Genomic DNA, 230,686 nt, shown 5'->3' with positions numbered 1-230,686 from the left:
AAATTCTCTGCAAGAACTGCTCTAATACCACTTGGTACAGCTCCCGGAATTCCAATACAACTAATCGACCCATTTTGTAAACCTTGAACACCAGCTGCTTTTGTAATAAAAATACAACGGGATTCAAGATATAGCATAGATTTTCCTTCTGCATAACCCATTTGAACCTCAGAACCAGTTCCAGATGTGAAACGCATTTTTAGACCACGAGAAGCATATGCACTTGCCAAAATACCTTTAGACCAAGGTGTATCATCTCCGTCTGTAAATACAGGCTCCGTACCATAAACAGAAATCGTTTCAGCGTAACAAGTTAAGCCGCGCATACCAAGCTCTAATTCTGTTGCTTCCTCAAGAGAACATTGCGTTAATACGCCACCACGCCCTGTTTGCGAACCTACTAATAAGCTAAGTGCATTAAAAGGTGCATAACGAACTACTGCAACGGTTGTTTCTTGCTCGTCAAAACCACGAATTGCTGCTTCTGCCGCATCTGCTGCAATTTGAACAGGATTATCACGCAAGTTAGTTACGTGAGCTTGGGTTGTCGGTGTTCTACGTGAACGCATTTTTTGCATGGACATCATCATTTCGACAACGTTCATTTGCGAAACTACTTCTACAATTTTTGCTGGTGTCATTGCTGTTGTAAGTAAAACGATTTTTTCCCGCGGTACGTTTGGATCACATAGCATGTTTGCGAGCTTCACAGAGTCCATTTTCATAACTTCTTCTGCACGGGATAAATCAACGCCATACTTAGCGATGAAATGGTCAATTAAGTCAAAATCAGCTAATTTTTTGCTGTCCATTTCGACTACTTTTCCATTTTCTATTTTAATGCTTGGTTTTGGATCATTTGGGCTTTCCATTGCGATTAAGCCTTCTTCAATCCATTCTTTTACAAAACCATCTTGATTGACCGGGCGTTTTGCTAACTCTTCAAAGCGTTTTGATTTCATCAGTCGTTACCCTCCGTTCTAAATGTAGGATGGACGATCATTTTTCGGTTCATCCCCTAAAGCTCCAAGTAATTTTTTACCAATTTCACGTGCAGAAATAACTGCTTGACGAACTGCGCCAGAATCTCCAGAGATACAAAGAATTACTTCATTGGAGAAACTAGTTCCATCAGCTGGTGAAGAGTAAGCAACCACATCTACATTCGCAGATTTCACCGCAGTATCAGCCATAACAACGCCAATCCCAGCTGGAGCACCAACCATAAGTCCGAATGCTTTACCTACTGGTGCGCCAAATGCAGTATTAAGTGCGTGGCTTGCGCGTGCAGTATATTGAAGTTCAATATGTCCTGCTTCGTTACCGTATACATCTCCAAAAGTTTTATCTAATTCATTCAGTGCAACTTCCACTGCACGTTTCACATCAGAAACATCGTCACCACCAAAGATAATTAAAGAACCGTGACCCGCACCGCCTTTTGTATCACGTGGTAATTCGATTTTTACTACTTCTGTATTCGTTGCTTTTACCGCTTCATCTGCTGCCATAATATGTGGGCCTGCACCAGTACGAGCTCCTAAAATACCTATAGAACGGTAAGACTTCTCAAGCTTCATTGCTTCTAAAAGTTGTCCGTCTACATTCGCAATCACTAGGCCGATTGTATCTCCAATCGCTGTTCCTACAAACTCTGTTAATTGAACTGCTTTTTCACTCATTTGACGTGATCCTCCATCCTCTACTATTTTTTCCGGGGCATCATTGACCGTTTCCATTACCTGTTTTAGAATTTCGTCAATCAGTTTATTTTGCTCACTCATCTGACTTCACCCTCACTGGTAAAATTTCTTCCACATCAGTATGCGGACGAGGAATAACATGTGTACTCATCACAGTACCTACATTTCTTGCTGCCGCCGCTCCTGCTTCTGTCGCTGCTTTCACCGCACCAACATCACCACGAACCATGACAGTAACCAGTCCAGATCCGATTTTTTCGTACCCTGTTAAAGTTACATTAGCTGATTTAACCATGGCGTCAGCGGCTTCAATGGCGCCAACTAGCCCTTTAGTTTCAACTAAGCCTAGTGCTTCTTGCATGGGTGTACCTCCTTCTCAAAATAAGTATTTTACTCTCTCAGTATAGGCAATCTAATATATAAATAGTTGCCGCTTCCAAATAAAAAAAAGAAGACGCGATTCGTGTTTTAACACAATTTTGCGCCTCCAAAAAAAATAACCACAAAAAGCCATCCAGTAATGCATGGTTTGGGCTTTTACATATGAAATTAGTCTTAGCAATATATTGTTATCTTCATGGCAAGAAAATGTAAGCGCATTATAAATATGCTATACTAAGAACGACAGAAACATGCCAAGTATTGCCGAAAGGGGAATAGCTATGTTACTACAGTCCAAAAGCAACGAAATGCTCATTGAAAAAGTCATGGATGAGTTCTCAGCCGCAACTAGTTTAGCCTCAGTTGTTGTAGATATACACGGTACCGAAGTTTCAAGATTATGTAACTTTACTCCTTTTTGCCAACTCATTCGATCTAACCCTAAATATCGCTCCCTTTGCCAAAAATGTGATATGTTTGGTGGACTAGAAGCCTCCAAAACCGGAAAACCTTTAATTTATCGATGTCATGCTGGATTAACCGATTTTTCTGTCCCCATCGTCGTCGAAAATCAACTTAGTGGATTCTTACTCAGTGGTCAGGTTATTTGTGAAGAAAATAGTGAAGTTGGTAATATTCAAACAGAAGAAACGGATTGGAAAAACGATAAAGAACTAATATCCGCATTTCGCTCTGTCCCTGTTTTCAGTTCTAAAAAAATCAACTCTTCTGCAGAAATGCTTACAATTATCTCCCAGTATTACTTGAAATCTGAAATGGAAAAAAGCCGCGAAGAACAAAAACAAAAGATCGCCTTCCACCATACGAAAATAGTACATCATGAAGATAATAAAGAAATTCGGAAAGCACTCAAATATATCGAAAAAAATCTCAACCGTCCTATTACACTTGATGAAGTAGCAAGTCATGTATATCTTAGCTCTTATTATTTCAGTAAATTATTCAAAAAAGAAATGAATGTGAACTTCATTAATTATGTGAACCAAAAGAAAATGGCACTCGCTAAAGAAATGTTGAAAAACCCACGCTTGTCCATTGATAATATCGCTCGTAATCTTGGCTTCACTCAAACGAGCTATTTCTGTAAGGTCTTCCGAAAAGAGTTTGACGTCACTCCAAAAGGCTACCGCGAAACTTTAAAATAAGTATTTCTCAAAGTCATATTCTATATTATTTTAGAGTATGACTTTTTTGTTCCTGAAAAGCAAAAAAACTTTCATCCATTATCGAATGAGAGTTTATGCACAGCAAATAAGCTATACTACCCGCATACGCTTTTTAGGACCCCGAAAAAGAGTTGCTTCCGTCTTATTTGGCGAGTATCCTGACTTGGCTTCATCCAACTATCGAACCTTCCCATACGCTAAAAAACGTACAGTGGCTATCTCGATTTTTGTCCACCTTACAGTTGCGGGGGCAGTTCCGGCTTCACACCGAATTCCTCTTTCAGAAATGCAAACACATTCCACCAACATAAGACCTATTTAACTACCTACATCTTAACACAAACGATTTACAAAAAAAGCGTTTTCACCTGAAACAACAAAAATCTACTATTGATTGGAAATAAGAAAACGTTGAGATTTGTTGTCCCAGAGCGAATAACACCCTTGCTTGAAATCGACATCCCAAAATTGTGCTATTTTTTGATCTTGTAGAAAAAGTGCAATAGCACGTAACACACCAAGATGCCCTACAAATAACACCGTATCGAGCTTCTGCCAGTTTTCCCATTCAGCCTTAAATGTAGCTATCACACGCTCATAAAAAACCGGAAAACTTTCCCCATTTGGAAATGGAGCTATTTGCCAGTTACTACAGTAGTCATCCCAAGCGACAGGAAACTTAGTACTAATTTCTTGATATGTATATCCTTCAAAATCGCCAAAATTCATTTCATTAAATGCAGGAAAACGAATTGTCTTTCGGTTACTTAATAATGCTGCAGACTGAATTACGCGCATTAAATCACTGGTAACTACTAAGTCAAATGAGTAATTAGTAAGCCTTTCTTGGAGTCGTTTCATTTGTCTTATACCATTGTCATTTAAAGCCACGTCCATTTGACCACAATATTTTTTTAGTGCATTGCAGTCGGTTTCGCCGTGCCGGACAAAAATAAGTTGCAATTACATCAACCCCCAAATTAATACTAAACAAAATAGACACACAAGTTGCCCCATCTGCCCCCCTGCACCTAGCGTATCTCCGTTCATTCCACCAATTCGCTTATATACAAATAACCGGTAAATGATTGTAAATATTAACACCCCGGCGTAAGCAATTAGCCCCACATAAGAGAAAAACAGCGCTAACACAATGAGAACAATCCCTTGGGCAATCATAATCGGCCACCAAGGAACACCTAGAAAAATCGAACCAAGTCCCTCTTTAGAACCCGCATAGGTCATTTTTGCAAAAAGCAACATTGTCACGCCTTTAGCAACCATTGGTAAAACGAAAAACAACCAGCTAATCTGCTGTATGTTTGGAACAGAAAAAAATAAAGCACCATAAAAAAGAAAATAAAAGCAAATCGCAATCACACCATTTGCGCCAACTCGACTATCTTTCATAATTTCTAGCATACGCTCTTTTTTACGCGAAGAAAATAATCCATCAGCTGTATCTGCAAGCGCATCAACATGGAATCCGCCTGTGATGATAATTTCTGCAAAAAGTCCTGCGATAATTGCAACCGGCAAAGGCATAACAAATGATACTAAAGAAAAAACAAGCCAATTCCATGCACCTATAACAATTCCAACAAACGGAAGAAGCGCACTCCCTTTTTTCAAGTTAATCTCGTCCATATTTATTTCGATAGGTAGCGGAATTCGCGTAAAGAATTGAATTAGTAAAATCAATGTTTTCATATTACTTCCACCTTTTCGGAATGCCACTCATGACAAAATAGACTTCCTCTACTTCCATTGCAATTTGCTGATTAATACGACCAATAATATCTCGAAAGACTCGCGTTAACTTATTTTCAGGTACAACCCCTAAGCCGATTTCGTTCGTAACAAAAATAAGTTTAGCGGTGGATTTCTTTCCCGCTTTTAAAATTGCGCGCACTTCCGATTGAATCGCAGCTTCTATTTCATCAGCAATCTCATTTGTCAACTCGCGCTCGCCAAGCAACGTAAAAAATAAATTAGTAACTAACATCGTTACACAATCAAGCATTATTACATCATATTGATTTCCATGTTGCTCCAAATGAGCGGCAATCCCTTTAAAAGCTTCAAAAGTATCCCAGTTCTCTGGGCGGGTTGCTTGATGTTTTTTTATCCTAGATTGAAACTCTGTATCATTTTGAAATGCAATTCCGGTCGCCACATATAAAACACGATTATATTTAGCAGCTTCTTTTTCAGCAAAACTACTTTTACCACTTCTAGCGCCGCCAGTTACAAGCATCATTTCACCCATGGTAATTCCTCAATTCTCCTAAACATTTAGCAGTCGGCAAGTCCTGCTCAAATGTTTTTACTTCACTTGCTTTAACCGCTACTAAAATAACTGAAGCTGGCCCCACAGTTTTATTCATGGTCGCTTCATTAAAAATGCCACTAGCTTTGAAAACACAATCATTAATTCGTGCTAAAGTATTTGCTTCATAAGCCATTCCTTTCGATCCAACCGGCACAACTTCAAGTACTCTGCTGTCAGAAACTAACTGTTTGACCAAATGATAATCTGGCATCTCCGCCATCCTCTGCAAAACTTCTGCTCCTACAATCGGTTCGCCAAATGCAAATAAGACCGCAGCTTCATGCACATTTATGAGCTTGAGTGCAGCTTTAGTCGCAAAACCAGTTACAAGAACGCCTACACTAGTTTGTGTTACGTTCATATTTTCTTCAGTACTGCCATTTAATTCAATATGACCTAAATCAGCCTTAATAAGTTCGTCTTTTAGCCCTGCGATAACACGTTTACCAGTCGGATTCATTTCCGCTCCGATAACATCACTCACAGCCACTACTACAGCACCTGAAGCAAGCATTTCTAGTAGAGCAACTCTCAAAGTCAACTGAGCTGTCACTTCTGGCGCAACCCTTAAGCCATCATGCACTTTCTCACCAAACCCAGCGCTAATATCACAACTCGTCAAAACACAACCACCAGGCACATCAATTATAGATAAATCCCTCACTTGAGGCATAAAAAAACCCCCACTTAGTTAAAATTAATCTTCCAAATATGCCCGAAGCTCTTCTATTCCAGTTTCCTCTACCGAAGAAATATAAAAAATATGCTTCGCGCCGGCCATGCGTAATGCCCGCTCTGCTCGCTCAATGTCTTTGTCCGATTCCGCCAAATCCACTTTTGTAACAATCCCAATAACCGGTTTAGCAAAAATACTGGTAAACATCGGTGAAAACGTCTGCTTCTTCTCCGTTACACTCTGTAAAATCGCGATTACTGATGCATCAGCCGCAGTCACAGTGAGCGCACTATATAGTTGCCTATGTTGTACAAATTCGCCTGGCGTATCAATCATTTCTTGAAAATACTCCACCGCTTGTGTTTTTTTATATAAAATATCATATCCGTGCAATTTCTGGCACAGCGTTGTCTTACCACAACCAACTGAACCCATTACCATCATTTTCTTCAAGTAACTCAGCTCCTAGTGATTTTTGGAATTGAGAAGTCCAAAATTTCGTGTAATGAAAAAACGACTTGTTGTAAAGCTGATTCAACAGAAGAAACATCACCTGTAAGTACAACGGAACCACTAAAACGATCAATGAAGCCAATTCGTACATCTCCAGATTTAGTCGCGATGTCACTTGCGATAATCGAAGCTTCACTTGGTGTAATGGTTAAAATTCCAATCGCACTAGCACCTTCTTCTAAACCTAATTTCGTATAAATATCACGGTTTGGATTCGCGATTAAATGCGCGAGTGTCACCTGTTTACCTGGTACGTATTCTTGAATTACGCGTTCTTTATTATCCTCAAAACTCATTTTTCCCACTCCTCATCTAGACAAACTATCTCAAAATAATCCTATCATATTTAGGCGCCACTATTTTGTCAAATTGTTCAAAAGGCACGCAACCACAGTCAGTGCGTACCTTTCTCAAAAACTCTATGACAATATATTGTTATCTTTTTAATAGATTAAACTCTCAAAAACTTCTTTACGAGGTCTTGGTATAACTACTTTATTAATTAATAGTGCTTCTTCTTTAGCTGCACTAAGGCCTGCTTCCACTGCCGCTTCACAAGCTGCTGTATCACCAGTTAAAACGACAAATGACTTACCAGCAATCCCAGTCGCCAACCGAATATCCATTAGCTGAACATCAGCTGCTTTTACTGCGGCATCAGCTGCTATAATTGAACCAGAGCACGAATAATATTCCATCACACCTACTGCATTCATCTCATCTGGAACTTCCGTTTTGTTAATTGCTTTGATTACTTGGTCAGACACGCGAGGAATGACTAAGTTCCCGACGATATTTGCCGCACCTATCTTCGTTCCAGCTTCAATTGATTGAGCTACAGAATCCACTGTGCCTGCTATTAAAATATAATATTTCCCTGGACAGCTTGCTTTAGCATAAATTAATTCGGAATTGGCTGCTTTTAGCATTGTGTCAACCGCCTCAATGCCTTTCGAAATACTATTTAATTCGAGAAATCCTAATGTATCCATTTTCATGACATCACCTTCTTAATATGAACTTGTTCTTCGGTTATACGAATAATTTGACCGTCAATACTTGCATGGATATTAGCCCCAAGAGCTGTATCAGGAATCTTCGCAATCAAATCACCTTTTCTCACAATATCCCCCTCGTTCACAACCGGAATAGACGGCGCTCCAATATGCATTTTCGTTGGGATAAACACTTCATCCACATCTAAATAATGCATTGTTTCTAAATGAACATCTGCATATTGCTGTAAGCCCATTTTGATTAAAATATTTTTGGGGGCAATCGATTTATATTCGCGCATCGGGTCAGGCGTAAATTCTTTTTTATCGGTTTGATAACGAACACCTTGTTTTAGAAGTTCTTTTTTCACATGAATGTTTACTTGGCGCGGAGATAATCCCATCGGACACGCAATTACCTCACAAATACCACATTCACAACAAATCATCGCTTCTTCCCAAATCGGATCTGGTTTAATATCCGTTATATCCTCTGCAACCGCAAAATGACGCATAACTTTATGCGGATGAATATCATGACCTAATTGCTTTCTCGGGCATAAATCCGAACAAAGCGAACACTGAATACAAGCTGATTTTGTTTCATTGAAAATTTGTTCCACTGTTTGGTAATGTAACTTGTGCAGATAACCTGTATCCTCTGCAACAATCAAGCCAGACGTAGTTTTTGTCACCACTTTTTCAGAAATGGTGGATTGGTCATTCAATTTACCCATCATCGGTCCACCATCTAAAAACAAGTACTCTTCCAAATTAGTTCCGCCTGCCGCTGCTAAACAAACCTCAAATGGCGTTCCAACAGGGACATCCAACAGCTTTGGTTCTCCTACCGCTCCAGTTACTGTCAACTGTTTACGAACGACCGGCGCGTCATCTTGAATCGCATGGAAGACGTTCCACATTGTCGAGACATTCGATACAATACAGCCAACCATTAGTGGAATACCGCTTGGTGGTACAACACGGCCTGTCACTTCAAATACCATGACTTGCTCATCACCAGTCGGATAAACATTATCCATCTCATGAATTGTCACGCTTGCATCTAGTTCTGTAATTGCTGACCTAAGAGCCGCAATTTCTTCTGTGTAATAACGTTTTGTCGCAATAACGGCAAATTCTGCACCTACTTGGCTTTTAACCATTTCAATTGCTTTAATCGTTTCTACTGCATGGTTTCTCATGACAAAATGATCGGTTTTTAGTAGCGGCTCACATTCCGCCGCATTAATAATTAAGTATTCCACTTCACCGCTAAACTTGGCATGGGTCGGAAAACCCGCTCCACCACAACCAACAACGCCAGCATCTTTAATCTTTTCTAAAATGGACATTTGGCTCAACACCCTCTTAATAGTTTTTCAGTATACTTCAATGATAGAGCGTTTACATTTCAAAATCTATAGTAAAATTTTGCAACCTAAAAGAGAGCAATATAATAGAATAAAAAACCTACTAAAATTAGTAGGTTTTGTCTGTTTTATGTCGATTGGCAATTTCGTCTGTTTTTAAATTTTCAATTAGCTGGCTTACTTCTCTTTTTATTTTCTTGGCGTATCCTGGATTACCACCATCCGTTGAAATACCGACTAGCAACTCATTTTTTGATACAGTTGCCATATTGAAAAAATCGGAATTCTTTTGTTCTGTCGTATCATTCACTAGTTGCTCTGGCAGATGATCTTTCAGTATCATTTGATTGACTTCTGGGTTATTCGTACAAATAAATATCAGAAAAGCGCTATTAAGATGCTCTGCTCGGTAAGCTTCTTCTTTTACCTGTACTTGAAGCTCTTTAATCTCTGGCAAAACATCTAACCCAACAATTAAAATATCAGCACCGGTATGAAGCAGCCCCTTTACTTTACGAAGTGCTACCTTCCCACCGCCAATTATGACAACCCTTTTCCCTGTAATATCAAGCATTATCGGATATTTCATCATCAAGCCCCCGCACATTTTTCTTCATTTTAACACATAATTGAAACATTTTTCGGGTATAGTTAAAATAATTCAAAAGGAGGTAGAATAAATGTTTAATCAAGCGAAACGAATCTCCACATTTTTCACTTTTAATGGAAATGGTGAGGAAGCATTTCAATTTTATTTAGACACTTTCCCTGATGCAAAAAAGGTCTCATTAACCTACTTCACAAAGCCTGAGCAGGGCGGTGATATTGGCAAGGTTCTAAATGCTACTTTTGAAATAAAAGGAGCTTCATTCATGATTATGGATATGACAAATAACGCCTCGCCAGCCTTTAGTTGGGCTACTACAACACTTTATTTTGCAGATACAGAAGAGGAATTTGATTCCCTTTTTGAAAGATTAGCTAAAGAAGGAAGCGTAATGATGGGCCCAGAAGAAGTGGAAGCCCTTCGAAAAGTCGCCTGGGTTACAGATAAGTTCGGGATTACCTGGCAATTAGTATTGGCATAAAAAGAACACGAAAACGCCCTCTAAAGCGTTTTCTTTTTTAGTTCAAAACGTTTGACCATTTTCGACCATTATGATAAGATACCTATATTACAAATAAACGAAGACTTTTCAAGGAGGAATTTTTTCATGGCAGACAATAAAAATAATGAAAATATCGCGAATATCCTTACACAAAAATTAATTGATACACGAACAGTTTTAATTTATGGAGAAATTAATCAAGAGTTGGCTGAGAACGTTTCTAAGCAACTTTTGCTACTAGAATCTATCAGTGACGAACCAATTACAATTTTTGTAAATAGCCAAGGTGGTCATGTTGAAGCAGGCGATACCATTCATGATATGATTAAATTCATTAAACCTGTAGTGAAAGTCGTTGGGACTGGATGGGTTGCAAGCGCAGGCATTACTATTTACCTAGCTGCTGACAAAGAAAACCGCTATAGCCTACCTAACACTCGCTATATGATTCATCAACCAGCTGGCGGTGTTCAAGGTCAAAGTACAGAAATCGAAATCGAAGCAAAAGAAATTATCCGTATGCGCGAAAGAATTAATCGCTTAATCGCAGAAGCAACTGGTCAAACATATGAAAAAATTTCTAAAGATACCGACCGTAACTTCTGGCTTTCTGTCAATGAAGCAAAAGATTACGGCATCGTTCATGAAATTATTCAAAACCGTGATGGAATAAAATAACACAAAAAGGTTCACTTCATTTTGTAAGTGAACCTTTTTTATTATCTTTCAAAAGGAGTATCAAAATGGAATTAACCAAAACAAATTTTCAAAAGCTTGACCAAATACATTTATCCTTCGAAAATCGTCATTCAATGGCTGAAATCATCGCTATTTTAAGTGAATCATACATTGAAATCACTAAAAACGGGGTGATTAAAGACTATGCTTATTACAAATCGCTTGAAACGCTTGGAGATAACACTTTAGAAATAACAGATTATTACATAAAAATTTTAGATGAGACTAAAGTCTTAACCTATTATAGATTGAAAAATATAAGTGAAAACAGCTATACAATGCGAAGTAATATTTGGATATTCGAAAATGGTTCATGGAAACTTACCTTTCATCAAGGTACAAAAATCACACTAGAAAAGGAATTTGACTAAATGCCAAATTCCTTTTGTTTATTTTCTTTTTCGCAATAAAATCACACTAGAAACAGCTAACATTATACCGCCAACTAAACTAGAAGTCATTCCTCTATCCCCTGTTTTTGGTAAATTTCTATTTTCTTTCACTGCTATCGAATTAACAGAAGAGGTCTGTTTTATTATGGCTGGTTGAATATCTCGCGTTATTGACTTTACTGGACCAGTTGAAGGGATTTGATTTGGTGGATCCACCGGGTTTACCGGGGCAATTGGGTCTACTGGTTTTACTGGATCTACTGGGTCTACCGGGTCTACCGGGTCTACCGGGTCTACTGGGTCTACTGGGTCTACCGGGTCTACTGGGTCTACCGGGTCTACTGGGTCTACCGGGTCTACTGGGTCTACTGGGTCTACTGGGTCTACCGGGTCTACTGGGTCTACCGGGTCTACTGGGTCTACCGGGTCTACCGGGTCTATGGGTTTATCAAGTAAAGGCTGAGTAACTTTACCGGAATATGTTGTTGTTAATGAACCAATAGTTACTGGGATGTTGTAATTATAATTAAGGATATTGTTACTTTGAAGTCCTTCCCAAGTAATCTCTTCATTTGCGTATATACCCCCATGGCTAACTGTGGTTGGTTTTACCCTACTACCATTTTCGTCAATTACTGGTGCTGGTAAAGTAAGTGGATTATCTACTTCGACCGCTTCCAACACACGAGTTTGATTATTAAGTTCTAACCTAGTTAAATTAGTCAAATTTTCCAGTGGAGAAATATCAATAATTTGGTTGGAATTTAAGGATAAGGTTTCAATATTTGGAAGTTCTGCTAAACTGCTTATATCTGTAATTTTATTGGTTTGTAAGCCTAAATCTTCAAGGCTCGTAAGGTTTTTAACTACAGTTATATCACTTATTTGGTTACCATATAAGCTTAATCCAAGTAAATTAGTCATATTTTTAAGAGGCGTAATATCATTAATATTATTACCTCCAGCCCAAAACATCAACATATTTGTCAAGTTTTCAACAGGCGTTAAATCCGTTACTTCACAATCTCTCATAGTCAAAAATCCTAGCTGTGTCATATTTTTAACAGCACTAATATCCGACACTGGGTTGGCGCTAATATTAAGATCAAGCAAGTTTGTTAAATCCTTAATTGGTTCAATAGTTTGCAGATTATTAAATTCAAAATCAAGCGACATTAATGAAGTCAAATTCGCAATAGGAGTTAAATCACTAATTTGATTCCTCGCCAAACTAATTATTTCTAACTGAGTTAAACTACTTAATGGCGATAAATCACTCACTTGGTTGCCATAGCCAAAAATCTGATTAAGATTTTGCAAATATTCTATTCCTTCCAAGCTTTGAACGCCTTTTGAATTGAAGTGTAATGCTCTCACAGTATTCAATTGACTTTGTGTAACTGTGCTAGTTACAGATGGTAGTTTCAACCAATCCGCCACTACTTGTGCAAGATTTGGATCTGTAAAAATTTCATTAATTGACTTTGGCGTCGTAAGGATATATTTTGTCTCGGCTTTAACTTGTTGTGGCTTCGTTAAATCCCCCATACTAAAGACACAGGCTAAAATTAAAAGTAAACTAGTTGTTAATTTAATTATTTTTTTCATATTGTCCTCCTTGATTGTCAAACCATATGATACACCGCTCATACGGTTAAATCAATGGAAGAAGGAGGCAATATTTCCTGTTTCATAAAGATTTAAAATAAATATTTCCGTGTTATATTTCCATCTTATTTCTTACATTTAATCCTAGTAAAGAAGCTTTTCAGAGATTTCCTCTAACGAATAGATAATTAATTAATTGTGACTAAATAGTGAAACAATGCATAGAAAAGTGAAGTTTTACTACTAAAAAAACAACTGAAACTTTTAAATCTACATTTATCTGTTAATTTTTATAACTCGTTTGGCTTAGGTGCTCTAACATGCTTCTTCATTGAAAGTTCACATGCACCAAATGCTTGGAAGTTTTTACGTGCTTCTAATAAAGTTAATCCATTATTGGCGCCAGAAGGAATATTTAATAATCCTTCTATCGAGGAGATATTTTGATAGTAAGAATAAATCTCACCATTTTTTAAAGCAAAATAGCCATCATCTTCCCAAAAACACACGGGGCAAATCTCAAATTCTCCCCTCACATCAATCGTTAAAGAATTACAACAAACACATCTCTCTTTTTCAGTATTGTCTGGCCATTTAAGTAATAGCGTTCGTTCTTTTTCTTCTATTATTTTAAAACCATATTTTAAAAGAAAGGAAATCCCAGCCACATTTTCTCGTCTTACTTCATCGAAGATAACTCTTCCTTTACATTCATTTTGAAAAAAATCCAAGAACAAGTCCAAAGCCTTTCGAGCTATTTGTTGACCTCTATACTTTGCGGCAACTTTAATATTTAAATAAGCTGTCTCATTTTCCAAATCTCGAAAACTGACTTCTCCAACAGGTTCCATATCTTTTTTGATAATAAAATACGCATTAGTTTCTAGTGACTTAGACTTTAACCAATCCATTCTCGTTTCTTCTGGAAAAGAAAATGGCCCGCCAAGCACTTCTGTTGTTGCTAAATCTCCCCATAACCATTCAATAAAAGGAAAATCAGCAGTAGTAGGTTTTTGTAATGTGATATTGATAGAGCATCCCTCCCATTATATCATTTCATTTATTAAATCGTTATTGACATACTATCATGACTTTCAAACTACTTCCCATTATTTTAGAAACAATAGCATTATTCTCGCTTATTGAAAATAAACTTAAAAAATCGACTGCACCACTATTAGCAGCCATAATTTCATTAAGTTAATTAACTATTTGGAAGCTAAAATGGTATTGTTTAAGAGGAGCTGTTAGTTCATAGCTACTGCTTTTTTTAGTGCAATTATATTTGCTCTATTAAATTTCACACTTTGGATGGGACGAGATTTTATTTTTCGTTAAATTAATAACATGTTTTGAGCCGAAATACCATTGTGTTTTTCATTAAAATCATCAAACGACATTTCCCCATCTATCTCTAAAACTTCATAAATTTGTTTTAGTTCTTTTGTAGTGAATATTGTTTTAGGAGAAACTAGCTTTTTCGAGTAACTAGCAAGTGGCGTCATTCCTAATCCTGAATAAGGAAGAAAATATTCCTTTCCATTGCTTCTCTTTAAGAACTCTTTCGCGGGCATTGTCTTACTTCCAAATCCCCAATCAAATCTAATGGTAATTTCCTCTTTGTATCTTTTAATAATATCCTTATCTGGCGCGTCTATTGTTCGATACCCTGCATAAGTTGTAGATCTTCCATTAAAAGAAAAATTCATTGGAAAGAGGATATCCGTTTCTTCCAGTATAACCTTACCAATAATTGGGAAGGCTCCTCGCAACACTAAATCATCCATAATAAATTCCGGATTTAATAGTTCCTGTTTTTTCAAAAGGGTTAAATCAACTGAATTTTGTTTGCTTGTATAGTTAAAGCTCCGTATCACAAGTGGAACACCCATCATCAAACGGAGATAATGCGAACTATCTTGTGGCAGTATTTTTTGTTTCCGAAACGTCTGAAAACAACCAATTACAAGTGCAAATCCATACTTATTTCCTATAGGATAAGAAAAAACAGACCCTTGCTGGATGACTTGTCTCATTTTTACAGTCCGTTTCGCTTTGGCTAACATGCCCAACCAGTCACTACCATAATTTCCCGTAATTTTTGCTTGGACATTTTCCTTGGTAAAAACCATGTCTTTCTCAAAATATATATTTTCAAAATGCCGAACGCCTAATTTTAGCTCTATTCGATGACTGACTTTATTTATTTTTAGTCTTAATTCTTTTGTTTTTGCTTTTAAAATTGCGTTAAGCGTCAATGCTTTTGGTTTTGCTTTTTTTCGTCCAACTAATTCATTGGTATCCGTAAGCTCTATATTATAATCGATTTCTTTGTAACAATCAGCTTGATTTAGTATCAATTTTATTAGCACACGATTTCTAATAATCACTTCTGCATTTTCCACAGTCAATTTTTGATCATTTTCAAGAATTTGATGTAACCCTACTATTTCTCGTATCTCATTATTAATCATATCTGTTCACCTTCCTGTTGTTTTTAAAGCTTCTCTCGGTATCCATCCACTTTTCTAGCTACAAAAGAAATCGTTTCCGCCAATTCTTTTTGTTGTTCATACAAGTTTTCCATATGATTATCTAAAATCTTTATCCGTTTTGGTAGTGATGCATCTCCTTGTTTTTGTAATGCAGCAAAATTTTTAATATTCGTTATCGTCATGCCTGTTTGTTTCATTTTAAGCAAAAGCTGTACCCAGCAATAATCTTCTTCCGTATAAACACGATAATTTTTTTCATTTCTAGCTGGTATTAACAATTTTTCTTCCTCATAATATCTAAGCGTATCAATCGAAAGACCTGTTTTAGTAGCAAAATCTTTAATAAGCATCTAATTCCTCCTTGCTATCGGGTATACTCCATACCTTAAGCTTAACATATATGAAGGAGGGGGAAAATGTATTTAAAAGAATATCCTAATTATTTATATTGCACAGCAGTTATTCAAACTACCGGAAAGGTTTCTTATGAACTGTTAGTAGAACGCTTGGAAGAGTTACGCGCTAAAACCGTAACTGAAAAAGGATGCATTTTATTTGAAATAGTTCCTTTAGAAAAACAACTTGGCAGGTTCGCATTGTGGGAGATTTGGCAGAGTCAGGAAGCTTTTTACTATCATCATCAACAAAACTATACGAAAGAATTTTTTGCAGCAAAACTTGATACTATTGAATTTTTCGAAAGCTCAAAGAAAGTGGATTTATAAATAAAAACAGCTTGTAATTTACACAAGCTGTTTTTATTATTTTGCTACGCTTTTCAATGTACCATTTTCTAAAAATAATTGTTCTTCTGCTAAGTCTAATGTTGTAGCCCGGTGAGAAATTACAAGTACTGTTTTATCTTGAATTTCTGAACGAAGCGTGTTTAAAATCGTTTGTTCATTAATATAATCTAAATTGCTCGTTGGTTCATCTAATAATAAAAATGGCGCGTCATGAAGGAATAATCTCGCTAACCCTATACGTTGACGTTCCCCATCTGATAAATTTCGTGATTGCCCACCGATAATCGTCTCATATCCTTCTGGCAAAGTTTCAATCCACTTATCAATCGCCGCTTTTCGCGCAGCCTCTTTTACTTCTTCCAAACTCGCATTTTTTTTACCTAGACGAATATTATTACTAAGTGTATCTTCAAATAAAAACGTACTTTGCTCCATTACACCTTCTAGCCGGTGAAGCGAAGACTCTGTAATTTCAGGAAGTGCGTTATTATTTAAATTAATCTGGCCTTTTGCTGGATCCCAGTAACGCATCAGTAGTTTTACTAAGGTGCTTTTCCCGCTGCCACTTTCTCCGCCGATGCCAAGCCATTTCCCTTTAGGTAGAATAAGCGAAAGTTCGTTTAAGATTTGCTCTTTCCCCTCATGGCTAAAACTCACTTTAGCTAGTTCTGCACTTTCGAAATCAGTTAATTCTAGCGATCCATCAAATGATACGACTGGCTTTTCTTCTGTTAACGCATATAATCGCTTGCCACTAGCAAAAGTGTTTAACAGCGCCGTTCCTAAAGCGTTTAGTGCCAATACCGAGCCAAAAGAACTTAAACTAAGCACAGTTCCAATTAATACCGTTTCAAGTGGTAATTGCCAAAAACTACCTAACATTAAAATTAAAGTCGCCGTACCAATTAGCACCCATTCACCAAATATTTGGAGCTCGCTTCCTTGTCGTATTCGTTTCTGATACTGCTTGTTGAGCTTTTCGCCCCGTGCTTCTAGTTTTGCTAAACGTTCTTCTCCAAATTTAAATTGGAATATATCTTGTAAACTTGCAATGTTTTCCATGACAATTTGATTAAGTCCAACAAATTCTTTTTGATAAGCTGTTCCGATTTTTTTATTTCGTTTATAACTAATTATTGGCAAAATAACCCCGACCAAAATTTGGCCTAACAAAAGTAGGATTGCTAAACCAACATCATAGCTTGCCAAAAAGCCAACTGTTACAACCGTCGTACCAAGTGCAATAAAAACTGGTGAAATCGTATGCGCAAAAAATACTTCCAAAGCCTCGACGTCCGTTGTAATCGCGGCAACTAAATCACCACTTTTCTTCCCCGACAAACGAGCTGGTCCTAGTTTTCGCAAAGTCGCAAAAATACGTTCTCGAATAATCGCGAGTAGACGAAAAGCAATATCATGATTTAAATACTGTTCTGCATACCTTGCAAGTCCGCGAACTACACCACAACCAACCATGACAAGGAGCCATTTATACGGATTCAGTGGTTGCTGTAAAACCACCGCAAGAATTCCATATGATCCTATTAAAGAAATCATAATAACGGATAAATTACTAATAATACCAAGAAAAATCGCCAAAACCATCTTGCCTCTTAACGGTTTAACAAATTTTAAAAGCCAACCAATAAGTTTCCATTCCGACATATTAAGCTCCCCCTTTCAGCAACGCTTCTTCTTCTAAAAAGTAATTTTTGAAGTAGTTGGATTCTTGTTGCAATCGTTCTGGACTCGCCACTTCCACCAATTTTCCTGATTCAAAAACGAGCACCTGATTCGCCTCCAAAACATTATATAAGCGATGCGAAATAAAGAGCACGATTTTTTCTTTAGCTAATTCCTGCAACACCAGAAGAATAATTTTTTCACTTTCCAAATCCACCCCAGAAGTTATTTCATCAAAAACATATAGTTCTGCTTGACGCAGCAATGCTCTTGCTAGTAACAAACGCTGTCTTTGGCCACCAGATAAATTACTACCATTTTCCTCTAAAGGCTCGTTTAATTTTTCTGGTAATTTTTGTACAAAACCTGCCAAGCTAACCTGCTCCAATACTGTCCAGAGATCATTATCATTCGCAGCTGGATTACCTATTAATAAATTTTCTCGAATACTATTTGCATAAAGATAACCATGATTATCCACTAAAACACCTTGTTTTCGAATAGCTTCTTCGCTCAAACTAGCTAATGGTACATCATTCCAAATAATTTCCCCTTGATAGCCTGGCAATTGATTTAATAGTACACGTGCAAAAGTACTCTTCCCTGAACCAGACTTACCAACAAGAGCAGAAAAACTTCCTTTACTGAAATTAGTTGATATATCTTGAAGTGCTTCTGCTTTCCCTGCTTCATATGTATATATCAAATCGCGCACCTCTATTTTTTCTAAAGGTTTGGCTAGTTCTACTGAGCCGTAAATTTGCTCTTTTAACTCAAAATAAGCAAATAATTTGCTACAAGCACTGATTCCATTCATCGCTACATGGAATAAAGATCCCAATTGGCGCATTGGAATAAAAAATTCGGCACTTAGTAATAAGAACATTAGCATGCCAGTTGTACTTATAGTTCCATTTGTGAACATAATTAAAGACATACCAATACCAAGTGCTGCCCCACTGTATGAAATAATATCCATAATCGTAATAGAGTTCAGCTGCATTGACAACAAACTCATCGTGGCTTTACGAAAACGCTCCGCATCAGAAACAATTTCCTCTTGCTTATATTTATCTTGATTATATGCTTTTAAAATACTCAAACCACTTAAATTTTCATGAAATTTAGCCCCTAAATTCGTATAATCTGACCAATAACCACTCAAAATTCGTTTAGCAATTTTCATTACTGCCATAATAACAATCGGAATCATAGGCATACAAATTAATAACACAATCGCTGGCTGCCACGCAAAACCAACTAAACTTCCAAAAATCATGAAAGAAGCGATGAGACAATAAAATAATTGCGGTAAAAAACGTGAATAATAAATTTCTAATTGTTCAATCCCATCTACTGCAAGTTGTGTTAATGTAGACGCCGGTAACTGTCCTTCGTTATTCCCTAATCGAAAAGCTTTTTTCATCACCGCCCGCCGCATTGATAATCGTAATTCTGCCGACGCTTGGTAAATTTGTTTTTCCACTAATTTGGTGAAAATAGCTTTGCCAACTAAAACAAGCAAAACCATCCCAACAAGACGTAACCAATCAACACTTTGGCCTTCCAAATAATACGTTAATTGTTGAGCAAAAATAAACCAAAGGCCAATCATCAGCCCCAAACTTAATACACGAAAAAGGATTAATAATATTAAAGATTTCTTTTCAACTAGTTGAAACAAACGCTTATCAATCATTGTACTTCCTCCGAGTTATATTAAGGTTTATTTTAGAAATCCTAAATACTTTCTTTGTTATTTTGGCAGTATGAGCCATTTTTAATACTACTTTTCCCATTTGATTGCTAACCTCCATCAATAAATCTTTGTTTATTATATCACAAAAAATACCATTTGATAACGATTATCATTATCATTTGTTTTTTTATGAGAAGGAATTTTTCTTCCAACTGGAAAAATGCTGATTATTATTTGGAAGGAATAGATATAGACCATATGATTAACTTAATACAAAGTTGCATGTTGTTTTTAAACAATAAAAGAAGATCAAATTAATGATCTCCTTTAATGATAGAATAATTTTTAAAATACACTTGTTGCCAAGCTTGCGTTTTTTTCGCTGTTTTATTTAAATCTTTACACCACGGTGGGTAAAATCTAGCAGCCATTTTTCCATTTCTAGTTTTACTAGTTAAAATCCCCTTATCAATTAAACATTGTCTTGGAAAAACAAATAAACCATCCAAATCACCATCAATGACAACAATACATAAAAAATCAGCTCTATCTGACTCGTCAAAAGAGCGATTTTTTCCAAATTCATTTTTCTTCCAAAAAGCGACAAAGTATCCTTCTTTTTTATCCGTTTTCTTCGCCAAACGAGTACGAATCAATGTGTTATTTTCAGCTGTTTTTATAACCATTCCTTGATATTCTTTATTTTGTGATTCTTCCCGAATTACTACCAAATCACCAAACTCTGCTTGTAAAAGCTGTTCATATTTCAATAGATTTTCCCTTCTGCTTTAAATGGAGAATGGGGTAAGGCTTCCCAAATCCATCTATATCGCTTTTGGAATAAACCACAAATCCATGCTTCAAATAAAATCTTGTCGCAAAATGGTTCTGTTCATTTACATCTACTTGATTTATTCTTTTGTTCTCAAGTAACCACAAAAGAATCTTACTCCCATAACCTTTACCTCTAAAAACTGGATCAAGAAATAGCATTTCCAATTCCCGTTCACTCGTTCCACTAAAACCAACAAGCTCTTCACCAGAAAACCACAAAAGCAATTCCACATTAGCTAAAAATCCCGGAATTTGTTTTTTGTAAAATAGTCTATCTTCTACAGTCAAAAAGTCATGCGTTGTAATTACGGACTTTTCCCATATAGTTAAAATAGTTGGGAAATCTTGTTTTTTTGCTTTTTTATTGATAAGCATTTTTTACCAACTTCCCATTTACATAATTCTTTTCAAATCAATACAATTTCTAAGCAAGTTCTTCCATCAAAATCAATAAAGACTTTTCATTTTGATTCTTCACATTAATCTCTAAGTAGTCAAAACCATCTGTTTTAACTTGTTCCCAAGGTATACGTCTGCCATCAATTAGAAGGACATTTCCATTACCATCAAATTCATAATCTTCTTTTTCACTTTCATAATCAATTCCAAGGCCAATAGATAAATTAATTTTAGAGACATTGTTCACTGGAAATCTTTTAAGTTCTCTACTTTCAATCACAGTCTTATCATATTCATCACAAAACATACTATCATATCCATAATAAGCGCCATCATAAAGTAATATTTCTTCTTTTGTTAAATTATTTTTTGCTATGATTTTTAATGGGACCTTAAAATCTGCGGCTGTAATTAGTTGATCTCCCTCAATTTCTTCAAGCGTTCCACAATAAAAAATATCAAATGTTTCCTCACTATTTGCAGTTGAAATTTCTAAATTAAGATAATCATTGATACCTATTTCTTTTGCAGTATTTTTCAAATATGATGGAATCAAATTTTTTCCTCCTTAATTATATTAATAAGCGATTATAGCATATATTACTACCTTAAAACATCTTTTTTATAGCTTGTTTCGTATTTATTCACTTAGAGCAAATTCTTTAAAATAACTAAGAATTGTTATTAGCTTATGAGGATCTCCAAAACCTTTAAATTCTTCATTTTCTTTAACTATTTTTATCCAGTCTTCCTCACTATCCATCAAATCGACATTTTCAAATTTTTTATTTAATAAAGTGGTTTCTTTAAGGTTAATTCGGACAAACCAACCAGGATTATCAAGGGTTTCTATAGTCACACCATAGTCATGCTCCCAAGCTCCATCACACTGTTCTTTATACCATTTTTCTATCCACAATAAAATATCCATGTTTCACCTTTCCTTATGCTCTAAAGATTGCTTATTTGATAGGTGGCTCTCACTTATTAACTCTGAACAATCCAGAGTTTTGTGCTTTTACTTTAACTATTCCACGGGCTTTTTTATTTCATTTCTTCAATATTAGGAATAGCCCAATCAATTGCTTTGCGTCCATTCTTTTCCAAAAATTCATTAGTTTTAGAAAAATGCTTGCACCCGAAAAAGCCTCCGCCTGCTAATGGTGATGGATGCGTACCTTTTAGCACTAAATGTTTAGGATTATTTATCCCTTTTGCAGCATCCATTGCATGATTTCCCCAAAGGATAAAGACTAATGGCTTATCATAATCATTCAGCAAATCTAAAACATGACTAGTAAATTTAGCCCAACCAAATTTCTTATGACTACCAGCTTTTCCTTCTGATACAGTTAGGCTTGTATTAAGCATCAATACTCCTTGTTTGGCCCAAGAAACTAAATACCCATGATTCGGAGCTTCAATATCTAGGTCTGTTTTTAATTCTTTATAAATGTTTTTTAAACTCGGAGGAACTTTTTCTCCAGGCTTAACAGAAAAACTTAGTCCGTGAGCTTGTCCTACTCTATGATAGGGATCTTGTCCAATAATAACCACTTTAACATCTTCATATGGACAAAAATCAAAACATGAAAATAATTCCTCTCTAGGCGGAAAAACTGTTTCTGTTTGATAGGCCGTTTCAACTTTATCCATTAATTTTATATAATAATCTTGTGTTTTTTCTTCTTCAAAAAAATCATTCCAATTTGTTATGTTATTCATGTTTGTTTTACCTTTGCCCTTCTTGATTTTTTTATTATATTGATTGATAGTTCACTTATAATAGCAAATAAAATGCGATTATGATGATCTATTTCTTGAGTTTCATCCATATGATCAACTATCTTTAAGTGATTTTATATATAATCTTCTTATTTTATTAATTTTTTTATTTTATTAAATTTTTTAAATGCTGTTCTTTCAGATAATAATGTATTGCTTACATTCAAATATTTTAATTTGTCACATTCAGTTAATAAGCTAATATCAGTAATTCTTGTATTACTCAAACTTAGTCGTTCTAAATTCTTCATACTTACTAAACTTGAAATATCTTCAATTGGATTAGAATCCAGATATAAAAATTGCATTTTTATACAATTTTTTAGGGAGGAAATATCCGTTATCTTATTTCCTTTTATTTCAAGATAATTGATATTAACTAAATCATTAAAAGCAGTTAAATCTTTAATTTTATTATTTGATAGAATCAAGTCCTTAAGTTTAAGTAAATTCTTTATAGGTGTAATATCTTCCAATTCATTACCACCAAGATTAATTTCTACTAATTTTTTCATATTTTTCAAAATAACTAAGTCCTTAAGTCCACTATATTCTGCACTCAATAATTTAAGTGTAGTAATATTTTCTAATGATGTAAAATCTTCAATTATAGAATAATTTAAATATAATTTTTTTAATTTTGGTAAATTAGCTAATGTGTTGAGCTCTTTAATCTTACAATCAATTAGATATAATTCTTTTACTTTTTGCATATTCGAAAATATCTCACTATCTTCAATAATAGCTCCTCTGATATCAAGAATTTCTACATTTTCAACTTTTTTGAATATATCTAGATAGTTACAAGCTGTTGGTATCGGTCTGTTTTCGTCAGTTGAATACGCACAATGAAAGTCAAAGCTTTTTATTAGTGAAAAATCCGCATTTTCTTTTTCTTCCACTTCTCCTCTTAGTATGGCTAATAAATACTTTTGTTGTTCCCAAGCTGACTCGACTTTTTTCTCTGCTTCTTTTATAATAGTTAGTTCTTCATTAGAATATCCATATAGATTATCGTCTTCAAAAACCCAATCTGTATCAATTTGACATTTGGCAAATGACCACAATGTTTGCATCAAAAAGCGACTATCAATATTATCTTCTATGTTTATTTCTGTATGAGTTCCTGGAATAAAAAAATATTCCGTTGTTTTAGCGATTTCTTCATAAGGATCGCCTCCACAATAAACAGTCGGGTTTTCACTACTAATATCTTTCATATTAAATCCATATTGGCATACTCCTTGCATCTCTGAGGCAAACATCAACAATTCTACTGGATTTTCATCCCCATCGCTAATATAAGAAAGTTCATTAGGTGAGAAAACATGAAACTCATGATCACATTCGTCTTCAATCTCCCCTATTTTTTCATAATATTCTATCAATAATTTCGGTATAGTATATTTTTTTAAAGCTATATCTATTTGCTCTTTCGTATAAGGTTTTGTTTTATACCCTGCTTCCATCCAAACTTGTTTTAGATCATCAATTGTATGTTTCATTTTCTGTTATAAACCTCCCACTATTTAGTAAAAATCATCTGTCCTAAGTTTATGTAATAATTATAAAATAATTATTACTCTAATACAACATCTACCAGCAGGAATCTCTTTTATTTTGCATTTTCAATACTGCTTAAAATATGGAAATAGTTATATCCATTAAAATATCATTTTCTGCATCAAAACCACATGCGAAATTATAATCATTAATTCGCCAGCCAACTGAATTAAACATAGTATTAACAAGATATGGTTCACCTAAAATATTCAAAAGTTCCTCTTTAGTTGATTTATTAATCTTTATAGAAACAGGTAGATGGTATCCTAATTCAAATAAAGAATTATTGTTTATGAGTATCGCTTCGAGAAACAACATATTGTTTGGTTCTTCTAACATTTGATTTATTAACGGATTAAATGTTTCTTGTATATATTTACTTTCATCCTCTAAGTACAATTGTATAATTGTTGCTTTTTGAAAATGTAATTCAACGTATTTGCTAATACCAAATGTAGTAAAAGCATGAACACTTCGTTGTAATTTTTCTTCAGGAATATTAGTAATGTTCAATAATCTTTGTGTTTCAGGACTGTTTAATGCTTTTCCAATACAATTTAATAAGTTAAATTCCTTCATATTTTCTCCTTTTTATTTATAATAAAAGGTCTTCTCTTGCAAATCCCCATTTATTTTCTCCATCTTTGCTAGTTACAAATGAAACGAAATTACCTTTCCTCTCCCAACAACACTTGCACCCTCCATAACTAAAAAAGATAGATTAGGTTGAATTTTACTATAATTGACAACATCCTGCTCGTATAGAGGAGCAACTATTGCATAGCCCACTGAGTCAAGTGTATCTACTTCTATATCGTAAATTTCAACGCCTAAATATTCTTGCGCCTTATCCGTTTCCATCACAAGATGCGGACGATAACCTTCTTTCGGAACTGTTCTTCTTGTCCTAGAATAGAAGATAACCTCTACCAAAAATTTTTGCTCTGACTTCATGGTATTCCTCCTGATCTATTGACTTAAGTATAAATAATTAGGTTAACACATCATTAGCGACATTATAGATAACTAGTCCAACTATAATAGTACTGTCAATAAACTACTTCTTGCTCCTACAACTTGTATATTGGTATCTGTCACCAATACATCTGAAAAAGGAAATTGGAATGCTACAGAATAAGGATTAGCCTTAAATATAATTCTTTCTTCAACTAGCTTCTTTTTGTTCAGTATTCGAAGCTTTAGGCTACATTCTTTTTCGGTAAAGTTAACCCAAACTTCAAAAGTCCCGTTAGTTTTTTTTAGTTTTCCTTTTTTTAATAGATAAGTAGTTTGATAGTTATTGCATCTGTACTCCTCTGTAATCTTCTGAGAAAAATGAATAGGCAGCTCTGTTTCCAAAATAAACGGTTTTAGATTCACTTCAACCTTACTTTTCAGCATTGAAAAAGTAGCTTCAAATAATGCACAAAGATATTCTTGCCTTTGCTTCATTGTTGGAAAAGATACATAGGATTGTTCATCAAACGGTATGGTCAGAGATAAGATATTAGATGAATTTATTCCTTGATTAATGGTATCACTAACTTTAACCCCAGTAATTACTAATCTTGTGAAATTACCTTTAATTTTTTCTTTTTTTAGCATTCTTTCATATGCTACTGATAAAGCCCTAGACTCTGTATTTACTTTTTGGATAATTTCATTGTTAAATTGTGTTCGTTCCAATTTTAGAAATACACTTTTAAATAGCACAGAAGACCTCCGAATGAAATTTTGTTATTTTAAAATATTATAAGTACTTTTTACTCTTCTTCATTAAAAAAGCCTCCCAATCTTTATACATTTCAGCTACATTCAATTCTATACTCCCCATGTCTTTGTGTTTCATAGGCATATATCGAACTAAATGATCAATTTCACTTGGATAACCTAAATCAGCATATAGATCTTCTATAACTTCCAATGGATCTGTATAATCATTCTTATTTTCCCAAACTAGCTTTAATAATACATATAAAAACTTATCTTTTACTGTTTCGGTATTAACATTACTTTTGCGTAGATAATTATAGATATAATCATCAATATCATTTTTATCTCCCCATGCCAAATTTATAATTTCATCTTGTAAATCCTCATCATTTTTCTCAAGTAGATACATAGCATATTCGCTAACAGAAAGAGAAACTAAATATTCATTTTTCACTCCAAAAATAATATCATCCCAAGTGACGTTTACAGATGTTAATAAAAATTTAAGTGGGATTTTTATTTTTAATGTGTTCATTTGCTCTCTCCTTGTATTAAAGTTTTTTTGTGTGTCATCAGGATATATGAGTAACATATGACGAATAATACTTTCATATTGGTAGTATACCATAATGGCTTTGGGGTTATTTTTATACGATATTAAGTCATCTTCCTAGTTTGATATAGTGTGGTTACGCAAATTTCAATCGCGTAAGAACTATTTTCTCTCTAGATAAAGCTATATATTTTAATTATTGTCCTTCAAACTTTTGCATTACATGTGAAAAGTTTTTTTATTTTAGATATGTAGCAATTAAATTTGTGGAACTAATGTAGTTGTCCCATTAATCTGTATTAACGGGGCAAAAGTTCACGTTCAATAATACTCTTCTCCAAATTCGAAACAAATTCTTTATTATCATAATCACTTAATGTTTCACCCATTAGTAATTCTTGAAAATGATTATTAAATCCTCTTTCGCAGATTATTAATTCATTAATTATTTTCTCGTAAATTGTTGTACTGGGAAGTATCCCTTCTCGTTCGATTTTAGTTAGCTTTCTGTTTAATAAATTATCCAAACTAAATTTACAGAGCTTCAAATTATCTAGTGTGAAATAATGCAAATCAATCCCGTCCATGCTCCATCCTATACCTAAAGCATAATTTTCTCCGATGAAAGCAACTTCATTATTATCTATTTTAGTTAGCTTTAATTGATGCTTTTGCTCGTATCCTTTGAATGTTTTTTCAACTTCTTTATAAAAATCCAATTGATCACAGTCCTTTTTTTACTATAATCCCAGTCATTATTCTTTTAAGAAGCCTTCTACCATTTCTCTACTTTCTTGGCAAAATTGTAAGTTAGTAACTTTAGCATAATTTTTTTCAGCATAATCAAGTAACGCTAATATATTATCTAATTTATTCTGAGGAAGCGGCGTCTGATTTCTTCTTACAAAAGCAATCCATCCAAGATTAAACATTTCATTTTCATCCAAAAACTTTATATTAATATTACTTACATTATCATATCTTTCATAACCGATGACAAAAGCAATTTTCTTGTTGGAAAATGTGATAGTAAAATCCGTTATTTCTATTAATTTAAAATTATTATGGAGTAGAAATTCACTTTTTTTAAGGATTATTTCTTTTGAATTATTATTTGTTTTCATGGTTGAACTCCTCTTTGCTGTTACATTCTCAACATTTCTTGGTTAAATATATAAACTCAAACTATCATTTAAGTCCCCGATTACTTCTCTAGGAACACTAGCTAATTCATATTCCTTATAATCTTCCAACCACTTGTCATCTCCATTAAGCACACTACTCCAATGACGCGGAAGACCTCTTGCAAGTATTAAAAACGAAATATCAACCCGTTCCTGCACAGAATTATATTTTGGCAAATTCTCCCTATCTTTATCATCAAAGACATGCAAAAAATAAGACCATACATCATAACTAACAAGTGAATTATCTTTATCACGGCATACATAATTCAAAGAAACTTCATCAAAATGAATCAAAAAAACAAGCGCAAAATTAGAACCAAAAAGTGCTAGCTCCTCTTCAGATATAACTTTATAATTTAACTGGAATTCTTCTATTAATGATTTGAATCTATTTATAAAATCAGCTTCATATTTCATTTTGAAATCCTTCAATTTTTTTGCCATTGATATTAGTTTGATAGGCTGAATACTCGTCTTTGTTAATAGCTCTCGGCTCATTATAAAACTTATTCTCTTTAAACTCCTTTACCCAGTCATTTTGACCAGATAACAATTCAGAGAAATATTTACTTAAACCTCTCGCATGAATCAGTAAACTGTTAGAAATTTGGTCGGTCAAATTATTTGCAGGAGTTATATTGGCTAACAAATCTTTTTCATAATTTGAAAATAAGAAATTAGTTATTTTCACTTTTTCTAAGCTATGAAGAAACAGGTAATAAATATCAATACCTTCTCTACTTTTCCAAATAGTTAGAGCATAATTAGGATGTAATAACATTATTTCGTCTTCATTTACTTTAATTAAGTTAAATCGATATTCTTGAATTATATTCGCAAAGTTATTCTCTACTTCGTGCTTAAACTCCATTAATTTCACCAACTTTGTTATTTTTTATATTTCATTTCAGATGTTTTAGAATCAAATTCATAACCATGTTCTTTTAAATAAAAATATTCTTTACCAAAACCCGTCAATTCCTGTTCAAAAGTTTTTTCATTAAATCTATATAAGTTATCATTTATGGGCCTTGTAGCAATTTTTACAGGATCTCTTCTTTTAATAACCTCATCTAACCAAGGTTGATTATATTCATCCCAAAATTGCAAAGGAGTTATGTAAAACTCGTCAGGAGTATTCAATAAATTTAGCTTTCCTTTTTTCGTTCCGAAGTTCACGCTTTTCTTATTTCCAAGCTCAGTTAGTATATTTCGAGTATCTTCGGTATATGTGCCTAAAACAGTTGTAGTCTCCCATGGGTTTCCTTTTAGTTTAACTCCAGTGGTAGTTATATATTTTAATTTTTCCACTTGCCCAAACTCAGCATAAAAACCACTCACTCCAAAAGCTCCTGCATATTGTAAAAACACAGTTGAACCATCTACTAGCCTCTGTCCGCCACCGATTCTTTCAGCAGTAACTGCATCTAAACCATAAACCGCGCGATAAAAAGCTCCAACGCCCAACAACTCGCGCATACCGGTTTCATTTTGCCAATAAATCATTTGTTGGTTAACTAAATCTAATGTGGCTTCCGTATTTAGTTTGCCGTTAGTCGTAACATATCCGGCACGATTTCCCTCTGGAATATAGGGAAGCATTCCAATATCTTCCATAGCCTTTACTTTGTCATCTATTGCTTTTTGAGAAGCGTATAAATCCACAAGTCGTTCAAAATTTGAAGCATTTAATTTATCTACTTTGTACATCCCAGTTTGGCTATTAAAAGAAATGTTCGCCTGAATATCACGCACACCACGATTGATTGCTCGAGCTAAGTCACTTAATTCTTGAAAAAAATGACTATGAGCACGTTCAAAATCAAGAAATTTTTCTAAAAGTTGTTCTTTTTTATAACTGGCAAATATTTGCGTTTGAAGCACATTAATTTCGCCCTGCCTAGAAACTGCTGTCATCGAACTTAATTCTAATTGAATGTGTTCTAATTTATTTTCTAAACGATTTATTTTCTGATCCAATTCATACAGACCTTCTGCATCAATTTTTGCACTTGGAGAACTATCTACTTGACTGTGAAAGTCGGTAATATATTTCCTTAAAGATTCTTCGCTGACTTGTAGCGCTTGTTTGATAGAAGCGCAAAGCGGCAAATAAGTCGCTACATAATATCCTTTAGACGCACTAATTGCTTCCCCAGAGAGCGAATCATCTTGTAAATAAGCAGTGATAGCATTATGGATTGCCGTAATTTGTGTTTTAGCCTGTTGATTGGCTATTTTTAATTCATGTAAAAAATGGTTTACTTCAGCAATATCTATTCGAGTCATAAACGCATCTCCTTTGTGATATCCTGTTGTTTAGTTTCGAGCGCATGGAGATTTTGTCGATGCTTTTTTTGCTCATTATTTAGTTCGGTTTGAATATCGTTAGTCATGCAAGCAGTTTTCCGGTTGTAATGATTTACCTCGTCTTCTATTTGCCAAAAAGTATCCTCTGCGTTTTCTCCTCGCCAAACTTCTTTCATATGATAAAGGATGTCCTCCATTTCACGTCTAGCTTGATGAATATCTTCTTCCATATCCTCTAAATGTCTAATTTTATTTTTAATAGCGTATAGAGCGTCATCTTCTCGCTCTATTTCTTTTTTTATTTCACCTAATTCTTGGGTACGTTTATCCACTTAACGCACCTCCAAATTCATCTTCTGGCTGATGGATTTATCTTGTTTTGCAAAAGCTTCTCCCATTTGCTTGATTCGAGTAGCATCGTCTTGCGCAACAGATCCTAAATTTTCGATGCCTTCAAGTAGTTCAAGTAATGATTCTCGAAAAAGACGGATAGAATTAGTTTGCGTATAACTCATGTTTCCATTTTTAAGGGGATAGTAATCTAACTTTCCCGCACTATCACCTAGGGTTGTAGCATGTTTACTCATTTTTTCTTTATTAATACGAATTTTTGTCATGGTTGTTTTCCCTTTCTATATGTGAAGTTTGTATCATGGTTCTATTATAATGATATTTACACGAGCTGTCATTTAGTAGCAATAGGAGATTTTACTTAGACGGATATATCAATTAGAAAATTCTTTTAGAAATCGATAAAAACTATAAAAAAAGATCTCAAAATTTAATTATGAGGCCTTTTATTTATTAGCTTTTTTAATGTTGTGTTATTTAGCACTAATTATTAATTTTATCGTTGTCTCCTTAAATTTACTACTATTATTCAAATCTATCCATTTTAATTTTATAATTTTGTTAGTGCCCAAACAATAGCTTTTCCAGTATAAGCGACTAAATTAGGATGGCTCTCAAGGAAAGTAGAGAACCTAGAAAGCATACCTGGCTTAATATCCCCATTCTTAATTGCATCTAATATTTCATTCGCTTCTTTTTGCTCATTTTCAGAAAGTCTAGAAATAAAAGCACCAAGTTCCTCAAGAGAATTATCAAAATTATTATTAATAGTGGCATTCATACCAAAACCAGCGCCCCTTTGGTCTCCACCATAAATATTAATTACTTGAGAAGGAGCAACGTTTACTTTACTTTCTGTCTCCACTAAATCAGGATTATCTAAATATTCAATTCCTTTTGAACTCAAATGAGCATTAGAATGTATTACTATTCCCTTATTAGAAGCATACTTTATACATATGCCTAAAACTAATCCCTCTTCAATAGCCAATTTAACTATTCCTAAATAATCATCCGAATCAACCCTATAATTTGAAATATTTAAATCCTCATCTTTATTTTCTACTCGCTCTAAAAATACTCTCTTTTGTTCCATTTGATTTTTTTTGTTCATCCTAAGCGGCTTCATTGAATCAATAAATCTTAAACCTTTATCAGTAACATATAGGGAATTCATAAAAACTGCGTAAGAGGGGCCCATAAAAGTCTTTATGTCCAGTCCACGAGCATAATCTTCATCTTTAATTAATTGATAAATTACAACTTCTGATTCTTCAATATCCTGTTCCATAATCATTGAATTATCGTTAATTTGTTTTAGTATTTCCATAATCTTTACATTTCTGTGGTTTTGATTCATTAACTTTTACTTTTCATTTTACTAATTTATAGGTTTGCTCACTAACCTCATTTTCAAATTCATAATCTTTTGATATGGAGTTAACATCAATGCTATATTCTTCACATAAATATTTCTCTAAACGATTAACCATTAGGTCTCTTAATAGCATAACTGGTCTTTCCGGATAGTCTTCCACTATCTTACTTTCTATCTCATCTTGTGAAAATAAAACAGCATTCATTTCCAAGCTTTTTAATTTCTGACTTTTTGCCAATTGAAATCTTACTTTGTCAAACTTATACCAGCTAAAAATAAATTTCCTCTTTGTTATTTTTCGGCATTTTTAGATTTTATTTATTTTATACAGAAGCAACAATCCAATGCCCTCCCTTTATAAATCGCTTCAGCACATCATCACTCCAATAATGACCATTTTGAAATACGTAATTAGTTATCTTCTCAAAATCGAATAATTTATTACATAATAAAAGTATTTCATCTGAATGTTTATTAGCATGGATATCATATAATTTCTTAATCCAACTTTCTTTAGGGCACTTTCCTTTTGCTGAATCTAATAGTGATATCAGCTTCTTTTTAATTGTAAAATCAGTCCACATATCTTGTGATATATATGCTTTCATAACAGTGTTGATTCCTAAATAACATCCTTGATTATTATTAACTTTAAATCTTTTCAAATATGAGATGAGAACTTCATCTTCTTGTCTAATAAGAGTCAAAATTTTTTTATAACATTGTATATCATGATGAAAACTCTTTTTTTTAATAATAGAAAGTAAATTTAATAATATCTGATTTCGTTGTTCCTTATTAGAAGTAGCACAAATTTTACTTAATTTTTCTATTTTTAACAGATTTTCTAGTATATCACCATTAGGAGATACTTCAGATATTTTTTTTGTATATTGAGTCAACAGCACAAATTCTATAGGTGTGAATTGAGTTCCTTCTATTTTGATATAATCTGAAAGCAAATTCCGTAAAAGGGTTGTTAATCGGGCAATATATGAGGGTCTTAAATATCCCCCAGATGAAATATTATAGTACACCAGCAATTTACCAATCATATATTTTTTAGCATTTTCACCAATAAAAGGAAGAATCTCACTATGTTGTTCTCTTATTTCATTTTCATAATTCAAATCCATAGGCTCAGATTTTTCATGCCTATTTAAATAATCAAGAAACCACTGTTCTAATATCATATAATCATTTTCAGAAACTTGTAATCCATCAGCAAAAGTTAATGAATTACAACTATCCTCTCTTATAAACTCTTTGTACATTCTATCCATTTTAAAACAAACTCCTTATTTTAGTGTGAAAAATTAATTTTTCTATTTTGAAATTTATCATCATGATATCTATAACTATGAACTACTCTACTAAATTTATATTCTCATAAAGCCGTATCTAATTTTTACAGCCTCATAAATTATTTTTATTAACTTTATTAAAACCTCCCAATGATTGATATCTTAAATTCTATCTTTCAATCATTATTCTGTTTCAATATGTCCTAGTGCTTGTGTATATATTTTTTTCCTTTAATTTTTATTTTTCTTTCAAGGTAATTATAGCATCTTATTCTTAATCACGTTGCTCTTTATTATCATCTTTCAAAACTTGTTATTTTCTTTCAACAAAAGAGACTTTATTTATTCGTATTCACTCATAAACTAGTCTCTTTTGCTTGCGTGCACAGCACGCTTCTTTTAGATAAACATTGTAATTATAATATATTCCAAGCCGTCTCACTAATATAAAGTCTGTGAAGAAAATTGCGAGTTCTTAATATAGTTTGCGAAAAGGTAAATAGAGGTATTAAACAGCAACATTTCTTTTTAAAAAACGATATATATATTGAGATTTAATCTAATAAGAAATTCTGTTATTAGGTTAAACTACATCACTAAAATATTTATTTAGAAATTCAGTAGATTTACTGATAAATTTATTTACAATGTCTCTTGATATTTCTTGTACTATATATGGTTTATACTGTTTCATAAATTCATCAAACGTAATAAAATCTTTCAATATTTTCGGTTCATCAAAATGCCATTTGTAAATAGGGCTAACTTCTAAAATCACTTTGTTTTTACTATTATATAGAAAAGTTTCATTACCCACTTCTGCGATTGAAGACCATAGTAACGGCTTTTCAAAAGACATAGTTTCCATTTTATTCATAGAAATTTCATTATATTCGATATTTTCATAATAACCAATGGGGTATTTAGAGTATGCAGTCATATCTAATCTATTATTTAAAGCGAGTTCCAGCATAGTCTTAAAGGTTCTAATTCCCTCTAGCATATTATCATCCCAAAGAAGATAATTTGTATTCTCTGTTTCATACTTTATTTGTATTTTCGTATCCCAATGGATACGTTCTGTAAGTTCATCCATGTATATAGTTAGACTGTTCTTATTATCAATATTATATTCAAGCACTCTTTCCATTAGAATCATCCTTATCATTACTATCTTTTTTATATTTCCTTTATAATTAGCCATTCCTACTTTCTGCAAAGCTATTTTCATATCTTAGTGTAGTTCAGTCCATATTTTAAATAGTTACTAATGACACTCCATCTGCTGCCCATCCTACTCCTGGGATTCATGTAACCGCAAGACATGCACCCCACCATGTCTTCTTTATCATCTATGAGTATGTTCTCATTCTTTTATTCCTATATTCAATAAATCTCTATACCCCACTGATGCTTATAATGTTAACTACAAATAGACCATTATTGAATTGCGAATCACCTGATTCATGTTCTTATTCCATTTTCTATTCGTGCTATACATCCTAATATTAGTGTAACCTAACATCAATTCAAAAAGAAAGTACAAGTCCGAAAAGCCCTATACACCTCATACATATCCGCCTCATTTTCAAGGAAATGCTTTTCTATCTATAATTATCTTATATTTATGATAATTTGTGAAGGAATTTTTTATTAATTATCACTATTCATAGGTAGAACCCCCATTTCTATATATGAATACTACTAATTAAGTGGGCTTTATAGCTTCATTCACTAATCAATAGATAGAAATAAGATACCAAATATTTTACAGTTTAATATTCAATATATTTTACATACAATCAATCAAGAAAATTAAATGCGTTTTAGTCATTTTGTAGAAAGTATATCCCCATCTTTGATAATATGCAAAATAGTGAGATTTCAATACAAAAGATAAGAGCATATCTGGATATTTGTAAAAATATTCAACGACTAAGAAATAATTCTTAAATGAGACAAGACCAAGCTTTAGCTAAGATGAATATTATTGGCTTAAATATCTCCAAAAGTATATATGCAAAATTTGACAAAATATTATCCGTAAAAATACTACAATAATAAAAAATCGTTATCACTCAACACAGAAAAAAGCCCTAAAACCTCAGTAATGATGAGGTTTTAGGGCTTTGTTTCTTATTCCCACTCAACCGTAGCTGGTGGTTTACTCGTAATATCATAAACAACACGATTCACGTGATCCACTTCATTCACAATCCGTACCGAAATCTTCTCCAGTACATCCCACGGAATACGTGCCCAATCGGCTGTCATACCATCAATACTCGTCACCGCACGAACAACCACAGTATGGTCATACGTTCTACCATCACCCATAACACCAACGCTACGGATATTTGGAAGTGCTGTGAAGTATTGCCAGATTTCGCGTTCTAGACCTGCGTTTTTGATTTCTTCGCGCAAGATATAATCAGAATCACGAACAATCTCTAATTTCTCTTCCGTAATTTCGCCAAGGACGCGGATTCCTAAACCTGGGCCTGGGAATGGTTGGCGCCAAACGATTGCGTCAGGCATGCCAAGTTCTGTTCCTAGTGCGCGAACTTCATCTTTGAAAAGTGTATTTAAAGGTTCGATTAGTTTAAATTGCATATCTTCTGGTAAGCCGCCTACGTTGTGGTGAGACTTGATTGTTTGGGCAGTTGCTGTTCCACTTTCGATGATGTCTGTGTAAAGTGTTCCTTGTGCTAGGAATTCTACGCCGTCTAGTTTGTTGGCTTCATCGTCGAATACGTAAATGAATTCGTTACCGATGATTTTACGTTTTTGTTCTGGGTCAGAAACGCCTGCAAGTTTGTCCATGAAGCGTTTTTTCGCATCTACTTTGATGATGTTCATGTTGAACTCGCCTTGTAATGTCGCCATTACTTGGTCAGCTTCCCCTTTACGAAGAAGCCCGTGATCGACGAAAATACATGTTAATTGGTCGCCAATTGCTTTATGAATTAACACACCAACAACAGAGGAATCTACGCCGCCAGAAAGTGCAAGCAAGACTTTTTTGTCGCCTACGATTTCTTGGATTTTAGCGATTTCAACTTCACTAAAGTTTTCCATTGTCCAGTCGCCTTTACAGCCACAAACGTTTAATGCAAAATTCTTCAGTAATTCGTTACCGTAAGCTGAGTGACGTACTTCTGGGTGGAATTGCACGCCGTAAAGCAAGCGATCTTCGTCCGCAATACCTGCAATTGGGCAAGACTTACTAGTAGCTGTTACTTCAAATCCAGCTGGTTCCTCAACAACTAAATCTCCATGACTCATCCAAACAACTTGATCTGTTGGTAGGCTAGCAAATAAACGGCTTGGGTTTTCAACGTGAATGTCCGCTTTCCCGTATTCGCGGTCTTTCGCACGTTCTACTTTGCCACCGAAGTGCGTTGTCATTAATTGCATGCCGTAACAAATTCCTAAAATTGGAATTCCCATGTCAAAGATTCTCTCGTCAGCGCGGAAGGCATCTTCGTCATACACACTGTTAGGTCCTCCTGAAAAAATAATCCCCGTTGGATTTAGTGCTTTCATTTCTTCAACTGTAATAGTATGCGGATGTAATTCACTGTACACACCGAATTCACGAATGCGGCGCGTAATTAGTTGATTGTACTGACTACCAAAATCTAGAACGATAATTTTCTCTTGCTCGGTAAAGTCTTTCATAATTTTAAACAAAACCACCCTTATCTATAAAATGAAACCGCAAAATCGCGGTTACTTCACAATAATATAAGAAAAGGACAAATCACTTGTCCTTTTCATCTTCTTTCATTTTAACGTTTCCCCTCTAAAGTTGCAACACCTTATTTGGAATTTTTCGCGTTCATTAAGGCTAGACCTTGTGTGAGAATCTTATCCCCGCGCATCCGACCGAAATCAAGTGAATCAATATTAGCGCAAGGAATATTTAGTTCACCTAATACTTCCTCCACTGTTTTGTACATATATTTCACTTGTGGTGCTACTAAAACGGCATCGACTTGCTCTTTATAATCACGAAATTTCCCGGCTGTAATCGCGCCGACTGGGCCCATCACAACAACCAAATCCCGCTCGCTGTATTTTTCGCGAAAACTATCTTTGTATTTCACATCATCTGGAAATAGTAACACAGCGTCCATTCCTTCTGACGTCGCACTTTTCACGACATTTTGTGCCATTAAACTCGACGTTGCGCCGCCAGCACAAACAATCATCAACGTTTGCATTTTTCATCCCTCCAAAAAAATGATTCCAGGAGAGTCCTAGAATCATTCATGTTTTATCATCTATATGCCTTTTCCACCGAGTATGTCTAATTCTTGTATTCGTTTTATTTCTTTTATCATCGGTTTGGCGCGTGTAATCATTTCTTTTACAGCTGGGTTATCAAGAGATGCTGCGTGGTGCCCTTTATCAACCCAAATTTCAGAAACAAACACCGTGTCTGGCTCGGTTTCAGATTCGCTGACAATATACTGAATACACGTGTTGTAATCATCCAATCCTTCAGCCGCTTCAAGCAAAATTTCAACTAAATTATCTTTTTCTCCTGGATGTGTATAAAATGCAGTTAATAAACCATAACCAACTTTCATTTAAACAGCCCCCTATTTCCAGAAATCGTCAAATATAGTAATTGCCATATGGCGTTTATGTTCGGTTTTAATAAACCAATTCTCAATTTTCGCCGCAGCATCTGCTGGAACTTCTTTACCTTCCAAGTAATCGTCAATTTGGTCATAAGTCACACCAAGCGCGACCTCATCAGGAAGTGCCGGTTTATTATCTTCTAAATCCGCTGTCGGTTTTTTCAAATATAGATGTTCTGGGCAGCCAAGCTCTTTAAGAAGCGCCTTGCCTTGTCTTTTATTCAAGCGGAACAGTGGGTTAATATCCGTTCCCCCGTCGCCGTATTTCGTATAAAAACCAGTAACAGCTTCCGCGGAGTGATCGGTTCCAACAACGACGCCTTTATGCATCGCAGCAATCGCATATTGTACTTTCATCCGTTCGCGCGCTTTTTCATTACCTTTCGCGAAATCGGATAGTTCAACTCCAGCTTCCGCAAGCGCCGCAACACTCGCATCGACCGAAGCTTTAATGTTCACGGTTAAACGATTATCTGGTTCCATAAAATCAAGTGCATCTTGACGGTCCGATTCATCTAGTTGTGTTCCGTATGGTAAGCTCACCGCGAAAAATTGATACTCATCGTCTCCCGTTTCCGCTCGTAATTCGCTTATCGCCATCTGTGCTAGTTTTCCTGTTAAAGTCGAATCTTGCCCACCAGAAATCCCAAGAACAAAGCTTTTTAAGAACGTATTCTTTTTTAAATATGCTTTTAAAAACTCGACACTTTTCCGGATTTCTTCGTGTGCATCAATCGTTTCTGCCACCTGCATATCTGCTAAAATTCTTTCTCTGATTTCCATTATAATTCCTCCTAAAACGGCATATCTAGTTCAACTGGTGAATGAAGTTGGACACTTTTACGTACTTTTTCGATATTGCGCATCTTATTTTTCCAACATTTAACGCTTAAATCAACTGGGTATTGCTCCGGACGAACTGTTCGTTTATACTCGTCCCAAAGCAGCGCCAAGTTCTCTTCTTTATATGCTTTAATTTCATCTAAAGTTGGCATATCATACACAAGTTCTCCATTTTGGAAAATGGGTACAAGTAGCTCACGGGCGGTGAAATTCTCGACTGTTTTCATAATATACGTATGAACTGGGTGGAACATCGTTAGTTTCGCGACATTATCAAGTGATTCGTCCGCTAAAGCAATATAATCACCTTCTGCTTTCAACCCATCTTCATTTGTAATAATTCGGTAGACTTTCTTTTTACCAGGAGTTGAAACTTTTTCGGTGTTACTAGAAAGTTTAATCGAATCTTGTAAAATATCATTTTCATCAGCAATGGCAGCCATTTTGTATACGGCCCCAAGAGCTGGTTGGTCGTAAGCCGTGATTAGCTTTGTGCCAACACCCCAAGAATCAATTTTCGCTTTTTGCGCTTTTAAGGACAAAATAGTATGTTCGTCTAAGTCACTTGAAGCAAAAATTTTCGCTTCTGTAAAGCCAGCCTCATCCAACATTTGGCGCGCTTTTTTAGATAGGAAAGCCATATCACCACTATCTAGGCGAATACCGATAAAGTTGATTTTGTCGCCCATTTCTTTCGCCACTTTAATCGCATTTGGTACACCAGATTTTAGCGTATCGTATGTATCTACTAAGAAAATCGAATCAAAATGCGTTTTTGCGTAACTTCTAAATGCTTCTAGTTCGTCACGGTAAGCTTGAACCATCGCATGTGCCATCGTACCAGACACAGGAATACCGAAAATCTTCCCAGCGCGAACATTACTTGTCGAATCACAACCGCCGATATAAGCCGCTCGTGTGCCCCAAATAGCCGCATCCATTTCTTGTGCACGTCTTGTACCAAATTCGGCAAATGTTTCGTCGTCTATAACAGAACGAATTCGCGCAGCTTTTGTAGCGATTAGCGTTTGGAAATTCACAATATTAAGCAAAGCCGTTTCGATTAATTGTGCCTCTGCTAAGCTTGCTTCTACTTGAAGGATTGGCTCGGTTTTAAAAACAAACTCCCCTTCTTTTGCAGCAAGAATATTTCCTTTAAATTTAAAGTTACGTAAATATTCGAGGAAAGGTCCGTCAAAACCAAGTTCATCGTGTAAATAAGCAATATCCGTTTCTGTAAAACGTAAATTTTGCATATAATGAATAATTCGTTCTAGCCCAGCAAACACAACAAAACCCGAATCAAATGGCATATCTCGGAAAAACACTTCAAATACCGATCTACGCTCATGAAGTCCATCGTCAAAATACGCTTTCATCATATTTAGTTGATATAAGTCTGTATGCAGCGTTAGACTATCATCTTGAAATAAATTTGTCATTTCTTCTGCTCCTATCATAACTAGTTCCTTGCGTTATTATTTATACATAATAATAGCACAAAACAAGCCTACCACCTAATAATTGAACATTACCGGTCTGCCTGTTTTGTGCTACGACTATTTTAAATCATCTTTAATCTTGGAAGTAGAAATACCGTCTGTCCGTGGTAAATAAACGACTTCACAATAAGGTTTTAAGAAGTCAAATTCGCCTTCCCAATCATCACCCATCACAAAAATATCAATATCACGATTTTTTACATCTTCTAATTTTTGCTCCCAGTTACTTTCTGGAATCACTTCATCGACATATCTGATTGCCTCTAAAATTAATTTGCGATGTTCAAAGTTATGGTATGCTTCTTTGTGTTTGATTCGATTAAATTCATCGGTTGAAATGGCTACAATAAGGTAATCACCTAAAGCCTTTGCTCGTTCTAATAAACGAATATGCCCCCAGTGAATTAAATCAAATGTGCCATATGTAATTACTTTCTTCATCAGCCCACCTACTTTCTTTAGTAGTATATCAAGAAAACAAAAATTTCTCTACTTGTTAGCAGTGCTACTTTTCAAGCTGTTCTTTTAAAAAGGTTACAAAACGCTCACTTGAAAATCCATCCGAATATTTATTCCATTTCTCAGCAAAAAATCGAACTTTTTCCAAATCAAACGTATTAGTTTGTATTACTTCAATTAGCTCTGTCGTTGTAAAAACATGCGGCCCAGGAATGGTTTCTAAAAATCCATCTGAGAGCCCTCTAGCATTATCATATTCCGTTAAATCATACGTAAAGAAAATCATTGGTTTTTGAAGTAAAGCAAACTCAAACGGAATGGAAGAATAATCAGTAATTAAAATATCCACAACTGGTAGTAACGTTTCAATCGGCGTTTCTTTATCCACATAAATAACAAAATCATCGTCTAATTTCTCTAAATCATTACTAATAGAAGGATGTAATTTCAAAATCAATTGATATTCATTTCCTAAGGCTTGTTTCATTTCCGCAATGTCTAAATGTAAGTTTGCCTTTCCTAACTCATTATCCCGAAAAGTCGGCGCATATAGTAATTTTATTCTGTTTGTTAAATGTAAATGCTCGTATGACCACTGATAATTTTCTTGCAACTGCGCTTCTTTGAAGAAATAATCTGTACGCGGAACACCAAGCTTCAATATGTTCGATTCATCTAACAAAAATGATTTTTGGAAAATTGTTGCCATTTCATCAGAACCAACAAGTACCTTTGTAAAACGTTTATATACTTCTTGAAATCTTTTCTTATCTCCATCTGGTCTTTTTTGCGCTGCTTTATCTTCCCATCCAAATTTCTTAAGCGCACCGTTTGCGTGCCAAACTTGGATACAATTTACGCCATTTCGAAGTTTCAAGCCAGCTAATTCCACAAAATAATTATCTGTGACAACCACTTTAGCCGTATTGAGGTGAAACATTAATGGAATAAATTGTTGCAATGTTTTCGGTTTAACTTTTATAAAGTCTAAAGATAACTTGGATACATCTACTCTAGGATCATAGAAAACGATTGTCTTTGGGGTGACATTGGCCAGTTTCATTTGCTTAATAATCGCAATGGGATTTTCTTCAAAGCTTATAAGAAAAACAACTTTTTGCTGAACTGGTAAAAGGCTCGCCAAGAATCCAGTTATTTTAACAGCAAGCATAAATATATAAATTGCTATTTTTTTCAATATTCCCACCGCCTATTTTTCAGCAAAAACTTTTTTCACTGTTTTCTCTGCTGCGTGTCCGTCTTCCCAAGTGCAGAATTGTTCTAAAAAGCTATCTGCAATTTGAGGAGGATTTTCAAGCATGATTTCTATTTCTGCCATTAAAGCTTCATTCGTTTCAACAAGTGGTCCTGGGGCATTTTGTTCAAAGTCAAAGTAAAAGCCTCTAAGTGTATCGCGATATTCAGCCAAATCATACGTATAGAACAACATTGGTCTTTTTAAATTAGCATAATCAAAAAATACAGACGAATAATCGGTAATTAATAAATCGCTCACTAAATACAAATCTCTAATATCTTCGTGTTTTGAAGCATCTCGTACAAAATCACCATACTGCGTGAAATCAAAATGCTCGGCTACGAGATAATGCATGCGAACTAACAGAACGACTTCATCACCGAATTTTTCTTGCATTTTGGCAATATCAATCTTTAAATCAAACTTATATTTTCCGATTTCGTAAAAATCATTATCACGCCAAGTTGGAGCATATAAAATAACCTTCTTGTCTTCTGGAATATTTAACGCCATTTTGATATTAGCTATTTTCAACTCTTTATCCGCGCTAAATAAAATATCATTTCGCGGATAGCCAGACTCAATCATTTCTCCAGTGAAACCAAATGCGCGTCTAAAAATCGTACTAGAATACGCATTAGGTGAAATTAAATAATCCCACTTCTGCGCCTCTTTCACAAAATCAGCCTTGTATTGTTCGGTTGTTTGACCAGGCATATGTACTTCATCGATGTCGACACCTAGTTTTTTCAAAGGCGTTCCGTGCCATGTTTGTACATAAATAGTTTCTTTTGGTTTTGGTAGCTCAAGCGGCAGTCTACTATTAGAAATCCAATATTTAGCTAAGCCCATTTTAAACAACCAATTAACAGAAAAACGCTTAACATACGGTACTCCGTGCGCTTCAAATAAATCAACATACTTCGGATTTACACTCCACAACAACTCGTATTCTGGATTATGCTCTTCCATATATTCAAAAATAGCACGTGGATTACAACTATATTGCTTCCCTGAAAAGCTTTCAAACATCACTAACTCTTTTCTTCGAGGTAAAAATCCTACTAGCTTAAATAGGAAATAATATATTTTTTGTACAAACTTCATCAGGATACTCCCCCCTGTTTAAACTTTCGCTTTAAAGCTTTATTTCTTTTTATTTTTCCTAACACACTACTGATGACATTTAAATCTGTCATTGTTATTTTTTGGTTTTTATCTTGGTAAAACACTTGGACTTTCAATTGATAAGGTTTTAACCGTGTCACCACTTTTTCAAGTGTGCCTTTTTCGCGAACAACAATATCCCAAATCATTTGGGCTGTTTTTCGTTTTATCACTTTTGTTTGTGCCGTACCTACAGATGTACTAGCAATGAATTTTCCGCCCTCTGGTAACGTTTCCCGCGCCTCTTCTAGCAATAGCTCCACCGTTACAGCTTTTCCAGGACGGTAATTTTCTTTTACTGTGATAAGCGGAATTTCTTCTAGTTCGTCCGTCTTAAACCGTACTGGCCAGCCATTGTGCAAAATAGAAAGCATCATTTCTTTTACGACAAGCGGTGTATCCAGAGCTAAAATCATCTCCGGACCAACTTCTTGTAATATTTTCTGTAGTTCGCGCACAAAGATTTCTTGTTCCTGCTCATTTAATACTTCTTTAAAATAAATGTTCTCTTTATAAAAAAACAACTTGGCATGATACGCGATTAGATACTGCACATATGGAATCACTTCGCCAAAAATTTCTTTAGAGTTTGTTAAATAAGTTTGGTACACCTTTTGTAAGAATGGCGTATATCTTTCCGGTTGTTTCCAAGCTGAACTTACTAAAGAACCTTTTTGCTTTAAATCACGATAGTAATAGTAACCGGCATCGGCAATTAATCCATAACTTCTATTTTTAAGCAAAAATTTTGTAATTAAAAGCTGATCTTCCGCAAATTTAAGCGTTTCATCAAAGGCAATCCCCTGCAAACTTTCAAAACGAAAAAAAGTACCGCCAATGTAAAAATGAATTGCTTGCGGTTCGTTTTCAATCGCTACAACTCGATTTCCATTTGTGAAACGGTCATTTAATTTATGTGGAGAAATTTTTTGTTTTTTTCCAAAATCATCTAAATAATAAAAAGCTGGGACAAGCATATTAACAGCTGAATTTTCTAGAAAGTTCACCATACTAAAAAGCAAATTTCGCGATAACAGATCATCTGCATCTAAAAATCCTACAAAGTCAGTGTTTTCTTGTACATTATGTATTCCAATATTTCTCGCCTTAGAAGGTCCACCATTCGGGACATCAAAAACGCGAATATTACTCGGATATTTTTCGGCATAGCTATGAGCAATCGCACTACTACGGTCCGTGCTTCCATCATTAATAAGCAGCACTTCCACATGCTCCAAAAAGCTGTAAGTCTGCTTAATTATACTATCTATCGATAAAGCCAACCTTTTTTCAGCATTGTAAAAAGGAATTATAATCGCAAATTTCATTCTTTTTCCCTCTCCATATAAAACTGGGAAGTAAAGGCCTCGCGCCTATGAATGCCGAATTTCATCTCGACTGCCTTGCTTCCTAAATATACTTTAGTAAACAAATTCATAAGCGTATAGCCTAAACTCCCCAATGTTTTATTATATCTTCCACTCCATAACGCTTTTGCCCCATGGACTACGTAAGTCAGCTTCAAATACTTCAATAACATCTTGAATCGAATGTACCGTGTGCACTTCACCAACAAGATTTTGTAAATATTCTACTCCGCGTTTATTCGTAGATAGAAATTCTACTGTTTTTTCAAAGTCAATCCGGCCGCTACGGCTACTTCCGTAAACTGTAAGCCCTTTTTCAAGTACCATACGTGAATTAAATTCAATAGGATACTCAGAAACACCTAGTAATGAGATAGTTCCTTCTGGTTTAATTACATCAATAATCTGACTGACTGCATACTGGCTTCCCATGCCACCAGCACATTCAAAAGCTTGATCAATAACTAAATCAGCTGGCACATCATCAATCGTATATGCACCATCTACAAAAGAAAAGAAGTCTAATTTATATGGTGTTTTTCCAAAAATGTAAACTTTACTTTCTGGATACCAATTTTTTAATAATAAGGAAGTGATAAAGCCTAAGTTTCCATCACCCCATACGCCAAAGCTTGCGCGGTTAGCATTACTTTTTCCTTCAAAGCGTAAAATCGCATGTACAGCAACAGAAATAAGCTCAGAAAACGCCGCTACTTTCATATTGATGTCATCAGGTAGCGCAACCACCCGGTCACGACGCATAAAAACATAATCTTGCATTAAACCATCATAACCACTAGAACGGAATTTACTTGAACGTAAATAGTTCTCCGCAATGACTGGATCATTCTCAAATGGTGTATTCGGAATCATGACAACTTTTGTTCCAGGTTTAAACTCTTTTGTTGCATCATAAACGACTTCTCCAACACCTTCGTGAATAAGTGCCATTGGAAGTTTTTTAGAAAGCATTTCTTTTCCTCTAGAACCTGTATAGTAGCGTTGGTCTGCCGCACAAATAGATAAATGAGTAGGTCTAACAACGACCACATCACCAGCTAAAGATTCGTCCACATTGGCAACTTCAAACTGTCTCTCTGACACAAGTCTATATACTTGATTAATCATTGGCTATCCGCTCCTGAATAATCGCATTCGCTACTTTCAAATCATATGGAGTTGTAATTTTTATATTGAATATCTCGCCTTTAACAAGCTTCACCTGATCGCCAGCAAGCAAACAAATTTTACATGCGTCTGTTAAAATTTGTTTTTTCTCTGCGCTTAAGTTTTGATAATGATTATACACTTTTTTCATATTGAAACTTTGTGGTGTTTGCCCTTGATACATTTGATCTCTGACAGGAATATCTGTAATAAACTCATGATTACTTGATTCAACGATTGTATCAAGTGCTTCAATAACAGTATCTACAGCGCCGGTTTCAATCGCAGCATCAATGTTTTCTTCAATAATTCGGTGCGTTAAAAATGGACGTACAGCATCATGTGTTACGATAATATCTTCATCGTTTAAACCGAATGTTTTTTCGACATAACGAATTCCGTTCATAATTGTTTCATTACGGTCTTCTCCGCCTTCAATGACGACAATTCGATCATCTGAAATATACTTTTTAATATTATCCTCAGCATGGTTCATCCATTCTTTTGGTGAGGAAATAAGAATTTTATCAAATCGTGTATTTAAAATAAATTTTTCTACTGTATGAACAATGATTGGTTTACCATTTAGAGGTAGAAATTGTTTCGGCATGCTAACGTTACCCATTCGCGTACCTTTTCCTCCAGCTAAAATTTGAGCGTATATCATCCTCTAATCTCCTTTAACTGTTTTTTTGACATTGTTAATTATATCATATTTCAAAAAGTAAATCTTACTTAATAAGTTCTTTCACAATTCGTTTAGCAGAGTTGCCGTCTAAATCGTCGAAAAATCTTTCTTTAAACACACGGACTTTTTCTAAGTCAAAATCGTTTGCTTTGATTGCTCCAATAACTTCTTCATTTGTACGTACTATTGGACCAGGAACAAATTCTTCATAATTATAATAGAAATTACGTTCTCCTAAATACCCCTCCAAATCGTATGCATAAAAGAGCACTGGTTTTTCCATAATAGAGAAATCAAACACTACTGAAGAATAATCAGTAATTAAAATGTCGGTATTAATCAAGACATCATTAATATCTTCATTACTCATGTTAAATGCAAACTCTTGTAAATCAAATGGAATACCAACGCCTCGAACTACAGAAGGATGCATTTTCAAAACAAGTACATACTCATCCCCTAGTTGTTCTGCTAAACGACGAATATTTAAATTCATAACAAATTGTTGGCGTTCACCAGGACCCCCGCGGAAAGTAGGCGCATAAGTAATGACTTTTTTATTTTTTAAAGCAGGATATTTTCCTTCAAAAACGTTTTTAATATAAGCTTTGTATTCATCATTGAAAAAGCGATCAGTACGCGGTACGCCAAGTGGCAATACATTTTTTTCATCCACATCAAACGCTTCTGCATAAAATGGCACAATTTCACTGGAAGAAACTACTACTTTTGAATAGTTTTTATGTGCATCTCGTTCAAAGCTCTCTGTATTACTATCTGCATAACCGATTGAACTAAAACCGAACTTTTTAAATGCTCCAGCTGCATGCCAAAGTTGAATAACTTCAGAATCTTTACGAAGAGTTAAGCCATAAATTTGGCGATAATAATCATCTAAAAAGATATACTCAGCAGTTGCAATATCCTTATACATTTTTAAAAGTTCTAAAATAGTTCTTTGCGGTTGCTTCAAATAACCTACTACTTTATAATCTGGCTTTTGTAAAATAATTTCATCATAAACTGCTTTAAATGAATCAGCCAACACATCATGCTTATTCGTTAAAAAGATTATTTTACGTTCTTTTTTCGCTAATTTATAAAATGGAAAAGCAATTCTCCGTGCATAAAAATTGCGAGATAATCCAACTAGTTTTTTCCAATTTCCAACAACTACTTTTTCAAATCCAGTCGAAATAGTAGATTTTAGCTTACGTGCTACAAGACGATTATAAATAGGTTTTACTGAATTTCGTTTGGCTGCTTTTTCACCAGCACGAACTTCTTTTGGAAAATCGGAGGACAATAATTTATTCAACGAACCTGGATCCAATTTTTCATAAGCTAATCTCAACGCTCTTAAGTAACTGGGACGTGCTTTTTCTTTAATGAATGTATAACGATTAATAGTTTCAAATGTTAATAGTCTTTGGAAAACACCTAGATTATTAAACAAATGGAAATCCATTGAATCTATTAATGCACGGAAAGCATCAAACATTTTGATTTGTGTTTCCGCATCCCCGTTCAAAAGAATACCTTTATATGCAGGCCAAATATCCGTTGCAATAATTCGGTCATGATAGTCCACTCTGATTTTTTGAAGTGCAACTGGGTTAGTCACATACTCTTTCAAAAGAGCATCAGATAGTTTTATACTTGCAATAATATCTTTAAAACTTACATATGGATTCGAAGTAACTATTTGTGATAAAGAAATATCTCCTTCATCTTCTCGCGCACGATAGTTATAAATAATTTCATCTACGGTATAAATACTTTTAGCTTTTAAATAAGCTTCAATTACAAAAGGATGATCTTCTGCCACCTTGATTGAATCTGGAAAACGAATATCTTGTACTACTTCACGAAGGTACAGTTTATTACAAGGCCCTAATGTATAAAGCATTTCCGGATTTTGAATAAGTGTTTTACGTCCGCTTTTAAAAACGCCTTTGTTATAGTGCCCGCCAATAAACCATGAACGATTACTATTAAAACTAACAGAAATCCCCGTGACTACTCCTACTTGCTCTTTCTCAGCAGCCTCGTACATGATTTCTAACGCTCTTTCTGGGAGGATGTCATCAGAGTCCACAAAACTAATATATTTGCCTTTAGCAATGCTTAAACCATTGTTACGTGCCATGCCTGGACCAGCATTAGGTTCTTTAGCTACGCAAATGTTATCAAAACGGTCACCGTAATCCACAATTTTTTCGAAGCTTCCATCTGAAGACCCATCATCTACTAAAATAATTTCAATGTCTTTTAGTGTCTGGTTTAATAACGATTCAATAGTTTCATCAATATAATTAATTACATTGTAGACTGGAACGATAGCAGATACTTTAGGTTCTGCTAATTTTGATTCTCTTATAATCTCATAGAGCATTCTTAATCTCCCTTTATACTTTTTATTTATTTACTTTCTTCAATCTATTACAATTGCTCATAAATGTCAAGATTACACAGTAAAATCTCCCCTTTTAATGTCCAGCTTGAATTAAGATCAATGAATGGCGTATAATGAACATTATTATAGCAATATATTTTAAAGGAGCGTACATATGAAAGTAAAAAAAGCAGTCATTCCAGCAGCGGGGTTAGGTACTAGGTTTCTTCCTGCCACAAAAGCTATGCCTAAAGAAATATTACCAATCGTGGATAAGCCAACTATTCAATATATAGTAGAAGAAGCGGTTGAATCTGGTATTGAAGACATTTTAATCGTAACAGGGAAAGGAAAAAGAGCTATTGAAGACCACTTCGATTCTGTCCCTGAACTTGAGCTTAATTTACGTGAGAAAAATAAATTAGAATTACTTCATCTAATTGAAGAAACAACAAATATCAATCTTCACTTTATCCGTCAGTCTAAGCCTAAAGGTCTTGGAGATGCTATTCTTCAAGCAAGAGGATTTGTTGGTAATGAACCGTTTATCGTCATGCTAGGTGATGATATTGTTCAAGCTAAAACACCATGTGCTAAACAATTAATCCAACAATATGAAAAAACACACAGTTCCATTATTGGCGTTCAGACTGTACCTCACGAAGAAACTTACCGTTATGGTATTATTGATCCAATTGATGAATACAGCAAAAACCTATATAATGTTAATGGTTTCGTAGAAAAACCTAATCCTAAAGAAGCACCATCTAATCTTGCTATTTTAGGAAGATATTTATTAACTCCACAAATTTTTGATTTCCTTGAAACACAAAAACCTGGAGCTGGTGGTGAAGTTCAACTTACTGATGCTATTAATAGCCTAAATGAAATCCAACGAGTTTTTGCTTATGATTTTGAAGGAGAGCGTTATGATGTTGGAGATAAATTTGGTTTTATCAAAACCACAATGCAATTTGCTTTAAAACATCCTGAAATAAAAGATGATGTTGCTAATTTAGTAGATGAGCTTTATCTTAAACTTCACGCAAAAGATAAAAATAAATAATAAAAACGCATGGCTTTTACAGAAGCCATGCGTTTTTTATCTAATTATATTAGTTTAACGGATTTCTTTCACGATATTTAACAAGCTCTAAAAAGTAGACTTGTCTGTTTCTATGCGCTATCGTATCAAGAATCAAACCACAAATGAAGAACAATATTCCCATTAAAATTAAACCTGTTGCAAGTAATGCACTTGGGAATTTAAGAACTAAGCCAATTTGAGCGAATTGTATTATAACTGGCAAGCCAACAAGAATTCCTACAAGAACAAATAAAGACGCTAGCAAATTGAAAAATAAGAATGGACGACTATTTTTAAATAATCTTACAATAGTCATAATTACTTTGAAACCATCTGAAAAAGTATTTAATTTAGATTCACTACCTTCTGGACGATCACGATAATCAATTTCAATTTCTTTCACTAGAAAACGATTTTCTAGCGCGTGGATACTCATTTCAGTTTCAATTTCAAAACCAGGACTTAAAACAGGCATTGTCTTAACAAAATAACGATCAAACCCACGATAACCTGTCATTATATCTCTTAAATTACTTTTAAAAATACGATTAATTGTATTACGCACTAGTGAATTACCAAAGTCATGGAAATTTCTTTTATTTTCTTCTGTATAAGTCCCATTACTTAAACGGTCACCAATGACCATATTCGCTTCTTTGTTACGAAGAACCTCTAGAATTTCATGGCAGTACTCTGCAGGATACGTATCATCCCCGTCCACCATTAGATAATAATCCGCATCAATATCCGCAAACATCGAACGAACTACATTTCCTTTACCTTGGCGCATTTCTTTACGAACGATTGCGCCATGCTCTTTTGCTATTTCAAAAGTTTTATCTTTAGAATTGTTATCATACACGTAAATATCTGCATTTGGTAACTCTTTCTTAAAATCATCAATTACCTTGCCTATTGTAAGCTCCTCGTTATAGCAAGGTAAGAGTACAGCTACTTTTTCATTTAGAATTCCCATGATTCTCTCCTTAAATTTGATTTTCTTTATAATTTTTTAATTTAGTTGCGAAAAAGACTATCGGTACAGTAAAGACGAAGCTATAACAATATCTAAAATCCGTCGCCGGCATAGCAATCGCTATTGTTATAATAGCCATCACTACCGGAGCAAATATAAGCAATTTCTTTTTCGGACGCTGCATACATACAGCTGCAATCGCAATAACAAGTAAGACTAATGGAATTGCTCCCTTTAATAGATAATTTTGCCATTCTTCTGTTGTTTTCACAAAAATGTTATCAGTCATTTTCTTTATACCAGGTGCTTTAGATATGGAAATTAGTGGATTTGTAGAATCCTTAATTCTTTCCTTGTATTCACTGTAACTTACAGCTTCTTTTCCGGTCGCGTTCTTATATTCTACTTGATAGCCCTGATAACCTAATTTGTTTATCTCTTCTTCCGATAAACCGTCTGGGAAAAATTTCGCGAAAGCTTTGACATCGTATCTCATTTCTTGAATATCTGCTGGTGTATCAAAGTATACTTTATAATCTTCTGGAGAATAAAACTGCCAAATAACTGCGACTTGATTTAAATAAGCTTCGACGTAAGTTCCAAAATTGGATGTCAAAAGTTTAAACCAGTTCTTAATATATAGTCCAAAATCATCCTCAATAACAGATGAATTATACTCAGCATCATGTTTAATTGGATCTACCGTATATGGGTTGTAATCTTTTTTCCAGTTTTCTTCGGGCAAGATGGAAGTAAAATACTCTTTTAATTCTGGTGTAAAATTACCATTGTTATAAAAAGTAGCTCCAATTTGTTGTGAAGGAATAGCTAATGCTTGGTTTAAAGGATTGGGCTGGGCATGAAGGACATTTGTCATAACAAGACCAAATAAAAAGTTCAATCCCAGAGTACCAACAATTACTCCGGTTATAATTAGACGATAATTCTTCATAAAAATAAGTAAGCATAATAACGAGACAATTATTATCATAATTCCATTGTTTCGTAAGTTTATGCAAACAAAAGCAACTAAAACGAAAGCAGCAAAATGCCACCAATTTTTTAACCATAAACCGTTAGACTGCACTATTTTGAGTATCAGCACTGTGAAAAGCAGAATAAAAGCAGCAAATGGGAAATCTTTCCATGCTGTAGCAGAATAAATCATTGCTACAGGATATAAAGCATAACCGATAGAAATACAAACACCGATCCAAATATTTGCCCCCATTTTTACAAGTGTATAAATTGCAAAACCTACAATTAATGAACCAACGATGATTTGAGAGAAAATATAACTGGCTGGCGAATTATAAATAGCACTTGTTGTTTCTATCCACAAGGTATGTAAAAGCGGATGCCACTGACTATATTGCCGAATTCCATGAGCCATCCCCCATTGGAAATAAGAATCAAAAGTCATTTTTGCTGGATAATAAGCTAGGAATGACATCATCCAGACTACAAAAGGAATACTTGAGAACAGGACAAATAGTGTCCATTTTGGTTTCCGTTCTTGTCTTACTTTGTATTCTGTTTTCATTTCAAGTAGTAAAAGGAAAACAAATGCAGCAATCACAAAAAATGTTCCTAATAAAATAATACTATAAAAAATAAAATTCCCGCCGTATGGTCCACCATTATATGATGAAGCCATCCAAAACAAACTAACTACTAATGATGTAATCAATATTGACCATTGAAGGTGAATATTCCTTACTTGTCTAAAATAAAGAACTGTTAATACTACTACGAACAATAACCAAGTTAAAGTTAGTTTAAAAGATTCTGAGTAGTAGCTAATAGTAAGCAAACTGAGTAGTAATAACAAGACTCCAACTACAACTCTTTTTTTATTTAACACGCTTCTTCTCCACTCCCTATATAAAACATTACTATTGTTAAATATAGCAAAAAAAAGATAGTTACGCAATGACAATTTAAAGCGAGTCCCTACGCAAAAGACGTAAAGACTCGCTTTAAATTTATTTATTTATATTTCGGAATATCAAACTCTTGATTGTAACTCGACAACTGGTTGTATAGTTTTTGCATACCTGATGTTTGTTTATAAGCCCATCCAATATCTGTTGCATACATGTGACTTCCTGGATTAGCAGGATTGTATCTCATTTTATACAGTGTATCTTGACCTTTGGCAATATAATTTTTTGCGACAAAATCAGCACCGCCAATGATAGCTTTTTCAGGAGTATCCCATCCTTGTTTATAAGCGTATTCAGACCCACCTCGTAAAGGATCACTATCGATAGCTCCAATCCCATACATGTTATAAACTTTTTTCGGTGTAACTGGCTTACCACCTACTACACTAACAGTAATTCCATTAGCAAGCTTAGATGAACCATTACCAGTTTCCAAAATAGAGTGGGATATTAAATAAATCTCATTAATATTGGAAGTTTGTGCTGCTTTATTGAAGCTACTTGCTTTATTTGCCAATATTCCCTTTCCAGCGAGAATATTTTTATTTACTTCATTTATATCGACGTTCGCTGGTTTAGACAGCACTAAAAATTGTAAATATGCTGCTGTATTCTTTTCAAAATTACTTGGATTTAAATAATAGGAAGTATCAACTTGTGTTGCATTAAACCATTGACGGTTAAATGTAAACTTATACCATTTACTTCCATCTGCTGCTGTTACAGTACTTAAAATAGTAATTTCTTCTCCACTTTTCAGCTTTCCTTGCACAAAACCAGTTTTACTAGCAGTACTTCTAACTTGTCCAGTAGCATCGATAGCAACACCTTTATTTGTGCCTGTAGTTTTTTTAATTGCTTCTGCATTAATATAAGAGTTAGCCGGCTTTTTATCCGTTTGTGGAACGTCTGCCATAATTTTTGATAAAGCAGTTGCAAATGTAATAGGATAGTTCGTTTGTTTGTATGTCTTCTTAATTGGTTGATATGGCGTATCGCTAAAGTACCCAATGTTCATGTACCCAACAGAGTTACCATAAACAAATTTAGCCCAATTATTGTTATCAATACTACCTACTTCCATCTCTACTTTAGCGCTTTCTGGAATTACGGTAACAGTTGTACTATCATAAGTACGTGCTTGTCTTAAGTTTATATTTCCAGTAGCATATTTAACACTATATTTAGCATTGGGCGTTTTAGCAGTAATATAGGCAGATTTCATATAGCCCACTCTACCATTATATGCTACTTTCATCCAACCGTTTGCATCAGTCGAATTCTGTTCTACATAAACTTTAGCATTTTTAGGCGCTTGAACAATTATCTCAGAATCGTAACTACGGCTACTACGGATATTTAAATCACTAATAGCATAGTTTTCAAAATAGATTTTTGTCGGATCATAAGTAGATAAATATGACTCTCTCATAAATCCAGTTTCACCAGTATTTGTGATTATTTTTACCCAACCGTTATTATCCATCGAACCATCTTCTACATACATTTCTTGGTTCTGCGGAATGGAAGTTACTATAGCCGTATCAAAGCTTCTACCTGCACGAAGGTTTACAAGATTCGGTGCATAGTAAGTACCATATGTTTTTGTTGGATCTGTCAGAGAAAAATAATTCGTCTTCATATATCCAACTTTACCTTGATACAAAATTTTTGCCCAACCACTTGAATCAACGGAGCCTTGTTCCATATAAAACTGTTGATTTACTGGTATTGTCGTTACGACCGAAGAATCAAATGTGCGTGATTCTCTCACGTTGATTGCGCCCGGGGCATAATACTTAATATAGTCCAATGTTGGATTAGTTACAGAAAGATAACCTTCTTTCATATAACCAACGTTTCCTTCATAAACAATTCGCACCCAACCATCGCTATCTTTAGAATTATCTTCCACATAAAACTTTTCATTCGTAGGAATTACAAGTAAGGTTGCAGAATCAAAACTCCGGTCTACACGGAGGTTTATCATACTTGGTGCATAATATTCTCCGTAGCTACGTAATGGATTTAACATGGTTAAATAATTAATTTTCATGTAGCCAGTATAACTTTTATAAGAAATTTCAACCCATCCATTATTGTCTTCAGAGCGAGGCTTTACTTTCACTTCTTCATTTTTAGGTATGGTTGTAACCACACTACTTGAAAAGTCCCTTTGAGAGCGTAAGTTTATATCATTAATTGCATAATAATATAAGGATTCTGAGGCTGCGTATGCTTTTACAGTGGGAAATAGTACTGTCCCTAAAAGCATAATAAGTAACAACTTACAAATTAACTTTTTTATTTTTATTCTAATCAACCACTCTTTCGTATACTATTTTTTTAGATAGTATAAATTATTTAATATCTTTAAAACCAATCTATTTATAGTAGACTTGCTTTAGATAATGCATACATCAAGCTGGATTTTAAATTCAGACAACTTTTTCAGTGGCTCCTTAAAAATTGTCCTTTTTTAAATAACCCCCAGTTTCTTTACCCTCCCTTATAATTTAATACTAGTCTATATTCTACCAAATTTTAAGCCTCTATGCGTTACATATTTGTTACAAAAATCAATTAAATTCAAGCCAAAAGGTCTATGTGCCTATTGACACGCAAAAAAAGGAAGATTTTACTTAAAAAGCAAACAATTTCCATTAAGAGAAAAGTTCTTTAACAAAATCCCATTGATTTTGTCACTTAAAATATAAACGTACCTCAATGTGTTTTTTATTTAAAGTTCAACTACAAAAATTTTTCATTTGATTTTTTGGTGGTAATTAAATTTTTATGCTAAAATATAATAATATGAAACTAAATACTTGCAAGGAGAATGGAACTATATGAAACCCTATTTAAATAATATTGAATTCCAACAAGAGACTCAAACATGGACTATTTCCGGAACGTGCGCAGTTAAAATTGAAGAAGTGCAAGCGCACTATACCGAAATGTTCGAATTCCTTCGCCCTGAAAAGAAAATAAATCTATCTTTTGAAACAAATGGTAAAAACTTTACTGCAACTATCCCAATGTCCGAAATAGCAGAAAATTCTATTACAAACAATAAAACTCCATGGAATTTCCGGATAATTAGTGGTGGTAAAAAGTATCCACTTGAATCTGATGGACCAGTAACAAATAAAGAAGTTACCCCTAAAAATGCTTTCTATCAATATGTATTTGAATTTCCAGAAGGCCTAGTTACCTTGTTTAGTAAACCAAAAGACATTACTGCTACACTTATAGATTTTGCCATAACACCCGATACTTTATCTGGAGCAATTAAATTAAATACACCTATTGAACCAGATACATATTCAGCTGAAATAGTAATAAAACGTCGTCCCTATTCAGCTCTTTATCTGTTTCATGAACAAGAAGAAGCTTTCCAAATCGGTACTATAAAAACGGACAAAATAAATTTTCAAGTAAAATTGCAAGCACTTTCATCAAATCTACTCGTTGATTCAAATAATGTTGTGGATACTTTTATTCGACTAAATTCGCTCTCTATAAATAAACAACATGATTTCTACTTGAATATTGATAATTCTATCAAAAACATTATTCCAAGAGAGGTAGAGCTTAGTCATCCGAAGTATAGCAAAATAAACACTTATGTTACCGGATCTAATCGTTTATCTTTCTACTTTAAAAAGAATTATCAAGAAATAGTTAGCCTTACTGCTTTTCAAGAAGATGCTAATAAAATTGATCTTCAGTTCTCGATCCCTAAAAACTTCATTGATAGCAAATTAGTCATTAAACGAAGAGATAATAAGGCAAAGTTATTTGAATATTATATAGAACAAGAATTTCCTATAAAGAAAGGATTACTAAAATCAGCTACAACTATTTCAAGACATGAATTTTTATCAGGCAATGTTAATAAAGAAAATGGTATTTGGGACTTCTTTATCCGGTCCACTGATCAACCCGATTTACCGATTTTCATTCCCGATACAGTTGATTTATCGAAAAATAAATTCCATAATGTATCTAACCAGCCTTTTCTAGCTAAAATTATTAAAAACGGAGCAAAAAATCTTTCTATTAATACCAATCCTGCTCCTGAATCAAATGCTAATCCACTAAAAATAGCTGTGATGGGCTCTTGTTTTAGTAGAAATGCTTTTAATTCCAAACCTTTCTTCAATCCGGATTACAAACGCTTTTTTGAAGTCACATTTACACAGTCCCACACATCCCTTTTTAGTGTTTTATCGAAACCTTATACAGGAATAAATATTGATGACTACGGCAATATGACAGATAACGAGCGAAGAACGCTTCAAGCAGATTTTGATAAAGGCTTCTTTGAAAATCTAGAGAATTCTAAGTCTGATTATCTACTAATAGATTTGTATGCAGATGTTTTACGTGGCCCAATTTGGTTAGAAAGTGGGGAAATTCTTAGCTTATCATATATAAGCGAGCAGACAGGTATTCTTAATGATTTACCAATTAAACGACTACTTGATCACTCTGATAATGACGCCTTCTTCCAAGAATGGACAAGCTATGCAGATGCGTTTATTGAAAAACTATTAACTGTACTTCCAGCTGAAAGAATTATTTTAAATAAAGGCGGATTTACAAGTAAGTATTATGATAAGAACGGTGCGGTTCAAGAATACAAAATTAAAATGCGTATCGAACGCAACAATTATTTCTGGGATCGTTTAAATAACTACTTCCTATCTAAAGTACCTACAGCACAAGTTATTGACTTTACTAAAAAACCATATATAGGAGATTACTATTATCCATTTGGGCATTCATTCTCTCACTATGAATCTGGTTACTACAAAGATTTCATGCGAGAAATGATTTATATTACTGAACGAGAAAAAAGAAAATCAAATAATTAAATGAAAATCCCCGCCTACGAAGTACCGTAAGCGGGGATTTTCATTATAATTTGCTTTCTATAAGGTTCTTATCTATATAAACCACTTGTTCTTCTTGATGATTAGAACCTTCGCTAATCAGTCCTTTAAAGGATTTACCAGTTGCAACGAGTGAAGCAAATAACACAGTAAGTACTATTAATACTGTTAAAAAGCATTTATCAAATAGTGTTAAACGATATTTATCTGCGTTTGGATTTGGGTAAACCTTTTTCTGAGGAGCTTTTTGATGCTCTTTATGTTCTTTTTGATATTTTTTCTTGTAGTCATTTGGTTGTTTGTTAAACCATTTTACAAATTCATCATATTTCTGAGCAACTTCTTTCGCTTCACCCATTTCACGAATTTCACCGTGATGCATCCAGATGATTCTGTCACACAAACTTTTAACTTGTCCAAGCGAGTGACTGACAAATACGATAGTTTTTCCACGTGCTTTAAATTCATTTATTTTATTAACACATTTTTCATAAAAAGTTTGGTCCCCTACAGATAAAGCTTCATCAATAACCAAAATATCAGGATTTGTATGCACGGATATTGCAAAACCTAAACGTGACCGCATACCACTTGAATAATTTTTGATTGGTTGATTAATGAAATCACCAATATCAGCAAATTCAATAATACTAGGCATTAGCTTGTTAATTTGGGAACTTTTCATGCCATGCATAAGTAATTTTAAGCGGATGTTCTCATAGCCTGTCAAGGGACCTTTTAGCCCTACCGCAATGGCAATTAAAGAAGTTTCTCCATTAATAACGACTTCACCTTGTGTTGGAGGGATAACACCTGACATAATACTAGATATTGTTGATTTACCAGAACCATTAATCCCGATTAAACCAACTGTTTCACCATCATGAATATCAAAAGAAACATCTCGTAACGCCCAAAAGGATTGCATTTTTTGACTTTTCGGCATAAACAAGCCTTTAATCTTATCTGATTTATTTTGATAGAGGTCATATTCTTTCGACACATGTTTAAATGCAACTTTAATTTTTTTATCCATCTGTCTAACCTCCTATAAATAATCCACGAAGCGTTCGCGGAATTTCATGTGTAGTGTCGCACCGACAAATAGTAATGTCAGAGTGATTAACCAAAAATACATCGTGTATGACGGTGATTCCCAAAATCCACGGTTCATTAAGAATGTTTCTCTAAATCCGTTAACAACATAATAAATTGGATTTAGTTTTAAGACATTTACCAACCACTGCGGTAACATTGTCTCTAAATTCCAAACAATACCAGACATGTAAAAAAGTACACGCATAACGGATTGCAACATAATATAATAGTCTCTTACCAATACACTGATCGTTGCATTAAATAATGTAACACTATACAGAAAAGCAATCATCGCTACAAAATAATACAAATATTGTCCCCAAAAAATGGTAATAGGTGTTCCGTTAATTGCAAACAATCCTAATAAAATCAGCATCATCGTAAAATAACTTGTTAAATTAGAAACAATCGTTATATTCGGTAGGATACTCATTGGAAAATTCATTTTTGAAACCATATTTATTTTATTGTAAATACTATTCGCACCTTGTAAAATTACTGCGCTAATGAAGAACCACGGAATGATACCAGCAAGCATCCATTCAATGTAACTTGCTCCAGAACCAGATTTTGCATTCATTGCGAACCCAAACACAAAATAATAAATAGCGATTTGGATTAATGGATTTAAAATTTGCCAAGCTAGTCCTAGATAGTGGCTTTGGTATGTAGCCTTATCTTCATAGCGCGCAATGCGAAATATCATTGGTAAATTTTTAATTTGTTCTTTAATGACTTCCATAACTTGTTTCACAAAAACACTTCTTCCCGAAAAATAATATGGTTTTAAAAACCAGATTCAGCTCACTATTTACTTATAGGCAACTCCTCCACTTAAAACCAAGTACACTTTGCTTGTATTATTTGTCGTCTAAGTTGCCGTATTCTTGCGGTTTATGCATGATCTTCTAAGTGTAAATTGCTTTCTTTATTAGGTGAATCACTTTACTCATAAGCATTAGTAAAAAATCCACCCTATGTTAAATTACCTTAAAAGTCGTTTTTTGTAAAGCTTCTTCTGTCATTATCAAAGAATTAGTTTTCCAAAACTGCCTGAATATCTGCTGCACCTTCTAATAACCTTGGTCCAGGACGACTTAATTTATTCGCATCCATTTCAAAAATTTGCTCATTTTTTACAGCTGGAAGATCTTTCCAAGCATCACGTTTTAAAATAGTTGCTTTTGCATCTGGATAAACTGATAAAATCATATCTGGTTTTAATTCGACAACTTTCTCTTCATTATATGGAATAAAGCCTGATTCGGTAACAATATTTTTCCCACCAGCGAGTTCAAGCATTTCATTCATAAATGTTCCTTTACCTGCCGTGTATAAGTCTGGGCTAATTTCAATCCACACTTTTGGAGATGTTTTTAGTTCTTTGGCTTTTTTTTCAATAGTTGCTTTTTGTTTTTCCATAGATGCTGTTACACTTTTAGCTTGTTTCTCTTTTCCAGTTAACTTACCAATTGTTTGAATGGAATTTTCGACTTCTTTTAGATTAGTCGCATCTGGAACAACAAATACATTAATACCTGCTTCTTTTAATAATTGGTAAGCATCTTTCTCAGTAGCAAGCATAGATTCATGACCGAGCACTAAATCTGGTTTAAGTGCGATGATTTTTTCTGTGTCTACAGTAGTTGAAGTAACTTTCTCAATTTTTTGGGCTTCTTTCGGATAATCATCGTACGCAGAAACACCTTTTACTTTATCTCCCAAGTCTAAAGCGAACAAAATTTCTGTGTTGCTTGGTATCAATGAAACGATTTTTTCTGGAGTTTCTTTTAAAGTGATTTTTTCTTTAGTAGCATCTGTTACTTCAATTTTTTCTGTTTTTTCTGTAGGTGCTTTTGTTTCCGTATTCCCGCATGCAGTTAAAATCGCAAGTAATAAAACTACGGCAATTCCTTTGAACCATTTCATATGTATGTTCTCCTTTTTTAGAAAAAACGGGTGTGAAATATAGCGCTATGGATTCGAAAAAACGTCTGTTTACTACGTTTAAAATCTCGATATTTAAAGTTGTTACTTTAAATTAGCGCTATATTCCCACCCGTTAGTCACTTATGTTTTTTAAATTCTGTTTACTTCAATTAATAAATCACCAGATTCGATTGTATCACCGTCAGAAACATAAATGCTACTAACTTCTCCATCGAATGGCGCTTGAATGGTTGTTTCCATTTTCATTGCTTCTGTGATTAATAATGGATCACCTTTTTTCACAGAATCGCCTTTTTTCACAACAACTTGGATAACGGAACCTGTCATTGTAGCTCCAACATGTTCAGGGTTTGTTGTATCAATTTTACGGCGGGCAATAACTGTTGATTGAACATTCATATCTTGGATGTTGATTTCACGTGGTTGACCATTTAGTTCGAAATAAATGACACGTGTTCCATCCGCAATTGGTTCACCGATAGAATTAAGCTTGATAAGAAGGATTTTTCCTTTTTCAAGTTCTACTTCAATCGTTTCACCTAAGCGCATACCTTTGTAAAATGTTGGTGTATCAAGGACTGTTACATCACCATATTTACTTATCATCTCTTGATAATCTAGGAATACTTTTGGATATAAAATATAGGAAATAACATCTTTTTCAGATGGTTCATAGCCCATTTTTTCTTTAAGTTCCACTTTGACTTCTGCAAAGTTAACTGGTTCCATTAAAGCTCCGGGACGATCCGCAAGAGGTGTGCGTCCTTTGAGTACTAGTTTTTGAAGTTTTTCTGGGAAGCCGCCATATGGTTGACCAATTTCTCCCATAAAGAATTCGATAACGGAATCTGGGAAATCAATAGTATCGCCTTTTTCGTAGACATCTTCTTCTGAAAGTTCGTTTTGAACCATAAATAGTGCTAAGTCTCCAACAACTTTAGAAGATGGTGTCACTTTAACGATGTCTCCAAACATTTGGTTTACAACAGTATACATTTCTTTTACTTCATCCCAACGATCGCCAAGTCCGACAGCAATTGCTTGTTGTTGAAGGTTAGTATATTGACCACCTGGCATTTCATGAATATATACTTCTGTTTGAGGCGAATTAAGTGCGTTGTCAAAGTCTTTATAATAATGACGAACATCTTCCCAGTAATGATTAAGAATTTGGGAGTTTTGTGCATCTAGGTTAGTTTGGCGATTACCATTAACTAATCCATAATAAAGACCTGTCATACTTGGTTGGCTTGTCGCCCCACTCATCGCACTTGATGCTACATCAACAATGTCGACTCCTGCACTGACTGCCGCTGCATACGTATAAATACCATTACCGCTTGTGTCATGCGTATGAAGATGGATTGGCACATCTACTGTATCTTTTAGTTCACTAATTAAACGATAAGCCGCTTGTGGTTTTAAAAGCCCAGCCATATCTTTAATCCCTAAAATATGCGTACCTTGAGCAACTAGCTCTTTCGCCATATCTTTATAGTAATCAATTGTATATTTCGTTCTTGAGTCATCATCAATATCTCCTGTATAGCAGATTGTAGCCTCTACGACTTTCCCTGCTTCACGAACAGCATCAATTGACACTTCCATACCTTTAATCCAGTTTAAGCTATCAAACACCCTGAATACATCCACACCAGATTGCGCTGACTGCTTAACGAATTCGCGAATAACATTGTCTGGATAGTTTTTATATCCAACAGCATTAGCTCCGCGAAGTAGCATTTGGAACATCACATTTGGAATTTGTTTTCTAAGTGTTTCCAGGCGCACCCAAGGATCTTCATTTAAGAAGCGATATGCTACATCAAAAGTTGCCCCACCCCACATTTCAAATGAGAACATATTCGGTAATAAGTGAGCCATCGCATCTGCTATTTGGAAAATATCTTTTGATCGAACACGTGTCGCAAGTAAAGATTGGTGTGCATCCCGAAGTGTAGTGTCTGTTAAAAGTACTTCTTCTTGTTTTTTCACCCAGTCTACAACGCCTTCAGGACCTTTTGCATCCAGAATTTGTTTCGTTCCTGGTGCAATTTGTGAGCCATAAGGAATTTTAGGTAAACGCGGCTCTGTGTACACAGGTTTGTCACGATGCTTAATTCCTGGGAAGCCATTTACCGTTACATTACCAATATAGCGTAATGTTTTCGTACCACGGTCGCGAATATGTGGAAATTTAAATAGTTCAGGCGTCGTATCAATAAAGCTTGTATTATAATTACCACTTGCAAAATCCGGATGACGAACAACATTTAATAAGAAAGGAATATTTGTTTTCACACCGCGGATACGGAATTCAATCAAGTTGCGGCGCATTTTGCGGGTAGCTTGCTCAAAAGTCATGCCCCAAGTACATAGTTTTACAAGTAAAGAATCATAAAACGGTGTTACAACTGTTCCTTGGAAACCATTACCGGCATCCAAACGAACACCAAATCCACCCGTAGAACGATATGTGTCTACTCGGCCCGTATCTGGCATAAAATTATTAAGCGGATCTTCTGTTGTGATACGGCTTTGAATTGCAGAGCCGTGAATATGGATGTCTTCTTGTTTAGGAATAGCCACTAGTTGATCATGAAGCGCATATCCGTCTGCAATGAATAATTGCGATTGAACTATATCAATCCCAGTAATCATTTCCGTAATTGTATGCTCTACTTGTACACGAGGATTTACTTCAATAAAGTAAAAATTATCGCCTTCAACTAGAAATTCTACTGTTCCTGCATTGATATAATCAACATTCTTCATTAATTTAACTGCTGCGTCACAAATACGATTACGAAGTTCAGAAGTAATCGCATTACACGGAGCAACTTCTACTACTTTTTGATGACGACGTTGAATGGAACAATCACGTTCAAATAAGTGAACGATATTACCGTGAGTGTCACCAAGGATTTGTACTTCAATATGTTTTGGATTCATCACACATTTTTCTACGTATACTTCATCGTTTCCGAAAGCGGCTTTTGCTTCAGAAGACGCACGCTCAAAACTTTCTTTCACATGTTCTTTCGATTCAACGACACGCATGCCACGACCGCCGCCTCCAAGAGAAGCTTTAATCATTAATGGATAGCCGTTCTTTTCACCGAACTCTTCTACTTCTTTAATGCCAGCTACTGGGCCATCACTGCCTGGAATTACTGGAATATCAGCTAATAGAGCTTGTTCTTTTGCTTTTATTTTATCGCCAAACATATCTAGGTGTTTTGATTTAGGACCAACGAAAATAATGCCTTCTTGCTCACAACGACGAGCAAATTCAATGTTTTCGGACAAGAAACCATATCCCGGATGAATCGCGTCTGCACCAGATTCTTTAGCAATTTCAATGATGTTTTCGATATCTAGATACGCATCAATAGGCTTTTTCCCTGCTCCAACCAGATAGGCTTCATCTGATTTATACCGGTGAAAACTTCCGGTATCTTCTTGTGAATAAATAGCCACTGTTTTGATTTTGAGTTCAGTACATGCACGCATAACGCGGATAGCAATTTCTCCACGGTTTGCTACTAATACTTTTTTAATTCGATTCATTTTTTTCCTCCTAACCAACACTGATCTGTTCTATACTTGATACGTTGCCTAAATGGACAAAATGATTATGTACACTTTTAAGCTCTCCCTTTTTTAGGCTGTAAAACGGTATATAACTTCAATTATAGTATTAAATACCATCAGATGTAAATTATTTTCTTTCTAAATATTTAAAACAATATCGAAAACACGAATAAACTGGCTATAAAACGCCAATAACATGCGGTAAAACTAAAAAAGAAAAAGCCAATTAAATGACTTTTTCAATCAAGATTTATCGGCTTTTTTGCATCTCTTTTTTTGAACCATCTGCACTATACAAACGGTGGTATTTATTAAACATCGAAATATTAGCCACAATTCCTAGCATCATAGAAAGTACCATCAATGAAGAACCACCGTAACTAATAAATGGAAGTGTTACCCCAGTAAGAGGGATAAGTCCGCTTGCCCCGCCTAAATTAATAAATGCTTGAATTGCAATCAAACTCGCAATCCCATAGCACATCAAGGAAGCAAAAGGATCTTTCGCCCTAAGTCCGGTACTAATCGTTTTAAAAATGAGAAAGAATAGCGCTAAAATGATAAACATAACGCCAAAAACGCCTAGCTCTTCTGCAACAACCGCTATAATAAAATCGGTATGTGCTTCTGGTAAATACCCTAGTTTTTGAACACTTTCTCCAAGCCCTTGCCCTGAAACTCCACCAGAACCGATAGCGTAAAATGAATTAATTAATTGATGTCCTTCTTTATCCGCATATTCAAACGGATTCATAAAAGTAGTGATACGTGCTACTTTAGTTGGTGAAACGATATCATTTCTAATTTCTTTGGGTAGTGCAAATAAAATGAGTGTAAGAAGAACAATGACACCCATGCCAATTCCGATTAATTTCATAATCGTTCGAAGACGCATACCAGAAGTAATAATTATGCAACAACCTACTAAGAAAATAATAAATGCAGTTCCAGTATCTGGTTGAATAGCAATTAAAAAGCAGACAAATGCTAGAAAGAAAATGGGGGGTAATACACCACGATTAAAATCATCTATATAGCTTTGTTTCTTTGCGTAAATTGCTGACATATAAATAATTACTGCTAGTTTTGCAAATTCACCAGGTTGAAGTGAACGAGGACCTACAACAAACCAACTATTTGCGTTATTGACAGTTTTACCTACGAGAAAAATTAATAATAGGACGCCAATTGTACCAAATACAATTAACATTAACACCTTATTATTTTGATAAAACTTAAAAGGTACTAAGGCAAATAGCAGGAAAAAAATAAAACTAATAATAAAGTTTTTTACTTGTCGTGCATAAAAATAATCTGCAGGTAAATCTTTACCAATTGCAAGAGACCAACTAGCGCTATAAATCATAATAATTCCAAATAAACATAGAACTACAAATGCAACTATAAATGTATAATCATAAGATTTTAAAATTCGTTTTAACATTAGCATCGTCCAATCCCTGAGAAGTTAATATCCCATCTTGTTTTCTATTCTTTCTATTATAAAGGAAAAGACTAGAAAATGAAAAGGGGAATCACCTCCATCTTTTGGCTCATTTTTTCTAGAAATAAAAAAGATGCCTGAAAAAATCAGTCATCTTTTCAATGAATAGATTATTTTTTGCTCATTGATAATTCGTGCAAAGTGGATAATTCTTTCTCCAGAGTGGAAATCAAGTTCTTTCCTTCCTCTGGCTCAATTAAACCTAGTCGGGTTGCAAAGTTAATTTCCCGTGATAAACCATACATTTGCGTGTCAAGTACTTCTTCGTATGCTGGACATTGTGGTAATGTTAGATTATCCATTTGGACTTTAATCAATTGTAAGATTCGTTTTGCATCTTGTTTCAGAAGCTCCACAGCCTCTTCTCTGTGATCTTTCTTTTTGTTTGCCATCACAGAACCCCCTATTCATACGCTAAAGAGCGCTTTATTTTCAGCTTAAGGCAAATTTCCTTAAGAAAATTTTATACTAGATAATAACAGTATAGCATAATTTGAAAGCCACGCAAGCACGAATAAAGTAAATTTTTTTGAAAAATTAGCTTTTATTCACCTTTTTAGATAATAATGCTATAATACTTGTGTGAGGTGAAGATAAATTGAATGCAAAATGTATCTTATGCGAACGTGTAGACGAACTAGACAATCGTGAATTTAAAACAAAACAATTGCGTAATAAACCTATTAAAATGTATTTGTGCCCTGAATGTGAACATCGCGTAGCTGTTAATACTATTAGTCGTGTTAATTCTGGTCATTTTAATTTTCATAAACCAATTGTAATGTCGAATAGTGAGTTAAAGAATTTAATTGAAAGTACTGATAAATAAAAAACTAATAGCTTTAGCCCTTCTTGGAACTAAACAAAATACACCTCTATTTTTAGAGGTGTATTTTTCAATTTTGCTGAAATCAACATATAATAAGCAAGCTTTTTATAATTTATATATTATTTACTAATAGGAAATTTTAATGACATGTTCCCTTTAGTTGTTACTTTAATAGCTGGCGAATTAAAATCATTTGGATTGTTAGCAATTAATGTTGTATCCTGTTTTAATTTTTCATAATCTTCCTCATTTAACATGTATGTTATATAGCCTTCTTGTTTTGTCATTCCAGAAAATGCTTCTCTAGTATGGTTTAATTGCTTATCTATTGGTATAAAATTCTCTAGACTACCACCTTTTGAAATACCTGTTGCATTTAACGAAATATGATCCGCTTTATAATTTATAGTGGAATTAGTTGTATTTTGTATGATGATGTCTAACGTAATCACATATCCATCGCGTCTACCTAAATAAGATTCTGGTGAATAAGCATCAATTTGTTTATCAGATCCAGTAACACTCTCTACTTTATACTTGCTAATAGTTATATTAAGCGGTCCAAAAAAGAGCATTTTAGGACTTGTATTGGTATAAACTGTTGTTACATTACCGCCAGTAATTGGAAGAGTAGCTGATTTATTAAATGTAGCTAAAGAGATAGAGCTTTCTGCTGGTACTGCTTTTGTTTCTGTACTTTTTTCTGATTTTTGTGTTGCTTCTTCTTTTTTAGGCTGTTCATTCTTAATAGATGCCTTATTCTTTTCAGGTGTCCCTTCTGTTTGTTCTTGTGCTTTTTCAGCACTTTTATCCGCTGCTTCTTTACGCTTAGGTTCTTTTGATTTATTTTTTTCTACTTCTGTATTTTTGGATGTTTCTTTTTGTGCTTCTTTATCAGGGTTATCATTATCTCCGCTTCCACAAGCCGTTAACAAACTTATTCCAAAAATAAGAAAAACAAGACTTAGCTTTTTCACCTGAATCACTCCTAACAACTCATTATTTTATTCCTACTACTATTATCTATTACTTTTGGCGGTCTTGTCTAGGATAAACGACTTAATTTTATATCGTTTTGTTTACAGTTTATTATATAGACTATACTTTTGTAATAAAATCAGATATTCTTTAATGTATAATTAAATTTTAGAAGGGATTTTTGTATTGAATATTAAAAGAACATGTATCACTATTATTTTAGGTTTGACACTTTTGACAACTTTTTCACTACCTACAACCGCATCAGCTGAGGATTCTACTACCAACGCTCCTATAGATGCTGAAACAATTCTAAATGATGATACAAATGAATCCATTTATACTCCAAAAGAACAGAGTGAAGCAGATAAAGAAGAGGCAAAAACAAAACCATCTGAAGAAGTGAATTCAGGAGGAGAAGCTAAAACAAGTGCTCGTCTTTTTTCTGGTGTACAAGCCCTTTCTTCTGCTAATCAATATATTATTAATCAAAAGTATACTAATCCAGTAATTGAGCAGCAGATAAAGAACTTTGACAGATTTGTTTATAAAGATGGTTATGGCAAGCCGAGAGGATTTGTAGTACACGAAACTGCAAATGATAATTCGACAATCACTGGTGAAATTAATTATATGACCAACAATTGGCGCAATGCATTTGTTCATACATTTGTCGATAGCAGTCGTATCATACAAATCCATCCCACCGAATATGCTGTTTGGGGAGCGGGCGCAAAAGCTAATCCTTATTTTATTCAATCAGAGTTAGTTCGTGAAAAAACAAAAGAAAAATTTTATAAATCAGTAAACAATGATGCATATTATGTGGCTTATAATTTAAAACAATACGGTTTGAAACCTGTAAATGCCCACAATACTGGCATTGGAACTGTTTGGTCCCACGATGCTGTAAGCCGCTATTTGGGTGGAACAGATCATGGTGATCCAGTTTCTTATTTTGCCAAATGGGGATATAGTTTTAATGAATTTTTTGACTTAGTTAATTACAAATACAATGAACTTACTGTTCCAGCTTTAAAAACGTATTATGCAAAATCTGCTATTAGTCTTCGAACAACTGCAGATTGGGGAAGTAGTATATTAATTAACATCCCTGAAGGTGAAAAAGTAACTATTGATGAAAATTCCGTTACTCAAGATGGATTTTATAAAGTTAATTATGGTGGCAAAACAGGTTGGATGAAACTAGGATATTTTTCAAAAGATCCTGTACTTCAAACTTATTATTCCGCTTCTCAAATAAACTTAAGAAGTTCACCATCATGGAATAGTTCAATTAAAGGAACACTTCCAACAAATGCAAAAGTTATCATTAACACTTCTACAAACACAGATGGTTTTTATAAAGTTAATTACAATGGAATGATTGGCTGGATGAAATTATCTTACTTTGCAAGTAAACCTACATTAGAAGATGTTTACGCAAAATCAGCCATTAATTTAAGAACAGAAGCTAGCTGGGACAGCCCTATCGCTTTCACTATTAATGAAGGCGATAAAGGTACTCTAAATAATACAACTGGTAAAAATGGCTTTTATCAAGTTACAGTAAACGGAAAAGTTGGTTGGATGAAACGAGAGTATTTCGCTAGTCAACCTGTACTTGAAACACTTTATGCTGCTTCTGAACTTAATTTACGTTCAAAACCAGATTGGAACAGTTCAGTTTCTGCAACACTTCCTGTAAATACCCAAGTTAAACTTAATAACACAACATTAACTAACGGATTCTACCAAGTCACTGCAAATGGAAAAGTAGGCTGGATGAAACGAAACTATTTCTCTACTACTTCTGTTTTAGAAACACTTTATGCAGCAGACGCAATAAACTTACGTCAAAGTCCTTCTTGGGATAGTGCCGTTGTTGTGAATATACCTAAAGGAGCAAAAGTGTTCCTAAATAATACGACTCTTACGAATGATTTCTATCAAATCACGTATAATGGTAAAACGGGTTGGATGAAACGCGGGTATTTTGTAAAATAAGTATTAAATAAAAAATAGCTATAACCAACTAATTGGTTATAGCTATTTTTTATTATATTTATTCATAAAAAAACTGGTTGATAATTTAATATTATCAACCAGACATTAAAAAATTATTCAGCAGTTTTTGAACGTTTTGCTGCTTTTTCACGTTCGTTTTTGTTTAGAATTTTTTTACGTAAACGGATGGATTCTGGTGTTACTTCACAATATTCATCTTCGTTTAGGAATTCTAATGATTCTTCTAGTGATAAGTGACGAGGTTTTTTAATTACGTTTGTTTGGTCTTTGTTAGCAGAACGAATGTTAGTCATTTGTTTTGCTTTTACAATGTTTACAGCGATATCGCCTTCACGGTTGTTTTCTCCAACGATCATACCTTCGTAAATATCAGTACCTGGCTCTACAAAAATAGTACCACGGTCTTCTACTTGCATTGTTCCGTAAGTAGTAGATTTACCAGTTTCCATGGATACAAGAACACCACGGCTACGTCCACCAACGCGACCTTTTTGGATTGGTTGGTAGCTATCGAAGGTATGGTTGATAATACCATAACCACGAGTCATGGAAAGGAAATCCGTTGTATAACCGATTAAGCCACGAGCTGGAACCATGAATTGTAAACGAACTTGACCGTTGCCGTCGTTAATCATGTTTTTCATTTCGCCTTTACGTTGGCTGATAGATTCAATTACAGAACCCATGAATTCTTCTGGAGTATCAATTTGAACATCTTCTACTGGTTCACATTTCACGCCATCAATTTCACGGATGATTACTTCTGGTTTAGAAACTTGTAATTCATAACCTTCGCGGCGCATTGTTTCAATCAGAATGGATAAATGAAGCTCACCACGGCCTGAAACTACCCAAGCGTCTGGGGAAGCTGTTGGTTCAACGCGTAAAGATACATCCGTTTGAAGTTCTGCAAGTAAGCGTTCTTCAATTTTACGGCTTGTCACATGTTTACCTTCACGACCCGCGAAAGGACTATTATTTGTTACAAAAGTCATTTGCAAAGTTGGTTCGTCGATACGTAATAATGGAAGTGCTTCTTGGTGGTCGAATGGTGTTACTGTTTCACCAACGAAGATGTCTTCCATTCCTGCAAGTGCTACTAAATCACCCGCTTTTGCTTCTTTAATTTCGTCACGTTTTAGTCCGAAGAAACCGAACATTTTCGTTACACGGAATTGTTTTACTGTGCCATCAAGTTTAATTAAAGCAACTGTTTGTCCTACGTGCATTGTTCCGCGGAATACACGGCCAATACCAATACGGCCTACATAGTCGTTGTAATCAAGTAATGATACTTGGAATTGTAAAGGTTCGTCGCTATTATCAACTGGGGCAGGAATATGTTCGATAATAGTGTCTAAAAGTGGTTTCATTGTTTCTTTTTGTTCTGCTGGATCGGAATCATAACTTGAAGTTCCGTTGATGGCAGAAGCATAAACCACTGGGAATTCTAATTGATCGTCATTCGCACCTAGTTCGATGAAAAGTTCTAATACTTCATCAACAACTTCTTCTGGACGAGCAAAGTCACGATCAATTTTGTTTACTACAACAATCGGTGTAAGGTCTTGTTCTAGTGCTTTTTTTAGTACAAAACGTGTTTGAGGCATAGTACCTTCATACGCGTCCACTACTAAAAGAACACCGTCAACCATTTTCATGATACGTTCTACTTCTCCACCGAAATCGGCGTGTCCAGGTGTATCCATGATGTTTACGCGTGTATCTTCATACTTAATTGCTGTATTTTTCGCTAAAATTGTAATACCGCGTTCTCTTTCTAAATCATTGTTGTCCATTGCACGTTCAGCAACTGTTTCATTGTCGCGGAAAGTACCTGATTGGCGTAGTAATTGGTCTACTAGAGTCGTTTTACCATGGTCAACGTGGGCTATAATTGCTACATTACGAATATCATTTCTTAAATTCAATCTTGTTTCCTCCTAAATTAAAAATCCAAACATTTATCGTGAAGATTAGCCAAAAGAAAGAGGAAAATAGATTTATTTTCCTCCGTCGCTATCGTCTCGTTTAAATCAACTTACCTATTATAGCATAGCTAAGCGGATTTGGCACGATTTTTATTTTCTGAAAACGCATTTTTTTATGTTGAGCGCTTTCTTTAAGGCAGGTAGTTATCTAATAAGGTTTGATGAATTTTCGGTGCTGCTACAATGGAACTTCCTTTTTCTAACATATTGATTTTTGTTCCATCAATTCGGGTAACAATTCCCCCTAATTCTTCCACAATAATTTTCCCAGCAGCTATATCCCACGGCGCTAAATTAGCAGAAAGGTATGCCCCTGCTCGTCCGGTTGCAACATCCATATATTCAAGTGATGCTGCACCGTGAAGTCTTAACCCTCTTGAAACTTTCACTGCTTCCCACATATTCGGGAATTTTCTGGTAACACTTAAGTTAGCTATTAGTAAGGCATCTGCTAAATCCATTGTTTTATTTATTTTAGGAATCGGTTTGCCATTGACTGTCGCACCTTTTCCTTTTTCAGCGAAGTATAGTTCATCACGCTCCACATCATAAATATAAGCTAATTGCCCAATGCCATCTTGATAAATCGCAAGGGAAATGGCAAAATCTCGTTGTTGCTCCACAAAATTAAGCGTCCCGTCTATCGGATCAAGAATCCAAACTATACCATTTAAATCAGTGACATCATCCGACATGCCCTCTTCTCCAAATAAGCGATGATTTGGGAAATGTGCTTTAATTTGTTTCGCAAAAAAAACTTCTGTTTCTTTATCCATATTGGTTACTAAATCATTTCGGCCGCTTTTTACATCAATATCTAATGTTTCTTTAAAAGACTGCTTAATTTTTGCTGCTGCTTCCATAATCCATAACTTAGCTAAATAATCTATTTTTTCACTGTCCACGCTAACACCTCTTTTAGACTCGTTTTGTTTATTTTATCACAAAAATGAATTATCTGAATAGAACAAGATTCTTTCACTTAGAACTTAACTTCCGTATAATGAAACTATATGCAGAATTAGGAGGAAAACAGATGACTTTTAAAGGCTTTAGTAAGAAAGATTTTAAAACAATGCAAATCCCTGGTCTTGACGCACGTATGACGGGAATACAAAATGATATTCAGCCGAAATTTAAAACTATTGGAGAAGAATTAACTACTTATTTAAGTGCCAAACTTGGCGATGAAATGTTTTTACATATTGCTCGTCACCAAAGACGTTCGGTTAACCCACCTGAAAGCACATGGCTTGCGATTTGCCACGATAAACGCGGTTATAAAAAACATCCTCATTTTCAAGTAGGTCTATTTGATAATTATTTATTCATCTGGCTCGCTTTTATTTATGAAAATGAAGAAAGTGCAAAAATCGCCAATCGCTTTTTGAGAGAAAAGAAACTACTTGCGGAGTTACCTGATACATTTGCGATTTCGCCAGATCACACGGAAGAGAAAACATACCCGGTGCATGGTGGTCAACTTGATGCAACGCTTAAACGATTCCGTGATGTTAAAAAAGGAGAATTTTTGATAGGAAAAATTTATCTACCAGATGATAGCCATTTATCCCCTGGAAAAGACTTCATCAAAGAAACTGAAATGGTACTTGATGAGCTTATTCCGCTTTATAAGGCTGCTCTTCAATAAAAGATGTACAAATGACTATAATCTAGGTATAATGGTAGAGTTGTGAATTACTATGGTTTGAAGGAGTTGAGGAACGTGAAAAAGGAGCAGCAAACAGCAAGTGACCCTGGTCCACATCGAAGTATTCATACAGGTGATTTTTCACGGGAACGATACTCTAGCCGCGTGAAATTTACCTGTTAAAAAAGGAGGTAAAAAGCATGCATCAAATTTTCAAATCAGATGAAAACGGCAAGTTAATTGAATTAGAAGAAGTAACACGCAATTGTTGGATTAATATCGTTGCCCCTACTTCTGAAGAAATTAATAAAATCGCCGATAACTATGAAATTCCACTTGAGTTCTTAGAAGACCCACTAGATAAAGATGAAAGTGCCCGGATTGAACGCGATGACGACTCGGATTCTGTTTTAATCGTGTGTGACTTTCCGGTAGTCGATGAAGATGATATTCATTACGCTTCATTTGAAACTATTCCGATGGGGATTATTATTACAAAAGACTACTTTATTACGATTTGTACGATTGATTCTTCTATTGTACAATCCTTTATTAGAAACCGTATTAAAGGCTTTTATACGCACATGAAAACACGATTTGCCTTACAAATTTTATATATGATTTCTACTACTTTCTTGCGTCACTTAAAACGCTTGAATCGTCAAACAGATGAAATCGAAAAAGAGCTACATGAATCCATGAAAAATAAACAGCTTTATGATTTAATGGGAATTGAAAAAAGTTTAGTTTACTTTGTCACTGCCCTTAAATCGAATAAAGTCGTACTTGATAAAATGATGCGCCAAAATATCGTTAAAATGTACGAGGAAGATCAAGACTTATTAGAAGATGTTATTATTGAAAATCGCCAAGGTATTGAAATGGCGGAAGTCCACTCGAATATTTTGAGCGGGATGATGGATGCCTATGCTTCAATTATCTCGAACAATATGAATATCGTGATGAAATTTCTTACTTCTTTTACCATCATCTTGACGATTCCAACGATGGTTTTTAGTTTTTATGGAATGAACGTAAAATTACCGTTTATGGAAACACCTTTAGCTTGGATATTAACGCTTGGTTTTGCTTTTGGAATTGCCGGAGCGCTTGCGATTGTATTCTGGCGGAGGAAATTCTTTTAAAATAAAAAACGAATGTATTGTCTAAATTTATAGGCAATACATTCGTTTTTTTTATTTAGCTAATTCGCCATCAAGTAAGTCACGTAATTCTTCCGGACTAATATGCTCATCAAAAATATGTTCACCCACAATAACAGTCGGTACAAAAACGACATTTGCAGCGTTTGCTTCAGTGACGATTTTTTCTGATGCAGCTTTATTGTCTTGCTCTGTTAAGCCTAATTTGGATTCCATATAAGTAGCTACTTCATCAAGAGAAAGGCTACCCCATTCATCTTGCGTGCTATAGATTTTATTGATTGTTTCACGTGTTTTTTCTGGTTTAGAATAATCCAAGTAACGATGCGTCACATTTCCACGTTGTAAAGATTCTTTTTCTTTATCAAATGGTTTAATAATTAATTCGATTTTTCCTGCTTGAATATATTCCGTTAGAACGTCTTTAGATTTTTCATTCCACTCACGACAAAATGGGCAACGTAAGTTAATGAATGACATTACTTTAACCGGAGCTCCCTTTTCACCTACGTGTATTCCTGTTTCTGATGTTACTACTTCTGCTTTAATTTGACTAATATCCATGAAAAAATTTCCTCCTCTTATTTATGGTTGCATTTTTATTTTGCTTGTTGTTGCGTTTTTTACGAGTTGCATGACTTTATAGGCTGAATATCCACTTGCTTTTTCAAAGTCTATACCTATACGTTTTTCTTCACCCTTTGCAGGTACTACTTGTTTAAATGCCCGGTATTTTTCTTTGAGCTCAAGTGTATCAATGCCTTTTTCATATGCTCGTTCGATAGCTTCTAAAAATTGTACAACAATCGTCATTTCTTCGGTTGTCCAGTCTGGATTTAGTGGATAACTATATTCCATTAACTAATTCCTCCCTTATTATGCAATAGCCCTAATTTCTCGGTGGTTTTTGTTGTAATTCGCTTTAATTCTTTCTGTTCGTCATCGGATAAATTTAACGCAAGTGATTCTCTTACTCCCTCAGCGCCCACAACAGCTGGTATGCTAACGAAAACCGGACTTTCTAAGCCATATGCTTCCTTCACTTCCGCACCTACTGTAAGCACCCTTGCTTCATCTCGTAAAATGACTTCTGTTAATTCAGCGAGCACAGTTACAGTACTAAAGCTGAAAGTACAGCCATCTTTAGTTTCAACAGGAAAATCAGGAATTTTTGTAATCATGTTTGTTAAATTTTGTAAATCATCAGATGTGATTCTTTTTTGTTCTTCGGCTAAATAACTTAAAATCGGTTTGCCACCAAGGTAGGCTCGACTCCAAACGGGAATGACATCCTGACCACTTTCTCCAATAATATATCCATGCACATTTTTAGGACTGATTTTAAATAACTTAGCAATTTCCACTTGAAAATAAGAAGTTGCTAGCATGGTGCCAAGTGTGATAATTTGATTTGCCGGCAAGCCAGAAAAATGTTTAATTAATGAGGCCACAATATTGCTTTCGGCAGTCGCCACTAACACTATTCCTTGGAATCCAGTCGCCATCATCTTTTTCACTTTTTCTTTGATTAATGCTAAATTATCTTCATTTGAGAAAGACTCATTTGACATTTCTTCTTGAAAAAAGACAACTATATCAGCGTTTCTGCACTCATTAAATGTTCCTGAGTGAATAGTTGCATCTGCGTGGTAATAACTTGCGTAGTCGAAATCTTGTTCGCTTGTTTTAGCTTGTTCATTTATTAAGTAAATCTCGACTGGTAGTTTTTTTAAAAGAACTGTATGAATGTAGAGATTTTGTAGATTACTTCTGCCGATAACGACAATCTTTTTCTTCTTGGATGGCATATGTGTCTCCTCCTCATCAAGTCTCTTATTATTATTTTAGCATGCTTAGGAGGCAAAAATAAAATAACTTGACCGCATAAATAAAAAGCATCGCTATTTGCTTTGCTTTTTACAAAATAATCTTATTTCAAGTCATTTCACGTCGTTTCACTTTTAAATAATGCGTTGCAAAACAGAAGAAGATTGGTAGTACATAACTAACGATAATAAGAATAATTACTTCTAAAATCCCTTTACCGATATAGCCACCAGTCATTTTAATAAAGCCTGTGATTGGGGTTTCGAGAATTTGAATAACGGAACGCCATCCACCCGTATCATGCATATGATGAATAAACCCTACGATAAAGGCCGCAATCGTTAATAAAAAACAAATTCCTGCTACTACATACGCAAACCAAAATAGAGCTTTCTTCCAAGTTGCTGTTTGTTTCTCCATTTTTTCACCTGATTCAATTAGATTTGACTTGTTACATTCACTTGTTACATTATACTCCTTTTTTTCTAAAACGGATACTTTAAATATTTCAAAAAATGAACTAAAAGAGTTTTTGTGAAATCGCGCACTTATTTATATAGATAAAAAGCGGAAATACCCATAAAGGATACCTCCGCTTTAAGTTGATTACATGTGAATTGGACGACCTAAAGCAAGTTCCGCTGCTTCCATTGTAAGCTCTCCAAGGGATGGGTGAGCATGGATAGTAAGCGCGATGTCTTCAGCTGTAATACCTGATTCGATTGCTAAGCCGATTTCTGAAATAATATCAGAAGCGTTCATTCCGGCAACTTGTGCACCGATAACTAGGCCATCTTCTTTACGAGTAACTAGACGAACAAATCCTTCAGGTGCATCCAAAGAAAGCGCACGACCGTTACCGCCGAATGGGAATTTAGCAGCTTTTACATCAAAGCCTTTTTCTTTTGCTTCTTTTTCTGTTAAACCAACTGTTGCAAGTTCTGGGTCACTGAAAACAACAGCTGGAAGTGCTGTATAATCGTTTTCTGCTTTTTCGCCAGCAATTGCTTCAGCAGCGATTTTTGCTTCATAGCTAGCTTTGTGAGCTAGAGGAACACCAGGAACGATGTCACCAATTGCGAAAATGTTAGAAACGTTAGAGCGACCTTGTTTGTCGACTTCTACTAAACCGCGTTCTGTTACTTTAACGCCAGCTTGTTCTAAACCGATTTCGTCTGTATTAGGACGACGACCTACTGTTACTAAAACATAATCAGCTTCGATAGTTTTTGTTTCACCGTTAGCTTCATACGTTACTTTAACGCCGTTTTCAGTTTCTTCAGCAGATTTTGCAAGTGCTTTAGTAACCATTTCAACGTTTTTGCTTTTCAGATTACGTTTAACTAGGGAAACCATGTCTTTTTCGTATGTTGGTAAGATTTCTGGACCACCTTCAAGGATAGTTAGTTCTGTACCAAGGTTAGCGAATGCTCCACCTAATTCTGTTCCGATATAACCGCCGCCAATTACGACTAATTTTTTCGGAACTTCTGTTAGTGCAAGTGCACCAGTTGAGCTTAATACACGTTTTCCATATTTGAAACCTGGGATTTCGATTGGACGAGATCCTGTTGCAATGATGACATTGTTGAATGTATAAGTTTGAGCGGAGTCAGGATGGATCACACGCAGGGAATGATCATCCACGAAGAACGCTTCTCCTTCTAACATTTCTACTTTATTTTTCTTAAGGAGGCCTTTAACACCTGATGTAAGCTTGTTAACTACGCCGCCTTTCCATTCTTGTGCTTTTGTGAAATCTAAGTTCACGTTGTCCGCTGTAATACCCATGTTATCAGAGTGTCCAGCTTCTTTAAAACGGTGACCGATTGTGATAAGTGCTTTAGAAGGAATACATCCAACGTTTAAGCACACACCGCCGTAATATTCTTTTTCAATAATGGTAACTTTTTGTCCGAGTTGTGCAGCTCGGATTGCGGCTACATACCCACCTGGGCCTGCACCGATGACTATGGTGTCTCTTTCTTCTGGAAAATCGCCTACTACCATTTTGTTACACCTCCATTAGTAATAATTCTGGATCGTTTAATAAACGTTTAATATTGTTCATTGCTTTTTGAGCTGTTGCGCCGTCAATGACACGGTGGTCAAAGCTTAAGGAAAGAGCTAGTACTGGTGCTGCTACAATTTCGCCATCTTTTACGATAGGTTTTTGAGCAATACGACCTACACCTAGGATAGCAACTTCTGGGTAATTAATTACTGGAGTGAACCATTGTCCACCGGCAGAACCGATATTAGAAATAGTTGCAGAACCGTGGCGCATTTCGTCAGCTGTTAATTTACCATCACGTGCTTTTCCAGCTAGTTCGTTGATTTCATCAGAAATTTGGAAGACGGATTTTTTATCAGCATTTTTAATTACTGGCACGTATAAACCGTGATCTGTATCTGCTGCGATACCAACGTTGAAGTAATGTTTGTAAACAAGTTCTTCTGTCGCATCGTCTAAAGTTGTGTTAAGCACTGGGAAGTCACGAAGCGTTGCAACAAGAGCTTTTACCATATAAGGTAAGAAAGTAAGTTTGATACCTTTTTCGGCAGCCACTTCTTTGAAACGTTTGCGGTGAGCCATAAGTGCAGTTACTTCGATTTCGTCCATTAAAGTAACGTGTGGAGCTGTATGTTTCGAGTTTACCATTGCTTTTGCAATCGCACGACGAGTTGGTGTTAATTTTTCGCGTGTTTCTGGGTAAGCATCGGAGCTTGCAACTGGTTGTTTTGCAGTAGCTTTTTCTGCTTTTGGTGCTGTTGCTTTTTCTTCTGTTTGAGTAGTTGTTGTTGCTGTAGCTGGTTGTTCACCGTTTAGGAAAGCATCGATATCAGCTTTAACTACGCGGTTATTTTTTCCAGAGCCTGCTACTTCAGCAATATTAACGCCTTTTTCACGAGCATATTTACGTACAGAAGGCATTGCAATTACAAGACCATTAGGATCTTTTTTAGATGATGGCGTTCCGTTTCCACCTGTAGCTGGAGCGGAAGTTGCATCATTGTTTGCAAGTGCAGCGTCTTCTGCTGGAGATTCTGGTGTAGATTCATGACTTGCTTCTCCTTCAAAATCACCTTCAAATGTTACTAGTACTTGACCAACTGTTGCTACTGTACCTTCACTAACTAAAATATCTTTAACAGTTCCATCTACTGGAGAAGTAATTTCTTCGACAGATTTGTCGTTTTGTACTTCAAAAATGGACTGATCTTCTTCTACTTTATCGCCCGGTTGAATAAACCATTTAACAATTTCGCCTTCATGAATTCCTTCACCAATATCTGGTAATTTAAACTCAAAAATTCCTTTTCCGCTAGCTTGTGCGGGTGCTGGAGTTGATTCTGTGGATTCTGCTTTTGGTGCTGCGCTTTCTTCTTCGGCGTCGTCTTCGTGACCTTCTACGCCATCAAATGTTACTAATACTTGTCCAACTGTAGCAACTGTACCTTCAGCAACTTTGATTTCTTTAATTGTTCCTGAAACTGGAGAAGTGATTTCTTCCACTGATTTGTCGTTTTGCACTTCAAATAGGGACTCATCTTCTTCAATCTTATCGCCTGGTTGTACAAACCATTTAACGATTTCACCTTCATGGATACCTTCACCGATATCCGGTAATTTAAATGAATATGCCATTTTATTAAGCCTCCTGTAATTTCTAAGGTTCAGATAAACTGAACCTTAGTATAAAAATATTTCGTTTCCCTTCTAAAACTCCCCATAAGTTTTAAAATGGTCATTATGAATTAAAATGCAATAACTTCTTTTACACGTTCGATAATATCGTTATGATTTGGTAACCAAACTGTTTCTGCTTGAGAGAACGGGAATACGCTATCTGGAGCAGCAACACGCATAACTGGAGCTTCTAGAGAAAGGATTGCATGGTCGTTAATTTCTGCAACGACATTAGCAGCAATACCTGCTTGTTTTTGTGCTTCTTGAACTACTACAGCACGGTTTGTTTTCTTAACGGAAGCAATGATTGTTTCCACATCAATTGGGCTAATTGTACGTAAATCGATAACTTCTACAGATACACCATCTTTTTCAAGAGCTTCTGCTGCTTTCATTGATTCTTGTACCATTGCACCGTAAGTGATGATAGAAACATCCGTACCTTCACGACGAACAGCTGCTTTACCAATTTCTACTGTGTATTCGCCTTCTGGAACTTCTTCACGGAAAGAACGGTATAATTTCATATGTTCTAAGAAAATAACAGGATCGTTATCACGAATTGCTGAGATTAAAAGACCTTTTGCATCATATGGAGTGGATGGAATTACCACTTTTAAACCAGGTGATTGAGCCATTAATCCTTCTAAGTTATCAGCGTGCATTTCTGGAGTATGAACCCCACCACCAAAAGGTGCGCGAATGGTAATTGGAGCAGTACGAGTTCCACCTGTACGATAACGCATACGAGCCATTTGACCAGCAACGGAATCCATTACTTCAAATACGAAACCGAAGAATTGAATTTCTGGAACAGGACGGAAACCTTCAAGTGCAAGACCGATAGCAAGACCACCGATACCAGATTCTGCTAGAGGAGTATCGAATACACGATCTTCACCAAATTTATCTTGTAATCCTTCTGTTGCACGGAATACGCCGCCATTTTTACCAACGTCTTCCCCAAAAACTAATACGTTTTCGTCTTTTTCAAGTTCTACTGCAAGCGCATCTGTAATCGCTTGAATCATTGTTTTTTGCGCCATGATTATTTCGACTCCTTCGCTTCATAGATTGCCAGTTGCTCTTTGATAGGAGCAGTTGGTGTTTCGTACATATTTTTAAGAAGATCAGTTACAGTTTGTTTTGGTGTAGCGTCTGCTTCTTTAATTGCTACTTTGATTTCTTCTTTTGCTTGATCGATAACAGCATTTTCTTTTTCTTCGTTCCAAAGGCCTTTACCTTCTAAGAAAGTACGGAAGCGAACGATTGGATCTTTAAGTTCCCATTCTCCGTCAAGTTCTTTTGTACGGTAACGAGTTGGATCATCACCAGAAAGTGTATGTGGACCATAACGGTAAGTCATCGTTTCAATTAATGTTGGGCCTTCACCAGCAACTGCACGTTCACGAGCGAATTTCGTTACAGCATATACTGCAAGTGGATCCATTCCGTCTACTTGTACACCTGGGATTCCGGCTGCAACTGCTTTTTGAGCTAATGTTTCAGCAGCTGATTGTTTTTCACGAGGTGTAGAAATCGCGAATTTGTTATTTTGTACTACGAAGATTGCTGGAGCATGGTAAGCACCCGCAAAGTTCATTCCTTCATAGAAGTCACCTTGGGAAGAACCACCGTCACCTGTATAAGTGATTACAACAGCGTCTTTTTTACGTTTTTTAAGACCTAGAGCAACACCGGCAGCTTGCACGATTTGTGCACCGATGATGATTTGTGGTGATAATACATTTAAATCTTCAGGGAATTGATTACCTACAAAGTGTCCACGAGAGAACAAGAACGCTTTTGTAAGTGGAAGTCCGTGCCAGATAAGTTGTGGCACATCACGGTAACCTGGAAGAATATAGTCATGTTTTTCAAGTGCATAGTGACTTGCAAGTTGGGAAGCTTCTTGTCCAGCAGTTGGAGCATAGAAACCTAGACGTCCTTGACGGTTAAGTGAAATAGAACGTTGGTCAAGTACACGAGTCCAAACCATGCGAGTCATTAATTCTACTAACTCGTCATCAGTTAAATCCGGCATTAAATCTGGATTTACGATTTCTCCTTTTTCATTCAGAATTTGAACTAATTCAAATTGTTTATGAACAGCCTCAAATTGTTTCTTTACGTCGATAATAGCCTTCTTTGTTTTAGAAGCCATTTCGTATCCACCCTTTCGTCATTCACATTGTACAGTTTCAAATTCTTCATTAGTTAGGTATGCGTTTTATGTAACGCTCGTCCGGTCATTTACCCATCTAAATGAATTCTTTTAAAACTGCCATCCTGATTGTGTATTAATTATAATAGCGTTGTAAAAAGAAAAGTTATTCTAGAGAAAGAAGCGGATTCCGGAAGCTTTTTTCTAATTTCCTATCAACTAATTACGTAGCCTCTCCAGTTATTACCACAAAATTCTCATTGAAAACATGGGTTTTAGAAGAGATTGTGAAAAAATATTCATTCTCTCACAATTTTTCATAAAAAAATAGGAACTTTCCTTTTAGTTAAAAGTTAATTCTGTTTTACTTAAAAACATGAATTTTATTAATACACTAATCTTCTCTCTTAATTTACACTACCAAGATTATGAAGTCAATAAGTTAATCTCTAATTATTTTATCGCTTACAATGGCATTATAACTTAAATCATTCGCGTTCCAGTTCTGTATTAAAAAAAGATAAAACAGATGCAAACTGTTATATAATATTGCAACTCTCGGATTATCACACCTATTCCAGCATTTGATTTATAAAATATAGATAGTTTGTGAATTCACAAACTAATAAATTTTTTTATCATTTCATTTATACGAACAATATTTTGTTATATCTTGTAAATGTTCGTTATTTAAACTTTGCTATTTTTAACAAATATGCCTTTAGTCCTATGAAAACATGGTTTTTTCTGAGAAAGTAATCTTTCATTCCTTTTTTTTCGTTCTTTTGTTAAAATAAAGATAAGTTATTAAAGAACAGGAGAGAATCAAATCATGCTTAACATGGACGATATTGTACGAGAAGGTCATCCAGCACTTAGAGAAGTTGCAACAGAAGTGACTTTCCCGCTTTCAGATGAAGAAAAAAAATTAGGGCACGATATGCTCGAGTTTCTAATTAATAGTCAAGATGAAGAGTTAGCAGAAAAATACGGTTTACGTGGTGGTGTTGGAATTGCAGCTCCACAACTAGCTGTTACAAAACGTTTCTTAGCTATCCATGTACACGATGAAAAAGATCGTCTTTATAGTTATGTGCTTTATAATCCAAAAATTCGGAGCCATTCTGTACAACAAGCATGTCTTTCTGGTGGAGAGGGTTGCCTTTCTGTTGACCGTGAAGTGCCAGGTTATGTTGTACGTAGCGAACGGGTAACAATTGATGCCTTTGATGAAAATGGAACTCCACTTAAACTACGATTTAAAGGCTACCCAGCAATTGTTGTGCAACATGAAATTGATCACTTGAATGGTGTTATGTTTTATGATCATATTAATAAAGAAAATCCATCATACTTGCCACCCGATGTGGACGTATTTGGTTAAAATGAATAAATCCCCGCAGGAATCAATATCCTGCGGGGATTTTTATCTTTATGAATGGCCACCAACCGTTTCTATTATTGTATCCAGTTTCCTGAATTTGCGCTCATTAGCATCGCCAGAGAAAAGAACTAAATCAAGCTCTTCGTGAATAAAATGACCATCTGAATCCACCAGATTTTTTTCAAATAAACGTGTATCAATATTAGCAAAGATTGTATGGTAGTCTACATCTGAAATTGTTTGCGATATGGTGCACTCGAAAACAATCGGACATGCATCAATGTAGGCTACTCCCCCACTATCACTTTTGGTTAATTCGATTTGATGAACTTTTATTTTATCGTTACGCTTTCCTGACGAGAATCCCCCTTGTTCAATTAACCCTAATTGCTCAGTGTTCGGAAAATTTACAGCAAATTTTTGGCCAGCATATAGGTGTTTGCTAGCATTACTTTCTGCTGACACACCAATAACCATACTGTTTCCTAATGTATACGATGATGACCCCGTTGACATTTGCGGTTCTCCAGTCTCATTCAAATACGTTAATACAAAAATGGGATAAGCAGGATAAAATTTTTCTGTTTCTACGCGCTGTTTCATAGTTAGCACCTCTAGTTTTTTCTTTTATTATAAAGAGGTCATATCAGGATTTCAAGAATAAATTAAAACCCTATAAGTAAGCGCTTTATGTATTTTTCTGGTAAAATAAGATTGGAAAGAAGGTGGAAACTTGGAACGTTATGATAGACAGATGCGCGTTAAAAACATTGGAAAAGTTGGTCAAAAAAAATTACTCACAAAAACAATTTTGATTGTTGGCGTTGGTGCGATTGGCTCATATGCCGCAGAAATTTGTGCACGAATGGGTTTTGGAAAGTTAATTTTAATTGATCGTGACTATGTGGAACTAAGTAACCTACAGCGCCAATCGCTTTTCACAGAACAAGACGCGTTAGACAAACAAGCAAAAGCGTATGCGGCATCCAAAGCGTTACAATTAATTAATAGCGATATTGAAATTGAATATATAGTTGATGATGCGAACGTGACAAGTTTAACGCCTTATGCCGGAGCAATTGATTACATACTTGATTGTACCGATAATTTTATGACGCGCGACTTTTTAAATCAGTTTTGTTTCACCCATCAAATTCCGTGGATTTTCACCTCGTGTGCTGGAAATTATGCGAATCTCATGCCAATTATTCCACCTGACTCTGCTTGTTTACACTGTTTACTTGGTGATATTCCCCAAACCAACGCAGCAAGTTGCGATATTATTGGCGTTGATGGTGCGCTGATTCCAATCGTCGCCGGCATGCAAGTTTCCTTAATTACACAGATGATTATCAATCCTGATTTCAAAGCAAATACCTACTATCAACTAGATAATTGGCACTTTTCTTTCCGATCTCTTGAAGTCAAGAAACGCCCCGATTGCTCTGGTTGCACAACTGGAAAAATGGTTTCAGAAGTTCCTTTTTCCGAACAAACGGTTACTCTTTGCGGAAGAGATACAGTACAATTTCGCTTGCCTAATAAAAGCAATTACCTCGAAATTAAACAACTACTGGCAGAACAGAAAATTACTTACAAAGAAAATCCCGCTTTACTTAGTTTTAATTACGAAAAATTTCAATTTGTTATTTTCAAAAATGGACGTGTGTTACTTCATGGGACAGAAAATATAACAGAAGCAAAAAAAACATATCACTTATTTTTTAACTAAAGGAGACAGTTATGGAACAAAAGACATTTATTAAGGTGACTTGTAGTATTTTGACGATTAGTGACACAAGAAATTTGGATACGGATACTAGTGGTCAACTGATTCAATCTGCCTTAGAAAACGCTGGGCATGAGGTGATATCGCGGATTGTCGTTCCTGATGATGTTTCGCTCATTAAACAGAAAATAAACGAGCTAGCTGTTAATGGCTCTTTCTGCCTCATCACAAATGGTGGTACGGGTATCGCTAGACGCGATGTCACTTATGAAGCCTTATTTGCGACTATTCAGCAAGAAATTCCCGGATTTGGGGAGATTTTTCGAATGCTCAGTTACGAAGAAGTTGGCAGTCGTGCTATAGTATCACGTGCGTTCGCTGGCTTTTCAGAAAACAGCTTACTGCTTTTTGCGCTGCCTGGATCAAGTAATGCCTGTCAGCTCGCGATGCAAAAATTGATTGTCCCTGAATTACCCCATTTAATAGCAGAACGACAAAAATAAAACATCCGGTCACACATGTGACCGGATGTTTTATTTATCCTCCAATTTGACTCATACGACGCCAAGTTGGTTTATTAGATTGAACTTCATCTTGTAATTTCAATGCCATTTCGTGATTTTCAGGTTTGTTATCAATTGCCTTTTGCACAAGTTGCATTAGTTTGACTGGGTCTTGGATAAATGGTCGAATATTCATTTCTTCATCCCAGTATAAACACGCTTTAATATAACCATCTGCGGTAAGTCTGAGTCGGTTGCAACTATCACAAAAATGAGCGCTAACTGGGTGAATCACACCAAACGTCCCTTTCGCTCCTTTAATACGGAAATTTTCGGAGGGGCCATTTCCACGAATTGAGTCCACTGGTTCATACTCATAACCAGCTTCATTACAAGCCTCAAAAATTGTATCCAGCGGCAGATACTTTTCTTTCCAACTCGTACCAGCATGACCAATTGGCATGTATTCAATAAAGCGAATATTAATGTCTTTATCTTTTGTAAATCGAAGGAAATCGGTTATTTCGTCATCGTTTTGCCCTTTAATTAGGACGACGTTAAGCTTAATGGGAAATAACCCCACTTCTTCTGCTTTTTGAATACCATCGAGGACTTTTTGCAAACGCCCACCACGAGTAATTGCTTGAAAGCGGTCTGCATGAAGGGAATCCAAGCTGATGTTCACACGCGTCAGTCCAGCCTCCTTAAGCGCTTCTGCTTTTTTTGCCAAATACATTGCATTTGTTGTAATCGAAATATCTTCTATTTCAGGGATTGCTCCAAGTCCGCGAACAATTTCCACAATATCAGTTCTGAGTAATGGCTCTCCGCCGGTGATGCGCACTTTTTTTATACCAAATTTCACCATTAATTCCATAAAACTGACAATTTCATCTTTGGATAGTACTTTTTCATGGGGCAAAAATGTCAGGCCTTCTTCGGGCATACAATACACACACCTTAAATTACACCGATCTGTTACTGAAATACGAATATAATCGTGTACCCGCCCAAATTTATCCTTTAATAATTGCATAAAACAAAACTCCTATCCTACAAAATAGTTACGCTTCTGCTTTAAATGTCCCGCTTTTCCCGCCGGTTTTTTCAACTAAATACGTTTTTTCGATGTGCATCCCTTTATCCATTGCTTTACACATATCATAAATTGTTAATGCCGCAATAGTAACTGCTGTCAGTGCTTCCATTTCTACGCCAGTCTTTCCAACAGTTACAACTTCGGATGTGATAGTTAGCGCAGTCTCACCATCATCTTCAAAAGAAATATCAGCTTTCGTTGTCATAATAGGGTGGCACATTGGAATTAGTTCGCTTGTTCTTTTCGCTGCCATAATTCCTGCCACTTGTGCAACAGCTAAAACATCTCCTTTAGCAATTTTACCAGTATGGATACGCGCTAACGTTTCTTCATTCATATGTATCGTAGCTCTAGCGATTGCACGGCGTTTTGTTTCTGATTTGCTTGTAACATCCACCATTTTTGCGCGTTTTTCATCATTAAAATGCGTCAAAACATCTTTTTCCATCTGGTTCCCTCCTTATCCACCACTTACTGGTGGAATTACAGCTATTTCGGATATTTCTTTTGGTAAAATATCTTGATCTTGCTGAAATTCCATGTTCACGGCTAGCATACAGGTTGCCAAATCCACAGCTATTTCAGGAAATTCACTACTAATAACTTCTCGAACCTCGCCAACTGTTTGACATTGCTGCAAGTTCAATTTCACTTCGGTTTTATGTGTTTTTTCAGCTAAAAAAGCGAAAAATTTAATTGTTGTCAGCATTTATGCCACCCCACCTTATTTTATCGACATCTTTTTCTTCTTTCCATATAGGTACCCGTTCTTTTAATCGTTCAATTATATATCTGGATCCCTCAAAGCAAGCAGCACGGTGTGGTGTTGATACGCCGATAAACACTGCTATATCAGTTATTTCTAAGAGTCCTAATCGGTGTACGATGACTACATCTGCGCCCCACTGTGCTTCTACTTCTGCAGCTAATTTGTTTAGTTCTTTGAGCGCCATTTCTTCGTAGGATGTATAACGAATTTCTTCGGTTTGAATATCTCCTGTCCATTCTCGAATCGTACCAACAAACAAGTTAATACCACCATGATTTTTATTAATTAGTTTTTCAGAAAGCAGACCAATTTCAATTGTTTCATGTTGTAAGGCTACATATTTCATTGTAAAAACTCCTTGATTAATGTTTCTGCAAATGCGTTTAAAGCTTTTTCCTCTCCAATAAAAATCGCATCTTCCTTTAACGCTGGATTGTGCGTCGCGATTTTATGGACTGCCTTACTATTTTTTAAAAGCTCGATTTCCGCCTGTTCGCGAATTAAAATGATTTTAGGAAATGGTCCTGCTTTATAGCCTTCTATAAGAACAATATCTGATTCTGGTAGTTTTTGGATGGCTGCCTTTAAATCGATACCGGTTTGTTCCATCACAGCATATTGTCTCGAATTCGTTATAACAACAGCTTCTGCACCACTTTCTTGAAAAGAGTAAGAATCCGTTCCCACGTGATCTACAGAAAAGTCATGTGCATCATGTTTGATAGCAGAAACCGTGTAGTTTTCCTTCCGACTAGCGCGAATTAATGCATTTAGTAAAGTTGTTTTCCCACTATTTTTAAACCCAATTACTTGGAGGATAGTAGCCATGCTTCGACCTCTTCTCCTTTTAATTTTCCAACTTGACCGCGAGGGATTTTGAATAAACAGGTGGTTAAGTGAAGATTGCCTAGCGCACTAGACATATCGCTTCCTATCAGCTCCACCAAATATTCCCCTTCCCCAGATAAACGATAGGTTCCCCGTAAGAAACGGTCATAGCCATTATTTTTGGTGTAATCACTCGCCATTTTGGCGCGAACGTGAGTTGTCGCGGTTATATCTCTCCCCATTAAGGTAGCTAATACCGGTTCTACTAATAAGTAAAAACCTGTAAAGCATGCCCCTGGATTGCCAGAAAGCGCGATGATAAGCGTTTTGTTCAACCACATCCCTGTTGTCGGGCTACCTGGTCGCATTTGAATTTTATTAAAAAGTAATTCTGCTTCTTGTTTTGCAATATCAGCCATGTAGTCAAAATCACCTACAGAAACACCTCCCGTAGTAACTATTAAGTCCGCTATCTTGGTCAATTCTACTAAACGGTTTTTCGTGTCCTCATAATTATCAGGTAATTGTTCGGCCGCGCAAATCTCGGCATGATGTACTTTTAGCAAATTTTCCAGTAATGGTTGATTACTATTAAAAATTTTGCCATCTGGAAGCGAATTTCCAGTAGGAACAAGTTCACTACCTGTGGATAAAATAGCTACTTTTGGCTTTCTGATGACTTGTACTTCTTGAATCCCAAAGGATGACAGTAAACTTATCGAACCGGCATTTAAAATGTGTCCACGATCTAACAGCAAATCTCCTTTGGCAAACTCCGTACCGATTTCTGTAATGTTACTAGATTTTTGTGTATTTATAAGTACTATTTCATTCTCGTTATCCGCTTCTCTTGATTGTTCAAGCATAATAATTTTCGATGCATTATCTGGCACTTTTGCCCCAGTCATTATTCGGACGGTTTCACCTGGATTTAGCGGTTTATCGTATGTTTCCCCGCATGGAACTTCTGCTACAACGCGCAAAGTGATAGGATAATTCCCGTCATCCGCCTCAGTAATCGCAAAGCCATCATAACCAGAACGCCTAAAATATGGAGCAGGAAACGGCGCGAAAATAGGTTCTTGTAATACTTGATTTAACGCCTCTATCACATGTTTCTTTTCTACTGGAAGATGCGTTATTTGGTTACATAATACTTCTCTCGCTTGTTCCATTCTAATGGTATTTCTTTTTTCAATCATCTGGGCGCACTTCCCTTCCACAAATAATGTATGCGTTTTCTTTAGTACCAATATACAGGAGTTTTCCCGTTTTAAAAAGTAAAGCGACTTCTCCTTAGTTTGCTGCTTTGAATCCGTATTTTTCCAGTATTTTTTGCGCTTCTGATGTATTCATAAAATCAAGGAATGTTGCGGTTTCTTCTTTTTTATCCGAGTCACTGACTTGTGCGCTATAGTAAGCAATTGGATCATGGAGTTTCTCATCAATTGTTGCCTTCACTTGTACTTTTTTGCTTAATAGAGCATCTGTCTGGTAAACGAAGCCTGCATCTGCATTTCCGGCTTCCACATAGGATAAGACTTGACGCACATCGGTTGCAAGAACGAGTTTTGCTTTTTCTGCATTATATAGATTTAAGTTTTCGAGCGTTTGTTTGGCATAGACGCCTGCTGGGACTGATTCCGGGTCTCCGATGGCGATTTTGGATGCGTCATTTAGTAATTGTTCTAAGTTTAGCTCTGACTTTTGATTCACGTTTTTAGGTGTAATTAGAACAAGTTCATTTCCCGCAAATTCTTTCATGTCTTCTGCTAAATTTTTCTTACTTAGTGTAACCGCATCTTTTTTACTCGCTAAAAGGACGCCATCAATTGGTGCACCGCTTTCAACACGTTCGCGAATTTGTCCAGAACCACCAAAATCAAAAGATAGTTTAATCGTTGGATTGGCTTTTTCAAAAAGTGGCTTTACGTCATCTATCGTATCTTTTAAACTTGCTGCTACTGAAATATGTATAGTTGTTTTTTTGCTTTTTCAGGCGTATCCCCGCAAGCTCCGAGAAGTAATAATAATCCACAACTTATAATAAGTGTTATTTTTTTCACCATTCATCCCCCTTTTTTATTTTAGTTACATTGTACTTAAGTTTGACATTTTATACCAGAGAGAACGATAATAATAGAAGTACTAGAGGGTTATTCAGGAGGAGATTTATGTTTACATCTGTTTGGCATACATTACTTGTAGCCACAATTTCTACGTTTCTCGCATTTATGACGATGTTACCACTGAGTTATTATTTTGCTGGTCGAAAATCACGTTTTCAGTTACTTGTGGAGATTTTAATTTTACTTCCGCTTGTTTTACCGCCAACTGTGGTTGGTTTAGTGTTACTGAATGTGCTTGGACGCAATGATTTTATTGGCGGTGTGCTTTGGGATACTTTTGATTTTAGTTTTATTTTTTCCCTTAGTGGTGCTATCGTTGCAACGACGATTATTATTTTACCAATTATGTATCAAGGTTTGAAATCAGCATTTTTATCAATTGATCACGAACTTGTATGGGCAGCAGAGACTCTTTCAGCGAATAAAAAACAGATTTTCACAAAAATTATTTTACCGAATTGCTGGCAACCAATTTTAGCAGGTGTTCTGCTTAGTTTTTGTCGAGCGATGGGTGAATTTGGCGCAAGTTTGATGGTGGCCGGATACATAGAAGGAAAAACCGATACAATAGCCTCGAGCATTTATTTTATGGTACAACAAGGAGACATGCGAACTGCGATTTATCTCGGGTTAATTAATGTCATTATCGGTGTATTTGCTTTACTTGTTATTCATGTTTTAACTGTACGCCAAAGTAATTTAACGAGGGGGATGTAATTATGCTACGATTACAATTTCATAAAAAACTTCCTTTTCATGATTTAAATATTGATTATACGTTTGAAAAGCCAGTAACCGCGATGATGGGCGCAAGTGGTTCAGGCAAGTCAACTCTATTTCAGTGCGTTAGTGGCTTGAAAAGTATTGACGGCGGCATTATTGAATTTGACGGGACTCCGTGGGATGATTCCAATATTTCGTTACATCTTCCTGTGACAGAGCGCAAAGTAGGTTATTTATTTCAAAATCTAGCTTTATTTCCAAATATGAATGTATATGAAAATATCGCTTTTGGCTTAAAAGTGCAGAAAAAGAAGAAAAAAGAACAAGCGGAAATTCAGCAACAAGTACGAAAAATGAGTGATTATCTACAAATTTCTCACCTGCTTTATTCTTCCGTTCAGAAATTATCTGGTGGCGAGAAGCAACGTGTTGCGATGGCTCGAGCAATGATTACGGAGCCAAAATTACTTTTACTGGATGAACCTTTTAACGGGCTAGATGAAGAAACACGTTTAATTTGCATGAAATTAGTTGGTCAGATGGCCAAAGATTTCCATATACCAGTTATTTTTGTCACGCATTATGCCTCAGAAGCAGAAATGATGACCGAAGAAATTTTAGTTATGCGAGAGGGACGTCTTGAAAAACGAAAAAGGTAATGTAGGGATTGTATTAGCTGGTGGGAAATCTAGCCGTTTCGGGGAACCAAAAACGTTTTTTCAGGATGAGGCAACTGGAAAAACGTGGGTCGAGCTAACGGTTAGTAAGTTACTGCCGCTTTGCGATAAGGTATTTGTATCGGCAAATCATGAAAATTATCCAAAACTTGTTGCCCTTTTCGATGCAGAACCAAGCATTGAAATCATTCCAGATCAAACCGCATTCAGTGAATTTGGACCACTTGGAGGAATTTATGCGGTGATGGTAGAAGCAGCGGCTTATCAGAAAGCTAATTTCCTAGTGCTTCCTGTTGATATGCCTTTTTTGACTTTAAAAGAAATTGGACGGCTGGCTAATTATCCTAATCATTTTGCTAAAACAGCGCAAGCAAATCACTATTTGGTTACCAATATCCCCTACTCACGAGAAACGCTACATCACTTACTACAAGACGAGCAACATCGTGTCAGAGCTTTATTCGAAAAACTCCATACCAAACCTTTAGTATTTGAAGAAGATTCCCCATTTAGAAATATCAATCATCAAAATGAACTTTTTTAACCTTTTCTTGTCCTTTTCTTTAGTTTTTTTTGGTAAACTAGAGAAAATCATGAGAAGAGGTTTTTTTATGCAATTTTTTCGCTTACTTTGGGTGTTTACTTGGAAGCAAGCACTTTGTTGTATTTTTCCCGCTATTATCTTTATATCGCTTGCTCTTACAAAGCTGATTCATATTCCTTTTATTGCGCGCTATGACTTACTTTTGATTATTTGTCTTGTAACGCAAATGCTACTCATAAAATTTGGCCTAGAAACATGGGATGAGCTTAAGGTAATTATGGTTTTCCATCTTATTGGACTTGGACTTGAAATCTATAAGGTACATATGGGGTCATGGAGTTATCCAGAAGATGGTTTAATGAAACTTTTCGGAGTGCCTCTTTATAGCGGTTTTATGTATTCAAGTGTGGCGAGTTATATTTGCCAGGCTTGGAAAAGATTTAATCTTAAAATGACAAATTGGCCAAATTTTTGGTTAGTAAGTAGCCTTTGCATAGCGATTTACGCTAATTTTTTCACGCATCATTTTATAATGGATTTTCGGTGGATTTTGATTGTTTTAGTTCTCGTTTTATTCCGAAAAACATATGTTTATTTCAAAGTTAGTTCGACTCAACTCAAAATGCCTTTATCTTTTTCCTTTTTATGTATCGCCTTTTTCATTTATCTTGCGGAGAACATTGCTAGTTTTTACGGAGCTTGGTCTTATCCAGACCAGCTGGTTGCATGGCGTCCAGTGCACGTTTCAAAAATCACGAGTTGGTATTTACTTGTTATTATTAGTATTATAATCGTCGCACAACTTAAATTCGTTAAGCAAAAATTAGAACAAACTTCTGTAAAAGCCAAAAGCGAGGCCACGCTGAAATAGTGGCCTCGCTTTTGATTCAAATTAATTTTAGCTGTTTTAAAGCATTATAAACCCCATCATCATCAACATGGCTAGTAACATAATCCGCCACTGCTTTTACCTCATCACGACCATTGCCCATTGCTACACCTGTTCCAACAGCTTGAAGCATTGCAATATCGTTCAAACCATCGCCAAATGCGTAAGTATCTTCCATCGAGAAGCCAAGTTTTTTGATCATTTGTTTAATGCCTTCCGCCTTCGAACCGTCAGCTGGACAAACATCCACGGAAACATCATGCCAGCGCAAGAAACCATACTGCTTAAATTCTTCTCGGTAATAAGCATCATACGACTCATCACAGAAAAGTAAACACTGATAGATATCTCTGCCTTTGTAATAATTAGCATCCACTTTGGGATAATCTCTTTTAATAGAATTCATACCTATTGTCACCCGGTCGTGATCAGGCAAATTCGCACGCATAGAATCTTTTCCTGAAAAAACAATGGGATGCTCATGCTCCGATGCAACCGTGATTAAACGTTCTAAAGACTCGGTTGGTAATGGTTTAGCGTATATTTCTTTGCCTTCAAAAATAACATATTGTCCGTTATAGCAAATATAAGAATTAATATCTAACTCTTTTCTAATTTCGTCTAACATAAATGGACCACGTCCTGTTGCAATCGCTACATAAACGCCATTTTCTTTTAATTTAGCAATCGCTTGTTTTGCTGATGCTGGAATTTCTTTGGTTTCTCCTACAAGTGTGCCATCTACATCAAAAAATACAATTTTACTCATCAATTAAACGCCTCAATCCTCTATCCATTTTTAAATCATTATGTTTAAATTATAGCAGAAAATCTTCATGATAACAGGGTTGACAAAATTAATTATACTTTCTAGTAGCAATTATCTGGATTTATGGTATATTAGAATGAAGGATATAGATCGGATGAACATTTGTAGGACGACAATGGAACGTGAAAAAAAACTTATAATTACATCTTTTACTCGGAAATTTGTTTCAAATTCCCAAAATAAAGGTATGCAATTATAACGGATAAGAAATTTAACATACGTGCACAGCTATTTTTATACATTAGTCTGTGGTAATTTTTCTTTGTCTTTTTTATGCCGAATTGTTAGTGTCTCGTGCACCCATATCCGCTTGCTACTAAGTCCACAACTGAAAGCAAGCCAATGAATACTAAATAAATATTAGATTTTCAGCTTGAAAATCTATTTTTAAAAAACAAAACTTAAATTTTAAGGAGAGAAAAACATGATTTTTAAAGTATTTTATCAAGAAACACTCACAGAAACACCCGTACGTGAAAAAACACAATCACTATACGTTGAAGCGGAAAGCGAAGTAAAAGTACGCCAACTTTTAAAAGATGAACCTTTCCACATCGAATTTGTTGAAAAAATTAGTGACGCGCACTTAGCTTATGAAAAGGAAAACCCAGACTTCGCGCTCTGGGAAAAATAAGCCTATATGAAATTTGTTAAAAATAATGAGACAGCTGTTTTCGCCCTTGGTGGACTAGGCGAAATCGGTAAAAACACATATGGCGTACAATTTCAAGATGAAATTATTTTAATTGATGCAGGAATCAAGTTCCCAGAAGACGAACTTCTTGGGATTGACTATGTTATTCCTGACTATAGTTACCTAGTTAAAAACAAAGATAAGATTAAAGGACTTTTTATCACCCATGGTCATGAAGATCACATCGGTGGCGTTCCTTACCTACTTCGCGATCTTAATATCCCAATTTATGCTGGGAAACTTGCGAGTGCACTTATCCGCAACAAATTAGAAGAACATGGCTTGCTTCGTCAAACCAAAATTTATGAATATGAAGAAGATGACGTTTTTAAATTTAGAAAAACAAGCATCTCTTTCTTCCGGACAACACATAGTATCCCTGATACGTATGGTATTGTTGTCAAAACTCCTTCTGGTAACATCGTTCATACTGGCGACTTCAAGTTTGATTTTACTCCAGTTGGCGAACCAGCAAACCTGACAAAAATGGCTGAAATTGGTAAAGAAGGCGTGCTTTGTTTACTATCTGATAGTACAAATGCGGAAGTACCAAATTTCACCATGAGTGAACGTGTCGTTGGCGAAAGTATTAAAAATATTTTCCGCGATGTAGAAGGACGAATTATTTTCGCTACCTTCGCATCTAATATCTACCGTTTACAACAAGTAGTTGAATCCTCTATCGAAACTGGTCGGAAAATCGCTGTTTTCGGTCGTAGTATGGAATCTGCTATGGAAATCGGTAAACAATTAGGCTATATTCAAGCACCAAAAGATACCTTTATTGATGTGCATCAACTTAATAAAACACCCGCTGGAAATGTGACTATCCTTTGTACAGGGAGTCAAGGTGAACCAATGGCTGCTCTTTCTAGAATTGCTAATGGTACGCACCGCCAAATCCAAATTCAACCAGGTGACACGGTAGTCTTCTCGTCTTCCCCTATTCCTGGTAATACAACGAGTGTAAACCGCACAATCAATTTACTCTATCAAGCTGGTGCAGAAGTTATCCATGGTAAAGTAAATAATATCCATACTTCTGGTCACGGTGGTCAACAAGAACAAAAACTAATGCTTCGTCTTATGAAACCTAAATTCTTTATGCCGATTCATGGTGAATTCAGAATGCAAAAAATCCATGCGGAGTCTGCTGAGGAATGTGGTGTTCCAGAAGAAAATAGCTTTATTATGGCAAATGGAGATGTACTCGCACTAACGAGTGAAACAGCTCATATCGCTGGTAAAATCCATGCTGCAAGCGTCTATATTGATGGTAGTGGTATTGGAGATATCGGTAATATTGTCCTTCGCGATCGTCGCATTCTTTCTGAAGAAGGTCTCGTAATTGTTGTTGTATCCATTGATATGAAAAATTCTCGTGTGATGGCAGGACCTGATATTATTTCACGCGGCTTCATTTATATGCGTGAATCCGGTAATTTAATCGGAGAAGCTCAAGGTCTTCTAACACGTCATTTAAATAAAGTAATGGAGCAAAAAACAACACAATGGTCTGAAATCAAGAATGAAATTACAGATACTTTGCAACCATTCTTGTATGAAAAAACAAAACGACGTCCTATGATACTACCTATAATCATGGAAGTATAGTTTTAAAGACGATAAATGGTTTTAAAATCATTTATCGTTTTTTGTTGATTTCTCAGAAAGACGATGGTATGTTTAAACAAACTAAATAAGAAAGACGAGGAAAATTTTATGACAGATACTAGGACAGAAACGAAGCGAAAGAAACCGTCCACTTTTACTAAAGTTATGAAAATTGCTAGCGTCACACTTTTAGGAATTCTCTTTTTCTCCATTACAGGTTTGGCAGCGAAGTATTACATCACCGTTCAAAATACTTTCACAAAAATTAATGTTCCTTTAGAAACAAGTAATAAAACAGCCAGTGATTTAGAGAAGAAAAAGCCTTTTTCCGTATTGCTCATGGGTTCTGATGCTCGTCCTGGTGAAACAAATGGTCGTGCAGATACAATAATTCTTGCAACAGCCAATAAACAACAAAACACAGTCGAAATGGTCAGTATCCCTCGAGATACAAAAGTAGATTACGGAAATGGTGATATTGGAAAAATCAACGCTTCCTATTCTAACGGAGGCCCCTCAGGAACTGTTTCAGCTGTAGAAAAACTGATGCCAGGTGTTCCAGTAGATTATTTTATTTCTATCAATATGGAAGGTTTTAAAGACCTCGTTGACGCAGTTGGAGGCATTACAGTATATAATGATATTGATTTAACAGATGTAAATAGCAAATTTGTAAAAGGAAATATTACTTTAAATGGAACAGATGCTTTGCAGTATGTCCGAATTCGTCACGAAGATCCACGAGGTGACTTTGGACGCCAAGATAGACAGCGCGACGTTATTATTGGTATTGCTAATAAAGTTGTAAGTTCATCCGGTGTCTCCAATTTTGAAAGCATCATGAAAGCTGTTGGAGATAATTTCCAAACTAATATGACGCTTACAGATATTACCTCTATGGCTACGAATTATTCTTCCGTTCTTAAAAACGTTGATTCGCAAGAGCTTAAAGGTGAAGGCCAAATGATTTATAGTGAGTCTTACGGATTTGATTTATATTATTTTGTACCAGATGAAACAGATTTAGAACGGGTCATTAATATGTTCAAGAAGAGTTTAGATATTACAGAATAAAAGTAAAAGATGACTGAGGCCAATTAAGCTTCAGTCATCTTTTTATTGATGTTTCACAATCAAGGCTTCCATTTCATTAATCACCTTTGTGCAGGCTTGTTGATGATAAGCAAATACAATTTCATAATCGGGCTCTATCTCTTTATCCAAAGTCACATGATAAAGTATTTCAATATTATTTATCGCTTGTTCTACTAATATGTTGAAATGAAGCATAGGATCATCTGATGCGACATTAGCAACAAAACTACTATCAGTAATAATTTGTTCTCGCGTTTTTCGTAAATCGATTAATTGCTTCCATAAGCCTTTAATCTTTGGAGCTAACGTTTTAGCATTTGCAGAATTAATCTCTAGCGCTTTAATGTTCGCAAGTAAAGCTTTTTCTTGAGCGATAAAAACTTGATTTAATTTTTTTGTTTTTTTCCGTGGATAAAGCGCATAAACAAGAAAACCAATTGCCAGCCCAATCATTGTATCAAATAAACGATCTCTTAAAAAGACAACTGGTTCCCCGTCTCCCTTACCAACTAGCACCATCACCGTAATAACAACAATAACCATCGTGAATTTTTTGGTAAAAAGATAGCTCAGCATTACAGCAAGAGCCGCACCAATTGGTATCATGATATAATGATGATTTGGTACTAAAAGATACACGATTGCCGCAAGCACCCCTCCAACTATCGTTCCTACAATACGCTCAATACTCGATTTATATGTCGCCCCTTTTGTCATCTGAGCAGTAATATAAATTGCGTTAAAAACATAGGTTGGATAAACAATCCAATCACCTAATACTGGAAAAAGCAAAATAGCTATCGTTATACTAATTAAGACTTTAGCTACGCGAGGATCCAGAGCAAGGCGCTCCTTCATCGAAATTTTTTTCATTTCTTATCCCCTCCTTCAGCTAATTCAGCCATTCCTTTTTTAATAGCTAGAAAGTTTTCAACGAATTTTTTTACGTGAAAAGAAGCAACTGGATTCGTTTCTTTGGCGTTAATCTCCGCTGAAACTTCGATATTTATTGAGGATAGTGCCATTCTTGCTTCATCAGATAAACCCGCTCTACCAATGTCTTCAAGTGTTTGCATATGAAAAAAAAGCTGTAAATAATTCGGTAGTAAAGCTTGGTAGAGTTCCACATGGCGAGGATTTTTGTTTTTACTAGCACTGTATTCTTTAATAAACATTTGCGACTGTACGAAAATGCTATATAGCGGTTTTGATACAAATTCCCCGTTATTTTTAAAGACGCTTTCCATTTCTTTATCAAATAGTCCCATTAATTGCTTCATGATAGTTTGTACCGTTTTCTCAAGTGGTAAATGGACGTACCTTACAACAAGTCTTACTAAAATAAAAAACACAAATACATCAATGAGTGATACTATTACCATAACGTATAATGGCATTGGTAGATCTTCTGTCCCAAGAAAATAAAGAGCTGTCCCAATTGCTAGTGTCATCACCATGTATTTTTGAGGCATTGTAAAATTCACTACTAAAATAACAATTAACATCACAAAATAATAAATATATACATTAATCGGAAAAAAGTAAGTGCTTATAATAACGAAAGCGCACGCTAATGTAAAAGCTATCGCAATTTGAGGAATGACTTTTCGAGTAATCCCATATGTAGGTTGCATTGAAATAATTCCTATTAAAACAACAATAGGCAAGACTCCAGCTAAATCAGGAAAAATAACAGTATGAAAAATAACACAAATACTTGTATAAACAAATGCTTGCAACATTTGAATTAATCCTCGAGCCCCAATTTTATCCAGCAAAAATTTTTTCATCAGTTCCCCTCTCTTCTATTTTGTTTACTTAAGCTCTGTAACTATAATAGAAAATAAATAGTTATTTAGCAAGCAAACAATAAAAAAACCTAAGCATATAATAGACATTATTCACATCTTCATATATTGCAAAGGTTTTATTTTTATTGGATTTTTTCTTGTAAACGTTCAATATCGTCATCTGAACCAATAACGATTAAAATATCCCCTTCATGAAGAACATCATTTGCTTCAGGAGTAATAATCATTTGTTTATCTTTTTTTATGCCGACAATATTAACGCCAAATGAGTTACGAAAATCTAAATCAACAAGGCTTTTACCAAGAAAACGCGGGTCAGATACTGAAATCTCCACTAAGCTATATTCATCAGAAAGTTCTAGGTAATCAAGCATATTTTTCGATACGATATAATGTGCTATTCGTCGTCCCATATCCCGCTCTGGATGGACAACTCGGTCAGCTCCGATTTTATCTAGTAATTTGGCATGCTTATCATTTGTTGCTTTTGCAGTAACATATTTTACGCCCATTTCTTTTAAAATCAGCGTCGTTAAAATACTTGACTGAATATCTTCACCAATTGCGACAATAACGTGCTCAAAATTTCGAATACCTAATTGTCGAAGCGCGTTTTCATCGGTTGAATTGGCAATAACTGCATGGGTAGCAATTGACATATATTCATTTACCCGTTCTTCATCTGAATCAATGGCAAGTACTTCCATTCCTTGCTCAACAAGTGAACGACAAATACTTCCACCAAAACGCCCAAGTCCGATGACTGCAAATCCCTCTTTCATGTACAGCTTACCTCCCTATTACTTTTTTTCTACTAAATCATGTTTAAATGCATAGATGGCAGCTTGCGTGCGGTCTTGTACATCTAATTTGGATAAAATATTACTCACATGTGTTTTTACTGTTTTTAAAGTGATGAAAAGTTCATCCGCGATTTCTTGATTTGATTTTCCTTCTGCAATAAGAAGTAAGATTTCATTTTCGCGATTTGTTAAATCATCATGTAAGTTTTTTTCTGGTTTAGCGGTTAGTCTTTGCATCATTTTACCAGTTACTTCTGGTTCTAGTACAGAATCCCCACCGTATGTAGCTCGAATCGCATCCGCAATTTCACTCGCTGTGGAGGTTTTTAACATATAACTACTCGCTCCAGCTTCAAGTGCCGGATATACTTTTTCGTCATCAATAAAACTTGTGACGATAATAATCTTTGCTTCTTTCCAATTTTTCATAATTTCTTTTGTTGCTTCAATACCGTCCATCTCATCCATGACTAAATCCATTAAGATAATATCCGGACGCAATTCTAAAGCCATATCAGCACCTTCTCGGCCATTTTCTGCCTCACCAACCACTTCCATGTCATCTTGAACAGAAAGATATGCTGACACGCCTATTCGTACCATTTCATGATCATCTACTAGTAAAACTTTTATCATTCGTTTTCCACGTCCTTTTTCGCAACAAGTGGGATTTTTATTTCTACGCTAGTTCCTCGTCCTTTAAAGCTAATTATTTTAATAGTACCACCAAATTCAGCGACTCGTTCACGCATATTTTGTAAACCGTATGAACCTTGACGTACATTATCCATATCGAATCCTACCCCGTCATCGACTACTTTCATTACCGCTAAATTATCCATCGTTACTAAACGTACTTCTAATAATTTAGCCTTAGAGTGACGTAAAGTATTCGATAGCAATTCTTGAACAATCCGGAATAAATGATCTTCAATGCCTTTTTGCAAATTAATATCTTCAATTTGCCATTCGACTTCGATAGGTAATTTGGTTGTTAGTTCTTTTAATAATTGTTCTATACCCGTTTTTAATGACTTTCCTTCAAGCTGCGTTGGTCGCAGATGAAGTAATAGTGCACGCATCTCAGATTGAGATTCATTTACGATAGACTCTACCATTTTCAATTGCTTTTGCATGGCTTTAGTTGCGCTTTTTTCGCTTTGTTCATTTAAGGCAGATAATAACATCATCGCAGCGAACAGTTGTTGACTCACAGAATCATGTAACTCGCGCGCAATCCGGTGACGCTCTTCTGACAAAATAGCTTCTTTCGTTTGACCACTTGATTCAGCGCGATCACTTGCGAGCTTCTGGGTCAGAATCGTTTGTGCTTTCATCTTATCACGCAAACGGTCAATTTGCTTATAGACTTGCTGTACTTCTAAAAAAGTTTCATCTTCTTCGCTCGTAATCTTTTTTTCTAAATCACCTTGACTTAGAAGCCGAATAGAGAAGTCAATTGACTCAAACTTTTGTTTAACAAAATAGCCAAGTATGCCACCAATGATTAAACCAATCGAAATAGCTGTCAGTGGTACAAAGACGACAAAAGGAATGTAAAATATTTTTTGTTCAATTAAGATTTTGTACCATGAAGCTTCACTAAAAAAATAGTATCCAACCGTACCAATAGTTGTTGCAATAAGTAGCAACCCTGAGCAGACTGCCATCATTAGCTTCGAAAAACTCATAACCTGATCACCTCTAAATCTCCGAAGATAACAGACGTCATGATTTTCACTTTTCGTGCGGAACTTTCGTAATTATCTGAGTAGACCTTGATACTATTATTTTGTATAGTAGTACTTTCTTTATCATATTGGATATTTCCGAAAATTGCTGAATGTTCAATGCAAATACCAATGTCAAATGGAACAAGTATGCGGATTTTTCCGGATACACTCCGTATCATGATAATACTTTCGCCAGTTGGAAGAACTGTATTTCCCAAATCCAGAATCGTATCACCTATACCTGTTTGAATATTAATATCATCCCATTCGTAAACAACATCTAATATTCGTTGATTACCAAACCACTGATTACGGATAAATTTATCTGTGCGATCAATTTTGCTATCCTGCTCTCTCGTCTTAAGCATTAATAGTTGGGGTGCCCGCTTTCGGCTTATATAGTGAATAATCGCATAAATACCTGCAACAACAAGTCCTACTTTAAAAGTAGTTGTAAGCAGTACTGCAATAATGATAAATACGATACCGATAAACAGTGAGTTTTTTGCGCTTTTTTTCGTGGCGCTTGCTTTTCTTGATGTGAAAATGAAGAATATTCCGAGTGCAAATAAAATGAGTAGCTCCCACTGGAATAACATCTCAAGTCCAACACCAACAATAATCGCAATTAAAAATATAAAAACAACCGAGCTTTCCATTTTTTTCAAGCTGACACACCTCCTTAAGTCATTCTTTAGACAAAGTTATTTCTCGATTTTTCGCTACTTTGTACAGCTGTGTATATTATAGCCAGGATTTGCTAGTAGAAACAAACCGCGCTAGTTGGAACAATCTCTACTACTTTAGTCGGATGTCTCTTCTGTTAACTTAGTAATTATTCCATTTTCTTGTGTAATTCGTCTTGCTTTTAAAAGTGTGCCAATTGCGCGTTTAAATTGCGCCTTACTAATTCCGAATTTAGCGCGGATAGCATCTGGATCAGATTTATCCCCAAACGGCATCTCCCCGCCAACACTTCGTAAATAAGTTAAAATCATTTCCGCATCATCATTTAATACTTCATGCGCTCTCCCACGTAGTGATAAATTAAGTGAGCCATCTGGTTTCACAGCAATAACGCGCGCTTTGACGCGTTCCCCCATCCTAGGTTCAGCAGTCCGTTCACTTTCATGAATAAAGCCAATATGGAAATCATCCGTAAAGACAAAGGAACCTACTTTCAGTAAACGATAAATGATCCCTTCCACATTTTGGTTAAAAAGCGTTTGTTCTGCTCGAACAGCAATTGCACGGAATTGTTCTTCTTCGGCAAGTACTCCCCACACCCGATTTTCTTCGTCTACTCGAAGTGCAATCATCACCCTATCTTCTTTTTTGGGCCATAAGTGGGGTAATGCAGGCAAATCATCTAATGATACAACGACATCTTTTTCAATACCGATGTCCACAAATACACCTAGATGTTTACGTACTTCGGTTACTGTTCCCCAGCCGTAGTGTCCAACTTGAATTTTTGGAATAATTGTTGTTGCGCGGATTTCTCGGTCATAGTCAACAAAAATAAATGCTGTTACTTCATCTCCAACAGCAAGGTCTGTTTCATGTGTATTTGATTTAGATAAAAAAACAGTTACTTCATTTTTTTCTAGGAGCCAACCTGTTTCTTTGATTTCTTTTACTGTCATTACTTGGCTTTTGCCAATATAGTTATTCATTTTTTTCCACCTTTATTTTAAGAATAGTCTTGTTTCATTATAGCGTATCTAAGCTCGTAAGGCTACCTGCTTTGTAGCATCAATCTTGGTTAATATAATGATTTAAAGTATCTATTTTTTCTTTTAAAATATCTTTTGCGAAATCATTCGTTTCTCTAGCAGCACTTCCTACATGATACTCTGTATGATTTAGTGTTCCTTGAAAAGTAGCAATGTTTTCCGGTTTAACGCCACTTCCAACTAGAATTTTAAATGAATCTGGGGTCTCTTTACTGTCATTTATCCACCTTTTAAGGCGTGGCAAGGAATCAAGTGCACTAGACGTTCCACCTGAAGTTAATAATTGATTAATCTCTTGGCCATATGTACGTAAAACTTGGTAGCTTGCTTCAATATCTTTTGTTGCTTCTAGGGCACGATGAAAAGTAAGGTCTAAATCGCCTTTCCAGCCGATCACTTTTTCTAGAAGTTCCTGATCGATGTTTCCGTCTTCAGTGATTCCACCATAAACGATGCCTTTGACTCCAACTTCTTTTGCAAGTTCAATATCTCGTTCCATTACAATTCTAGCAGGCTCATCATATACAAACGAAAAACTGTGAGGGCGAATCATCATCATCGCTGGAAGTTTTGAAGCACGCACTATTTCTTTAATAGCACCGTAACTAGGCGTTAAGCCACCTTCACTTATAGCAGAGACCACTTCCATTCTATTTGCGCCGTATTTTTCCGCTAAATATGCATCTCTAGGATTTTGAACTATCACTTCTAACATTTATTTTCGCTCCTTTTAATACTAATTACCTTCATTCTACCCTTTTAACACGCAAATGAATACTAAAAAATCCATGAAAAGAAAATTAGCTTCTCATGGATTTTTTACTTATTATTTTAAGCTTGTAGTAAATACTTCTGTTTTCCCAGCAATCGTGTCCCTAACTGCCTTAAAATCAAAATCGTATTTGCCTTCTGAACTATTAGTTACAACCATAGGAACCACTGTGCTCGCGGCATTTTTCTTGATAAAATCAAAGTCTGCTTCCACGATTGGATCTCCTACTTTTACTTTATCACCAACATTTACTAACACGTTAAAACCTTCTCCGTTTAGTGCTACCGTTTCCAAACCGATATGAACGAGGATTTCTTGTCCCATATCAGTACGGATACCAAAAGCATGTTTCGTTTCTGCAAGTTGAATGATTTTCCCATCAACTGGTGCAACGATAGTGCCGCTTTCTGGTTTAATCGCAATACCTTCACCCATCATCTTTTGATTAAAAACTGGATCTGGAACATCCTCTAATGCAATAAATTGTCCAGTCACATGAGCAAATACAGTTTCATTTTTACTTTTTTTCAAGAATTTTTTAAACATCCATCTTCCTCCTAGCAAATTCATCAATTAACTATTATTTTACCTTTTTAATGAAAAAAAGGCACGGAGAAAGTATCAAGTATAGATTGAACTTCTTCATGCCTTTTTCAAAGTTTATTTACTTGTTTTTAAATCTTCAATGGAGTTAATATTTTCCATGTATTTTGGCACTGCTAAGCCGATTTTCGCACCTTTTAAGTTCGGTCCTAAATCTTCAAACTTTCCTTTGTAATCTTTGTAGTAGATTCCAGAAGTGTTTGGTAGCCATGCAGCGACCATTCCGTCTGCCGCATCGGTTGCGACAGATGCCCACATTGGTTGAATTTCCATTGCTTGAATGGTTGGTTCATAGCCAACTTGTTTTAAAGCTTCTGCAACAACATTAGTAGAGGCAATTTCTGAATCCCAAGCTACATAAGTAAGTTTGATTTCATCGCCATCTACTTTTTCCACGCCATCGGTCCATTTTGCTACTTTTTCCGGATTGTTTTTAATCCATTTTTTAGCAGCTTCTTCTGGGTCTACGCCGTCATTAACTTCTAGCATTACTTCAGACATATCTTCAGCAGTCCAGAAGAAATTATCTAGCACTTTGTAGGCAGAAGGCTTTTCTTCTTTCAACCCTTTGCGGACAATTGTGTGGATATTTTCAGCGTTTCCAAAAACATTTTTAGGGTCATCTAAAAATTTCAAGTCGAATTTTGTGAACATCCAGTGAGGTGTCCATCCAGTCACAACAATCGGGCGCTTATCTTTCATCGCTTTTTGTAGTGTACTAGTCATAGCAGCAGTAGAACTTGTTTGTAACTGCCAATTATCATCATCTAAATGATAATCTTTAATCGCATTTTGTGTTGCAAGCATAATTCCTGCTCCAGCATCAATTCCTGTGATTGTATAATTGATTTGTTCGCCTAAATCTTTTTTCGCGTCATAAGGAGCAAGGGTTGTCCCGCAGGCTGCTAAAGTGAAAATAAGCATAGCCAAAACTGCAGTGGTGATTAATTTTTTTAGCAATCTACTCTCCTCCTTATTCTGATTTCGCTTTTTTATTGAAAGCTTGTGTCAGACGGTCTAGGATGATTGCTACGATAACAATCGCAATCCCAGCTACAAATCCGCCACCAGCGTCATTACGTCCTACTGCAAAGTAAACACGTGTTCCAAGTCCCATTGCACCAATCATCGAAGCAATTACGACCATGGAAAGTGCTAACATGATACTTTGGTTAATCCCAGCCATCATGGTCGATTTCGCCATTGGTAGCTGCACTTTCCAAAGTTTTTGCCAAGGTGTCGAACCAAAAGAATCTGCCGCTTCAACAAGCTCTGTCGAAACTTGGCGAATACCTAAATTAGTCATACGAACAGTTGGGGGCATTGCGAAAATAACAGAAGCGACTACCCCTGGAACCATCCCAATTCCGAAAAATGCTACGGCTGGAATTAAATATACAAAGGCAGGCATTGTTTGCATAAAGTCAAGCACCGGTTTAAAGATGCTTTCGACGATACCGCTTTTCGCCATCCAAATACCAAGTGGAACCCCAATAACAAGTGCAATTAAACTACTTGTAAGGACAAGAGTCAGCGTTTGAGTCATATCACGCCAGAAATCTAAGTTCCAAATTAATAGTAAGCCGACCACTTCAAAAATAATTAATCCCCATTTTTTCCCTTTACGATTAACCCAGAAAGTCCCAAATACTAGTAAAATAATAAATAACCATGGTGGAACTAAGTCGAATACCCATTGGAATGCATCCACAATTCCGCCAATGATATTAGTAATTACATTAAAAAATCCTTCAAATTGCGTTAAGCCATCAACTAATTTATCAATCCAACTAGCTAATGGAATCGTTGGAATATTAGGCATTAACGTTCACCTCATTTCCAGAAAGTGCGGCCAGAACAGACCCGCGAATAATAATTCCTTTTAATTTTCCATCTTCGGTTACAGCAATTGGAATCGTTGTAGTTGATATCGTATCCATTATCTCTGCAAGTGGTGTATCCGGACCAGTTGTCGGTACATCGCTGTGTAAAGCACTTTCAAGCGAAGTAATATTTTCTTTTACAAGTTTAGATACTTCTGCTGCATGGACAATTCCAACGAGCTCACGGTTACGTTTTACGACAAATACACTAGATGTGCCAGCTTCACGCATCCGTTTTAAAGCAACACGAGGGCCATCTTTTTCAAAATTAACGATTTCTGGGCGGATCATTACGTTGCTCGCTGTATAAACTTTGGAACGGTCTACATCTTCAATGAATTTTTCTACATATTCATTTGCTGGATGTGCCAGAATTTCTTCCGGGGAACCTGTTTGAACAACAGAACCATCACGCATAATCATAATGTGATCGCCAATACGAAGCGCCTCATCCAAGTCATGCGTAATAAAGATAATCGTTTTCTTCATTTTATCTTGTAAATCTAGTAATTGATCTTGCATATCTTTTCTGTTAAGTGGGTCAAGTGCAGAGAAAGCCTCATCCATTAACAAAATATCTGGATTGTTAGCAAGTGCTCTCGCAAGCCCTACACGCTGCTGCATCCCACCAGAAAGTTGGGAAGGATATTGTTCGCCGTAACCAGCTAAACCAACAAGTGCAAGCGATTCTGCTGCATTTTTCTCACGTTCTTCTTTGTTCATTCCTTGAATTTCAAGCCCGTATTCAACATTACGGTTAATCGTTCTATTTGGAAATAAACCAAAATTTTGGAAGACCATGCTCATGCTTTTCCTTCTAACTTCCAAAAGTTCTTTTTTATTTAAACTAGAGAGTTCTTTTCCGTCCAGCCAAATTTTTCCGCTCGTAGGCTCAATTAGACGGTTTAAAAGTCGTACCAAAGTTGACTTCCCACTACCAGAAAGCCCCATTATAACGAAAATTTCTCCTTCTTCTACGCTAAAAGATGCTTTATTAACACCAATAGTCGCCCCTGTTTCTTTCAAAATTTCTGTTTTCGATTTCCCTTGAGAAAGTAAAGAAGATGCTTTAGAAGCCTTTTTTCCAAAAATCTTCGTTAGTTCTTCCACTTTAATCTTGCTCAAAATAAAATCCCCTTTCTTTTTTAAATTGAATTATTTACTAGGCAAAAATTCGGCCCATATCGCTTTAAAAAAAGCAATAACATTTATCATTGTACACAAGTTTCACATTAGTTTCACATCATACAGTTTGATTTGCGCTATTTTGCACATTTGAGAAAGCGCCTCCATCTTACTACAAGAATGGCTAGCGGTTTTTTAAAATTTTTTTAATAAAATTAACTTTTTTTGCTAAAAACGAATCTTTTTCAGTGAAAATTTATTTCTTATAACAGCATTTTTGTGAAATTTTTGTTAGAATAGAAAAGGACATTTCATTAGGAAGGGGGAGATGAAATGGATGGAGAACTTTCAAAGGATGTGGACCAGAAGATGAATTTACTCAAAAAGTGGTTCAGTTCTATTGACTGGGACCAATTTTGGAATCATATTATTTCAGTTGGAATAAAAATTGCCATTTTAATTGTTCTTTATTTTATTTTCCGCGTGGTTGGTAATAAAATTATCCGTAGTTTCTTCCGCAAATATCGGCAACAACAAGCAGTTTCTGTTGGGCGCGCGGATACATTAGAAAGCTTAATTTCTAATTTTTACGGCTATGTTTTATTCTTCACTTTTGCGATTTTATTATTACAGAACTTTATGGATGTTACAGCGATTATTGCAAGTGCTGGGGTGGCGAGTTTAGCAATTGCATTTGGCGCACAAGGACTTGTTAGTGATGTTGTAACTGGATTCTTTATTTTACTTGAACGACAACTGGATGTTGGTGATACGATTACTATTGGACTAGTCAATGGAACGGTTGAAGCACTTGGACTTAGAACAACACAGGTACGTGATTTTGATGGCACGCTTCACTTCATTCCTAACAGACAGATTATGATTGTTAGTAATCATTCACGCGGTAATATGCGTGTGATGGTGGACATTCAAATTAGTCCACATGAAGATCCAGAAAAAGCAATCAAAATTATTGGTGAAGTTTGTGACGTTGCTGCGAAAGAAAACAAAAATATTGTAGAGCCTCCTGTTGTATTAGGCGTACAAAACATCGATGCAACAAACATGATTATTCGTGTAGTAGGTAAAGCAGTGAACGGTGAGCAGTATTCTGTTCAACGTGACTTACTAAAAGATATTCGTGAAGCACTTGCAGAAAATGAAATCGAATTGCCACTTAATTTTGTCAGCACATTTGGACCGAATAATAATTAAAAAGACGTAAATTCACTACTTCAATGAGTGAATTTACGTCTTTTTATTTACTTTCCAAAAATTGGATTAATACATCAATTGCAAAAGGGATCGCTTCTTCTTTTGGATTTAGTTTCGCATGATGCAAACTGTATTCTGAATCTACTCCCAACCAAAACATAAATCCTTTAATTTCAGATAAAAAGTAACCAAAATCTTCCCCCGTCATCGCTGAGCGGGCTGGCACATAGCTTTCAGGATAATGTTCTTCCAAAAAGTGAATAAATTCTTCCGTTTCAGCTGGATCATTGTCTACTTGGTAATAATCCGAACCAGGAAGAAATTCAACTTCGCATTGGTAGGCTTCTTCCCACCCTTTTGCCAGTTGTTTCAAACGAGTCCAAACGATTCCCATTGTTTCCGGGGAGAGCGTCCGAATGGTTCCATCTAAATAAGCAGTTTCTGCAATAACATTTTGGATTTCTCCTCCGTGAATGCGTCCGATTGTTATAACCGCGCTATCCATTGGATCAATATTCCGGCTTATAATTGTTTGCATTTGCCCAACAAACGCACTTGCTGCAACTACCATATCATTCGCCAAATGCGGATATGCGGCGTGCCCACCTTTTCCCTTAAAGGAGATAAAGAGTTCTGAGGTATTGGCAAATAGTAAACCAGGCTTAACCGCAATTTCTCCAACTTTATATTCTGGCGCGATATGAAGTCCGTAAATACTATCTGGTCGCCACTCGGCAAATTCAGCGCTTTCCATGATAGGTTTTGCCCCCCCAGGACCTTCTTCAGCAGGTTGGAACACGAAGAGCAAGTTATCTTTGAGTGGTTTACTCGCGAAATGTGTCAATAATCCAAGCGTAATACTCATATGTATATCGTGACCACAAGCATGCATATTACCAGCATGTTTTGATTCAAAAGGAAGACCCGTTTCTTCTGTAATCGGTAGTGCATCAATATCGGTACGATAACCAATCGTTTTTTCAGGCTTAGTTCCTTTCACTAATACTAAAATCCCTGTACGCCATTTTTTTACTTCTAAATGTTCGTTCGGTAATTTGCTAATATAATCGAGTAAATAGGCTTGTGTTTTTAGCTCTTTATAACCTGTTTCAGGAATTTGATGTAAATCACGTCGAATGGCAATAAATTCATTTAACATGGCGATTCTCTCCTTCTAAAAAAGGACTGCTTCGCCAAAAGACGAAACAGTTCCCATTGATTTTTTAAAGTTGACGAAGTTCTTGCATGATTTCTGTTTTAGAAGCTGTTTTTGCATCCAATTTTTTAAGTTCACGTGCAGGAATTCCAGCCACAACTGTTCCAGGAGCTACGTCTTTAGTAACAATCGCGCCTGCAGCTACAACTGCGCCTTCTCCAATACGTACGCCTTCTAAAACAACAACATTTGCGCCCACTACAACATTGTCTTCCACAATAACTGGTTGAGCGGATGGTGGTTCTACAACGCCTGCAAGGACGGAACCAGCACCAATGTGGCAGTTTTTACCAACTGTTGCGCGGCCTCCAAGAACAACATTCATATCAATCATAGTACCATCACCGATTACAGAACCGATATTAATGCTTGCTCCCATCATAATTACAGCATTATCGCCAATTGTAACTTGGTCGCGAATAACTGCGCCAGGCTCAATACGAGCGTTAATATTTTTCATATCTAACAAAGGAATAGCAGAATTACGACGATCATTTTCGATAACGTAATCTTCAATATTCGCTTTATTTGCTTCTAATAGTGGCTCAACAACAGCCCATTCTCCAAAAATAGTTCCCGCATTTCCAGTGATAAATGTTTTTACATCACTAGGAAAATTAATTTTTTCTAGGTCCCCTTTTAAGTAAACCTTTACTGGTGTTGCTTTCTTGCTATTTTGAATAAAAGAAATAATTTGGTGCGCATCCATTTGTTCCATGAATTTTTGTCTCCTTCCGATATGTTCTGCTTTCTATTTTGCCATAGCTATTTCACTTGTTCAAGGAATTTATCTGTTATTTCTAAAAACGCCTTCACTTGTGGTAGACCAAGTGACTGTTCATAGGTTAATAAGTTGGTTTCTCGGCTTAAAATCGAGCCATCTTTTTCTCTTAGAGGTATTTTGTTGATTTTGTCCGTATAGCCGAGCATCGTCACTTCTGGCAAAATCGCAAAACCAATACCGTTTAAAGCCATTTGTCTAGAGGTTTCCATTTGATCCATCAACATAGCTTGGCGCGGCATCTTCCCGAAATTTCTTTGCCAGTAATCTTGAATCACTTGATAATAATTCGAATCACTACGGAATTGGATAAATGGACGATTCGTCTGAAAAACTTCTTCAATTTTAGTGATTTCTGTATCAACTAAAACGAGTTTATCATCAAATAAGGGCTTTTGAACACTTTTCCATGTCGAGTTTCCGCGTACAATACCTATATGGACATTTCCAGCGGCTAATTGCTGGGTTACTTCACTGCTCCAGCCAGTAACGAGGGAAATCTGGACGTTAGGGTAAGCACTTGCAAATGTCTTTAATACCCGTGGCAACCACATTTGAGCAACAACGCTCGCGCAAGCAATGCGTAGTGTCCCGCGAACGACGCCTTCCATTGCTTCTAGTTTTTCTTGAATGGTATGTTCTCGCTCAATCACACTTGATGCATGACGGACAATGGCTTCTCCTTCAGGTGTTAGAAGTAAGCCTTTTTGCGTTCGAATAAATATTTTTGTATTCCATCTACTTTCAATCGTTTGCAATCGCTGAGACAACGCAGGCTGACTTAAAAATAATTTCTCTGCACTTTTACGCATATTTAGTTCTTCTGCCAAACAAACAAGAAGTTCATATTCCGTTACAATCATCTATTTTCCTCCACCTGTAAATGAATATATCGATTGACTTGTTTTAAAATAACGCGCCTTGTCACAATTCCTTCAAAATGGTGGTCTTCATCTACAACACAAACAAAAGGATGATCTACAAGTAAGCGTACAATTCGCTCGTTATTATTAAAATCTTTAATCACCGGAAAATCCGTTTGCATAACATCTTCTACTTTTAAATCTTCTAGTCTTTCAAATTCAATACGTTCAAGGCCAAGTATTGCATCCGTAATCATTGCAGCGCTAATTAATCCATGGAGTTTAAATTCAAAGTCTAGTACTGGAATAACGGAATAACCGCATTTCGTTAATACAAGTAGCGCATGTTCGAGATTATTACCAAGTTGCACGTGTGCCACCTTTTCAGCGGAAATCATTGAATCAGCTAGCTCATTGTCAATAAATTGTCCAAATCTATTAGAGATCATTTAGAATCTTCCTCTTCCTTGTATTTTTAAGTTCTACGAAGTTTCTTTCAACTTAAAAAAATAAAACGAAACTTTTCCATCTCCTATTCTACCATACTATTTAGTCTGATTTCTTACATTTAGTGCTTGAAAATGATATTTTTATATAAAAAAAGCTGTGAATAAATATTCACAGCTTCAAGTAAATAACCGGATTAGCCAATTTTTAGCTTGTTATTCGTTTTCTTGTAACGTTTCAAAAATTTCGATAGCAGTCATATCAATATCATCAAATTGATATTTACTATTGTCGCCATAGATTTCTACTTCAAATGAATTAGAAGCTTGGAAAAACTTCACTTCGCACACAGGCGTACCATTTTTTTCAAAACGTCTTGCTTGTGTTTCAGCAGACTCATCTTCTTGCATTGCATGTAAACGTTGAATAATTCCCAGTAACTGAGACATCTTATACTCTCCTCTCAAATCCACCATCTGACGTGCAAAAAATTTGCTAGCTTGCAGTAATTATAATACGCGCGTGGCAATGCTTTTTTACATATTTCCTCATATCTGGTTTTTTCGCCATATCTTATTTCTTTCACTATACTACCAAATTTTATCGCAAACCGCACGTATAACGCAAGGGTTCTGGAAATATTCAGAAAAAGAAATTATTTTAAATTAACTAGAATGACACGATTTGTTCTGTTTTCGCACTTATTTTATCTCAAAAAAAGACTATAAAAAAGTATTTACCTTTTTTACAGTCTTTGATAATTAAAATTCATTTTTTCGATTTGCCGTAGCACTTATAATCATTTTTGTTGCTCGAACAATTGTTTTATGGCGATTAAATCCTTTAACACAAATCGTTTGGTCGCCAATCGTAGCAAATACTTCGCCCCATGAACCACAAGGATTGAAGCCATATGCATGTATTTTTAACAAGCCATCTTTCGTTGGAAAAAAGAGAGCTTCGTATTTACCTGGTTTAGTCATATCCGGTGGCCCCTTCCACATTCAACCAATCATTTCTAACTGAAAATGATTATCATTATTAAAACTATCTTATAGCATTCCCAATAAAAGTGCAAGGCTTTTTAGTAATATTTTCAGATATTTTGCTTTTCTTTCTTTTTAAGCTATAATGGAATGAATTACGAAGCTTACTCCCATCTTATTTTCACGGGATTTTCTTATAAAGAAAGGTGACGAAAATGACAAAATCTATTCGACCAGAATTACACGATATTCAAGTAAGTGGTATCAGAACTTTTAATACACGAGTTACCGGCATTCCAGACATGATTCGCTTAACACTTGGTGAACCTGACTTCCCGACTCCTGACCATGTAAAACAAGCTGCCATTTCAGCCATACAAGAAAATTTCACCAATTATACACCGAACGCAGGTATGCCTGAACTACTCGAAGCAGCTTCTACTTATTTTCAAGAAAAATATGATCTGTCCTATACTAACAAAGAAATCATCGTTACCGTAGGGGCTACAGAAGCGATTTCTGTTGCGTTACAAACGATTTTGGAGCCTGGGGATGAAGTTATCTTACCTGACCCCATTTATCCTGGTTACGAGCCTCTAATCTCGTTAAATAAAGCCCATCCTGTTAAAGTAGATACAACTGGGACTAATTTCAAATTAACACCTGAACAATTAAAAGCACATATCACACCCAAAACAAAAGCACTTATCATTCCCTATCCTTCTAATCCAACCGGAGTCACACTTTCTAAAAAAGAACTCACTTCTTTAGCAGAAGTGTTAAAAGAAACAGGTATTTTTGTCATAGCAGATGAGATTTACAGTGAATTAACTTATCACGAAGAGCATGTGAGCATTGCTCCTATGTTAAGAGATCAAACAATAGTTATCAATGGTTTATCTAAGTCTCACGCGATGATTGGTTGGAGAATTGGTTTTTTACTTGCCCCAGAAATTTTGGCACAAGAAATGCTAAAAATTCATCAGTATTCCGTTACCTGTGCAAGTTCGATTTCCCAAAAAGCAGCACTAGAAGCCATTACAAACGGTAAAGATGATGCTTTTCAAATGCGGACTGAATACAAAACACGCGCTAAATTCACCCAAGAGCGCCTAGAAAAAATGGGCTTTACTGTTATTCCGCCAGATGGTGCATTTTATTTCTTCGTCAAACTTCCTGATGAAATCACCGAAAACTCTTTCGATTGGGCCGTAAAACTTGCGGAAGAAGCCAAGGTAGCAGTCGTTCCCGGAAGTGCTTTTTCAGAAAAAGGCGATCGTTACTTCCGTCTTTCTTATGCTACTTCCTTTAATAATTTAGTTAAAGCTCTAGATCGAATGGCTCTATTTATAGCAAAATAAAAAAATACCCCCTAACTTTGGTTAGAGGGTATTTCTTCGTTTAGCGATAATATTTAATGAGTGCTTGTGTGCCTTCCTCACTCAAACCTTGTTCTGCTAGCGTTTGGTACATTTTTTCAGCTAATGATAGCCCTGGAAGTTCTAGTCCCATTTGCTTTGCTTCCGAAATAGCAATACCCATATCTTTGATAAAATGTTTAATGAAGAATCCTGGGGAAAAATCATCCTTGAGTACACGTGGAATCAAATTTGTAAGCGACCAACTGCCAGCTGCTCCACCCGAAATTGAATCTAAAACACGTGTTGGATTAAGTCCAGCTGCCTCTGCGTAAATAATTGCTTCAGTCACGCCAATCATATTAGAAGCAATCGCAATTTGGTTCACCATTTTTGTATGTTGACCAGCACCCGCATCCCCTTGTAATATTACACTACTTCCAAGAATTTCAAGAATTGGTTTCACTTTTATAAATATATCTTCTGCACCACCAATCATAATTGCAAGCGTCCCATTTTTTGCGCCTATATCTCCACCTGAAACAGGAGCGTCCAATATACCTATTCCTTTTTCACGGCCATTTTCAGCAATCTTTTTAGCTAAAGCTGGAGAAGAAGTTGTCATATCAATTGCTACTGTTCCAAATGCCAAGTTTTCTAAAAAACCATTTTCACCTAAATATAGCTCTTCCACATCTTTTGGGTAACCAACCATGGAAATTAGCACATCCACTTTACTCGCAAGTTCAGCTGGCGTTTCTTCCCATAATGCTCCTTTTTTTAGTAAAACCTCTGCCTTCGCTTTTGTACGTGTATAAACAGAAACTTCATAACCAGCATCAATTAAATGACAAGCCATACTTGCACCCATTACACCAGTACCTACAAATCCAATTTTACTCATATAAAGCCCTCCTATCTAAAAGTAATACCAATAATTGCTAAAAACACAAAGAATAAAACAAGCAATCCAAGTAAAATCATATGTACTTTTTTATACATTACCGTAATTGCAATAAATTCTCTAATTAGTGCATTAGGCATATAATATAAAGCTGTTTTTGCACCAATACCTTGGCTTTTTAGTCCAGCTTGTCTCGCATATAGTCCTGCTCGAAATAAATGAAAATTATTCGTTGCAAACAAACTATTATATGTTGGCATAATTTCTTCCATTTTCTTTTTGGAAAATTTCATGTTTTGTAGCGTATTAACGGATTCATCTTCCAAAATAATAAAATTTTTGTTTATTCCTTGACTAATTAAATAATCACACATTGCTTCTGCTTCAGAAACAGTTTCATTTGCTCCCTGTCCGCCCGAAACAATAAAAGTAGCTCGCTTCCCATTTTTTGTATATTGCTTCTTATAGAACTTGATAGCCCGGTCTAATCTGCTAGCAAGTAATGGTGGAACTCTATCACCATTTATTAGCCCACTTCCTAATACAATTAAAAAGTCCTGGTTATACCTTGGGAAATTAAACTGATAAAGAAATGTTGACAAAAGAAAAGCTAAGAACAAGAAAGAAAAGTACCCTACTAAAGCCATGAAAAATACCACCATAACTCCTAAAATAGGACTTCCTGTTTTTAAAATACTTCCAAACCAAGTAATAATTAGTGCTAATATACCGAAACCAATAATTAATGGGAGCATATTAGCTAATTTGCGGCCTTCCCGTTTTAGCATCAATCGCCCATTAACGATAAGCATTGTTGCAATTCCCACTATAAAGAATGGAATGAGCAATAGTAATAAAAGTAACACTGTCCCCATAATTGAAACAAGAAGTTCATTGCCTTTTGAAAAGGTTACGTAAACTACTGAGAGCACAGAAAAAAATAATGCCATTGTCAAGACTATTCCATTGCTAATTCGTCGTCTATCTATAATTGACAAAATAATAAAAAGTAGCAGAAAAAAACCTGCTAGTAAATAGATAACCACTCATGTTGCCCCCTTTTAACTAACTGTCTATTAATTATACTTGTGCTCCATCTTTTTCACAACACAAAAAAACCTAGACAAAGAAATTTGTCTAGGTTTTCATCAGAGCTTACTCTGCAGTATATTTCTCAACTAATTCTACAACTTCTTCAGCTGTAGATTTATTTAAAGCTTCTTCCGCTAATTTAACCATTTCAGATTGATCTAAACGTTTAATTAACGAACGAGATTTAAGAATGCTTGAAGCACTCATTGAAAATTCATCTAAGCCTAAGCCTAAAAGAAGTGGTACAGCCGTTTGATCTCCAGCCATTTCCCCGCACATACCAGTCCATTTGCCTTCTTTATGGGAAGCATCAATCACCATTTTTACTAAACGTAAAATAGATGGATTGTATGGTTGATATAGGTAAGAAACACGTTCGTTCATACGGTCAGCAGCCATCGTATACTGAATTAAGTCATTTGTTCCGATTGAGAAGAAATCAACTTCTTTAGCAAATTGATCAGCTAGAACTGCAGCAGCAGGAATTTCAATCATAATTCCAAGTTCGATGGAATCAGAAACTTCAGTCCCAGCAGCTTTTAGTTTCGCTTTTTCATCTAGTAAAATATCACGCGCTTGGCGGAATTCATTTACTGTTGCAATCATCGGGAACATAATTTTTAAGTTACCATATACACTTGCGCGAAGTAATGCGCGAAGTTGTGTACGGAATAATTCTTCATTCGCAAAACAAAGACGAATAGCACGGAATCCTAGGAATGGGTTCATTTCTTCTGGAAGTTCTAGGTATGGTAACGTTTTATCGCCACCAATATCTAATGTACGAACTACCACAGATTTTCCATCCATACCAGAAACTACTGCTTTATACGCTTCAAATTGCTCTTCTTCAGTTGGGAAATTGTCTCGACCCATGTACAAGAATTCTGTACGATAAAGTCCCACTGCTTCCCCGCCGTTAGAAATAACACCTTCTAAATCATTCGGAGTTCCGATGTTTGCTGCAAGCTCCACGTGAACACCATCTTTAGAAACGGTTTTTTCATTTTTAAGTTTTTCCCATTCTGCTTGTTGTAAAGCAAAATCAGATTTAATTTTTTCATAGTGAGCGATTTGTTCTTCTGTTGGATGGATGATAACATTACCTTCCAAACCATCAATAATAACAATATCGTTTTTTGCTACGCTAGCAGTAACTTCTTTCGTCCCAACTACTGCTGGAATTTCAAGAGAACGTGCCATAATAGCAGAATGTGAAGTACGACCACCAATATCCGTCACAAAACCTTTAACAAAATTACGGTTAAGTTGTGCGGTATCAGAAGGTGTTAAATCAGCTGCAACAACTACTACTTCCTCATCAATTAAAGCTGGATTAGGAATTGTCACTCCTAGTAAGTGAGAAAGAACACGTTTACGTACATCTTTAATATCCGCTGCACGTTCACGCATATATTCGTTGTCCATCGATTCAAACATACCAATAAACATATCTGTCGTTTCTTGTAAAGCTGTTTCTGCATTCGTTTTTGCATTTTTGATGCTTTCTTCAATTGGTCCTGTTAGTTCAGGATCATTTAAAACTAGAAGATGTGCATCAAAAATTTGAGCCTTATCTTCGCCTAAGTCTTTAGCTGCTTTTTCACGAATCGTTGAAAGTTCTGTTCTAGAAACTTCTAACGCGCTTTCAAAACGTTTTACTTCACTTTCAACATCCGTAACTTCTGTTTTTTCATAGGAAAGATCAGGTTCAACGAGCAGATAAGCTTTCGCAATGGCAATCCCATCAGATGCTGCGATACCTTTCAACTCTTTAGCCATTATTCAGCCAATCCTTCTTTCTTAAGAACTTCAGTTAGTCCTTCAATTGCTTCTTTTTCGTCGCTACCTTCAGTATAGATAGTGATGTCAGCGCCTTTACCAATACCAAGGGACATAACACCCATGATTGATTTAAGGTTTACTTTTTTGCCAGTGTATTCAATTTGAACATCAGAGCTGTATTTACTTGCAGCCTGCACCAATAGAGTTGCTGGGCGTGCGTGAATTCCTGTTTCATCGATTACTACAAAACTTGCTTGTTCCATAATTTACATTCTCCTTTGTAAAGAAATTTGTTGTAACCTTTTAAGCCGAAAAATTTTCAGCAAAAAAGACTATCCCTCAATTAAAAAGAGTACCATGTTTTACCTATTGTTACAACTATTTGATTAAAAAATTTTTAGAATGTTTTTTTGAAGAGCACCTTGTTTCCATCTTTTTATTTATAATAAAGAGAGCGCTTTTCAAAAAATTTGTCACTAATTTGTTTTATTTTTAATTTAAAATACACTTTTGGAAGGCTTATAGTTGATTTTAATAGGTTTTTAGTGCAAAATTTAAGGAAGGTTCAAAAATGCATACATTCTTTTTCATCAAGATAGAGGCAACACCGAAAATCGAAGGAGTGATAACAATGGCAAAGGCACATGTTGGAGACATTATTGAATTTAAGGATGGCTTAACAGGAATTGTTGAAAAACTCAACGAAAATTCTGTTATTGTCGACTTAACTTATATGGAAAATTTTAAAGATTTAGGAATTGAAGAAAAAACAGTGGTAAATCACAAAAATTATCAAATTATCCATTCTGTGGAAGAAGACGACGAAGAAGAAACAGAAGAATAAAAATGTATTTCTATTTGCGCAAAAATAAAGCATTTTCTTTTGGATAATGCTTTATGTTTTTGCGTTTTTTATATGTTTGAAAACGGGAAAAGGAGCGTTTTAATGTGGAAAATAAAAAGAAAATTGCCATTATTGGAGCTGGTCCAGGCGGTTTAGCTGCTGGTATGCTTTTGAGCCAACTTGGTTATCAAGTAAATATTTACGAAAAAAATGACCGTATTGGCGGTAGAACTGCTCTTCATAAAATGGGTAAATATTCATTTGATGTCGGCCCTTCTGCATTAACCATGACGCATGTTTTGACTTCTCTTTTTATGGATTGTAACCGTAATATTTTGGATTATGTTGCCCTTTTACCAATCAACCCAATACACACGCTTTATTTTAAAGATATTACTTTTCCACTTTATAGCGATTACTCTGCGACGAAAACGGTTATTAAAACCTACTTTCCTGGCGAAGAAGATGGTTTTGATCGTTTTATGAAAGAAAATACGAAAAAAATGCTCTATATTTCGCCACTTAATCAATTTAATTACAGTTCATTATTTGATTTCTTCCGTCCAACTACCATACGCGCACTTCCAAGCTTATCTCTCGGACGTTCTTTAATGGATGATTTAGCCAGATATTTTAATAGTAAATATCTTCGTATCGCTTTTTCCTTACAAATGCGTTATTTAGGCATGTCTCCATGGGATATCCCAGCAGCTTATAGCATTATCCCTTTCTCTGAATATTATTTTGGTACTTTTCATCCAATCGGTGGTCAAAATAAAATTGTTGAAGCAATGCAACAAGTGGTTATGGAAAATAAAGGGAAATTCTACTTTAATTCTGAAGTAACTTCCTTTGAAACGAATGGAAATGAAATTACAGGGGCAATGCTCGCTAGTGGCCAATCAATTAAAGCTGATTATTACTTTACTAATTTAGATTTTATGTATTCGTTAACCAATAAAACGACAGTAAAAGAGAAAGAAAAGGAATATTCTGCTTCTGCTTTTATGCTGTATCTTGGACTGAAAACAGTTCTACCTTTTTCACATCAATCCATTATTTTTCCTAATAATTACCGTGAATTTGCTAACAATACCATCCATAAAAAAAACCTTTCTAAAGACTTAGCTATTCATATAACTAACCCTTCAGCAACAGATAACACAATGGCACCCATTAATCATTCAAGTATACGGATTATGGTTTCAGTTCCTAACAATACAAGTAATATTGATTGGAAAGAACAAACCCCTGATTTTCGTCAATTAATTCTAGATACAGTGAAAGAGCGGTTAGAGGTTCCTGATTTAGAGAATTATATTGAAGAAGAATATATTATTACTCCCACTGATTGGGAAGAAAAGTATCATGTAAAATACGGGGCAATATTCGGTTTACAACATTTATGGAATCAACAAGGTTTCTTACACCCGACAAAAAAGGCGCCTAAGTTTAAGAACTTGTTTGTAATCGGAGCCGGAGCTATGGCTAGTAGTTCTCTTCCTTTCATTATTGAAAATGCCCAAATAGCTACCAGAAAGTTTTTACAAAAAGAAAAGAAATCCAAGTAACTAATTAGTTACTTGGATTTCTTTTTAGGTTGCGTTTCTTTTTCCAGGCTAAAGAAATAACAAGCTGTAAAAATGATATTCGAAATAATAATAATAGCAATCGATGTCCATAAATCAAGATAAAACGACAAAAAGACAAAGAAAGCGATAATAATCCAATAAACAATAACAATTTCTGATTTTAAATCTGGATATTTAAGTCGTTCCCAACTATCCGTTAAACTTAAAATAAAATAAATCATTAAATGTAAAATTAAACCTAAAAGCCACCAATTTATAAAATCAGATAGCTGCAATATTGTAAAACCATTTTGAGTAATATACAATTGTTTAGATTGCATCGTGATTGGTTCAATTAAGACTTCAAAAATCATCACCATCGTAGCTGCAATAAAAGAATAAATTCCACCGCGAATCCAATCAATATTGATTTTAAGTGTGATTTCGCGAGCAATAATATGGGTTCCAGCAATCATTCCGACCCAAATAAATCCCATAGTAATGGGAATCCCGTACAAACTCCCGCCGAGCGTAGAGCCAATATATTCATCCGTATAACTTAGTTGCATCCATTCAATACAAGTACTAACAACAAAAATAAGTAATGTAATAGCAGAACCCAGCCATTTGCCATATTGCATAATAAAGAAAACTGCTGCAAAAATACCAGTAAACACTAAAAATAGTGATTGAATGGTTGTTAAACGCGGCGGGATAATGTGTAAAGAAACTAGCAATACACTACCTAAAAACCAGAATATATATACCCAAAGTAAAAATTTGTAGTTTTTTTCTAACATCTATGAACCACTCCTATTTTTTAATTATATAGGATTTATTAAATTGCACAACTTTTATCTTAACTTTTGTTTAATTGTTGCCAAACGATTTCATTTGTTTTAAAGTAGTATGAGAAGTATTTGTTAAGAAGAGGTGTAAAGTATTTGAAGAGCATCAAGATTGATTATAAACTTGTACTGGGACTTATTTTATGTGCCCTACTTGTTATATTAACATATCAGTTCCCTCGTGTTTTTTGGTATTTATATGGGGCTGGGATGTTATTTTTACTTAGTTTTGTGATATTTAATGATGATTTAAAAAAGGAATTTTCGTTTGTTAAAGGCATTTTACCTGGAATTTTTTCTGGGATTGTTCTTTATATTATTTTTTACATAGGCGCCTTTATTATTAAAGTTATGCCAGGCGGTCTAGAACATTCAGTAGAAGCTGCATTTAATAAATATTCCACCCATTCTTTAGTAATATGGTTGCTCTTAATTGTTGCGATTATTCCAGGCGAAGAAATTTTCTGGCGTGGCTTTGTATTAAAACGTTTGAACCACTATTTTAATCATTGGTTCTCTAATATTTTTGCAGCCTTACTTTGTATGGTCATGATGTTACCTAGTGGTAATTTTGCAGCCATAATTGGTATTTTTGTCGCATCTCTTGTATGGAATGTAATGTACTCTTACAGGCCAAGTCTCCTCATGGTTTATCTGTCGCATTTAACTTTTGCTTTTTTACTACTCGCAGCATTACCAATTTATTAAAAACTTAGAAACATTCCTTTTTTTATAGGGATGTTTTTTTATGAAAAATTTAAAGCAAAATACTTGAAAGTCAAAATAGGTCAGTATATAATATATTTGTAAGGTCAAAGATAGTCAAAGTCAAGACCTTTCATTTCTCATTTTTAAAAGGAGGAAATTAACTATGAACTGTGAAAAATGCAATCAAAATCCAGCAACAATCCAATTATATATGAATATTAATGGCAAGCGTGTAGAAATGCCGCTTTGTGCCTCTTGTTATGCAGAAGTTAGAAACCAAGCAAACTTTGGAGCGAATGAGTTCTCCGGAGCAAGTGGTTCCCCGTTCGACGATATTTTCCGTCAACTAAGTGGTGCTGCAAATCAAGCAAACCGCGAACAAAGAAACCAAGCACAAGTGCAGACACAAACTGCTGGCGGCGGTAATGGTTTACTTGATGAATTTGGAACTAACTTAACAGATATGGCAAAAAATGATCAATTAGACCCTGTCATTGGCCGGGATAAAGAAATTAAACGTGTCATTGAAATATTGAACCGACGTAATAAAAACAATCCAGTCTTAATTGGTGAACCAGGTGTTGGTAAAACTGCCGTAGTAGAAGGACTTGCAAATGCGATTGTCGCAGAAGAAGTCCCAAACAAATTAATGAACAAAGAAGTTATCTTACTCGACGTCGCTTCCCTTGTTTCTGGAACAGGTATCCGCGGTCAATTTGAAGAACGCATGAAACAACTAATTAAAGAACTTCAAGAGCGTAAAAACACGATTTTATTTATTGATGAAGTGCATACTATTGTTGGCGCAGGTTCCGCAGAGGGCTCGATGGACGCAGGAAACATATTAAAACCAGCTCTAGCACGAGGCGACTTACAAATGATTGGCGCAACTACACTAAAAGAATATCGCACAATTGAGAAAGATGCTGCTCTTGAACGTCGTTTCCAACCAGTAACAGTAAACGAACCATCCACAAAAGAAACGCTTACTATTTTAAACGGCTTGAAACCCAAATATGAGGATTTTCATGAAGTTGTCTACTCTCCGGAATCTTTAGCAGCGGCAGTTGAATTAAGTTCCCGCTACATTCAAGACCGTCATTTACCAGATAAAGCAATTGATTTAATGGATGAAGTAGGTTCCAAATATAATCTTTCTATTGAAAAACTGGATGAAAATACCGTTAGTGAACGTGTTGCTCGTCTAGAAGAAGAAAAAAATCAAGCTCTTCAAATGGAAAACTACGAAAAAGCAGCCAAAGTTCGTGACGAAATTACTCGTTTAGAAGAGAATAAAACAAGCAATTCTTTCTCAGAACGCCCAGTTATCCAAGCATCAGATATTCAAGCAATTATTGAAGAAAAAACAGGTATTCCAGTGGGACGTTTACAAGAAGATGAACAATCCAAAATGAAAAACTTAGAAAGTAACTTAACTGGAAAAGTCATTGGTCAAGAAGATGCCGTGAAAAAAGTAGCGAAAGCAATCCGTCGTAGCCGTGTTGGGTTAAAAGCTAAAAATCGCCCAATTGGTTCCTTCCTATTTGTTGGACCAACTGGTGTCGGAAAAACAGAACTTGGTCGTACGCTAGCTCGTGAATTGTTTGGTACTACTGAAGCGATGATTCGTTTAGACATGAGTGAATTCATGGAAAAACACAGCGTCTCTAAATTAATCGGTTCTCCTCCAGGATATGTTGGTCACGAAGAAGCTGGTCAATTAACGGAAAAAGTTCGTCGCAATCCTTATAGCATCATCCTTTTAGACGAAATTGAAAAAGCACATCCAGATGTTCAACATATGTTTTTACAAATTTTAGAGGATGGCCGTCTAACTGATTCACAAGGACGTACAGTAAGTTTTAAAGATACAGTGATTATCATGACGAGTAATGCTGGAACGACAGATACAGAAGCTTCTGTTGGCTTTAATACAGCGACTGATAATAAACTTGAAAAAGGCTCAGATATTCTTGCAAAACTAGGTGCATACTTTAAACCAGAATTCTTAAACCGTTTAGATAGCGTTATTGAATTTAAATCTCTCGAAAAAGACGATTTAGTACAAATTATCGACTTAATGCTCGTTGATTTAAATGCAATGCTAGCACAAGAAGGTGTAACTATAGAAGTATCTAAAGAAGTCAAAGAACATTTAATTGAGCTTGGATATGACCCTAAATTTGGTGCTAGACCACTTCGCCGCACAATCCAAGAACATTTAGAAGATGCGATTGCCGATAGTTTAATTGATCAACCAGAAGCGAAGAACTTAAATGCCACACTAAATGAAGATAAAAATATTGTTATAACTGAACAAGTAACAGTTTAATAAAAAAGGCTTGCGTTAACTGAAACGCAAGCCTTTTTCTAATGCAAGTAAATATTGTTTCTTATCGATGTCCGCTCCGTTGTACCCACCGAGCGTCCCATCACTTTTTACACACCTATGACATGGAATAAGTAGAGGAATAGGATTAGCACGATTAGCTTGTCCCACCGCTTGCACTGCTTTTGGACTCCCAGCGGCTATTGCTATATCTTTATAACTAACAACTACCCCATATGGAATTTCACTGAGTGCTTGCCAGACACGTTGTTGGAAAGCAGTCCCTTGTAAGAAAATTGGTAAATCAAATACTTCCCGCTCCCCGACAAAATAACCCGCTAATTGTTCTAGAAGCTGCTGATATATTTCTATCTCGCCCTCCTCTCCTGCTAAAATCTCCCAATTAACCGGCTCATCGTATGAAATCTTTGTAATATGCGCATTCTCTATAATAATAAACAATGTACCCACCGGTGAATAGCTTGTTTGTTTTAACATTTCCATACTTCCTTCCGCATATGATAATGCTATAAAGATAGCACTTCTTTTAATAATGCGCAAACGGATGTCATCACTCATTAATATTTGATACTTTTTGTTATCGAACTGTTGGATATTCGTTACAGATTCTGGGGTAAAATAAAAAAAAAGATACTTCCAACTTAGAATAGAAAGGAATGTTTTTTATGGAACAAACCGGGATTAAACGAGAAAGTTACTTTGACAATGCTAAGTTCATCCTAATTTTCTTAGTGGTATTTGGACATTTTCTTCAAACATTTATTGCAGAATATGCTGGAGTTCGTGTCCTTTACATTTATATTTATACTTTTCATATGCCTGCCTTTATATTAATCTCTGGTTTTTTTGCTAAAAGTTTTGGGAAACCTGGATATTTAAAAAAGACAATGAAAAAATTAATTTTACCATATGTTTTTTTTCAACTTATTTACAGTATCTTTTATTACTTTCTTTTAAATAAGGAGAATCTTTCTATTAAATTTTTAGATCCAGAATGGTCGCTTTGGTTTTTACTTAGCTTATTTTTCTGGAATTTAATGTTGCTCATTTTTTCAAAAATCAAACCTTGGAAGTCTGTGAGTATTGCGCTTTTACTAGGACTGGTTGCTGGATACTTTGATATTATTGGTGGTTATTTAAGTTTATCTAGAACCCTTGTCTTCTTCCCATTCTTCTTAGTAGGCTATTTTTTAAAAAAGGAACATTTTTACTTTCTTAAAACGCATATAGCTTCTATTATTGGGGGGATTTTCGTTGTATTATTACTGATTTTTATTACCATGCATCCGAATCTAAACGATAAATGGTTTTTAGGATCAAAACCATATGCTAACTTTGTCGAAGTGAAGTCGCTTGGCCTTTTCATCCGCGCGCTCGTCTACTTGATTAGTTTTTGCTCTATCGCTGCTTTTTTCAGTTTTATCCCACAAAAAAGGTTATTTTTTACTAAATGGGGTAAAAATACGTTATATGTTTATTTGTTACATGGCTTCTTTATTAAGTTCTTTCGTGAAGGGGGCCAAACTGACTTTCAATATAGCCCGTCTACGTTTTTACTATTATTTGGAATTACTTTTGGACTAACGGTGTTATTATCCAGTCGATTGGTAAAAACAGTTGTTCAGCCAGTGATTGAGCTTCGAGCCTCAATGCTGTATAACGTGTTTAGCCGATTAATAAAGCGGGAAAGTTATTAAACATATAGATAGAAAAAGGAGGTTTTATTATGGGCTCAAGAAAGCCAGAAATTATTATCGGATTAATTGGCTCCATCATTGGGATTGTAGTTGGTTTTTGGATTATTAATTATGGAGATTCAGTCACAGATTATATACAGACATTTACTTATTTACCAGGGGAATTAGGGAATGAGTTAGCGAACTTAGGGTGGATTACGTTAATCGCCTCCATCGTTGCATTAATTGCTTCTCTCCTTATCAAATCAGCTCCTCGTGGCTGGGGCGTAATCTTAGTAGTTATCGGTATCATTTTATTCTTTGTTATTGGTACAGCTTGGATTGTTTCAGGTATCTTAATTACATTAACTGGTTTAATGGGAATTTTCAGAAGACCGATTCCAAGATCAAAATATTAATTTATTATCCCCTAATCAAAATAGGTTAGGGGATTTTTAATGCAAAAAAATCCTTTCCGCATCTTGCAGAAAGGATTTCTATTTTAACCAGTAATAATTTTTTCTTTTGGTAGACGAATTGCATTTTTAGGTTGATTTTTATTTCTTAAGCTAAGCATTGAGTACATAATACCAACACGCCCAATAAACATCAAGATGATAATAATTAATTTACCTGGGGTTGATAAATCTTGCGTCAAACCAACGGACAAACCTGATGTTCCGAACGCGGAGAACACTTCAAATATGACTGAAATAAGTGAGGCCGTTTCTGTCTGCATGAGTATAACTATCGCAGAAATACAAAGAAATCCTGCAACGAGTGTGACTGCAAGCGATTTACGTACATCTTCTTGATGCAATTCTCGTCCAAAAATATAAACATGTTTACGACCACGAATAACCGAATAAATAAATAAAATTGTAATCGCAAAGGTTGTCGTTCGTATCCCGCCCCCAACTGAACTTGGTGAAGCTCCTATAAACATTAAGAACGACACAAGTAAAAGGGTAGAAACGGAAAGCGCCCCACTATCCATTGTCTGAAGCCCAGCACTTCTGGACGTTGCCGATAAGAACATTGAGTTAAAAAACCCAAAATCCCAACTTTTACCGCTAAAGAAATGATTGTATTCAAACAACCAAATAAGTAAACCTCCGACAATCAAAAGAACAAAATAGGTAAGTGTAGTTACCTTTACAAATAAGGAAAATCGAAACGGTATAAGTGTATTTTTCTCAAATAAAAATCTTCTTGTTTCCAGTAAAACCGGAAATCCAATTGCACCAGCAATAATTAGTAATATCGAAATAAATTGGACAAAATAATCGTTCGCAAATGGTATTAACGATTTGCCAGTAATATCAACTCCTGCATTGGTAACTAACGAAACTGAGTTGTATAACCCTTGGAACATCGCTTCCCCAATATTAGGATAAAGCGGAATGAAATAAATCCCTAGAATTAAGGCCCCTACTAATTCGATTCCAAAAATCAAGACAAGAATTTCGCGCAACATCCGAACCATTCCACTCATCGTAAATTGATTCGTATCTGTCATAATAAGTTGACGCTGTTTGAGCCCAATCCGTCTTTTCAAAATCAAATAGAAGAACGTGCTGATCATCATAACGCCTAACCCACCAATTTGGAAAATCGCCATTAAAACCCAAATTCCGGCAGTGCTATACGTCTGGCTAACATCTACTGTCGCAAGTCCGGTAACACTAACTGAACTTGCTGCTGTAAATAGCGTGTCAATAAATGACACCTTAACCCCTTTTTGTAAAGTGAACGGTAAGCTCAAGACAATCGTAGAAATCGTAACCGCAATAAAATAATACGCGATAATTACTTGAACTGGTGTCATACGTGCCAATACCAGTTTTAATCTTCTACGTAATTTTACTTCCTGATCATATTCAAACTCTTTTGGTTTTCTTCTCTTTTTTTCTCGCAATGATATAACCACCCAAACCTATTATTATCATAACCGACCAGAATGTCAGCTTCCAAACTGCTGAATCTGGAAAATCTTCTGGAATAATTGCTACAGATGGATGTGCTAGCGTTAAAACCGCCATTTTCACACCAACCCAACCGACAATTAAAAACGCTGCTGTTTCAAGTGTAGGGTAACGCTCTAATAATTTAACAACTTGTGTGGCTGCAAAACGTATAACGACAAGTCCTGCGATGCCACCAAGGAACATTACGATGAATTGCCCACCGTTCATTCCACCAATATCAAAATTCCCTAAATCCGGCAACGTAACAACTAGTGCCGCTGCTGCTAACATGGAATCAAGCGCAAAAGCAATATCTGTCAATTCTACACGAGCTACTACACCCCAGAATGAAGTTGCTTTGGCTTCTGATGTTTCTTTGACTTCTTCTTGCTTACCTTTTTTAAGGCGCCACATGTGCTTAATTGCTAAGTACAATAAATAAACCGCGCCGATTGCCTGTATTTCCCATATTTTTACTAAAAATGAAATTAAAAATAATGCCACAAAGCGGAAAACAAAAGCACCAACTAATCCATAAAATAAGGCCTTTCGTTGTTTATCATGCGGCAAACCTTTTACTATGACTGCCATAACTACAGCATTATCTGCTGAAAGAATTCCTTCAAGTACTACTAATACAAGGAAAACTAATGCGTATTCTCCCCAAATAGAAACATCCATTCCTCATTCACCATCCTTCTACTCTATCATAAAATTGTGTTTTCAGCATCTGGTTGTATGTAAAACCAGAAGTACAAATTCGCACTTCTGGCCAGTTAAAATTATTTACTTGTTTCTGTTTTTTTCTTACTACGATAGGAAACGAACCATCCCCATAAAATAATCAGAATCATGACACCCCAGAAAATTAATTTCCAAAGTGTTGACTCGGGGAAGCTATGTGGAATTACGCCAAGACTAGGATGAGCTAATGTATAAATAACTAGCTTCACTCCTACCCAACCAACAATTAAAAATGCGGCTGTTTCGAGACTTGGATAACTTTTTAGTAATTTAACAAATTGAGTTGCTGCAAAACGGATAATAATTAGGCCGACAAGTCCACCTAAGAACATAATCGCAAATTGCCCTGTATCAATACCACCAATATGTCCCCATCCTGTTTTTGGAAGAGTGATTGCAAGCGCAACTGCAGCAAGCATAGAGTCAATCGCAAACGCAATATCAGCAATCTCTACTTTCAGAACTGTCATCCAAAAACCAGAGCCAGCTTTTTCCTTCTTCACTTTTTCTCCGTCTTTTCCTTTCGCATGTTTCCAAATATGACTAATAGCGATATAAAGTAAATATGCGGCACCAAGCGCTTGAACTTGCCAAACATTTGCCAAAAAGGAAATTAAGAATAATGCGCCAAAACGGAAAACAAAGGCACCCATCAATCCATAAAATAATGCTTTTTTCTGTTGTTTATCTGGGAGATGTTTTACCATAACAGCCATAACTACTGCATTATCCGCTGCTAAAATCCCCTCAAGACCGATTAGGACAAGTAATACCCATCCGTATTCTAAAATCATTGCTGTATCCACTAATTCTTTTCCTCCTTTGTTCTATTAAAATGTCAAAGATCTCCTATTTTGAAGAAACAAAAAAGCGAGACCTGCCCGTAAAGGCAAAGGTCTCGCTAACATTTAAGATTAAATGTGATAAAACCGATGATATCTCTATCATGTAATGACGACTTTATCCTGATTAAAAACTAATCAGCGCTACTCCCCTCTGACATTTGTCAAAGAACGATATATGATTACCTAGAGAATAATACCATAAGATAGAACTTCACGTCAACTAATTTTTCTCACAAACTTTTTAAACAGCTAAGTCTTTCGTTTTTGCGCTACTAGCTATTTTGATATTGTGGATTGTGAATAGTGTCACACCGATGATACATGTCAGAATTTCAGTAGCTGTTAAGGACCAAATCACGCCCATAAGTCCGAAATAATGTTGTCCTAAAATGATGACTGGAATAAAAATAATGCCTTGTGAAACTGACATAATCGTAGCCGGAATAGCTTTGCCAATTGCCTGAAAAGTACTTGTAAACAGTCCTGTAAATCCACTGAAAAGAGAAGAAATCAGCATCGCAACCATAATATGCACACCAAGCGTTATCACACTTTGACTGTCGCTAAATAGATGCATCACTTGGAAACGGAAGAGGAATACAAGGCTCGAAAGCAAGAGCACAATAAGCCCGATACTAATTGCAGTAGCCCGTATTGCTTTTTCAAACCGCACAATATTACCCGAACCGTAATTATAAGCTAACAGCGGAATAATTCCCATGTAAAGTCCCATACAAATAAATTCAGGGAGCTGCACCACGCGAAGTGCTACACCAAAACCTGCAACCACCCCTTCCCCGTAAATCATCGAATAGTGATTTAATACGAGCGTTGTCACAATGAGGAATAACGATAAAAGCAACTCTGAAACACCAATTTTAAACACATTTTGAACGATTTCTTTTGTTGCTTGAAACCATTTAAAACGGATGGATAAATAATCACTTTTCTTCTCTAAATACCACGCATAGTAAATCAGCGAAACTAAGCTTGCTAATCCTACCGAAACTGCGGCCCCCACCACATTAAAATCAAAATACAAAATAAGCAATGGATCAAATACTAAATTAACCACCGTGCCAATCAGCATCCCATTCATAGAAATCCGCGAAGCTCCCTCAGCCCGAACCACTTGTTCTAAAGCAAAATTCGCAATAATAAACGGACTACAAATTAAAAGCGCCAACGTATAATTTTTCGTGTGTAAAAAACTCGTTACATCTGCCCCAAGAAAGTGAGTGACTGGATTAATCAAAAAGCCCAGCAAAATCGCACAGATAATGCCTAACACTAAACTTCCATATAAAACAAAGGCGGATACTTGTTTTGCCTTTATTCCCTCCTCTTTCCCAAGCAAGCGTGAAATATACGTTCCACCACCGACTCCAAACATATTGCCAATCGCCATCAACACAGTGAACATTGGTAATCCAAGTGTCACAGCGGTTAACATCGATGTATCATGCAATAAACCAATAAAGAACGCATTAATAATATTGTAAATGACCCCTACAGACATTCCAAGCATCATCGGAATAGATAAGTGCGCTATCGCTTTAGGAATACTCGCTTTTGTTAAATAATAGTTATCTGAATGTTTCATTTTGTTTCCCCCTCAAAATTAGTTAGAATTCTAACTATATAGTTAAATTTTTTTATTCCGTATTATCGTCAATTTTACTAAGTAGATCAATAAAGATTTTATACTCGTCATCGGAAAGAATTTTTTTTGCTTTATCATCTTCACGCGGGAAGGATTCATTAAATTCGTCCACAATTCGTTTCCCTTCTTCGGTTAAAGTGACGACTTTTTCTCTGCCATCTCGAATGCTAGGTTTACGAGAAATTAATTGCTTTTTCTCGAGACCTTGAATGAGGCTAGTAATACTTGCACCTCGTGTTTGAAAGATTCGCTGAAGATCCTTTTGGATAATTTCATTTGCCGCATTATCATTTAAAAATCCTAGAACTCTAGCTTGTTGTGTGGTCAGCCCGAATTGAGCTACTTTTGCGTCCATTTTTCGTTTGGATTTAATCATAATCGAACGAATTAACGTATCCATCGTCTTCTCTCTTCTCACGAGTATTCCTCCTTATTAATTAGAATTCTAACTAATTATAGCGCGTTTCAAAAAATTGTCAAGAAAAAACAACCTATTTGCGAAAATACAAATAGGTTGCAACTTTTATAATAATGAAGTTAATTCGATATCTGGATTTTTATCATTAAACCAATTGATTGCAAATTCATTTTCGAATAAGAATAGCGGTTGATCAAAACGGTCTTTCACGAGCATGCTTCTCGCTGTGGAAAGTTTTTCGTCTGCGTCTTCTTCTTTCACCCAACGAGCGATTTTTTTACCGATTGGTTCCATACGGATTTCTGAATTATATTCTCCGCGCATTCTATGTTCGAATACTTCAAATTGCAACTGACCCACTGCTCCAATGATATATTCTTCCGTACGCCACGTTTTAAATAATTGAATCGCACCTTCTTGAACAAGTTGCTCGACGCCTTTATGAAAATGCTTTTGTTTCATAACATTTTTCGCATAAACACGCATAAATAATTCTGGTGTAAACTGCGGAAGTTTTTCAAATTCAAGCTTTTTACTGCCATTAGTAATCGTATCACCAATTTGGTAGTTACCCGTGTCGTACAAACCGATAATATCACCAGCAACAGCACGATTTACGGTTTCCCGGTCATCCGCCATAAACTGCGTTGAGTTCGCAAGCTTCATACTTTTTCCAGTTCGCGTTAACGTAACGTTCATGCCGCGTTCAAATTCGCCTGAACAGATTCGAATAAAAGCAATCCGGTCCCGGTGAGCAGGGTTCATGTTCGCTTGGATTTTGAAAATAAAACCAGAAAACTTTGGATTATCCGCTTCGATAACACCTTCATTTGATTCATGGCTTGAAGGTGATGGCGCAAAATCAACAAAAGTACGTAAGAAAGTTTCTACACCAAAGTTAGTTAAAGCACTTCCGAAGAATACTGGTGTTTGCTCCCCCGCAATAATACGTTCACGGCTAAAGTCATTACCAGCTTCATCAAGTAGCATAATTTCTTCCAAAGCTTGATCGTAATAAAGTGATTTTTGAATAGCGTGCGCTTCCTTCAAATCCCCATCCTCACCAAGGGGTAAGAAACGCTCATCTTCTTCTGAACGATACTGCTCAATCACACGGTGGTAACGGTCATAAAGTCCAGCAAGCTCTTTTCCCATCCCAATCGGCCAGTTCATTGGGTATGATTCAATACCAAGAACTTCTTCTAATTCAGCAAGTAGTTCCAGTGGCATTTTCCCTTGACGGTCCATTTTATTGATAAAGGTAAAAATCGGAATTCCGCGCATTCGACAAACTTTGAATAGTTTAAGTGTTTGAGCTTCGATACCTTTCGCAGCATCAATAACCATGACAGCACTATCAACCGCCATTAACGTCCGGTACGTGTCTTCACTAAAATCCGAGTGACCTGGTGTATCCAAAATATTAATTCTTGAACCATTATAATCAAATTGCATCACAGAACTCGTTACCGAGATCCCACGTTGTTTTTCAATTTCCATCCAGTCACTTGTCGCAAACTTGCCAGATTTCTTTCCCTTTACAGTCCCAGCTGAACGAATAACGCCACCGAATAATAGTAATTGTTCCGTAATCGTCGTTTTCCCAGCATCTGGGTGAGAAATAATCGCAAACGTCTTGCGTGAAGCAACTTCTTTTTGCAAATCTTGACTCATTGTTATTTTCCTCCTAGATTCATTCACATTCCATTAGTATAGCATAACTAGGAGAATATCGGCTGATTTTTTATTCAAAAATTATTTTGTTTGTCGTTTCATTAGAAGAACTGCTAACACTCCAAACACGACTGCACAGGCAATTAAAATAAGTAAACTAATTCCTGTTGTAACTGTTTTGTCTCCCCAATAAATGGTAATACCAATCATTTCTTTTGTTGCATCCATTGCTTTTGTATTACCTGAGAAAACTTGTTGTAATGGTTCTTTTGTCATTATTTCTCGAATAGTAGATGCTCCGTAGGTAAAAGGAAAACATTTCATTGCAGTCTGAACCGCTGCCGGTAGAGAACCAATTGGTAAATAAATCCCAGCAATAAAACCGATAACAGTTCCCACAATTGTTGAAACAGAACTAAATGCACTCGCTTTTTTCACTAAACTTGCAATAAAAAACATAATGCTACTACAACATAGAACATTAATTAAAATAATGCCGATTAAACTAATCCAACTTTCAAATGGTAAAAGCCCCCCGCCCATCAACCAAATGTACATTTCACCAACAAAAAGTGTAATAAGTGAAAGAATAAAAGAAGCAACTAAACCACTAACAATATAACTTGCGACAATACGCCATCTGGAAGCAGGAGTTATTGCAAAACTTCTGGCAATGCTCCGTTCCTCATCGTATACTTTTAATGAAAAAACTGCTAGAGAAACCGTAACCGGCGTAATAGATAAAATTCCAGCAATCACCCAAGTATTTACTAATTCTTGTATACCTATAGTTTTTCCAGAAGCTTGTTTAAACATTTCTTCCATATTATTTCCTAGAAAAATAGCGTATAATCCAACGATAATTAAAACAGTAAGCAATGACATAAACACAGCTGTTCTATCACGGAAATAGATTTTTAAATTACGACTAATCATTTGAATCCTCCTTAATCATTGAAATAAACGCATCATCAAGATTTCCTTTAATTACTTCAAAAGAACCGTAAAGCCCTGTTGCTTGATTCAAAATAGCCAAAATTTCGATATTTTCATCTATTACGTCAACACGCATCGTTTCTTTTGAGATTTTATAAGGTAGATTCGCTTTTTCAATAATTGCTTGAAGTTCTTTAACATTTGCATCATAAAAGAATATTTTATCTACCGAAAAGCGGCTTCTAATATTAGCGGGGGTCCCTTGAGCAATAATGTTCCCCTTGTGGATAACTGCCAGCTGATCCGCATCTTTCGCTTCTTCTAAATAATGCGTTGTTAAAAACACAGTCATTCCAAGCTCTTCTCGCAAATAATCAATAATTTTCCACACACTCACCCGAGTTTTAGGATCTAGTCCAGTAGTTGGTTCATCTAGTAGTAAGATTTCCGGATTATGCATAAGGGCTCTCGCAATTTCAGCTCGGCGTTTTTGTCCTCCAGAAAGTTTTTCAAAGCGGCGATTTAATATGTCTTCAATTCCCATAATAGAAGAAACAAGTTCTAAACGCTCAGCAATTTCAGCTTTTGTTTTTCCATATAAGCTTGCACGATTATATAAGTTCTCACGCACAGTCAGTAAATCATCCAAAACATTTTCTTGAAAAACAACGCCTAACTTTTGTCTAAAGATTTTTCTGTTTTTAAAGGTCAATTTTTCATCATCAATAAAAATTTCTCCAGATGTTGGCTCGCTTTCTGTGCAAATCATGCTAAGCGTAGTTGATTTCCCTGCCCCGTTCTCTCCTAAGAAAGCAAACAATGAGCCTTTTTCAACTTCTAAATTAATTCCTTTAACTGCTTCTACTTTTCCAAACGTTTTAACTACATTTGTTAATTTTATCATTTTGTCTCCCTTTCTCGCATTTCTGCTAGTTTTTGATTAATTTCATTACTAAATTTCGCATCTCTGAAGCTGAAGAAAATGTGCATTACAAGAAAAGTCACACAAATAAAGCCAAAAATAATCATAAATCCAGCTAATGTATGATACCAATTAAGCAACCAACCAAGACCTAAAATTGCTACACCTATAAACAAGAAAAAAACAATTAAACGGCTATAAAAAGCGAATTTTGTTTTTATCGAATGGGTAAAAAGTAATTGTTGAACTAAAGTAGTAATAATACTAAAACCTAACATAATAAAAATGTCGCGAATTGCTACTATTTCAGATTCTCCGGTTGCAATATATGAACAAATCATTGTGACAATGGAAGCTGTGAAAATAATACACGCTGATTGAATAAATTGAATTAATTTTGTACTCATTTACGCTTCCCTCCCAAGTTTAATTTTTGTTTTAAGACTTTGGCATATTGTCTAGAAATTATTACTTTTTCTCTATTAAAAAGTTTTGCTTCGAATTTCCCGTGGAAGCCAGGCGCAATTCTTTCAATCCATTCGATATTTAAAATCATAGATTTCGAACATCTGAAAAAGGAGCTATCTTTGAACTTTTCTTCTAACTCATATAATTTCCAAGTCGTTTCATATACGTCTTTTTCTGTATATACAAAAATCTTACTTTCTACAGCTTCAAAATATAAAATCTTTTTTTGAGCGAGCAAATAGGTGGCCCCGTCTTTTTTGACAGAGATTTTTTCCGTTTGCTCTTCCAGCCCCATCACTATATTATTTACTTCTTCTAGATTATTTGGGTGGCAATATATGTCTACTTCATCAATCGCTAAATTATTATTTTGCTTTACATGGAATTTCATCTAGTTGCCTCCCTTTTTTCTTCTTATTATAAACACTATACCAAAAACTACAAGCTGATTTATGTAACTTGCAATTTAACCTGCCTAAGATGCAAAAAAACTCGGTAGTTGATTATTTCCTACCGAGTTTTATTCTTTATTTTACTTTTGTAACGAGCGCTTCCACTTTATCCTCAAAATCTTCTGGTTTCATTTTTGATGGGAAGCGTTCAACAATGTCTCCATTTTCATCAATGAGAAATTTTGCAAAGTTCCATTCTACTTTTTTGCCTCCCGTTTGTTCGGTTAAATATTTATAAAGCGGGTTAGCATCTTTACCTTTGACTTTAATTTTAGAGAACATTTGAAAGGTCACGCCGTAATTCATTTGACAAAATTCTAAAATCTCTTCATCACTACCAGGATCTTGACGTAAAAACTGATTGCACGGGAAACCGAGAATTTCAAAATTATCGCTTCCAAGTTTCTTATACATTTTCTCAAGACCTTCAAGTTGGGGCGTTAAACCACATTTGCTTGCAGTGTTTACAATGAGTAAAACTTTGCCTTTATAATCACTTAATGCTATTTCTTTACCATTCATTGCTTTTTCAGAAAAATCATGGACATTCATATAGAATTCCTCCTATTTCAATATATTCGAAAATAAATAAGCATAAACTAATTTTTCTGTATGATAAAGGGAGTCGCGGTGTGTTCGTTCGTATGCATGGCTAGCATCAATTCCTGGTCCAATCAAACCGTGAATAATATCGTTCCCAGCATTAATCGCCGCACTCGCATCAGATGCATAAAACGGATAAATATCCACTTTATAATCAATATTGTTCTTTTTGGCAAGCTCCACTAAATGTTTGCGTAAGCCAAGGTGATATGGGCCACTTCCGTCTTTTGCGCAAATAGAAACAGTATATTCATCTGACGTTTGACCATCACCAAGCGCTCCCATGTCGACAGCTAAATATTCCACTGTTTCGGTCGGAATGTTAGAATTACCACCATAGCCAATTTCTTCATTATTAGAGATAAGAAAATGGGTTGTGTGTGGTAACTCTAATTTATTTTCATGAACATGGTTAATAAGTTGTAATAAAATCGCTACACTTGCTTTATCATCCAAATGGCGAGATTTAATATATTCATCATTAATAATTTGAACGCGTGGATCAAAAGAAACAAAATCACCAACTTCTATTCCAAGAGCACGAACTTTCTCAGCATCTAACGCTTTTTCGTCCAAGCGAACTTCCATATTTTTATCATTACGTTCAGCCGTACCAGCGTCTTTATATACGTGAACGGAGGTTTGATGCATGAGAATTGTTCCGCTATATAAATCGCCTTCACTTGTTTCAATCGTACAATATTCCCCTTCAATTGCATTAAAACGATAGCCACCAATTAAAGTTAAGAGTAATCTTCCATCAGCTTTAATTTCTTTTACCATCGCGCCTAACGTATCAACATGCGCCGTCAGCATACGATGTTTAGAGTCATCTTTTCCTTTGAGAGTTACAATTAATCCGCCTTTATTGTTTAATTTATACGGGATGTTAGAAGCTTCTAAATCTCTCACTAATTTTTCGATGATTTTCCCAGTATTCCCTGTTGGACTTGGGATAGAAGTTAACTCTTTAATTTTTTTCATTGTTTGCGTTGTATTTGGTTCGTAACTCAAAAAAATTCCTCCTTTAGTTCGCTTTATTCTATTATATTATAGCGCTTATCTTCACCTAACGCATTTCTTAAGATTAATTTTCCCCAAATCCGTTCTTTTTTATGCTATAATTCGGTAGATGAAAAGGGAGGGAATTTTTTGGAACAAACAAAAGTAAAAGCCGTTACCATCGCCGTATTTGTCGCAACATTTATGGCAGCTATTGAGGGTACCATCGTGAGTACTGCGATGCCAACGATTGTAAGTCAGTTGGACGGCATAGAGTTAATGAACTGGATTTTTTCTGTTTATTTACTAACATCAGCAGTGACCGTTCCTATTTATGGAAAACTGTCTGATTTGTATGGACGAAAAAATATCTTTGTAATTGCGACAATTATTTTTATCATTGGTTCATCACTTTGTGGATTTGCACAAAATATGGAGCAATTAATTATTTTTCGCGCGATTCAAGGTATTGGAGCAGGCGGGATTTTACCATCTACAATGACAATTATTGCAGACGTCTACCCATTTGAAAAACGAGCAAAAGTACTTGGTTTCATGGGTTCAGCCTGGGGTATTGCAGGTGTTTTCGGGCCGCTCGTGGGTGGTTTTTTAGTAGACCAACTTTCATGGCATTGGATTTTCTTTATTAATGTGCCAATCGGACTTCTAACTATCTTACTTATTCTGCTTTATTTACGTGAAGAAGTCGAACGCGTCAAATTACCAATTGATTATCTTGGTGCCTCTTTATTTACAGTAGCACTTTTAGGATTATTATTTGCATTACAGCGAGCTGGAGAATCACTCAACTGGACAGAACCGCTCGTAGTCATTCTTTTTGCCGTTTCGATACTATTATTTGTTGCTTTTTATTTTGTCGAAAAACGTGCCAAAGATCCGATTATGCCATTTGTTTTATTTAAAAATCCTGTTGTTTTAATTGGAAACTTAATTGGTTTTCTAATTAGTGCCTTTTTAATTGGTATTAATGTTTATATTCCAATGTGGGCGCAAGGAATGCTTGGTCACGGGGCCACTATTGCTGGATTTATGCTTGCACCACTTTCCGTCACGTGGATTATCGGTTCATTTATTGGCGGAAAGCTTTTAATGACGCTTGGAAATCGCCATACAGTCGGAATCGGTGTATTAATAACAGCTGCAAGTGGACTTATTTTAGCTTTATTCCCAGCTTCCACAAATGACATCTTCTTCTATTTAAATAGTGCCTTTATGGGATTTGGTTTTGGAATTATTTTTACTACTACAACCGTAACCGTTCAAGATGCAGTACCAAGGTTCCAAACTGGTATTGCTACTGCTTCTAATACACTTTTTAGAACGGTTGGCCAAACAATTGGTGTCGCTGTTTTTGGAACTATTTTCAACTCTGTATTAACAACGCAGTTCCGTGCAGCAGCTGGAACCGAAGTAAATCGTAGTAATTTAAATCAGCTAATTAGCCCGCAAACTTCAGGAAATGTTAATCCCGACCTAATCGAACCACTCAGAGATATTTTATATAGTGGCCTTCATATGGTTTTCTGGGTAATGTTTGCTTGTTGTATTGTTAGTTATTTTATCCATTTCATTTTACCAAAAAAACATATTTCTGGTGAAAATTAAAAAACAGGATTGACTCTTTTGAGCCAATCCTGTTTTTTTAAATTGTTTTCTTATATTTTAATACAGCAAATATATAAGCTACAACTGTAATTCCAACACACCAAGCAAGTGCAATCCAGATTTCATTACCAACTGACCCTGAATATAGCAATGCTCGAATTGTATCTACAATAGAAGTAACTGGTTGATTTTCTGCAAATACGCGAACCGCAGTTGGCATTGTATCAGTAGGAACAAAAGCAGAACTTATAAAAGGTAAGAAAATCAGTGGATACGAGAACGCGCTTGCTCCGTCAACCGATTTTGCAGTTAATCCCGGAATAACTGCAACCCAAGTCAATGCCAGCGTAAAAAGTAGTAGTATTCCTGCTACTGCAAGCCATTCTAAAATCCCCGCAGAAGATCTAAATCCAATTAATAAAGCAACAAGAATAATTAGAATAACTGAAATTGCATTAGAAACTAATGAAGTTAAAACATGTCCCCATAATACCGAAGAACGACTAATCGGCATAGAATGAAATCGCTGGAATAAACCTTTTTGCACATCTGTAAATAATCTTACTGCCGTATAAGCTATCCCACTTGCAATTGCCATTAAAATAATCCCTGGTAACAAGTAATCAACATAGTTATCTGTTCCGGTTTGAATCGCTCCACCTAATACATAGACGAACATCAACATAATCATAATTGGTATAATTGCGACAGTAATAATTGTATCTGGACTACGCAAAATGTGACGCATCGAGCGACCAAATAAGATGCTTGTATCTCGAATTGCTTTCATTTTACTCCCTCCTTACCATTAATAATTGCTAAGAAAATTTCTTCTAGCGATGGTTGTTTCTCAACATATTCAACTTCAGCTGGTGGAAACAATTTTTTTAGCTCCTCTAAAGTACCATTTGCAATAATTGTTCCGCCGTGAAGGATTGCAATTCTATTAGCAAGTTGTTCTGCTTCATCTAAATACTGTGTCGTCAGTAAAATAGTAGTTCCTCCATCAGAAAGTGCTTTAATTGTTTTCCATACTTCAATGCGTCCCTCAGGATCAAGACCAGTCGTTGGCTCATCAAGAAAAATCACATCTGGAGAACCCACTAAGCTCATAGCAATATCAAGACGTCTCATCATCCCTCCTGAATATGTGTCTGCTCTCCGGTCTGAAGCTTTTTCTAAGCCAAAACGAGCCAGTAAATCTTTAGCAGTTTGATTAGGATTTTCTACTCCTCGTAATTTTGCAATGAGTAAAATATTCTCACGACCAGTTAGTAAACCATCTACTGCGGCAAATTGTCCTGTAAGACTAATATGCTCCCTAACTTTCTCTGGTTCCTTTGTAACATCTAATCCAGCAACACTCGCTTTTCCATTATCTGCTTTCAAAAGTGTAGTTAAAATTTGAATAGTCGTTGTTTTTCCAGCGCCGTTAGAGCCGAGTAAAGCAAAAATCTCACCGCGCCTTACTCCAAAATCAACGCCCTTTAAGACTTCAGTTTTTTTGAAAGACTTTCTTAACCCTCTAGCTTCAATCATCCATTCGTTCATTCGAACTCACCCTTCCTTCTAATTTCCTATTTTATTTCACTACTTAGTATTGCAGGTATTCTGTATCACTTATTACCACTATATAGTAACACTTAGTTGATGTGCTGTCAACAAAAAACTTATATTCTTTTTTAAATAATAAATTAGCTAAATTTAAGCATAAAAAAACCGCCCGATAAACGGACGGTTTGTCATTATTTCACTTTATAAATCCAACCTTCTGGAGCTTCTACATCTCCAAATTGAATGCCACATAATTCATCAAATAGACGTTTCGTTACTGGTCCTACTTCCGTTTCACTGTAAAACACATGGAAGTCATCTTTTGTTTGAATACCACCAATTGGTGTGATAACTGCGGCGGTTCCACATGCACCTGCTTCCTTAAAGTCATCTAACTTATCAATAAATACATCGCCTTCTTCTGCTTTTAAACCTAAACGGTGCTCTGCCAAATAAAGTAATGAATATTTCGTGATACTTGGCAAAATAGAAGGAGAATACGGTGTAATAAATTTATCGTCTTTTGTAATACCAAAGAAATTAGCAGACCCAACTTCTTCAATTTTTGTATGTGTAGCTGGATCCAAGTATATACAATCCCCAAAATTACGATTTTTCGCATCTTGGCCTGGTAGTAAACTTGCTGCATAGTTACCGCCTACTTTTGCTGCACCTGTTCCATTTGGAGCGGCACGGTCAAAGTCAGAAACGATAAAGTTAGTTGGTGCCATTCCGCCTTTGAAATAAGGTCCAACTGGGGAACAGAAAACAGAGAATATATACTCTGGAGCGGCATGAACACCAATATTATCGCCTACTCCAATTACAAACGGTCGTAAATAAAGAGTTGCCCCAGTACCATAAGGTGGAACAAATTCTTCATTTGCACGAACAACTTGCATACAAGCATCAATAAATTTTTCTGTTGGAATATGAGGCATTAATAAACGTTCACAACTTTTTTGAATACGGGCAGCGTTACGATCTGGACGAAAAAGGTTAATGGAACCATCCTTACAACGATATGCTTTCAAACCTTCAAAACATTGTTGTCCATAATGAAGTGCCGTAGAGCCTTCACTAATATGAAGCGTATTATCCGCTGTTAAAGTACCCTCATCCCATGCTCCGTCTTTCCAATGTGAAATATAACGTTTATCCGTTTTAATATAACTAAACCCTAGATTACTCCAGTCAATATCTTTACTCATTCAAAATCCCCACTTTCTATCGATAAATCAGAATTATTGTATGTTTCAGTATAGCACAATAAACGGTAATATTGCAGTGAAGTCCTATGAAAAAGAAAATTTTTTCTAATAAATAGGCAAAATGTTCTTTCTTTTAGCGTCATTCATGCTAAAATAGAGTAACTTTTCAAAAAACAATCATCTTAGAAGGAAGGATTTCAAGAAAGGAGAGAATGAAAATGACAGCTCATAAAATGTTAGATGAGAAATTTTACAGTAAATTGTTAGGAGAGGAACTCGATTTAATTATTTGCTTACCTCCTGATTTTTCACCACTTTATAAATATCCTTTATTTATTGTACAAGATGGCAAAGATTATTTTCAGTTTGGTAAACTAGCGCGTCACTCTGAAGAATTAGCGGTAAACGAGCAGATTCAAAAAGCCATTTTCATTGGCATTCCTTACAAAACTGTTATGGATCGCCGAGAAAAGTATCATCCAGATGGTGAACAAAATGAAGTATACATCCGGTTCCTAGCATTCGAACTTGTTCCTTACCTTGAAGAACGCTTTCCTTCTTTCCAAATGCCAACGAGTAGATTTCTTATGGGTGACTCCCTTGGTGCATCTGTCTCATTAAAAGCCGCACTACTATTTCCGTTTACATTCGGTAATGTTATTTTACATTCTCCTTATGTTGACGATGCAATCCTTACATTAGCAGAAAAAGCGGATCCTGCCAAAATAAAAATCTACCATATTATTGGTGACCAAGAAACTTCGGTTGAAACTACTGGAGATGAAATACTCGATTTTCTATCACCAAATAAATCTTTAGAACAAATTTTAACCTCTCGGGGGTTTGATTATTATTTCCGCGTATTCAGTGGCGATCATCGTTGGAAGTACTGGCAGCCTTTTATTAAAGAATCCTTACAATTTATGCTTCCAGTAAATACATTTGATTTAGAAAGTATGCGCGCATAAGAAGGGACGGTAACAACTTGACAGTAAAAAAGGTAACAGATGAACTAGGTAAACAAGCAGCATTAAAAATTCGAAATGACGTTTTCGTTGTCGAACAAAATGTAGATCCTGCATTGGAATGGGATGAATTTGATGAAATGGCTTCCGTTGATATGTTTGTAGATTATGCTGAAGATGGCACAGCACTTGCGACAGGCAGATTTCGCGTAAAGGATGGTTACGGTAAAGTTGAACGCATTTGCACTCAAAAAATAGCTCGTGGCTCCGGCAGCGGCCGAAGAATCATGGAAGCTATTGAACTGGAAGCAAAAACGCGCGGTTTAACAACACTAAAATTAGGTGCCCAGTTAACAGCTATTCCATTTTATGAAAAATTAGGCTATAAAACTTGTTCTGACATATTCTTAGATGCAGGAATTAAACATAAAGAAATGCAAAAAACCTTAATTTATGAAGCTTAATAAAAGTAGTTATTTCTTTGTAATAGAAGAAATAACTATTTTTTTATTACTTCTATCTCTCCGGATGCTTTGCCACAAATAATTATATCTACATAATGAAGAAATAATCCATGCTCAATTATCCCAGGAATTTCAATTAATTTTTCGTGCCAAGCTTTTGGATCAGTAAAGGTCTGATTTACAATATCTAAAATATAATTTCCATTATTTGTTTCATATATTTCTCCTGATGACTGTTTACGCAAAATGGTTTCAATTCCATCATTTTCCAACTCCCTTTTAATTTGCTTCCATCCAAAAGGAATCACTTCAAGTGGCAAAGGAAATTTCCCTAATGTTCTCACAAGCTTCTCTTCCCCAACAACCCAAATATTCCTCCCACTTGCTTGAGCAACCATCTTTTCTCGTAAAAGTGCCCCGCCACCTCCTTTTATTCCTTGAAAATCTTGATTAATCTCATCTGCGCCATCAATGGTCACATCAATTTTTACAATCTCATTTAAAGGTTTTAACGGAATTCCTAACGTTTTAGCTTGTCGTTCCGTTTCCAAAGAAGTAGCAACTCCAGTTATATTTAAGCCTTTTTGCACCATTTCTCCTAATTTTTCAATCGTGTAGTAAACAGTACTCCCTGTTCCAAGCCCGACAATCATTCCATCTTCCACCCATTCACATGCTTTTTCTCCAGCAATTTTCTTTTGGTTAACCATTTTTTTCCTCCCAACTTAAGCAATAAAGCAACACTATATTAATATTTTCATTATACGCTACCTATTTTTAAGTTGAAAGTAAGTTTATTTTTCTAACCTTACAAAAATGTAATTAGACATTTAAAGACAAATGTATTACAGTAAGTAAGTATTGAGAGTTTAATTTTAATATTTGTAACACAATTGAAATAATAAAGAGGTGGATTTATGAATAAAGTAAAACTATTTTTGCACCATCCAGCAACTATTTTTACTATGAAAACTATTTTTTACTTAACTGTTTTGCTTGGGTTGCTATGGTTTTATGGTTTCAAAAACCCTGAAGGCGCGAAATTTATTTACAATGAATTCTAAAAAAAGAAAGGACTGTTAAAAAATGGGAATATCAATTATGACAACGAGTATCATAGAAAGAATTGATGCATGGGCAGAAAAAACACCGGATTTCCCTTGCTATGAATATGCTGGGACACGTCTTTCCTATAAAGAACTAAAACGGCAATCTGATGCATTCGGCTCTTTTCTACTAAACACTTTAAACTCTGACAAAGAAAAACCTGTTATTGTATTTGGACACATGTCTCCACTAATGATTATTACTTTTTTAGGCATTATTAAATCTGGACGTGCCTATGTTCCAGTAGATGTTTCTATGCCAGTTGAACGAATAGAACAAATCAAGAAAGCAGCTAATCCTGCACTCTTCATTTGTACAGAAGAACTTCCAAATAATCTTACAATTACAGATTGCCCTATACTAGGGCAAGAACAATTGATTGATGCTTTGGAAAATCATTTTGGGGAAGTACCGGATCCAGATGAATGTGTTAAAAATGATGATAATTACTACATTATATATACATCAGGAAGCACAGGAAATCCTAAAGGCGTTCAAATTAGCCAAAATAATTTAGTTAGTTTTAGCAATTGGATTTTACAAGATTTCTCGTTAAGACAAGGATTACGCTTCTTAAACCAAGCGCCGTTTTCCTTTGACTTGTCCGTTATGGACTTATACCCAAGCTTACTTTCAGGCGGAACTCTTGTACCACTAGATAAAACAATCACTGCTAATATGAAAGATTTATATCGCGAAATACCTGCTCAAAATTTTGATGTATGGGTTTCTACACCGTCATTTGCAGACTTATGTTTACTTGATGATAATTTCAACCAAGAAAATAACCCTAATTTAACACGTTTCCTATTCTGTGGTGAAGTTCTTGCTAAGAAAACAGCAAGCGAACTACTTGATCGTTTCCCAGATGCAGTCATTTACAACACATATGGACCGACGGAGGCTACAGTTGCTGTCACACAAGTAAAAGTAACACGTGAGTTGGTTGATGCTTATCCAAGCCTACCACTTGGAGTTATTAAGCCAGATATGCGACTTCATATTGTTAATCAAGAAACTGGCGAATTACTTCCTGAAGGTGAAAAAGGTGAAATCATCCTAATCGGTGCTAGTGTCTCAAAAGGCTATTTAAATGAACCAGAAAAAACAGACCAAGTATTCTTTGATTACAAAGGTTACCAAGCCTATCATACTGGCGACTCTGGTGTTATAAAAGATGGTTATCTCTTCTTCCAAGGTCGGCTTGACTTCCAAATTAAGCTTCATGGTTACAGAATTGAGCTTGAAGATATTGAAAACAATCTAAAAAAAGTAAGTTACATCCAAAACTGCGCTATTATTCCTAAAATGAAAGATGAAAAGGTTGATATGTTGGTCGCTCAGGTCATCCCGTCTTCCCACGATTTTGAAAAGGAATACCAGCTAAGTGCAGCAATCAAAAACGAATTGAAAGACTTTATGCCAGCATACATGATTCCAAGAAAATGGATTTATAAAACGGAATTCCCGTTAACAATGAATGGCAAAATTGATCGTAAAGCACTTAACAATGAGGTCAACAAGTGAGTACACCATACGGTACAATTCTTTATTTTGGAGTACTTCTTCTATTTTTCATTCCTATCATAGTAGCTGGTTTGTTAGGAAAAAGATTACCGATATATAATGCTTTTGTCACATTAGTGTTTTTATACTTTTTATTTTCTGCAAACCCAGTCCAAGGAGTTACTTTTATCTTCTTTGTTTTCTGGCAACTTGCACTTGTACGACTTTATTTTCATTATCGGCAGGAGAAGAAACAGAATCATGGCGGCGTTTTTGTCATAGCAGTGCTTCTTTCCATTCTCCCGCTTGTAATTTCTAAAGTAGTTCCAATTTTAGGCGACCAAGTAACAATGGTTGGTTTCCTGGGGATTTCGTACTTAACTTTCAAAGCGACACAAATGATTATTGAAATACGAGACAACTTAATAAAACAATACAATGCATGGGATTTTGTCAATTTCTTACTATTCTTCCCAACTATTTCATCTGGACCGATTGACCGATTCCGTCGCTTTAAAAAAGACGTAGATAATCCACCTAGTAAAGAAGCTTATGTTGCTTTACTAAATCGAGGAATTTTCCTTATCTTTCTTGGTTTTCTCTATAAATTTATTATTGCATACTTAGTAAATAAACATTTTGTTGTCCCACTAGACATCGCGATTACCCATAATGTTGACACAACAACAAGCTTGATTGGCTATATGTATGCATACAGTATGTACTTATTCTTTGACTTTGCGGGATATAGTGCATTTGCTGTCGGAGTGAGTTATCTGTTTGGCGTTCAAACACCGATGAACTTTAATAAGCCATTTGCAGCACGAAACATTAAAGAATTCTGGAATCGTTGGCATATGACGCTTTCCTTCTGGTTCCGTGATTATGTATTTATGCGTTTTGTCTTCTGGCTTACAAAAAAGAAATGGTTTAAAAGTAAGTTCACTATCGCTTATATTGCTTATTTTGTTAACTTCTTCATCATGGGGGTATGGCACGGACTTCACTGGTATTACATCGTTTACGGGCTTTACCAAGCTACTTTAATTGTTGGTTTTGACCTAATCGAACGCTTTAACAAAAAGTATAAGTTCTATCCGAAAAACAAAATAACTTATGTTATCGGTGTTATTATTACATTCCAATTTGTTTGTTTCGGCTTCCTGATTTTCTCAGGTATTCTAGATAAAATTAATTTTTAAAACTAACTAAAGGTGGTAATTTAAATGGCTTTTCGTGAAAATGTATTAGAAATCTTAGAAGAAATTACAGAAACGGATGAAGTTGTCCAAAATACAAATATCAAATTATTTGATGAAGGTTTACTAGATTCAATGGCAACTGTTCAACTATTAATTGAAATTGAATCAAGACTAGATATTACTGTACCCGTTTCAGAATTTGACCGCGACGAATGGGCTACTCCGGAAATGATTATTACACAACTTGAGGCGCTAAAATAATGAAAAAAAAGCTGTGGATGACATTTGGGCCTTTACTGGTCGCATTCGCGGTTTTCCTTTTCGTTCTATTTGGACCTAGCAGCTTATTCTCTCATGTTTCTTCGGAGACTGTAAAAAAAAGCGCTACGTCTATGAACGAATACGTCATCCAAGGCTTAGACATTCAAAAAGAAGCTTTAAAAGAAGGTAATTATTTACCAATTTATGGTTCTTCGGAGCTTTCTCGTGTCGACCCATTTCATCCTAGTGTAGTCTCAAAAAAGTATGATCAAGGTTATACCCCATTCCTATTAGGGCGGCCGGGTACTCAATCATTAAGTCATTTTCTGGATGTAAACGCGCTGGGTGATGACTTAAGAGGCAAAAAAGTAGCAGTAGTTTTGTCTCCCCAATGGTTCCAACCTAAAGGAGTTTCTGATCCATCGTTTGGTGCTAACTTCTCTCCTCTTCATGCATATAAATTCGCATTAGAAGAAACGAAAAATACACCTGAACGCAGATATGCAGCTAAAAGATTATTATCGTTTCAAGTAGTTCAAAGCGACTCTACTTTGAAGAATTTACTTGAAAACATCGTCGCAAAAGGACCTAAAAAGCCTCATGATCAAAAAATTGTAAACATTATCGGTAAGGCCAAACTGAAAATTTTAGAGCGCAAAGATGATTTAGAATCGAAAACCATTTCTGGTTCTAAACAAGAACGTGTTGAAAAAGGCCTAAAATCTCTTCCTGAAAAATTAGATTATAAACAACTAGATGATCTAGCAAAGGAAACTGGCGAGAAAAGTATTGGTAACAATCCTTTCCAAGTGAAAGAAAAATACTATCAGAAAAAAATCAAACCAATTGAAGATAAGTTAAAAGACAGCCGAAAAGATTTGCGTTATGATGAGTCTCCAGAGTTTGGTGATTTGCAACTTCTAATGGACGCTTTCAAAAAAGCTGGTGCTGATGTTATTTTCATCAATCCACCTATTAATGGCAAATGGATTGACTACATTGGTATGAACAAACAAGGATTAGATGATTACTACGCTAAAACCAAACAACAAATTGAGAGTCAAGGCTTCCGGTATTACTCTCTCGAAGAATATCAAAATGATTCATTCTTTTTAGAAGATCCAATTCATTTAAGCTGGCGCGGTTGGGTAAAAATTGACCAAGTTCTTGCTGATTTTGTAAACTCGCCTGTAGAAACAAACTATAAAATAACGCCAGATGATTATTACATTAAAAATCACCTAGATAATGGACCAAAAAAAATCCAGAAGTAGTATTTAAACTACTTCTGGATTTTTTCATTGTTAGAATCCAATAATATGATAACCGCTATCCACATGAATTACTTCACCTGTTACACCGCGAGATAAATTACTAAATAAATAATAAGCTGTATCTCCTACTTCTTCTGCTTGCGTTGCACGTTTTAGTGGCGCTCGTTCTTCTACAAGTGAAATTGAGTCAGAGAAGCCGCTGACTCCACGTGCAGAGACTGTTCTAATTGGCCCAGCAGAAATAGCATTTACTCGAACACCAATAGCTCCTAAGTCCATTGCAAGGTATCTTACGCTCGCATCAAGAGAAGCTTTAGCAACACCCATAATATTATAGTTTTCTACAACACGCTCTCCACCGAGATAAGTTAAAGTAAGTAAGCTTGCATCTTCTGTTAACATATTTAAGTGTTTTAACGCGCGTGCCACCGCTGTAAACGAATAAGCACTAATTTCGTGCGCTTGTAAGAAACTTTTACGATCTACTTCTAAATAGTCACCAGTTAAGTAATCTTTATTAGCAAATGCAATACAATGTGCTAAACCACTAAGTTTACCTACTTTATCTTTAATTGTTTCAAACGTTGCTGTAATAGCATCTTCACTTGTTACATCACACGCTAAAATAAGCGGATTTTGGTTTATTTCATTTAATGAAGGTACTAGTTCAGTAATACTTTTTTTTGCACGATCGTCTGCATATGTAAATACTAGTTTTGCTCCTGCTTCATTTAATGAACGTGCAATTGCCCAAGCAATACTGCGTTTGTTAGCTACTCCCATTACAACATATGTTTTTCCCTCTAATGATAAGTTCATGTTCTTTCCTCCTAAAATTGATGCGATTTGTTCGCTTCTTCCATTTTACATGACCAAATAACTTTTTCAAACTCTTATTACTTCGTTTTTTGAATTATCTCCTTCATATCGTCTGGTAAAGACAAATCAAATGCCATATATTCTTCTGTGACCGGGTGGAGTAAATGAAGATGGCAAGAATGAAGTGCTTGCCTTTTGAGTAATGTTGTATCGCCACCGTACATATCATCACCGATAAGTGGATGACCAATGTAAGAAAAGTGCACCCGAATTTGATGTGTTCGTCCTGTCTCAAGCTGGATTGCTAAATGATCAAATGTTTTATAACGCATGAGAACCTCGTAATTAGTTTTTGCATATTTTCCCTCTGGAGTAACAAAACGTTCCATTATACTTACATCTTTACGTCCTATTGGCGCTTCAATAGATCCCGCTTGTTCTTCAAGGCTACCTGATGTAAAAGCTTGGTATCGTCTTTTGAGTAATCCCTGTTGTAAAAAGCTACTGAGTCTAGCATGTGCGTATCTATTTTTGGCGATCAGCATTAATCCTGATGTTTCTCGGTCTAGTCTAGTTACGATGTGGATAGCACTTGTAAGCCCTTGATTTTCGTAATGTCCTTTTACAAAATTGGCTACAGAACCAGTAGGATGGTATTGAGACGGAATCGAAGCCATCCCGGCTGGTTTATTAATAATCAATAAAAATTCATCTTCAAAAACCACTTCTAAATCTGTATATTCAGCTAACAAACGTTCATTTTGTTGTTCGGTCGGGAATGTAAGTTTAACTTTATCACCAGTTTTCACATGGTGTAAAACGTTTTGTTCTTGGTTATTAACTTCAATTTTACCATCCGCACCAAATTTTACTGCGGTTAATAATTGTTTAGATATGTGCTTGCTTTTCAGAAAAGTTCTAAGCAACAGCCCATCTTCTTCATTTTTTACTTGCCATTCTAAAAACACATGCTTCCTCCTGCTAACTTAATCTTCAATAAATGAATCATGTACTCTACGCCAAAACGGAAATGATCTGAATCTCGCAAAATGAACTTTTTTTGCTGATACTTCATAACGAATTTCCTGGACATCTCGATGCAAAATACTTAAATGATCCACAGAAATCTGAAAATCCTTGTCATTTACTGGTTGCAAACTAACTACATGATGCTTCGGAAAAACGAGTGGACTACCGATTGTCCGGTAAACTCGATTATTAATCGATGCCATCTCGGTTAATTGCATTGCTTCAATGGACGGATGCATTAGCGCCCCTCCCAGCGATTTATTATATGCTGTCGTTCCACTTGGCGTTGACATACATAAACCATCTCCACGGAATCGTTCAAAATGGAGGTCATTAATAACTACATCCACAACAAAAGGTCCACCTGAACTTTTTACGGTTGACTCATTTAGCGCTAAATACTCAGCTTCTTTTTTGCCAATGCCGTATTTTACGGTAGTTTTAAGCAACGGATAAGAAACTTTTTGATATTCTCCTTTTGCTAATAGCTTAACTAATTTACCTGCCTCTGCTGGGCGCCAATCAGCATAAAAGCCAAGATGACCAGTATGAATTCCTATAAAAGCAATCTCATCTAAGCGTTCTTCATATTGATGAAACGCAGACAAAAAAGTTCCATCTCCGCCAATAGAAATAACGATTTCAGGTTCTATCTCATCATATTCCATGTCATATTCCCCAAAACCAGCAATCATATTTAATCGCAGTAAATCTGACTTCTCGTCCCCTTTTGAAGTAATCACATATTTCATTATTTCTATTCGCCCCTATTCCTACGCTTACTTATTTTTCTTTGGCATTACTTGATGTACCGCTTTTTTATCCTTTGCTACATCTTTGTTTTGTGAAAAATAGACTTGCGCTTCTTGTATTTCTTCACGAATTTGCGACATTTCCTCATCTAATTGAAAAGCCGCCTCGGCAGCACGTTTTAATCGTTTGTTAATTGCTTCTGGAAATTCGCCTTGATATTTATAGTTTACTGAATGCTCAATAGTTGCCCAAAAATTCATTGCTAGTGTCCTAATTTGGATTTCAGCTAAAATCTTCTTTTCACCTTGGATTGTTTCTACTGGATATTCAATAACGACATGATATGAACGGTATCCACTGGGTTTTTTATTTGTAATATAATCGCGCTCTTCCACAATCCGAAAATCATTTCGTTGCCTTAAAAGACGAACAACAACCTCAATGTCATCTACAAATTGACACATCATTCGCAGTCCCGCAATATCTTGCATTTCTTCTACTAAATGGTCTAACGCAATATGTTTTTGATTAGCTTTGTCTAATATGCTCGCAACCGGCTTCACTCGTCCTGTAACGAATTCAATTGGCGAATGATTATTTTCAAGCTCAAATTGTGAACGCATTCCTTTAAGTTTAATTTTAAGTTCTTCTACTGCCTGTTTATAAGGCGCTAAAAAGTCTTCCCAATGATTCAAATCGCTCACCTCAAGTATATTCATGATTAAATTTATGCAACATCAGTTATATTTTAACACAAAAGTGATTAATCCACCTTGCTAAAAGTAACCTTTTTTTCAATCACATGTTAAAATAAAACTGAAGCGCTAACGATACAATGAAAAGGATGATGGAAATGATTCTTACTTTACTTCAAAACGGTGATTACGAAACTGCTTGCTCAAAAGCCCTCATAGAATTAAAAAACGCCCCAGAAAATGCGGAACTAAATTATTTTGCAGCATGGGCACACGATGCGCTCGGCAAAGAAGAGGCCGCTATCCCTTTTTATGAGAAAGCGCTGAGGCTTGGTCTCTCTGATGCTGATAAAAAAGACGCTTATATTGGTCTTGGAAGCACCTACCGCATAACAGGTTCTCCCGAAAAAGCCATCCTTCTTTTCCAAAAAGCGATAGAGGAGTTTCCAGAAAATAATGCCCTACGTACTTTTTTCATCATGGCTAAGTATAATCAAGGTCAAGAAAAAGAAGCCTTACAAGAAGCACTTCTGTTACTAACAAATACAACTAATGACCAAGATATTTTAAGTTACAAAAAAGCGATTCAATTTTATGCACAAGATTTAGATGCATTATTTCATTAAGAGGAGATGAATTTCGATGGTAAAAGAACTAGAAATAGAATTCCGCAATCTTTTGACAAAAGAGGAATATGATAGACTTATAGAAGATTTTCGAATGAAAGAAGATGATTTTTTTGAACAAACTAATTTTTATTTAGATACGGCAGATTTCGGCTTAAAAGAACGTAACTCTGCGCTTCGGATTCGTAAGTTAGAAACACAGTACCAATTAACGCTAAAAACTCCTGAATCGCGCGGTTTAATGGAGACAACGCAAATCTTAGCAGCAGACCAAGCAACAGCCATTACTAGCGGAGCGAATATCCCTGTTGGTCCAGTTCGCGATACACTAAAAGAAATAGGTATTAATCATGAAGATTTACAAGTCTTTGGCTCCCTCAAAACAATTCGAGCCGAAAAAGATTATAAAAAAGGACTACTCGTATTCGATAAAAACTTCTATGGTTCTATTTCAGATTTTGATTTAGAATATGAGGTTTCTGATTACGATAAAGGGAAAGAAATTTTTGATAAACTACTTAGAGAATATCAAATAACGAATCATCCAGCAGAAAATAAAGTAGCTCGTTTTTATAATCATATTTATAAAAATAATGACTAACTAGTGAAAAACATACTTTTTTATAGTGAAAAGACACAAGTTCTTAAAAAATAACGAATAAATATATTAAGCCAATGACAATTATTTGTTAAATTTACATTACGCTGATAAAATAGATATGTAAGTTACAAAACCAAATTTTGTATCAGCTTTTACTTAGCAGTGAATTATTTCTTTTCACACTGGTACATTAAAATGAATATCTATTTGAAGGTATTTAGAATTTGAAAATCAGGTGATAACAAATGATTAACCAAAATTTATATTATCAGTCAGTAGCCAATTCCAAGCCTATCGAAATTTATCTATTTTTTGATCCAGCTTGTGATGACTGTTGGAATATAGAAGCAAACATGCTCCGATTACAAATGGAGTACGGGAACTATTTTAAATTGCGCTATGTTCTGCATAATAATTTGCAGACATTTGTATGCAAACAAAAGCGTGTTGGAAATAGTAACCTGAGCTTAAAAGAACAACAAATAGGGGCGCATCTTTCCTATATTTCTTGTCTTGCAGTCAAAGCCGCTGAACTCCAAGGTAAAAAGCAAGGTATTACATTCTTACGTAAGATTCAAGAAGCGTACTTCCTTGAAAATAAAGATATCGCTAGTGAAGAAGTACTCTATGATATTGCTATTTCTACCGGTCTAGATCTTACTGAGTTCAAAAAAGATTTAGCATCTACTGCTGCTAAGCGCGCCTATATTGGTGACCAAAAAGTAGCCCAAGAAATGGAGATACGTGAAAATCCAACAGTCGTATTTTTCAATAAAAATATTGAAGACGCTGGATTAAAACTAAGTGGGCTTCATCGTTATGAGGTTTATGTACATGTTTTATCCGAGCTTTTAAATGATTTCCCGAAACCAGAAGAACGCCCGCAAATGGAAGAATACTTAGCTAAGGTAAAGGTTACTTCTTCTGCTTCGATGGCTGCCTTTTATGGTGTTTCTGAACAACAAATCGAACGCCAAATGAAAAAATGGCGCTTGCAACAAAAAGTGGAATTAATTGATACACCAGATGGTAAGGCCCACTGGAAATATATTGATAATATGTAATAAAAAAGTAGCAGCCTAACTGAGGCTGCTACTTCTTTATTACATATTTTCCAACCGCTCAATTCGCGAACTAATCGGCGGGTGAGAATCAAAAATACCTGGTTTATCTTTTTTAGACTTCAATGGTGACGAAAAGTAAATAGACTCACTAGAAGCGCTAACTTCTTCCATTTTTTTCGAATCACCGCTAATTTTTTGTAACGCTTGGATAAGACCATCTGGGTTCCGCGTTAATTCAACTGCACTAGCATCAGCCAAGTACTCCCTGTTTCTAGATAAAGCGAACTGAATCGCTGTAGCAATAATCGGAGCTAAAATAACAAAAATAAGTGCTACAACATAGATAATTACCTGTGCCCCGCCCCCATTATTATTATCATTTTTTCGGCTATTTCTCCCACCAGTTAAGCTTCCCCAGAAAATCATTCGCATAGCTAAATCGCTAAGAATAGCAATGACAGCTACTAACGCAATAGAAATTGTTGACAAACGGATATCATAGTTTCTTATATGAGAAACTTCATGCGCAATAACGCCTTCTAATTCATAACGTTCTAAATTATCTAGTAATCCTTTAGTGACAGCGACTGCTCCTTTTTCGGGAGTAATACCTGTCGCAAAAGCATTCATACTTAAATCATCGATAATATATACTTTTGGCATCGGAATATTAGCGACCATCGCCATACTTTCTACTGTATCCCATAAAACTGGTGCTTGTTCTTTTGATGTGACTCTTTTCGCATGATTCATCGCCATTACAACAGAAGAACTACTCATAACCATTATCAAAATATAAAATGCACCAATCACTGCTGCTAATATAAGTCCATTCAGATAATTATTCCAAACAATTATACCTATAGCAGCGCCAACCATTAGAACGAAAATAAAAAAGCCAATCACGATAAAAACCGTTTTTCGTTTATTTGCTGCAATTTGTTCAAATAGCATGATTTCCGCTCTCCTTCATGGCTTAAAACTCTACTTTTGGTGCAACACGTTCTACTTCTGGAATAGAGAGCATTTCACGTTCAGTAAAGTTATGCAGTTTAGCTACAATATTTGTTGGTACTGATTGCACTTTGGTGTTGTAAGTCATTACCGTTGTGTTATACAACTGACGTGAATAAGCTACTTTATTCTCCGTAGTAGTTAATTCATGTTGTAATTCGATGAAAGAAGTATTTGCTTTTAAATCTGGATAAGCTTCTCCTAAAGCAAAAATCGATTTTAATGCCCCACTTAACATATTATCTGCTTCAATTTGACCTTGACGATTGTCAGCAGGAACTTCCATCATTTTGTTACGAGCTTCAATTACTTGTGTTAGTGTTTCATTTTCATGTTTTGCGTACCCTTTAACTGTTTCAACTAAGTTAGGAATCAAGTCAAATCTACGTTTTAGTTGTACGTCAATTTGTGCCCAAGTTTCATCAACACGGTTACGGTATTTTACAAGGCTGTTGTATAGTCCAAAATAAATTAATACTAAAATAACCACAACAGCGATAGCAATAATCCATCCTATCATAATTAATCTCCTCCTTCTCATGTAGTAAATCTATTATACCTTACTTAGGGAGTACATGACAATCCTCCTACAGAATGAGATTCTATTTTTTCTTCCGCATAAAATAAAACGGCTTCACAGGCTTATCTACTACCATTTTTATCGTCATCATCGCATTAGGAGCACGGTCAATTTCCTCTCCATTTTCATTCCAGAGTGCTTTTACAACCTGTTTAAAACCAGTATCTCCCGGTCCATAAAATTCAATTTCTTCACCAACGCCAAAATTATTTCGTTGTTGCAATGTAGCCATTTTCGTTTCTTCATCATATTCAAGCACTTGAGCGGCAAAGGCATATTGAGGAATTTTCCGAGTTTTTCCAAATAATTGCTCGTCCTCCGTTGGTTCTTTATAGAAAAAACCTGTAGATAATTCGCGCTGAGCAACTTTCCATAATTCTTCTTCCCATGCAGGATCAAATACGTAATTCTCTGGGTTCGCGCAATATGCGTCTACCGCACGACGATAAACACTTGCTACGGTAGAAACATAATGAATTGATTTCATTCTGCCTTCGATTTTCAAACTATCTACCCCAGCATTAACCATATCTGGAATATATTTAATCATAGATAGATCTACAGCACTCATTGAAAAAGGCTCTTCATCTGTATCCACTAAGTTTTTCGAAACACCATTATCAATTTCGAATAAATCATATTTCCAGCGACAACTTTGGGCACATCCTCCGCGGTTCGCATCACGGTTCGCCATATGATTCGATAAGGTACAACGCCCGGAATAAGAAATACACATTGCGCCATGAATAAATGCTTCCATTTCGACATCCGTTTTTTCACCAATTTCTTGAATTTCTTGCATGCTAACTTCTCGTGCAAGTACAACACGCTCTAGTCCTTGTTTTTTCCAAAATTCTAGTGTTTTATAGTTTGTTGCCGAAGCTTGTGTGGATAAATGAACTGGTAGACCCGGTGCATCTTGAAAACAAATACTAATTAGCGCTGGGTCCGAAACAATAACTGCATCGATGCCGATATCGCGAAGTGTACGGAAAAATTCACCCGCACCTTCAGTATCACCAGCATGTGCAACCATATTTGCCGCAACATACACTTTTGCATTTCGTTCATGGGCAAAAGCGATGCCTTCTTTCATTTCTTCAAAACTAAAATTACCTGCACGTGACCTAAGTCCAAAAGCTTGGCCACCAATATATACAGCGTCCGCACCGTAACAAATCGCAATTTTTAATTTTTCTAAGTTACCAGCCGGAGCTAGCACTTCTGGTTTTTTTAATACTTTAGTCATTATGCTATTCCCCCTACTTTACATCATCCGGATTTTTCAAATAGAATCCAGCATCTAGTTTTCTAGTTTTAGGCTGCAATTCCGTTAATTTATTCACAAAATACTCCGCAACAAATTGACCTTGAATTACAGCCTCTTTCGCTTCAACTAATAGCGATGCGATTTGAACAAAATTATCCGATTCTGCAAGAACTCCATCTAGTTTCCAAGTTTTTAACCCAGCTTCATATAAGTCTGCTAAATAAGGGACAAGTGAAACATCTTCAGAAGCAAAAATATGTGTTCCGGAATCATCCTCATAAATTGGTAATTGACTTGTTTCATCATTAGGTTCACGTAAATAAAGGCCACGTTCTTTCGAGGTATCATCTTCCATTTCGACAATACGCTCATAATTCGTTACAAGTTTACGTTTGGATTGGTGGATGCATGTTGGTCCGTAAACCAGAACTTCTACTGGAATTGGGAGACTTTTAGCAATGGCTTTTATCTCACCTTCTGTTAATTCTCTGGCAAGTACTGCTCCAACTGCTCCTTGTTTTTCCCAAAATGAAATTTGTTCTGCGCTAGTAACAAATGTTTGGGCATCATAAATGAAAGGTATCGGTCGAGCCATTTCACTTAGGAGCATAATCGCACCAGGATCACCACATGCAATTGCATCTACTTTCATTTCAGAAAGCTGTTCTAAAAATGCTGGTAGCTCTTCCATATGTTCGTTGTGCATCAACGAATTTACAGCTACGGTTACTTTTTTCTTTTCTTGATGTGCTAAATGAACTATTTCACGTAATTCTTCGACAGAAAAGGAATGAGGTAATCTTAAACCAAATTGGCTGTTACCTATATATAATCTGTCTACCCCCGCGCGAAGCAATTGTTCAGCTTGCCTAATTGAATCTGCTGTCGCTATGATTTCCATGTTTTTCTCCTCTTTTCTACTAAAAACGTTACTTGATAAATGTATCACAAGAAGACTTGTTACTCAATAAGAATTTTGACATAAAAAAAGAGACTAGCCTATGCAGCTAATCTCTAATCTATTTTGTCTTCTTTTGTAATCTTAAATAAATTTAATAATGGTCGATAAGTGCTTCCTACTAAACCAAGTGTTTCGATAAGCACCTCAATTAAAATTAAAAGTACACCAATTAATATCATCGAGCCCCATAGCGTTGACATAGTAAAAATGAAAGCAAATAAGGAAAATAGTGCTGCAATCGCGTAAATTAATATGACTGTTTGCCGATGTGTAAAACCTAATCGGAGTAAACAATGATGTAAGTGAGATTTATCTGCCATAGCAATAGGTTGTTTTGTAACCATACGGCGCACAATAGCAAAAACCGTATCAGAAATTGGTACTCCTAAAATCAAAATCGGTACAATTAAAGAAATAAAAGTGACGTTTTTAAAGCCCATGATAGAAAGTACCGCAATAATGAAACCTAAGAAAAGCGCTCCTGTATCTCCCATAAATATTTTAGCAGGATTGAAATTATATGGTAAGAATCCAAGAGTTCCAGCAATTAAAACGCTAGCAATCATAATAACAAGTGCATCTCCCATAATAAACGCCATTCCTAAAATTGTCAGTAAAGCAATAGTGGAAACACCAGCAGCCAATCCGTCAAGGCCATCAATTAGATTGATTGCATTCGTAATTGCTACAATCCATATAATCGTGAGTGGAATACTTAAAATGCCAAAATGAATTTCTCCACCAAAGGGTAGATTTATAAAATCAATACTAATATCGCCCCAGAATACAATAATAAAAGCAGCGACAATTTGGCCAATTAATTTATATCTTGCCTTAAATTCCATAATATCATCTAACAGGCCAGTTATAACCATTACAAGTGCTGCAATCAATAAAGGCCATAAGAATTCATTTTCAATTGGAAGTAAAAATAAACCAATGGCAAAACTCATAAAAATCGCTAAGCCACCCAAACTAGGAATTGGCTTCACATTAATGCGTCGCTGATCGGGTTTATCAGTAATATCAAAATACAGTGCTATCTTTCGAATTAGCGGTGTAAGTAACACGGACGCACCAAAACATATAAAAATTATCATCCAGCTCATGGTTAGTCCTCCCCGCAAATTTTTTACTCATCTCATTATACTTTTTTATTTGCAAAAAGACAACGAAAATCATTACGCAAAAAAAGCTTAAAGCGCACCTACTCCGCCTCAAGCTTTTTATTTTATTGTTTAATCCTAGCTACAAATTGAAATCTACTACCTACATACTGGGAACGCGTAAATTCAAATGGTCGACCGTCTTCTAACGTTGTAATCTGTCGAAGTTTCATAACCGGTGAGCCGAGTTTCACATCTAGATATGGCGCAATTTTTTCTGATATTAAAGAAGCTTCCATGATTTGTTCTGCTTCTCCAATTGGTTGACCAAGTTTTAATTCAATGGCTTTATAAAGGGAATCCATAATGTCTTCCTTTGTAAGCAGTGAAGCAATTTTTTCTGGAATAGCGGCAACTTCATAAAGAATTGGTACGCGGTCACCGTAACGAATCCGCTCAATCTTCATTACATTGCTGTTTTCAGGCAGTTGCAGTGCCTCTTGTTCTTGCGTACTTGCCGGACGGATGCCATACGATACGATTCGCGTAGAAGGAACTTTTCCCTCTTGTAACATCAAATTCGTAAAACTCGTAACCGCTTCAAGCCGTTCCGTTAATTTCTTTTCCGCAATAAAAGTTCCTGCGCCAACACGTCGTTGCAAAATATTATCATCCACTAGCCCTTGAATGGCTTGTCTTACAGTCATTCGGCTAACATGAAACATTTCCGCAAGTTGACGCTCGGCTGGAATGGATGTCCCTACTTTCCAGACGCCATCTTCCATTTTCTTTTTAATTTCACTTTGAATCTGAATGTAAATCGGTATTCCTGATTGTTTATCGATCATTTTCCCGCCCTCTTCTTATAGAAGTGACGCCGCCTCGTTGTCAAGAATCACAGTAACGTCTGGATGATTTTGAAGTACAGAAGCAGGACAATTCACATCTACAGGTCCTTTAATAGTTTCTTTGATTGCTTGTGCTTTGTTTTCACCAAAAGCAAGTAGGATAATTTTCTTTGCATTCATGATTGATTTAATTCCCATAGAATAAGCATGAGTTGGAACATCTTCTTCTCTTTCGAAAAAGCGTTTGTTTGCTTCACGAGTAGAATCTGTTAAAACGACTTTGTGTGTTAACGAATCAAAAGAAGTTCCTGGTTCGTTAAAACCAATGTGGCCATTTGTTCCAATTCCAAGCACTTGAATATCAATTGGGTGCTCAGACAAAATTTCTTCATAACGTGCGCATTCTGCTTCTGCATCCGTCGCTTCTCCGTTTGGTAAGAAACTTTCTTTAAATGCTTTTTTAGAGAATAACAATTCGTTCATATAGTAATGATAACTGTTTGGGTCCTCTGCTGCAAGGCCTACATATTCATCTAGGTTAGTTGTTGTTACATTTTTTGTGTCAACGTCGCTTTTTACAAGCTCGGCATATAATGTTTCTGGTGTACTACCTGTCGCTAGACCAAGTGTGTTTACTTCACCTGATGTGATGCCTTTTTCAATGATTTCTAATGCTTTTTTGGATCCTGCTAATTTATTTTCTGTTGTGATAAGTTGCATTTTATTATCTTCCTCTCAAGAATGTTTTTTTCCGAATGAATAGGTTGCTGTAATGTGTAAATCTTCATCTAGTAAGTTGAAATCAGCATCCTTACCAGCTTCGATTCCACCTTTTTGCGTTAAATTAAATTCACGTGCTTGGTTTCCAGAAGACATAAGAACTGCCTCTTCCACCGAGCATCCAGTAAATTTAATCATATTGCGGAAACCGTCGTCATAAGTAAGTACACTTCCAGCTAAAGTTCCGTCTTCTAAACGAGCTTGTTTGTCTTTCACGATAACAGTTTGGCCGCCAAGTTCTGATTTTCCTTCTGGCATCCCTTTTGCTCGCATGGAGTCAGTGATAATACATAAATGTTCTGGTCCTTTCATTTGATAGGCTAATTTCACCATATCAGGATGAACGTGAATACCATCAACGATAAGTTCTGCATTAATTCCGCGTTCTAACAAAACATGACCTGGAACGCCTGGCTCACGGTGCGTCATACGGTGGCATGCATTATATAAATGTGTCGCATGTGTCGCTTTACTTGTTTTCAAGTGTTCGCGTACATCATTAGAGTGACCAATACTTGGAACAACTCCTAGTTCAAAACACAAATTTTCAAAATCAGCTGAAGTATCGTGTTCTGGTGCATATGTTACTAATTTAATTAAACCACCAGAAATATCAAACCACTTTTTGAAAAGCTCCAAATCAGGTGCTTGAATGTATTCTTCTGGTTGCGCTCCTTTGAAAACTTTAGATACAAATGGACCTTCCAAATGGATCCCGCCAATAACAGGTTCAGTTTTAGCAACTTCATGGATAACTTTCAAAGCTTTTTCAATATTTTCATGTGATTGCGTCATCGTTGTTGGGAAATAAGTAGTGATACCTTCGTTTAGCATACCGTTCACTTGTTTTCTAAGCGCTTCTGGATCAGCATCCATTGCGTCAAAACTATAACCACCATGGGAATGAACATCAATGAAACCAGGAACAAGTTTTTGTCCTTTTGCATCGATTACTTCTTCTGCTTTTTCTGCTTGAAAATCAGTCATGGAGCCAACTTCTAAAATTTGTTTATCAAATCGTACAAAAGCATTTTCTAGAACACCTTTACCAGTATAAATTGTAGCGTTAGTAATTACTTTATTAGCCATTACGTATTGCCTCCTCATTAAATCGGTCTATACCAATTATTATAGCATGTATCCATTAAAATGCAACTTATCTTTTCCTATTTACCCGAAAAAATGTAAAGTAACCAAAAAAACACATAGCTCACAGAAAAGCTATGTGCATAAAAAAACGCAGAATACAGATTCTGCGTTTTTTGTTTTATTTGTCTTTGTCTTCTTCTTTTTTCTCTAATTCTGGAATAAGCACTTCTTTTTCTTCTTTTGGTTCCTCTTTAGCAGCTTCTTTTTCCAATTCATTTAGCTGATCTTCAATGGAAGCTCTTTCTGGTTTCTTGAAATTTTGTTTTTCTCGTTCAATAATTTCATCCACCATTGTTGTAAAGTTTTGTGCTTTATCTTTAATAATCTCTTTGCTTTTCTTTGTTTTCTTTTCTAGTTCATCCATTAAATCATCGAAGGATTGGGAAAGTTCTTTGCTCATATCCGCTTTCTTTTCAGCTTCTTCAGCTAAATCGCGTTGTTTTTGAGCTTCATGATAATCGTTTACACTCCCCCAGCTCATATCATGGATAACTTTGTCCATTTTTTCCGAAGTTTCTGTAGCATTTTTTTCAGCCATTTCAGCTAAATGTTGTGTTTTAAGATTTTTCCATTTTAAACGCATTTCGTGCATGCGTAGTTCTAATTTTTCAAGTTGTTCAGAAGCTTGATCATAATGAGATTTAGTTGATTTTAATTGTTCTTCATATTGAGCTACTTCTTCTAATGCAAACTCAGCTAACTTAGTTTCACCAGCTTCTTTTGCAATTTCAGCTTGACGACGACGTTTTTCAACATAAACTTCCATTTCTTTATATTCTTTATAGAAAAGAGATTTTAGCTCACGTTGTTTTTCTACCATACGTTCTGCATCTTTCATTTCTTGTTTTGTTTTATCCATATAGTAACTTACTGAATTGCGACGTTTTTCTTCACGTTTTTCGATTTTTTCACTAACTTCTTTATTCCATTGTTTCATTTTTTCAAAAAGGTTTGCCATTTTTTTCTCCTCCAATTATTTATTGTATGGGTAGTCAAATACATCATCATTTTTTCTAGGTTTATTTTTATTTCTAGTTAGGAAGTAAATGATTGCTCCAATGATTGCAACAACCAGTATTCCTTTTAAGTTAGCTAGAATGATTAAGGCACCAACGCCAATTAATACACCATAAACGATTTTTTCACCTACAGACTTTGCTTCGAGTAGTTTCTTAAGTGACCAAAATCCGAGCACTGCACCAATAGTCGCCATAATCGCTGGCCATAAAACGATAAGTATCATTGCTATGAGTAAAACTATTAATACGCCAATCAAAATTGCTCTCATATGTCTACCTCCTTATTTAAAAGTGTAGCTAAAATATTTTTCTTTTATTACTGTACCTATCATAACGCTATGTATCAAGTAGAAGAACCCACTGTAGAAGGAAATTCACCTACAACTTGAGTCCTATTGTCTAACTAAAGGATAACATATGAAGGGATGTTTAACGAACAAAAAACAGCTTGCCTCTCGTGTAACACAAGATACAAACTGCTTTTTGACTATTTTATTTTTTCTTCATATTGAAGAGATGAAACCCCGCCTTCAGAAATCATATTGTTTTCCTCAAGCTCCGTTTCTGAAATTTCTTTGTCTGCATAGCGTGTTCTAATATCGTTTACTTCATCAAAAGGCGTGGGTGGCTGTTGTTTTTTTACCACATAAATCGCAGCACAAGCTATTACACCAGCAACGGCTCCTGCAATAATACCTACTTTATTTTTCACACTAATAACCTCCTCTTGAAATCCACTATTTTATTCCCTAAAAAAAGAGAGCTAAAACAAAAACGAGTTTGCATCATGCAAACTCGTTTCAATAATTAGAATCCAGAAAAAGTACTTTTGGGTTTACGGATAAAACATAGTATGGCTGCAATAACAAAAAGTAAAGCAGGAATGAAACCAATAAGTGCAGTGGATAAAAGTGACACAATACCGGCTGCTAGAAATAAAAATCCAGCAAGTATCGGGTTTTTATTTTTTATAATATAGTAAATACCTGTTGCTCCAACAATTAAGGTGATTATTCCACCAGAAAGTGCCGTCCAAGATAATGTATGTACAAAATCAAAGATACGGTCCGGGTCCGGTATATCTTCTTTAGGGATTTCCCATTCAGTAACTGTTTGGTAGTAATTATTGTAATAGGTCGTTAAGCCTTCTTTTCCTTTTGAACCATTTACTAGTAATAGACCAATAACAGCAATAGCTGCTTGCATAAGTACACTAAGAATAAGACCAATAATAGCGAGAACTATCTCACCAGTTCGTTTAATCATGAAAATATGCCTCCGTTTCTTCGCTTATTTTTCCAGTATACTATATGTTTTAGTGAGAATAAACTATTTAAATATTAGAAAAAGAAGACTAGTCGTGCGTTTTGCTTTAAAAAAATGTATAATTTGTTCATAACGAATTTTAAAGGGGCGTAAAATAATGCTAAAGCGCGTGTTCTTCTCCATTATCTTACCTTTAGGGTGTTTAGTTGGAGCAATTTTTATTTTATTTACAATTAACACGACATATCCAAAAGCAGCTAATGATGCTATTCCAACTATATTTATACATGGTTACCGAGGAACTGATCGCTCACTTCATGGAATGATACGACGCTTTGACCAAAAATATAAGTGGGGCACAGAGTCATTAACAGTAAATGTAAGTCCAGACGGAAACATTTCTACTACTGGTACTTATAGTAAAAACGAAAAAAATCCGTTAATTAATATTGTTTTTGAAGATAACCGAGCAACTCTTCCACAGCAATCTATGTGGACAAAAAAAGTAATGGCCTATTTACAAAAAAATTATGATATTAAAGAATTTAATGCAGTTGGTCATTCAATGGGTGGCGGTGCTTGGGTAGCCTATTTAGCATCTTATGAAAAAAATAAATCTTATCCACAAGTAAATAAAATTGTTTTCTTAGCAGTCCCATTTTACCCAGAAGAATATGTAAATGGTGATCAACAAGTAGATATTAAAAATGCCAATAATGTGCATGCTAATTTTGCTCAAAAAATGGCCAAAGTATTACCAGCTAACACAGAAATTATGATTATTGGTGGCGACTTAGAAGACGGTTCAAATAGTGACGGCGAAGTCAAATTAGATAGTGTTTTATATGGTCAAAAATTATTTGCTCATCAAAAAGTCATTACTCATGTTATTAAAGGACCTCAAGCAACCCATAGTAGTATGCACGAATCTACTGTCGTTGATAAGTATGTCGGTCAATTTTTATGGGGACAGAAATAAAAGATAAAGGATGTTTCGAATGAAAAAAGTTATACTCACGATTATCATCTTAGCCATTATAATTACAGGCTTCGGGATAATTTTTCTTCAATTTGAACCTACTAAAAAAGCTGCTAAAGAATCTACTAATGCTACTGCACAAAAATCTTCCAAAAAAACGAATAATCCAGTCTCAGAAATCGCTGTACCTACGCTTTTTGTTCATGGTTATTCAGGAACTGCTAATTCATTTAAAGGCATGATTAATCGTCTTGCTGAGGATGGTGTTGTAACAGAGTCGCTTGTCATGACTGTTGCCACTGATGGGAGTGTTAGCACAAAAGGAAGTTACGATAAATTTAGTCACAATCCAACTATCCAAGTCATTTTTGAAGATAATAAAAGTTCAATGGTGAATCAAGCTCAGTGGATACAAAATGTGATGAAAGAGTTGAAAAATAATTATCATATTGAAAAAGTAGATGCAATTGGGCATTCAATGGGCGGAGTTAGCCTAACGAGTTATATTGGGAAAGTTGGTAATGATAAATCTTACCCCGTTCTTGAAAAACTAGTTTTAATTGGCGCCCCACTTAATGGGCTAGTTATTGGTGATAATGGTGTGACTGCCTATGATTTAACGGATGAAGGACCAAAACAGACCTCCGAGCGTTATAGTGAGTTTATGAAAAACAAGCCAAACATTCCTACTAATTTACAAGTATTGAATATTGCTGGAGATACATTAGATGGAACTAAAAGCGATGGTAGCGTATCGGTCGCAAGCGCACTCTCTGGTAAATTCATTTTTGAAGGACAAGTCAAAAGTTACGAGGAAAAAACCTTTACAGGAAAAAATGCAGCTCATAGCAAACTACATGAAAATACAGATGTAGATGCTAAAGTAGCTAATTATTTATGGGGAACTGAAAAAGTAGATTAAGCATTAGCTTAATCTACTTTTTTCTTACGTCCAAATATAGTTCGTTTTTGAATATCTTCAGAATTCCGTACATCTAAAATATCTAGTAAAAATACAAATATCGGAATCCCAACTATTAACCCCCACACACCGAAAAACGTTTCTGAAAAAATTAAGATGACAAATGTGTAAAATATAGGTAAATTCGTTTTTGAAGACATTAGTTTTGGGTTTAAAATATATGTTTCAATCGCATGCACTATAACTACCGTAATTAAGATATAAATGACATCTTGAAAGCCACCAACTGAGTATGCAATAAGCACTAGTGGAACACACGAGATAATTACACCAGCAACGGGAATTAACCCTAATACAAACACCATTATGGATAAGCTAAGTAGTTGAGGAAAATTCATTAAATAAAGTGCTATGGTAGTAATAACTGTGTTAACAAGTGCAATCATCAATTGAGCCTCTAGTACTACCCCAAAGGTCGCAACAAATTTTTTCCCAAAGAATGCTGCTTCTTTAAAAATAAAGCCAACTTTACTTGTTAAAAATTGCCCAGTAAAAGAAGTGACCCGTTCTTTTTCTAAAGAGAAAAATAAACTAAGGATTAAAGCTAAGAAAAACGATAATCCTACCGAGCCGATTCCTGAAAGAGAAGCAATAATAAAGTCAACGCCAGTCTGAAGGTATTTTTGAATATTCGATTCTTTCAAAAATCCGACAATCCACTGCACAATCGTATTATCACTTGGATTATTATAAATCTTTACAAGCGAGTCTACAAGTTGCGATATCTGGTCAATTAAAATTGGTAAGAAGTGTACAATTGCTATGTATAAAAACATGGCTACTAAACAATATAAAACGATAACAATTAATTTTCGTGGTATTCGTATTCTTTTTAAAATCACATTTTCTAATCGCGTAACTAAAAATGCAAAGATAAATGTTAATAATATTAAATCTATCATGCTCCTAAGTAAATATAGTACAATGCCTAGAAGAATAAACACGAGCACCCGTCTTGCTGTGTCATTTTTTTTTAATTTCTCCAACCAATTCATTTCCTCACCAGCCCTTTTCTTTCTTCATTTTATCATAAATTAGTAAAATAGGGTTTACAAAAAAAATTTTCTTCTGTAGAATAGAACCAATCATCCTACCTTTAGAAAGGGGCGTTTTTTTATGGTAGAAAAAATCGAGCGGAAATCTTTAGCTGAACAAGTCTATGAGCAAATAAAAGCTGAAATTACTAGTGGTGCTTGGAAAATTGGCGAACGCATTCCTAAAGAAGCTGATTTAATGACTCAGTTTGGCATCAGTCGAAATACTTTACGGGAAGCAATTCGTGCGCTAGCTCATATTGGCTTACTTGAAACGAAGCAAGGAGACGGAACTTTTGTACGTAATAATAGTGAGCTTCATGCTATTTTGCAAAAACGTGTGCGAGAGTCCTCTGTTCAAGAAATTCTAGAAATGAGGCACGCACTAGACCGAGAAGCAGTTATTTTAGCTTGTGAACGGCGTACAGGTGAAGATTTAAAAACGCTTAAAAAATATCAGCAACTCTGCTATTTAGCTACTAAGAATAATGATGTAACAGCCTTTATAAAAGCTGACTCAGCTCTTCATCTAACAATTGTAAAGGCGGCACATAATGATTTATTGTTAGATATGTATGTAAATATTTTAGAGGAAATACAGTTTTCGATAACGAGTACAACTGAGATGAATCCTGCTGTAAATAAACATAATGGACATGAAACACTTGTATCAGCTATCGAAAAACACGATAAAGAAGGAGCAGCACATGAAGTAACTGAGTATATCACGCTCTTCAAACAGATTGCTGCTAAGAATGGAGATAACAAATGAATTCCGATTTAACAAATAAAAAAATCCTTACTCGTTCAAGTAAGGTAATGCTTATCTTGGGTATTGTTTTAATTGCAGCAAACTTGCGTACACCTATTACATCAGTTGGTCCCTTGCTTGGAATGATTCAATCAGATTTACATTTAACCAATACTATGGCAGGATTACTAACGACAATACCACTTCTTGCTTTTGCTGGATTGTCTCCTTTTGTTTCGAGATTAAGTCGTTTATTTGGAATAGAAGTACTTATTTTTATTGCACTTTTAACGCTTGTTATTGGTAGTTTACTTCGACCTTTTGGAGGAGAATTCTATTTATTCGCTGGAACATTTATGATTGGTCTTGCTATTGCAATTGGAAATGTCATTTTACCTAGTTTGATTAAAAAAGAGTTTCCTTTTAAATTAGGATTAATGACAGGAGTCTACTCGATTTCGATGAATTTATGTGCGGCGCTTGCTGCTGGTTTAACTGTGCCGATAGCAATGAATAATAAATTTAGCTGGCATGGGAGTATGATTTTTTGGGCAGTATTAGGTGTTATAGCTTTAGTTATTTGGCTCCCACAGTTAAAGTATAATCAACGTAGCTCAGAAAAAATTGCAACACATTTAGTTACTACTTCGGTGTGGAAGTCTCCTCTTGCCTGGAAAATTTCATTGTACATGGGATCGCAGTCCGCAATTTTTTATATTTCGATTGCTTGGTTACCGAATATTTTAGCAGATCAAGGTTTATCAAGTACTTCCAGCGGTCTTATGCTTTCACTAATGCAATTTGCTGTTATGCCAATTACTTTTATTATTCCCATTATAGCTGGACGGATGAAAAATCAGCAATTGCTCGTTGGGATTTCTGTTTTATTATTTATGATTGGGATTTTTGGGATTATGTTCGCTTCTGGTAATCTATTTATTTTAGCTACTGCGATTATTTTATATGGGATTGGTTCGGGGATGTCATTTAGTCTTTCGATGATGTTCTTTAATTTGCGAACAACAAGCGCTACCGAATCGGCGGATTTATCCGGAATGGCGCAATCAATAGGTTATTTGTTTGCTGCTTCCGGTCCAATATTATTTGGTACACTCCATGATGCTCTCGGCAGTTGGCAACCAACATTATATGTTCTAATCGGCATTACCCTACTTATGTTATATTGCGGCCTAGATGCTGGACGCAATAAATTTCTCTTTCCACAGAAAAAGTGATTTTGCGCATAAAAAAACTAGTGCGGAAAAAGGGAGTAAACCGCACTAGCTAAAAGGGAGTTTGGGATTTTCATTCTAAAAAGGGAAAGAAATGAAAATGTTTTGCTTGTTGTTAGCTTATACATATAATAACTTTTCAAAAAAAGAATGTGCTGAAAGAAAGATGATAATTTCATGAGAGTTTAAAAAAGTTTTTCTCAGTTTTTTCCTCTTAGTCTTTCTAACTTTTCTGCAATCCTATTTTTTATTTTTTCCGTTTCTTGGGGATGTTTCGTTATTTCATTAGTTTCTGAAATAGTGACTACATCCCCTTCTTTTATGGATGAATCAAGCTTTTCTTTATCTAATTGCCATTCTGTCTGGTTTGGTTCTACTAGAAAAACTGCTTTCCCATCTTCTATCCGATCTAAAATTGCTTTTTTCACCCTCATCACCTACTTTGTTACGGCAAGGCCTTGTTCTTTAATTTGGCGCACAATGCCATCACCAATGCCGTTAATTTTTTTCAAGTCATCTATGGATTGATATGGTCGTTCGGCAATAATTTTTTCTGCAAGCGCTGGTCCTATTAGTGGTAATAATTGTAAATCTTCACTTGTTGCTGTATTCAAATTAATACTATCTGGTAATTCTTCTGATGTTGCATCTTCTGTTTTTTGTGTATTATTTTCTTTGTTATAGCTGCTACCAGGCTTGGGTGTTCCATTTTTTTCGGTTTGGAGATGAATTTTTTCACCGTCAGTTTCGATTGTAATTGTTCCGTTCACATCTGTTCCGTAAGTTTTAATATCTCGTTCTTTTAACCATTCCAATACTTCTACATGTGGATGTCCATAACTGTTGGCCATTTCAGCGGAGTAGACCGCCACTTGAGGTTTCACTTTATCTAGGAAAAATGGCTGGTTGGATGTGGAAGAGCCGTGGTGTCCTAAGTCTAAAATATCTGCTTCTAAATTAGCGCCACTATCTACCATTTCTCTTTCACGGCCTTTTTCTGCATCACCTGTAAAAATGGCGGAAATGTCTTTGTATGTCATTTTTACTGCAATGGAATCATTATTGGCGTCGTTTTCCAATTTATCAGGACTTAAAACTTCTAGATTGAACGGACCAAAAGTTGCTTTTTCGCCGCGTCTTGGTTCTTTGTATTTCGCATCTGATGCTAATGCCGCGTCAATTACTTTCTCATAAATACTACTAGAAAAAGTTAAACCATCCATCCAAATTTCTTTTGGCTTGTATGTAGCAATTACTTTGTCCGCATTACCGATATGGTCTGCGTGTGGGTGGGTTAGTAATAACAGGTCTATTTTCTTTACATTCGCCTCTTTTAAATAAGTCAAAATCCGGTCATCATCTTGTCGGCCAGTATCAATCAAAATAGTCGTACCGTCTTCTGCTTGAATAAGTGTACTGTCCCCTTGACCAACATCAAAAAAAGTAAAGCTCGCGCCATTTAAGGTTTTTTCTGTGACGTTAGATGGTTTAGTAGATGGTTCTGAAAAACTACAACCACTTAAAAATATCGCGATTAAACTAATACAAATTACTAATTTCTTTCTCATCTTTCTCCTCCTGCTCTCTTAGTAGAATAGCAAAGGAATAGAGAACAGTAAAGTCTTTAAAACAAAAACCGCATGAAATCAAAATCGATTTACATACGGCAATTTATCTTGGATTCATTTCACTTTTTCTTTAAAGGAAAAGGATACTTCTTCCGTTTTTGGTTCATAATCAATTTTCCAGTCGTGGTCTTTAAAATACCAATAATCATGATCTTCAATGAAGAAAATTAAGTCTTCTTTTTTCTCAGCGACTGCTGCTTCTTGCGGTTTTTCGGCAGCTAAACCGATAGAGAAACCAGGATGCAAGGAACTATTAGAACCACCATATTTGGCAAAAAGTCGGATTCCATTACCATTAGCTACATCAAACTCATCATGAAACCATTTATTTGCTTGGTCCGTTACCTCGATATTCATACTTTTCACTCCTCGTTTCCATTTTTTGTACGTGTTGATTATTACTCAAGAATAGCAGATTTTACATCGAATTTCACTTTTTCTGCTTTTTGTTATGCAATTAGTATACCTCTTTCTACTAAAATTCAAACCATCATGTATTAAAACAACCACAAAATAAGGATATTGTACTATAACAGATTCGGAATAAAAAAAGCTGTGTGAGAAATAAATCCCACACAGTTTTTATTGCATCTTATTCTAATGGAGCTTTTCCTAAGAAGGCTTTGAACATCCAAATATGTTTGTCAATGCTAGCTTTAAAAGCAATGAGCATATCGTTTGTTACATCATCGCCTTCTTTGTCAGTTAACTCGATACCTTGTTTGTACTCGTCTCTAAGTAATTCTAATGTCCCAACTAAGTCTTCCATCAATTGATCCATTGTTTTAGGTTTTGTATAAGGTGCTTCTTCCACACTTGCATTTTCTAAAAACTCTTTTAAAGTCGAGAATGGGCTTCCGCCGATTGCTAGTAAACGTTCTGCTACTTCATCCATTTGTTCGCCGAATTCGCTATATAAATCATCCATCTTTTCATGTAAAGTGAAGAAGTTGTGACCTCTCATATACCAATGAATTTGATGAATTTTTACTGTGAATACGTTTAAATTCGCTACTTGGTGATTCAAAAATTCCTTTGTGTCAACTGAGTTAATTGTTTTCATAATTATCTTCCTCCTATTTTATAATGATTATCACTTAATAATAAGTATAATCTATTCCCAGACCAATGTCCAGTGTGGAAACCATCACAAAGTATTTACCACTCACACAATTTCTTAAACATTTATTACTGCTTTCTCATTATTTATCGCTTCTTTTATGATAGAATAAAAATGAGATTTACACAACTAGGAGGATAGACAATGGAAAATTATTCTCACCGCTTTCAGGTGAACTTGGCTGGTATGATTGACATTCTCTCTAATCATCTGTATGACGAAAAAGATGTTTATATTCGCGAATTATTACAGAACGCTACAGATGCAATTAGAGCTAGGAAAAAAATAGAACCTACTTTAAATGGAAAAATCCATGTTTCATTATCTGGTGAAAAAAACAACAAAACGTTAATTTTAGAGGATAATGGAATTGGTTTAACGGAAGATGAAGTCCATGCCTTCCTTGCAACTATTGCTAATTCATCTAAAGGTGAAAAAAACTTTGACGGTCAAGATACCAATGATTTTATTGGTCGATTTGGAATTGGTTTACTTTCTTGTTTTATTGTTAGTGATGAGATTGTGATGATTTCTACCTCACAAAAAAACGGAGAAACGACCGAATGGCATGGAAAAGCGGATGGTACTTATTCCGTCCGTAAGATTACAACCGAAAAACGCGAACCTGGTACTCAAGTTTATTTACGGTTACGTCCTGATATGATTGAACACCCTGAATGCGAGGAAACAGAATACTTGATTAATACATTAAAAAAATACGGCTCTTCTTTAGAAAGCGCCATTTTAATAGAAACAGATGGTTATGAACAAGAGATCAACTCATGGACCAAACAATTTGCTAATAAAGAAATATTGTTCAGTCTTTCGAGAGAACAAATTCTTCGCTACGGGGAACATTTACTCGGCACACGATTTCACGATTATTTCTTAATTGAAAATGAATCTGGACGTACTTTTGGCATTGCTTTTATGATTCCTTATACAGTACAAATGAATGCGGTTCGCAAACAAACGGTATTTTTAAACAATATGTATGTGACGAGCGAAGCGAATAACGTTCTTCCTAAATGGGCTTTTTTTGCTGAATGTATACTTTGGACAGATGAGCTTCAGCCAGTCGCTTCACGGGAATCTTTTTATAAAAATGAGCGCCTAGAAATCGTATCTGAGGAGCTAGGTGTGGCGTTAAAAAAAGGAATTGAAACGTTACCTGAGAGCGCGCTAACAAAATTATTATCGACACATTATCTTGGTTTTAAAGCTTTAGCTAGTGAAGATGCCCCATTTTTAAAATTAATTTATTCTTATCTGCCGTTTAAAACTTTGAATGGTGAAGAAAAATTAGCAGATATAATGAAAGAAACGACGACAATCTACTATACTTTTTCGGTGGACGATTTTAGACAGATAACTGATATTGCTCGCTCTAGTGGTATGACATTGATTAATGGCGGTTACTCCTACGATACACCAATTTTAACAATGCTAAATCATTTAGTTGATGAAGCCGAATTTATTTTAATTCAACCCGAAGAAATCACCAACAAATTGTTACCGATGTCTGCTGAAGAAGAAATAACCTATCAACCAATCTTAGCTGAAATGAATAAAATGATGGCAGAATTTGATGCCGATATAACGATTAAGCATTTTGAGCCCAAAACGCTCCCTATTATTTTTATTCATTCTGCCGCTACACAGGCAAGCAGAGAACTGGAACGCTCATTAGAAGAAACGAGTTCTGTTTTCAGTGATATTTTAGAGAGTATTCAGCAAGAACAAGCCCCTGCTCCACTTGCCCATTTGTATTTAAATTTAGATAATGAGCTTATAAAAAAACTGTTCACATCTGGTAAATCTATTAATGAGTTATCGGTAATTGTTAATGTTCTTTATATTCAAGCATTACTGTTAGGACATTATCCACTTAAACGTAAAGAAATGAAATTAATGAATCAAAATATGTTACGAATCTTAGAAATGCTATAGGAGGAAAAAATGGATTATTTAAATGATATTGAAGAAGCTTGGGGCATGGACGACAATGCTGAAAAAGTGAAAATTCTTGAACGGGCCATTGCAAGTGCAGATATGTATAACGATGTAGAAAATGGTATTGAGGCACGTGATTTGCTGATTGATACTTGTTTAACTGCCGGATTTCCAAAAAAACAATTGCAAGCCTTTAGTTGGTTAGTAAAAAAATGGGAAGAAGATGCGACATATATTGACGCTTACGATCTACTTTGGAAATATAAATGGATTAGCGAACATGTTCCTACTTTTGATGAAGTATCCAAAGCGCAAATAGATGGGCTTTTGAATGATATGAAAGTAAAATTCGAACAGCAAAATTATTCCTTGCGCCCTTACTATAAAGTTTGTACCCTTGCTGCCATTCGAATGGGCGAAAAAGACAAAGCAAAAGAACTCTTTGAAAAATGGAACAACACCAAAGCTGATTATTTAAATGACTGTTCTGCTTGCGAAACAAATGATAAAGTTCATTATTACTGTTTTATCAAAGATTTTGAAAAAGCGAAGAAAGCTGCTGCTCCAATTATTAAAGGAAAACAGCGCTGTGCAGAGGTCCCTCATTTAACTTACGGTAGTATGGCTTTAGCATATTTAGAACTTGGTGATGAAAAAATGGCGCAAGAATGTTTTGATAAAGGTTACCCTCTTGTGGAGAAAGCAAGTTCATTAATAGCACCGCTTAGCCACTTGCTTAAGTATTTAGTGCTTACAAACCAAGCTGAAAAGGCTAGAGAAGTCATTGATACGAATAAAGAAATCGTCCTTAAGTCAGAAAGCGGACTAGATCGATTATTATTTTTACAAGCTGCTTATCCTCTTTTGGATCGTGAAACAGAAGCAGACTTGGTGGAATTAGCCGAAACCTTAACAGCAAAATTTGATGCACGAAATGAAAATAGTTTTTATCAAGATCGTTTGAAGTAATATTTGGAACATAGCTAGTTTTTCTAGTTATGTTCTTTTATTTGCGCTATTTAGTATTTTTTAGGATAATACAGGAAGGAGTTGAAGATGATGACGATTTGGGTTAGAAACGGGAATAACGCTGCAACTGAGCAAGAGATTTCTGCAAAAGAAACGGAACTAGGTTTATTCTTACCAGCTGAATATAAAGAGCTGCTTTTGACGCAAAATGGTGGTTTGATTCGAAAAAACCATTTTCCAACGAACGAGCCAACTTCTTATGGTCTTGATGTAGCGGAAATTTATTATTTAGCTAGTTTAAATGAATTATTAACAGACATTCCGGAACAAAATGATGTCGACCTCGCAGGCAAGCAAGTTTATTTTCACCGAGATGAATCGCGCTATATCGGCTTTTCCTATGCAGATAATAGGTCCCTGCCAAGCATTATATATGTAGATTTTGAAACGCTACAAACGCTAGTTGTTGCGGAAAACATGGCTGAGTTTTTGGAGGCGCTATATTTCAGCCCTTTTCCAGTAGATTTCGCCGAACAATTTCCAGTAAAAAAACTAGACCAAATTCTTGCTTCAAGTAATGTCAAAAAAACCAAGCAATTACTAGAGTTATTAGAGGATTATCCAGATAAAACATGGTATTTAGAAACACTCATTTGTTTACTTCAAAAAAACGAAATCCCTTATAATATAGTCGTCTATCAATCCTTTGAAAATCAATTGCTCTATTTCCGGAGAAAACTTGTTCCTGAACTTGTGGAAAAGATTTTCGCGATGCTTAAGGACAGTGATGGAATAGATCAAAGTGCTACTACTGAATTATATAAAGAGTGGGAATAAGGAGGAATTCAATTGGTAAAAGTAGTATTTGTATGTTTAGGAAATATTTGCCGTTCTCCAATGGCAGAAGGACTTTTTCGAAAAGAAGTTGCTAATGCGGGGTTAACGGATGAAATAGAAATTGATTCTGCGGCAACGGGAACCTGGAACTTAGGAAAGCCACCGCACCGTGGTACAAGAGAAGTTTTGAAAAAGCATGGTATTAATTATGAAGTAATGCGCGCTCGGAAAGTAACGGATGCCGATTTTGAACAAGCTGATTATATTATTGGGATGGATCAAAATAATATAGCTGATTTAAATGCACTTAATAAAAACAAAGACGTAACTATTCGTTCACTAATGTCCTTTGTTTCAGGTAAGGAAGAGGAAGAAATTCCTGATCCTTATTACACAGGTGATTTTGATGAAACAGAGCGAATGGTGACAGAAGGAGTCAAGGCTCTTTTAGCTTTTATTACAAAAAAATAGCCTTTTTATCCCTAACATGTTTAGAGACTTGTCACTCGGGAATATATAAGAGTACAATCAAAAGATTAGAAAGAGGTTTTTTTATATGTTAGGAATTATTTGGGGAATCATCGTTGTTTTATTAGCAGTTTGGTTACTTGGGATTATTTTCCATGTAGCGGGCGGATTAATTAATATCTTGCTAGTAGTAGTGTTAATACTCGTTATTTGGAACTTAATTCAAATGGCTAGGAATAAACGTAAATAACTGAAAAAAGAGTGGTTTGGTGCATTAACGTAATGCGCCAAACCACTCTTTTTATTTTTGATTTAAATGTTGTTTTTGTAAAAAATCTTTTAAGTCTAATCGGCTTTTTCTTCCAAGTCCGCGTGCAATTTGCTCGGACCAGCCCTCTACTCGTTTTCCTGCTGTTCGTTCATCGTAGTAATTTTTTATTTGTTCATCGTATTTTGCTAGAGTTGCTGGATTCATTTTTTGATAAGCATTTTCGTGATAAACCAAGTCTTGTGGTAATCTAGGTTTGGCTTTTTCTTTGCCTTTAATCGGATGACCTATTGTTAAGCCAAATAATGGCATCGTATATGGTGGCAAATCAAGAATTCCGGCAATTTGCCCTACGTCGTTACGAATCCCTCCGATAAAGCAAATACCAAATCCTAACGATTCTGCGGCAACAGCCATATTTTGCGCGGCAAGTGCGGCATCAATGATGGAAACAAGCCATTTTTCTGAAGTTTCTAGTGCGGCTGTGTCTACTTGATGTTCTTCTAGGATGGCTTGGTGTCTCGCTAGATCAGCAACAAAGATAAATAATTGTCCTGTCTGTACAGTATATGGTTGATTTCCCGCAATGGCAGAAATTTGTTCCCGAATTTTTTTATCTGTTATTCCGATTATCGAGTATGCTTGAACAAAACTAGATGTAGATGCAGCCTGCGCACTTTTAATGAGTAAAGCTAATTCTTCTTCTGTTAAAGCTTTATCTTCAAAGTTCCGTACTGAATAATGACCTAATAAGGCATCTATCGTCTGATTCATCCTAACTCCCCCTTAGTCTTTAAAGATTTTTCGGTCGTAATTCGGTTCTTGTAAAAGCGCGCCAAAACTCTGTTGCCGTAACGCTTCATATGCTAAAACTGCTGCGGTGTTAGATAAATTTAAAGAACGAATATGATCTGTCATTGGAATGCGTAAACAATTTTCTTCATTTGCTTGTAAAAGTTCATCAGGCAAACCAGTAGTTTCTTTTCCAAAAACGAAGAAATAATTTTTATTCGAATCACTATAATCGACGTCACTATAAACATGCCGCCCAAATTTAGTTATATAGTAGAATTCTCCACCGGCATTTTTTTCGAAAAACTCATCTAGAGAATCGTAATAGGAAAGTTTCACATTATCCCAGTAGTCAAGTCCGGCGCGTTTTAACATTTTATCATCTGTGGAGAAACCAAGTGGACGAATTAAATGTAAATAAGTGTCTGTTCCAGCACAAGTTCTTGAGATATTTCCTGTGTTTGCAGGGATTTCTGGTTGATATAGTACGATATGGTTTGGCATTTCTTTTCACCTTGTTTCTATTAATTTGGTATTGCTGTTAATTCTTGGAGTACTTGTTTATCCTGTTCGTTTTGGAGCGCTTTTTGGACAGCTTCTTCCGCTTGTTCTCCGCCAATTTTACGTAAGGCCCATCCAGCGGTTCCGCGAATGACTGGTCTCGGATCATTTTCCAAGCAATCAATTAATTCTGGTACTGCAGTTTTATCTTTATAACGAGCTAAAATAATTATCGCATTTCGTTGGATTGGCTTTTTTCCACGCCATGAACCAGCCATATCACCAAACTGCTCTTTGAAAGCGCGATTTGAAATATGTAGCAGTGGCTTTAACTCGGGACGAACAAGCTCCGGATCCGGCTCCATTTCCTCATGAAAATGAAAATCATGCCCTCGATTATATGGACAAACTACCTGACAAGTATCACAGCCATACAAACGATTATGCAATACTTCGCGATATTTTTCATCTAGAAAGTCCTTTGTTTGGGTAAGATAGCTTAAACAGATTTTCGGATTCATTTTTCCTTCACCTAACAAGGAACCTGTTGGACAAGCTTTGATACATTGATTGCAGCTGCCACACAAGTCGCTAGCAGGCGTATCTGGTTCAAAAGGGATATTGGTTATCATTTCCCCTAAATAAACCCAAGAGCCGTATTCTGGCGTAATAAGCAGCGTGTTTTTCCCGCGCCAACCAATGCCAGCTCGTTCTGCCACAGCCACATCAGATAATTCACCGGTATCTACCATAGATTTCATCCGTACATTAGGTAAACGTTCACTTAAAAAGTGTTCCAGTAAAGCTAATTTTTCTCGTAAAACAGTATGATAATCGATGCCCCACGAAGCTCTAGCAAATACGCCGCGTCTTGCTTCTTTTTTACTGATAGGAGCTTCTGTTAATTTAGATGGATAAGCAAGTGCGATAGCGATAATCGACTGAGGTGCTTTGAAAATAAGCTCCGGATATACACGCTCATCAATAACCGGATGCTCAAACCCTGTAAAAAGATTTAACGCTTCAGCTTCTAATAACCGTTCCTTTAAAAATAAAAAAGGGTCCGCTGTCGTAAAACCAATTTTTTGAATTCCAATTTCATGTGCATAAGCAATTAGCTCTTCTTTTAGCGCTGCGTAATTTGATTCTGGCTTCACTATCATCATTCCCCCTTTCCTTATTTTCAGGCAATAAAATAAACGCAATGCTTCGCTTAAAAAGGTCGAAACACTGCGTTGATAACAGGATTTATAAAAAATATAAAGCGGGTGATGGGAATCGAACCCACGACAACAGCTTGGAAGGCTGTAGTTTTACCACTAAACTACACCCGCACAGTAAGTAGTTCTTAGTGTTTTAACAACTTTTATATAATACCATTCTATGTTAGTTTTGACAAGACTTTTTCTGGAATTTCTTTGTAAAAAATAAAATTCCACTGTATTTATGATTTTTCAAGTCTTTTTACTTACTTATATACTACGCAGTAAATATTGATTCTCATCCTTAAGTAGTAAAGCTTCTGAACCAAATGTGGTAAAATGGATGAAGGAATGGTAAAGAAATCGTTGACTTTAAGTAGTATTGTTCCGCTTCTTTCGAACGACAATGCTACTTCTAGTGCATCACAAACTATAGAAGTAAGAGCAACAGGGATAAATGGTACTAGTGGCGGGACACTTTATCAACTTAATGAAGGATGTGTGAAGTATGGAAAAAAATATTGAATACTCCTGTATAGTCCCTGTTTTTAACGAAGAAGAAGTTCTACTAAAAACTTACGGGAGACTTACAGAAGTCATGCAAACCCTTGACGGTCCCTACGAAATTATTTTTGTTAATGATGGTAGTCGAGATTTAACGAAGAGTATGTTGCAAAAATTAAGTGCAGAAGATAGTTGTGTAAGAGCTATCCATTTTTCCAGGAATTTCGGGCATCAAATTGCTATTACTGCTGGAGCCAATTATGCGCATGGTAAAGCAGTTATTGTTATAGACGCAGATTTACAAGATCCCCCTGAGTTAATTATTGAAATGGTAGCAAAGTGGAAAGAAGGCTACCAAGTTGTATACGCTCAACGTCTGAAACGAAAAGGTGAAACTTTCTTTAAAAAACAAAGTGCTTCTCTCTTTTACCGTATTTTAACTAAATTAACAGATATTAATATTCCGGTTGATACTGGTGACTTCCGACTCATGGATGCGCAAGTTTGTCGGGAGCTAGCTGGATTACATGAAAAAAATCCTTTTGTTCGCGGACAAGTTAGTTGGCTTGGTTTTAAACAAACAGCCCTGCATTATGAACGTGATGAACGCGCGGCTGGAGAAACAAAATATCCACTCAAAAAAATGATTAAATTATCTATAGACGGAATTACATCCTTTTCTTATCGTCCATTAAAACTGGCAAGCTATCTTGGCGTTTTAACAGCTTTCATTGGTTTTATTTACTTAATTATTGTGCTTTTCCAAAGGTTCTTTACTGATACAACATTAACTGGTTGGACTTCTATTATTATTTTACAACTCGTTTTTGGGGGAACAATTCTCTTCATTCTCGGCTTAATTGGTGAATATATTGGTCGAATTTATGATGAAGTAAAAGACCGCCCGCTTTATATTGTTGAAGAAGAAAATGGTTTTTCTGATCAAAAATAATAGATAGTTAAAATCCTGGTTGATTTACTAGGATTTTTAACTATATTCAAGCTGTTTTATTAGCGCTTTATCATTTTTATGTGAGAAAATAAAAGTATGTTTTTAAAGACTACTGGAGGCTTGCTTATGACATTTTGGCAGGATATGATGAATTTCTTTTCTTATGATAATTTAATGTACTGGCTAAGTGAGTATCGGAATTTAGGTCCACTTTTAGCTTTTTTCTTACCTTTTATTGAAGCGTTTTTACCTTTTTTACCATTTATTGTTTTTGTTGTAGTGAACGTAAATGCATATGGACTATTTGGTGGCTTTTTAATCTCCGTTACTGCTGCAATTGCAGGTAGTTTATGTGTTTTCTTGTTAGCTCGAAAATTTGGACAAACTCGATTTTTACGATTTATTTCTGGACACAAACAAATTAAACGAGTAATGGAATGGATTGATAGACATGGTTTTAGTCCGATTTTCATTTTACTTGTAATGCCTTTTACACCATCTTCTGCTGTAAATATCGTTGCAGGTCTCTCTAAAATAAAAGTTTACCAATTTATCTTAGCGCTTGTAGGCGGAAAATTAATAAAAGTCTTTGCGATTAGCTATATTGGTTATGATTTCGTAGACTTGATTCACCAACCGCTTAAACTGGCTATTTTAGCAGTTTCTGTCTTAATTTTATGGTTTGTTGGGAAACGGCTGGAACATTGGATGTCAGGAAAAAATCTTAAATAAAAACGGCAAGCACATGTTTTGTGTGCTTGCCATTTTTTTAATACAGTAAATCTAAAAATTCGTCTTTAGTAATATTACCAAAGTATTCTTTTACTTCTATATCAGCTAATGCCTCAGCTAATGCTTCTCGCTTATATGTTATATTTACTAATTTCTCCTCAATATCCGCCACATTTTTTACGCCAAAGAAGTCACCGAAAATCTTAATATCTGTAATAACTCCTTTTTGGACGTTTAAGCGGACATCGACTGCTCCAACTGGAAAACGTTTTGTCCGTGTTAAATCGAATTTTGGCGATTTACCGTAGTTCCAATCCCAATTACCATAACGTTTAGCAGAAATTTCATGGATTTTTTCCCAATCAGCAACAGTTAATTTATATTCTTTTACATCTTCTACTTTATCCACATTAAAAATATAAAGTAATAATAAATCACGGAATTCTTCGGTAGTCATTTCTTGATCCATAAAATCAGAAATATTCGCTACACGACTACGAACAGACTTAATTCCTTTTGATTCAATTTTATCTTTACGTGGTTTTAGTGATGCAGCGACGTTATCCAAGTTCAAATCATACATTAAAGTACCATGGGAGAACATTTTTCCTTTTGTTGCAAATTGCGCATTTCCTGATACTTTAAAACCATCGATTAATAAATCATTACGTCCTTTTAATTCCGCATTTACGCCTAAACGTTTAAGAGCTTCGACAATCGGTTGTGTAAACTTCGCAAAATTATGGAACGATTCGCCGTCATCATCTGTAATAAAACTAAAATTCAAGTTGCCCTCATCATGATAAACAGCGCCACCACCTGAAAGTCTACGCACAACAATCACATCATTTTTCTCGACGTATTCTGTATCGATTTCTTCTACCGTATTTTGATTCCGACCAATAATTATTGATGGCTTATTAATGTAGAAAAGTAGAACAGGTTCATCTAACTTCAATTCGGTTAAAATAAATTCCTCCACTGCTAAATTAATACGCGGATCTTTTTCATTATTATTATCTATAAAATACATACCCCTAACCCCTTTTCTTCTATATTAAAATGTTTTCGTAAATCCTTTTGATGCGAGTGCAATTTCTCCGGTGTAAATGGCTGCTGCTTCTTGTTTCAATACTTCTAAATCTCCAACTTCTGGCAAATGGCTAAGGAGTAACGATTTCACATTTGCTTCTTTAGCAATTTTTGCGACTTCGGTACTTGCCATATGAACTTTTGTTTTACCAGCTAAATCATGGAAAAAGTTCGTATCTGTTACGAGTAAATCTGCGTTTTCTGCAAAAGGAATAAAACTATCTTGATAAGCGCTATCTGCGGTGTATACAAAGATTTTCCCTGCTGCTTCAATTCGCATGGCGTAACAAGGTACTGGATGAACTGTTTTTAAGAAGGTTACTTTAAACGGTCCAATTTCAAGCGTGTCATCTGCTTTATACTCTACTGCTTTTGTTACATTCGCCATTTCTAAATAAGAATAGCCACGTTCATCTTCTTTGTGCCCATAAATAGGTAAGACAGGTGGTTTTTCTTTTTTTTGTGACAACAAACGAATGTGCTGCAAAATTCCTACGTCTGCTACATGATCTGGATGGTAATGAGAAATTATTGCGGCATCAATGTCATCAGGGTCAATGAAGTTTTGCATGATGGAAACGGCACTTGCCCCCACATCAATTAATAACTTAAATCCAGCTTCTTCTAGCAAATAACTCGATGTTCCTTCGTTCGCTACCGGATAGCCGCCCCAATGTCCAAAAACGGTTAGTTTCATTACTGCACTTCCTTTCTCAATATAAACCTCATATATATGATACAACATTTATAATAAAAGGAGAAATCATCCAAAAGCTACACACACTATTTAAGGAAACATTTGACAAAATAAATATAATTTCTATTTCAAATTAACTATTTATCCTTTTTCAGAGTTTCTTAAAATTAAATGATACACTTTAAACATCAAAGCTTAAAGGAGTTGACAAACTTTACATCAAGCAAAGGAAAAACAAAAAAATGTTGGTGAAAAGTAAATTAACAAATCACCCAAACATAGATAACAGCGTATGTATATAAACCTGAACAATATGTTTTTGTCCTTGCACAAGTTGAGCAACCAAAAAGATACAATATCTGTTATCATTCAACTTGCCTTTAGTAAGAGGCGTTTCTACGATATAGCTTTATTGTTGAAGCTTGAAATAAAGCTATAGACGCGATAAATTCCATTTCCGGATGGCAAGATGAGTATATTTTATTAGTAAAGGAGTTTGTAGTAGTAAATACTATTACAACACTCAAATTTAACGAAACACCTAGCAAAACAAAAAATTATTTAAAAGGATGGTTAAAAAGTTGAGACATTTTAAAAAGTGGAGTTTATGTTTAATGAGTACTTTCCTGCTAGTTGGTTTACTAGCTGCTTGTGGTAGTAACGGAGAAGGTTCAGTAGAGAAAGCTTCTGCTGATAAAGAAGCAACCACAAAAGATAAAAAAAGTGATGTATATAGTGGCAAAGAGTTAGAAAAATATAATGCTTATGTAGAATTTAGTAATGCAGTTAATTCAGAATTTTTAGAAGCTCAATCACAATATTTCCAAGATTATTCTGATGAAAACGGAAAATATAAAAAACCAGGTAATGATTTTTATCCACCACTTAGAGGTGTATCTTTAACAAAAAGTTCTATTGATACTGTCAATAAATTCGTAGATAAATCACCTTCGTTCGCAGTAGATAAAGAAGCTAAAAAACTTGTTAAAGATTTAGAAGCAGATACAAAAACACTTACTGAGTTAAGCGACTATTATACTTCTAAAGGATATATTGATGATAATTTTAAAAAAGCAGAATCTCTGCATAATGATTTATTAAAATCTAGCGAAACTACCAACAAAGATATTAAATCCTTTAACGAAAAAATGAGCAAGATTATCGACAAACAACAACAAGCCGCAGCCAAAGAAATGAAAGATGCTGGTGAGTTAACAATTTATAATGTAAATAATTTCATTTCTCAAACTGAAAAATTAATTACAACGCTACAAAGTAAAGGTATTAATGCATCAAATGTACTTGATACAGATCTAGCAGCTTATGAAGAAGCATACAATCAATTCACTAAATCCTATGATGAGTTAGTAAAAGCTAGTACAGATGAAAAACAGCTTAAAAAAGAAAAACTTACTGAAAATGATCTTTCTGGAATAATGAATTCTGCTAAAACAACAAAAGCAGATGCATCCAGTTTATTAAATCGTCTTAAAAAGAAAGAAGCTATTTCTCAAACTGAACTTGAAAACCCATCATTTATTAATACAGTTGAAGGAACTCCAGAAAAATTAATGGATTCTTACAATGAGTTAGTAACTGACTATAATTCTTTCATTAATTTCCATTAAAAACCTTATTACAAAAATATATAAGATATAAAACTAAACTTAGTATCGACCAGATTCCTCTGGTCGATACTTTTTATCCAATCATACTATAAACTGAGTTACAACCAAATTTCGCTTTAATTGGTAAGTACTTGTAGCACAACGATTCCTTAGTCAGAGTTAGTTAGCTAACGAATTATAATACGCCCCCAAAGTTAGAATGTTTAGGCTAACTTTAGGAGCGTACTAAATTATTTATGAAATATTTTTATTTACTTGGGAAATATTTATTCTCTAGTTCTTTTGTTAATTTTTCTGTTTTTTCTAGCTCGCCAACTGCAACAAATCGTTTTGTTGTTTCCGTTGGTTTATCACATGTGATTAATGTGATTCTAGCATCTTTCGTGTTATCTATCACGCTAACTTCCGTTTCATTAATTGTTTTTGTTTCAGTAACTGTATATTCATATAAATTTACGAGGTCAGTTAGATAAATCTTATCACCTTCTTTAACTTTCATAACTGGACCAAATAGCATTGATTCATCACGCATATGGTGCCCCGCTAATGGATAGTTACCTTTGCCCATTACTTGGTCAGAGCGCATAGTGGTTGCTCCTGCAAGCAAATTAGAAGTGTTAGTACCTTTAAATACTAGTAAGTTAACGTCAACGGAAGGAATCGCTATCGAGCCAATAACGGCATCTTTATCATAGTCTGCGGCACCTTTGATGACAGCTGTCATAGATGGAAGTTGAACACTTTCAAAATCAAATGTAGCATCTTTTTCGTTATTCTTCTTTAAATCTGGTGCATTGTATTGTTCGATTGTTTCATGGCCACTCATATATTTTACAATACCGTTTTTAATGAATGGGGAAAAAATTAATAGTAAACCGATGATTAAAATAATTATTGCGATTGTTTTCTTTAACATACTATTCCTCCTTGTAACTATTTCATTATATAGTAGCTACTCTGCTGAAGCAAAGGAAAGCCAGCCATCTTGTTGAAGTATTTTTTTACCTGTGACAAATTTGTAAAGTTACTCCCAAATAAAGTCTGAAATATGGTTTTTACGTTGCGCTGAAATATAAGGACTTCCTTTAGCTGTAAACCTTAGAGGATAATGGGTCGCGATACCTTTATTTGGAACACCAATTCGTTTAGTTGCTTCTATTATATGGGGCACTTTTGCTTTTTCTAACCAAATATTGCTATCAAAAAGAGTTTTCCCATAATCTTGCATACTTAATCCTAAAGCTTGTGTTAATTTGCCAGGACCATTTGTTAATTCAAAGCCAGTTTTTCCAAGACGATTATGTTCCATTTGTTTCAAGGAATGTTTCGTTGGCTCTATTGCCCGAATTAACACAGCTTCTGGAATTCCTTCTTGCATTGTAATAAAGTTAAGTAATACTTGCCGGTGCATTTGGTAAGTGTAAATTGTTCCTGGTAAGCCGAACATAACTTCTGTACGGTTAGTTCGAAGGTTTCGGAAACTATGCGCTGCCATATCTGTTTTTCCGAGATACGCTTCAGTTTCAACAATATAACCAGAAAGCGTGTAATTATCCAGTTCATGTACGAGGCGCATTCCTATTATATCTCTCGCTAATTCAATAGTAGATTTATTTTCAAAAAAAGTTGAAGTGATTTTGGCACTCATTTTATACCTCCCATTTACTTTTATTCTAGCAGAATTCTATCTTAAATGGTTCTTTTTTGGCTAGTTAAATAAGCCTACGTGTTAATAAATCATACTTCAGATGTATATGTTATAACTTGCCTTTTATTAATCTTGTGTTAGAATTATGTTAAAGTGGGTGCTGTGTGAAATTGTTTTTTTCAACATATTACAGCTTCTTTTTTCATTTCAAAAATAATAATTAAAATGAGTAAATAGTGTGTAGGAGAGGTGTTTCATGAAGGATTGGAAAATAAAAATCCAAACGTTTTTAAGCAAAAATTATGGATTTTTTGTTCTAGCCGTCATTCTTTATTGGCTAAAAACGTATATTGCATATCAACTTGAATTTAAACTCGGCATTGAGAACCTAATGCAGCAAATCTTGCTGTTCATAAATCCATTAAGTGGGGCCATATTCTTCTTAGGTCTCGCACTTTTTGCTAAAGGACGCCGTTCATTTATCTGGATTATTGTCATTGACTTTTTAATGAGCTTTATTCTTTACGCAAATATTGTATATTATCGATTCTTTAGTGATTTCATTACGCTTCCGAATCTAAATGCAAAACAAATGCAAAACATGGGTGATATGGGAAGTAGTATCACAGCGTTACTCAGCTGGCACGATATTATTTACTTCGCGGATATTATCATTTTAATTGCACTACTTGCTTTCCGCTTTGTAAAACCAAACAAAACAGCCCGTATTCGTGCGAGAAAAGTAGTTGGAGTTCTAACGCTTGGTATCGCGATGTTCTTTGGTAACTTGGGACTTGCAGAAATTGATCGTCCGCAACTATTAACAAGAACATTTGATAGAAATTATATTGTAAAATATCTTGGTATGACTAACTATCAAATCTATGATGCAGTAAAAAGCACCGAATCATCTACGCAGCGTGCACTTGCTGATAGTAGTGATGTTACAGAAGTTTTAAACTATACTAAATCCAAGTATGCCGCACCAAACCCGGAATATTTCGGTAAAGCAAAAGGCAAAAACGTTATTTATATTCATTTAGAAAGTTTCCAACAATTCCTAGTGAATTATAAATTAAATGGAGAAGAAGTAACGCCGTTTATTAACTCTTTCTTTAAAGATCAAAATACGCTAAGCTTTACAAACTTCTTCCACCAAACAGGTCAAGGTAAAACAGCTGACTCCGAAATGTTACTTGAGAACTCGCTTTATGGCTTGCCTCAAGGTTCTGCCTTTACTACTAAAGGTCAAAACACATATGAATCAGCATCTGCTATTTTAGGCCAACAAGGCTACACTAGCGCTGTCTTCCACGGGAACTATAAGAGCTTTTGGAATCGTGATGAAATTTATAAACAATTTGGTTACGATAATTTCTTTGATGCTAGTTACTATGATATGAACGAAGCAGATGTTTCTAACTACGGACTAAAAGATAAACCATTCTTTAAAGAGTCTGAAGAATACCTATCATCATTACAACAACCGTTTTACACGAAATTTATTACGCTTACGAATCACTTCCCTTATCCAATTGATGAGAAAGATGCTTCGATTGCACCAGCGACAACTGGTGATTCATCTGTAGATACGTATTTCCAAACAGCTCGTTATTTAGACGAATCTGTGAAAAGCTTTGTTGATTACTTGAAGGAATCTGGTCTTTACGATAATTCTGTCATTATCATGTACGGTGACCATTATGGTATTTCCGACAACCATGAAGAAGCAATGACAAAAATTCTTGGTAAAGATTACAACACTTTCGAAAATGCTCAAGCGCAACGTGTACCTTTAATGATTCACGTTCCTGGTGTTCAAGGTGGCGTTCAAGAACAATACGGTGGTCAAGTTGACTTACTTCCTACATTACTTCACTTACTTGGTGTTGATAATAAAGAGTATTTGCAATTTGGTACAGATTTACTTTCTAAAGACCATAAACAACTGGTTCCATTCCGAAATGGTGATTATATAACTCCTACCTATTCAATGATTGGTGGTAACATGTATAATCAGCAAACTGGGGAACCGATTGCTACAGAAACAAAAGAAATGAAAGAAACGAAAGAGAAGGTATCCAAAGAATTAGAGCTTTCTGATTCTGTTTTACAAGGAGACTTATTAAGATTCTATGCTCCTGATGGCTTCAAAAAGGTAGACCCAAGTAAATACAATTATAATAAGAAGAAATCAACTGATTCTTCTACTAAATAAAAAAGTGAGTCCAGCAAATCCTGGACTCACTTTTTATTTACTTAAACCTCTCATGATATAAGAAACCGTATCATCTATTTCTTTTGCATCGTTCCAGTTAGCTTCTGGCATCACAACAAACCTAGTTAACATAAAACCAACTATATTCGTAATCAGTGCCCTCATAATCGTACTGTTAGGCATATCAATAATCTCTCCACGCGCCTTATAAAAATCAATCATTTGGTCAAACTGTCCTTTTACATGCGTCATAAAAATCTGAGAAAACTGCGCTCTAAGTTCATCATGGTAAAACAATTCCATAAAGTATATTTTGATGACTTTACCATTCTCTTTTGCAAATTCAAAACGGTTAACGATAATTTCGCGAATAAACGACTGGAAATCTGGATACTCACTTTCAAAAACTTCTTTAACAAAGCTTTGAGCCAAGAATGGTATAACCCCTCCAATCAATGTCGGCATCGTAATCGCCATTAGTAAATCTTTCTTTGTTTTATAATGTCTAAAAATGGTTCCTTCAGCTACGCCCGCTTTTTTTGCTATTTCATTTGTAGATGTCCCTGCATAACCTTTTTCTGCAAAAAGCTCAATAGAAGCTGCTACAATTCGGCGCTGCTTTTCGCTCATTTTAGTTTCTTTTTCTGTCAAATCAAGCATTTGACGCAAGATATCTCCTTCTGCATCCACTTTTTTTCTTCCTTTCTCATTAAATTAAACTTTCCGGTATTTTTTCAAAGCAAAAATATTTAATATAACAAATACGAGTACAAAACCTAATAAAATATAAAAATCATTTGCAAATGATGAAAATCCTTCTCCTTTCACCATAATAGATGTTAGTGCATTTGCACCGTAGTATAGCGGCATAATGTGCGCAATCCATACGAGCCAATCTGCCATGCCATCGAGCGGGAAAATCCCACAAAACAAGACTTGTGGCACGATTACAATAGGAATAAATTGAACGATTTGAAATTCATTATTTGCAAAAGTAGAAAGTAAAATTCCTAGTGCTAAGGAGACCATTCCAAGAGTTAACGTAATGAGTAACACATAGAATAAAGAGCCATTTTGCATCATGCCAAGTACTTGAATGGAGAATACTGCGACTAAAATAGACTGTAGTAGTGCAAAAATACCAAAGCCTATCAAATATCCTAACTCTAGTTCGATGCGTTTAATAGGGGTTGCCATGAGTCGCTCAAGCGTTCCTGTTGTCCGTTCTCTCAAAAAGGAAATCCCAGCGATTAGAAATACGAAGAAGAATACGAAAAAGCCAATGAAAATCGGGCTAATTGTGTCGAAAAAGCTAGTATCTTTGTCGCCATAAACGTAATCGGTTGAAATGGTTAGCTTTTCAGGGCTGTTTGTAAGCGATGGAAGCGAGTTTGGATCAATTCCAGCTTTGGCAAGTGCTTCTCCTGTTGTTTTGGCTTGTTTCTTTACTTGAACTTGTTGCTCGGCCATCAGAGCTTTTTGTAGTTTTAAACCGATTTCTTTACTTAAGCTTGGTTCACTATTTTCGTATGTCACTTTGATTTTCTCGCCATCTTGTTGAAAGAACGCGTCAAGATTAGCATCTTTAATTTTCGCAGTTACGTCCGTGTTGTCTGGGTAAGTCTTGATTGTTAAATCATTTTCTTTTAGTTCTTTTACCATAGAGCTCGAAAGTCCGCTCACTCCGACAACCGGCTTCACTGTATCGCCTTCAAATAAGTAAGTTAGTAATGTAATAAGTAAAAGTGGCGCAAGAAACATTAAAGCAAGCGTCCGTTTATCTCGCCGGAACTGGTTTATGATGCGTTTGACGATCGCAAATATTCGCATTAGTTCTTCCCTCCAAACTCTAAAAAGGCATCTTCTAGTTTGCCGGATGTAGTTTTGCTTGAGAGCTCTTCTGGGGTCCCTATGGCAATTATTTTTCCATTTCTAATCATAGCAAGCCTATCACATTTTTCGGCTTCATCCATCACGTGTGTCGTTACAAGGATACATTTGCCACTTGCCTTGAGATCATCCAGTTCTTCCCAAATAGTTTTTCTTAGTTCTGGATCAATTCCGACAGTTGGCTCATCTAATATTAAAACATCAGGATCTGCAAGGACAGAAATAGCGAGAGATAACCTGCGTTTCATTCCACCTGAAAAATTATTCACCTTTTTTGTTAAATCGTTTTGTAGATTAACTAGGTTTGTCGCGTAGTTGATTCGGTCTTTTTTAGCCATACCTTTAATAGAATAAAGTGAAGCAAAAAAATCTAAGTTCTCTTTAGCAGTTAAATCAGTATAAAGTGCATCTGACTGAGCCATATAACCGATTTTGCTAATTACAGGCAAATTCGGCATTACGTTTCCTAGTACTTTCGTTTGTCCACTTGTTGCTTTCTCCATGCCGATGATAGTTTTAACAAGAGTTGTTTTACCAGCACCAGATGGACCGATTAAGCCAAAAATCTCGCCCTTCTCGATATCAAGAGACATATCTGATAAGATGGGTTTCTTGCCGATTTTTACATCTAAATTCATCACATTAATTGCGATTTCCGTCATTACATTCCCTCCTTTTTAAAATGAGTGATTACTCACTTTCTATTTTACTCGAATTTTCTTCAATGTAAAGAAAAAACCGAACGCTTCGAGAAAGTTTTCTTCTCTCTGCATTCGATTATTTGCGTAAATAAATATCTGAAATGAGATGATCCGTGCCTTTATGAAGCACTAAATCGGCACGATATTTTGTTTTCTCAATGTTTTCTTTTAAATTGACACCATTGATTGTATCCCAAACACCAAGCGCAAAAGTTTCTGCTTCTTGTTTGCTAATTTTAGTATATGGGTGGAAATAAGAGCTTTCATTTTGGAAAGCTGTTTCGCGAAGCATGAAGAAACGTTCTAAGTACCATTTCTTAATATCCGCTTCACTTGCATCCATATAAACTGAGAAATCAAAGAAATCACTTGGAAACAAGCTTTCATGTTGATCGGCTTGAAGAACGTTGATTCCTTCAATGATAACGATATCCGGATTATGAATTACGCGTGTTTCATCTAAAACATCGTACGTAAAATGCGAATAAAGTGGTACTTCAACATCTTCTTTATTTGCTTTTAAATCGGTTAGAAACTTGGCAAAACGTTCGCGGTCATAGCTTTCTGGAAATCCTTTTTTATTCATAATTCCACGTTCTTCTAAAACCTTGTTAGGGTAGAGAAAACCGTCTGTTGTTACAAGCTCTACTTGCCTTGTTTTGGAAAACCAACGATCTAGCATTAGTTTAAATACACGTGCTGTTGTACTTTTACCCACTGCAACACTACCTGCTAGAGCAATGATAAATGGTGCACGCGATTCTTTTTTCTTTAAGTATTCCATTTTTTCGCCATGAATAAAAATCGCTTCATGGTATTGAATCGCAATTAGTTTTATTAATGGTAAATAGATTTCAGAGATATCTTGTAAAGAAATCCGGTCATTTAAACCACGTATTTCTTCCAGTTCCTCTGCAGTTAAAATTTGATCTTTACTCACTTCCAACTTGCGCCATTCTTCTCGTGGGAAATGAAAGTAGTGGTTGTAATCATTCATTCAATGTTCCATCCTTTAGTTCATTCGTGAAAACGTAAACAGCTTTATTTAAGGATAACGCAAGCCGCATAAATCCGCAAGTAGCGATTTAATATTTACGATAGACATAAACTGATTTTGGTTTTGCTACTTCTTTATAGCTATCTACTTGTACAGACGGGATATTCATTTTAAAAGGTGAATAGTACTCTTGAGTGATTGTTCCTTTTACCGTAAGCCAGGTATCGTTTTTGAAATTTGTCTTTTCGGGCATTTGAACGAGCATCCCAAATACGCCAGAGTCCGCTACACAATGAATAATTCCAAAACGGAATAAGAATAAATTATTATCTTTGGTTACTTCATCATTGTAAACAAAACCAGTAAATTCGATTTGTTTACCTGTAAACTCACCTGGATAATTATAGAGAATTTCCATTGTCATTAAATAATTGCTATCATTAACTTTGATTGGATTTTGGTCAATGATTTCGGCTTTTTCTTTTGCCATCATTTTTTCATAATCTGTTTCCCCAAAATAGCCACTTGTATCAGGTCTTAAAAATTGATTTTGGGCGTATGGGTCGTCTCCAGCCGCATTGTTTTTTGGGAAATGAAATCCTTTCGCGGAAACAATGGTTGAATCAAGTGTCGCAACTGGGAAAAGAAAGCCAGCAATTAAGGCATAGGAAAGTAAACCATACACCATGATTTTTTTCAAAATAGTATTTTCACCGTCATGAGTATGTCCCATATGCTCTGTTTTTGCGCCAATATCTTCATCACGAAAAACCATAATAAGCTGAATAATAGCAAGTAAAAATGCGGCAATCATGGCTGAAAAAGATAAATAAGCGTATTTCATATTAATATATTTACTGATGTCACCAGAAATATGTAGTTGCATTAAATAAAAGCCAAATCCAAATAAAATAAAAACTCGAAACATGTATTCACCTGCTTTCTGTTAAATAACCAAGGCGTATAAAAAGACGACAATCGTTACACTTGTAACAATTAATAAGACAAATTTTGCTTTAAAAGCTCCTAGCATCATCATTAAATTTTTAATATCAAGCATTGGACCAAACACTAAAAATGCAACGATGGATTGTGTGGAAAATACACTTCGGAAGGAAGCGCCAATAAAAGCATCTGCTTCTGAACATAAAGATAAAATAAAAGCTAGAACCATCATTAATAAAATAGATAAAATCGGACCATGTCCAATGGATACAAGCGTCGAAGTTTTAATATATGTTTGCATCGCTGCAGCAATTAAGGCACCAAAAACTAGATATTTGCCGACAGAAAAGAATTCGTCAACTGCATGCTGTACGGTATGCCAAACTTTTTGGCTAAAAGACATTTTTTCATGTGTATGCTCTTCACCGTGATGATGGTGCGCATGGTCGTGCTCTGGTTCAGCCTGAGCTTCTTCTGTTGTTAAAACTTGAAATTTCGTTGTTGTTACATCCCCACTCGGACCTCCTGCAAGGGCTAAGTTTCCAGCTGGTACAGCAACTTTTTCACTGGCAGCTTCATATTGTAAAAACCGTTCTTTCAAACCAGTTCCTTTATAAAAATAAGCGATAATATTTCCAACAACGAGTGCTACTACAAGGCTTCCAGCAACGCGTAAAAGTGGAACTTCCCAAGTACTCCCAAATGCAACATACGTAGAAAATAAGACTACTGGGTTAATAATTGGAGCTGTGAGCATGAAGGCAATTCCAGCATGAAGCGGTACTCCTTTTGCAAGTAGATTACGAACAATCGGCACAATGCCGCATTCACAGGAAGGGAAAAATACACCAATAAGCGAGCCAACAATGACTGCTAGGAATTTATTTTTTGGAATAACGCGAGCAATAAATTTTTCAGAAATAAACATTTGAATAAAACCAGCAATAAATACGCCAATTAATACAAACGGCAGCGCTTCTATCAAAATAGATATAAATATGGTATTCATTTGTAGGAATGAATCCGGCAGATGACTAAACATAGGATTCCTTCTTTCTTAACTCTTTTTAATAACTATTTGATTCTAAGCCTATCTTTTGAAGAAATCAAGTAAAAGATAAATGACTATATTTTTTATTTTGCTTGAATAAAAAGACAACAATCTAACTAAATTGTTGTCTTTTAGTAATAATTTCTTGATAATCTTGTTCGAGAATTGCCTTTTCTGCTGGTTTTAAATTTGGTTGCATGAGTTTCGCAGCAATTTCTGACATTCGCATTTCTAAAATCAATTTATCTTCTTCTGTTACACGACTTGGGGCTTTACTTTCTTCATATTCTGAGAAAGCCATTCTGTGGAACGTCATTTGTTTGTCTTCTATCACGAGTAATTCTTCTGCAACTTGATTTACAAACGTCCTATCATGCGAAACAAATAACACTGTTCCGGTAAATTGTTTTATGAGCATTTCCAAAGCTTCCATTGCGTAGATGTCTAAATAGTTGGTCGGTTCATCAAGTATCAGGAAATTCGCATCACTGACTAGAAGCATACTAAGAAGTAACTTCACTCGTTCTCCACCAGAAAGCATCCCGACTTCTTTTTGCAAATCACTTTCTTTAAAATGCATACTTCCAAGCACATCTCTGTTTATTTGTTGCGTTTGAACGCTTTTTTCTGTGATGTTTTCTATGAGCGTTTTCGATAAATCTAACCCTTTTAATTCTTGATCAAAGTAAGCGATTTTAGCTTGATTGTTACAAGTAATAGTTGGATTTTCTTGGATAATTTCTCTCAAAAAAGTGGTTTTACCGCTAGCATTTTCACCGATAAGCGCTACTTTATCTCCTGCTTTAATCGAGAATTCTTTTGTTTCAAACAATGTTCTTCCGGCAATTTCGAAGGTTGCTTCTTTCGCGCTTAATATCGTACTACCTTTTTTTATTAATCGGTTATCGGGCGTGACGATTTTAATTGGCTTTGTAGTGCGTGGTTTCTCGACATTTCCAAGCCGCTCAATCCGTTTTTCTAAGGCTTTAATTGTACTATGTTGTTTCTTTTGTTGTGTGCCTTTTCCAGCTTTAAAGGCGCTTGCTTCTTTGTTATTCAAACGTTTGCCTGGTTTTACAATTCGTCCTGCTTCAATTTCGTGATAGTTTTGTGATGCTTGTAGTTGTTTCTTTTTGTTTTTAAATTCTTTGTAGGCAAGTTCAGCTTGGTTTTCTTGTTGTTTTTTCTGCTCTATATAATCGTGATAGTTTCCTTTGTAAACTTGAATTTCTTGATTTTTAATTTCCCATATTTCTGTACATAGTGCGTCTAAAAAGGCGCGGTCATGGGAAATTATCATTAGGGCGCCGTGAAAATCGTTCCACTGCCGTTCTAAATGTTTAACGCTTTCGACATCTAAGTTGCTTGTTGGTTCATCTGCTAAAAGTATGCTTGTATTTTGTCGCATGGCATGTTGAATTGCTTTTCTTGTTTTTTCCCCGCCACTTTGTGTGCTTTTATCGGTAGAAAGTTGCTTGATATAAGCGAGTTTTCCGTATGAAGTAATGTTTCCTGATGTGGCTTCTATAACGCCAGCTATTACTTCCATAAGCGTTGTTTTCCCTAAGCCATTTTGACCAATGATGCCAATTCTTGCTTTCTTGTCTACTAACAGGTGCGGGATTTCTACTAAAGTTCTGTCCCCTATTTCTATTTTTAATTGGTTTATTTCGATTATTGACATAAAAAATAACCTCCTGAATATTTTCAGAGAGGAATCCGCGAAACTACGCCAAAAAAGGCTATAGCTAGAGTTATCATGCGAAATGAACATACGAATCCCGTCCGAAAAAATAGTTTCTACCCGAGAAATGGATAGCTTTCTTCATTTTTTCATATAATACAGGATTAGAATTTCATTGGCTTAAGATAACACTCCTTTTCGTTTGATGTTTACATTATAGCTCAATTTAGTAAATCCTTCAAGCTAAAAAAGCCGTGCAGCTCAAAATACACGGCTCAATTTGTGACCAATTATTCACTTTCTTCCACCATCATTTTTAGTTTTTGGATAAACTCTGCGAAACTTTCTGCCATTGATAAGCGTTTAGCATTGATTGGTTCAGAAACAATTTCCACAAATTTTTCAAAGAACTCGTTAAATTCATTGGCGTCTTTTTTGCTGATGGCTACAAGAGCAACCAATTTTACTTTGACCTCATTCCAATAGATTGGTTCTTGAAGTGTCATAATCGAAACACCGCTACGGAGGGCATCGTTTTTAATTGAATGTGGTATTGCAATACCTGAGGGAAAGCTAGTTGGGGCCATTTGTTCCCTTTTTTCAACTTTTTCTTTAAAATCAGCGGTCACAAAGGCTTGTTTTTCCATTTTAGACACCATTTGTCCTCTTATTTTTTGTGGTGTGAGTTCTGAGGGATCAATTTGATTAGAATAGAGTGACGGGACTATATAGCGGTCAATTTGTTGTCCAAGTAGATTGTTTTCGAGTATTTTTTTCTTTGTATGGATTCTGCTCGTAATTTTTTTAATATCTTTTGCAGTGAGTAATGGATGAATAAAAATCGAACCAGCTTTTTCGAGAGCGCTGTCCCGGTTTGTCGTTAAAATAATATCGTAATGTTCATCGCATCGCTCATTTTCAATGACTTCTATTGTTGCATCGTTTTCAAATAAGGAGCGTAGTTTTTTTAGCATATTGGTTTTTAAATCATGGTAGTCGTCAACAAGAATACCGATTTCTAGTTTGATATAATCACGGTTTTCGCTCTCTAAAAAAGAACCGATATGTAGTGCAATAAAGGAAATTTCGTCTTCATTAAAGTCAATTGCTAGTTTTTCTTGTAGTAAAGAGGAAATGTAAACTGCGATGTCAAAGGTTACAGGATAAGAGGTTTTAATATCTAGTAAACTTAAATTTCTTGTATAAGCTTTGTAACGTGAACGGTAATATAAGCTTTGTACATGAATAGCAAGTTTAATAAAAAGTTGCTCGTTTTGAAGATCAATGAGGTACATTTCTTCCACGTTAGTGAGTACTATTTTAAGTGCTTCAATGATTTTTCTATCCACAAATTGTTCTAATTCAGCTTGGTTGGCATTGGCTGCCTGCTCGTTTTGAAGGCCAACATAAAGAAGGCCAAGTTGCTTTGTTTCTGCTTCTGAAAAATGAATTTGGTATTCTTCTGAGAGTATTCCGGCTATTTTTTTTGAGATTTCGTATTCTTTAGAGTGTTTTCTGATGAGCGTTTTTTGCGTTTCAATGAGTGTATTTCCTTGTTGGATGCGAACGATACTGATGGCGTAATGTAAAACAATATTCATCATCGAGTATGGATTTGTTGTAATAGCTTCTTTTGCTAGAACTTCTTTTACAATACTTTGAAGCTTATCAATCGAAACTATTTCCAGCATTTCTTGGATGTGCCCTTTGATGCTTTCACGGTAGCCGCCTTCTTCATATAATAAAGAAATCATATACTTTCTTTTGGCGCGCTCTTTTCCGACGAGTTTAATTCGATTTTTATCAATGACAATCTGTACGTTTGCTTCTTTCAGTTCGTTTTTTAATTGTTGAATATCTTTTTTTAAAGTGACCTCTGAAATAAAAAGAATTTCTGCGAGATCAAATAAATCAACGCCTGTTGTAGAGTTTTTAATTAATTCTAGTAATAATTTTGATTTTCGTTCTGTTATATCACTTCCTGCTTGAAAATCGTAGTGGATGTCCGAGTTAATTTGATACCCTTGCTTAGTTGAATTAATTAGATTTGGCGTCGCTTCATTTATCTTGTAGATATTGTTGCGAATGGTTCTTGTTGTACACTCGCAAAAATCTGCTAACTCATTTGAGGTAACCCACTTGTCTTCTTGTTTATACAAATAAGCTAGTATTTCTTTTTGAGTATCCATTCCTGTTACCCCCTATATATCGAAAGCCAGTTGTTTTAGCTATCAACTACCACAACTGGCGCTTCTGTTACATTAAACTTCTAGGTCTTCCCCATTAGACTCTATTACTTTTTTATACCATGAAAAGCTGTCTTTTTTAATTCTTTTGCCTGTGCCGTTTCCTTCGTTATCTAAATCAACGTAAATGAAACCGTATCTTTTTTCCATTTGCGCGGAAGAACAACTAACGATGTCAATTGGGCCCCATGCGCAATATGCGATCACTTCTACCCCGTCATACATCGCGCGTTTCATTTCTTTTAAATGGGCAGATAAATAATCAATGCGGTAATCATCATGGATTTCGCCATGTTCTAATTCGTCGTACATTCCGAAGCCATTTTCGGCGATAATGATAGGTTTATGGTATCTATCCCAGTATTGTGACAGAGCATTATATAGCCCTTTTGGATCGACTGCCCAGCCCCACGGATTTGCTTTTAAGTGTGGATTGGGGGTAATCGAAGCAGGATCCAAATCATTTTTCTTAGAATCGACCATTTGCGAATAATAATAGGAAAGTGCTAGATAATCCATCGTGTTTTTTTGCAGAATAGTTTTGTCTTCTTCTGTGATTTCAATATTAATGTTATTTTCGTCGAAGTAGTTAAGCGCATATTGTGGGTATTCGCCTTGGAACTGCACATCTGCGAAGAAATATTCCATGCGATTTCGTTTCATTGCGAGAACGATATCATCTGGATCGCATGAGAATGGATAAGCTGTACAATCGGCAAGCATCGTACCAATCATTAATTCAGGATTCAGCGCTTTTCCATACTCATAAATTTTCGCACTAGCGACAAATTGATTATGAACTGCTTGATACGTTGCGGATAAATAATCATCGACAGCATCATATGGAATGGCAGTTGAGTTGAATGGCTCAAATTGGATTAAATTAATTTGGTTAATAACAATCCAATATTTCACTTTTTTATTGTAACGATCAAGTACGGTTTTACCATATTTTTCAAATAAATCGATGACTTTTCGATTATGCCATCCACCATGGTTTAAGACAATTTCTACTGGAGTTTCATAATGCAAAATGGTAATAATTGGTTCCATGCCAAGTTCGATAATTTTATCAATTAATTGGTCATAATATTTTAGTCCTGCTTCATTGGGTTCCTCTTCTTCACCAGTTGGGAAAATCCGTGTCCAATCTAGTGAAGTTCGGAATGTTTTAAAGCCCATTTCGGCAAGCAATGCCAAGTCCTCTGGATACGTATGATAAAAATCAATGCCATGGCGTTTTGGATAATAGTTTACTTTATCTTCTATGCTTGCTTTAATATCTGCTAAACTTACGCCTTTATGTTGTTCCTCGCTAATCTCATCATTTGTTTTACCTTTATGATATTTGTGCAAATCTGCCAAACTAATTCCTTTTCCATCTACTTTAAATGCGCCTTCTGCTTGGTTGGCCGCGATAGCTCCACCCCATAAGAAGTCTTTTGGAAACTGATAATTTTCAAACATACTTGTACCTCCTATTTTTTCGTAAGTTCGGTCATTTTTTTGAATAAACGTAGCATATGCTCACCGATTAGTATTTCACTTTTTGCTGTCATTAAGGTATCTTGAGCATGACAGAACAGTGTGGAATAACGGATTTGGTTACCTGAAGCTTCTAATTGAAGTGTGTCTGTTTGCAGACTATGTGCAATGACAATTTCTTTTTTCGCAGAGGCGATAAATTCCTCGGCTTCATTAAATTCTAGTTCTTCTAAATGATTGAGTCCTTTCACTAAATCATTTCTTGCGTTCCCTGCATGGATTAATATATTCATGGATAGTTCATTTAAACTATCTGTTTCTTCAACATAGTCTTGCTCTGACATTTTAGTTCCTCCAATCAATTTGTTACCATTTCTTTCTCTGCTTCTATCGCGTCTAATTTTTCTTGTTTGAGTAGTGAATTATCGTATGCTTTAAAGAACGGAAGATAAACCAGCCATGTGATGATGATAATCGCTAAACAAGCAATAACCGCACGGAAATCTTGTGTTGCGAGATAAGATGTTACTGGGTAAGGCATGTACCATAGCAAGAACGACTGCGCGGGTATACTTACTAAATCCATTGACATAACGAAATAAGCGATACTTGGGACTAAGAAAGCGTTAATCCATGTTGGTATCATTAAGTATGGATTAAATGCAATTGGTGCTCCGAAGAATAATGGTTCGTTGATGTTAAAAATCGATGGAACAATAACTGCTTTTCCAATTGCTTTTAGTTGTAAAGATTTACTTAAAATCAGCATCATAATCGAAAGCGATAATGTTGTTCCCACTCCGCCGATTGAAATTAACGCGTAAACTGTTTCTTGAGTTGCTATGTTTGATGCACTTGCACCATTTGCTACGGCTTGTGAGTTTTCTGCAAGTCCTGCCATATAAACTGGATAAATTGCTGGCATCATTACCCAACCAGAAATCCCGAATGTATAAAGAAAAGCGGGAATGAAAACTGAAAGCACAAAACCTGGATAAGATTGTACAATCGATGCGAGTGGGCTAAACACAGCCACAATAACTTCAAAGAAATCGATATTAAATTGAACTGTAATTAACCAACCAACGATTAAAATAAAAGTAATTGGTAGTAAACTGTTAAACCAGCCGACAACGAAATCAGGTATTGGCGTATCTTCACTGAACAGCGAACGCTTCGCCGCAAAATTCATTACACAACCAACAAATAGTCCTGTTGTAATGGACAAGAACATTCCAGTTGCCCCAAATCTAGATAAAATAAAAACGGCATCTCCATTTGCTGAAATAGTCGGAAATAGTAACATTAAAAATAATACAAGTCCAGTAGCTCCGGAAATTAATTTTTGACTGCTATTCCCTTTTTTCTCCATCAGATAATACGGGATTAAAAATGCTACGACTAAACCGAACATTCCAAACGAAAAATTACTTATCATCGAAAAATCAGGCATACCGGGGAATAAATTTTTAAGTAATGAAACGATGGTGACTAAAGAACCGACAAAAACGAGCGGAAGCGCAGACATAATTGCATCTTGAATTGCTGATACCCAAGGATTTTTAACAACTTTATTTACTTTTGGTGCAAATTTATTTGTCATAAAATCCATCACTTTGTTGTTCATCCTTTTATCCCTCCATATTTAAAATAAGATCAAGTGCTTTTTCACCGTTAAGCGTCCCATATGTTGCTTGAGGAATGACTGATACTAAAACATCTTTATCAGCTACTTTTTGCTTTAAATCATCTAACATATAGGCTAAATGTGGACCAATGAGTAAATAATCGATTTCATTTATTCTTTCATCAATTTGTGATTCACTGGCTGCTTTCACGGTCACTTGTTCTCCACGTTTTTTTGCTGCTTTTCTAATCGCCGCTGCCATAAAACCACTAGAAGCTCCTGACCCGCAAATGAGTAAAATGTTTTTCATTTTGTATCCTCCCTTTCCTTAACTTACTTTCATTATATAAATGACTGAATCCGCTTACAAATATACTTTTTTCCTACTGGTAGGAAAGCACAAAAAAAGAACACCTTCGCTAGATGCGAAGATGTTCCGTGTTAGCCTAATTTAATCACGATACTTTAAGTTAATGAATTTCACTTGGATGTATTCTTCCATTCCGTAATGACCATTTTCACGGCCAAATCCTGAATGTTTTACACCACCAAATGGAGTTTCTGGATTGGATATGGCGATTTCGTTTGCACCAACCATACCATACTCTAAGGCTGCACCAACTTTTTCAACGCGTGCTAAATCTTTAGTATAGAAATAAGAAGCGAGACCGAATTCGCTATCATTCGCCATTTCAATTGCTTCGTCTTCCGTTTCAAAAACGATGAGCGGAATTACGGGACCGAATGTTTCTTCATAAAAGATGTTCATTTCACGAGTGACGTTATCTAAAACAGTTGGTTTATAGAAGTTACCTTTGTTGTAGTCAGAGCCAGTTAATCGTTCGCCACCAGTTAGGACTTTGGCGCCTTTATCCGTCGCGTTTTTAAGTTGTTTATCGATTTTATCGATGGCATCTTCGCGAATAAGTGGGCCAACATTGACATCGTCTAAACCGTTCCCGACTTTTAGTTTTTCTACTTTAGCGACTAATGCTTTAGTGAATTTTTCTTTGATTTCTTTTGCAACAAAAATGCGGTTTGGTGATACACATACTTGACCATTGTTACGGAATTTTGCTGCGATTAAATCATCTACAGCAGCTTCAAGGTTAGCATCCGCAAATACGATAAATGGTGCGTGTCCTCCGAGCTCAAGCGAGATTTTCTTCAATGTGTCAGCAGATTGTTTAAATAGTGTTTGGCCGACTTTTGTCGATCCTGTAAACGTTAATTTGCGGACATCATCACTATCTGTTAAAGTTTCACCGATTTCTTTCGAGCTACCCATGACAATATTAGCAACGCCTTTTGGTAAGCCTGCTTCTTCAAAAATTTCAAAGATAGCTAAAGCCGAAAGTGGTGTATCTCCAGATGGTTTTAACACAATGGTATTACCTGTAGCTAGTGCTGGTGCGAGTTTTCGTGTCACCATTCCACCCGGGAAATTCCACGGAGTAATTGCTGCTACTACACCAATTGGTTGTTTTTTTACGATAAACGCATGGTTGTTTGGAGCTGGGATTGTTTCTCCGTATAGTCTTCTTGCTTCTTCCGCCGCGAATCGGAAATTTTCCGCACCGGTTAAAACTTCTCCTTTTGATTCTTTTAATGGTTTACCTTGTTCTAGGGTCATAATTTTTGCTAAAGTATCCGCTCTTTCTTCCATTAAATCAGCAATATTATGCAAGAGTTTGACGCGGTCAGCTAGTTCCATTTTAGCCCAATCGGGAAAAGCGTGTTTTGCAGCTTTAATCGCTTCTTTTGTTTCGTTAGGTCCTGCTTGAGCAATTTTCGCGATGACTTCACCGTTTGCTGGATTTACAATATCTTTTGTTTCTTTATTATCGCCGTCTGTCCATTTTCCATTAATAAATAATTTAGTTTGAACTTTTGGTAAGGCTGTTTCTTTAATACTCAAAAATACCACTCCTTAGTAAATTTTTCTGTCCGAATCTAACGTTGCTTATAATAGTGTTTTCCACAAATCGAAAAATTTAATCAGGATTTTCCTCTTAAACCCAGAAAATGGTTTATAAGAAAACTGGCTCCATCCCAGCATGATGGGCTCGAGCAACTTTTAAAAAAACTTTAATTTTTTCAAAAAAAACTAGCTGCAATCACCGCAACTAGTTTTTTATATTAACTTTCTTCAATTGGTTGATGTATTTCTTCTTTTACTTTTTTCGGTGCGTTTTTCTTATATGCAAGGAAATAGAAAAGGCTGACAAAAACTGCTCCGCCGACTACGTTTCCGAGGTATACTGGGATAACGTTCCAAATAAAATCTGCCCATGAATAGTATCCAGCGAAAATTGCGGCTGGGATAATAAACATATTGGCGACAACGTGCTGAAATCCGATAGCTACAAAAGCCATGACGGGGAACCAAATACCGAGGATTTTCCCAGCAAAGTCTTTAGCCGCGTAACAAAGCCAAACAGCGATTCCAACAAACCAGTTACAACCGATACCTGAAACAAAAGCAACCCAGAAAGGATCGTTAATTTTTGCCCCAGCTGTTGCAAGTGTTTTTGGTAAAAAATCTCCTTCAGTTAAACCAACGAAATGCCCAAAGAAGTATGCGACGAAAAAAGCGCCGACTAAGTTCATGACGGAAACAATCGCCCAGTTTCTAAGTAATTGTTGGAAGGAAATCTTTTTGTCATACCAAGCAATCGCTACCGCCATCATGTTGCCAGTGATTAATTCTCCTCCACCAAGTAAGATGCATACAAGCCCAACTGGAAAAAGACTCGCACCAATAAGTGTTGCAAAACTGCCCCATTCGTGAGGCATTGTTCCCACTGCACGTATGTATAATAAGTAACCAAGAGATATAAAAGCGCCACCTAAAAAACCTAGTAAAACGAGTGTTAATGTACTCGAATTTGCTTTTTGTGTTCCTTTTTCAATCGTAATCTCTGTTACTTCCTGCGGGCTATAATATCCCACATGAATCCCTTCCTTCTTGTTAAAATAATCACAAAATTGCGTTCTTATTATAGCATAATCAAAAACAGCTTGCTAGTATCAAAAAGCCCGGCACAAAAGTCCGAGCTCGCGTTTTACGTATGGAGTTCTTTTACAACAGGGATTCTAATTTCAATATCCGCACTTTCTTCGTCATTTTTTGTATATACTTCTAATTTAAATGGTAACGGATCAAAAACTGGATTGTTGGCAGTAATATACGGTTTGTAATCTTTTTCCTGTATTGCCCGTGCTATTTCCTCGTAACTTTCGAGTATATCGGTCCGAGCTATATGTTCCGCCACAAAATAAGTATGAGCGGGAACTTCAATCCATTCAAGTGGGTCTTTTAAGTTCGCGTATTTTTGCTCAACTGGTATTGCAGTATAATACGTTATACCATCTTCTATATTATGGACAGAAATACCATAGAATTGCTTAATTTCCGAAAAATCATCTAATCCTTGCGCAAGTTCGAGCATTTCTTTAAAAGCACTTTTAATTTTTGTATAGTATGCTTCTGTTTTAAGTCCTTCGTGAACAAGCGCAATACCCGTGAAACCTTCCCATTCTTCTAATCGTCCTAGTTTAATCGCCATGATTAACACTCCTTTTAAAAAGAATATTACAGCAGAAGATTCATAGATGATTTTGAACTTTTCTATTCGCATAACATATGGTAAATACCCTACTAAACTTTACTTAAAACAAGATACTAATGAAAACAATCGCTACAATAATAAAAACAAAAGTAAGCCACGCGACAGGACGAGCAGTGTTAATAGTCCAACCAATGCCAAAACGTTTCTCAACAAATAAAGCAGGATCATTCCTGTTAAAATAAATTACTCCAGCTTTCCAAAACGCATCATCATCACGAATTGGTTTATTCACATTATCTGGTTCGTTAGCAAATTTTAGCCTACTTCCGCCTTGTCCTACTTTTACGGCTAGAAGAACTGTTCCAAGTAAAATTAAAATGATAGAAATACTCATGGTAATCATTATAATTTCAGGTGAGAGTGAAAGTAAAATAACTACTTGCATTACGAGAAAATCAATAACCAGAATAACGCACATAATCAACATTGCTTTACTAGAAATTTGTCTAAACAGCATATTCCGTTTTAACGAATCTGTCGGGTTTTCGTTTTCCACCGTTTGTTTGCTTCTCGCAATAACGAAATTAATAAATATAAATAAAGCAATCATTCCTAATTGCAGCATTGGTAAAAGTAACGCTGCACTCACGGATTTTTGAACGGTATCAGTCACTACCCCATTCATATCAAAATGGACTGGGAAAGCCTCTGGTGCAATTGGATAGAATACTACTGTAATCGCAAGTGTGATAATAAAAATAAGTAATGGCACTACAAACCAAGTATACGAAATAACCATTTTCCTACGATGAAAACTAGTATCTACCATGATAATAGAATTGGTTGAAATTTCGCCAGACTCGATTTTTTCTCTTTTCCATTGTAATGTTATTTGGTGAAAACGATAGTAAATAATGAAAGAAACAATTAATTGACCAAACATGGATAGGATAAAGATTCCCGCTTGGAAGTTTTCACTCCAATGAAGACCTTGAATTAATGCAATCCCAATGATAGCAATTAACACCGTCCATAAAATCACTTGACCAACATATTGTTTTTTTAATTGCGTTAGTTCTGCATTTCGGTTAGCACGTTCCCCTACATTTACACCAAAACATTCGGATTTACGTGTCACAAATGGGGTAATTGCTTGTAGAGAAATAATAGCAATACTGACAAAAATATAAATGATGATTTCCATAACTACTCCACACTCCGCCCTTTTATTTCGTCAAAAATAGCTCTACTGATTTCTAGCCACTCATCTTCACTCACACTACGTACAATCGACTCAGCTATTAAAGGTCTTAGTTTTGTTTGTAGTTTGGTGAAAAATAATTGATCTGCTTTTGCCACACCATCTGGATGTATAACTACTCCTTTTTGGCGGTGTATTTGAATAAATCCTTCTTGCTTTAAGATTTGGTATGCTTTATTTACGGTATGAAAATTAATACCAATATCTGCACCAAGACTTCTCACAGAAGGAAGTTTATCTCCCGGTAAAAGTTCCCGTTTTGCCATGCCTTCGATAATTTGATTACATATTTGTGTATAAATCGGCTCGTCTGATTGTAAATCAATCGCGAGTAACATACAAACACCTCTTCCCTAACTGTTATATATATTGTATAACACATATATCTTTAAGTCAACATCATTAATTCAGTGGCTATTTAAAGCAGTTAATGGTACTATAAAATTTAACAATAAGGTTTATGGAAAGAAGGGAATCATTTGAAATTTTCACGTTTTAGGGATAGTAAATTGTTTTTTTGGACCATTGAAATTTTAGCAGTTGTGGCAGTTTTATTCATTCTATTGCAGATGAAGTACATATTTTCACCAATCGGCATAATCGTTTCCACTTTATTTATGCCTATTCTAGTAGCAGGATTTTTATTCTATTTATTCAATCCGCTCGTTTTATTTTTAGAAAAGAGAAAAGTTCCACGACTTTTAAGTGTTATTTTGATTTTTATCGCGTTTATCGCGCTTGTTGTTCTTGCTGTAATGCAACTCGGTCCAACACTTGCTGATCAAGTAGCCGAACTTGCAAAAGCCATACCAGGTTACTGGCAAGATTTTGAAAAATGGCTACAAAGTCTTTCAAATAATTCTGCTTTAAAAGATATAGATATGAAACAAGAACTTTCAAAACTCAACATTTCCTTGCCGAAAATCATGTCTATTGTAGTTGATGGAGTAGCTTCTAGTTTTGGAGCGATTATCTCATTTGTGTCTGGTTTCGTTATGATCCTTGTAACAGTACCATTTATAGTCTTTTATATGTTTAAAGATGGTCATAAATTCGTTGAGTCTTCTGGCAAATTTTTCCCAGCAGGTATTCGTTCTGAAGCAAAACAAATTATTAAAGAAATGAACAAAACAATTTCTACTTACATTAGTTCCCAAGCGATTGATTGTATGTTTGTTGGTTTGTTTACTTTTATTGGTTACTTAATTATTGGTCAACCGTATGCACTTTTATTTGGATTTATAGCAGGTGCAACGAACATTATTCCTTATCTTGGACCATTCCTTGGAGCGGCTCCCGCGGTTATCGTGGCGCTATTCACTTCTCCAGTTCAGGCACTGCTCGTTATTGTTGTCGTTACTATCGTTCAACAAATTGACTCTAACTTACTTTCTCCATATATTATGGGTAAATCATTATCAATTCACCCGCTCACTATTATCATCATCTTGATTGTTGCAGGTAATTTAGCAGGAATTTTTGGAATGATTTTAGGAGTTCCACTATATGCTGTAGTGAAAACAATTATCGTTAACGTTAATCGTTTAATTAAATTGCGGCGAGGTCAGCTGGCGATTGATAATAATCTTCCTAATCCAGATACACCGAAAGAATAAAAAAAAGAGCTTTGGGAAACTAGTTCCTAAAGCTCTTTTTTTTCTATGCTTTTTTAAAATGAGAAGTATCGTTTAAACGTTCTAATTTGAATAAACCATTTTCATAAGCTAAAACAGTAACACTCGCATTATCTAAAATGACTGATTCGTCCATGGATGGTTCCAGTTCGTGGACAATGTTACGAATGGTATTTCCGTGAGCGACGATAAGAACATTCCCGCCTGTTTCACGGTGCCGATTAATGACATGTAAGAAACCTTGTTCTACCCGAGTCCAAAATGTCATAAAATCTTCCGCATCTCCTGTTGGGTCAGCTGCTTTTGTGCCGTTCATTGTTTCGCGTACATCGGCATTTTTAAATAGCTCTTCTTGATTCGCATAACCCATATGATGAGCAATTTCATTCCAGGCCACATCGCCTTTTTCACCTTCGTAGGAACCGAAGAAAGTTTCCCGAAATTCACTTAGTGGTTCAAGCGTTAAACCAAATGCATGTTTATTTTCTTTTAGTAGGTGTTCTGCTGTTGCGATTGTACGGTGTAAGTCACTTGAATAAGCTGCGACGAATTCTGTTTCTGCAAACCCACGACCACTTTCTTTTACTACTTCAATTCCTTCTGGTGTGAGCGGCGTATCAGCCCAGCCTTGCATACGTAAATTTTTGTTTAAATAGGTTTGACCATGTCTTACAAAATAAAGTGATAATTTTTTTCCCATTACGTACTTCCTCCTCCATCGTTGTTTTCTATTTCATTGTAACAAATTCTTCAGATCCAGTTGGGTGGATAGCAACTGTATTATCAAAATCAGCTTTTGTTGCTCCCATGTTAATAGCAACGGCGAATCCTTGAATCATTTCATCTACCCCGTAGCCAATACCGTGCAGACCGATTACGCGTTCTGTTTTCCCTTCACAAATCAATTTCATCCGGCAAGGCTCGCGGTGGTCTGTGATGGCTGTATACATTGAGGTAAAGCTAGAAGTGTACACTTTAATATTTTCTTTGCCGTATTTTTCGATTGCTTCTGGTTCTGTTAAACCAACTGTACCGATAGCAGGATGACTAAAGACAACAGTTGGAATATTTTCATAGGTTAAATGTGCATCTTTTTTGTTATTGAAAAGGCGTTCTGATAAACGGCGCCCTGCTGCAATTGCGACTGGCGTTAATTCATAATGACCCGTTACATCGCCAACTGCATAAATCCCCGCTACATTGGTGTTTTGGAATTTATCTACGGCGATATGTCCGCTTTCTAAGAGTTCTACGCCCGCATTTTCGATTTGAAGCCCTTTGATAACCGGTTTACGCCCGATCGCCCAAATAAGCGTATCGACGGTTTCTGTGCGACCATCCTCTAAGCTCAACGTCAAACTGCCATCTGGATTTTTTTCTATCTTTTGAGGAACGGCATATTTATGCAGGGTCATTTCCGATTGCTCAATAATTTCGGTTAGTGTATCTGTTAAAAGTGGATCGAAATTTCGGAGTGGTGCATGTTTTCGTACAAATAAATGCGTTTCTGATCCAAGTTGTTGCAATACACCAGCAAGCTCAACAGCGATATAACCCGCGCCAACAACCGCCACTTTTTTAGGAAGCTCATTTAACGCAAAAAAGCCGTCTGAAGTAATGCCATATTCTGCGCCAGGGATGGAAGGAAGTGCTGGTTCGCCGCCCGTCGCAATTAAAATATGATCTGCTGTCACTAGTTCACCATTCACTCGCAACGTTTTTTCATCGACAAATTCCGCGTAACCTTTAATCCACTCAACTTTATTGTTATCAAGCCCATTCTTGTACGAACCTCGAATCCGTTCAATGTAAACTTCTCGGTTTTCTACTAATTTTTGGAAGTTAAAGCTTGCGTCCACTTGGTAACCATAGGCATCTGCATATAAGTCCATCGCTTCTTTAATTTGTGCCCCATACCACATGACTTTTTTAGGAACACAACCAACATTTACACATGTTCCACCTAAAAATTTTGGTTCAATGAGTGCACACTTTGCCCCGTGCATTGCCGCGCGGTTAATAGAAGCAATCCCGCCACTACCGCCACCAATCGCAATATAATCATAATGCTTCTCCATACAAAATCTCTCCTAACATTTCTTCGTTTTCGTTTTTATAAATACGCTTCGCCCCGCATAATCGCGAGAACCCGCGGATTTGGTAAGTATCGTTTTATCACTTGAAGTTTTTCATAGGTGTCGGTATCACCTAAATGTTCAGCAATACCCATAGCAACGGCGCTACTTCGACTGACTCCAGCATGACAATGGACTACGATTTGCGTGAAATCCGGATGTTCATCCACAAAATCATAAATCAAATCGCGATGAACTTCATTAAATAGTTTCATTTCCGCTTGCTCTTTGTCACTTAATCCCCAGTAATCATCTTCTTCGTTAATATCATTAAAGTGAACGGGCAAAATAGCATCAAAAAGTGATTCGTGTTTGAGTGGCTGATAGGTTGCGCCGACATCCGCAATACGAATAAGTAAAGTATGCTCTGAGCGCGGCTTAAACTGCACCGCTACTACTTCTGGTACGGCAATTATCCGTAAATCAAATGGATCAAAATCAATTTGGCGCCTTTCTTTGTTAATATAATTCGCCATCCTGCATGTCCCCTTTTCCAGTGCAACAAGATTTTCCTTCGTCTTATTCCCTCTCTATTCTATCATGCCTAGACATTTTTACATAAAGAAGCAGTTTCAAACACAAAAATAACCAAATAAAATTATTTGGTTATTTTTTCCCTTGGCGGTAAAGATCTTTTGTTTTGTACCCTTGACTCAAAATATCGACCATTTCTACGCGTCTTTTTTCTTGTGTGGCTGGTTGTTTGGCAGAATAAATATAGCGCGCCCAAACACGCTGGTATCCTGTCGCTAAATTATTGTAAAATGCTTGTAAATCGCCTTTATCTGCTAAAAATTCTGCGACAAGTGGTACATAATCGGCATATTCATCTGCGGAAGGGTTATTTTTCTTTACGCCTTTCGCTTTTAGCTGTGCTGCTTCTTTTAAACCAACAACCGTGTAAGTTTCATCAAGCGCTACCATTCGCGTGAATTTGAGGGTGCTACCGTCCACGTATCCTTCCTCATCGGTTTTAAGCGCTGGCATGAGTTCATCGCGGTGTACATATGTAGCGAATTTTTTATTGCCTTTTTTTGGATAAGCGAAAAATAAATAACCATTCGCAGCAAGTTTATTTGTAGCAATAACTTCTTTCGTAAAAGACACTAATTCTTCTAGCGTTTCAACAAAATCGAAAATTAAGTCATATTGCTTATTTGCTAGTTTTTCTTCGTAATTTGCTAGGTTTCGAAAATAATCTGCTCCAACTGGTTTATTTAGAATGACTGCTTTTTTATATTTAGTCAGTTGTAATTTTTCTACTATTGTCTTTTCTTCCATATCCAGCACCTCGTTTGTATAGTTTGATTACAGTATATAGCCTTCTCTCCAAGTAATCAAGCCAAACTAAACGTAAAAAAAGACCAAGCGACGTGGCTTGGTCTTTGAATCATTTTATTTAAAAACAACAATCTCATTTATTTCAATCGAAGGGTCTAAACTTTTTGCAACCGGGCAGGCATCTTTCACTAAATGCACGGCTTTTTCGGCTTTTGCTTCGTTACTTTTATCTACTAAATCCACCGTGAAAGTAACATTAATTTTCGTTAAAACATGCACGGCACTTTCTTGATCTTGTTCATAATCGGTATGAATGCTTAAATCATTTATCTCAATTCGTTTTTTCTCAAGTAATGTTTGATATACATATCCGCTACAAGCCGCAACCGCAGCCACTGTTATTTGAACTGGAGAAAAACCTTCTTCTTTAATTAATGTCCAGTTGCCGTTTGGATGTACAAGTTCTAATACTTTCCCATTTTTCACTAAATCCATAATCAATTCCTCCATTTTAATTCTTACAATTCTTATATGAATAATAAGATTATAGCTTAAATAAAAAGCCATGTCCAATTTCCCGTACGAAAAAAGAATCCAAGTGTAACTTGGATTCTTTTTGAGCGGTCCCGACGGGATTTGAACCCGCGATCTCCTGCGTGACAGGCAGGCATGTTAACCCCTACACCACGGAACCATATGTATAGAAAATGAATAAAAAAGTGACCCGTACGGGATTCGAACCCGTGTTACCGCCGTGAAAGGGCGGTGTCTTAACCGCTTGACCAACGGGCCAGATAAAAAACGAAAAATGAATATATATTCAATTGAATTCATTTCTCTTACACCAGCTTTTTTATTATAACATAATCTCAGTGACTGTCAACGGCTTTTTCTAATTTTATTCACAAATTTTTTATCTCTTGATTTTTATGCATTTTGGCTAGTATAAAACAAAGTCAGCTATGCTTATTAAAAGGCACGCTGACTTTATTTTACTTTTCTCGGTGATCAACCATAATAAAACTTCTCGTATCATAGCGATGTCTTGAACGGGAATATTCGACTGGTCTCCCGTCTTTTAAATACACTACTTGCTCCACTTCTAAAACTGGATCGTGTTCCCCGCACGCTAAATATTCTTGGTCATATTCAGATGGCTTATCGGCATTAATTTTCCGAAAGGCTCCACTTAGCACAAGTCCCAGTGAGTCTTGTAAGTACGCATAAATCGAATGATGTAAAATTTCTTTCGTTAAACCAGGAACTAAATCTGCCGGCATCGTTGTATGCTCTAACACATATGGTGCGCCGTCCAAGAGCCGTAACCGAATCAATTTGTACACTGGCTGGTCTGCTTTTATTAAAAGTTGTTCTTGTGTTTTTTCATCTGGGAAAGCAATATCGAAAGCAATAATTTTACTCGAGATTCGATTGTCTCCCATCATTTTTGTCAAACCGTCATAATCCCGCAAACTTGCATCTTGTTTATTAGCTAAGGCATTTTTCATAACAAAAGTTCCTGCACCGCGTTGTCTGTAAACAAGTCCTTCAAGCGCTAAAACATCAAAGGCTTTTTTTATTGTCATTCTGCTACAATCATATGCTCTAGATAAGCTCACTTGATCAGGAAGAATGGATTCTGGTGGATAAGTACCGTTGTTTATTTTTTCACGGATTTCTGCGGCAATCAGTTCATACTTAACCAAGTCGATCGCTCCTTCGTTTGAATTAAAAATGTCTAGCCATTTCTAGTCAAATTATAGCATATCGAAAAGGAAAACATAACTTATTTGATAGCTGCTTCGGATTCTCTTGCTATATTCGTACGGTCAACAAGTTTGAGGAATGGATACCAGATGATTAAGACGATGAAGAAATCCACTACTTGAAGCGCCCCGCCGAGCCATGAGTTTGTTGCTAAAATTCCATTGATGATAATTGGCACTGTCCAAGGTACAGATACCCCAGTTGGAGCTGGTACAATTCCAGCAGCCATCACAAAGTAATTAAGTGTAGTAACAACTAATGGCGCAAGTATCCACGGAATTAAAATCGTCGCATTTAGCACGATTGGCATCCCGAATAATACCGGTTCGTTTACATTAAAAATACCAGGTCCGAGCGCTAAACGACCAATTTCCTTACTTTGTTTGCTCTTCATTAGAAAAGCGAGCGCAATTACTACAGCAAGTGTCATCCCCGATCCACCCATGCCAACAGTAAATACTTCCATAAACGGTTTTGTAATAATATGTGGTAACGGCGATCCAGCTTTATAGGCGTCCAGATTTTCAAGCATTAACGTATTCCAAATTGGGTCCATTACCGAGTTTACAATAATTTGACCATGTAAACCGAAGAACCACAATACTTGGACAAAGAAAAGCGCAATCAGAGTTGGTATAATTCCTGATCCTAAACCAACAAGCGGTTTTTGAATAACAGTGTACACTACATCATGTAAGTTGGTGTTGAAGAAGAATTGAACAATAATATTAATTACTAAAAAGATACTTAATGTCAAAACGGCTGGTATTAATGCAGCAAATGATTTAGCGACTGCTGGCGGCACCCCATCAGGCATTTTAATCGTCCAATCGCGTTGCACGAAGAAACGATATAATTCTCCCGCAATAAAACCAGTAATCATCCCAATAAACATACCCTTTGCACCAAGTCTATCTAAAGAAAGTGCTCCAGTAACTAATTCCCCATTAGTACTATTAAAGAAAAATGGCGTTAAAATCAAGAAACTAGCGAGCGCTACAGCACCCCCGTATATAGCTTCTACTTTATAATACTTCGATAATGAATAACCAATACCAAAAACAACAAAAACCGTCATAATACTCATTGTCGCATTTTGGGCATTTCCTAAATAAAGTTGTAACGTAGCTTTCGTTTCATCACTCCAAAAAGGTAGATTCATCAAAACTACAGCAATAGAACCAAACATTGTCAGCGGAAACGCCAACATAAAAGCATCTCGTAAAGTCGTTAAGTAACGATTCTCCCCTAGCTTTGCAGCAAGAGGCATTAATTTATCCCCAAGCAACTCCATAAATTTATTCACTGTTCTTCCCCCAAACGTATTTTTTTCTACAAGAAAACGTTTTCTATTTATTATTATACTCATTTATTTTTAAATGTCTAGTCTTTTTAAAATAAAAGACCAAACAAAAAGACTTCCATCCTAACGATGAAAGTCTCAAACTTATTTTCTCTTTTTCTTCGCTTGCTTTTCTGCGGCTTTTTGCTTGTTTTCAGCTAATCGGAATAGTGTCATTTCTCGTATTAAATCATAAGGAACTTCTTCGTTAATTGGGAATTGAACCGCACCTTTTGAATACTTGTATTTTCCTAATTGCTTCTCAAATGCAGAAATACCACTAGGTGCTGGATAAAATCCATAATGATTTTTTGCAACCGCAAAGTGCACGAGATTACCTTCGAAATAAAAAGTTGGCATTTGATAACTAATTTTCTCTGTTGCTTCTGGCGCTGCGGATTGAATAGTTTCTCTAATCTTCTCTAGTACTTCTTTTGTTTCGGGCGGGGCCTGGGTAATATATTCATCTATTGTTGAAAATTCCAGTTTATTATCCATAGTCCATTCCTTTCTGAAATGTTTTAATTTATTATAGCAACTCTCTTAGTAAAAACCAATTTTTGGTGTCATTATATAGTCGTATTCATAAATATTATTCGCTAAGCTCATCTCTGACCGCCATAAGAGCAAAACCAAGAAGATTCAAACCTTTCCAATGTAACGGATTTTCCGCATGCTTATCATCAGAAGCTAAGCCAATACCCCAAACTTTATCCAAAGGACTTGCTTCAACTAAAATCCGATTATTCGTATGAAGCAAAAAATTTTTCAAATCTTTATTTTGAGAGAATTTTGCAAGATTACCACGTTTAACTATATTAAACCGATTTTCCATCCAAACATCTTCTTGAAAACCACTTATTAATCTACCAAAAGATTTTGCTTGTTTCGGATGTTTCGCTGCTAAAATTTTCCCTCTCATTTCTGTATCATTAAAAAGTTTTGCCTTTTCAGCCATCATGAATTGCTCAGCACAATTATACTCCACTCCATCAACCTTGAAATTACACTTCCACCACTGACTAAAACAACTTTTATTTATGCTTCCATCAGATGAAGATTGGTTTCCCCAAAAGAAGATGTACTTTAACTTTTGCTTTTTTTGGTATTTCTGCTGTATTTTTTCTAATGTATAATCCATACCTGTCATCTCCAACTTTTTAATTTTATTTATCATAATATTATTTTGCCAATTTCGATTTTCAGTAAGAAATCCGCAAATGAGTCTGCTATAACCAAACTTTCTTCAAATTCAGGTTCCGAACCATGAACAATACTTCCGTCATTTAAAGCGATAGCATAATATTCATAACAACCGCCAACACTCATCATAATTGGTAAATGTGCATTCCAAAATAGTTTTACTTTATTTTCTAAATTTTTATCGCCTTCTGCTGCTTCTAAACTCATTTGTTCAAAAGAATTCCACGAAAAGGCGTCATCTTCATTCTCTAAAAAATCTTCTTCCGACAAAAACCAACAAGTGTCCCCCGCGTGCTACAGAGGTTAAGTTGTTCATAAAAAATCTTATATGCATCTGGTAAATTTACATATCTTTTTAAAATTTGCTCTGGAAATTTTTTCTCTACAGCTGACAAATCTATTTGCCAATTATTATTTTTAGCACATTCAAAAAAATGATTTATTGGTTCCATTTAAGCTACCTCCCACTATTTAGCGTTCCATTCTTCTCTCACTTTCATCAAAATCTTGCCTAACCGATTCTTTCCAGAGCCATCTCCACCATCGCCCCAATAATGATCATTTTCCGTATGTTCCACTAAAATAGCATTCTCTGTGGATAAAAGCATTTCTTTCACTTCCGAATGTTGCTCTACTTTTGCTCTGATTGCTTTTAACATCACTTCGTCTTTCATACTTTCCCAGCCTTTTCGCAGTGGGAAGTCTCTATTTCTACCCAATTTTGCTGCATCTATTGGTTTTTTCGTATTAATTACTTTTTTAATAATCTTTTTATCTATAAATTTTTGCGCTTGGAAATAGTGTTCTGTGGTTGGATAAGTCACGCCGTCTATGACAATTGGATGTAAAGAGAAATTAGAGAAACAGCCATAGTCCGCATTTTCACTATAAAAATGGATAACCTTCATTTTGCACCTCCGAGTATTTACATTATGTTTTTTGCAACTTGAGTTTATCTTTCAAAATAACTTTAGCATATATATAGACGCAAATCCATCGCTCTTTTCCACAAAAAAAGACACTGCTTAGTTTCCTAAACAATGTCTTTATAAGTTATTACGGAGAAGGAGGGATTTGAACCCTCGCGCCGCGCGAGCGACCTATACCCTTAGCAGGGGCACCTCTTCAGCCACTTGAGTACTTCCCCAAACTCCACAGGCAGGACTCGAACCTGCGACCGATCGGTTAACAGCCGATTGCTCTACCAACTGAGCTACTGTGGAATTATCTGACTTCCACTAGTATACGCAGAATCCGGCGAAATTGCAAGACTTTTCACGGGTTTTCTGTATAAATTTTCTTGGAGCCAGTTTGGATTAGTTTTCCACCGCAACTGCCACAGCGATAACGGTTCACATTGAATCTACGTTGTCTTAAAAATGACTTTCCGCAGCTTTTGCATGTATATTCATGCATGGTAATTTCACGAGGAATCGCGGCACAAAATCTCGGTGCGTCTACTTTTTTTAATAACTCACGGAAATCTTGGTCACGATGTTGGTAGCCTTTTTTCTCTAAATGAAGGTGATAATGACATAATTCGTGCTTCATAATACCAATAAAATACTCTAAGCCAAAGTTTTCTAAGTATTTTGGGTTCATTTCGATATGATGGCTTTTGAGCAAATAACGTCCCCCAGTGGTTCGTAAGCGCGCATTAAACACGGCTTGGTGGCGAAATTCTTTTTGGAAAAATTGCAGCGACACTTCTTCCATGTGTCGCTGCAATTCTGCTTGATTCATTATTTAACACTTCCATTAGGATTAAGCATAGTTAAAGCAATTCGATTTTTCTTTGTATCTACTTCATCAACCCAGACAGTTACAATATCTCCTACTGAAACGACATCCATTGGATTTTTAATAAATGAATTACTTAGTTTTGAAATATGCACAAGCCCATCTTGTTTCACGCCAATATCAACAAAAGCGCCAAAGTCAACCACATTTCGAACAGTTCCTTGTAATTCCATTCCTTGTTTTAAATCTTCCATCGAAATAACATCTTGTTTTAGAAGCGGAGCCGGTAGTTCATCACGGAGGTCGCGGCCGGGAGCAATTAAATTATCAATAATATCATGCATCGTCTCTTTACCAATTCCTAATTTTTCTGCTTCTTCTGGAATACTAAGTGCTTGTAGCGCTGCTTTTAAATCCGCGCTCCCAATATCACTCAAGCCAAAACCAGCTGCTTTTACAATTTGTTCTGCTGCTTTATAACTCTCTGGGTGAATAGCTGTTTTATCTAATGGATTTTCACCTTCTAAAATACGTAAGAAACCAATACTTTGTTCATATGATTTTGCCCCAAGACGAGGCACTTTTTTCAATTCTTTACGGGAAGAGAAAGAACCGTTTTCTTCACGATATTTACGGATATTATTGGCGACTGTCTTATTTAAACCAGCAACATATTGTAAAAGGGAAGCGGAGGCTGTATTAACATTGACCCCTACTTGGTTGACGGCCGTTTCAACGACGAAAGTTAGCGTTTCATTTAATCGTTTTTGTGCTACGTCATGTTGATATTGTCCTACGCCAACAGATTTTGGATCGATTTTCACAAGTTCAGCTAGCGGATCTTGCAAACGACGGCCAATCGAAACGGCGCTACGCTCTTCTACTTGGTAATCTGGGAACTCTTCACGAGCAGTTTCGCTCGCAGAATACACACTGGCTCCAGCTTCATTAACAATGCAATAATAAGCATTAGAGTTTGATTCACGAATAACTTCTACGATAAATTGTTCGGTTTCACGGGAAGCTGTTCCATTGCCAATTGCAATAACCTCTACTTGATAAGTGGTTAAGATTTCTGCAATTTTTTGTTTTGCTTCAGGACGGCGCGCTTTTGCTGTATGTGGATAAACTACACCTATTTCTAGTACTTTTCCGGTTTGGTCTAACACAGAGAATTTACAACCTGTTCTAAAAGCAGGATCGACCCCAAGGATGATTTTGCCTTTTAATGGTGGTTGTAAAAGTAATTTGCGCAAGTTCTCAGAGAAAATATGAATAGCTTGTTCTTCTGCTTTGTCTGTTAGTTCCCCGCGAATTTCACGTTCAATTGCAGGACCAATAAAGCGTTTATAGGCATCTAAAATTGCTTCTTCTATATATGGTCGTGTGGCAGAATTGCGGTTTTGAATAACTTTTTCAAAAAGATATTGGAAGATTTTTGTTGTATCTACTTGAACTTGTACACGTAAGATATCTTCTTTTTCCCCGCGATTAAAAGCAAGTATGCGGTGACTTGCTACTTTTCCAATCATTTCATTGAAATCGTAGTACATTTCGTAAACGCCTTTTTCATCTGCTTCGGCGTTTTTCGCTTTGGATTCAATCATACCGAATTTCCGAGTAAAGTTACGAATCCATTCGCGGAAGCTAGGTTCATCGCTAATTTGTTCAGCAATAATTTCATGCGCTCCTAGTAAAGCGGCTTCAGCTGACTCTACTTCTTTTTCTTCTGAAATATAGTTTGCTGCTTCTTTTAGTGGATCAGCATTACTCGGGAAGCTCATTAGCCACTCAGCTAATGGTTCTAATCCTTTTTCTTTGGCAATCGTTGCTTTCGTGCGTTTCTTTTGTTTGTACGGACGATATAAATCTTCGAGCGCTTGGTGTTTTTCCGCTTTGATAATTGCCGTTTTCAGTTCGTCTGTTAGTTTTCCTTGTTCATCTATTAAACGAATAATTTCTTCTTTACGGTTTTCTAATTTTGTTACATATTCAAAAGTTTCTTCAATATCACGAATTTCAACTTCATCTAGGCTTCCAGTCATTTCTTTACGATAACGCGCGATGAATGGAACCGTGTTACCTTCTTCCATTAATTTGATAACGGCATTAATTTGCGCTGGTTTATACGTTAGCGATTTTTGGACTAATTTCATTATTTTATCTTGCATTTGTTCCATACTTGATAGCCTCCAATTATTTCATTATCTATTAAGTGTAACATAATTACGTTTCAACTGACAAAAGCTATCTGTCAAGCTTATTTAAAGCATTTTCCGCATAATGGATCGCATCTTCGGTATGGAAAAAGAAGTGGTCTTCGCCAATTCGGTCGTAAAGTCCACTATCTTTTAAACTTTCTTTCGCTTTATCAGTTAATCCAGCAATCAAAATTTGGCCGCCCTGCTTCGAAAATTCTTTTTCAATTTGGTGGAAATAACCTTCCGCAGTCGCATCAATAATCGGCACTTTTCCCATCCTTAAAATTAGAAATTCCGGTTTAACGTGGATGGCTTTCATAATATTTTGTTGAAAAATCTGCGCTGCTCCAAAGAAAAGTGGCCCACGAATCGTAAAAACACTAATTTTTTCGTGTAAATGAGGAGCAATTTCGGCGCCTTCTGGTTCGATTTCTTCGATTTGTATCGAGCTGCCCATTTGTTTAGCGAATAAAACAACTGCAAGCAATAATCCCACTTCAACAGCTACTGTTAAACTAGCAAAAACAGTTAATAAAAAAGTAATAATGAGTACTAAAGTATCACCCGATTTTAGTTTAATAATATGCTGAAAAGTTTTTCGTTCGCTCATATTCCAGGCAACTAACATTAAAATTGGCGCCATTGCAGCAATAGGAATGTTAACAGCTACTGGAGCAAGTACAAGTAAAGTCAGTAACACGAAAATCCCATGAATCACACCAGAAACGCGACTTGTCGCACCATTATTAATATTAGTTGCTGTTCTTGCAATTGCGCCAGTTGCTGGAATACCACCAAACATCGGTGTGACAATATTTGCGATACCCTGCCCAATTAATTCACGATTACTATTATGTTTTGTATTCGTCATTCCATCTGCAACAACAGCAGAAAGAAGCGATTCAATCCCGCCAAGCATTGCAATAACAAAAGCCGGTCCAATTAGTTTACTCATATTCGCAAATGTCATATTAGGAAATTCAAACGGCGGAAAAGTACTCGGAATATCTCCATACGCCGAACCAATTGTTGGAAGCGCATCCCGGAAAAATAGCATTGCAATCCCGGTCGTAATTACAAGACCAATAAGTGGCGCTGGAATCCTTGGTAAAATTTTTGGAAAAAGAAATAATACAAACATACAAATACAGGAAATTAACACGCTATAGAAATTCCATGAATCTAAGTGTAGCCAGATCTCTTTCATATTTGCTATAAATGATTCATGCTTTTCCATTCCAGTTAATCCAAGGAAATTCCCCACTTGCCCCATAAAAATTGTTACAGCAATCCCTGCTGTAAAACCGATAGTTACCGGGCGCGGAATAAATTTAATTAACGTTCCTAGTTTGAAAATCCCCATTAAACAAAGTAAAACCCCAGCCATCATTCCAGCAACAAGTAAATCCTGATAACCATAAGTTAAGACGATTCCGAGTAATACAGGGATAAATGCTCCGGTCGGTCCAGCTATTTGAAATCTAGATCCTCCAAAAATAGCGACAATAATTCCGGCTACGAAACTTGAATAAATACCATATTCCGGCTTTACTCCTGAAGCAATCGCAAATGACATCGCCAGTGGTAAAGCAATAATGCCCACAATAATACCCGCAAGCAAATCTTTCCTAAACCTTGCCCACGTATAACCTTTTACACTATTCAACCAAACTTTCTTCAATTCGCTCCTTCTCTCTTACTTATATTTTAATCCGCGCGAAAAAACGCAAAGCAAGATTGCTTCACGCTTACTAAGTGATTTTCATCACATGATGAAGTATAAAAAACTAGCGCTCTACTCTAATATACCATAAATTAACTAAGTTCTCCTACACAATACGAAAAAACACCTTTTAAACCATTGCTAGTTTAAAAGATGCTTTTGTTATTCTGGAAATTTGCCAATCATGAAAGTAACATCATCTGTTGGAATGTCTAATATATTTCGTTCGATTAAATGCCCGATTTTCACTACACAAAGTGGTGATTCTAGGCTTTTTCGAACACGAGAAAGAACAAGCCCATCTGAATGCATCAAAAACTTACTGCCTGGTTTGTATTTATAAGATTGCAACCGATACTTCTGCTTTCTTCCGGATAAAAAGCCAGAGCCAGAAAGCGGAAAAATAAGCTTATCTTCTATGCCAATCATATAAAAGCGGATATTGCCCATACCAGTATAATAAAGTGTCTTCGTTAAGTAATCACCTTTAATAATTGCTATTGCAGCACCACGAAGTCCTGAAACAGCCTGGTTAGCTTTTTCAAGCATATCAGTAATATCTGCATGTATGTCTTCCTTTATAGCATCAACCGTCGCTTTGGCAGCTCTATTCGCTTCCAGTCCACTTCCAAGCCCATCAGAAAGAACATACAAAAAACCATTTTTGTCTTCATGGGTAAAATAAACATCCCCGCAGTATTGTTGTAATGCTTTAGAACGTTGAAATACAAATAAATTATTTGATTCAACCGCCTTGTTCATTTACTCCACTTCCTCATTCTGCAACGCCTCTCGAAGTTTTTTAATAGCTTGACGTTGGATTCTAGACACATGCATTTGTGATATATCGAGTAGTTCGCCGGTTTCTTTTTGACTACGATTTTCAATGAATGTATATTGCAATATCTTCTGTTCTCGCTCATCCAAAACAGGGAGAACTTTTTCTAAAAGCATACGTTGATTTACACGTTCAAACCCATCATCCGTACCGCCAACAACATCAAGTAACGTAATCGTACTTCCATCCGAATCAGCTTCAATCGAATGATCTACAGAAAGTGCTTGGTAACTTTTCCCCATTTCCATCGCTTCTAAAACTTCTTCTTCCGTGACACCGATAAAATCTGCAATATCGCTAATTTGCGGTGAGCTTTGTAGTTCTCTTGTTAGCTCTTCCACGGCATTTTTAATTTTCGGACCTAATTCTTTAATTCGACGTGGTACATGAACGCTCCATGTTTTATCACGTAAAAAACGTTTAATTTCACCAACAATTGTCGGTACAGCAAATGCTTCAAAGCTTTTCCCAAAAGTCGCGTCATAACGTCTAATAGCACCAAGCAAGCCGATATTTCCAACTTGAACTAAATCTTCGTGAAAAGATTTACCTTGGGAATATTTGCGGGCAATTGATTCTACTAAATTTTTATAATGAACGACTAAATTATACTGAGCATCTTCGTCACCGTTTTCTTGATAAGCGGCAATCCAAATATACACTTTTTCTTTTGCTTCTTTATCAGGTTGAGATACTTTTGGCATTCTCCTCCACCTGCTTTTCATTAATATATTTGGTCATTACGACAGAAACCCCTTCATCGTAATAAAGTTTCACGTCATCCATTAATGTTTCAATTAAAAATAAACCTAGCCCTCCGATACGCATCATCTCCGCATCTTCCCCCACTTCATAAGGACCAATTTCTTGTTTACGGGTTTCTAGGTCGAAGCTTGTTCCGTTATCAGAAACACGAACTTCTAATTTGTCTTCATAAATATGATATTCTACTGTAATTTCACCATCTTCTTCACCTTTAAATGCATGTTTTACGGAATTAGTGATGGCTTCACTTACAGCTATTTTCAAATCTTCAATTGCTTCGTAAGAAAAACCTGCGCGACTTGCAATCCCTGATAATGAAAGTCTACCTAAACTAACATATTCAGGCTTGGCAGGAAGTTGTAAAATAATTTTGTCATGCATTGTTGCCATTCATTTCACCCTCTACATTTTTGATTTCAATGATATCTGACAATCCTGTGATTTCAAACAATCGGAAAAGTCGGTCGCTTAAACCAAACAAGACGAGTTCACTTTGGCGTTGTCGTAAGCTTTTAAAAGCCCCTACGAATACACCTAAGCCAGTACTATCCATATAAGTAACTTCTGTTAAGTCGATTCTAAGTATAATACCCTCTTTTACTTGATACACTTCAAGTGCTTCTTTTACCTTTGGCGCTGTATAAGCATCAATCTCCCCAGCAACAAATATGTCTATGTGGTCAGTATCACGTTCTTTTATTTCTATACTAATATTCATCACTTCACCCCATCTAATTTAAGTATACTGTCGATTTTACCCTAACAAATAAAATTAAAACATTCAAAAATAAAAACGCTCCACTCTTTAAATACGTTTACTCACCAGTAAATGCTCTCTAAAGAATGAGGTACGTCTTTACTTTGAACCTATTTAGTTCGTTTAATACAAATAAGTGTAAAGTCATCATGCAATTCAAAGTTTTGCATTTTGACTAATTGATCATAAATTGCGTGTACCATTTTTTCAGCTGATAATGAAATATGCGCTGCTATAATTTCTGTTAATTCATCTCGTTCGATAAATCCATTTGCTGTTCTAGTTTCAGTCACACCATCTGACATAATAAAAATAGCATCACCAACTTCAATTTTCTTATCAAATTGACGATAAACAGCATTTGAATCTACACCGAGGGGTAAACCTTTGGCATATAAATCAGAAAAGCTGTTTTCTTTATGTTGGTAATATAAACCTAGTTCATGTCCAGCAGAACCATATTCAAACAAATGCGTATCTTCATGATAAAGCCCATAAAACATCGTGATAAACATGTTATCATTAATGTTTTCTTCCGCTACTTGATTCAGTGTTTCTAGAACGATGGATGGCTTTCTATCGTCACCAGTCATCCCTGCTAAAGCATATTTTATCATCGAGATACTAAATGCAGCTGGGATTCCTTTACCAATAACGTCAGCGAGTGCAATACCTATCTGTTTATCGCCTTCTTCTGTAAAGCTATAGTAGTCACCACTCATTTGCCTTGCTGCGACACTTATCACGCCAAAATCAAGTGCATCGTGTTCTGGCACTTCTGTTTTCATTAAGGTTTTTTGCATATCCTCGGCTTGAGCAATTTCACTACGTAATGCTTTTTGTTCTGTTCTTAGACTCAGATGTTCCATATAAGCTAAGCCGTAACCCACCATTATTTCAAGTAAAACGTCAAATGATAATCGAACAAAATCTGGTAACTCTTTTCCGTAAAGTTCAAGAACCGAGCGATGTAAATGGACAATTTCTTCTGGTGATACGCGCTCTTCCATAGCTTCTCTGGATAATTTTTCGCAAGTATAAAGAATTTCTTCATCTTGGTGTTCTAAATATTGAATAAGAATATCACGGTATTTTCCTTCAAAAGCTTTTTCCATTTTTTCCTAGCGCTCCTTACCGAACCCATTTCGTTGTTGTGATTACCGTTCCTCTTGTGTCGCCTTCAATGCTGGATTCAATATCAAAACTGTCCATTAAACGTTTGACTCCTGGAAGACCTGCTCCAAGGCCGCCAGATGTTGTATAACCATCTTGCATTACTTTTCTAATATCTACAATTCCTGGACCTTTATCTTTGGCCACAATTATCATTCCTTGTTTACCGGATTCGCTCACTTTTTCGATGCAGATTTCTCCTCGTCCAGCATAAAGGAAAATATTTCTTGCTAGTTCACTAATGGCTGTTGTTATTCGTGCTTGGTCAACTGTTCCAAAGCCAATTTCTTTGGATATTTTTCTACCTAGTTGTCGTGCAGCCACAATGTCCCATTCATTAATTATCTTTACACAGGATTGGAATGTCATGTTCATTCCCCCAATTCCTGTTTAAGTTTTTCCAGACCACTTTCAAGATCCATCGCCGAAAGCACTCCACTAAACGTAATTCCGAGTTCAATTAGTGTAATCGCAACTGCTGGCTGTATCCCAGTTACAACCACTTTTGCACCCATCAGTTTAGACATACTTACTACATCTCCAAGAATTTTTGCAATAAAAGAATCAATAAAATCGATCGAAGTTATATCAATGACTACTCCTCTGGCCGACGTTTCATGGATTTTTGCAAGTAAATCTTCTTGGAATTCTACCGCAGTATGATCATCTAATTCACTCTGGATAGAAATTAATAAACATTCACCTAACTTTAAGATTGGTATCCCCACAGTATTCACCCCTCTTTTTCTACTATCTCTCTGTTCGTCAAGGCTAGCGCACGCTCCATGCCTTTTTTCATTGTGTTGGTCGTGATAATTTGATCTAATTCAATTCCTAAGTTAACGATAGTTTGCGCGATTTCTGGTCTAATACCTACAAGCATTGCCTGACAACCAACAAGTCTAACTGCCTCAGATGCTTGAATAATATGGTGCGCAACCATTGTATCAACAACAGGAACTCCCGTAATATCAATCAAAACCACTTCTGACCGATTTTTTACCACACCTATTAATAAATTTTCTATGATTAACTTCGCTCTTTCTGTGTCAATCGTTCCAATTAAAGGCATTACAGAAATTTTTTCAAATATTGGTAAAAGTGGTGCAGATAATTCCTGTAAAGCACTTTTTTGGATAGAAACTGTCTTTTCCCACGTATCCGCGTAGGCAGTGACCACTTTGTTATACATGGAGGAAAGCCATGTTTCAAAGCGATAATAGGCATCATCTTCTGGTTTTTCTTCTCTTTTTAAGAATAGATCTTCATCTCTCATTGCTGTATATACTAAAAGCCCGAAAACACGCAGGCCTGTGGTGACAAAATGAATTGGCCAACCTAAGTGGACCACTTTTTCTGCAAAATCATCTAGTTTTTCATTAAACTTCGAACCATTTTCAGTAATATTCGATACAATCAAATCCACGAATTCTTTGCTTGTTTCTTCGTACATCGGTTCTTGAGCGATGTCATTAATAAGCGGATCCGATTGGTTCTCCATTTCATTCATCCAATTATTTAGTAAGTCTTTTTTATTTGTACGGATGAAGTTTGCAAAATCTTTATACATCAGTTATTTTCCAACCTTTCTCCATTATTAACAAAATTTTCTCTATTATTATGCGGTTTGATTAACTATTCTTTAAAAAAAGACATTAGAAACAAATTTAGCGAATAGGTTAATTACGCGTTGTTTGTAGGTTTCTGATGCCCTTTCTACTTAGCTAGATTAGTTAATTATTTTCTTATGTATTAAATATCTTTTTTACGTCAGACCATTTGTCCTGCATTCATCATTATATGTTATTTCATTAGGATGGTTTAGAATTCTACTACTCCTAGACTGACTTCAAGTGCCTGATTTACCTTGGCCATTAATTCCTCGTCCAAATGTGTAATTTTGTCTGTCAGGCGTTGTTTATCAATCGTTCTAATTTGTTCTAATAGAATGACAGAATCTCTTTCAAAGCCGTCTTTACGAGTAGCTTCCACATGTGTTGGCAACTTCGCTTTTTGAATTTTTGCAGTTATTGCTGCCACAATCACAGTTGGACTGAATCTATTACCAATATCATTTTGAATGATGAGAACAGGCCTTATTCCCCCTTGCTCGCTTCCGACCACGGGGGAAAGGTCCGCGTAGTAAACGTCACCACGCTTCACCATCAGCCATTAACCTCCTAAAATACTAATATTCCTGTCTTCTGCTTCTGCTTCGACATGAGTACACTCGCACGCGATAGCGAAATTAATTGTTGCCATTTCCGCATAGCCGCGTTCCATCTCATCTCTTAATTCACGAGCTCTTTTCTCCTGTAAAAATTGTTGCGTTGCTTCCATTATAACTTCACTCCGCCCCATTTTTTCTTTTTCTACAACTACGTCGAGTTCTTGTACCATTTCCTGTGTCAGTTCTACGGATATTACCATCCGCTTTTCTTTCTCTAACACGTGTCACACCCCCAAAGCCTCGTACCTGTAAGTAACAACTATATCGTACCATTATCACGCCATGAAGAAAAGAGTTATTTCGCATTTTATTGTTAAGAATGTTACAGTTTTAGCTAAGGAACTCCCTTAAGTCCTATATATAGCTATAAAGTTTCATATGTTAGATTATAAACGTTTCTCTTAAAAAAAGCACGAATATTACCTTCTAATTGATGTATTTCCTTGGTATTCGCTCAGTTAATAAACAAGTAACTTCATAATTAATTGTGCCTAAATATTCTGCCGCATCATCTGCTGTTACTTTATTGCCTTTATCTGTTCCAATTATCGTTACTTTTGAACCAGTTTGAAATTCACGAGGAAGTTTTATGATAGTTTGATCCATACAAATCCTTCCGATAATTGGTGCCAACTCTCCTTCTACTAAAACATGAAAACCGCTGTAATGGCGAATAAGTCCATCTGCATAACCAATCGGTAACGTGGCGACCCATTCTTTTTCGGTAGCTGTATAAGTTGCACCGTAGCTAACACTATCGCCTGGTGCAAGTTCTTTTACATGAACCATTTCCGTATAAAGTGCAAGTGCTGGCTTAAGTTCAAAGGGTAAACTACTTTTAATTTCTGTGGAAGGTGTTAAACCATACATCGAAATGCCAAAGCGAATAGCGTCGAAATCAATTTGCGGTTGTAGCAATGAAGCTGCTGAATTTGCTGTATGAACAAATGTCGGGCGTGCTGTTAAACTTCTTAAAACAGCTTGAAATTTTGCTAACTGTTGTTCAAAATAACTTGTTTCTAATTGATCAGCTGTCGCAAAATGCGTATAAATACCCTCAAAAATCATTTGATGATTTAACGCTATGGTTGTTTCGATTCGCTGTGCTTCTTCTCTATTACGAATACCAAGACGCCCCATGCCACTATCTACTTTTAAATGAATCCGGAGTGGTGCCTCTAAAGTTAAATCATCCAACCAATCTTCTCTAAAAACAGTAACCGAGATATTATTTTTAGCAGCAAGATTGGCGTCTTCTTTTCTAGTTGCCCCTAAGACGAGAATAAATTCATTTCGAAACCCAGCTTCTCTTAATGCAAGAGCTTCATCTAAAATAGCGACACAAAAACCTTTTGCTCCTGCTTCTTTCGCTATATTGGCTGTTTCAATAATGCCATGACCGTAAGCATTCGCTTTTACAACGGCCCATAGTGCTACATTATCTGGTAATCTACTTTGCTCATTTTTTATATTTTCGCGAATTGCTGCGCGGTCAATTTCAATCCATGTCGGACGGTGCCAGCCTGTTACCACTATCGTTCACTTTCCTTTCTATTGTTCAATTATCACTTGAGCTGCGGCTGATCTGGCTGTATGGGTAATGCTCACAAAAACAGTTTCTCCTTGTTTTATTGGCATCGTTACGTGAGGTCGCCCATCTTCTACTTGTAAAATTTCTACATCAGTAAAACTTAAATGTTTACCAAATCCAGTTCCATTAGCTTTCGCATAAGCTTCTTTCGCTGCGAAACGTCCTGCTAAAAACTCAATTTTACGGCTACCTTCGTATTTTTCATATTGCTTAGCTTCTTTTTCTGTTAAGATACGTTCGATAAAACGTGGGTTCTTTTCGACCGCTTGCTTTACACGGTCTAAATCAATCATATCAAGTCCAATTCCTTTTATCATGTTACACCTCTTCTAAAAAATCTGCTAATTCAGTAACAGCAGTTTGTGCTCCAGCTATACAGTCAGGAATCCCCACACCTTCGTAACTCATACCTGCAAAATAAACACCTGGATAGTCTGTCTGGATGTTTTTTTTCAATTGTTTAAGACGGTCTTGGTGATCTACTAAATACTGCGGCATAGCAAATTTCATTCGACTTACTTCATAAAAAAGTGGTGCGGCATGTAGGTCCATTATTTCCGCATAGTCCGTTAGTACAGCAGTTACGATTGCTTCATCACTTGCTTGCTCTAGCCAAGATTCACCAGCTTTACCTACAAAGCCACGTAATAACATTTTATCTTTTGGTACCATGTGAGGCCATTTTTTTTGCACCCAAGTACAAGCAGTTGTTTTATACGGAGCGGTTCGAGCAACTAAATAACCTGTTCCATCCGGCAAAATTGGTACATCTTTTTCGTCGTAAGCTAACGAAACGGTCGCGAGTGTCGTTAGTGGTTGTCCTGCAAAAGGTGCTGTGGTTGTTTCTGCTAACAAATGAATCAGCGCATCATGTGTTGCTGCAATAATTACACCATCTGCTTCTTTTTTACCTCCATCAGCAAAAGAAATTTCATAAGAAGTATTTTTTTTCGTGATTTGTGTTGCTTGTTTTGTTGTGTGCAAGTTTTCAGTTGGCAGAGCGTCGGCAATCGCTTGTGGTAAACGGTCTAAGCCTCCTTCTAACGTTCGAAAGGCGCCAATGGTTCCTTTTGTGCCAGTTGTTTGCATACCACTCTCCTTCAAACCATCCATCAGATTTCCATATTTTTTAACGGTTTGTTCAAATTGTGGAAATGTAGCACGCAAACTCATTTTGTATATATCACCTGCGTAAATTCCTGATAAAAGAGGTTCAATGATTGTTTTCACTAATTCCTTACCGAAACGTGCTTCAAAGAATTCACCAAGTGGCTGATCTGTTTCTTGATTATTTGGTGCGATTGTTGGTTCTTGGAGTGCGCGCGCTTTGCCTATTTCAGAGATAAGTGTACTAGCTAGAAGTGCTTCTTTATCAGTTGGAATTCCCATCACAGAACCTTCTGGAATTGGATGAAGTGCTTTTTGATGATAAATATAAGACCTTCCTGTCGCATTGGCAATTAGTTTATCTTCGAGCCCTAAGTCCTTCACTAAGCCTACTCCAGCTGGCTTTCTAGCTAAAAAGGAATCTGGACCTTTTTCAATTATAAATCCGTCTCGTTTAACCGTTTCAAATTTCCCGCCAAATTTTTCGTCTTTTTCAACTAATTCCCACGTATAATTCGGATGTGTTTTTTGTAGTTCATAAGCTGCTGCAAGCCCCGATAAGCCGCCTCCGATAATGACTATATGTTTCACTACTTAACCAATCCTCTCTATCTAC

The 230,686-nt window shown here is 35.8% G+C and carries 245 protein-coding genes, 5 tRNA genes, 3 pseudogenes and 2 riboswitches (1 of these 255 running past the window's edge); of the genes and pseudogenes, 55 read left to right on the top strand and 198 right to left on the bottom strand.

Features of this window, described 5'->3' with window-relative positions; translation table 11 throughout:
* The 3 genes in view from HCB38_RS04585 to pduA are tightly spaced (at most 18 nt apart) and all read right to left on the bottom strand, a layout consistent with a single transcriptional unit that may run on beyond the window.
* Positions 1-962: the 5' portion of a propanediol/glycerol family dehydratase large subunit gene (locus HCB38_RS04585; protein WP_003761744.1), read on the bottom strand. 703 nt of this gene lie to the left of the window's left edge; the window shows 962 of its 1,665 coding nt (coding positions 1-962); it begins with the start codon at positions 960-962; its stop codon lies off the left edge, out of view.
* An 18-nt stretch (positions 963-980) separates the two neighbouring features.
* Positions 981-1,784, bottom strand: coding sequence for a propanediol utilization microcompartment protein PduB (gene pduB, locus HCB38_RS04580; RefSeq protein ID WP_003736321.1), 804 nt, complete (start codon positions 1,782-1,784; stop codon positions 981-983).
* Positions 1,777-2,064 carry a propanediol utilization microcompartment protein PduA gene (pduA, locus tag HCB38_RS04575; RefSeq protein ID WP_003719356.1) on the bottom strand — a complete coding sequence of 96 codons (288 nt, stop codon included), beginning with the start codon at positions 2,062-2,064 and terminating at the stop codon, positions 1,777-1,779. Before pduA ends, pduB begins: the two co-directional genes overlap by 8 nt.
* A 301-nt stretch (positions 2,065-2,365) precedes the next feature.
* On the opposite strand from pduA, the gene HCB38_RS04570 reads away from it, so the two are divergent.
* On the top strand, positions 2,366-3,250 hold the full coding sequence (locus HCB38_RS04570; protein ID WP_185318506.1) for a PocR ligand-binding domain-containing protein: 885 nt from the start codon (positions 2,366-2,368) through the stop codon (positions 3,248-3,250).
* A 152-nt stretch (positions 3,251-3,402) separates the two neighbouring features.
* Positions 3,403-3,594: riboswitch (cobalamin riboswitch) on the bottom strand.
* 64 nt (positions 3,595-3,658) lie between these two features.
* Here HCB38_RS04570 and cobC read toward each other — a convergent pair.
* The 9 genes from cobC to HCB38_RS04525 all read right to left on the bottom strand — a co-directional run bounded on the left by cobC (position 3,659) and on the right by HCB38_RS04525 (position 9,749).
* Positions 3,659-4,234: an alpha-ribazole phosphatase gene (cobC, locus tag HCB38_RS04565; protein WP_185318505.1), complete on the bottom strand. Its 576-nt coding sequence runs from the start codon at positions 4,232-4,234 to the stop codon at positions 3,659-3,661.
* Entirely contained in the window at positions 4,235-4,981 is a 747-nt protein-coding gene (gene cobS / locus HCB38_RS04560) for an adenosylcobinamide-GDP ribazoletransferase (RefSeq protein WP_185619968.1), read from the bottom strand.
* A gap of 1 nt (position 4,982) precedes the next feature.
* The gene (cobU, locus tag HCB38_RS04555) at positions 4,983-5,540 is read right to left on the bottom strand and encodes a bifunctional adenosylcobinamide kinase/adenosylcobinamide-phosphate guanylyltransferase (RefSeq protein WP_185637682.1); all 558 of its coding nucleotides are present in this window, start codon (positions 5,538-5,540) and stop codon (positions 4,983-4,985) included.
* Positions 5,533-6,276 carry an alpha-ribazole kinase gene (cblS, locus tag HCB38_RS04550; protein ID WP_185637680.1) on the bottom strand — a complete coding sequence of 248 codons (744 nt, stop codon included), beginning with the start codon at positions 6,274-6,276 and terminating at the stop codon, positions 5,533-5,535. The genes cobU and cblS overlap by 8 nt, the downstream gene beginning before the upstream one ends.
* Positions 6,277-6,300: 24 nt before the next feature.
* Positions 6,301-6,732, bottom strand: coding sequence for a EutP/PduV family microcompartment system protein (locus HCB38_RS04545; RefSeq protein WP_185318501.1), 432 nt, complete (start codon positions 6,730-6,732; stop codon positions 6,301-6,303).
* 5 nt (positions 6,733-6,737) lie between these two features.
* Entirely contained in the window at positions 6,738-7,088 is a 351-nt protein-coding gene (eutS, locus tag HCB38_RS04540) for an ethanolamine utilization microcompartment protein EutS (RefSeq protein ID WP_185318500.1), read from the bottom strand.
* Between the two features lie 147 nt (positions 7,089-7,235).
* On the bottom strand, positions 7,236-7,790 hold the full coding sequence (locus HCB38_RS04535) for a BMC domain-containing protein (RefSeq protein WP_185318499.1): 555 nt from the start codon (positions 7,788-7,790) through the stop codon (positions 7,236-7,238).
* Entirely contained in the window at positions 7,787-9,151 is a 1,365-nt protein-coding gene (locus HCB38_RS04530; RefSeq protein ID WP_185607686.1) for a 4Fe-4S dicluster domain-containing protein, read from the bottom strand. The genes HCB38_RS04535 and HCB38_RS04530 overlap by 4 nt, the downstream gene beginning before the upstream one ends.
* A gap of 118 nt (positions 9,152-9,269) precedes the next feature.
* On the bottom strand, positions 9,270-9,749 hold the full coding sequence (locus HCB38_RS04525) for a precorrin-2 dehydrogenase/sirohydrochlorin ferrochelatase family protein (protein ID WP_185637678.1): 480 nt from the start codon (positions 9,747-9,749) through the stop codon (positions 9,270-9,272).
* A 91-nt stretch (positions 9,750-9,840) separates the two neighbouring features.
* Here HCB38_RS04525 and HCB38_RS04520 point away from each other — a divergent pair, with 91 nt between their 5' ends.
* From HCB38_RS04520 to HCB38_RS04510, 3 genes are all read left to right on the top strand, one after another.
* Positions 9,841-10,248: a VOC family protein gene (locus HCB38_RS04520; protein WP_185318496.1), complete on the top strand. Its 408-nt coding sequence runs from the start codon at positions 9,841-9,843 to the stop codon at positions 10,246-10,248.
* A 126-nt stretch (positions 10,249-10,374) separates the two neighbouring features.
* Positions 10,375-10,947, top strand: a complete 573-nt coding sequence (locus HCB38_RS04515) for an ATP-dependent Clp protease proteolytic subunit (protein WP_185318495.1) — start codon at positions 10,375-10,377, stop codon at positions 10,945-10,947.
* Between the two features lie 65 nt (positions 10,948-11,012).
* Positions 11,013-11,378 carry a nuclear transport factor 2 family protein gene (locus tag HCB38_RS04510; RefSeq protein ID WP_185619972.1) on the top strand — a complete coding sequence of 122 codons (366 nt, stop codon included), beginning with the start codon at positions 11,013-11,015 and terminating at the stop codon, positions 11,376-11,378.
* 18 nt (positions 11,379-11,396) lie between these two features.
* Here the strand turns inward: HCB38_RS04510 and HCB38_RS04505 are convergent, their stop codons facing one another.
* The 5 genes and pseudogenes from HCB38_RS04505 to HCB38_RS04490 form a co-directional block, all read right to left on the bottom strand.
* On the bottom strand, positions 11,397-13,007 hold the full coding sequence (locus HCB38_RS04505; RefSeq protein ID WP_185637676.1) for a leucine-rich repeat domain-containing protein: 1,611 nt from the start codon (positions 13,005-13,007) through the stop codon (positions 11,397-11,399).
* A gap of 290 nt (positions 13,008-13,297) precedes the next feature.
* Entirely contained in the window at positions 13,298-13,633 is a 336-nt protein-coding gene (locus HCB38_RS15150; protein WP_312025796.1) for a CPCC family cysteine-rich protein, read from the bottom strand.
* A 15-nt stretch (positions 13,634-13,648) separates the two neighbouring features.
* Positions 13,649-14,032, bottom strand: a pseudogene (locus HCB38_RS15145) (GNAT family N-acetyltransferase); the annotation flags it as partial.
* Between the two features lie 309 nt (positions 14,033-14,341).
* A complete protein-coding gene (locus HCB38_RS04495) occupies positions 14,342-15,481 on the bottom strand; it encodes an immunity 26/phosphotriesterase HocA family protein (RefSeq protein ID WP_185637674.1) in 1,140 nt (379 codons plus the stop codon).
* A gap of 23 nt (positions 15,482-15,504) precedes the next feature.
* Positions 15,505-15,852, bottom strand: a complete 348-nt coding sequence (locus tag HCB38_RS04490) for a MerR family transcriptional regulator (protein WP_185607683.1) — start codon at positions 15,850-15,852, stop codon at positions 15,505-15,507.
* A gap of 66 nt (positions 15,853-15,918) precedes the next feature.
* Here HCB38_RS04490 and HCB38_RS04485 point away from each other — a divergent pair, with 66 nt between their 5' ends.
* Positions 15,919-16,227, top strand: coding sequence for a putative quinol monooxygenase (locus HCB38_RS04485; protein WP_185637672.1), 309 nt, complete (start codon positions 15,919-15,921; stop codon positions 16,225-16,227).
* Positions 16,228-16,263: 36 nt separating this feature from the next.
* Here HCB38_RS04485 and HCB38_RS04480 read toward each other — a convergent pair whose 3' ends face one another.
* From HCB38_RS04480 to HCB38_RS04310, 35 genes are all read right to left on the bottom strand, one after another.
* The gene (locus HCB38_RS04480; protein ID WP_185619980.1) at positions 16,264-17,913 is read right to left on the bottom strand and encodes an amino acid ABC transporter ATP-binding/permease protein; all 1,650 of its coding nucleotides are present in this window, start codon (positions 17,911-17,913) and stop codon (positions 16,264-16,266) included.
* A 1-nt stretch (position 17,914) separates the two neighbouring features.
* Complete coding sequence (locus HCB38_RS04475) at positions 17,915-19,630, bottom strand: ABC transporter ATP-binding protein/permease (RefSeq protein WP_185637671.1); 1,716 nt, start codon at positions 19,628-19,630, stop codon at positions 17,915-17,917.
* Positions 19,631-19,944: 314 nt separating this feature from the next.
* Entirely contained in the window at positions 19,945-20,400 is a 456-nt protein-coding gene (locus HCB38_RS04470; RefSeq protein ID WP_185637669.1) for a MepB family protein, read from the bottom strand.
* Entirely contained in the window at positions 20,390-20,839 is a 450-nt protein-coding gene (locus HCB38_RS04465; RefSeq protein WP_149056249.1) for a GNAT family N-acetyltransferase, read from the bottom strand. Before HCB38_RS04465 ends, HCB38_RS04470 begins: the two co-directional genes overlap by 11 nt.
* Before the next feature lie 49 nt (positions 20,840-20,888).
* Complete coding sequence (locus tag HCB38_RS04460) at positions 20,889-21,419, bottom strand: hypothetical protein (protein WP_149056250.1); 531 nt, start codon at positions 21,417-21,419, stop codon at positions 20,889-20,891.
* A gap of 84 nt (positions 21,420-21,503) precedes the next feature.
* The gene (locus tag HCB38_RS04455) at positions 21,504-21,794 is read right to left on the bottom strand and encodes an immunity 53 family protein (RefSeq protein ID WP_149056251.1); all 291 of its coding nucleotides are present in this window, start codon (positions 21,792-21,794) and stop codon (positions 21,504-21,506) included.
* A 113-nt stretch (positions 21,795-21,907) separates the two neighbouring features.
* The gene (locus HCB38_RS04450; RefSeq protein WP_185318484.1) at positions 21,908-22,588 is read right to left on the bottom strand and encodes a uracil-DNA glycosylase; all 681 of its coding nucleotides are present in this window, start codon (positions 22,586-22,588) and stop codon (positions 21,908-21,910) included.
* A gap of 149 nt (positions 22,589-22,737) precedes the next feature.
* Positions 22,738-24,153, bottom strand: coding sequence for a leucine-rich repeat domain-containing protein (locus tag HCB38_RS04445; RefSeq protein WP_185637667.1), 1,416 nt, complete (start codon positions 24,151-24,153; stop codon positions 22,738-22,740).
* A 133-nt stretch (positions 24,154-24,286) separates the two neighbouring features.
* Positions 24,287-24,790, bottom strand: a complete 504-nt coding sequence (locus tag HCB38_RS04440; protein ID WP_185620352.1) for a hypothetical protein — start codon at positions 24,788-24,790, stop codon at positions 24,287-24,289.
* A gap of 72 nt (positions 24,791-24,862) precedes the next feature.
* Positions 24,863-25,165 carry a hypothetical protein gene (locus HCB38_RS04435; protein ID WP_185637665.1) on the bottom strand — a complete coding sequence of 101 codons (303 nt, stop codon included), beginning with the start codon at positions 25,163-25,165 and terminating at the stop codon, positions 24,863-24,865.
* Positions 25,166-25,246: 81 nt separating this feature from the next.
* On the bottom strand, positions 25,247-25,924 hold the full coding sequence (locus tag HCB38_RS04430) for a hypothetical protein (RefSeq protein ID WP_149056371.1): 678 nt from the start codon (positions 25,922-25,924) through the stop codon (positions 25,247-25,249).
* Positions 25,925-25,961: 37 nt separating this feature from the next.
* Positions 25,962-26,459 (bottom strand): DUF2247 family protein, encoded by a 498-nt coding sequence (locus tag HCB38_RS04425; protein ID WP_185637663.1) that lies wholly within the window; start codon positions 26,457-26,459, stop codon positions 25,962-25,964.
* 317 nt (positions 26,460-26,776) lie between these two features.
* Positions 26,777-27,196 carry a hypothetical protein gene (locus HCB38_RS04420; protein WP_149056369.1) on the bottom strand — a complete coding sequence of 140 codons (420 nt, stop codon included), beginning with the start codon at positions 27,194-27,196 and terminating at the stop codon, positions 26,777-26,779.
* Between the two features lie 36 nt (positions 27,197-27,232).
* A complete protein-coding gene (locus HCB38_RS04415; protein WP_185637661.1) occupies positions 27,233-27,601 on the bottom strand; it encodes a hypothetical protein in 369 nt (122 codons plus the stop codon).
* A 42-nt stretch (positions 27,602-27,643) separates the two neighbouring features.
* Positions 27,644-28,081 (bottom strand): hypothetical protein, encoded by a 438-nt coding sequence (locus HCB38_RS04410; protein ID WP_185607670.1) that lies wholly within the window; start codon positions 28,079-28,081, stop codon positions 27,644-27,646.
* Entirely contained in the window at positions 28,071-28,535 is a 465-nt protein-coding gene (locus HCB38_RS04405; protein WP_185637659.1) for a hypothetical protein, read from the bottom strand. The genes HCB38_RS04410 and HCB38_RS04405 overlap by 11 nt, the downstream gene beginning before the upstream one ends.
* Positions 28,536-28,552: 17 nt before the next feature.
* Positions 28,553-29,953 (bottom strand): T7SS effector LXG polymorphic toxin, encoded by a 1,401-nt coding sequence (locus HCB38_RS04400; protein WP_185637657.1) that lies wholly within the window; start codon positions 29,951-29,953, stop codon positions 28,553-28,555.
* Positions 29,950-30,306 (bottom strand): hypothetical protein, encoded by a 357-nt coding sequence (locus HCB38_RS04395; protein ID WP_185637655.1) that lies wholly within the window; start codon positions 30,304-30,306, stop codon positions 29,950-29,952. Before HCB38_RS04395 ends, HCB38_RS04400 begins: the two co-directional genes overlap by 4 nt.
* Positions 30,307-30,591, bottom strand: coding sequence for a DUF3130 family protein (locus tag HCB38_RS04390; RefSeq protein ID WP_185607666.1), 285 nt, complete (start codon positions 30,589-30,591; stop codon positions 30,307-30,309).
* Positions 30,592-30,875: 284 nt separating this feature from the next.
* The gene (locus HCB38_RS04385; RefSeq protein WP_185638013.1) at positions 30,876-31,685 is read right to left on the bottom strand and encodes a hypothetical protein; all 810 of its coding nucleotides are present in this window, start codon (positions 31,683-31,685) and stop codon (positions 30,876-30,878) included.
* A gap of 13 nt (positions 31,686-31,698) precedes the next feature.
* Positions 31,699-31,941, bottom strand: coding sequence for a hypothetical protein (locus tag HCB38_RS04380; RefSeq protein WP_246414922.1), 243 nt, complete (start codon positions 31,939-31,941; stop codon positions 31,699-31,701).
* A gap of 85 nt (positions 31,942-32,026) precedes the next feature.
* Positions 32,027-32,986, bottom strand: coding sequence for a hypothetical protein (locus HCB38_RS04375; RefSeq protein WP_185637654.1), 960 nt, complete (start codon positions 32,984-32,986; stop codon positions 32,027-32,029).
* Positions 32,987-33,590: 604 nt separating this feature from the next.
* Positions 33,591-34,157 carry a hypothetical protein gene (locus HCB38_RS04370; protein ID WP_185637652.1) on the bottom strand — a complete coding sequence of 189 codons (567 nt, stop codon included), beginning with the start codon at positions 34,155-34,157 and terminating at the stop codon, positions 33,591-33,593.
* 986 nt (positions 34,158-35,143) lie between these two features.
* Complete coding sequence (guaA, locus tag HCB38_RS04365; RefSeq protein ID WP_185318478.1) at positions 35,144-36,700, bottom strand: glutamine-hydrolyzing GMP synthase; 1,557 nt, start codon at positions 36,698-36,700, stop codon at positions 35,144-35,146.
* A gap of 128 nt (positions 36,701-36,828) precedes the next feature.
* Positions 36,829-37,233 carry a PTS sugar transporter subunit IIB gene (locus tag HCB38_RS04360; RefSeq protein ID WP_045553399.1) on the bottom strand — a complete coding sequence of 135 codons (405 nt, stop codon included), beginning with the start codon at positions 37,231-37,233 and terminating at the stop codon, positions 36,829-36,831.
* A 60-nt stretch (positions 37,234-37,293) separates the two neighbouring features.
* On the bottom strand, positions 37,294-37,602 hold the full coding sequence (locus HCB38_RS04355) for a putative quinol monooxygenase (RefSeq protein WP_185318477.1): 309 nt from the start codon (positions 37,600-37,602) through the stop codon (positions 37,294-37,296).
* Between the two features lie 12 nt (positions 37,603-37,614).
* Complete coding sequence (gene nadE / locus HCB38_RS04350; protein ID WP_185318476.1) at positions 37,615-38,439, bottom strand: NAD(+) synthase; 825 nt, start codon at positions 38,437-38,439, stop codon at positions 37,615-37,617.
* 11 nt (positions 38,440-38,450) lie between these two features.
* Positions 38,451-39,941 carry a nicotinate phosphoribosyltransferase gene (locus HCB38_RS04345; protein ID WP_185318475.1) on the bottom strand — a complete coding sequence of 497 codons (1,491 nt, stop codon included), beginning with the start codon at positions 39,939-39,941 and terminating at the stop codon, positions 38,451-38,453.
* A 117-nt stretch (positions 39,942-40,058) separates the two neighbouring features.
* Entirely contained in the window at positions 40,059-40,442 is a 384-nt protein-coding gene (tagD, locus tag HCB38_RS04340) for a glycerol-3-phosphate cytidylyltransferase (protein WP_003724631.1), read from the bottom strand.
* A gap of 64 nt (positions 40,443-40,506) precedes the next feature.
* A complete protein-coding gene (locus HCB38_RS04335; protein ID WP_185637650.1) occupies positions 40,507-41,658 on the bottom strand; it encodes a CDP-glycerol glycerophosphotransferase family protein in 1,152 nt (383 codons plus the stop codon).
* Between the two features lie 12 nt (positions 41,659-41,670).
* A complete protein-coding gene (locus tag HCB38_RS04330) occupies positions 41,671-42,825 on the bottom strand; it encodes a CDP-glycerol glycerophosphotransferase family protein (protein WP_185619000.1) in 1,155 nt (384 codons plus the stop codon).
* Positions 42,825-44,213: a glycosyltransferase family 2 protein gene (locus tag HCB38_RS04325; protein ID WP_185637648.1), complete on the bottom strand. Its 1,389-nt coding sequence runs from the start codon at positions 44,211-44,213 to the stop codon at positions 42,825-42,827. Before HCB38_RS04325 ends, HCB38_RS04330 begins: the two co-directional genes overlap by 1 nt.
* 141 nt (positions 44,214-44,354) lie before the next feature.
* A complete protein-coding gene (locus HCB38_RS04320) occupies positions 44,355-45,380 on the bottom strand; it encodes a ribitol-5-phosphate dehydrogenase (RefSeq protein WP_185318471.1) in 1,026 nt (341 codons plus the stop codon).
* Entirely contained in the window at positions 45,373-46,086 is a 714-nt protein-coding gene (locus tag HCB38_RS04315) for an IspD/TarI family cytidylyltransferase (RefSeq protein ID WP_003766398.1), read from the bottom strand. Before HCB38_RS04315 ends, HCB38_RS04320 begins: the two co-directional genes overlap by 8 nt.
* 64 nt (positions 46,087-46,150) lie before the next feature.
* Complete coding sequence (locus tag HCB38_RS04310; protein WP_185318470.1) at positions 46,151-48,502, bottom strand: bifunctional glycosyltransferase/CDP-glycerol:glycerophosphate glycerophosphotransferase; 2,352 nt, start codon at positions 48,500-48,502, stop codon at positions 46,151-46,153.
* A 175-nt stretch (positions 48,503-48,677) separates the two neighbouring features.
* Between HCB38_RS04310 and galU the strand changes: the two genes are divergently transcribed.
* Positions 48,678-49,568, top strand: a complete 891-nt coding sequence (gene galU / locus HCB38_RS04305; protein WP_185318469.1) for a UTP--glucose-1-phosphate uridylyltransferase GalU — start codon at positions 48,678-48,680, stop codon at positions 49,566-49,568.
* A 49-nt stretch (positions 49,569-49,617) separates the two neighbouring features.
* On the opposite strand, the gene HCB38_RS04300 is transcribed toward galU, so the two are convergent.
* The 3 genes from HCB38_RS04300 to HCB38_RS04290 all read right to left on the bottom strand — a co-directional run bounded on the left by HCB38_RS04300 (position 49,618) and on the right by HCB38_RS04290 (position 54,786).
* Positions 49,618-50,565 carry a glycosyltransferase family 2 protein gene (locus HCB38_RS04300; RefSeq protein WP_003771326.1) on the bottom strand — a complete coding sequence of 316 codons (948 nt, stop codon included), beginning with the start codon at positions 50,563-50,565 and terminating at the stop codon, positions 49,618-49,620.
* A gap of 10 nt (positions 50,566-50,575) precedes the next feature.
* Positions 50,576-52,429, bottom strand: coding sequence for a DUF6020 family protein (locus tag HCB38_RS04295; RefSeq protein WP_185637646.1), 1,854 nt, complete (start codon positions 52,427-52,429; stop codon positions 50,576-50,578).
* A 125-nt stretch (positions 52,430-52,554) separates the two neighbouring features.
* Complete coding sequence (locus HCB38_RS04290; RefSeq protein ID WP_185637644.1) at positions 52,555-54,786, bottom strand: SH3 domain-containing protein; 2,232 nt, start codon at positions 54,784-54,786, stop codon at positions 52,555-52,557.
* A 574-nt stretch (positions 54,787-55,360) separates the two neighbouring features.
* On the opposite strand from HCB38_RS04290, the gene HCB38_RS04285 reads away from it, so the two are divergent.
* Complete coding sequence (locus HCB38_RS04285) at positions 55,361-57,391, top strand: DUF6270 domain-containing protein (RefSeq protein ID WP_185318466.1); 2,031 nt, start codon at positions 55,361-55,363, stop codon at positions 57,389-57,391.
* 43 nt (positions 57,392-57,434) lie between these two features.
* Here the strand turns inward: HCB38_RS04285 and tagH are convergent, their stop codons facing one another.
* From tagH to HCB38_RS04255, 6 genes are all read right to left on the bottom strand, one after another.
* Entirely contained in the window at positions 57,435-58,445 is a 1,011-nt protein-coding gene (gene tagH, locus HCB38_RS04280; RefSeq protein WP_185637642.1) for a teichoic acids export ABC transporter ATP-binding subunit TagH, read from the bottom strand.
* Between the two features lie 12 nt (positions 58,446-58,457).
* Positions 58,458-59,261: an ABC transporter permease gene (locus tag HCB38_RS04275; protein WP_185318464.1), complete on the bottom strand. Its 804-nt coding sequence runs from the start codon at positions 59,259-59,261 to the stop codon at positions 58,458-58,460.
* A gap of 281 nt (positions 59,262-59,542) precedes the next feature.
* Positions 59,543-60,436 (bottom strand): ABC transporter substrate-binding protein, encoded by an 894-nt coding sequence (locus tag HCB38_RS04270; protein WP_185318463.1) that lies wholly within the window; start codon positions 60,434-60,436, stop codon positions 59,543-59,545.
* A 150-nt stretch (positions 60,437-60,586) separates the two neighbouring features.
* Positions 60,587-64,027, bottom strand: coding sequence for a pyruvate carboxylase (locus tag HCB38_RS04265; protein ID WP_185318462.1), 3,441 nt, complete (start codon positions 64,025-64,027; stop codon positions 60,587-60,589).
* Between the two features lie 274 nt (positions 64,028-64,301).
* Positions 64,302-65,495, bottom strand: a complete 1,194-nt coding sequence (locus HCB38_RS04260; RefSeq protein WP_185619011.1) for an FtsW/RodA/SpoVE family cell cycle protein — start codon at positions 65,493-65,495, stop codon at positions 64,302-64,304.
* A gap of 170 nt (positions 65,496-65,665) precedes the next feature.
* Positions 65,666-65,947, bottom strand: a complete 282-nt coding sequence (locus tag HCB38_RS04255) for an Fpa/YlaN family protein (RefSeq protein WP_185318460.1) — start codon at positions 65,945-65,947, stop codon at positions 65,666-65,668.
* 206 nt (positions 65,948-66,153) lie between these two features.
* Between HCB38_RS04255 and HCB38_RS04250 the strand changes: the two genes are divergently transcribed.
* Complete coding sequence (locus tag HCB38_RS04250) at positions 66,154-66,384, top strand: YlaI family protein (RefSeq protein WP_185318459.1); 231 nt, start codon at positions 66,154-66,156, stop codon at positions 66,382-66,384.
* A gap of 119 nt (positions 66,385-66,503) precedes the next feature.
* On the opposite strand, the gene HCB38_RS04245 is transcribed toward HCB38_RS04250, so the two are convergent.
* Positions 66,504-67,361 (bottom strand): DUF5068 domain-containing protein, encoded by an 858-nt coding sequence (locus tag HCB38_RS04245; protein ID WP_185318458.1) that lies wholly within the window; start codon positions 67,359-67,361, stop codon positions 66,504-66,506.
* Positions 67,362-67,548: 187 nt separating this feature from the next.
* Between HCB38_RS04245 and HCB38_RS04240 the strand changes: the two genes are divergently transcribed.
* Entirely contained in the window at positions 67,549-69,369 is a 1,821-nt protein-coding gene (locus HCB38_RS04240; protein WP_185637640.1) for an N-acetylmuramoyl-L-alanine amidase, read from the top strand.
* A gap of 113 nt (positions 69,370-69,482) precedes the next feature.
* Here the strand turns inward: HCB38_RS04240 and typA are convergent, their stop codons facing one another.
* Both typA and HCB38_RS04230 read right to left on the bottom strand, forming a co-directional pair.
* The gene (typA, locus tag HCB38_RS04235; RefSeq protein ID WP_003730092.1) at positions 69,483-71,321 is read right to left on the bottom strand and encodes a translational GTPase TypA; all 1,839 of its coding nucleotides are present in this window, start codon (positions 71,319-71,321) and stop codon (positions 69,483-69,485) included.
* A gap of 191 nt (positions 71,322-71,512) precedes the next feature.
* Positions 71,513-72,286, bottom strand: a complete 774-nt coding sequence (locus HCB38_RS04230; RefSeq protein WP_185637638.1) for an inositol monophosphatase family protein — start codon at positions 72,284-72,286, stop codon at positions 71,513-71,515.
* 131 nt (positions 72,287-72,417) lie between these two features.
* Between HCB38_RS04230 and HCB38_RS04225 the strand changes: the two genes are divergently transcribed.
* Together HCB38_RS04225 and HCB38_RS04220 are read left to right on the top strand one after the other, a co-directional pair.
* Positions 72,418-73,032: a YktB family protein gene (locus HCB38_RS04225; protein ID WP_185637636.1), complete on the top strand. Its 615-nt coding sequence runs from the start codon at positions 72,418-72,420 to the stop codon at positions 73,030-73,032.
* 200 nt (positions 73,033-73,232) lie between these two features.
* A complete protein-coding gene (locus HCB38_RS04220; protein WP_003736222.1) occupies positions 73,233-74,177 on the top strand; it encodes a magnesium transporter CorA family protein in 945 nt (314 codons plus the stop codon).
* 51 nt (positions 74,178-74,228) lie between these two features.
* On the opposite strand, the gene HCB38_RS04215 is transcribed toward HCB38_RS04220, so the two are convergent.
* From HCB38_RS04215 to pdhA, 8 genes are all read right to left on the bottom strand, one after another.
* A complete protein-coding gene (locus HCB38_RS04215) occupies positions 74,229-74,759 on the bottom strand; it encodes a DsbA family protein (protein ID WP_185637633.1) in 531 nt (176 codons plus the stop codon).
* Positions 74,760-74,780: 21 nt separating this feature from the next.
* Positions 74,781-75,053 (bottom strand): UPF0223 family protein, encoded by a 273-nt coding sequence (locus tag HCB38_RS04210; protein WP_003722685.1) that lies wholly within the window; start codon positions 75,051-75,053, stop codon positions 74,781-74,783.
* Positions 75,053-76,003, bottom strand: coding sequence for a Rossmann-fold NAD(P)-binding domain-containing protein (locus HCB38_RS04205; RefSeq protein ID WP_185637631.1), 951 nt, complete (start codon positions 76,001-76,003; stop codon positions 75,053-75,055). The genes HCB38_RS04210 and HCB38_RS04205 overlap by 1 nt, the downstream gene beginning before the upstream one ends.
* Before the next feature lie 127 nt (positions 76,004-76,130).
* Positions 76,131-76,442, bottom strand: a complete 312-nt coding sequence (locus HCB38_RS04200) for a hypothetical protein (protein WP_185318452.1) — start codon at positions 76,440-76,442, stop codon at positions 76,131-76,133.
* Between the two features lie 186 nt (positions 76,443-76,628).
* The gene (lpdA, locus tag HCB38_RS04195; RefSeq protein ID WP_003727021.1) at positions 76,629-78,032 is read right to left on the bottom strand and encodes a dihydrolipoyl dehydrogenase; all 1,404 of its coding nucleotides are present in this window, start codon (positions 78,030-78,032) and stop codon (positions 76,629-76,631) included.
* 4 nt (positions 78,033-78,036) lie between these two features.
* Complete coding sequence (locus HCB38_RS04190) at positions 78,037-79,671, bottom strand: dihydrolipoyllysine-residue acetyltransferase (RefSeq protein WP_185318451.1); 1,635 nt, start codon at positions 79,669-79,671, stop codon at positions 78,037-78,039.
* Positions 79,672-79,781: 110 nt separating this feature from the next.
* Positions 79,782-80,759 carry an alpha-ketoacid dehydrogenase subunit beta gene (locus HCB38_RS04185; protein WP_185318450.1) on the bottom strand — a complete coding sequence of 326 codons (978 nt, stop codon included), beginning with the start codon at positions 80,757-80,759 and terminating at the stop codon, positions 79,782-79,784.
* Between the two features lie 2 nt (positions 80,760-80,761).
* Positions 80,762-81,877 (bottom strand): pyruvate dehydrogenase (acetyl-transferring) E1 component subunit alpha, encoded by a 1,116-nt coding sequence (pdhA, locus tag HCB38_RS04180; protein WP_003727023.1) that lies wholly within the window; start codon positions 81,875-81,877, stop codon positions 80,762-80,764.
* An 832-nt stretch (positions 81,878-82,709) separates the two neighbouring features.
* On the opposite strand from pdhA, the gene def reads away from it, so the two are divergent.
* Positions 82,710-83,261: a peptide deformylase gene (def, locus tag HCB38_RS04175; RefSeq protein WP_185318449.1), complete on the top strand. Its 552-nt coding sequence runs from the start codon at positions 82,710-82,712 to the stop codon at positions 83,259-83,261.
* Positions 83,262-83,309: 48 nt separating this feature from the next.
* Here the strand turns inward: def and HCB38_RS04170 are convergent, their stop codons facing one another.
* Positions 83,310-83,864 carry a flavin reductase family protein gene (locus HCB38_RS04170; RefSeq protein ID WP_185318448.1) on the bottom strand — a complete coding sequence of 185 codons (555 nt, stop codon included), beginning with the start codon at positions 83,862-83,864 and terminating at the stop codon, positions 83,310-83,312.
* 130 nt (positions 83,865-83,994) lie between these two features.
* Between HCB38_RS04170 and HCB38_RS04165 the strand changes: the two genes are divergently transcribed.
* Together HCB38_RS04165 and HCB38_RS04160 are read left to right on the top strand one after the other, a co-directional pair.
* Entirely contained in the window at positions 83,995-84,993 is a 999-nt protein-coding gene (locus HCB38_RS04165; RefSeq protein WP_185637630.1) for a ThiF family adenylyltransferase, read from the top strand.
* A gap of 11 nt (positions 84,994-85,004) precedes the next feature.
* Positions 85,005-85,493 (top strand): MogA/MoaB family molybdenum cofactor biosynthesis protein, encoded by a 489-nt coding sequence (locus tag HCB38_RS04160; RefSeq protein WP_185637629.1) that lies wholly within the window; start codon positions 85,005-85,007, stop codon positions 85,491-85,493.
* A 34-nt stretch (positions 85,494-85,527) separates the two neighbouring features.
* Here HCB38_RS04160 and moaA read toward each other — a convergent pair whose 3' ends face one another.
* The 7 genes and pseudogenes from moaA to modA all read right to left on the bottom strand — a co-directional run bounded on the left by moaA (position 85,528) and on the right by modA (position 90,255).
* On the bottom strand, positions 85,528-86,529 hold the full coding sequence (moaA, locus tag HCB38_RS04155) for a GTP 3',8-cyclase MoaA (RefSeq protein WP_185318445.1): 1,002 nt from the start codon (positions 86,527-86,529) through the stop codon (positions 85,528-85,530).
* Positions 86,530-86,557: 28 nt separating this feature from the next.
* Positions 86,558-87,040: a cyclic pyranopterin monophosphate synthase MoaC gene (gene moaC / locus HCB38_RS04150; protein WP_185637627.1), complete on the bottom strand. Its 483-nt coding sequence runs from the start codon at positions 87,038-87,040 to the stop codon at positions 86,558-86,560.
* Positions 87,041-87,052: 12 nt separating this feature from the next.
* Positions 87,053-87,301, bottom strand: coding sequence for a molybdopterin converting factor subunit 1 (moaD, locus tag HCB38_RS04145; RefSeq protein WP_185318443.1), 249 nt, complete (start codon positions 87,299-87,301; stop codon positions 87,053-87,055).
* On the bottom strand, positions 87,285-87,707 hold the full coding sequence (locus HCB38_RS04140) for a molybdenum cofactor biosynthesis protein MoaE (protein WP_185318442.1): 423 nt from the start codon (positions 87,705-87,707) through the stop codon (positions 87,285-87,287). Before HCB38_RS04140 ends, moaD begins: the two co-directional genes overlap by 17 nt.
* Positions 87,704-88,189, bottom strand: coding sequence for a molybdopterin-guanine dinucleotide biosynthesis protein B (gene mobB, locus HCB38_RS04135; protein WP_185637625.1), 486 nt, complete (start codon positions 88,187-88,189; stop codon positions 87,704-87,706). Before mobB ends, HCB38_RS04140 begins: the two co-directional genes overlap by 4 nt.
* Complete coding sequence (locus tag HCB38_RS04130) at positions 88,168-89,391, bottom strand: molybdopterin molybdotransferase MoeA (RefSeq protein ID WP_185637623.1); 1,224 nt, start codon at positions 89,389-89,391, stop codon at positions 88,168-88,170. Before HCB38_RS04130 ends, mobB begins: the two co-directional genes overlap by 22 nt.
* A 94-nt stretch (positions 89,392-89,485) precedes the next feature.
* Positions 89,486-90,255: pseudogene (gene modA / locus HCB38_RS04125) on the bottom strand (molybdate ABC transporter substrate-binding protein).
* Positions 90,256-90,363: 108 nt separating this feature from the next.
* On the opposite strand from modA, the gene HCB38_RS04120 reads away from it, so the two are divergent.
* From HCB38_RS04120 to HCB38_RS04105, 4 genes are all read left to right on the top strand, one after another.
* Positions 90,364-91,035 carry a molybdate ABC transporter permease subunit gene (locus HCB38_RS04120; RefSeq protein WP_003761575.1) on the top strand — a complete coding sequence of 224 codons (672 nt, stop codon included), beginning with the start codon at positions 90,364-90,366 and terminating at the stop codon, positions 91,033-91,035.
* Positions 91,036-91,037: 2 nt separating this feature from the next.
* Entirely contained in the window at positions 91,038-91,700 is a 663-nt protein-coding gene (locus tag HCB38_RS04115; RefSeq protein ID WP_185637621.1) for an ATP-binding cassette domain-containing protein, read from the top strand.
* Positions 91,681-92,262 carry a molybdenum cofactor guanylyltransferase gene (locus HCB38_RS04110; RefSeq protein ID WP_185637619.1) on the top strand — a complete coding sequence of 194 codons (582 nt, stop codon included), beginning with the start codon at positions 91,681-91,683 and terminating at the stop codon, positions 92,260-92,262. Before HCB38_RS04115 ends, HCB38_RS04110 begins: the two co-directional genes overlap by 20 nt.
* A 67-nt stretch (positions 92,263-92,329) precedes the next feature.
* The gene (locus HCB38_RS04105) at positions 92,330-93,133 is read left to right on the top strand and encodes a DUF817 domain-containing protein (protein ID WP_185637617.1); all 804 of its coding nucleotides are present in this window, start codon (positions 92,330-92,332) and stop codon (positions 93,131-93,133) included.
* Between the two features lie 16 nt (positions 93,134-93,149).
* On the opposite strand, the gene HCB38_RS04100 is transcribed toward HCB38_RS04105, so the two are convergent.
* Positions 93,150-93,920 carry a Cof-type HAD-IIB family hydrolase gene (locus HCB38_RS04100; protein WP_185318435.1) on the bottom strand — a complete coding sequence of 257 codons (771 nt, stop codon included), beginning with the start codon at positions 93,918-93,920 and terminating at the stop codon, positions 93,150-93,152.
* A gap of 484 nt (positions 93,921-94,404) precedes the next feature.
* On the opposite strand from HCB38_RS04100, the gene HCB38_RS04095 reads away from it, so the two are divergent.
* The 3 genes from HCB38_RS04095 (at position 94,405) to HCB38_RS04085 (ending at position 97,362) form a co-directional block, all read left to right on the top strand.
* Positions 94,405-94,614 carry a DNA-dependent RNA polymerase subunit epsilon gene (locus HCB38_RS04095; protein WP_003722652.1) on the top strand — a complete coding sequence of 70 codons (210 nt, stop codon included), beginning with the start codon at positions 94,405-94,407 and terminating at the stop codon, positions 94,612-94,614.
* A gap of 6 nt (positions 94,615-94,620) precedes the next feature.
* Entirely contained in the window at positions 94,621-96,288 is a 1,668-nt protein-coding gene (gene rnjA, locus HCB38_RS04090) for a ribonuclease J1 (RefSeq protein WP_185318434.1), read from the top strand.
* 108 nt (positions 96,289-96,396) lie between these two features.
* Positions 96,397-97,362, top strand: coding sequence for an LCP family glycopolymer transferase (locus HCB38_RS04085; protein ID WP_185318433.1), 966 nt, complete (start codon positions 96,397-96,399; stop codon positions 97,360-97,362).
* 42 nt (positions 97,363-97,404) lie between these two features.
* On the opposite strand, the gene HCB38_RS04080 is transcribed toward HCB38_RS04085, so the two are convergent.
* From HCB38_RS04080 to HCB38_RS04025, 12 genes are all read right to left on the bottom strand, one after another.
* Positions 97,405-98,256: an FUSC family protein gene (locus HCB38_RS04080; RefSeq protein ID WP_185619038.1), complete on the bottom strand. Its 852-nt coding sequence runs from the start codon at positions 98,254-98,256 to the stop codon at positions 97,405-97,407.
* On the bottom strand, positions 98,253-99,173 hold the full coding sequence (locus HCB38_RS04075) for a hypothetical protein (RefSeq protein WP_185318431.1): 921 nt from the start codon (positions 99,171-99,173) through the stop codon (positions 98,253-98,255). The genes HCB38_RS04080 and HCB38_RS04075 overlap by 4 nt, the downstream gene beginning before the upstream one ends.
* Positions 99,174-99,316: 143 nt before the next feature.
* Complete coding sequence (locus HCB38_RS04070) at positions 99,317-99,976, bottom strand: potassium channel family protein (RefSeq protein WP_003719245.1); 660 nt, start codon at positions 99,974-99,976, stop codon at positions 99,317-99,319.
* An 18-nt stretch (positions 99,977-99,994) separates the two neighbouring features.
* Complete coding sequence (locus HCB38_RS04065; protein WP_003736192.1) at positions 99,995-100,633, bottom strand: response regulator; 639 nt, start codon at positions 100,631-100,633, stop codon at positions 99,995-99,997.
* Positions 100,630-101,688, bottom strand: a complete 1,059-nt coding sequence (locus HCB38_RS04060) for a sensor histidine kinase (protein ID WP_185637615.1) — start codon at positions 101,686-101,688, stop codon at positions 100,630-100,632. Before HCB38_RS04060 ends, HCB38_RS04065 begins: the two co-directional genes overlap by 4 nt.
* On the bottom strand, positions 101,685-102,398 hold the full coding sequence (gene liaF, locus HCB38_RS04055; RefSeq protein ID WP_185637613.1) for a cell wall-active antibiotics response protein LiaF: 714 nt from the start codon (positions 102,396-102,398) through the stop codon (positions 101,685-101,687). The genes HCB38_RS04060 and liaF overlap by 4 nt, the downstream gene beginning before the upstream one ends.
* Positions 102,399-102,533: 135 nt before the next feature.
* Complete coding sequence (locus HCB38_RS04050) at positions 102,534-103,406, bottom strand: CvfB family protein (protein WP_185318428.1); 873 nt, start codon at positions 103,404-103,406, stop codon at positions 102,534-102,536.
* A gap of 79 nt (positions 103,407-103,485) precedes the next feature.
* Positions 103,486-104,181 carry a copper homeostasis protein CutC gene (locus HCB38_RS04045; RefSeq protein WP_185637611.1) on the bottom strand — a complete coding sequence of 232 codons (696 nt, stop codon included), beginning with the start codon at positions 104,179-104,181 and terminating at the stop codon, positions 103,486-103,488.
* Positions 104,182-104,292: 111 nt separating this feature from the next.
* Entirely contained in the window at positions 104,293-104,784 is a 492-nt protein-coding gene (locus HCB38_RS04040; RefSeq protein WP_185318426.1) for a PTS sugar transporter subunit IIA, read from the bottom strand.
* 114 nt (positions 104,785-104,898) lie between these two features.
* A complete protein-coding gene (locus tag HCB38_RS04035) occupies positions 104,899-105,801 on the bottom strand; it encodes a glycine betaine ABC transporter substrate-binding protein (protein WP_185619048.1) in 903 nt (300 codons plus the stop codon).
* Between the two features lie 13 nt (positions 105,802-105,814).
* Positions 105,815-106,663, bottom strand: a complete 849-nt coding sequence (locus HCB38_RS04030) for an ABC transporter permease (RefSeq protein WP_003771275.1) — start codon at positions 106,661-106,663, stop codon at positions 105,815-105,817.
* Entirely contained in the window at positions 106,656-107,849 is a 1,194-nt protein-coding gene (locus HCB38_RS04025; protein WP_185318424.1) for a quaternary amine ABC transporter ATP-binding protein, read from the bottom strand. Before HCB38_RS04025 ends, HCB38_RS04030 begins: the two co-directional genes overlap by 8 nt.
* 369 nt (positions 107,850-108,218) lie before the next feature.
* Between HCB38_RS04025 and HCB38_RS04020 the strand changes: the two genes are divergently transcribed.
* Complete coding sequence (locus tag HCB38_RS04020; RefSeq protein ID WP_185319006.1) at positions 108,219-109,064, top strand: mechanosensitive ion channel family protein; 846 nt, start codon at positions 108,219-108,221, stop codon at positions 109,062-109,064.
* Between the two features lie 43 nt (positions 109,065-109,107).
* Here the strand turns inward: HCB38_RS04020 and HCB38_RS04015 are convergent, their stop codons facing one another.
* The 6 genes from HCB38_RS04015 to HCB38_RS03990 all read right to left on the bottom strand — a co-directional run bounded on the left by HCB38_RS04015 (position 109,108) and on the right by HCB38_RS03990 (position 113,354).
* On the bottom strand, positions 109,108-110,223 hold the full coding sequence (locus tag HCB38_RS04015; protein WP_185318423.1) for an N-acetyldiaminopimelate deacetylase: 1,116 nt from the start codon (positions 110,221-110,223) through the stop codon (positions 109,108-109,110).
* A 64-nt stretch (positions 110,224-110,287) separates the two neighbouring features.
* Complete coding sequence (gene dapD, locus HCB38_RS04010) at positions 110,288-110,998, bottom strand: 2,3,4,5-tetrahydropyridine-2,6-dicarboxylate N-acetyltransferase (RefSeq protein WP_185318422.1); 711 nt, start codon at positions 110,996-110,998, stop codon at positions 110,288-110,290.
* A 47-nt stretch (positions 110,999-111,045) separates the two neighbouring features.
* Complete coding sequence (gene ccpC / locus HCB38_RS04005; protein WP_185318421.1) at positions 111,046-111,924, bottom strand: transcriptional regulator CcpC; 879 nt, start codon at positions 111,922-111,924, stop codon at positions 111,046-111,048.
* On the bottom strand, positions 111,921-112,373 hold the full coding sequence (gene cbpB / locus HCB38_RS04000) for a cyclic-di-AMP-binding protein CbpB (RefSeq protein ID WP_185318420.1): 453 nt from the start codon (positions 112,371-112,373) through the stop codon (positions 111,921-111,923). Before cbpB ends, ccpC begins: the two co-directional genes overlap by 4 nt.
* A gap of 213 nt (positions 112,374-112,586) precedes the next feature.
* Entirely contained in the window at positions 112,587-112,820 is a 234-nt protein-coding gene (locus tag HCB38_RS03995; RefSeq protein WP_003719227.1) for a YkuJ family protein, read from the bottom strand.
* 312 nt (positions 112,821-113,132) lie between these two features.
* On the bottom strand, positions 113,133-113,354 hold the full coding sequence (locus HCB38_RS03990) for a hypothetical protein (protein WP_003726553.1): 222 nt from the start codon (positions 113,352-113,354) through the stop codon (positions 113,133-113,135).
* Between the two features lie 218 nt (positions 113,355-113,572).
* On the opposite strand from HCB38_RS03990, the gene HCB38_RS03985 reads away from it, so the two are divergent.
* Positions 113,573-114,718, top strand: a complete 1,146-nt coding sequence (locus HCB38_RS03985) for an aminotransferase class I/II-fold pyridoxal phosphate-dependent enzyme (protein WP_185637609.1) — start codon at positions 113,573-113,575, stop codon at positions 114,716-114,718.
* Between the two features lie 40 nt (positions 114,719-114,758).
* Here HCB38_RS03985 and HCB38_RS03980 read toward each other — a convergent pair whose 3' ends face one another.
* The 4 genes from HCB38_RS03980 to HCB38_RS03965 form a co-directional block, all read right to left on the bottom strand.
* Positions 114,759-115,619, bottom strand: a complete 861-nt coding sequence (locus HCB38_RS03980) for an NAD(P)-dependent oxidoreductase (protein ID WP_185318418.1) — start codon at positions 115,617-115,619, stop codon at positions 114,759-114,761.
* Positions 115,620-115,630: 11 nt separating this feature from the next.
* Positions 115,631-116,665 carry a YdcF family protein gene (locus HCB38_RS03975; protein WP_185318417.1) on the bottom strand — a complete coding sequence of 345 codons (1,035 nt, stop codon included), beginning with the start codon at positions 116,663-116,665 and terminating at the stop codon, positions 115,631-115,633.
* A gap of 109 nt (positions 116,666-116,774) precedes the next feature.
* Complete coding sequence (gene ptsP, locus HCB38_RS03970; RefSeq protein ID WP_185311100.1) at positions 116,775-118,493, bottom strand: phosphoenolpyruvate--protein phosphotransferase; 1,719 nt, start codon at positions 118,491-118,493, stop codon at positions 116,775-116,777.
* Complete coding sequence (locus tag HCB38_RS03965; protein ID WP_003719221.1) at positions 118,493-118,759, bottom strand: phosphocarrier protein HPr; 267 nt, start codon at positions 118,757-118,759, stop codon at positions 118,493-118,495. The genes ptsP and HCB38_RS03965 overlap by 1 nt, the downstream gene beginning before the upstream one ends.
* Positions 118,760-119,067: 308 nt before the next feature.
* Between HCB38_RS03965 and HCB38_RS03960 the strand changes: the two genes are divergently transcribed.
* Positions 119,068-119,340, top strand: coding sequence for a YkvS family protein (locus HCB38_RS03960; protein ID WP_185619058.1), 273 nt, complete (start codon positions 119,068-119,070; stop codon positions 119,338-119,340).
* A 104-nt stretch (positions 119,341-119,444) separates the two neighbouring features.
* Positions 119,445-120,911, top strand: coding sequence for a phytoene desaturase family protein (locus HCB38_RS03955; RefSeq protein ID WP_185637607.1), 1,467 nt, complete (start codon positions 119,445-119,447; stop codon positions 120,909-120,911).
* An 8-nt stretch (positions 120,912-120,919) separates the two neighbouring features.
* Here the strand turns inward: HCB38_RS03955 and HCB38_RS03950 are convergent, their stop codons facing one another.
* On the bottom strand, positions 120,920-121,711 hold the full coding sequence (locus tag HCB38_RS03950; protein WP_185318414.1) for a carotenoid biosynthesis protein: 792 nt from the start codon (positions 121,709-121,711) through the stop codon (positions 120,920-120,922).
* Positions 121,712-121,855: 144 nt separating this feature from the next.
* On the opposite strand from HCB38_RS03950, the gene HCB38_RS03945 reads away from it, so the two are divergent.
* Positions 121,856-122,467, top strand: a complete 612-nt coding sequence (locus HCB38_RS03945) for a CPBP family intramembrane glutamic endopeptidase (protein ID WP_003761525.1) — start codon at positions 121,856-121,858, stop codon at positions 122,465-122,467.
* Between the two features lie 163 nt (positions 122,468-122,630).
* Positions 122,631-124,799 (top strand): ATP-dependent Clp protease ATP-binding subunit, encoded by a 2,169-nt coding sequence (locus tag HCB38_RS03940; RefSeq protein WP_185318413.1) that lies wholly within the window; start codon positions 122,631-122,633, stop codon positions 124,797-124,799.
* 15 nt (positions 124,800-124,814) lie between these two features.
* Here HCB38_RS03940 and HCB38_RS03935 read toward each other — a convergent pair whose 3' ends face one another.
* Positions 124,815-125,294 carry a methylated-DNA--[protein]-cysteine S-methyltransferase gene (locus HCB38_RS03935; RefSeq protein ID WP_185619060.1) on the bottom strand — a complete coding sequence of 160 codons (480 nt, stop codon included), beginning with the start codon at positions 125,292-125,294 and terminating at the stop codon, positions 124,815-124,817.
* A gap of 188 nt (positions 125,295-125,482) precedes the next feature.
* On the opposite strand from HCB38_RS03935, the gene HCB38_RS03930 reads away from it, so the two are divergent.
* Positions 125,483-126,514, top strand: a complete 1,032-nt coding sequence (locus tag HCB38_RS03930) for an acyltransferase family protein (protein WP_185619062.1) — start codon at positions 125,483-125,485, stop codon at positions 126,512-126,514.
* Between the two features lie 29 nt (positions 126,515-126,543).
* Entirely contained in the window at positions 126,544-126,912 is a 369-nt protein-coding gene (locus HCB38_RS03925) for a DUF4064 domain-containing protein (RefSeq protein ID WP_185637605.1), read from the top strand.
* An 83-nt stretch (positions 126,913-126,995) separates the two neighbouring features.
* Here the strand turns inward: HCB38_RS03925 and HCB38_RS03920 are convergent, their stop codons facing one another.
* The 12 genes from HCB38_RS03920 to HCB38_RS03865 all read right to left on the bottom strand — a co-directional run bounded on the left by HCB38_RS03920 (position 126,996) and on the right by HCB38_RS03865 (position 138,199).
* Positions 126,996-128,330: a TrkH family potassium uptake protein gene (locus HCB38_RS03920; RefSeq protein WP_185638006.1), complete on the bottom strand. Its 1,335-nt coding sequence runs from the start codon at positions 128,328-128,330 to the stop codon at positions 126,996-126,998.
* Between the two features lie 43 nt (positions 128,331-128,373).
* Positions 128,374-129,141, bottom strand: coding sequence for a MeeY/MeeF family manganese export membrane protein (locus HCB38_RS03915; protein ID WP_185318409.1), 768 nt, complete (start codon positions 129,139-129,141; stop codon positions 128,374-128,376).
* Positions 129,142-129,242: 101 nt separating this feature from the next.
* Positions 129,243-130,010, bottom strand: a complete 768-nt coding sequence (locus HCB38_RS03910; RefSeq protein ID WP_185318408.1) for a MeeY/MeeF family manganese export membrane protein — start codon at positions 130,008-130,010, stop codon at positions 129,243-129,245.
* Between the two features lie 97 nt (positions 130,011-130,107).
* Positions 130,108-130,211: riboswitch (yybP-ykoY riboswitch) on the bottom strand.
* Positions 130,212-130,290: 79 nt separating this feature from the next.
* Positions 130,291-131,652, bottom strand: coding sequence for an MATE family efflux transporter (locus HCB38_RS03905; protein ID WP_185318407.1), 1,362 nt, complete (start codon positions 131,650-131,652; stop codon positions 130,291-130,293).
* A gap of 52 nt (positions 131,653-131,704) precedes the next feature.
* Positions 131,705-132,130, bottom strand: coding sequence for a MarR family winged helix-turn-helix transcriptional regulator (locus HCB38_RS03900; RefSeq protein WP_185637603.1), 426 nt, complete (start codon positions 132,128-132,130; stop codon positions 131,705-131,707).
* A gap of 105 nt (positions 132,131-132,235) precedes the next feature.
* Positions 132,236-133,804, bottom strand: a complete 1,569-nt coding sequence (locus tag HCB38_RS03895) for a peptide chain release factor 3 (protein WP_003727054.1) — start codon at positions 133,802-133,804, stop codon at positions 132,236-132,238.
* 81 nt (positions 133,805-133,885) lie between these two features.
* Positions 133,886-134,740 (bottom strand): ABC transporter permease, encoded by an 855-nt coding sequence (locus tag HCB38_RS03890; RefSeq protein ID WP_185637601.1) that lies wholly within the window; start codon positions 134,738-134,740, stop codon positions 133,886-133,888.
* A complete protein-coding gene (locus HCB38_RS03885) occupies positions 134,733-135,644 on the bottom strand; it encodes an ABC transporter ATP-binding protein (protein WP_185318404.1) in 912 nt (303 codons plus the stop codon). The genes HCB38_RS03890 and HCB38_RS03885 overlap by 8 nt, the downstream gene beginning before the upstream one ends.
* The gene (locus HCB38_RS03880) at positions 135,641-136,069 is read right to left on the bottom strand and encodes a DUF3021 domain-containing protein (protein WP_185318403.1); all 429 of its coding nucleotides are present in this window, start codon (positions 136,067-136,069) and stop codon (positions 135,641-135,643) included. The genes HCB38_RS03885 and HCB38_RS03880 overlap by 4 nt, the downstream gene beginning before the upstream one ends.
* Positions 136,066-136,521 carry a LytTR family DNA-binding domain-containing protein gene (locus HCB38_RS03875; RefSeq protein WP_185318402.1) on the bottom strand — a complete coding sequence of 152 codons (456 nt, stop codon included), beginning with the start codon at positions 136,519-136,521 and terminating at the stop codon, positions 136,066-136,068. Before HCB38_RS03875 ends, HCB38_RS03880 begins: the two co-directional genes overlap by 4 nt.
* A 136-nt stretch (positions 136,522-136,657) precedes the next feature.
* Positions 136,658-137,134 carry a glutathione peroxidase gene (locus HCB38_RS03870; protein ID WP_185318401.1) on the bottom strand — a complete coding sequence of 159 codons (477 nt, stop codon included), beginning with the start codon at positions 137,132-137,134 and terminating at the stop codon, positions 136,658-136,660.
* A gap of 12 nt (positions 137,135-137,146) precedes the next feature.
* Positions 137,147-138,199, bottom strand: a complete 1,053-nt coding sequence (locus tag HCB38_RS03865) for a M42 family metallopeptidase (protein ID WP_185318400.1) — start codon at positions 138,197-138,199, stop codon at positions 137,147-137,149.
* A 138-nt stretch (positions 138,200-138,337) separates the two neighbouring features.
* Between HCB38_RS03865 and HCB38_RS03860 the strand changes: the two genes are divergently transcribed.
* Positions 138,338-139,813, top strand: coding sequence for an LM6179_1298 family efflux MFS transporter (locus tag HCB38_RS03860; protein ID WP_185318399.1), 1,476 nt, complete (start codon positions 138,338-138,340; stop codon positions 139,811-139,813).
* A 37-nt stretch (positions 139,814-139,850) separates the two neighbouring features.
* Here HCB38_RS03860 and HCB38_RS03855 read toward each other — a convergent pair whose 3' ends face one another.
* The 3 genes from HCB38_RS03855 to HCB38_RS03845 form a co-directional block, all read right to left on the bottom strand.
* Complete coding sequence (locus HCB38_RS03855) at positions 139,851-140,603, bottom strand: ABC transporter permease (RefSeq protein WP_185318398.1); 753 nt, start codon at positions 140,601-140,603, stop codon at positions 139,851-139,853.
* Complete coding sequence (locus tag HCB38_RS03850; protein WP_185619069.1) at positions 140,600-141,364, bottom strand: ABC transporter ATP-binding protein; 765 nt, start codon at positions 141,362-141,364, stop codon at positions 140,600-140,602. The genes HCB38_RS03855 and HCB38_RS03850 overlap by 4 nt, the downstream gene beginning before the upstream one ends.
* Positions 141,365-141,558: 194 nt before the next feature.
* Positions 141,559-142,578 (bottom strand): branched-chain amino acid aminotransferase, encoded by a 1,020-nt coding sequence (locus HCB38_RS03845; RefSeq protein ID WP_185318396.1) that lies wholly within the window; start codon positions 142,576-142,578, stop codon positions 141,559-141,561.
* A gap of 218 nt (positions 142,579-142,796) precedes the next feature.
* On the opposite strand from HCB38_RS03845, the gene HCB38_RS03840 reads away from it, so the two are divergent.
* Together HCB38_RS03840 and HCB38_RS03835 are read left to right on the top strand one after the other, a co-directional pair.
* The gene (locus HCB38_RS03840) at positions 142,797-143,546 is read left to right on the top strand and encodes an alpha/beta hydrolase (protein WP_185637599.1); all 750 of its coding nucleotides are present in this window, start codon (positions 142,797-142,799) and stop codon (positions 143,544-143,546) included.
* 17 nt (positions 143,547-143,563) lie between these two features.
* Positions 143,564-144,007 (top strand): GNAT family N-acetyltransferase, encoded by a 444-nt coding sequence (locus tag HCB38_RS03835; protein WP_185318394.1) that lies wholly within the window; start codon positions 143,564-143,566, stop codon positions 144,005-144,007.
* 35 nt (positions 144,008-144,042) lie between these two features.
* On the opposite strand, the gene rpiA is transcribed toward HCB38_RS03835, so the two are convergent.
* Entirely contained in the window at positions 144,043-144,717 is a 675-nt protein-coding gene (gene rpiA / locus HCB38_RS03830; RefSeq protein WP_185318393.1) for a ribose-5-phosphate isomerase RpiA, read from the bottom strand.
* Between the two features lie 207 nt (positions 144,718-144,924).
* Between rpiA and HCB38_RS03825 the strand changes: the two genes are divergently transcribed.
* From HCB38_RS03825 to dltD, 5 genes are read left to right on the top strand one after another with little or no spacing between them, the layout of a single operon-like run.
* A complete protein-coding gene (locus HCB38_RS03825; RefSeq protein WP_003761469.1) occupies positions 144,925-145,071 on the top strand; it encodes a teichoic acid D-Ala incorporation-associated protein DltX in 147 nt (48 codons plus the stop codon).
* Between the two features lie 37 nt (positions 145,072-145,108).
* Positions 145,109-146,641: a D-alanine--poly(phosphoribitol) ligase subunit DltA gene (gene dltA, locus HCB38_RS03820; protein WP_185619159.1), complete on the top strand. Its 1,533-nt coding sequence runs from the start codon at positions 145,109-145,111 to the stop codon at positions 146,639-146,641.
* Complete coding sequence (dltB, locus tag HCB38_RS03815; protein ID WP_185637597.1) at positions 146,638-147,822, top strand: D-alanyl-lipoteichoic acid biosynthesis protein DltB; 1,185 nt, start codon at positions 146,638-146,640, stop codon at positions 147,820-147,822. The genes dltA and dltB overlap by 4 nt, the downstream gene beginning before the upstream one ends.
* Before the next feature lie 24 nt (positions 147,823-147,846).
* A complete protein-coding gene (dltC, locus tag HCB38_RS03810) occupies positions 147,847-148,083 on the top strand; it encodes a D-alanine--poly(phosphoribitol) ligase subunit DltC (RefSeq protein WP_003761466.1) in 237 nt (78 codons plus the stop codon).
* Entirely contained in the window at positions 148,083-149,357 is a 1,275-nt protein-coding gene (dltD, locus tag HCB38_RS03805) for a D-alanyl-lipoteichoic acid biosynthesis protein DltD (RefSeq protein ID WP_185318391.1), read from the top strand. The genes dltC and dltD overlap by 1 nt, the downstream gene beginning before the upstream one ends.
* 30 nt (positions 149,358-149,387) lie before the next feature.
* On the opposite strand, the gene fabI is transcribed toward dltD, so the two are convergent.
* From fabI to yjbM, 4 genes are all read right to left on the bottom strand, one after another.
* Complete coding sequence (fabI, locus tag HCB38_RS03800) at positions 149,388-150,176, bottom strand: enoyl-ACP reductase FabI (RefSeq protein WP_185318390.1); 789 nt, start codon at positions 150,174-150,176, stop codon at positions 149,388-149,390.
* Positions 150,177-150,253: 77 nt separating this feature from the next.
* On the bottom strand, positions 150,254-151,144 hold the full coding sequence (locus HCB38_RS03795) for an RluA family pseudouridine synthase (RefSeq protein ID WP_185318389.1): 891 nt from the start codon (positions 151,142-151,144) through the stop codon (positions 150,254-150,256).
* Between the two features lie 18 nt (positions 151,145-151,162).
* Entirely contained in the window at positions 151,163-151,957 is a 795-nt protein-coding gene (locus HCB38_RS03790; RefSeq protein ID WP_185318388.1) for an NAD kinase, read from the bottom strand.
* Between the two features lie 27 nt (positions 151,958-151,984).
* Entirely contained in the window at positions 151,985-152,653 is a 669-nt protein-coding gene (gene yjbM / locus HCB38_RS03785; protein WP_185322051.1) for a GTP diphosphokinase, read from the bottom strand.
* Positions 152,654-152,811: 158 nt separating this feature from the next.
* Here yjbM and HCB38_RS03780 point away from each other — a divergent pair, with 158 nt between their 5' ends.
* The 3 genes from HCB38_RS03780 (at position 152,812) to yjbH (ending at position 154,944) form a co-directional block, all read left to right on the top strand.
* The gene (locus HCB38_RS03780; RefSeq protein WP_185319003.1) at positions 152,812-153,279 is read left to right on the top strand and encodes a tetratricopeptide repeat protein; all 468 of its coding nucleotides are present in this window, start codon (positions 152,812-152,814) and stop codon (positions 153,277-153,279) included.
* Between the two features lie 16 nt (positions 153,280-153,295).
* The gene (locus tag HCB38_RS03775) at positions 153,296-153,880 is read left to right on the top strand and encodes a CYTH domain-containing protein (RefSeq protein WP_185318386.1); all 585 of its coding nucleotides are present in this window, start codon (positions 153,296-153,298) and stop codon (positions 153,878-153,880) included.
* 245 nt (positions 153,881-154,125) lie between these two features.
* Positions 154,126-154,944 carry a protease adaptor protein YjbH gene (gene yjbH, locus HCB38_RS03770; protein ID WP_185318385.1) on the top strand — a complete coding sequence of 273 codons (819 nt, stop codon included), beginning with the start codon at positions 154,126-154,128 and terminating at the stop codon, positions 154,942-154,944.
* Positions 154,945-154,983: 39 nt separating this feature from the next.
* On the opposite strand, the gene htpX is transcribed toward yjbH, so the two are convergent.
* From htpX to HCB38_RS03710, 12 genes are all read right to left on the bottom strand, one after another.
* A complete protein-coding gene (htpX, locus tag HCB38_RS03765) occupies positions 154,984-155,898 on the bottom strand; it encodes a zinc metalloprotease HtpX (protein WP_185318384.1) in 915 nt (304 codons plus the stop codon).
* Between the two features lie 22 nt (positions 155,899-155,920).
* A complete protein-coding gene (locus HCB38_RS03760) occupies positions 155,921-156,478 on the bottom strand; it encodes a LemA family protein (protein WP_011701773.1) in 558 nt (185 codons plus the stop codon).
* Between the two features lie 82 nt (positions 156,479-156,560).
* Complete coding sequence (locus HCB38_RS03755; RefSeq protein ID WP_185637595.1) at positions 156,561-157,787, bottom strand: peptidase U32 family protein; 1,227 nt, start codon at positions 157,785-157,787, stop codon at positions 156,561-156,563.
* Positions 157,788-157,800: 13 nt separating this feature from the next.
* Positions 157,801-158,709, bottom strand: a complete 909-nt coding sequence (locus HCB38_RS03750; protein WP_185637593.1) for a peptidase U32 family protein — start codon at positions 158,707-158,709, stop codon at positions 157,801-157,803.
* A gap of 113 nt (positions 158,710-158,822) precedes the next feature.
* Positions 158,823-159,878, bottom strand: a complete 1,056-nt coding sequence (locus HCB38_RS03745) for a glycosyltransferase family 4 protein (protein ID WP_185318381.1) — start codon at positions 159,876-159,878, stop codon at positions 158,823-158,825.
* A gap of 122 nt (positions 159,879-160,000) precedes the next feature.
* Positions 160,001-160,723, bottom strand: a complete 723-nt coding sequence (locus HCB38_RS03740) for a GntR family transcriptional regulator (RefSeq protein WP_185637591.1) — start codon at positions 160,721-160,723, stop codon at positions 160,001-160,003.
* Between the two features lie 15 nt (positions 160,724-160,738).
* On the bottom strand, positions 160,739-161,443 hold the full coding sequence (nagB, locus tag HCB38_RS03735) for a glucosamine-6-phosphate deaminase (RefSeq protein ID WP_185318380.1): 705 nt from the start codon (positions 161,441-161,443) through the stop codon (positions 160,739-160,741).
* A 15-nt stretch (positions 161,444-161,458) separates the two neighbouring features.
* The gene (nagA, locus tag HCB38_RS03730; RefSeq protein ID WP_185318379.1) at positions 161,459-162,592 is read right to left on the bottom strand and encodes an N-acetylglucosamine-6-phosphate deacetylase; all 1,134 of its coding nucleotides are present in this window, start codon (positions 162,590-162,592) and stop codon (positions 161,459-161,461) included.
* Between the two features lie 178 nt (positions 162,593-162,770).
* Positions 162,771-163,610 (bottom strand): PspA/IM30 family protein, encoded by an 840-nt coding sequence (locus HCB38_RS03725; RefSeq protein ID WP_185318378.1) that lies wholly within the window; start codon positions 163,608-163,610, stop codon positions 162,771-162,773.
* Positions 163,611-163,625: 15 nt separating this feature from the next.
* The gene (locus HCB38_RS03720) at positions 163,626-163,940 is read right to left on the bottom strand and encodes a lmo0954 family membrane protein (protein WP_185318377.1); all 315 of its coding nucleotides are present in this window, start codon (positions 163,938-163,940) and stop codon (positions 163,626-163,628) included.
* Positions 163,941-164,158: 218 nt separating this feature from the next.
* On the bottom strand, positions 164,159-164,383 hold the full coding sequence (locus tag HCB38_RS03715; protein ID WP_185318376.1) for a hypothetical protein: 225 nt from the start codon (positions 164,381-164,383) through the stop codon (positions 164,159-164,161).
* A gap of 95 nt (positions 164,384-164,478) precedes the next feature.
* Complete coding sequence (locus HCB38_RS03710; protein WP_185318375.1) at positions 164,479-164,937, bottom strand: DUF4064 domain-containing protein; 459 nt, start codon at positions 164,935-164,937, stop codon at positions 164,479-164,481.
* 157 nt (positions 164,938-165,094) lie between these two features.
* On the opposite strand from HCB38_RS03710, the gene HCB38_RS03705 reads away from it, so the two are divergent.
* Together HCB38_RS03705 and HCB38_RS03700 are read left to right on the top strand one after the other, a co-directional pair.
* Entirely contained in the window at positions 165,095-165,916 is an 822-nt protein-coding gene (locus HCB38_RS03705) for an alpha/beta hydrolase (RefSeq protein ID WP_185318374.1), read from the top strand.
* A gap of 19 nt (positions 165,917-165,935) precedes the next feature.
* Complete coding sequence (locus HCB38_RS03700; protein WP_185318373.1) at positions 165,936-166,838, top strand: alpha/beta hydrolase; 903 nt, start codon at positions 165,936-165,938, stop codon at positions 166,836-166,838.
* Positions 166,839-166,846: 8 nt separating this feature from the next.
* Here HCB38_RS03700 and HCB38_RS03695 read toward each other — a convergent pair whose 3' ends face one another.
* Positions 166,847-167,893, bottom strand: coding sequence for an AI-2E family transporter (locus tag HCB38_RS03695; protein WP_185637589.1), 1,047 nt, complete (start codon positions 167,891-167,893; stop codon positions 166,847-166,849).
* A gap of 121 nt (positions 167,894-168,014) precedes the next feature.
* Here HCB38_RS03695 and HCB38_RS03690 point away from each other — a divergent pair, with 121 nt between their 5' ends.
* Together HCB38_RS03690 and HCB38_RS03685 are read left to right on the top strand one after the other, a co-directional pair.
* Positions 168,015-168,704 carry a FadR/GntR family transcriptional regulator gene (locus HCB38_RS03690; RefSeq protein ID WP_185318371.1) on the top strand — a complete coding sequence of 230 codons (690 nt, stop codon included), beginning with the start codon at positions 168,015-168,017 and terminating at the stop codon, positions 168,702-168,704.
* The gene (locus tag HCB38_RS03685) at positions 168,701-169,918 is read left to right on the top strand and encodes a CynX/NimT family MFS transporter (RefSeq protein ID WP_185318370.1); all 1,218 of its coding nucleotides are present in this window, start codon (positions 168,701-168,703) and stop codon (positions 169,916-169,918) included. Before HCB38_RS03690 ends, HCB38_RS03685 begins: the two co-directional genes overlap by 4 nt.
* 197 nt (positions 169,919-170,115) lie before the next feature.
* Here the strand turns inward: HCB38_RS03685 and HCB38_RS03680 are convergent, their stop codons facing one another.
* From HCB38_RS03680 to fri, 4 genes are all read right to left on the bottom strand, one after another.
* On the bottom strand, positions 170,116-170,343 hold the full coding sequence (locus tag HCB38_RS03680) for a DUF3006 domain-containing protein (protein WP_185318369.1): 228 nt from the start codon (positions 170,341-170,343) through the stop codon (positions 170,116-170,118).
* A gap of 9 nt (positions 170,344-170,352) precedes the next feature.
* The gene (locus HCB38_RS03675) at positions 170,353-171,483 is read right to left on the bottom strand and encodes an MBL fold metallo-hydrolase (protein ID WP_185637588.1); all 1,131 of its coding nucleotides are present in this window, start codon (positions 171,481-171,483) and stop codon (positions 170,353-170,355) included.
* A gap of 114 nt (positions 171,484-171,597) precedes the next feature.
* Entirely contained in the window at positions 171,598-171,900 is a 303-nt protein-coding gene (locus HCB38_RS03670; RefSeq protein WP_185318367.1) for a HesB/YadR/YfhF family protein, read from the bottom strand.
* A 235-nt stretch (positions 171,901-172,135) separates the two neighbouring features.
* Positions 172,136-172,606 carry a non-heme iron-binding ferritin Fri gene (gene fri, locus HCB38_RS03665; protein ID WP_003761404.1) on the bottom strand — a complete coding sequence of 157 codons (471 nt, stop codon included), beginning with the start codon at positions 172,604-172,606 and terminating at the stop codon, positions 172,136-172,138.
* 201 nt (positions 172,607-172,807) lie between these two features.
* Here fri and HCB38_RS03660 point away from each other — a divergent pair, with 201 nt between their 5' ends.
* From HCB38_RS03660 to HCB38_RS03640, 5 genes are all read left to right on the top strand, one after another.
* On the top strand, positions 172,808-174,613 hold the full coding sequence (locus HCB38_RS03660; RefSeq protein WP_185637586.1) for an HSP90 family protein: 1,806 nt from the start codon (positions 172,808-172,810) through the stop codon (positions 174,611-174,613).
* Positions 174,614-174,622: 9 nt separating this feature from the next.
* On the top strand, positions 174,623-175,585 hold the full coding sequence (locus HCB38_RS03655) for a hypothetical protein (protein WP_185318365.1): 963 nt from the start codon (positions 174,623-174,625) through the stop codon (positions 175,583-175,585).
* 90 nt (positions 175,586-175,675) lie between these two features.
* Positions 175,676-176,422: an SMI1/KNR4 family protein gene (locus tag HCB38_RS03650; RefSeq protein ID WP_185637584.1), complete on the top strand. Its 747-nt coding sequence runs from the start codon at positions 175,676-175,678 to the stop codon at positions 176,420-176,422.
* Positions 176,423-176,434: 12 nt separating this feature from the next.
* Positions 176,435-176,893, top strand: a complete 459-nt coding sequence (locus HCB38_RS03645) for a low molecular weight protein-tyrosine-phosphatase (protein WP_185619093.1) — start codon at positions 176,435-176,437, stop codon at positions 176,891-176,893.
* Between the two features lie 85 nt (positions 176,894-176,978).
* Positions 176,979-177,140: a lmo0937 family membrane protein gene (locus HCB38_RS03640; RefSeq protein WP_003761398.1), complete on the top strand. Its 162-nt coding sequence runs from the start codon at positions 176,979-176,981 to the stop codon at positions 177,138-177,140.
* 51 nt (positions 177,141-177,191) lie between these two features.
* On the opposite strand, the gene nfsA is transcribed toward HCB38_RS03640, so the two are convergent.
* From nfsA to HCB38_RS03620, 4 genes are all read right to left on the bottom strand, one after another.
* On the bottom strand, positions 177,192-177,932 hold the full coding sequence (nfsA, locus tag HCB38_RS03635) for an oxygen-insensitive NADPH nitroreductase (protein WP_185637582.1): 741 nt from the start codon (positions 177,930-177,932) through the stop codon (positions 177,192-177,194).
* Between the two features lie 12 nt (positions 177,933-177,944).
* On the bottom strand, positions 177,945-178,454 hold the full coding sequence (gene trmL, locus HCB38_RS03630; protein WP_185318362.1) for a tRNA (uridine(34)/cytosine(34)/5-carboxymethylaminomethyluridine(34)-2'-O)-methyltransferase TrmL: 510 nt from the start codon (positions 178,452-178,454) through the stop codon (positions 177,945-177,947).
* Positions 178,455-178,474: 20 nt separating this feature from the next.
* Positions 178,475-179,614, bottom strand: a complete 1,140-nt coding sequence (gene queG / locus HCB38_RS03625) for a tRNA epoxyqueuosine(34) reductase QueG (protein ID WP_185637580.1) — start codon at positions 179,612-179,614, stop codon at positions 178,475-178,477.
* A gap of 100 nt (positions 179,615-179,714) precedes the next feature.
* A tRNA-Gly gene (locus tag HCB38_RS03620) sits at positions 179,715-179,785 on the bottom strand.
* 219 nt (positions 179,786-180,004) lie between these two features.
* Here HCB38_RS03620 and HCB38_RS03615 point away from each other — a divergent pair.
* From HCB38_RS03615 to HCB38_RS03605, 3 genes are all read left to right on the top strand, one after another.
* Positions 180,005-180,178, top strand: a complete 174-nt coding sequence (locus tag HCB38_RS03615) for a hypothetical protein (RefSeq protein WP_246414921.1) — start codon at positions 180,005-180,007, stop codon at positions 180,176-180,178.
* A complete protein-coding gene (gene gltA, locus HCB38_RS03610) occupies positions 180,162-181,109 on the top strand; it encodes a glycosyltransferase GltA (protein ID WP_185318360.1) in 948 nt (315 codons plus the stop codon). Before HCB38_RS03615 ends, gltA begins: the two co-directional genes overlap by 17 nt.
* A gap of 126 nt (positions 181,110-181,235) precedes the next feature.
* Positions 181,236-181,841 carry a TVP38/TMEM64 family protein gene (locus tag HCB38_RS03605; protein ID WP_185318359.1) on the top strand — a complete coding sequence of 202 codons (606 nt, stop codon included), beginning with the start codon at positions 181,236-181,238 and terminating at the stop codon, positions 181,839-181,841.
* Positions 181,842-181,878: 37 nt separating this feature from the next.
* Here the strand turns inward: HCB38_RS03605 and lplA1 are convergent, their stop codons facing one another.
* Both lplA1 and HCB38_RS03595 read right to left on the bottom strand, forming a co-directional pair.
* Positions 181,879-182,874, bottom strand: coding sequence for a lipoate protein ligase LplA1 (gene lplA1 / locus HCB38_RS03600; RefSeq protein WP_185318358.1), 996 nt, complete (start codon positions 182,872-182,874; stop codon positions 181,879-181,881).
* A gap of 24 nt (positions 182,875-182,898) precedes the next feature.
* The gene (locus HCB38_RS03595) at positions 182,899-183,630 is read right to left on the bottom strand and encodes an MBL fold metallo-hydrolase (protein ID WP_003761386.1); all 732 of its coding nucleotides are present in this window, start codon (positions 183,628-183,630) and stop codon (positions 182,899-182,901) included.
* Between the two features lie 614 nt (positions 183,631-184,244).
* Between HCB38_RS03595 and HCB38_RS03590 the strand changes: the two genes are divergently transcribed.
* A complete protein-coding gene (locus HCB38_RS03590; RefSeq protein ID WP_185318357.1) occupies positions 184,245-185,258 on the top strand; it encodes a DUF3829 domain-containing protein in 1,014 nt (337 codons plus the stop codon).
* A 247-nt stretch (positions 185,259-185,505) separates the two neighbouring features.
* On the opposite strand, the gene HCB38_RS03585 is transcribed toward HCB38_RS03590, so the two are convergent.
* Both HCB38_RS03585 and HCB38_RS03580 read right to left on the bottom strand, forming a co-directional pair.
* A complete protein-coding gene (locus HCB38_RS03585; RefSeq protein ID WP_185318356.1) occupies positions 185,506-186,174 on the bottom strand; it encodes a class A sortase in 669 nt (222 codons plus the stop codon).
* Positions 186,175-186,282: 108 nt separating this feature from the next.
* Positions 186,283-186,906: a DNA-3-methyladenine glycosylase gene (locus HCB38_RS03580; protein ID WP_185637578.1), complete on the bottom strand. Its 624-nt coding sequence runs from the start codon at positions 186,904-186,906 to the stop codon at positions 186,283-186,285.
* Between the two features lie 256 nt (positions 186,907-187,162).
* Between HCB38_RS03580 and ltaS the strand changes: the two genes are divergently transcribed.
* Positions 187,163-189,124, top strand: a complete 1,962-nt coding sequence (ltaS, locus tag HCB38_RS03575) for a lipoteichoic acid synthase LtaS (protein ID WP_185318354.1) — start codon at positions 187,163-187,165, stop codon at positions 189,122-189,124.
* 33 nt (positions 189,125-189,157) lie between these two features.
* Here the strand turns inward: ltaS and HCB38_RS03570 are convergent, their stop codons facing one another.
* The 17 genes from HCB38_RS03570 to HCB38_RS03490 form a co-directional block, all read right to left on the bottom strand.
* Positions 189,158-189,814 carry a TetR/AcrR family transcriptional regulator gene (locus HCB38_RS03570; RefSeq protein ID WP_185318353.1) on the bottom strand — a complete coding sequence of 219 codons (657 nt, stop codon included), beginning with the start codon at positions 189,812-189,814 and terminating at the stop codon, positions 189,158-189,160.
* A 24-nt stretch (positions 189,815-189,838) separates the two neighbouring features.
* The gene (locus HCB38_RS03565; RefSeq protein ID WP_185619102.1) at positions 189,839-190,954 is read right to left on the bottom strand and encodes an ABC transporter permease; all 1,116 of its coding nucleotides are present in this window, start codon (positions 190,952-190,954) and stop codon (positions 189,839-189,841) included.
* On the bottom strand, positions 190,954-191,676 hold the full coding sequence (locus HCB38_RS03560; RefSeq protein WP_185637576.1) for an ABC transporter ATP-binding protein: 723 nt from the start codon (positions 191,674-191,676) through the stop codon (positions 190,954-190,956). The genes HCB38_RS03565 and HCB38_RS03560 overlap by 1 nt, the downstream gene beginning before the upstream one ends.
* Before the next feature lie 115 nt (positions 191,677-191,791).
* A complete protein-coding gene (coaA, locus tag HCB38_RS03555; RefSeq protein WP_185619106.1) occupies positions 191,792-192,712 on the bottom strand; it encodes a type I pantothenate kinase in 921 nt (306 codons plus the stop codon).
* Between the two features lie 88 nt (positions 192,713-192,800).
* Complete coding sequence (locus HCB38_RS03550; RefSeq protein WP_185318349.1) at positions 192,801-193,640, bottom strand: TIGR03943 family putative permease subunit; 840 nt, start codon at positions 193,638-193,640, stop codon at positions 192,801-192,803.
* 18 nt (positions 193,641-193,658) lie between these two features.
* Positions 193,659-194,699 carry a permease gene (locus tag HCB38_RS03545; protein ID WP_185607642.1) on the bottom strand — a complete coding sequence of 347 codons (1,041 nt, stop codon included), beginning with the start codon at positions 194,697-194,699 and terminating at the stop codon, positions 193,659-193,661.
* A 121-nt stretch (positions 194,700-194,820) separates the two neighbouring features.
* Complete coding sequence (abc-f, locus tag HCB38_RS03540; RefSeq protein ID WP_185637574.1) at positions 194,821-196,392, bottom strand: ribosomal protection-like ABC-F family protein; 1,572 nt, start codon at positions 196,390-196,392, stop codon at positions 194,821-194,823.
* Between the two features lie 290 nt (positions 196,393-196,682).
* The gene (locus HCB38_RS03535; RefSeq protein ID WP_185637571.1) at positions 196,683-198,581 is read right to left on the bottom strand and encodes a BglG family transcription antiterminator; all 1,899 of its coding nucleotides are present in this window, start codon (positions 198,579-198,581) and stop codon (positions 196,683-196,685) included.
* Positions 198,582-198,653: 72 nt separating this feature from the next.
* Positions 198,654-200,105, bottom strand: coding sequence for a glycoside hydrolase family 1 protein (locus HCB38_RS03530; protein ID WP_185619112.1), 1,452 nt, complete (start codon positions 200,103-200,105; stop codon positions 198,654-198,656).
* A gap of 11 nt (positions 200,106-200,116) precedes the next feature.
* Positions 200,117-200,467, bottom strand: a complete 351-nt coding sequence (locus HCB38_RS03525) for a PTS lactose/cellobiose transporter subunit IIA (RefSeq protein ID WP_014601859.1) — start codon at positions 200,465-200,467, stop codon at positions 200,117-200,119.
* Between the two features lie 14 nt (positions 200,468-200,481).
* Entirely contained in the window at positions 200,482-201,750 is a 1,269-nt protein-coding gene (locus tag HCB38_RS03520) for a PTS sugar transporter subunit IIC (RefSeq protein WP_185637570.1), read from the bottom strand.
* A gap of 4 nt (positions 201,751-201,754) precedes the next feature.
* On the bottom strand, positions 201,755-202,060 hold the full coding sequence (locus tag HCB38_RS03515; RefSeq protein WP_185318343.1) for a PTS sugar transporter subunit IIB: 306 nt from the start codon (positions 202,058-202,060) through the stop codon (positions 201,755-201,757).
* 141 nt (positions 202,061-202,201) lie between these two features.
* Positions 202,202-203,668: an NAD-dependent succinate-semialdehyde dehydrogenase gene (locus HCB38_RS03510; RefSeq protein WP_185619118.1), complete on the bottom strand. Its 1,467-nt coding sequence runs from the start codon at positions 203,666-203,668 to the stop codon at positions 202,202-202,204.
* A 221-nt stretch (positions 203,669-203,889) separates the two neighbouring features.
* Positions 203,890-204,702, bottom strand: a complete 813-nt coding sequence (locus HCB38_RS03505; protein WP_012581651.1) for a formate/nitrite transporter family protein — start codon at positions 204,700-204,702, stop codon at positions 203,890-203,892.
* Positions 204,703-204,815: 113 nt separating this feature from the next.
* Positions 204,816-205,319 carry an effector binding domain-containing protein gene (locus HCB38_RS03500; protein ID WP_185637566.1) on the bottom strand — a complete coding sequence of 168 codons (504 nt, stop codon included), beginning with the start codon at positions 205,317-205,319 and terminating at the stop codon, positions 204,816-204,818.
* A gap of 103 nt (positions 205,320-205,422) precedes the next feature.
* Complete coding sequence (locus tag HCB38_RS03495; protein ID WP_185619122.1) at positions 205,423-206,526, bottom strand: DUF1648 domain-containing protein; 1,104 nt, start codon at positions 206,524-206,526, stop codon at positions 205,423-205,425.
* A gap of 2 nt (positions 206,527-206,528) precedes the next feature.
* A complete protein-coding gene (locus tag HCB38_RS03490; protein WP_185318339.1) occupies positions 206,529-206,921 on the bottom strand; it encodes a GntR family transcriptional regulator in 393 nt (130 codons plus the stop codon).
* A 141-nt stretch (positions 206,922-207,062) separates the two neighbouring features.
* Between HCB38_RS03490 and HCB38_RS03485 the strand changes: the two genes are divergently transcribed.
* Entirely contained in the window at positions 207,063-208,199 is a 1,137-nt protein-coding gene (locus tag HCB38_RS03485; RefSeq protein WP_185318338.1) for an AI-2E family transporter, read from the top strand.
* 43 nt (positions 208,200-208,242) lie between these two features.
* On the opposite strand, the gene HCB38_RS03480 is transcribed toward HCB38_RS03485, so the two are convergent.
* The 31 genes and pseudogenes from HCB38_RS03480 to hemG form a co-directional block, all read right to left on the bottom strand.
* Positions 208,243-208,917, bottom strand: coding sequence for a histidine phosphatase family protein (locus HCB38_RS03480; protein ID WP_185637564.1), 675 nt, complete (start codon positions 208,915-208,917; stop codon positions 208,243-208,245).
* A gap of 28 nt (positions 208,918-208,945) precedes the next feature.
* Positions 208,946-210,295, bottom strand: a complete 1,350-nt coding sequence (gene gorA, locus HCB38_RS03475; RefSeq protein WP_185318336.1) for a glutathione-disulfide reductase — start codon at positions 210,293-210,295, stop codon at positions 208,946-208,948.
* Between the two features lie 35 nt (positions 210,296-210,330).
* On the bottom strand, positions 210,331-210,828 hold the full coding sequence (locus tag HCB38_RS03470) for a tyrosine phosphatase family protein (protein WP_185318335.1): 498 nt from the start codon (positions 210,826-210,828) through the stop codon (positions 210,331-210,333).
* 130 nt (positions 210,829-210,958) lie between these two features.
* Complete coding sequence (locus HCB38_RS03465; protein WP_185637562.1) at positions 210,959-211,633, bottom strand: YdeI/OmpD-associated family protein; 675 nt, start codon at positions 211,631-211,633, stop codon at positions 210,959-210,961.
* A gap of 114 nt (positions 211,634-211,747) precedes the next feature.
* Entirely contained in the window at positions 211,748-212,128 is a 381-nt protein-coding gene (locus HCB38_RS03460) for an OsmC family protein (protein ID WP_033533221.1), read from the bottom strand.
* 126 nt (positions 212,129-212,254) lie between these two features.
* Positions 212,255-212,327, bottom strand: a tRNA-Asp gene (locus HCB38_RS03455).
* A gap of 26 nt (positions 212,328-212,353) precedes the next feature.
* Positions 212,354-212,425: transfer RNA gene (locus tag HCB38_RS03450), tRNA-Glu, on the bottom strand.
* A 200-nt stretch (positions 212,426-212,625) separates the two neighbouring features.
* On the bottom strand, positions 212,626-213,339 hold the full coding sequence (locus HCB38_RS03445) for a GntR family transcriptional regulator (RefSeq protein ID WP_185318332.1): 714 nt from the start codon (positions 213,337-213,339) through the stop codon (positions 212,626-212,628).
* Positions 213,340-213,419: 80 nt separating this feature from the next.
* A complete protein-coding gene (gene celB / locus HCB38_RS03440; RefSeq protein ID WP_185637560.1) occupies positions 213,420-214,706 on the bottom strand; it encodes a PTS cellobiose transporter subunit IIC in 1,287 nt (428 codons plus the stop codon).
* A gap of 141 nt (positions 214,707-214,847) precedes the next feature.
* Entirely contained in the window at positions 214,848-215,240 is a 393-nt protein-coding gene (locus tag HCB38_RS03435; RefSeq protein WP_185637558.1) for an iron chaperone, read from the bottom strand.
* 94 nt (positions 215,241-215,334) lie between these two features.
* The gene (ybiA, locus tag HCB38_RS03430) at positions 215,335-215,883 is read right to left on the bottom strand and encodes a riboflavin biosynthesis intermediates N-glycosidase (protein WP_185318329.1); all 549 of its coding nucleotides are present in this window, start codon (positions 215,881-215,883) and stop codon (positions 215,335-215,337) included.
* Between the two features lie 32 nt (positions 215,884-215,915).
* A pseudogene (locus HCB38_RS03425) lies at positions 215,916-216,397 on the bottom strand (SMI1/KNR4 family protein).
* Between the two features lie 15 nt (positions 216,398-216,412).
* Complete coding sequence (gene ybiA / locus HCB38_RS03420) at positions 216,413-216,853, bottom strand: riboflavin biosynthesis intermediates N-glycosidase (protein WP_185318328.1); 441 nt, start codon at positions 216,851-216,853, stop codon at positions 216,413-216,415.
* Positions 216,854-217,004: 151 nt separating this feature from the next.
* Positions 217,005-217,092, bottom strand: a tRNA-Ser gene (locus tag HCB38_RS03415).
* 3 nt (positions 217,093-217,095) lie between these two features.
* Positions 217,096-217,168: transfer RNA gene (locus HCB38_RS03410), tRNA-Asn, on the bottom strand.
* 52 nt (positions 217,169-217,220) lie between these two features.
* Positions 217,221-217,688, bottom strand: a complete 468-nt coding sequence (locus tag HCB38_RS03405) for a SprT family protein (protein WP_185619130.1) — start codon at positions 217,686-217,688, stop codon at positions 217,221-217,223.
* The gene (locus HCB38_RS03400; RefSeq protein ID WP_185619132.1) at positions 217,688-219,865 is read right to left on the bottom strand and encodes a Tex family protein; all 2,178 of its coding nucleotides are present in this window, start codon (positions 219,863-219,865) and stop codon (positions 217,688-217,690) included. The genes HCB38_RS03405 and HCB38_RS03400 overlap by 1 nt, the downstream gene beginning before the upstream one ends.
* 67 nt (positions 219,866-219,932) lie before the next feature.
* Positions 219,933-221,567 carry a SulP family inorganic anion transporter gene (locus HCB38_RS03395; protein WP_185318325.1) on the bottom strand — a complete coding sequence of 545 codons (1,635 nt, stop codon included), beginning with the start codon at positions 221,565-221,567 and terminating at the stop codon, positions 219,933-219,935.
* Positions 221,568-221,771: 204 nt separating this feature from the next.
* Positions 221,772-222,371 (bottom strand): PP2C family serine/threonine-protein phosphatase, encoded by a 600-nt coding sequence (locus HCB38_RS03390; protein ID WP_185318324.1) that lies wholly within the window; start codon positions 222,369-222,371, stop codon positions 221,772-221,774.
* The gene (sigB, locus tag HCB38_RS03385; RefSeq protein WP_003761316.1) at positions 222,372-223,151 is read right to left on the bottom strand and encodes an RNA polymerase sigma factor SigB; all 780 of its coding nucleotides are present in this window, start codon (positions 223,149-223,151) and stop codon (positions 222,372-222,374) included. It abuts the gene before it with no gap.
* Positions 223,129-223,602: an anti-sigma B factor RsbW gene (rsbW, locus tag HCB38_RS03380; RefSeq protein ID WP_185318323.1), complete on the bottom strand. Its 474-nt coding sequence runs from the start codon at positions 223,600-223,602 to the stop codon at positions 223,129-223,131. The genes sigB and rsbW overlap by 23 nt, the downstream gene beginning before the upstream one ends.
* Positions 223,586-223,930 carry an anti sigma b factor antagonist RsbV gene (gene rsbV, locus HCB38_RS03375; RefSeq protein WP_185318322.1) on the bottom strand — a complete coding sequence of 115 codons (345 nt, stop codon included), beginning with the start codon at positions 223,928-223,930 and terminating at the stop codon, positions 223,586-223,588. Before rsbV ends, rsbW begins: the two co-directional genes overlap by 17 nt.
* A gap of 149 nt (positions 223,931-224,079) precedes the next feature.
* Positions 224,080-225,084 (bottom strand): PP2C family protein-serine/threonine phosphatase, encoded by a 1,005-nt coding sequence (locus HCB38_RS03370; protein ID WP_185318321.1) that lies wholly within the window; start codon positions 225,082-225,084, stop codon positions 224,080-224,082.
* Positions 225,085-225,100: 16 nt separating this feature from the next.
* Positions 225,101-225,511, bottom strand: coding sequence for an anti-sigma regulatory factor (locus tag HCB38_RS03365; RefSeq protein WP_010990667.1), 411 nt, complete (start codon positions 225,509-225,511; stop codon positions 225,101-225,103).
* 2 nt (positions 225,512-225,513) lie between these two features.
* Positions 225,514-225,870: an STAS domain-containing protein gene (gene rsbS, locus HCB38_RS03360; RefSeq protein ID WP_003721457.1), complete on the bottom strand. Its 357-nt coding sequence runs from the start codon at positions 225,868-225,870 to the stop codon at positions 225,514-225,516.
* A gap of 5 nt (positions 225,871-225,875) precedes the next feature.
* A complete protein-coding gene (gene rsbRA, locus HCB38_RS03355; protein WP_185318320.1) occupies positions 225,876-226,712 on the bottom strand; it encodes an RsbT co-antagonist protein RsbRA in 837 nt (278 codons plus the stop codon).
* A 251-nt stretch (positions 226,713-226,963) separates the two neighbouring features.
* Positions 226,964-227,311 (bottom strand): type II toxin-antitoxin system PemK/MazF family toxin, encoded by a 348-nt coding sequence (locus HCB38_RS03350; protein ID WP_010990666.1) that lies wholly within the window; start codon positions 227,309-227,311, stop codon positions 226,964-226,966.
* 3 nt (positions 227,312-227,314) lie between these two features.
* Entirely contained in the window at positions 227,315-227,593 is a 279-nt protein-coding gene (locus tag HCB38_RS03345) for a CopG family ribbon-helix-helix protein (RefSeq protein ID WP_003746456.1), read from the bottom strand.
* A 205-nt stretch (positions 227,594-227,798) separates the two neighbouring features.
* Complete coding sequence (alr, locus tag HCB38_RS03340; protein ID WP_185637556.1) at positions 227,799-228,905, bottom strand: alanine racemase; 1,107 nt, start codon at positions 228,903-228,905, stop codon at positions 227,799-227,801.
* A gap of 18 nt (positions 228,906-228,923) precedes the next feature.
* A complete protein-coding gene (gene acpS / locus HCB38_RS03335; RefSeq protein ID WP_185318318.1) occupies positions 228,924-229,280 on the bottom strand; it encodes a holo-ACP synthase in 357 nt (118 codons plus the stop codon).
* Between the two features lies 1 nt (position 229,281).
* A complete protein-coding gene (hemG, locus tag HCB38_RS03330) occupies positions 229,282-230,661 on the bottom strand; it encodes a protoporphyrinogen oxidase (protein ID WP_185637554.1) in 1,380 nt (459 codons plus the stop codon).
* Positions 230,662-230,686: the final 25 nt, after the last annotated feature.

The sequence above is a fragment of the Listeria farberi genome, assembly GCF_014229295.1.
GTDB lineage: Bacteria > Bacillota > Bacilli > Lactobacillales > Listeriaceae > Listeria > Listeria farberi.
The sequence above is the reverse complement of the archived record's forward strand: the minus strand, read 5'-3'. Positions and strand labels throughout refer to the sequence as shown.

Excerpts from the sequence above, each read along its gene's own strand:
- pduB (WP_003736321.1), bottom strand. The coding sequence starts at position 1,784 with ATGAGTGAGCAAAATAAACTGATTGACGAAATTCTAAAACAGGTAATG.
- pduA (WP_003719356.1), bottom strand. The coding sequence starts at position 2,064 with ATGCAAGAAGCACTAGGCTTAGTTGAAACTAAAGGGCTAGTTGGCGCC.
- HCB38_RS04570 (WP_185318506.1), top strand. The coding sequence starts at position 2,366 with ATGTTACTACAGTCCAAAAGCAACGAAATGCTCATTGAAAAAGTCATG.
- cobS (WP_185619968.1), bottom strand. The coding sequence starts at position 4,981 with ATGAAAACATTGATTTTACTAATTCAATTCTTTACGCGAATTCCGCTA.
- cobU (WP_185637682.1), bottom strand. The coding sequence starts at position 5,540 with ATGGGTGAAATGATGCTTGTAACTGGCGGCGCTAGAAGTGGTAAAAGT.
- cblS (WP_185637680.1), bottom strand. The coding sequence starts at position 6,276 with ATGCCTCAAGTGAGGGATTTATCTATAATTGATGTGCCTGGTGGTTGT.
- eutS (WP_185318500.1), bottom strand. The coding sequence starts at position 7,088 with ATGAGTTTTGAGGATAATAAAGAACGCGTAATTCAAGAATACGTACCA.
- HCB38_RS04535 (WP_185318499.1), bottom strand. The coding sequence starts at position 7,790 with ATGAAAATGGATACATTAGGATTTCTCGAATTAAATAGTATTTCGAAA.
- HCB38_RS04525 (WP_185637678.1), bottom strand. The coding sequence starts at position 9,749 with ATGAAATATCCGATAATGCTTGATATTACAGGGAAAAGGGTTGTCATA.
- HCB38_RS04520 (WP_185318496.1), top strand. The coding sequence starts at position 9,841 with ATGTTTAATCAAGCGAAACGAATCTCCACATTTTTCACTTTTAATGGA.
- HCB38_RS04515 (WP_185318495.1), top strand. The coding sequence starts at position 10,375 with ATGGCAGACAATAAAAATAATGAAAATATCGCGAATATCCTTACACAA.
- HCB38_RS04510 (WP_185619972.1), top strand. The coding sequence starts at position 11,013 with ATGGAATTAACCAAAACAAATTTTCAAAAGCTTGACCAAATACATTTA.
- HCB38_RS04505 (WP_185637676.1), bottom strand. The coding sequence starts at position 13,007 with ATGAAAAAAATAATTAAATTAACAACTAGTTTACTTTTAATTTTAGCC.
- HCB38_RS04495 (WP_185637674.1), bottom strand. The coding sequence starts at position 15,481 with ATGATTAATAATGAGATACGAGAAATAGTAGGGTTACATCAAATTCTT.
- HCB38_RS04490 (WP_185607683.1), bottom strand. The coding sequence starts at position 15,852 with ATGCTTATTAAAGATTTTGCTACTAAAACAGGTCTTTCGATTGATACG.
- HCB38_RS04485 (WP_185637672.1), top strand. The coding sequence starts at position 15,919 with ATGTATTTAAAAGAATATCCTAATTATTTATATTGCACAGCAGTTATT.
- HCB38_RS04480 (WP_185619980.1), bottom strand. The coding sequence starts at position 17,913 with ATGTCGGAATGGAAACTTATTGGTTGGCTTTTAAAATTTGTTAAACCG.
- HCB38_RS04475 (WP_185637671.1), bottom strand. The coding sequence starts at position 19,630 with ATGATTGATAAGCGTTTGTTTCAACTAGTTGAAAAGAAATCTTTAATA.
- HCB38_RS04465 (WP_149056249.1), bottom strand. The coding sequence starts at position 20,839 with ATGCTTATCAATAAAAAAGCAAAAAAACAAGATTTCCCAACTATTTTA.
- HCB38_RS04455 (WP_149056251.1), bottom strand. The coding sequence starts at position 21,794 with ATGGATATTTTATTGTGGATAGAAAAATGGTATAAAGAACAGTGTGAT.
- HCB38_RS04450 (WP_185318484.1), bottom strand. The coding sequence starts at position 22,588 with ATGAATAACATAACAAATTGGAATGATTTTTTTGAAGAAGAAAAAACA.
- HCB38_RS04445 (WP_185637667.1), bottom strand. The coding sequence starts at position 24,153 with ATGAAACATACAATTGATGATCTAAAACAAGTTTGGATGGAAGCAGGG.
- HCB38_RS04440 (WP_185620352.1), bottom strand. The coding sequence starts at position 24,790 with ATGAAGGAATTTAACTTATTAAATTGTATTGGAAAAGCATTAAACAGT.
- HCB38_RS04435 (WP_185637665.1), bottom strand. The coding sequence starts at position 25,165 with ATGAAGTCAGAGCAAAAATTTTTGGTAGAGGTTATCTTCTATTCTAGG.
- HCB38_RS04425 (WP_185637663.1), bottom strand. The coding sequence starts at position 26,459 with ATGAACACATTAAAAATAAAAATCCCACTTAAATTTTTATTAACATCT.
- HCB38_RS04415 (WP_185637661.1), bottom strand. The coding sequence starts at position 27,601 with ATGAAAACAAATAATAATTCAAAAGAAATAATCCTTAAAAAAAGTGAA.
- HCB38_RS04410 (WP_185607670.1), bottom strand. The coding sequence starts at position 28,081 with ATGAAATATGAAGCTGATTTTATAAATAGATTCAAATCATTAATAGAA.
- HCB38_RS04405 (WP_185637659.1), bottom strand. The coding sequence starts at position 28,535 with ATGGAGTTTAAGCACGAAGTAGAGAATAACTTTGCGAATATAATTCAA.
- HCB38_RS04400 (WP_185637657.1), bottom strand. The coding sequence starts at position 29,953 with ATGACTCGAATAGATATTGCTGAAGTAAACCATTTTTTACATGAATTA.
- HCB38_RS04390 (WP_185607666.1), bottom strand. The coding sequence starts at position 30,591 with ATGACAAAAATTCGTATTAATAAAGAAAAAATGAGTAAACATGCTACA.
- HCB38_RS04385 (WP_185638013.1), bottom strand. The coding sequence starts at position 31,685 with ATGAATCAAAACCACAGAAATGTAAAGATTATGGAAATACTAAAACAA.
- HCB38_RS04375 (WP_185637654.1), bottom strand. The coding sequence starts at position 32,986 with ATGGATAGAATGTACAAAGAGTTTATAAGAGAGGATAGTTGTAATTCA.
- HCB38_RS04370 (WP_185637652.1), bottom strand. The coding sequence starts at position 34,157 with ATGGAAAGAGTGCTTGAATATAATATTGATAATAAGAACAGTCTAACT.
- HCB38_RS04360 (WP_045553399.1), bottom strand. The coding sequence starts at position 37,233 with ATGCAAACGTTGATGATTGTTTGTGCTGGCGGCGCAACGTCGAGTTTA.
- HCB38_RS04355 (WP_185318477.1), bottom strand. The coding sequence starts at position 37,602 with ATGAAAGTTGGTTATGGTTTATTAACTGCATTTTATACACATCCAGGA.
- nadE (WP_185318476.1), bottom strand. The coding sequence starts at position 38,439 with ATGGAAATCAGAGAAAGAATTTTAGCAGATATGCAGGTGGCAGAAACG.
- HCB38_RS04345 (WP_185318475.1), bottom strand. The coding sequence starts at position 39,941 with ATGACAAATTTATTTCAAGATGATAGTCTAACGCTGCATACAGACTTA.
- tagD (WP_003724631.1), bottom strand. The coding sequence starts at position 40,442 with ATGAAGAAAGTAATTACATATGGCACATTTGATTTAATTCACTGGGGG.
- HCB38_RS04330 (WP_185619000.1), bottom strand. The coding sequence starts at position 42,825 with ATGAAGTTTGTACAAAAAATATATTATTTCCTATTTAAGCTAGTAGGA.
- HCB38_RS04325 (WP_185637648.1), bottom strand. The coding sequence starts at position 44,213 with ATGAAATTTGCGATTATAATTCCTTTTTACAATGCTGAAAAAAGGTTG.
- HCB38_RS04320 (WP_185318471.1), bottom strand. The coding sequence starts at position 45,380 with ATGATTAATCAAGTATATAGACTTGTGTCAGAGAGACAGTTTGAAGTT.
- HCB38_RS04315 (WP_003766398.1), bottom strand. The coding sequence starts at position 46,086 with ATGATATACGCTCAAATTTTAGCTGGAGGAAAAGGTACGCGAATGGGT.
- HCB38_RS04310 (WP_185318470.1), bottom strand. The coding sequence starts at position 48,502 with ATGCTCTATGAGATTATAAGAGAATCAAAATTAGCAGAACCTAAAGTA.
- galU (WP_185318469.1), top strand. The coding sequence starts at position 48,678 with ATGAAAGTAAAAAAAGCAGTCATTCCAGCAGCGGGGTTAGGTACTAGG.
- HCB38_RS04300 (WP_003771326.1), bottom strand. The coding sequence starts at position 50,565 with ATGGGAATTCTAAATGAAAAAGTAGCTGTACTCTTACCTTGCTATAAC.
- HCB38_RS04290 (WP_185637644.1), bottom strand. The coding sequence starts at position 54,786 with ATGCTTTTAGGGACAGTACTATTTCCCACTGTAAAAGCATACGCAGCC.
- HCB38_RS04285 (WP_185318466.1), top strand. The coding sequence starts at position 55,361 with ATGAAACCCTATTTAAATAATATTGAATTCCAACAAGAGACTCAAACA.
- tagH (WP_185637642.1), bottom strand. The coding sequence starts at position 58,445 with ATGGATAAAAAAATTAAAGTTGCATTTAAACATGTGTCGAAAGAATAT.
- HCB38_RS04270 (WP_185318463.1), bottom strand. The coding sequence starts at position 60,436 with ATGAAATGGTTCAAAGGAATTGCCGTAGTTTTATTACTTGCGATTTTA.
- HCB38_RS04265 (WP_185318462.1), bottom strand. The coding sequence starts at position 64,027 with ATGAATCGAATTAAAAAAGTATTAGTAGCAAACCGTGGAGAAATTGCT.
- HCB38_RS04260 (WP_185619011.1), bottom strand. The coding sequence starts at position 65,495 with ATGTTAAAACGAATTTTAAAATCTTATGATTATACATTTATAGTTGCA.
- HCB38_RS04255 (WP_185318460.1), bottom strand. The coding sequence starts at position 65,947 with ATGGCAAACAAAAAGAAAGATCACAGAGAAGAGGCTGTGGAGCTTCTG.
- HCB38_RS04225 (WP_185637636.1), top strand. The coding sequence starts at position 72,418 with ATGACTTTTAAAGGCTTTAGTAAGAAAGATTTTAAAACAATGCAAATC.
- HCB38_RS04220 (WP_003736222.1), top strand. The coding sequence starts at position 73,233 with ATGCATCAAATTTTCAAATCAGATGAAAACGGCAAGTTAATTGAATTA.
- HCB38_RS04215 (WP_185637633.1), bottom strand. The coding sequence starts at position 74,759 with ATGGATATTAGTCAAATTAAAGCAGAAGTAGTAACATCAGAAACAGGA.
- HCB38_RS04210 (WP_003722685.1), bottom strand. The coding sequence starts at position 75,053 with ATGGAATATAGTTATCCACTAAATCCAGACTGGACAACCGAAGAAATG.
- HCB38_RS04205 (WP_185637631.1), bottom strand. The coding sequence starts at position 76,003 with ATGCCATCCAAGAAGAAAAAGATTGTCGTTATCGGCAGAAGTAATCTA.
- HCB38_RS04200 (WP_185318452.1), bottom strand. The coding sequence starts at position 76,442 with ATGGAGAAACAAACAGCAACTTGGAAGAAAGCTCTATTTTGGTTTGCG.
- lpdA (WP_003727021.1), bottom strand. The coding sequence starts at position 78,032 with ATGGTAGTAGGCGATTTTCCAGAAGAAAGAGACACCATAGTCATCGGT.
- HCB38_RS04190 (WP_185318451.1), bottom strand. The coding sequence starts at position 79,671 with ATGGCATATTCATTTAAATTACCGGATATCGGTGAAGGTATCCATGAA.
- HCB38_RS04185 (WP_185318450.1), bottom strand. The coding sequence starts at position 80,759 with ATGGCGCAAAAAACAATGATTCAAGCGATTACAGATGCGCTTGCAGTA.
- pdhA (WP_003727023.1), bottom strand. The coding sequence starts at position 81,877 with ATGGCTTCTAAAACAAAGAAGGCTATTATCGACGTAAAGAAACAATTT.
- def (WP_185318449.1), top strand. The coding sequence starts at position 82,710 with ATGCTTAACATGGACGATATTGTACGAGAAGGTCATCCAGCACTTAGA.
- HCB38_RS04170 (WP_185318448.1), bottom strand. The coding sequence starts at position 83,864 with ATGAAACAGCGCGTAGAAACAGAAAAATTTTATCCTGCTTATCCCATT.
- HCB38_RS04160 (WP_185637629.1), top strand. The coding sequence starts at position 85,005 with ATGGAACAAAAGACATTTATTAAGGTGACTTGTAGTATTTTGACGATT.
- moaA (WP_185318445.1), bottom strand. The coding sequence starts at position 86,529 with ATGCAATTATTAAAGGATAAATTTGGGCGGGTACACGATTATATTCGT.
- moaC (WP_185637627.1), bottom strand. The coding sequence starts at position 87,040 with ATGGAAAAAGATGTTTTGACGCATTTTAATGATGAAAAACGCGCAAAA.
- moaD (WP_185318443.1), bottom strand. The coding sequence starts at position 87,301 with ATGCTGACAACAATTAAATTTTTCGCTTTTTTAGCTGAAAAAACACAT.
- HCB38_RS04140 (WP_185318442.1), bottom strand. The coding sequence starts at position 87,707 with ATGAAATATGTAGCCTTACAACATGAAACAATTGAAATTGGTCTGCTT.
- mobB (WP_185637625.1), bottom strand. The coding sequence starts at position 88,189 with ATGGCTACTATCCTCCAAGTAATTGGGTTTAAAAATAGTGGGAAAACA.
- HCB38_RS04130 (WP_185637623.1), bottom strand. The coding sequence starts at position 89,391 with ATGATTGAAAAAAGAAATACCATTAGAATGGAACAAGCGAGAGAAGTA.
- HCB38_RS04120 (WP_003761575.1), top strand. The coding sequence starts at position 90,364 with ATGTTTACATCTGTTTGGCATACATTACTTGTAGCCACAATTTCTACG.
- HCB38_RS04115 (WP_185637621.1), top strand. The coding sequence starts at position 91,038 with ATGCTACGATTACAATTTCATAAAAAACTTCCTTTTCATGATTTAAAT.
- HCB38_RS04105 (WP_185637617.1), top strand. The coding sequence starts at position 92,330 with ATGCAATTTTTTCGCTTACTTTGGGTGTTTACTTGGAAGCAAGCACTT.
- HCB38_RS04100 (WP_185318435.1), bottom strand. The coding sequence starts at position 93,920 with ATGAGTAAAATTGTATTTTTTGATGTAGATGGCACACTTGTAGGAGAA.
- HCB38_RS04095 (WP_003722652.1), top strand. The coding sequence starts at position 94,405 with ATGATTTTTAAAGTATTTTATCAAGAAACACTCACAGAAACACCCGTA.
- rnjA (WP_185318434.1), top strand. The coding sequence starts at position 94,621 with ATGAAATTTGTTAAAAATAATGAGACAGCTGTTTTCGCCCTTGGTGGA.
- HCB38_RS04085 (WP_185318433.1), top strand. The coding sequence starts at position 96,397 with ATGACAGATACTAGGACAGAAACGAAGCGAAAGAAACCGTCCACTTTT.
- HCB38_RS04080 (WP_185619038.1), bottom strand. The coding sequence starts at position 98,256 with ATGAAAAAAATTTCGATGAAGGAGCGCCTTGCTCTGGATCCTCGCGTA.
- HCB38_RS04075 (WP_185318431.1), bottom strand. The coding sequence starts at position 99,173 with ATGAAAAAATTTTTGCTGGATAAAATTGGGGCTCGAGGATTAATTCAA.
- HCB38_RS04070 (WP_003719245.1), bottom strand. The coding sequence starts at position 99,976 with ATGAAAGAGGGATTTGCAGTCATCGGACTTGGGCGTTTTGGTGGAAGT.
- HCB38_RS04065 (WP_003736192.1), bottom strand. The coding sequence starts at position 100,633 with ATGATAAAAGTTTTACTAGTAGATGATCATGAAATGGTACGAATAGGC.
- HCB38_RS04060 (WP_185637615.1), bottom strand. The coding sequence starts at position 101,688 with ATGAGTTTTTCGAAGCTAATGATGGCAGTCTGCTCAGGGTTGCTACTT.
- HCB38_RS04050 (WP_185318428.1), bottom strand. The coding sequence starts at position 103,406 with ATGAATAACTATATTGGCAAAAGCCAAGTAATGACAGTAAAAGAAATC.
- HCB38_RS04045 (WP_185637611.1), bottom strand. The coding sequence starts at position 104,181 with ATGTTAGAAGTGATAGTTCAAAATCCTAGAGATGCATATTTAGCGGAA.
- HCB38_RS04040 (WP_185318426.1), bottom strand. The coding sequence starts at position 104,784 with ATGTTTAAAAAATTCTTGAAAAAAAGTAAAAATGAAACTGTATTTGCT.
- HCB38_RS04030 (WP_003771275.1), bottom strand. The coding sequence starts at position 106,663 with ATGCCTAATATTCCAACGATTCCATTAGCTAGTTGGATTGATAAATTA.
- HCB38_RS04020 (WP_185319006.1), top strand. The coding sequence starts at position 108,219 with ATGAATTTACTCAAAAAGTGGTTCAGTTCTATTGACTGGGACCAATTT.
- HCB38_RS04015 (WP_185318423.1), bottom strand. The coding sequence starts at position 110,223 with ATGTTAAATGAATTTATTGCCATTCGACGTGATTTACATCAAATTCCT.
- dapD (WP_185318422.1), bottom strand. The coding sequence starts at position 110,998 with ATGGAACAAATGGATGCGCACCAAATTATTTCTTTTATTCAAAATAGC.
- ccpC (WP_185318421.1), bottom strand. The coding sequence starts at position 111,924 with ATGATTGTAACGGAATATGAACTTCTTGTTTGTTTGGCAGAAGAACTA.
- cbpB (WP_185318420.1), bottom strand. The coding sequence starts at position 112,373 with ATGATCTCTAATAGATTTGGACAATTTATTGACAATGAGCTAGCTGAT.
- HCB38_RS03995 (WP_003719227.1), bottom strand. The coding sequence starts at position 112,820 with ATGTCTCAGTTACTGGGAATTATTCAACGTTTACATGCAATGCAAGAA.
- HCB38_RS03990 (WP_003726553.1), bottom strand. The coding sequence starts at position 113,354 with ATGACTAAACCAGGTAAATACGAAGCTCTCTTTTTTCCAACGAAAGAT.
- HCB38_RS03985 (WP_185637609.1), top strand. The coding sequence starts at position 113,573 with ATGACAAAATCTATTCGACCAGAATTACACGATATTCAAGTAAGTGGT.
- HCB38_RS03980 (WP_185318418.1), bottom strand. The coding sequence starts at position 115,619 with ATGAGTAAAATTGGATTTGTAGGTACTGGTGTAATGGGTGCAAGTATG.
- ptsP (WP_185311100.1), bottom strand. The coding sequence starts at position 118,493 with ATGGCTAAAGAGTTGAAAGGTATCGCAGCATCTGATGGGATTGCCATT.
- HCB38_RS03965 (WP_003719221.1), bottom strand. The coding sequence starts at position 118,759 with ATGGAACAAGCAAGTTTTGTAGTAATCGATGAAACAGGAATTCACGCA.
- HCB38_RS03960 (WP_185619058.1), top strand. The coding sequence starts at position 119,068 with ATGCATACATTCTTTTTCATCAAGATAGAGGCAACACCGAAAATCGAA.
- HCB38_RS03950 (WP_185318414.1), bottom strand. The coding sequence starts at position 121,711 with ATGTTAGAAAAAAACTACAAATTTTTACTTTGGGTATATATATTCTGG.
- HCB38_RS03940 (WP_185318413.1), top strand. The coding sequence starts at position 122,631 with ATGAACTGTGAAAAATGCAATCAAAATCCAGCAACAATCCAATTATAT.
- HCB38_RS03935 (WP_185619060.1), bottom strand. The coding sequence starts at position 125,294 with ATGTTAAAACAAACAAGCTATTCACCGGTGGGTACATTGTTTATTATT.
- HCB38_RS03930 (WP_185619062.1), top strand. The coding sequence starts at position 125,483 with ATGGAACAAACCGGGATTAAACGAGAAAGTTACTTTGACAATGCTAAG.
- HCB38_RS03925 (WP_185637605.1), top strand. The coding sequence starts at position 126,544 with ATGGGCTCAAGAAAGCCAGAAATTATTATCGGATTAATTGGCTCCATC.
- HCB38_RS03915 (WP_185318409.1), bottom strand. The coding sequence starts at position 129,141 with ATGGATGTTTCTATTTGGGGAGAATACGCATTAGTTTTCCTTGTATTA.
- HCB38_RS03905 (WP_185318407.1), bottom strand. The coding sequence starts at position 131,652 with ATGAAACATTCAGATAACTATTATTTAACAAAAGCGAGTATTCCTAAA.
- HCB38_RS03895 (WP_003727054.1), bottom strand. The coding sequence starts at position 133,804 with ATGAGTCAAGATTTGCAAAAAGAAGTTGCTTCACGCAAGACGTTTGCG.
- HCB38_RS03890 (WP_185637601.1), bottom strand. The coding sequence starts at position 134,740 with ATGATTAGTCGTAATTTAAAAATCTATTTCCGTGATAGAACAGCTGTG.
- HCB38_RS03885 (WP_185318404.1), bottom strand. The coding sequence starts at position 135,644 with ATGATAAAATTAACAAATGTAGTTAAAACGTTTGGAAAAGTAGAAGCA.
- HCB38_RS03880 (WP_185318403.1), bottom strand. The coding sequence starts at position 136,069 with ATGAGTACAAAATTAATTCAATTTATTCAATCAGCGTGTATTATTTTC.
- HCB38_RS03875 (WP_185318402.1), bottom strand. The coding sequence starts at position 136,521 with ATGAAATTCCATGTAAAGCAAAATAATAATTTAGCGATTGATGAAGTA.
- HCB38_RS03870 (WP_185318401.1), bottom strand. The coding sequence starts at position 137,134 with ATGAATGTCCATGATTTTTCTGAAAAAGCAATGAATGGTAAAGAAATA.
- HCB38_RS03855 (WP_185318398.1), bottom strand. The coding sequence starts at position 140,603 with ATGAAAGCAATTCGAGATACAAGCATCTTATTTGGTCGCTCGATGCGT.
- HCB38_RS03850 (WP_185619069.1), bottom strand. The coding sequence starts at position 141,364 with ATGAACGAATGGATGATTGAAGCTAGAGGGTTAAGAAAGTCTTTCAAA.
- HCB38_RS03845 (WP_185318396.1), bottom strand. The coding sequence starts at position 142,578 with ATGAGTAAAGATATTGACTGGAGTAATCTAGGGTTTAGTTATATTAAA.
- HCB38_RS03840 (WP_185637599.1), top strand. The coding sequence starts at position 142,797 with ATGACAGCTCATAAAATGTTAGATGAGAAATTTTACAGTAAATTGTTA.
- rpiA (WP_185318393.1), bottom strand. The coding sequence starts at position 144,717 with ATGGTTAACCAAAAGAAAATTGCTGGAGAAAAAGCATGTGAATGGGTG.
- HCB38_RS03825 (WP_003761469.1), top strand. The coding sequence starts at position 144,925 with ATGAATAAAGTAAAACTATTTTTGCACCATCCAGCAACTATTTTTACT.
- dltA (WP_185619159.1), top strand. The coding sequence starts at position 145,109 with ATGACAACGAGTATCATAGAAAGAATTGATGCATGGGCAGAAAAAACA.
- dltC (WP_003761466.1), top strand. The coding sequence starts at position 147,847 with ATGGCTTTTCGTGAAAATGTATTAGAAATCTTAGAAGAAATTACAGAA.
- dltD (WP_185318391.1), top strand. The coding sequence starts at position 148,083 with ATGAAAAAAAAGCTGTGGATGACATTTGGGCCTTTACTGGTCGCATTC.
- fabI (WP_185318390.1), bottom strand. The coding sequence starts at position 150,176 with ATGAACTTATCATTAGAGGGAAAAACATATGTTGTAATGGGAGTAGCT.
- HCB38_RS03790 (WP_185318388.1), bottom strand. The coding sequence starts at position 151,957 with ATGAAATATGTGATTACTTCAAAAGGGGACGAGAAGTCAGATTTACTG.
- HCB38_RS03780 (WP_185319003.1), top strand. The coding sequence starts at position 152,812 with ATGATTCTTACTTTACTTCAAAACGGTGATTACGAAACTGCTTGCTCA.
- HCB38_RS03775 (WP_185318386.1), top strand. The coding sequence starts at position 153,296 with ATGGTAAAAGAACTAGAAATAGAATTCCGCAATCTTTTGACAAAAGAG.
- yjbH (WP_185318385.1), top strand. The coding sequence starts at position 154,126 with ATGATTAACCAAAATTTATATTATCAGTCAGTAGCCAATTCCAAGCCT.
- htpX (WP_185318384.1), bottom strand. The coding sequence starts at position 155,898 with ATGCTATTTGAACAAATTGCAGCAAATAAACGAAAAACGGTTTTTATC.
- HCB38_RS03760 (WP_011701773.1), bottom strand. The coding sequence starts at position 156,478 with ATGATAGGATGGATTATTGCTATCGCTGTTGTGGTTATTTTAGTATTA.
- HCB38_RS03755 (WP_185637595.1), bottom strand. The coding sequence starts at position 157,787 with ATGACTAAAGTATTAAAAAAACCAGAAGTGCTAGCTCCGGCTGGTAAC.
- HCB38_RS03750 (WP_185637593.1), bottom strand. The coding sequence starts at position 158,709 with ATGGAAATCATAGCGACAGCAGATTCAATTAGGCAAGCTGAACAATTG.
- HCB38_RS03745 (WP_185318381.1), bottom strand. The coding sequence starts at position 159,878 with ATGAGCTGGATGATAATTTTTATATGTTTTGGTGCGTCCGTGTTACTT.
- HCB38_RS03740 (WP_185637591.1), bottom strand. The coding sequence starts at position 160,723 with ATGATCGATAAACAATCAGGAATACCGATTTACATTCAGATTCAAAGT.
- nagB (WP_185318380.1), bottom strand. The coding sequence starts at position 161,443 with ATGCAACTTATCACAACAGAAAATAAATTAGCAGGATCCAAAAAAGCA.
- nagA (WP_185318379.1), bottom strand. The coding sequence starts at position 162,592 with ATGGCTAATAAAGTAATTACTAACGCTACAATTTATACTGGTAAAGGT.
- HCB38_RS03725 (WP_185318378.1), bottom strand. The coding sequence starts at position 163,610 with ATGGCAAACCTTTTTGAAAAAATGAAACAATGGAATAAAGAAGTTAGT.
- HCB38_RS03720 (WP_185318377.1), bottom strand. The coding sequence starts at position 163,940 with ATGAGAGCAATTTTGATTGGCGTATTAATAGTTTTACTCATAGCAATG.
- HCB38_RS03710 (WP_185318375.1), bottom strand. The coding sequence starts at position 164,937 with ATGATTAAACGAACTGGTGAGATAGTTCTCGCTATTATTGGTCTTATT.
- HCB38_RS03705 (WP_185318374.1), top strand. The coding sequence starts at position 165,095 with ATGCTAAAGCGCGTGTTCTTCTCCATTATCTTACCTTTAGGGTGTTTA.
- HCB38_RS03700 (WP_185318373.1), top strand. The coding sequence starts at position 165,936 with ATGAAAAAAGTTATACTCACGATTATCATCTTAGCCATTATAATTACA.
- HCB38_RS03695 (WP_185637589.1), bottom strand. The coding sequence starts at position 167,893 with ATGAATTGGTTGGAGAAATTAAAAAAAAATGACACAGCAAGACGGGTG.
- HCB38_RS03690 (WP_185318371.1), top strand. The coding sequence starts at position 168,015 with ATGGTAGAAAAAATCGAGCGGAAATCTTTAGCTGAACAAGTCTATGAG.
- HCB38_RS03685 (WP_185318370.1), top strand. The coding sequence starts at position 168,701 with ATGAATTCCGATTTAACAAATAAAAAAATCCTTACTCGTTCAAGTAAG.
- HCB38_RS03675 (WP_185637588.1), bottom strand. The coding sequence starts at position 171,483 with ATGAGAAAGAAATTAGTAATTTGTATTAGTTTAATCGCGATATTTTTA.
- HCB38_RS03670 (WP_185318367.1), bottom strand. The coding sequence starts at position 171,900 with ATGAATATCGAGGTAACGGACCAAGCAAATAAATGGTTTCATGATGAG.
- fri (WP_003761404.1), bottom strand. The coding sequence starts at position 172,606 with ATGAAAACAATTAACTCAGTTGACACAAAGGAATTTTTGAATCACCAA.
- HCB38_RS03660 (WP_185637586.1), top strand. The coding sequence starts at position 172,808 with ATGGAAAATTATTCTCACCGCTTTCAGGTGAACTTGGCTGGTATGATT.
- HCB38_RS03655 (WP_185318365.1), top strand. The coding sequence starts at position 174,623 with ATGGATTATTTAAATGATATTGAAGAAGCTTGGGGCATGGACGACAAT.
- HCB38_RS03650 (WP_185637584.1), top strand. The coding sequence starts at position 175,676 with ATGACGATTTGGGTTAGAAACGGGAATAACGCTGCAACTGAGCAAGAG.
- HCB38_RS03640 (WP_003761398.1), top strand. The coding sequence starts at position 176,979 with ATGTTAGGAATTATTTGGGGAATCATCGTTGTTTTATTAGCAGTTTGG.
- nfsA (WP_185637582.1), bottom strand. The coding sequence starts at position 177,932 with ATGAATCAGACGATAGATGCCTTATTAGGTCATTATTCAGTACGGAAC.
- trmL (WP_185318362.1), bottom strand. The coding sequence starts at position 178,454 with ATGCCAAACCATATCGTACTATATCAACCAGAAATCCCTGCAAACACA.
- queG (WP_185637580.1), bottom strand. The coding sequence starts at position 179,614 with ATGATAGTGAAGCCAGAATCAAATTACGCAGCGCTAAAAGAAGAGCTA.
- HCB38_RS03615 (WP_246414921.1), top strand. The coding sequence starts at position 180,005 with ATGGTAAAGAAATCGTTGACTTTAAGTAGTATTGTTCCGCTTCTTTCG.
- gltA (WP_185318360.1), top strand. The coding sequence starts at position 180,162 with ATGGAAAAAAATATTGAATACTCCTGTATAGTCCCTGTTTTTAACGAA.
- HCB38_RS03605 (WP_185318359.1), top strand. The coding sequence starts at position 181,236 with ATGACATTTTGGCAGGATATGATGAATTTCTTTTCTTATGATAATTTA.
- lplA1 (WP_185318358.1), bottom strand. The coding sequence starts at position 182,874 with ATGTATTTTATAGATAATAATAATGAAAAAGATCCGCGTATTAATTTA.
- HCB38_RS03595 (WP_003761386.1), bottom strand. The coding sequence starts at position 183,630 with ATGAAACTAACCGTTTTTGGACATTGGGGCGGCTATCCGGTAGCGAAC.
- HCB38_RS03590 (WP_185318357.1), top strand. The coding sequence starts at position 184,245 with ATGAGTACTTTCCTGCTAGTTGGTTTACTAGCTGCTTGTGGTAGTAAC.
- HCB38_RS03585 (WP_185318356.1), bottom strand. The coding sequence starts at position 186,174 with ATGTTAAAGAAAACAATCGCAATAATTATTTTAATCATCGGTTTACTA.
- HCB38_RS03580 (WP_185637578.1), bottom strand. The coding sequence starts at position 186,906 with ATGAGTGCCAAAATCACTTCAACTTTTTTTGAAAATAAATCTACTATT.
- ltaS (WP_185318354.1), top strand. The coding sequence starts at position 187,163 with ATGAAGGATTGGAAAATAAAAATCCAAACGTTTTTAAGCAAAAATTAT.
- HCB38_RS03565 (WP_185619102.1), bottom strand. The coding sequence starts at position 190,954 with ATGCGAATATTTGCGATCGTCAAACGCATCATAAACCAGTTCCGGCGA.
- HCB38_RS03560 (WP_185637576.1), bottom strand. The coding sequence starts at position 191,676 with ATGACGGAAATCGCAATTAATGTGATGAATTTAGATGTAAAAATCGGC.
- coaA (WP_185619106.1), bottom strand. The coding sequence starts at position 192,712 with ATGAATGATTACAACCACTACTTTCATTTCCCACGAGAAGAATGGCGC.
- HCB38_RS03550 (WP_185318349.1), bottom strand. The coding sequence starts at position 193,640 with ATGTTTCGAGTTTTTATTTTATTTGGATTTGGCTTTTATTTAATGCAA.
- HCB38_RS03545 (WP_185607642.1), bottom strand. The coding sequence starts at position 194,699 with ATGTTTAGTCATCTGCCGGATTCATTCCTACAAATGAATACCATATTT.
- abc-f (WP_185637574.1), bottom strand. The coding sequence starts at position 196,392 with ATGTCAATAATCGAAATAAACCAATTAAAAATAGAAATAGGGGACAGA.
- HCB38_RS03535 (WP_185637571.1), bottom strand. The coding sequence starts at position 198,581 with ATGGATACTCAAAAAGAAATACTAGCTTATTTGTATAAACAAGAAGAC.
- HCB38_RS03530 (WP_185619112.1), bottom strand. The coding sequence starts at position 200,105 with ATGTTTGAAAATTATCAGTTTCCAAAAGACTTCTTATGGGGTGGAGCT.
- HCB38_RS03525 (WP_014601859.1), bottom strand. The coding sequence starts at position 200,467 with ATGTCAGAGCAAGACTATGTTGAAGAAACAGATAGTTTAAATGAACTA.
- HCB38_RS03520 (WP_185637570.1), bottom strand. The coding sequence starts at position 201,750 with ATGAACAACAAAGTGATGGATTTTATGACAAATAAATTTGCACCAAAA.
- HCB38_RS03515 (WP_185318343.1), bottom strand. The coding sequence starts at position 202,060 with ATGAAAAACATTTTACTCATTTGCGGGTCAGGAGCTTCTAGTGGTTTT.
- HCB38_RS03500 (WP_185637566.1), bottom strand. The coding sequence starts at position 205,319 with ATGGCGATTAAACTAGGACGATTAGAAGAATGGGAAGGTTTCACGGGT.
- HCB38_RS03495 (WP_185619122.1), bottom strand. The coding sequence starts at position 206,526 with ATGGAAATCATCATTTATATTTTTGTCAGTATTGCTATTATTTCTCTA.
- HCB38_RS03490 (WP_185318339.1), bottom strand. The coding sequence starts at position 206,921 with ATGTTACTCGCGATTGATTTACAATCAGACGAGCCGATTTATACACAA.
- HCB38_RS03480 (WP_185637564.1), bottom strand. The coding sequence starts at position 208,917 with ATGGGAAAAAAATTATCACTTTATTTTGTAAGACATGGTCAAACCTAT.
- gorA (WP_185318336.1), bottom strand. The coding sequence starts at position 210,295 with ATGGAGAAGCATTATGATTATATTGCGATTGGTGGCGGTAGTGGCGGG.
- HCB38_RS03470 (WP_185318335.1), bottom strand. The coding sequence starts at position 210,828 with ATGGCGAATTATATTAACAAAGAAAGGCGCCAAATTGATTTTGATCCA.
- HCB38_RS03465 (WP_185637562.1), bottom strand. The coding sequence starts at position 211,633 with ATGGAAGAAAAGACAATAGTAGAAAAATTACAACTGACTAAATATAAA.
- HCB38_RS03460 (WP_033533221.1), bottom strand. The coding sequence starts at position 212,128 with ATGGATTTAGTGAAAAATGGGAAAGTATTAGAACTTGTACATCCAAAC.
- HCB38_RS03435 (WP_185637558.1), bottom strand. The coding sequence starts at position 215,240 with ATGGATAATAAACTGGAATTTTCAACAATAGATGAATATATTACCCAG.
- ybiA (WP_185318329.1), bottom strand. The coding sequence starts at position 215,883 with ATGGATTATACATTAGAAAAAATACAGCAGAAATACCAAAAAAAGCAA.
- ybiA (WP_185318328.1), bottom strand. The coding sequence starts at position 216,853 with ATGAAGGTTATCCATTTTTATAGTGAAAATGCGGACTATGGCTGTTTC.
- HCB38_RS03405 (WP_185619130.1), bottom strand. The coding sequence starts at position 217,688 with ATGAATCAAGCAGAATTGCAGCGACACATGGAAGAAGTGTCGCTGCAA.
- HCB38_RS03400 (WP_185619132.1), bottom strand. The coding sequence starts at position 219,865 with ATGGAACAAATGCAAGATAAAATAATGAAATTAGTCCAAAAATCGCTA.
- HCB38_RS03390 (WP_185318324.1), bottom strand. The coding sequence starts at position 222,371 with ATGAACAAGGCGGTTGAATCAAATAATTTATTTGTATTTCAACGTTCT.
- sigB (WP_003761316.1), bottom strand. The coding sequence starts at position 223,151 with ATGCCAAAAGTATCTCAACCTGATAAAGAAGCAAAAGAAAAAGTGTAT.
- rsbW (WP_185318323.1), bottom strand. The coding sequence starts at position 223,602 with ATGGCAACAATGCATGACAAAATTATTTTACAACTTCCTGCCAAGCCT.
- rsbV (WP_185318322.1), bottom strand. The coding sequence starts at position 223,930 with ATGAATATTAGTATAGAAATAAAAGAACGTGATACTGACCACATAGAC.
- HCB38_RS03370 (WP_185318321.1), bottom strand. The coding sequence starts at position 225,084 with ATGGAAAAAGCTTTTGAAGGAAAATACCGTGATATTCTTATTCAATAT.
- HCB38_RS03365 (WP_010990667.1), bottom strand. The coding sequence starts at position 225,511 with ATGACATTCCAATCCTGTGTAAAGATAATTAATGAATGGGACATTGTG.
- rsbRA (WP_185318320.1), bottom strand. The coding sequence starts at position 226,712 with ATGTATAAAGATTTTGCAAACTTCATCCGTACAAATAAAAAAGACTTA.
- acpS (WP_185318318.1), bottom strand. The coding sequence starts at position 229,280 with ATGATAAAAGGAATTGGACTTGATATGATTGATTTAGACCGTGTAAAG.